Annotated in this window: 217 protein-coding genes, 1 pseudogene and 1 riboswitch (2 of these 219 only partly in view); of the genes and pseudogenes, 97 read left to right on the top strand and 121 right to left on the bottom strand. The window is 61.3% G+C overall.

What is annotated here, in order from left to right; genetic code table 11:
* Positions 1-802 carry the 5' portion of a helix-turn-helix domain-containing protein gene (locus ACSV9I_RS06985; RefSeq protein WP_438328064.1) on the bottom strand. 62 nt of this gene lie to the left of the window's left edge, so only the first 802 of its 864 coding nucleotides appear in the window; it begins with the start codon at positions 800-802; the stop codon falls past the left edge of the window.
* 124 nt (positions 803-926) lie between these two features.
* On the opposite strand from ACSV9I_RS06985, the gene ACSV9I_RS06980 reads away from it, so the two are divergent.
* On the top strand, positions 927-1,868 hold the full coding sequence (locus tag ACSV9I_RS06980) for a phytanoyl-CoA dioxygenase family protein (RefSeq protein ID WP_438328063.1): 942 nt from the start codon (positions 927-929) through the stop codon (positions 1,866-1,868).
* 14 nt (positions 1,869-1,882) lie between these two features.
* On the opposite strand, the gene ACSV9I_RS06975 is transcribed toward ACSV9I_RS06980, so the two are convergent.
* Positions 1,883-2,866, bottom strand: coding sequence for an AraC family transcriptional regulator (locus ACSV9I_RS06975; RefSeq protein ID WP_438328062.1), 984 nt, complete (start codon positions 2,864-2,866; stop codon positions 1,883-1,885).
* 98 nt (positions 2,867-2,964) lie between these two features.
* Between ACSV9I_RS06975 and ACSV9I_RS06970 the strand changes: the two genes are divergently transcribed.
* Positions 2,965-3,714 carry an SDR family oxidoreductase gene (locus tag ACSV9I_RS06970; RefSeq protein ID WP_438328061.1) on the top strand — a complete coding sequence of 250 codons (750 nt, stop codon included), beginning with the start codon at positions 2,965-2,967 and terminating at the stop codon, positions 3,712-3,714.
* A gap of 74 nt (positions 3,715-3,788) precedes the next feature.
* Here ACSV9I_RS06970 and ACSV9I_RS06965 read toward each other — a convergent pair whose 3' ends face one another.
* Together ACSV9I_RS06965 and ACSV9I_RS06960 are read right to left on the bottom strand one after the other, a co-directional pair.
* Positions 3,789-4,649 (bottom strand): sigma-70 family RNA polymerase sigma factor, encoded by an 861-nt coding sequence (locus tag ACSV9I_RS06965; protein ID WP_438328059.1) that lies wholly within the window; start codon positions 4,647-4,649, stop codon positions 3,789-3,791.
* Positions 4,649-5,116, bottom strand: a complete 468-nt coding sequence (locus ACSV9I_RS06960) for a carboxymuconolactone decarboxylase family protein (RefSeq protein WP_438328058.1) — start codon at positions 5,114-5,116, stop codon at positions 4,649-4,651. The genes ACSV9I_RS06965 and ACSV9I_RS06960 overlap by 1 nt, the downstream gene beginning before the upstream one ends.
* Positions 5,117-5,393: 277 nt before the next feature.
* Here ACSV9I_RS06960 and ACSV9I_RS06955 point away from each other — a divergent pair, with 277 nt between their 5' ends.
* On the top strand, positions 5,394-5,885 hold the full coding sequence (locus tag ACSV9I_RS06955; RefSeq protein ID WP_438328057.1) for a histidine kinase: 492 nt from the start codon (positions 5,394-5,396) through the stop codon (positions 5,883-5,885).
* 159 nt (positions 5,886-6,044) lie between these two features.
* Here the strand turns inward: ACSV9I_RS06955 and ACSV9I_RS06950 are convergent, their stop codons facing one another.
* Both ACSV9I_RS06950 and ACSV9I_RS06945 read right to left on the bottom strand, forming a co-directional pair.
* Complete coding sequence (locus ACSV9I_RS06950; RefSeq protein WP_438328055.1) at positions 6,045-6,383, bottom strand: hypothetical protein; 339 nt, start codon at positions 6,381-6,383, stop codon at positions 6,045-6,047.
* Positions 6,384-6,602: 219 nt separating this feature from the next.
* Positions 6,603-6,836: pseudogene (locus tag ACSV9I_RS06945) on the bottom strand (putative PEP-binding protein); the annotation flags it as partial.
* 192 nt (positions 6,837-7,028) lie between these two features.
* Here ACSV9I_RS06945 and ACSV9I_RS06940 point away from each other — a divergent pair.
* Complete coding sequence (locus tag ACSV9I_RS06940; protein WP_438328054.1) at positions 7,029-7,559, top strand: hypothetical protein; 531 nt, start codon at positions 7,029-7,031, stop codon at positions 7,557-7,559.
* A 49-nt stretch (positions 7,560-7,608) separates the two neighbouring features.
* On the opposite strand, the gene ACSV9I_RS06935 is transcribed toward ACSV9I_RS06940, so the two are convergent.
* On the bottom strand, positions 7,609-7,896 hold the full coding sequence (locus ACSV9I_RS06935; protein ID WP_438328053.1) for an addiction module antidote protein: 288 nt from the start codon (positions 7,894-7,896) through the stop codon (positions 7,609-7,611).
* A 201-nt stretch (positions 7,897-8,097) separates the two neighbouring features.
* On the opposite strand from ACSV9I_RS06935, the gene ACSV9I_RS06930 reads away from it, so the two are divergent.
* The gene (locus ACSV9I_RS06930; protein ID WP_438328051.1) at positions 8,098-8,301 is read left to right on the top strand and encodes a hypothetical protein; all 204 of its coding nucleotides are present in this window, start codon (positions 8,098-8,100) and stop codon (positions 8,299-8,301) included.
* Between the two features lie 56 nt (positions 8,302-8,357).
* Here ACSV9I_RS06930 and ppdK read toward each other — a convergent pair whose 3' ends face one another.
* A complete protein-coding gene (ppdK, locus tag ACSV9I_RS06925; protein WP_438328050.1) occupies positions 8,358-11,024 on the bottom strand; it encodes a pyruvate, phosphate dikinase in 2,667 nt (888 codons plus the stop codon).
* 235 nt (positions 11,025-11,259) lie between these two features.
* On the opposite strand from ppdK, the gene ACSV9I_RS06920 reads away from it, so the two are divergent.
* The 3 genes from ACSV9I_RS06920 to ACSV9I_RS06910 all read left to right on the top strand — a co-directional run bounded on the left by ACSV9I_RS06920 (position 11,260) and on the right by ACSV9I_RS06910 (position 15,166).
* On the top strand, positions 11,260-12,264 hold the full coding sequence (locus tag ACSV9I_RS06920; protein ID WP_438328538.1) for a VOC family protein: 1,005 nt from the start codon (positions 11,260-11,262) through the stop codon (positions 12,262-12,264).
* Between the two features lie 156 nt (positions 12,265-12,420).
* Positions 12,421-13,734 carry an enoyl ACP reductase FabMG family protein gene (locus ACSV9I_RS06915; RefSeq protein WP_438328049.1) on the top strand — a complete coding sequence of 438 codons (1,314 nt, stop codon included), beginning with the start codon at positions 12,421-12,423 and terminating at the stop codon, positions 13,732-13,734.
* Between the two features lie 265 nt (positions 13,735-13,999).
* Entirely contained in the window at positions 14,000-15,166 is a 1,167-nt protein-coding gene (locus ACSV9I_RS06910; RefSeq protein WP_438328048.1) for an MFS transporter, read from the top strand.
* A 6-nt stretch (positions 15,167-15,172) separates the two neighbouring features.
* Here ACSV9I_RS06910 and ACSV9I_RS06905 read toward each other — a convergent pair whose 3' ends face one another.
* From ACSV9I_RS06905 to ACSV9I_RS06895, 3 genes are all read right to left on the bottom strand, one after another.
* Positions 15,173-15,556, bottom strand: coding sequence for an Ivy family c-type lysozyme inhibitor (locus ACSV9I_RS06905; protein WP_438328047.1), 384 nt, complete (start codon positions 15,554-15,556; stop codon positions 15,173-15,175).
* A gap of 32 nt (positions 15,557-15,588) precedes the next feature.
* The gene (locus tag ACSV9I_RS06900; RefSeq protein WP_438328046.1) at positions 15,589-19,053 is read right to left on the bottom strand and encodes a chromosome segregation SMC family protein; all 3,465 of its coding nucleotides are present in this window, start codon (positions 19,051-19,053) and stop codon (positions 15,589-15,591) included.
* Between the two features lie 78 nt (positions 19,054-19,131).
* Positions 19,132-19,821, bottom strand: coding sequence for a DsbA family protein (locus ACSV9I_RS06895; RefSeq protein WP_438328045.1), 690 nt, complete (start codon positions 19,819-19,821; stop codon positions 19,132-19,134).
* 441 nt (positions 19,822-20,262) lie between these two features.
* On the opposite strand from ACSV9I_RS06895, the gene ACSV9I_RS06890 reads away from it, so the two are divergent.
* The 3 genes from ACSV9I_RS06890 (at position 20,263) to ACSV9I_RS06880 (ending at position 26,457) form a co-directional block, all read left to right on the top strand.
* Positions 20,263-21,657 carry a tetratricopeptide repeat protein gene (locus tag ACSV9I_RS06890; protein WP_438328044.1) on the top strand — a complete coding sequence of 465 codons (1,395 nt, stop codon included), beginning with the start codon at positions 20,263-20,265 and terminating at the stop codon, positions 21,655-21,657.
* Positions 21,658-21,781: 124 nt separating this feature from the next.
* Positions 21,782-24,232: a FecR domain-containing protein gene (locus tag ACSV9I_RS06885; protein ID WP_438328536.1), complete on the top strand. Its 2,451-nt coding sequence runs from the start codon at positions 21,782-21,784 to the stop codon at positions 24,230-24,232.
* A 50-nt stretch (positions 24,233-24,282) separates the two neighbouring features.
* Positions 24,283-26,457: a CHASE2 domain-containing protein gene (locus tag ACSV9I_RS06880; protein ID WP_438328043.1), complete on the top strand. Its 2,175-nt coding sequence runs from the start codon at positions 24,283-24,285 to the stop codon at positions 26,455-26,457.
* Between the two features lie 105 nt (positions 26,458-26,562).
* On the opposite strand, the gene ACSV9I_RS06875 is transcribed toward ACSV9I_RS06880, so the two are convergent.
* Together ACSV9I_RS06875 and ACSV9I_RS06870 are read right to left on the bottom strand one after the other, a co-directional pair.
* Positions 26,563-27,063 carry a DUF721 domain-containing protein gene (locus ACSV9I_RS06875; RefSeq protein ID WP_054156644.1) on the bottom strand — a complete coding sequence of 167 codons (501 nt, stop codon included), beginning with the start codon at positions 27,061-27,063 and terminating at the stop codon, positions 26,563-26,565.
* On the bottom strand, positions 27,047-28,246 hold the full coding sequence (locus ACSV9I_RS06870) for an O-antigen ligase family protein (RefSeq protein WP_438328041.1): 1,200 nt from the start codon (positions 28,244-28,246) through the stop codon (positions 27,047-27,049). Before ACSV9I_RS06870 ends, ACSV9I_RS06875 begins: the two co-directional genes overlap by 17 nt.
* A 62-nt stretch (positions 28,247-28,308) precedes the next feature.
* Between ACSV9I_RS06870 and mutY the strand changes: the two genes are divergently transcribed.
* Together mutY and ACSV9I_RS06860 are read left to right on the top strand one after the other, a co-directional pair.
* Positions 28,309-29,397: an A/G-specific adenine glycosylase gene (gene mutY / locus ACSV9I_RS06865; RefSeq protein WP_438328040.1), complete on the top strand. Its 1,089-nt coding sequence runs from the start codon at positions 28,309-28,311 to the stop codon at positions 29,395-29,397.
* A 3-nt stretch (positions 29,398-29,400) separates the two neighbouring features.
* Complete coding sequence (locus ACSV9I_RS06860) at positions 29,401-30,012, top strand: HAD family hydrolase (RefSeq protein WP_438328039.1); 612 nt, start codon at positions 29,401-29,403, stop codon at positions 30,010-30,012.
* Between the two features lie 228 nt (positions 30,013-30,240).
* On the opposite strand, the gene ACSV9I_RS06855 is transcribed toward ACSV9I_RS06860, so the two are convergent.
* The 4 genes from ACSV9I_RS06855 to ACSV9I_RS06840 form a co-directional block, all read right to left on the bottom strand.
* Positions 30,241-31,371 carry a site-specific DNA-methyltransferase gene (locus ACSV9I_RS06855; protein WP_438328038.1) on the bottom strand — a complete coding sequence of 377 codons (1,131 nt, stop codon included), beginning with the start codon at positions 31,369-31,371 and terminating at the stop codon, positions 30,241-30,243.
* Positions 31,372-31,681: 310 nt separating this feature from the next.
* Positions 31,682-32,023 (bottom strand): MmcQ/YjbR family DNA-binding protein, encoded by a 342-nt coding sequence (locus tag ACSV9I_RS06850; RefSeq protein WP_438328037.1) that lies wholly within the window; start codon positions 32,021-32,023, stop codon positions 31,682-31,684.
* 112 nt (positions 32,024-32,135) lie between these two features.
* Positions 32,136-32,558 carry a DUF1284 domain-containing protein gene (locus ACSV9I_RS06845; protein ID WP_438328036.1) on the bottom strand — a complete coding sequence of 141 codons (423 nt, stop codon included), beginning with the start codon at positions 32,556-32,558 and terminating at the stop codon, positions 32,136-32,138.
* 193 nt (positions 32,559-32,751) lie between these two features.
* Positions 32,752-33,495: a carbonic anhydrase gene (locus tag ACSV9I_RS06840; RefSeq protein ID WP_438328035.1), complete on the bottom strand. Its 744-nt coding sequence runs from the start codon at positions 33,493-33,495 to the stop codon at positions 32,752-32,754.
* A gap of 226 nt (positions 33,496-33,721) precedes the next feature.
* On the opposite strand from ACSV9I_RS06840, the gene ACSV9I_RS06835 reads away from it, so the two are divergent.
* From ACSV9I_RS06835 to ACSV9I_RS06825, 3 genes are all read left to right on the top strand, one after another.
* Positions 33,722-34,066, top strand: coding sequence for a DMT family transporter (locus ACSV9I_RS06835; protein WP_438328034.1), 345 nt, complete (start codon positions 33,722-33,724; stop codon positions 34,064-34,066).
* Complete coding sequence (locus ACSV9I_RS06830; protein ID WP_438328032.1) at positions 34,063-34,635, top strand: TetR/AcrR family transcriptional regulator; 573 nt, start codon at positions 34,063-34,065, stop codon at positions 34,633-34,635. Before ACSV9I_RS06835 ends, ACSV9I_RS06830 begins: the two co-directional genes overlap by 4 nt.
* A gap of 120 nt (positions 34,636-34,755) precedes the next feature.
* Positions 34,756-35,445, top strand: coding sequence for an HAD family hydrolase (locus tag ACSV9I_RS06825; RefSeq protein ID WP_438328031.1), 690 nt, complete (start codon positions 34,756-34,758; stop codon positions 35,443-35,445).
* Between the two features lie 33 nt (positions 35,446-35,478).
* Here the strand turns inward: ACSV9I_RS06825 and ACSV9I_RS06820 are convergent, their stop codons facing one another.
* The 3 genes from ACSV9I_RS06820 to ACSV9I_RS06810 all read right to left on the bottom strand — a co-directional run bounded on the left by ACSV9I_RS06820 (position 35,479) and on the right by ACSV9I_RS06810 (position 39,091).
* Complete coding sequence (locus ACSV9I_RS06820) at positions 35,479-36,396, bottom strand: diacylglycerol/lipid kinase family protein (protein WP_438328029.1); 918 nt, start codon at positions 36,394-36,396, stop codon at positions 35,479-35,481.
* A gap of 126 nt (positions 36,397-36,522) precedes the next feature.
* Positions 36,523-37,734: an MFS transporter gene (locus tag ACSV9I_RS06815; RefSeq protein ID WP_438328027.1), complete on the bottom strand. Its 1,212-nt coding sequence runs from the start codon at positions 37,732-37,734 to the stop codon at positions 36,523-36,525.
* Positions 37,727-39,091, bottom strand: a complete 1,365-nt coding sequence (locus tag ACSV9I_RS06810) for an LLM class flavin-dependent oxidoreductase (RefSeq protein ID WP_438328026.1) — start codon at positions 39,089-39,091, stop codon at positions 37,727-37,729. Before ACSV9I_RS06810 ends, ACSV9I_RS06815 begins: the two co-directional genes overlap by 8 nt.
* Positions 39,092-39,207: 116 nt before the next feature.
* Here ACSV9I_RS06810 and ACSV9I_RS06805 point away from each other — a divergent pair, with 116 nt between their 5' ends.
* Complete coding sequence (locus ACSV9I_RS06805) at positions 39,208-39,801, top strand: helix-turn-helix domain-containing protein (protein WP_438328025.1); 594 nt, start codon at positions 39,208-39,210, stop codon at positions 39,799-39,801.
* A gap of 29 nt (positions 39,802-39,830) precedes the next feature.
* Here ACSV9I_RS06805 and ACSV9I_RS06800 read toward each other — a convergent pair whose 3' ends face one another.
* Positions 39,831-40,409 carry a hypothetical protein gene (locus ACSV9I_RS06800; RefSeq protein WP_438328024.1) on the bottom strand — a complete coding sequence of 193 codons (579 nt, stop codon included), beginning with the start codon at positions 40,407-40,409 and terminating at the stop codon, positions 39,831-39,833.
* A 305-nt stretch (positions 40,410-40,714) separates the two neighbouring features.
* On the opposite strand from ACSV9I_RS06800, the gene thrC reads away from it, so the two are divergent.
* From thrC to ACSV9I_RS06780, 4 genes are read left to right on the top strand one after another with little or no spacing between them, the layout of a single operon-like run.
* On the top strand, positions 40,715-42,121 hold the full coding sequence (gene thrC / locus ACSV9I_RS06795; RefSeq protein WP_438328534.1) for a threonine synthase: 1,407 nt from the start codon (positions 40,715-40,717) through the stop codon (positions 42,119-42,121).
* A 20-nt stretch (positions 42,122-42,141) separates the two neighbouring features.
* Positions 42,142-43,440, top strand: coding sequence for a M16 family metallopeptidase (locus ACSV9I_RS06790; protein ID WP_438328023.1), 1,299 nt, complete (start codon positions 42,142-42,144; stop codon positions 43,438-43,440).
* Between the two features lie 59 nt (positions 43,441-43,499).
* Positions 43,500-44,114 (top strand): GNAT family N-acetyltransferase, encoded by a 615-nt coding sequence (locus ACSV9I_RS06785; RefSeq protein WP_438328021.1) that lies wholly within the window; start codon positions 43,500-43,502, stop codon positions 44,112-44,114.
* A gap of 26 nt (positions 44,115-44,140) precedes the next feature.
* Positions 44,141-47,023 (top strand): EAL domain-containing protein, encoded by a 2,883-nt coding sequence (locus tag ACSV9I_RS06780; RefSeq protein ID WP_438328020.1) that lies wholly within the window; start codon positions 44,141-44,143, stop codon positions 47,021-47,023.
* Positions 47,024-47,092: 69 nt separating this feature from the next.
* Here ACSV9I_RS06780 and ACSV9I_RS06775 read toward each other — a convergent pair whose 3' ends face one another.
* Positions 47,093-47,698, bottom strand: coding sequence for a YqgE/AlgH family protein (locus ACSV9I_RS06775; protein ID WP_054156807.1), 606 nt, complete (start codon positions 47,696-47,698; stop codon positions 47,093-47,095).
* 185 nt (positions 47,699-47,883) lie between these two features.
* Between ACSV9I_RS06775 and ACSV9I_RS06770 the strand changes: the two genes are divergently transcribed.
* Both ACSV9I_RS06770 and ACSV9I_RS06765 read left to right on the top strand, forming a co-directional pair.
* Complete coding sequence (locus tag ACSV9I_RS06770; protein WP_438328019.1) at positions 47,884-48,705, top strand: protein-disulfide reductase DsbD domain-containing protein; 822 nt, start codon at positions 47,884-47,886, stop codon at positions 48,703-48,705.
* 117 nt (positions 48,706-48,822) lie between these two features.
* Complete coding sequence (locus ACSV9I_RS06765; RefSeq protein ID WP_054156626.1) at positions 48,823-49,308, top strand: peroxiredoxin; 486 nt, start codon at positions 48,823-48,825, stop codon at positions 49,306-49,308.
* 82 nt (positions 49,309-49,390) lie between these two features.
* Here ACSV9I_RS06765 and ACSV9I_RS06760 read toward each other — a convergent pair whose 3' ends face one another.
* From ACSV9I_RS06760 to ACSV9I_RS06750, 3 genes are all read right to left on the bottom strand, one after another.
* Entirely contained in the window at positions 49,391-49,699 is a 309-nt protein-coding gene (locus ACSV9I_RS06760; protein WP_054156625.1) for a Dabb family protein, read from the bottom strand.
* A gap of 206 nt (positions 49,700-49,905) precedes the next feature.
* Positions 49,906-50,373, bottom strand: coding sequence for a ribonuclease HI (gene rnhA / locus ACSV9I_RS06755; RefSeq protein WP_438328017.1), 468 nt, complete (start codon positions 50,371-50,373; stop codon positions 49,906-49,908).
* On the bottom strand, positions 50,370-51,335 hold the full coding sequence (locus tag ACSV9I_RS06750; protein WP_054156623.1) for a homoserine kinase: 966 nt from the start codon (positions 51,333-51,335) through the stop codon (positions 50,370-50,372). Before ACSV9I_RS06750 ends, rnhA begins: the two co-directional genes overlap by 4 nt.
* Before the next feature lie 298 nt (positions 51,336-51,633).
* Between ACSV9I_RS06750 and ACSV9I_RS06745 the strand changes: the two genes are divergently transcribed.
* Entirely contained in the window at positions 51,634-53,337 is a 1,704-nt protein-coding gene (locus ACSV9I_RS06745) for a putative bifunctional diguanylate cyclase/phosphodiesterase (RefSeq protein ID WP_438328016.1), read from the top strand.
* Positions 53,338-53,369: 32 nt separating this feature from the next.
* Here the strand turns inward: ACSV9I_RS06745 and ispH are convergent, their stop codons facing one another.
* The 10 genes from ispH to coxB form a co-directional block, all read right to left on the bottom strand.
* Positions 53,370-54,362, bottom strand: coding sequence for a 4-hydroxy-3-methylbut-2-enyl diphosphate reductase (ispH, locus tag ACSV9I_RS06740; protein ID WP_054156622.1), 993 nt, complete (start codon positions 54,360-54,362; stop codon positions 53,370-53,372).
* Between the two features lie 16 nt (positions 54,363-54,378).
* Complete coding sequence (locus ACSV9I_RS06735) at positions 54,379-54,744, bottom strand: DUF1304 domain-containing protein (protein ID WP_054156621.1); 366 nt, start codon at positions 54,742-54,744, stop codon at positions 54,379-54,381.
* 69 nt (positions 54,745-54,813) lie between these two features.
* Entirely contained in the window at positions 54,814-55,554 is a 741-nt protein-coding gene (locus ACSV9I_RS06730) for an SURF1 family protein (RefSeq protein WP_438328015.1), read from the bottom strand.
* Positions 55,555-55,558: 4 nt separating this feature from the next.
* Complete coding sequence (locus ACSV9I_RS06725; RefSeq protein WP_054156620.1) at positions 55,559-55,945, bottom strand: DUF983 domain-containing protein; 387 nt, start codon at positions 55,943-55,945, stop codon at positions 55,559-55,561.
* A gap of 138 nt (positions 55,946-56,083) precedes the next feature.
* Positions 56,084-56,962 (bottom strand): cytochrome c oxidase subunit 3, encoded by an 879-nt coding sequence (locus ACSV9I_RS06720; protein ID WP_438328014.1) that lies wholly within the window; start codon positions 56,960-56,962, stop codon positions 56,084-56,086.
* Positions 56,963-57,017: 55 nt separating this feature from the next.
* On the bottom strand, positions 57,018-57,626 hold the full coding sequence (locus ACSV9I_RS06715) for a cytochrome c oxidase assembly protein (protein ID WP_438328013.1): 609 nt from the start codon (positions 57,624-57,626) through the stop codon (positions 57,018-57,020).
* 15 nt (positions 57,627-57,641) lie between these two features.
* Positions 57,642-57,779 carry a hypothetical protein gene (locus tag ACSV9I_RS06710; RefSeq protein ID WP_197278302.1) on the bottom strand — a complete coding sequence of 46 codons (138 nt, stop codon included), beginning with the start codon at positions 57,777-57,779 and terminating at the stop codon, positions 57,642-57,644.
* On the bottom strand, positions 57,776-58,732 hold the full coding sequence (locus ACSV9I_RS06705) for a heme o synthase (protein ID WP_438328011.1): 957 nt from the start codon (positions 58,730-58,732) through the stop codon (positions 57,776-57,778). The genes ACSV9I_RS06710 and ACSV9I_RS06705 overlap by 4 nt, the downstream gene beginning before the upstream one ends.
* A gap of 89 nt (positions 58,733-58,821) precedes the next feature.
* Positions 58,822-60,489, bottom strand: a complete 1,668-nt coding sequence (gene ctaD / locus ACSV9I_RS06700) for a cytochrome c oxidase subunit I (protein WP_054156617.1) — start codon at positions 60,487-60,489, stop codon at positions 58,822-58,824.
* 14 nt (positions 60,490-60,503) lie between these two features.
* Entirely contained in the window at positions 60,504-61,388 is an 885-nt protein-coding gene (gene coxB, locus ACSV9I_RS06695) for a cytochrome c oxidase subunit II (protein ID WP_438328533.1), read from the bottom strand.
* 326 nt (positions 61,389-61,714) lie between these two features.
* Between coxB and ACSV9I_RS06690 the strand changes: the two genes are divergently transcribed.
* The 3 genes from ACSV9I_RS06690 to ACSV9I_RS06680 all read left to right on the top strand — a co-directional run bounded on the left by ACSV9I_RS06690 (position 61,715) and on the right by ACSV9I_RS06680 (position 64,198).
* Positions 61,715-62,245 (top strand): invasion associated locus B family protein, encoded by a 531-nt coding sequence (locus ACSV9I_RS06690; RefSeq protein WP_054156615.1) that lies wholly within the window; start codon positions 61,715-61,717, stop codon positions 62,243-62,245.
* Between the two features lie 124 nt (positions 62,246-62,369).
* The gene (gene tldD / locus ACSV9I_RS06685; RefSeq protein ID WP_438328009.1) at positions 62,370-63,785 is read left to right on the top strand and encodes a metalloprotease TldD; all 1,416 of its coding nucleotides are present in this window, start codon (positions 62,370-62,372) and stop codon (positions 63,783-63,785) included.
* Positions 63,782-64,198, top strand: coding sequence for a bleomycin resistance protein (locus ACSV9I_RS06680; protein ID WP_438328008.1), 417 nt, complete (start codon positions 63,782-63,784; stop codon positions 64,196-64,198). Before tldD ends, ACSV9I_RS06680 begins: the two co-directional genes overlap by 4 nt.
* Before the next feature lie 54 nt (positions 64,199-64,252).
* Here the strand turns inward: ACSV9I_RS06680 and ACSV9I_RS06675 are convergent, their stop codons facing one another.
* On the bottom strand, positions 64,253-65,539 hold the full coding sequence (locus ACSV9I_RS06675; protein WP_438328006.1) for a serine hydrolase: 1,287 nt from the start codon (positions 65,537-65,539) through the stop codon (positions 64,253-64,255).
* Positions 65,540-66,177: 638 nt separating this feature from the next.
* Here ACSV9I_RS06675 and ACSV9I_RS06670 point away from each other — a divergent pair.
* A complete protein-coding gene (locus tag ACSV9I_RS06670; protein WP_438328004.1) occupies positions 66,178-67,227 on the top strand; it encodes a polysaccharide deacetylase family protein in 1,050 nt (349 codons plus the stop codon).
* 46 nt (positions 67,228-67,273) lie between these two features.
* Here ACSV9I_RS06670 and pdxH read toward each other — a convergent pair whose 3' ends face one another.
* Positions 67,274-67,888, bottom strand: coding sequence for a pyridoxamine 5'-phosphate oxidase (gene pdxH / locus ACSV9I_RS06665; protein ID WP_438328003.1), 615 nt, complete (start codon positions 67,886-67,888; stop codon positions 67,274-67,276).
* Positions 67,889-67,953: 65 nt separating this feature from the next.
* On the opposite strand from pdxH, the gene ACSV9I_RS06660 reads away from it, so the two are divergent.
* The 4 genes from ACSV9I_RS06660 (at position 67,954) to ACSV9I_RS06645 (ending at position 71,698) form a co-directional block, all read left to right on the top strand.
* Complete coding sequence (locus ACSV9I_RS06660; protein WP_054156800.1) at positions 67,954-68,409, top strand: RT0821/Lpp0805 family surface protein; 456 nt, start codon at positions 67,954-67,956, stop codon at positions 68,407-68,409.
* Positions 68,410-68,654: 245 nt separating this feature from the next.
* On the top strand, positions 68,655-69,956 hold the full coding sequence (locus ACSV9I_RS06655; RefSeq protein WP_054156611.1) for a DnaJ domain-containing protein: 1,302 nt from the start codon (positions 68,655-68,657) through the stop codon (positions 69,954-69,956).
* Positions 69,957-70,269: 313 nt separating this feature from the next.
* Complete coding sequence (gene fabI, locus ACSV9I_RS06650; RefSeq protein ID WP_054156610.1) at positions 70,270-71,088, top strand: enoyl-ACP reductase FabI; 819 nt, start codon at positions 70,270-70,272, stop codon at positions 71,086-71,088.
* Between the two features lie 19 nt (positions 71,089-71,107).
* A complete protein-coding gene (locus ACSV9I_RS06645; protein ID WP_438328000.1) occupies positions 71,108-71,698 on the top strand; it encodes a histidine phosphatase family protein in 591 nt (196 codons plus the stop codon).
* Between the two features lie 52 nt (positions 71,699-71,750).
* On the opposite strand, the gene ACSV9I_RS06640 is transcribed toward ACSV9I_RS06645, so the two are convergent.
* Positions 71,751-72,011, bottom strand: coding sequence for a DUF1344 domain-containing protein (locus tag ACSV9I_RS06640; RefSeq protein ID WP_054156799.1), 261 nt, complete (start codon positions 72,009-72,011; stop codon positions 71,751-71,753).
* 306 nt (positions 72,012-72,317) lie between these two features.
* Here ACSV9I_RS06640 and ACSV9I_RS06635 point away from each other — a divergent pair, with 306 nt between their 5' ends.
* From ACSV9I_RS06635 to ACSV9I_RS06620, 4 genes are all read left to right on the top strand, one after another.
* Complete coding sequence (locus ACSV9I_RS06635; RefSeq protein WP_438327998.1) at positions 72,318-75,350, top strand: EAL domain-containing protein; 3,033 nt, start codon at positions 72,318-72,320, stop codon at positions 75,348-75,350.
* Between the two features lie 164 nt (positions 75,351-75,514).
* Complete coding sequence (gene aroC, locus ACSV9I_RS06630; protein ID WP_438327996.1) at positions 75,515-76,609, top strand: chorismate synthase; 1,095 nt, start codon at positions 75,515-75,517, stop codon at positions 76,607-76,609.
* 10 nt (positions 76,610-76,619) lie between these two features.
* Complete coding sequence (gene ribB / locus ACSV9I_RS06625) at positions 76,620-77,720, top strand: 3,4-dihydroxy-2-butanone-4-phosphate synthase (RefSeq protein WP_054156606.1); 1,101 nt, start codon at positions 76,620-76,622, stop codon at positions 77,718-77,720.
* Between the two features lie 99 nt (positions 77,721-77,819).
* Positions 77,820-78,770, top strand: coding sequence for a flagellin (locus tag ACSV9I_RS06620; RefSeq protein WP_438327995.1), 951 nt, complete (start codon positions 77,820-77,822; stop codon positions 78,768-78,770).
* A 29-nt stretch (positions 78,771-78,799) separates the two neighbouring features.
* On the opposite strand, the gene ACSV9I_RS06615 is transcribed toward ACSV9I_RS06620, so the two are convergent.
* The 4 genes from ACSV9I_RS06615 to ACSV9I_RS06600 all read right to left on the bottom strand — a co-directional run bounded on the left by ACSV9I_RS06615 (position 78,800) and on the right by ACSV9I_RS06600 (position 81,657).
* The gene (locus tag ACSV9I_RS06615) at positions 78,800-79,507 is read right to left on the bottom strand and encodes an RES family NAD+ phosphorylase (protein WP_438327993.1); all 708 of its coding nucleotides are present in this window, start codon (positions 79,505-79,507) and stop codon (positions 78,800-78,802) included.
* Complete coding sequence (locus ACSV9I_RS06610; protein WP_438327992.1) at positions 79,508-79,939, bottom strand: antitoxin Xre-like helix-turn-helix domain-containing protein; 432 nt, start codon at positions 79,937-79,939, stop codon at positions 79,508-79,510.
* Between the two features lie 79 nt (positions 79,940-80,018).
* A complete protein-coding gene (locus tag ACSV9I_RS06605) occupies positions 80,019-80,435 on the bottom strand; it encodes a GNAT family N-acetyltransferase (protein ID WP_438327991.1) in 417 nt (138 codons plus the stop codon).
* 34 nt (positions 80,436-80,469) lie between these two features.
* Positions 80,470-81,657, bottom strand: coding sequence for a winged helix-turn-helix domain-containing protein (locus ACSV9I_RS06600; protein ID WP_438327990.1), 1,188 nt, complete (start codon positions 81,655-81,657; stop codon positions 80,470-80,472).
* Positions 81,658-81,824: 167 nt separating this feature from the next.
* Here ACSV9I_RS06600 and ACSV9I_RS06595 point away from each other — a divergent pair, with 167 nt between their 5' ends.
* The 5 genes from ACSV9I_RS06595 (at position 81,825) to ACSV9I_RS06575 (ending at position 86,634) form a co-directional block, all read left to right on the top strand.
* A complete protein-coding gene (locus ACSV9I_RS06595; RefSeq protein WP_054156600.1) occupies positions 81,825-82,751 on the top strand; it encodes a manganese catalase family protein in 927 nt (308 codons plus the stop codon).
* Positions 82,752-82,898: 147 nt separating this feature from the next.
* Positions 82,899-83,579, top strand: a complete 681-nt coding sequence (locus ACSV9I_RS06590) for an energy-coupling factor ABC transporter ATP-binding protein (RefSeq protein WP_438327989.1) — start codon at positions 82,899-82,901, stop codon at positions 83,577-83,579.
* On the top strand, positions 83,573-84,178 hold the full coding sequence (locus ACSV9I_RS06585; protein ID WP_438327987.1) for an energy-coupling factor transporter transmembrane component T family protein: 606 nt from the start codon (positions 83,573-83,575) through the stop codon (positions 84,176-84,178). Before ACSV9I_RS06590 ends, ACSV9I_RS06585 begins: the two co-directional genes overlap by 7 nt.
* 28 nt (positions 84,179-84,206) lie before the next feature.
* Positions 84,207-84,773 (top strand): biotin transporter BioY, encoded by a 567-nt coding sequence (locus ACSV9I_RS06580; RefSeq protein WP_438327986.1) that lies wholly within the window; start codon positions 84,207-84,209, stop codon positions 84,771-84,773.
* A gap of 136 nt (positions 84,774-84,909) precedes the next feature.
* Complete coding sequence (locus tag ACSV9I_RS06575; RefSeq protein WP_438327985.1) at positions 84,910-86,634, top strand: methyl-accepting chemotaxis protein; 1,725 nt, start codon at positions 84,910-84,912, stop codon at positions 86,632-86,634.
* Between the two features lie 37 nt (positions 86,635-86,671).
* Here ACSV9I_RS06575 and ACSV9I_RS06570 read toward each other — a convergent pair whose 3' ends face one another.
* Positions 86,672-87,073 carry an acyl-CoA thioesterase gene (locus ACSV9I_RS06570; RefSeq protein WP_438327984.1) on the bottom strand — a complete coding sequence of 134 codons (402 nt, stop codon included), beginning with the start codon at positions 87,071-87,073 and terminating at the stop codon, positions 86,672-86,674.
* A gap of 209 nt (positions 87,074-87,282) precedes the next feature.
* Between ACSV9I_RS06570 and ACSV9I_RS06565 the strand changes: the two genes are divergently transcribed.
* The 12 genes from ACSV9I_RS06565 to ACSV9I_RS06510 all read left to right on the top strand — a co-directional run bounded on the left by ACSV9I_RS06565 (position 87,283) and on the right by ACSV9I_RS06510 (position 100,901).
* Positions 87,283-88,218: a histone deacetylase family protein gene (locus tag ACSV9I_RS06565; protein WP_054156596.1), complete on the top strand. Its 936-nt coding sequence runs from the start codon at positions 87,283-87,285 to the stop codon at positions 88,216-88,218.
* A gap of 2 nt (positions 88,219-88,220) precedes the next feature.
* Positions 88,221-88,475, top strand: coding sequence for an exodeoxyribonuclease VII small subunit (locus ACSV9I_RS06560; RefSeq protein ID WP_438327982.1), 255 nt, complete (start codon positions 88,221-88,223; stop codon positions 88,473-88,475).
* 93 nt (positions 88,476-88,568) lie between these two features.
* Entirely contained in the window at positions 88,569-89,531 is a 963-nt protein-coding gene (locus tag ACSV9I_RS06555) for a TAXI family TRAP transporter solute-binding subunit (RefSeq protein ID WP_054156594.1), read from the top strand.
* Between the two features lie 182 nt (positions 89,532-89,713).
* The gene (locus tag ACSV9I_RS06550; protein ID WP_438327981.1) at positions 89,714-91,825 is read left to right on the top strand and encodes a TRAP transporter permease; all 2,112 of its coding nucleotides are present in this window, start codon (positions 89,714-89,716) and stop codon (positions 91,823-91,825) included.
* 32 nt (positions 91,826-91,857) lie between these two features.
* Positions 91,858-92,220, top strand: coding sequence for a DUF1850 domain-containing protein (locus tag ACSV9I_RS06545; RefSeq protein ID WP_438328532.1), 363 nt, complete (start codon positions 91,858-91,860; stop codon positions 92,218-92,220).
* Between the two features lie 272 nt (positions 92,221-92,492).
* Positions 92,493-95,240 (top strand): autotransporter outer membrane beta-barrel domain-containing protein, encoded by a 2,748-nt coding sequence (locus tag ACSV9I_RS06540; protein ID WP_438327980.1) that lies wholly within the window; start codon positions 92,493-92,495, stop codon positions 95,238-95,240.
* Between the two features lie 181 nt (positions 95,241-95,421).
* On the top strand, positions 95,422-96,348 hold the full coding sequence (locus ACSV9I_RS06535; RefSeq protein WP_438327979.1) for a pirin family protein: 927 nt from the start codon (positions 95,422-95,424) through the stop codon (positions 96,346-96,348).
* Positions 96,349-96,437: 89 nt separating this feature from the next.
* Positions 96,438-98,357: a 1-deoxy-D-xylulose-5-phosphate synthase gene (gene dxs, locus ACSV9I_RS06530; RefSeq protein WP_438327978.1), complete on the top strand. Its 1,920-nt coding sequence runs from the start codon at positions 96,438-96,440 to the stop codon at positions 98,355-98,357.
* Between the two features lie 74 nt (positions 98,358-98,431).
* Positions 98,432-98,740: a DUF1778 domain-containing protein gene (locus tag ACSV9I_RS06525; protein WP_438327977.1), complete on the top strand. Its 309-nt coding sequence runs from the start codon at positions 98,432-98,434 to the stop codon at positions 98,738-98,740.
* Entirely contained in the window at positions 98,737-99,282 is a 546-nt protein-coding gene (locus ACSV9I_RS06520; protein WP_438327976.1) for a GNAT family N-acetyltransferase, read from the top strand. The genes ACSV9I_RS06525 and ACSV9I_RS06520 overlap by 4 nt, the downstream gene beginning before the upstream one ends.
* Before the next feature lie 87 nt (positions 99,283-99,369).
* The gene (locus ACSV9I_RS06515; RefSeq protein WP_438327975.1) at positions 99,370-100,554 is read left to right on the top strand and encodes an MFS transporter; all 1,185 of its coding nucleotides are present in this window, start codon (positions 99,370-99,372) and stop codon (positions 100,552-100,554) included.
* A gap of 5 nt (positions 100,555-100,559) precedes the next feature.
* Positions 100,560-100,901: a YkgJ family cysteine cluster protein gene (locus tag ACSV9I_RS06510; RefSeq protein WP_438327973.1), complete on the top strand. Its 342-nt coding sequence runs from the start codon at positions 100,560-100,562 to the stop codon at positions 100,899-100,901.
* Positions 100,902-100,912: 11 nt separating this feature from the next.
* Here ACSV9I_RS06510 and ACSV9I_RS06505 read toward each other — a convergent pair whose 3' ends face one another.
* Complete coding sequence (locus tag ACSV9I_RS06505; RefSeq protein WP_438327972.1) at positions 100,913-101,248, bottom strand: hypothetical protein; 336 nt, start codon at positions 101,246-101,248, stop codon at positions 100,913-100,915.
* A 195-nt stretch (positions 101,249-101,443) separates the two neighbouring features.
* Here ACSV9I_RS06505 and ACSV9I_RS06500 point away from each other — a divergent pair, with 195 nt between their 5' ends.
* The 3 genes from ACSV9I_RS06500 (at position 101,444) to ACSV9I_RS06490 (ending at position 102,874) form a co-directional block, all read left to right on the top strand.
* Positions 101,444-102,046, top strand: a complete 603-nt coding sequence (locus ACSV9I_RS06500; RefSeq protein WP_438327971.1) for a superoxide dismutase — start codon at positions 101,444-101,446, stop codon at positions 102,044-102,046.
* Between the two features lie 158 nt (positions 102,047-102,204).
* Complete coding sequence (locus ACSV9I_RS06495; RefSeq protein ID WP_438327970.1) at positions 102,205-102,609, top strand: hypothetical protein; 405 nt, start codon at positions 102,205-102,207, stop codon at positions 102,607-102,609.
* A 7-nt stretch (positions 102,610-102,616) separates the two neighbouring features.
* On the top strand, positions 102,617-102,874 hold the full coding sequence (locus ACSV9I_RS06490) for a DUF2188 domain-containing protein (protein WP_438327969.1): 258 nt from the start codon (positions 102,617-102,619) through the stop codon (positions 102,872-102,874).
* 101 nt (positions 102,875-102,975) lie between these two features.
* Here ACSV9I_RS06490 and ACSV9I_RS06485 read toward each other — a convergent pair whose 3' ends face one another.
* The 3 genes from ACSV9I_RS06485 to ACSV9I_RS06475 form a co-directional block, all read right to left on the bottom strand.
* Positions 102,976-104,817: a methyl-accepting chemotaxis protein gene (locus ACSV9I_RS06485; protein ID WP_438327968.1), complete on the bottom strand. Its 1,842-nt coding sequence runs from the start codon at positions 104,815-104,817 to the stop codon at positions 102,976-102,978.
* A 225-nt stretch (positions 104,818-105,042) separates the two neighbouring features.
* Positions 105,043-106,866: a methyl-accepting chemotaxis protein gene (locus tag ACSV9I_RS06480; protein WP_438327967.1), complete on the bottom strand. Its 1,824-nt coding sequence runs from the start codon at positions 106,864-106,866 to the stop codon at positions 105,043-105,045.
* Between the two features lie 271 nt (positions 106,867-107,137).
* Complete coding sequence (locus tag ACSV9I_RS06475; protein ID WP_054156579.1) at positions 107,138-108,151, bottom strand: DUF4424 domain-containing protein; 1,014 nt, start codon at positions 108,149-108,151, stop codon at positions 107,138-107,140.
* Positions 108,152-108,773: 622 nt separating this feature from the next.
* On the opposite strand from ACSV9I_RS06475, the gene ACSV9I_RS06470 reads away from it, so the two are divergent.
* Together ACSV9I_RS06470 and ACSV9I_RS06465 are read left to right on the top strand one after the other, a co-directional pair.
* On the top strand, positions 108,774-109,643 hold the full coding sequence (locus tag ACSV9I_RS06470; RefSeq protein ID WP_438327966.1) for a TlyA family RNA methyltransferase: 870 nt from the start codon (positions 108,774-108,776) through the stop codon (positions 109,641-109,643).
* On the top strand, positions 109,640-110,890 hold the full coding sequence (locus ACSV9I_RS06465; RefSeq protein ID WP_438327965.1) for a class I SAM-dependent RNA methyltransferase: 1,251 nt from the start codon (positions 109,640-109,642) through the stop codon (positions 110,888-110,890). Before ACSV9I_RS06470 ends, ACSV9I_RS06465 begins: the two co-directional genes overlap by 4 nt.
* Before the next feature lie 41 nt (positions 110,891-110,931).
* On the opposite strand, the gene ACSV9I_RS06460 is transcribed toward ACSV9I_RS06465, so the two are convergent.
* The 5 genes from ACSV9I_RS06460 to ACSV9I_RS06440 all read right to left on the bottom strand — a co-directional run bounded on the left by ACSV9I_RS06460 (position 110,932) and on the right by ACSV9I_RS06440 (position 117,338).
* Positions 110,932-111,753, bottom strand: coding sequence for an alpha/beta fold hydrolase (locus ACSV9I_RS06460; protein WP_438327964.1), 822 nt, complete (start codon positions 111,751-111,753; stop codon positions 110,932-110,934).
* Between the two features lie 109 nt (positions 111,754-111,862).
* Positions 111,863-112,165 (bottom strand): hypothetical protein, encoded by a 303-nt coding sequence (locus ACSV9I_RS06455; protein WP_438327962.1) that lies wholly within the window; start codon positions 112,163-112,165, stop codon positions 111,863-111,865.
* A gap of 165 nt (positions 112,166-112,330) precedes the next feature.
* Positions 112,331-114,421 carry a methyl-accepting chemotaxis protein McpU gene (gene mcpU, locus ACSV9I_RS06450; RefSeq protein WP_438327961.1) on the bottom strand — a complete coding sequence of 697 codons (2,091 nt, stop codon included), beginning with the start codon at positions 114,419-114,421 and terminating at the stop codon, positions 112,331-112,333.
* 212 nt (positions 114,422-114,633) lie between these two features.
* A complete protein-coding gene (locus tag ACSV9I_RS06445) occupies positions 114,634-115,395 on the bottom strand; it encodes a crotonase/enoyl-CoA hydratase family protein (protein ID WP_438327960.1) in 762 nt (253 codons plus the stop codon).
* Between the two features lie 164 nt (positions 115,396-115,559).
* A complete protein-coding gene (locus tag ACSV9I_RS06440; RefSeq protein ID WP_438328531.1) occupies positions 115,560-117,338 on the bottom strand; it encodes an acyl-CoA dehydrogenase in 1,779 nt (592 codons plus the stop codon).
* A gap of 269 nt (positions 117,339-117,607) precedes the next feature.
* Here ACSV9I_RS06440 and ACSV9I_RS06435 point away from each other — a divergent pair, with 269 nt between their 5' ends.
* The 3 genes from ACSV9I_RS06435 to ACSV9I_RS06425 all read left to right on the top strand — a co-directional run bounded on the left by ACSV9I_RS06435 (position 117,608) and on the right by ACSV9I_RS06425 (position 121,802).
* Positions 117,608-118,744 (top strand): cache domain-containing protein, encoded by a 1,137-nt coding sequence (locus tag ACSV9I_RS06435; protein ID WP_438327959.1) that lies wholly within the window; start codon positions 117,608-117,610, stop codon positions 118,742-118,744.
* Between the two features lie 11 nt (positions 118,745-118,755).
* Positions 118,756-119,817 carry a neurotransmitter-gated ion-channel ligand-binding protein gene (locus tag ACSV9I_RS06430; protein ID WP_438327958.1) on the top strand — a complete coding sequence of 354 codons (1,062 nt, stop codon included), beginning with the start codon at positions 118,756-118,758 and terminating at the stop codon, positions 119,815-119,817.
* A gap of 74 nt (positions 119,818-119,891) precedes the next feature.
* Positions 119,892-121,802, top strand: coding sequence for a PhoX family protein (locus tag ACSV9I_RS06425; protein ID WP_438327956.1), 1,911 nt, complete (start codon positions 119,892-119,894; stop codon positions 121,800-121,802).
* A gap of 108 nt (positions 121,803-121,910) precedes the next feature.
* Here the strand turns inward: ACSV9I_RS06425 and minE are convergent, their stop codons facing one another.
* The 6 genes from minE to ACSV9I_RS06395 form a co-directional block, all read right to left on the bottom strand.
* Positions 121,911-122,171 carry a cell division topological specificity factor MinE gene (gene minE, locus ACSV9I_RS06420; RefSeq protein ID WP_054156569.1) on the bottom strand — a complete coding sequence of 87 codons (261 nt, stop codon included), beginning with the start codon at positions 122,169-122,171 and terminating at the stop codon, positions 121,911-121,913.
* Positions 122,168-122,983 carry a septum site-determining protein MinD gene (gene minD / locus ACSV9I_RS06415; protein ID WP_054156796.1) on the bottom strand — a complete coding sequence of 272 codons (816 nt, stop codon included), beginning with the start codon at positions 122,981-122,983 and terminating at the stop codon, positions 122,168-122,170. Before minD ends, minE begins: the two co-directional genes overlap by 4 nt.
* A gap of 29 nt (positions 122,984-123,012) precedes the next feature.
* Entirely contained in the window at positions 123,013-123,765 is a 753-nt protein-coding gene (minC, locus tag ACSV9I_RS06410) for a septum site-determining protein MinC (RefSeq protein WP_054156568.1), read from the bottom strand.
* 188 nt (positions 123,766-123,953) lie between these two features.
* On the bottom strand, positions 123,954-124,409 hold the full coding sequence (locus ACSV9I_RS06405; protein WP_054156567.1) for a BA14K family protein: 456 nt from the start codon (positions 124,407-124,409) through the stop codon (positions 123,954-123,956).
* 281 nt (positions 124,410-124,690) lie between these two features.
* A complete protein-coding gene (locus ACSV9I_RS06400) occupies positions 124,691-125,776 on the bottom strand; it encodes a hybrid-cluster NAD(P)-dependent oxidoreductase (protein WP_054156566.1) in 1,086 nt (361 codons plus the stop codon).
* 1 nt (position 125,777) lies between these two features.
* Positions 125,778-127,022 carry an aromatic ring-hydroxylating oxygenase subunit alpha gene (locus tag ACSV9I_RS06395; RefSeq protein ID WP_438327954.1) on the bottom strand — a complete coding sequence of 415 codons (1,245 nt, stop codon included), beginning with the start codon at positions 127,020-127,022 and terminating at the stop codon, positions 125,778-125,780.
* 100 nt (positions 127,023-127,122) lie between these two features.
* A riboswitch (cobalamin riboswitch) is annotated at positions 127,123-127,324 on the bottom strand.
* Between the two features lie 304 nt (positions 127,325-127,628).
* Between ACSV9I_RS06395 and ACSV9I_RS06390 the strand changes: the two genes are divergently transcribed.
* Together ACSV9I_RS06390 and ACSV9I_RS06385 are read left to right on the top strand one after the other, a co-directional pair.
* The gene (locus ACSV9I_RS06390) at positions 127,629-128,231 is read left to right on the top strand and encodes a DUF6656 family protein (RefSeq protein WP_438327953.1); all 603 of its coding nucleotides are present in this window, start codon (positions 127,629-127,631) and stop codon (positions 128,229-128,231) included.
* A 233-nt stretch (positions 128,232-128,464) separates the two neighbouring features.
* Positions 128,465-129,061 carry a DUF6656 family protein gene (locus ACSV9I_RS06385; protein ID WP_438327952.1) on the top strand — a complete coding sequence of 199 codons (597 nt, stop codon included), beginning with the start codon at positions 128,465-128,467 and terminating at the stop codon, positions 129,059-129,061.
* A gap of 30 nt (positions 129,062-129,091) precedes the next feature.
* Here the strand turns inward: ACSV9I_RS06385 and ACSV9I_RS06380 are convergent, their stop codons facing one another.
* On the bottom strand, positions 129,092-130,171 hold the full coding sequence (locus tag ACSV9I_RS06380) for a GGDEF domain-containing protein (RefSeq protein WP_438327951.1): 1,080 nt from the start codon (positions 130,169-130,171) through the stop codon (positions 129,092-129,094).
* A gap of 215 nt (positions 130,172-130,386) precedes the next feature.
* Here ACSV9I_RS06380 and ACSV9I_RS06375 point away from each other — a divergent pair, with 215 nt between their 5' ends.
* Genes ACSV9I_RS06375 through ACSV9I_RS06365 form a run of 3 tightly spaced genes read left to right on the top strand, consistent with a single transcriptional unit; the run spans position 130,387 to position 133,262 of the window.
* Positions 130,387-131,406: an L-threonylcarbamoyladenylate synthase gene (locus ACSV9I_RS06375; protein ID WP_438327949.1), complete on the top strand. Its 1,020-nt coding sequence runs from the start codon at positions 130,387-130,389 to the stop codon at positions 131,404-131,406.
* Positions 131,403-132,851, top strand: coding sequence for an FAD-binding oxidoreductase (locus ACSV9I_RS06370; RefSeq protein WP_438327947.1), 1,449 nt, complete (start codon positions 131,403-131,405; stop codon positions 132,849-132,851). Before ACSV9I_RS06375 ends, ACSV9I_RS06370 begins: the two co-directional genes overlap by 4 nt.
* Before the next feature lie 18 nt (positions 132,852-132,869).
* The gene (locus tag ACSV9I_RS06365) at positions 132,870-133,262 is read left to right on the top strand and encodes a winged helix-turn-helix domain-containing protein (protein WP_438327945.1); all 393 of its coding nucleotides are present in this window, start codon (positions 132,870-132,872) and stop codon (positions 133,260-133,262) included.
* Between the two features lie 6 nt (positions 133,263-133,268).
* On the opposite strand, the gene modC is transcribed toward ACSV9I_RS06365, so the two are convergent.
* The 4 genes from modC to ACSV9I_RS06345 all read right to left on the bottom strand — a co-directional run bounded on the left by modC (position 133,269) and on the right by ACSV9I_RS06345 (position 138,158).
* Entirely contained in the window at positions 133,269-134,369 is a 1,101-nt protein-coding gene (gene modC / locus ACSV9I_RS06360; protein ID WP_438327943.1) for a molybdenum ABC transporter ATP-binding protein, read from the bottom strand.
* Positions 134,369-135,070 carry a molybdate ABC transporter permease subunit gene (modB, locus tag ACSV9I_RS06355; RefSeq protein ID WP_438327942.1) on the bottom strand — a complete coding sequence of 234 codons (702 nt, stop codon included), beginning with the start codon at positions 135,068-135,070 and terminating at the stop codon, positions 134,369-134,371. The genes modC and modB overlap by 1 nt, the downstream gene beginning before the upstream one ends.
* Before the next feature lie 25 nt (positions 135,071-135,095).
* A complete protein-coding gene (gene modA / locus ACSV9I_RS06350) occupies positions 135,096-135,842 on the bottom strand; it encodes a molybdate ABC transporter substrate-binding protein (RefSeq protein ID WP_438328530.1) in 747 nt (248 codons plus the stop codon).
* 129 nt (positions 135,843-135,971) lie between these two features.
* The gene (locus tag ACSV9I_RS06345; protein ID WP_438327940.1) at positions 135,972-138,158 is read right to left on the bottom strand and encodes a DUF1217 domain-containing protein; all 2,187 of its coding nucleotides are present in this window, start codon (positions 138,156-138,158) and stop codon (positions 135,972-135,974) included.
* 352 nt (positions 138,159-138,510) lie between these two features.
* Between ACSV9I_RS06345 and ACSV9I_RS06340 the strand changes: the two genes are divergently transcribed.
* Positions 138,511-139,077, top strand: coding sequence for a DUF6101 family protein (locus tag ACSV9I_RS06340; RefSeq protein ID WP_438328529.1), 567 nt, complete (start codon positions 138,511-138,513; stop codon positions 139,075-139,077).
* Between the two features lie 169 nt (positions 139,078-139,246).
* On the opposite strand, the gene ubiA is transcribed toward ACSV9I_RS06340, so the two are convergent.
* Positions 139,247-140,200, bottom strand: a complete 954-nt coding sequence (ubiA, locus tag ACSV9I_RS06335) for a 4-hydroxybenzoate octaprenyltransferase (RefSeq protein WP_438327939.1) — start codon at positions 140,198-140,200, stop codon at positions 139,247-139,249.
* A gap of 80 nt (positions 140,201-140,280) precedes the next feature.
* Positions 140,281-141,078 (bottom strand): MipA/OmpV family protein, encoded by a 798-nt coding sequence (locus tag ACSV9I_RS06330; RefSeq protein ID WP_438327938.1) that lies wholly within the window; start codon positions 141,076-141,078, stop codon positions 140,281-140,283.
* Positions 141,079-141,377: 299 nt separating this feature from the next.
* Here ACSV9I_RS06330 and ACSV9I_RS06325 point away from each other — a divergent pair, with 299 nt between their 5' ends.
* Entirely contained in the window at positions 141,378-142,265 is an 888-nt protein-coding gene (locus ACSV9I_RS06325) for a branched-chain amino acid aminotransferase (RefSeq protein WP_438327937.1), read from the top strand.
* A gap of 18 nt (positions 142,266-142,283) precedes the next feature.
* Here ACSV9I_RS06325 and ACSV9I_RS06320 read toward each other — a convergent pair whose 3' ends face one another.
* Positions 142,284-143,087 (bottom strand): polysaccharide deacetylase family protein, encoded by an 804-nt coding sequence (locus ACSV9I_RS06320; RefSeq protein ID WP_438327936.1) that lies wholly within the window; start codon positions 143,085-143,087, stop codon positions 142,284-142,286.
* A gap of 131 nt (positions 143,088-143,218) precedes the next feature.
* On the opposite strand from ACSV9I_RS06320, the gene ACSV9I_RS06315 reads away from it, so the two are divergent.
* Together ACSV9I_RS06315 and ACSV9I_RS06310 are read left to right on the top strand one after the other, a co-directional pair.
* The gene (locus tag ACSV9I_RS06315) at positions 143,219-145,327 is read left to right on the top strand and encodes a S9 family peptidase (protein WP_438327935.1); all 2,109 of its coding nucleotides are present in this window, start codon (positions 143,219-143,221) and stop codon (positions 145,325-145,327) included.
* A 198-nt stretch (positions 145,328-145,525) separates the two neighbouring features.
* Positions 145,526-145,843: a hypothetical protein gene (locus ACSV9I_RS06310; protein WP_054156553.1), complete on the top strand. Its 318-nt coding sequence runs from the start codon at positions 145,526-145,528 to the stop codon at positions 145,841-145,843.
* A gap of 69 nt (positions 145,844-145,912) precedes the next feature.
* Here ACSV9I_RS06310 and ACSV9I_RS06305 read toward each other — a convergent pair whose 3' ends face one another.
* Positions 145,913-146,638: a cation transporter gene (locus ACSV9I_RS06305; RefSeq protein WP_438327934.1), complete on the bottom strand. Its 726-nt coding sequence runs from the start codon at positions 146,636-146,638 to the stop codon at positions 145,913-145,915.
* An 80-nt stretch (positions 146,639-146,718) separates the two neighbouring features.
* On the opposite strand from ACSV9I_RS06305, the gene ACSV9I_RS06300 reads away from it, so the two are divergent.
* The 3 genes from ACSV9I_RS06300 to ACSV9I_RS06290 all read left to right on the top strand — a co-directional run bounded on the left by ACSV9I_RS06300 (position 146,719) and on the right by ACSV9I_RS06290 (position 148,706).
* Complete coding sequence (locus tag ACSV9I_RS06300) at positions 146,719-147,132, top strand: MerR family transcriptional regulator (RefSeq protein WP_054156551.1); 414 nt, start codon at positions 146,719-146,721, stop codon at positions 147,130-147,132.
* A 481-nt stretch (positions 147,133-147,613) separates the two neighbouring features.
* Positions 147,614-148,102, top strand: a complete 489-nt coding sequence (locus ACSV9I_RS06295) for an N-acetyltransferase family protein (protein WP_438327933.1) — start codon at positions 147,614-147,616, stop codon at positions 148,100-148,102.
* Between the two features lie 28 nt (positions 148,103-148,130).
* The gene (locus tag ACSV9I_RS06290) at positions 148,131-148,706 is read left to right on the top strand and encodes a DJ-1/PfpI family protein (protein ID WP_438327931.1); all 576 of its coding nucleotides are present in this window, start codon (positions 148,131-148,133) and stop codon (positions 148,704-148,706) included.
* A 10-nt stretch (positions 148,707-148,716) separates the two neighbouring features.
* Here ACSV9I_RS06290 and ACSV9I_RS06285 read toward each other — a convergent pair whose 3' ends face one another.
* From ACSV9I_RS06285 to ACSV9I_RS06260, 6 genes are all read right to left on the bottom strand, one after another.
* Positions 148,717-148,941, bottom strand: a complete 225-nt coding sequence (locus tag ACSV9I_RS06285) for a hypothetical protein (protein ID WP_054156548.1) — start codon at positions 148,939-148,941, stop codon at positions 148,717-148,719.
* 82 nt (positions 148,942-149,023) lie between these two features.
* A complete protein-coding gene (locus ACSV9I_RS06280; protein ID WP_438327930.1) occupies positions 149,024-149,941 on the bottom strand; it encodes a c-type cytochrome in 918 nt (305 codons plus the stop codon).
* Positions 149,942-150,035: 94 nt separating this feature from the next.
* The gene (locus tag ACSV9I_RS06275) at positions 150,036-150,479 is read right to left on the bottom strand and encodes a c-type cytochrome (protein ID WP_438327929.1); all 444 of its coding nucleotides are present in this window, start codon (positions 150,477-150,479) and stop codon (positions 150,036-150,038) included.
* A gap of 154 nt (positions 150,480-150,633) precedes the next feature.
* A complete protein-coding gene (locus ACSV9I_RS06270) occupies positions 150,634-151,521 on the bottom strand; it encodes a metallophosphoesterase (protein WP_438327928.1) in 888 nt (295 codons plus the stop codon).
* Between the two features lie 83 nt (positions 151,522-151,604).
* Positions 151,605-152,681, bottom strand: a complete 1,077-nt coding sequence (locus ACSV9I_RS06265) for an AI-2E family transporter (protein WP_438327927.1) — start codon at positions 152,679-152,681, stop codon at positions 151,605-151,607.
* A 149-nt stretch (positions 152,682-152,830) separates the two neighbouring features.
* Positions 152,831-153,721 (bottom strand): VOC family protein, encoded by an 891-nt coding sequence (locus tag ACSV9I_RS06260; RefSeq protein ID WP_438327925.1) that lies wholly within the window; start codon positions 153,719-153,721, stop codon positions 152,831-152,833.
* 214 nt (positions 153,722-153,935) lie between these two features.
* On the opposite strand from ACSV9I_RS06260, the gene ACSV9I_RS06255 reads away from it, so the two are divergent.
* On the top strand, positions 153,936-154,346 hold the full coding sequence (locus tag ACSV9I_RS06255) for a universal stress protein (RefSeq protein WP_438327924.1): 411 nt from the start codon (positions 153,936-153,938) through the stop codon (positions 154,344-154,346).
* 25 nt (positions 154,347-154,371) lie between these two features.
* Positions 154,372-154,692 carry a TraR/DksA family transcriptional regulator gene (locus ACSV9I_RS06250; protein ID WP_438328528.1) on the top strand — a complete coding sequence of 107 codons (321 nt, stop codon included), beginning with the start codon at positions 154,372-154,374 and terminating at the stop codon, positions 154,690-154,692.
* A gap of 69 nt (positions 154,693-154,761) precedes the next feature.
* Here the strand turns inward: ACSV9I_RS06250 and ACSV9I_RS06245 are convergent, their stop codons facing one another.
* From ACSV9I_RS06245 to ACSV9I_RS06235, 3 genes are all read right to left on the bottom strand, one after another.
* Positions 154,762-157,080, bottom strand: coding sequence for a Tex family protein (locus ACSV9I_RS06245; protein WP_438327923.1), 2,319 nt, complete (start codon positions 157,078-157,080; stop codon positions 154,762-154,764).
* Positions 157,081-157,248: 168 nt separating this feature from the next.
* A complete protein-coding gene (locus tag ACSV9I_RS06240; RefSeq protein WP_054156541.1) occupies positions 157,249-157,668 on the bottom strand; it encodes a type II toxin-antitoxin system HicB family antitoxin in 420 nt (139 codons plus the stop codon).
* A 4-nt stretch (positions 157,669-157,672) separates the two neighbouring features.
* On the bottom strand, positions 157,673-157,867 hold the full coding sequence (locus ACSV9I_RS06235) for a type II toxin-antitoxin system HicA family toxin (RefSeq protein ID WP_082352372.1): 195 nt from the start codon (positions 157,865-157,867) through the stop codon (positions 157,673-157,675).
* Between the two features lie 150 nt (positions 157,868-158,017).
* Here ACSV9I_RS06235 and purD point away from each other — a divergent pair, with 150 nt between their 5' ends.
* From purD to ACSV9I_RS06220, 3 genes are all read left to right on the top strand, one after another.
* Positions 158,018-159,289, top strand: coding sequence for a phosphoribosylamine--glycine ligase (purD, locus tag ACSV9I_RS06230; protein ID WP_438327922.1), 1,272 nt, complete (start codon positions 158,018-158,020; stop codon positions 159,287-159,289).
* Between the two features lie 137 nt (positions 159,290-159,426).
* Complete coding sequence (locus tag ACSV9I_RS06225; protein ID WP_438327921.1) at positions 159,427-159,876, top strand: plant virulence effector HPE1-like domain-containing protein; 450 nt, start codon at positions 159,427-159,429, stop codon at positions 159,874-159,876.
* Between the two features lie 292 nt (positions 159,877-160,168).
* Positions 160,169-161,989 (top strand): methyl-accepting chemotaxis protein, encoded by a 1,821-nt coding sequence (locus ACSV9I_RS06220; protein ID WP_438327920.1) that lies wholly within the window; start codon positions 160,169-160,171, stop codon positions 161,987-161,989.
* Positions 161,990-162,048: 59 nt separating this feature from the next.
* Here the strand turns inward: ACSV9I_RS06220 and ACSV9I_RS06215 are convergent, their stop codons facing one another.
* The 8 genes from ACSV9I_RS06215 to ACSV9I_RS06180 all read right to left on the bottom strand — a co-directional run bounded on the left by ACSV9I_RS06215 (position 162,049) and on the right by ACSV9I_RS06180 (position 169,457).
* The gene (locus ACSV9I_RS06215) at positions 162,049-162,552 is read right to left on the bottom strand and encodes a DUF523 domain-containing protein (RefSeq protein ID WP_438327919.1); all 504 of its coding nucleotides are present in this window, start codon (positions 162,550-162,552) and stop codon (positions 162,049-162,051) included.
* Between the two features lie 5 nt (positions 162,553-162,557).
* The gene (locus ACSV9I_RS06210) at positions 162,558-162,740 is read right to left on the bottom strand and encodes a type II toxin-antitoxin system RelE/ParE family toxin (RefSeq protein ID WP_438327918.1); all 183 of its coding nucleotides are present in this window, start codon (positions 162,738-162,740) and stop codon (positions 162,558-162,560) included.
* Between the two features lie 108 nt (positions 162,741-162,848).
* Positions 162,849-163,100 carry a type II toxin-antitoxin system ParD family antitoxin gene (locus ACSV9I_RS06205; protein WP_054156535.1) on the bottom strand — a complete coding sequence of 84 codons (252 nt, stop codon included), beginning with the start codon at positions 163,098-163,100 and terminating at the stop codon, positions 162,849-162,851.
* Between the two features lie 104 nt (positions 163,101-163,204).
* A complete protein-coding gene (gene glyS / locus ACSV9I_RS06200; protein WP_438327917.1) occupies positions 163,205-165,358 on the bottom strand; it encodes a glycine--tRNA ligase subunit beta in 2,154 nt (717 codons plus the stop codon).
* Positions 165,351-165,479: a hypothetical protein gene (locus ACSV9I_RS06195; RefSeq protein ID WP_438327916.1), complete on the bottom strand. Its 129-nt coding sequence runs from the start codon at positions 165,477-165,479 to the stop codon at positions 165,351-165,353. The genes glyS and ACSV9I_RS06195 overlap by 8 nt, the downstream gene beginning before the upstream one ends.
* 186 nt (positions 165,480-165,665) lie before the next feature.
* Positions 165,666-167,606: a DUF2207 domain-containing protein gene (locus ACSV9I_RS06190; protein ID WP_438327915.1), complete on the bottom strand. Its 1,941-nt coding sequence runs from the start codon at positions 167,604-167,606 to the stop codon at positions 165,666-165,668.
* Positions 167,603-168,868 (bottom strand): 3-phosphoshikimate 1-carboxyvinyltransferase, encoded by a 1,266-nt coding sequence (locus ACSV9I_RS06185; protein ID WP_438327914.1) that lies wholly within the window; start codon positions 168,866-168,868, stop codon positions 167,603-167,605. The genes ACSV9I_RS06190 and ACSV9I_RS06185 overlap by 4 nt, the downstream gene beginning before the upstream one ends.
* A gap of 37 nt (positions 168,869-168,905) precedes the next feature.
* A complete protein-coding gene (locus ACSV9I_RS06180) occupies positions 168,906-169,457 on the bottom strand; it encodes a LemA family protein (protein ID WP_438327912.1) in 552 nt (183 codons plus the stop codon).
* Positions 169,458-169,661: 204 nt separating this feature from the next.
* On the opposite strand from ACSV9I_RS06180, the gene ACSV9I_RS06175 reads away from it, so the two are divergent.
* Together ACSV9I_RS06175 and ACSV9I_RS06170 are read left to right on the top strand one after the other, a co-directional pair.
* Positions 169,662-171,674, top strand: coding sequence for a sensor histidine kinase (locus ACSV9I_RS06175; protein ID WP_054157601.1), 2,013 nt, complete (start codon positions 169,662-169,664; stop codon positions 171,672-171,674).
* 27 nt (positions 171,675-171,701) lie between these two features.
* The gene (locus ACSV9I_RS06170; protein WP_054157600.1) at positions 171,702-172,103 is read left to right on the top strand and encodes a response regulator; all 402 of its coding nucleotides are present in this window, start codon (positions 171,702-171,704) and stop codon (positions 172,101-172,103) included.
* A gap of 1 nt (position 172,104) precedes the next feature.
* On the opposite strand, the gene ACSV9I_RS06165 is transcribed toward ACSV9I_RS06170, so the two are convergent.
* The 6 genes from ACSV9I_RS06165 to ACSV9I_RS06140 form a co-directional block, all read right to left on the bottom strand.
* Positions 172,105-173,037 (bottom strand): glycine--tRNA ligase subunit alpha, encoded by a 933-nt coding sequence (locus ACSV9I_RS06165; protein WP_438328527.1) that lies wholly within the window; start codon positions 173,035-173,037, stop codon positions 172,105-172,107.
* Positions 173,038-173,174: 137 nt separating this feature from the next.
* A complete protein-coding gene (locus ACSV9I_RS06160; protein ID WP_438327911.1) occupies positions 173,175-174,314 on the bottom strand; it encodes a sensor histidine kinase in 1,140 nt (379 codons plus the stop codon).
* A 127-nt stretch (positions 174,315-174,441) separates the two neighbouring features.
* On the bottom strand, positions 174,442-174,633 hold the full coding sequence (locus ACSV9I_RS06155) for a hypothetical protein (RefSeq protein ID WP_054157598.1): 192 nt from the start codon (positions 174,631-174,633) through the stop codon (positions 174,442-174,444).
* A gap of 34 nt (positions 174,634-174,667) precedes the next feature.
* Positions 174,668-175,531, bottom strand: a complete 864-nt coding sequence (locus tag ACSV9I_RS06150; RefSeq protein ID WP_438327910.1) for a S49 family peptidase — start codon at positions 175,529-175,531, stop codon at positions 174,668-174,670.
* Between the two features lie 92 nt (positions 175,532-175,623).
* Positions 175,624-176,418, bottom strand: a complete 795-nt coding sequence (locus tag ACSV9I_RS06145) for a tRNA1(Val) (adenine(37)-N6)-methyltransferase (RefSeq protein ID WP_438327909.1) — start codon at positions 176,416-176,418, stop codon at positions 175,624-175,626.
* 7 nt (positions 176,419-176,425) lie between these two features.
* Entirely contained in the window at positions 176,426-176,656 is a 231-nt protein-coding gene (locus ACSV9I_RS06140; RefSeq protein WP_082352448.1) for a putative signal transducing protein, read from the bottom strand.
* A 108-nt stretch (positions 176,657-176,764) separates the two neighbouring features.
* Between ACSV9I_RS06140 and ACSV9I_RS06135 the strand changes: the two genes are divergently transcribed.
* The 4 genes from ACSV9I_RS06135 (at position 176,765) to moaB (ending at position 181,192) form a co-directional block, all read left to right on the top strand.
* Positions 176,765-177,781 (top strand): polyprenyl synthetase family protein, encoded by a 1,017-nt coding sequence (locus ACSV9I_RS06135; RefSeq protein WP_054157613.1) that lies wholly within the window; start codon positions 176,765-176,767, stop codon positions 177,779-177,781.
* Between the two features lie 120 nt (positions 177,782-177,901).
* Positions 177,902-179,716, top strand: a complete 1,815-nt coding sequence (locus ACSV9I_RS06130) for a tetratricopeptide repeat protein (protein ID WP_438327908.1) — start codon at positions 177,902-177,904, stop codon at positions 179,714-179,716.
* 4 nt (positions 179,717-179,720) lie between these two features.
* Positions 179,721-180,650 carry a 4-(cytidine 5'-diphospho)-2-C-methyl-D-erythritol kinase gene (locus ACSV9I_RS06125; RefSeq protein WP_438327907.1) on the top strand — a complete coding sequence of 310 codons (930 nt, stop codon included), beginning with the start codon at positions 179,721-179,723 and terminating at the stop codon, positions 180,648-180,650.
* Positions 180,647-181,192 carry a molybdenum cofactor biosynthesis protein B gene (moaB, locus tag ACSV9I_RS06120; protein WP_438327906.1) on the top strand — a complete coding sequence of 182 codons (546 nt, stop codon included), beginning with the start codon at positions 180,647-180,649 and terminating at the stop codon, positions 181,190-181,192. The genes ACSV9I_RS06125 and moaB overlap by 4 nt, the downstream gene beginning before the upstream one ends.
* A 14-nt stretch (positions 181,193-181,206) precedes the next feature.
* On the opposite strand, the gene ACSV9I_RS06115 is transcribed toward moaB, so the two are convergent.
* On the bottom strand, positions 181,207-181,728 hold the full coding sequence (locus ACSV9I_RS06115; RefSeq protein ID WP_054157592.1) for a glycosyl transferase: 522 nt from the start codon (positions 181,726-181,728) through the stop codon (positions 181,207-181,209).
* Positions 181,729-181,858: 130 nt separating this feature from the next.
* On the opposite strand from ACSV9I_RS06115, the gene ACSV9I_RS06110 reads away from it, so the two are divergent.
* Together ACSV9I_RS06110 and ACSV9I_RS06105 are read left to right on the top strand one after the other, a co-directional pair.
* Positions 181,859-183,016 carry a PA0069 family radical SAM protein gene (locus tag ACSV9I_RS06110; RefSeq protein ID WP_438327905.1) on the top strand — a complete coding sequence of 386 codons (1,158 nt, stop codon included), beginning with the start codon at positions 181,859-181,861 and terminating at the stop codon, positions 183,014-183,016.
* A gap of 144 nt (positions 183,017-183,160) precedes the next feature.
* Entirely contained in the window at positions 183,161-183,820 is a 660-nt protein-coding gene (locus tag ACSV9I_RS06105) for a ribonuclease HII (RefSeq protein ID WP_438327904.1), read from the top strand.
* A 67-nt stretch (positions 183,821-183,887) separates the two neighbouring features.
* Here ACSV9I_RS06105 and ACSV9I_RS06100 read toward each other — a convergent pair whose 3' ends face one another.
* From ACSV9I_RS06100 to ACSV9I_RS06050, 11 genes are all read right to left on the bottom strand, one after another.
* Complete coding sequence (locus ACSV9I_RS06100) at positions 183,888-184,376, bottom strand: hypothetical protein (protein WP_438327903.1); 489 nt, start codon at positions 184,374-184,376, stop codon at positions 183,888-183,890.
* Positions 184,377-184,462: 86 nt separating this feature from the next.
* Positions 184,463-184,942, bottom strand: coding sequence for a F0F1 ATP synthase subunit B (locus tag ACSV9I_RS06095; RefSeq protein ID WP_438327902.1), 480 nt, complete (start codon positions 184,940-184,942; stop codon positions 184,463-184,465).
* Positions 184,943-184,947: 5 nt separating this feature from the next.
* Positions 184,948-185,538: a F0F1 ATP synthase subunit B gene (locus ACSV9I_RS06090; RefSeq protein ID WP_054157587.1), complete on the bottom strand. Its 591-nt coding sequence runs from the start codon at positions 185,536-185,538 to the stop codon at positions 184,948-184,950.
* Between the two features lie 81 nt (positions 185,539-185,619).
* The gene (locus ACSV9I_RS06085; protein ID WP_006726635.1) at positions 185,620-185,847 is read right to left on the bottom strand and encodes a F0F1 ATP synthase subunit C; all 228 of its coding nucleotides are present in this window, start codon (positions 185,845-185,847) and stop codon (positions 185,620-185,622) included.
* A gap of 72 nt (positions 185,848-185,919) precedes the next feature.
* On the bottom strand, positions 185,920-186,669 hold the full coding sequence (locus tag ACSV9I_RS06080; protein WP_054157612.1) for a F0F1 ATP synthase subunit A: 750 nt from the start codon (positions 186,667-186,669) through the stop codon (positions 185,920-185,922).
* 58 nt (positions 186,670-186,727) lie between these two features.
* Positions 186,728-187,090, bottom strand: a complete 363-nt coding sequence (locus ACSV9I_RS06075) for an AtpZ/AtpI family protein (protein WP_438327901.1) — start codon at positions 187,088-187,090, stop codon at positions 186,728-186,730.
* 383 nt (positions 187,091-187,473) lie between these two features.
* On the bottom strand, positions 187,474-188,655 hold the full coding sequence (locus ACSV9I_RS06070) for a cell wall hydrolase (protein ID WP_438327900.1): 1,182 nt from the start codon (positions 188,653-188,655) through the stop codon (positions 187,474-187,476).
* Positions 188,656-188,821: 166 nt separating this feature from the next.
* The gene (locus ACSV9I_RS06065; RefSeq protein ID WP_438327899.1) at positions 188,822-190,723 is read right to left on the bottom strand and encodes a potassium transporter Kup; all 1,902 of its coding nucleotides are present in this window, start codon (positions 190,721-190,723) and stop codon (positions 188,822-188,824) included.
* A 15-nt stretch (positions 190,724-190,738) separates the two neighbouring features.
* Positions 190,739-191,728, bottom strand: coding sequence for a magnesium transporter CorA family protein (locus tag ACSV9I_RS06060; RefSeq protein WP_438327897.1), 990 nt, complete (start codon positions 191,726-191,728; stop codon positions 190,739-190,741).
* A gap of 303 nt (positions 191,729-192,031) precedes the next feature.
* Positions 192,032-193,204: an Mrp/NBP35 family ATP-binding protein gene (locus ACSV9I_RS06055; protein WP_438327895.1), complete on the bottom strand. Its 1,173-nt coding sequence runs from the start codon at positions 193,202-193,204 to the stop codon at positions 192,032-192,034.
* A 329-nt stretch (positions 193,205-193,533) separates the two neighbouring features.
* Positions 193,534-194,271, bottom strand: coding sequence for a helix-turn-helix transcriptional regulator (locus tag ACSV9I_RS06050; RefSeq protein WP_054157581.1), 738 nt, complete (start codon positions 194,269-194,271; stop codon positions 193,534-193,536).
* Between the two features lie 362 nt (positions 194,272-194,633).
* On the opposite strand from ACSV9I_RS06050, the gene ACSV9I_RS06045 reads away from it, so the two are divergent.
* Both ACSV9I_RS06045 and ACSV9I_RS06040 read left to right on the top strand, forming a co-directional pair.
* Positions 194,634-195,518, top strand: a complete 885-nt coding sequence (locus ACSV9I_RS06045; protein ID WP_438327894.1) for an SMP-30/gluconolactonase/LRE family protein — start codon at positions 194,634-194,636, stop codon at positions 195,516-195,518.
* 203 nt (positions 195,519-195,721) lie between these two features.
* Positions 195,722-196,324, top strand: coding sequence for a PRC-barrel domain-containing protein (locus ACSV9I_RS06040; protein ID WP_438327893.1), 603 nt, complete (start codon positions 195,722-195,724; stop codon positions 196,322-196,324).
* A 108-nt stretch (positions 196,325-196,432) separates the two neighbouring features.
* On the opposite strand, the gene ACSV9I_RS06035 is transcribed toward ACSV9I_RS06040, so the two are convergent.
* Together ACSV9I_RS06035 and ACSV9I_RS06030 are read right to left on the bottom strand one after the other, a co-directional pair.
* On the bottom strand, positions 196,433-197,794 hold the full coding sequence (locus ACSV9I_RS06035) for a putative bifunctional diguanylate cyclase/phosphodiesterase (protein WP_054157578.1): 1,362 nt from the start codon (positions 197,792-197,794) through the stop codon (positions 196,433-196,435).
* 117 nt (positions 197,795-197,911) lie between these two features.
* A complete protein-coding gene (locus tag ACSV9I_RS06030; protein ID WP_438327892.1) occupies positions 197,912-199,633 on the bottom strand; it encodes a response regulator in 1,722 nt (573 codons plus the stop codon).
* Positions 199,634-199,906: 273 nt separating this feature from the next.
* Here ACSV9I_RS06030 and mutL point away from each other — a divergent pair, with 273 nt between their 5' ends.
* Positions 199,907-201,760, top strand: coding sequence for a DNA mismatch repair endonuclease MutL (gene mutL / locus ACSV9I_RS06025; RefSeq protein ID WP_438327891.1), 1,854 nt, complete (start codon positions 199,907-199,909; stop codon positions 201,758-201,760).
* Positions 201,761-201,851: 91 nt separating this feature from the next.
* Entirely contained in the window at positions 201,852-202,082 is a 231-nt protein-coding gene (locus ACSV9I_RS06020; RefSeq protein WP_054157575.1) for a DUF2093 domain-containing protein, read from the top strand.
* Between the two features lie 3 nt (positions 202,083-202,085).
* Here ACSV9I_RS06020 and lpxK read toward each other — a convergent pair whose 3' ends face one another.
* From lpxK to ACSV9I_RS05990, 6 genes are all read right to left on the bottom strand, one after another.
* Positions 202,086-203,120: a tetraacyldisaccharide 4'-kinase gene (gene lpxK, locus ACSV9I_RS06015; RefSeq protein WP_438328526.1), complete on the bottom strand. Its 1,035-nt coding sequence runs from the start codon at positions 203,118-203,120 to the stop codon at positions 202,086-202,088.
* Between the two features lie 105 nt (positions 203,121-203,225).
* Positions 203,226-203,933 (bottom strand): HAD family hydrolase, encoded by a 708-nt coding sequence (locus ACSV9I_RS06010; RefSeq protein WP_438327890.1) that lies wholly within the window; start codon positions 203,931-203,933, stop codon positions 203,226-203,228.
* Positions 203,934-203,949: 16 nt separating this feature from the next.
* Positions 203,950-205,269 (bottom strand): lipid IV(A) 3-deoxy-D-manno-octulosonic acid transferase, encoded by a 1,320-nt coding sequence (gene waaA, locus ACSV9I_RS06005; protein ID WP_438328525.1) that lies wholly within the window; start codon positions 205,267-205,269, stop codon positions 203,950-203,952.
* 162 nt (positions 205,270-205,431) lie between these two features.
* The gene (locus tag ACSV9I_RS06000; RefSeq protein WP_054157573.1) at positions 205,432-205,668 is read right to left on the bottom strand and encodes a DUF4170 domain-containing protein; all 237 of its coding nucleotides are present in this window, start codon (positions 205,666-205,668) and stop codon (positions 205,432-205,434) included.
* Between the two features lie 61 nt (positions 205,669-205,729).
* The gene (locus ACSV9I_RS05995) at positions 205,730-206,530 is read right to left on the bottom strand and encodes a 3'(2'),5'-bisphosphate nucleotidase CysQ (protein WP_438327889.1); all 801 of its coding nucleotides are present in this window, start codon (positions 206,528-206,530) and stop codon (positions 205,730-205,732) included.
* A gap of 28 nt (positions 206,531-206,558) precedes the next feature.
* Positions 206,559-207,905 (bottom strand): TldD/PmbA family protein, encoded by a 1,347-nt coding sequence (locus tag ACSV9I_RS05990; protein WP_438327888.1) that lies wholly within the window; start codon positions 207,903-207,905, stop codon positions 206,559-206,561.
* 120 nt (positions 207,906-208,025) lie between these two features.
* Here ACSV9I_RS05990 and ACSV9I_RS05985 point away from each other — a divergent pair, with 120 nt between their 5' ends.
* The gene (locus tag ACSV9I_RS05985) at positions 208,026-209,831 is read left to right on the top strand and encodes a monovalent cation:proton antiporter-2 (CPA2) family protein (protein WP_438327887.1); all 1,806 of its coding nucleotides are present in this window, start codon (positions 208,026-208,028) and stop codon (positions 209,829-209,831) included.
* A 3-nt stretch (positions 209,832-209,834) separates the two neighbouring features.
* Here the strand turns inward: ACSV9I_RS05985 and ACSV9I_RS05980 are convergent, their stop codons facing one another.
* The 3 genes from ACSV9I_RS05980 to ACSV9I_RS05970 are packed head-to-tail and all read right to left on the bottom strand — an operon-like array spanning position 209,835 to position 213,362.
* Entirely contained in the window at positions 209,835-210,713 is an 879-nt protein-coding gene (locus ACSV9I_RS05980) for a patatin-like phospholipase family protein (protein WP_438327886.1), read from the bottom strand.
* Between the two features lie 24 nt (positions 210,714-210,737).
* Positions 210,738-211,298, bottom strand: a complete 561-nt coding sequence (gene rsmD / locus ACSV9I_RS05975; protein WP_438327885.1) for a 16S rRNA (guanine(966)-N(2))-methyltransferase RsmD — start codon at positions 211,296-211,298, stop codon at positions 210,738-210,740.
* Between the two features lie 6 nt (positions 211,299-211,304).
* Entirely contained in the window at positions 211,305-213,362 is a 2,058-nt protein-coding gene (locus ACSV9I_RS05970) for a pseudouridine synthase (RefSeq protein WP_438327884.1), read from the bottom strand.
* Positions 213,363-213,431: 69 nt separating this feature from the next.
* Here ACSV9I_RS05970 and ACSV9I_RS05965 point away from each other — a divergent pair, with 69 nt between their 5' ends.
* Together ACSV9I_RS05965 and ACSV9I_RS05960 are read left to right on the top strand one after the other, a co-directional pair.
* The gene (locus ACSV9I_RS05965; RefSeq protein WP_438327883.1) at positions 213,432-213,884 is read left to right on the top strand and encodes a nucleoside deaminase; all 453 of its coding nucleotides are present in this window, start codon (positions 213,432-213,434) and stop codon (positions 213,882-213,884) included.
* The gene (locus ACSV9I_RS05960; protein WP_054157566.1) at positions 213,881-214,231 is read left to right on the top strand and encodes a hypothetical protein; all 351 of its coding nucleotides are present in this window, start codon (positions 213,881-213,883) and stop codon (positions 214,229-214,231) included. Before ACSV9I_RS05965 ends, ACSV9I_RS05960 begins: the two co-directional genes overlap by 4 nt.
* Before the next feature lie 104 nt (positions 214,232-214,335).
* Here the strand turns inward: ACSV9I_RS05960 and ACSV9I_RS05955 are convergent, their stop codons facing one another.
* The 8 genes from ACSV9I_RS05955 to soxR all read right to left on the bottom strand — a co-directional run bounded on the left by ACSV9I_RS05955 (position 214,336) and on the right by soxR (position 223,037).
* Positions 214,336-214,815, bottom strand: coding sequence for a GNAT family N-acetyltransferase (locus tag ACSV9I_RS05955; protein ID WP_054157565.1), 480 nt, complete (start codon positions 214,813-214,815; stop codon positions 214,336-214,338).
* A 69-nt stretch (positions 214,816-214,884) separates the two neighbouring features.
* On the bottom strand, positions 214,885-215,517 hold the full coding sequence (locus ACSV9I_RS05950) for a hypothetical protein (RefSeq protein WP_054157564.1): 633 nt from the start codon (positions 215,515-215,517) through the stop codon (positions 214,885-214,887).
* A gap of 137 nt (positions 215,518-215,654) precedes the next feature.
* A complete protein-coding gene (gene ileS / locus ACSV9I_RS05945) occupies positions 215,655-218,684 on the bottom strand; it encodes an isoleucine--tRNA ligase (protein ID WP_438327882.1) in 3,030 nt (1,009 codons plus the stop codon).
* A 272-nt stretch (positions 218,685-218,956) separates the two neighbouring features.
* The gene (locus ACSV9I_RS05940; RefSeq protein WP_438327880.1) at positions 218,957-219,184 is read right to left on the bottom strand and encodes a BrnA antitoxin family protein; all 228 of its coding nucleotides are present in this window, start codon (positions 219,182-219,184) and stop codon (positions 218,957-218,959) included.
* Between the two features lie 88 nt (positions 219,185-219,272).
* A complete protein-coding gene (locus ACSV9I_RS05935; protein WP_438328524.1) occupies positions 219,273-220,253 on the bottom strand; it encodes a bifunctional riboflavin kinase/FAD synthetase in 981 nt (326 codons plus the stop codon).
* A 13-nt stretch (positions 220,254-220,266) separates the two neighbouring features.
* A complete protein-coding gene (locus ACSV9I_RS05930; RefSeq protein WP_438327879.1) occupies positions 220,267-221,115 on the bottom strand; it encodes a TIGR01459 family HAD-type hydrolase in 849 nt (282 codons plus the stop codon).
* Positions 221,116-221,215: 100 nt separating this feature from the next.
* Positions 221,216-222,526: a chromate efflux transporter gene (gene chrA, locus ACSV9I_RS05925; RefSeq protein ID WP_438327878.1), complete on the bottom strand. Its 1,311-nt coding sequence runs from the start codon at positions 222,524-222,526 to the stop codon at positions 221,216-221,218.
* Positions 222,527-222,584: 58 nt separating this feature from the next.
* A complete protein-coding gene (gene soxR, locus ACSV9I_RS05920; protein WP_054157608.1) occupies positions 222,585-223,037 on the bottom strand; it encodes a redox-sensitive transcriptional activator SoxR in 453 nt (150 codons plus the stop codon).
* 91 nt (positions 223,038-223,128) lie between these two features.
* Between soxR and ACSV9I_RS05915 the strand changes: the two genes are divergently transcribed.
* The 4 genes from ACSV9I_RS05915 to ACSV9I_RS05900 all read left to right on the top strand — a co-directional run.
* Positions 223,129-223,488, top strand: a complete 360-nt coding sequence (locus ACSV9I_RS05915; protein WP_438327876.1) for a hypothetical protein — start codon at positions 223,129-223,131, stop codon at positions 223,486-223,488.
* 180 nt (positions 223,489-223,668) lie between these two features.
* A complete protein-coding gene (gene groES / locus ACSV9I_RS05910; RefSeq protein WP_054157557.1) occupies positions 223,669-223,965 on the top strand; it encodes a co-chaperone GroES in 297 nt (98 codons plus the stop codon).
* 69 nt (positions 223,966-224,034) lie between these two features.
* Positions 224,035-225,675 carry a chaperonin GroEL gene (gene groL / locus ACSV9I_RS05905; protein WP_438327875.1) on the top strand — a complete coding sequence of 547 codons (1,641 nt, stop codon included), beginning with the start codon at positions 224,035-224,037 and terminating at the stop codon, positions 225,673-225,675.
* Positions 225,676-226,232: 557 nt separating this feature from the next.
* On the top strand, positions 226,233-226,628 hold the 5' portion of the coding sequence (locus ACSV9I_RS05900) for a hypothetical protein (protein ID WP_438328523.1). The gene runs 18 nt beyond the window's last position; the window shows 396 of its 414 coding nt (coding positions 1-396); the start codon lies at positions 226,233-226,235; its stop codon lies off the right edge, out of view.

The following is a 226,628-nucleotide window of genomic DNA, read 5'->3' as shown; positions in this document are numbered from 1 at the left end:
ACTGCCGGTTAAAATTGGCCAGGTTGTCGTAGCCGACATCCTCTGCGATACCTGCCACCGGCTGATCTGTGGCCGACAGACGGGCACAGGCATCGCCGATGCGCAGTCGCGCCACATAGGCCGAGACTGTCGTCCCGGTGTGTTTGACGAACATCCGATGCAGGCCGGAGACGCTCAAGGCGGCAAGCCCCGCAAGTTCGCTGAGGCGTACCGGCCGATCATAAGACTGATGGAGATGCTGCAGGACCCGGTCGATGCGGGTGCGGCCTTCGCCAGCCCCCGGCGGAATAACCGAGGCAAGCGTCTCCGGGTCACGAATGGCAGACAATTGCATCAGGATGTCGAGCAAGATCATCAGCCGTCTGGGCGGCTCAGCCTTGATCGCCTCCACGAAGCTAGGCTTGAGACTGGCTCCGATAACATTGCCGAAGGAGATGCCCGCCGAGGCGCGATCGAACATGCGGTGGACTGCCGCGAACTCGATGGCAGCACCTAAGAAGCTGTCGACCCATGTCTGCCGGAACCAGAAGACAAGCGCCACATGAGGCTTGTCTGCATCGATCCGGCCGATCGACGACCATGTATGCGGCAGGTTCGGCCCGACGAGAACGAGGTCGGCATGACCATATGGCCCGACATGATCGCCAATGAAGCGCTGACCTTCGGAATTGAGCGTCAGGGTCAGTTCATATTCGGGATGATGGTGCCAGAGAAAGGGAATACCGTCTTCCAACCGCCGGTCGAGAATGGCGATGGAGGCATCCGGCGATACGGGGAGTTTTTCGAGATAGGGCCTGACCATGCGGATAGGAACTCCAGATACGCCAGAATAGTATCAGTATTGGCTGTGGCATGACAACACGGCCCCGGACGAGCGGCTAGACTGGGGATCTTAACCAGCCGATGCACAGAGATGGAGGAGCGTCATGCAGCCCGCAACCGCCGAGATCGTCAGGGACAGCCACCCGACGACAACTGCCACGACACAGCTGAAGGACATCGAGAAGCGCCTGCCCTTGCGCGTGCTGTCCAAGGCCGACTGGCATCACTGGATCACCCGGGGATATGTGATCGTGCGCCAGGCAGTGCCCGCCGCCAATGTCGAGCGGCTGGTCAAGCTACTCTGGGAGTTCGACGAGAAGGACCCATCAGATCCCTCGACCTGGTATGCGCCGCAGCGGCGCGAGCACAAGATGAAGGAGCTGAACAACACCGGCATGCTGGAGATCTATAATCACCAGCTGCTCTGGGACAACCGGATGGAGCGCCGCGTCTACGACGCCTTTGTCGACATCTGGGACCGGGAGGATCTCTGGGTGACCATAGACCGGGCCAATCTCAATCCGCCGAAGAAGGTGAAGGGCAATCCGCATGGCTTCATCCACTGGGATGTCGACACCTCGATCCAGCCACCGCCTATCGGCGTGCAGGGCGTGCTCAGCCTGCAGAAACAGGATGGCGATGTGGGCGGCTTCCAGTGCGTGCCGTGGCTGTTTGAGAATTTCGAGACTTGGGTGAAGGACCAGCCGGCGGATCGCGATCCGATGCATCCCGACATGACGGGCTTGTCCGTCGTCAATATCGACATGGAGCCGGGCGACCTGATGATCTTCAATTCGCTTCTGGCCCACGGCGTCCGACCCAACCATTCCGACGACCGAGTGCGCATGGCGCAGTATGTCTCCATGCATCCGGCGGAATTCGATAACGAGGCCGAGCGCAGTGAGCGGATCCGTCTGTGGCGCGAACGCGACTATCCGCGCCGCGACGCCTTTCCGGGAGACCCGCGCAAATGGGAAAAGACCCATGCTGAGACGGCAAATCTCACCGAGCTCGGCGAGAAACTGCTCGGCCTGACCCGCTGGTAGGGCTGTGGATTGCCTTACTCCGCCGCCTGTGTACGCCCCTGCGCGCTGCCGTAGCGCGACGGCGGCACGCCGACGAAGCGGGTGAAGGCCGTGGAGAAGGCGCTGGCCGAGCCATAGCCGATGCGGCCGGCGATTTCCTCCATGCCCAGATCCTGATCAAGATAGGTCTTGGCCAGCGCCATGCGCCAGGCCGTGAGATATTCCATCGGCGGCATGCCAAGGGCTGCCCGGAAGCGCTTGTAAAAGGCCGAGCGTGAGAGGGACGCCTCGCGGGCCAGGCTCTCGATCGTCCAGTCCTGCGCCGGGTCACCATGCAGGCACCGCAGGCTTGCCGCCAGGCGTTCATCTGCCAGGCCGCGCAGGATACCGGACGGGGGCGTTTCGCCCGGTGCCGTCTCATCCGGTGCTGCACGCAGTGCTTCCAGCAGGATCACGTCGAGCAGGCGGGCGAGGATCATCTCGCGCGCCGGACGGGCTGCCCGCGTCTCGTCCGTCAAGAGCCGGACCAGGGCCGAAAGCCTCTCTGCCCCGCGCAGATGCAGGAGGCGCGGCAGGAGCTGGACGAGCAGACGCGCATCCGGCGAGCCGAAATGGAAATGGCCGACCAGCAGCCTGGCATTGACCGACGCTTCCGGATCGCCATGGCGTATCTCGCCCGGCAGCGGCGTCGCCAGCGACGGGTCGCGAGCCGTCAGGCCCTCCCTTGCTGTCCCCTCCCTGGCTGCCTCTCTGCCTGCTCCCTCCATTTCCATGCTCTCCATGGCAAAGTGGAAGAGCGACGGCACAAGGACAAAATCGCCGGCCTGCAACTGCACGGCCGGATGCCCGTCGACGGTCATGCGAGCCCTGCCATCGAGTACGACACAATAGAAGGGTTCGCCATCCAGCTCCCGTGTCACACGCCAGCGGCCTGCCCCGCTTGCCACCTTGGCAAAGCCGGCGCGCGGCCTGAGCAGAGAGACGATTTCGCCCAATGGATCGCTTGTGGGATCGGCCAAACGACACTCCTGATAATGAAGATTGGACTTTGCATTATAGATAAGATTTAGACCGCGATCTAGTCTCCGTGCATCCCATAACGGACAGGAGACGACATATGAACACGGTACTGATCACGGGCGCTTCAGCGGGCTTCGGGCTCGAAACGGCGAAACTCTTCCTCTCAAAAGGCTGGCGGGTGGTGGCCGGCATGCGCAGCCCCCGCGAAGACCTGCTGCACGCCTCTGAACACCTTGAGATCGTCAAGCTTGATGTTACCGATCCGGACAGCATTGCCGCTGCGATCTCTGCGACCGGGCCGATCGACGTTCTGGTCAACAATGCCGGCATCGGCTGGATGAATGCGGTGGAAGGCACGCCGATGGAGACCCTGCGCGGCCTGTTTGAGACCAATACATTCGGCCCGGTCGCGATGATGCAGGCCGTGCTGCCGCAAATGCGCGAGCGACGCTCGGGCGTCATCATCAATGTCTCCTCCAGCGTGACCCTGAAACCGCTGGCTCTGCTGTCGGCCTATACTGCGAGCAAGGCCGCGCTGAACGCGCTGACCGAGGTGTCTGCGCTGGAACTTGCCCCCTTCGACGTGCGTGTGCGCATCGTGCTGCCCGGCCGTGCGCCGACCACCAGCTTCGGCGACACGGCCCGCGCAAGGGTTCAGGGTGAAGGCGGCTTTCCGGAGCCCTATCTGCCGGTGGTGAAGGCCGTGTTCGACGCATGGGCCGAGGAAAGTGCGTCCGAAGTCACGCAAGCCTCCGACGTCGCCGAAGCCGTGTGGTGGGCCGCCACCGATGCAACATCGCCCTTGCGTATTCCGGCTGGTGCCGACGCGGTGGCGCTGGTCTGGTAAATTCTGCGAAGGCGGCCCGGGTGGTCGGGTCGCCTTCGTCAATCCATGGGGGGTGGAACGTTCAGTCCGCCATTTTAATGCAGGTGCTGGAGCTTGTCCGGATTGCGCATGACATAGATGGCGGTGATGGCAGCGTCCTCGATCTGCAGCGCCGTGGTCTGCAACTCGCCGTCCGCCTCCCGCGTGACGAAGCCCGGCAGGCCGTTGATGAGGCCGACACGCAGGAGTGTTGATCCTGACGGCCAGATCTTCTCCGCGAGATAGGTATGAACTTTCATCACGGCGGCATGGCCGAGGATCGGTGTGATCGCGGCCTGCCGCTTGCCGCCGCCATCGGAATGCAGGCCGACATCGGCGGCGAGCATGGCGGAAAGCGTCGTCATGTCGCCGCTGCGCGAGGCGTTGAAAAAGGCCTGCGCCATCTCCTGCCCGCGCTTGGAGTCGATCGTGTAGCGGGTTCGTGCTTCCCGCACGTTCCGCCGTGCTCTGGTTGCCAGCTGGCGGCAAGCGGCGATATCGCGCTCCAGGGTTTCGGCAATCTCCTCGAAGGGCAGGCCGAAGACATCGTGGAGCAGAAGGGCTGCCCGCTCCAGCGGGGAGAGCCGTTCCAGCGCCAGCATCAGTGGCAGGGTGACGTCCTCTGGCTCGTCCTCGTCTTCGACCACCGGTTCCGGCAACCATGGGCCGATATAGGTCTCACGCGTCAGGCGGGCCGATTTCAGCTGGTCGAGGCACAGCCTTGTGACGACGCGGCGCAGAAACGCCTCGGGCTCGCGGATCTCGCGGCGGTCGGCCCTCATCCAGCGGATGAAGGCCTCCTGCAGCATGTCTTCGGCATCCGTGACCGAGCCCAGCATGCGATAGGCGAGCCGCATGAGCTTCTGCCTCAAGGGATCGAAGCTCGCTGCCGCATCCGTGTGCTCGAAAGACAACATCAGGCGGCCACTCCCTGGGCTCGGGTCGCCGGTGTCTCGATCCAGAGGCCGAAGCCCACCGCGAGCCTGTTCCAGCCGTTGATGACATTGATCATCAATGTCAGATTCACCTGCTCCTCCTCGGTAAAGGCCGCCTGCAGATCCCGGCGCGCCGCCTCCTGCGGATGGCCGGCGGAAAGTGTGGTGAGAGCTTCGGTCCAGGCGAAGGCCGCCCGCTCACGCTGCGTATAACACGGCGCCTCGCGCCAGGCCGAGAGGAGATAGATGCGGTTCTCCGTCTCGCCCGTGGCCCGGGCTTCGGCCGCGTGCATGTTGAGGCAGTTGGCGCAGGCATTGATCTGGGACGCACGGATCTTGACGAGTTCGACGAGGCTTGGCTCAAGGCTTGCGGCGATGTCGGTCGAGACGGCCATCCATTTTTTCATCAAGGCGGGAGAGGCGGCGAAAGGATCCAGTGTTGCGGTCATGAGGTCGTTTCCTTCTGTGGGGTACGAGATCATGACGAGCGGGGCAGCGTCAACGTGACATGGGCGGGGGATTTTTTTCGGCACCGTCATCTTCGCGTAAGGGCAGGCTGCAACTATCCAACAATCATGTCTTTGGTAGCGGGAAGCGTCGAAGGGCGGCAAAGTCTTGCGCGCATGTTAGTTCCGGCTCATTTTAGGGGGCGTTTTGAGATGGATATTTAGACGCTACTGGAAATCGCCTAACATTCGGACCGGAACCATCCTCGAAGGGACAACCATGAAAAAACTTCTCATAGCCTCTGTTTTCGCGATCTGCATTCCGTTTGCCGCATCTGCTGCTGAACTCGTGTTCCCCAGTGACGCTCCTGTGGCGTCTATTACCATTCCCGACAGCTGGGGACCGAAGGAAACCGAAACCGGCGTTGACGCCACATCTGAAGACGGGGCCATCTATTTCTCTATCGATGTGGCCGACGCCAGCTCTGCCGACAAGACGACAGATATCGCTATCGACTTTCTGACCAAGAATGGCGTGCAAATCGATGCTCAGTCGATGAAAGAAACTGGCGAGACCGATGTCAACGGACTGAAGATCTCGGCTCTCAGTTACGAGGGTACCGACGAGGAGGGTCCGGTCGAAATATCTCTCGGCTTTGCCGCAGCCGGCGACAAGGTTTTGATCTTCACCTATTGGGGTTCGAAGGGCACGTATGAAACCCACCAGAAGGAACTGGGAGACATTCTGGCCTCTCTGAAGCCGGCGAGCTGACGGCGAAAGAGAAAGCTGTTTAGCCCCACACTGTTTAGAAACCCGCCGGCTGTTCGGCGGGTTTTTCTTCTTTGCGCGGCCGGGCGATCCAGAGGAACGAGGTCTTTGGCATCGAAGAGGTCCGAATGCGGCAATCCTCCTTCGACTGCGCGCTACACGTCACTCGTCAGCGTCAAAGCTTTCGTCTTCGGCGCTCAAGCACATGTCGGCACCCTCTGCGAGATCGGTCTCGCTCAACCCATCAAAGAAGGCGACGCTGCTGCCGATCATCTGGTTTGCTGCGTCCTCGCCACCATTCAGTTCCACTGACTTCTCACGCATGGTCGCGGCAGCATCCCTGTACGCCTGCTGGTCAGCGGCATCGATGACGCCTTTGTCGAGCGCAAGGCCAATGAGCACCACGCAGACCGAAGGAGACGCATGGTCGGGCAGCGCGTCTTCCTCGGCATGCACTGGAGCGGAAAGCGTCGCGGCAAGCAGGAGGACGTATAGCGGCAATCTTGGCACTTCTGGACATCCCCATGACATTGAGAGAGATTTTGTCTGGAGGGTCTGCCACATCTGCTGTTTAAAAACCGTGAAGTGATGAGGCGACCCACTGTCTCAAGGATTGCCCGTATGTAGGGGTGAGGGGCTGGCGGGTTCCGCAAAGTGATGCAAACTCAGCGCCATCATCAGGCCGATCATATTCCACGCCAGGTGAGCAACGAGCTGCCATCACCCCCTCGCCTTGATCGCCGCCTGGGCCGCCGACAGTCTCGCAATCGGCACACGAAACGGCGAGCACGAGACGTAATCCAGCCCGACATCCTCGCAGAAATGGATCGAGGTCGGGTCGCCGCCGTGTTCGCCGCAGATGCCGAGTTTCATGTCAGGCCTCGTCTTGCGGCCGCGTTCGGCGGCGATGCGGATGAGTTCGCCGACGCCGTCGAAATCGAGCGAGACGAAGGGGGGAATGAAGTTTCGGTGGTGGCCGCAAGATGGTACCTGCTGCTACATCCGTTTCGTCCACGAACACATCGTGAATGATCAGCTTCTCACAGAAACTGGATACGCGCTCGAATGGTCCGGCGGATGAACTTAAGCTTTTGAAATGGCCTGGCCATCCACTGAAAATCTGCAACTTAACCGACTGTCGTATTGATGCCCGAGAACAACAATCATATCCGTTTGAAACGCAGCCTTCAGGTCCTTGTGGGTCTGCCACTGAGCATCGCCCGCGATGCCGCAAGCATGAAGGTTTTCCATTTTGGCGAAGTGAAACCGCATCCATCAGGCGCTGGAACGGTCGGTGCCTACGCACTCCATATCCAATGCCCCTGGCGGTTCGTCGATGAGAAGAGGGTCGTTACAGGCACATCTGATCGTTTCGCCGATCCGGCGGACGAAACGGAGGTGGATGACGACCCTCGTACCGGAAACCTCCAGCTCATCAAAATAGAGTCCCTGCTGAAAGGCTATGATGCGGAGACAAGATCCTTCGTCAATGCCACCGAGCAACTCGTCGTCATCTCGGTTAGCACCGACAGATTTGGCGGAGCGGATTTGTTGCTGACAGGTGGTTATCGCCTGCAGATTTTCCCGGACGGCTCATTTTATGAGGCTTGGCGCTTTATCGAGACACAAGGGCGTCATATCGTTATCGAAGGCGCCCAAGTGACGTTTAGAGAGTAGCTATCGGCGCAGGAACTCCGTTTCACCACAACCAGTTTGAAGACCGCCCTCACCCCACCACATCCGCTGTCAGTGAAAGCCCGAGCGCCTTCATCACCGCAAGCGTGGTCTTGAGCGTCGGATTACCCTCGCTGGAGAGCGTGCGATAGAGCTGCTCCCGCGAAAGCCCCGCTTCCCGCGCAATGCCGGCCATGCCTTTTGCGCGGGCGACCACGCCGAGCGCATGGGCGATATAGGCGGCGTCGTCGGTCTTCAGGGCCTCGTTGACGAAGACGGTGATGGCCTCGGGGGTATCAAGGTCTTCCGCCGGATCATAGTCGGTCAGGATTTCAGTCATCTGCCTCTCTCCAGAACCGGGCCAGACGTTTTGCGGTCTCTATGCCTCTGACCTGGCTTCCTTTGTCTCCGCCGCAGAGGAGGGCTCGCAAGAATTTTGGCATGCCAGCTCATATATGCCGGACGACCCTAGCTGTTTTCGTATGCGCGGTTAAGCTGGTCCAATTGTAACTCGGATTGCAAGCATCCAGAGGGCAAAGAAATGCGCACCACGGCCTTGTTCGTACTAGCAGGAATTTCGGCCTTCTCGCTTTGGCGTCTTGGGGATGTCGAACGCGAACGGTACGCGCTCATCCTTGGTATGTGCCGCGACCAGAGTATTCTTGGTCTCGATGCGAATTGCCTGGAAACCGTCGAACCGCGCAAGAGCCGCCTCTGGGACATCTATTACGGCTTACTCGAATAGATTACATCGGATGCCTCAGAGGGCAACGAGTTTGTAGAATTGGTAGAACACCTTCCTCACCCCCGCGCCTTGATCGCCGCCTGGGCCGCAGACAGCCGCGCAATCGGCACGCGGAACGGCGAGCACGAGACGTAATCCAGCCCGACATCCTCGCAGAAATGGATCGAGGTCGGGTCGCCGCCGTGTTCGCCGCAGATGCCGAGTTTCATGTCAGGCCTCGTCTTGCGGCCGCGTTCGGCGGCGATGCGGATGAGTTCGCCGACGCCGTCGAAATCGAGCGAGACGAAGGGGTCGTGGATGATGATGCCCTTCTTCTGATAGGTCGGGATGAAGCGGGCAGCATCGTCGCGGGACATGCCGAAGGTCGTCTGGGTCAGGTCATTGGTGCCGAAGGAGAAGAATTCGGCGGCTTCCGCGATGATATGGGCGCGGATGGCGGCGCGCGGCAGCTCGATCATCGTGCCGACGAGATAGGAAATCGATAGCTCCGCTTCGGCCATGACCTCTGTCGCGACACGGTCGATGACGGCTTTCACGTAGTCGAGCTCGGAGCGAAGGCCGACCAGTGGCACCATGATTTCCGGCACGACAGGCGCGCCGGTTTCGCGGGCGGCGCTTACTGCGGCCTCGAAGATGGCGCGGGCCTGCATTTCGGCGATCTCAGGATAGGAGATGGCAAGCCGGCAGCCGCGATGTCCGAGCATCGGGTTGAACTCGTGCAACGCATCGATGCGGCGGCGCATGAAGCCGGGTTCAAGCTCCATGGCATTGGCCACTTCTTCGATCTCGTCGTCGCTCTTCGGCAGGAATTCATGCAGCGGCGGGTCGAGCATGCGGATGGTGACAGGCAACCCGTGCATGATGGTGAAGAGCTCGGTGAAATCAGAGCGCTGCATGGGCAGGAGCTTGTCGAGCGCTGCGCGGCGACCGGCCTCGTCTTCGGCGAGGATCATCTCGCGCATGACATGGATGCGGTCGCCCTCGAAGAACATGTGCTCGGTGCGGCAAAGGCCTATGCCTTCGGCGCCAAAGGAGCGTGCGGCGCGGGCATCGCCCGGCGTGTCGGCATTGGTGCGCACCGTCATGCGGCGCGTGGCGTCGGCCCACTCCATCAGCTGAGCAAAGTCGCCGGAGAGTTCCGGCTGCAACATGGGCACTTCGCCCTTCAGCACCTGGCCGGAGGAGCCGTCAATCGTGACGATATCGCCCTTGGTGAGCGTGACGCCCATGCCGACCAGTCTTTCATTGCGCAGGTCGACGCGCATGCTGCCGGCACCGGCCACGCAGGGAATACCCATGCCGCGGGCCACGACCGCCGCATGGCTGGTCATGCCGCCACGGGTTGTCAGGATGCCTTCGGCGGCATGCATCCCGTGAATGTCTTCGGGGCTTGTTTCGACGCGCACCAGAATGACCTTGCGGCCCTCGCCTGCAGCATCGACCGCCTCTTCCGCCGTGAACACAATCGCGCCGGTTGCCGCGCCCGGTGAGGCGGGCAGACCGGAGCCGATGACGTGGCGGGCGACGCGCGGGTCGATGGTCGGATGCAGCAGCTGGTCGAGCGAGGACGGCTCGATGCGCATGACGGCCTCTTCCTCGGTAATCACACCTTCAGCGACCATATCGACGGCAATGCGCATCGCGGCCTTGGTGGTGCGCTTGCCGGAGCGAGCCTGCAGCATCCACAGTTTGCCGCGCTCGATGGTGAATTCCAGATCCTGCATGTCGCGGTAATGGGCTTCGAGCCGCGTGCAGATCGCGCCGAATTCGGCAAAGGCTTCCGGCATCAGCTTTTCGAGCGATGGCTTTTCCGAACCGCTGTCGATGCGGGCGGCCTCGGTGATCGATTGCGGTGTGCGGATGCCGGCAACGACATCTTCGCCTTGCGCATTGACGAGGAACTCGCCGTACAGCTCCTTGGCTCCTGTCGAGGGATTGCGGGTGAAGGCGACGCCAGTGGCAGAGGTGGAGCCGAGATTGCCGAAGACCATGGCCTGCACGGTGACGGATGTGCCCCATTCCTCCGGAATGTTGTGCAGCATGCGATAGGTCTTCGCACGCGGGTTCATCCACGAGGAAAACACCGCGCCGACCGCGCCCCAGAGCTGTACATGCGGATCCTGCGGAAAGGGCTCGCCCAGTTCCTGCTCCAGCATGTCCTTGTAGAGCGAAACGATATGTTGCCATTCGACCGCAGAAAGCTCGGTATCGAGTTCATGGCCGAGACGGGCCTTCTCGTCTTCGAGGATTTCCTCAAAGACCTCATGGTCAAGGCCCATGACGACGTCGGCATACATCTGGATGAATCGACGATAGCTGTCCCAGGCGAAGCGCGCATCGCCGGAGTGATGGCCAAGCGCTTCCACCGTGTGGTCGTTCAAGCCAAGGTTCAGCACCGTATCCATCATGCCTGGCATGGAGGTGCGGGCACCGGAGCGGACGGAGAGCAAAAGCGGATGGCTGGTATCGCCGAAACCGCGACCGGTCGTGGCCTCGATGCCGGCAATGCCGGTGAGGACCTGCGTCTTCAGGTCATCGGCAAGCGTCTTGCCGTTCTTGTAGAAAAGGGTGCAGGCATCCGAGACGATGGTCAGACCGGGCGGCACGGGCAAACCCAGGCTCGCCATCTCGGCCAGATTGGCGCCCTTCCCTCCCAGCTGATCGATTTCGGCCCTACTCCCCTCGGCCGCTCCTCCGCCGAAGGTGTAAACCCACTTCCGCATTGCCCTCTCCACCCAAACAGGCTTTATTTTCCATCGTTTACAGCAATTGTGACGGATTGGAAATGCTGCCCTGTCAAGTTTATGTTGCATTGCATCATAATTGCGGCAATCCGCAGGAGATTGTCTCACGGCGATGTGAAACGGCGTGGACAGACGTGAGCAGCGGCGCGACGGACGGCGGTGTATGCCGACCTATCGGGGACACGCGATATTGGACGGGGATACAGGAATGTCGATGACATGGACGCGGCGTCAGCTCTTGCGGCTGGCGGGAACGGCAACGCTTTCCGGCGCGATGGCCGGAGCGCTCAGGGCAGAAGGCGCGGAAGGCCCAGGCGAAATCCAGACGGCGCTTCGGGACGGCCCGGCCAAACTGCCGCTTGCCCTGACGCGGCCGATCCATGTCGACGCCGTCTGTCTGCGGGTCCGCGACCTCAGACGGATGACCGATTATTACAAGAGCGTGCTCGGCCTCGACATCCTGACCAACGGCACGGATCTCGTCACGCTCGGCGCCGGTGGCGTTCCGCTTCTTCATCTCGCGTCCCGGCCCGATGCGGAGCCTCAAAACGGCAATCAGGCCGGGCTTTATCACACGGCCTTTCTGATGCCGGATCGGGCGCATCTCGCGCGCTGGCTGGTGCATGTGGCACGCGCCCAGGTGCCGCTGACCGGCTTTGCCGATCATTCCGTCTCGGAAGCCGTCTATCTCGATGATCCCGAGGGCAACGGCATCGAGGTTTACTGCGACCGCCCCGAAGATCGCTGGCTCTGGGCCGGCAATCAGGTGTCCATGGGCACAAAAGAACTCGACATCGACGACATCTTCACCAAGACAAAAACGGCGACCGACCGGGATCTCTATAAAGGGGCGCCCGAAACCTTGAGGATCGGCCATATTCACCTGAAGGTCGGCGCCCTTTCGCGCGCACGCGACTTCTATGCGACCGGGCTTGGGCTCGATGTGGTGGCGGGCAGCGACCAGCGCGGCGCGACCTTCCTCTCCTCTGGCCGCTATCACCACCATATCGGCGCCAATATCTGGCAGAGTGAGAATGCGGGGCCGCGCCAGGACACGATGACCGGGCTCGACTGGTTTTCACTGAAGGCGGAGAACGAGGCGATCCTTGCCGCATGCAAGGCGGAACTTGAAACCCGCGGCTATGCCGTCAGCGCGATCGATGGCGGGTTCGAGGCGAAGGATCCCTGGGGCACGCGGGTGCGGCTGATCAAAGCCTGAGCGGCGCAGTTCGGCTCGCAATTGTTACAGTCGATCACGTCTTGCAATGAACGGTCACGCAAAATGACCAGGAAATGCAACAGAGGACGGTGCCATGTCGATCAGGGTTTGCTAGTGGGCATGTGCAGATATTAAAAAACTGGAATCAATTGGCACATGAAGTCCCCCGTTTCCCTGACGCAGATCTCCGAGAATACCCTGTATCGCAAGGGTGATGTCTTTGTCCTGTTCGGCGAATTGTTCGGTCGCGGCTATGTGACCGGCCTGCTCGACCAGGCCAAGAAGGCCGGCATGGAGATCATCGGCATCACCGTTGGCCGCCGTGACGAGAACAACAAGCTGCGTCCGCTGACGGCAGATGAACTGGCCCAGGCGGAAGCCAATCTCGGCGGGAAAATCATCAATGTGCCCGCCATGGCCGGTTTCGACCTCGATGCGCCGGAAGGCGAACCGACGCCGACCGATCTCCTTTCCTCGCTGACGCTGGAAAACTGGGAAACCGAAAAACTCGACTGGGCGCATATCGAAAAGTGCCGCCAGGTTGGCGTTGAGCGTTTCCAGAATGCCGTTGCCAAGATCATGACCGAGCTCGAAGGCATGATTGCCGACGGCAAGAACGTGCACTTTGCCCACACCATGGCCGGTGGCATTCCGAAGGCCAAGGTCTTCCTCGTCATCGCCAACCGCATCTACAAGGGCCGTGGCGCGCGCCACATGTCTTCGCAGGTGCTGCTGGAAAGCGATCTCGGCAAACTGATCCTGCAGAACTTCGACGAAGTCTCGGCCAACACCTTCCGCCACCTGATCGAGGGCAGCGCTGCGATCCGCGAGCGCATTGAAAAGAGCGGTGGCCAGGTGCGTTACTCGGCCTATGGCTATCACGGCACCGGCATTCTGATCGGCGACGAATATCGCTGGCAGACCTATACGAACTATACGCAGGGCTATGCGAAGATCCGGCTCGAGGCGATTGCCGAAGAGGCCTTTGCATCGGGCATCAAGGCGACCGTGTTCAACTGCCCGGAAATCCGCACCAATTCGTCGGATGTCTTTGCCGGTATCGAGCTTCCGCTCCTGCCGCTCCTGAAGGCACTCAAAAAGGAACATGGCGGCGCACGGGCCGAGAAGATCTGGGCTGACTGCGAAGCGCTTCTGGTCGAGGGCGCGACGATCGACGACGTGCTTCAGAAGATCGCCGACTTCCAGGCCAGCGACGTGATGATCCCGTTCTACGACTTCAACAACTGGCCGATGCCGAACAGCCAGGGCCAGTCCGACATCACCATCGGCACCTCGGCCGAAATCGCCCAGATGCACAAGGACAGCAAGGCGCTGATCTCGGACTATCTGAGCGTGCTGGTGGTCGAGGCAACCGGCGCACTGATCTTCGGTGAGGTCGCAAATCCGTCTGCACCTGTTCTCTGGCTCAACCACGACATGGTTGCACGGCAGATCAATTCGGCCGACTGAGCGAATAGCGAATAGGCCGTCGCAATAGAAGGATGCCGGGAGCTTGCTTCCGGCGTTTTTCGTTTGAATGGATCGGCATCCTCGGGCCTGTCCCGAGGATGATGGCGCATAGGGGCACGGCCCCTGCCCGCCAGAAGTCTCGGCGCGCAGCACCAATCAAAAGGCCTTTTCCGGGGGCGAACCGATTGACGGCGTCGATGGCTGGACTTGCCGGACTGATGCTGGCAGGTCGGTATCTGGTTGTCTGACAAATCGAGTCGTCCCGATGCATATCCCCCCGCAGTTTCGCGTCTACATCGCCTTCTTCCTGTTCGCCATGTCGACGGGATCCTTGTTTTCGCGGCTGCCCGACTTGCAGGCGCATCTCTCCGTCAACAAGGCGGAGCTGGGGCTGACGCTGATCGGCATGGCGATCGGGTCGCTGATTTCGCTGACCTTCTCCTCGCCGCTGATCGTGAAGCTCGGCACGCGGGCGACGCTTGCCATCTCGCTGCTCGGCGTCATGGCGCTTCTGGCGACCATTCCGCTCCTGCCGAGTGCGCCCATGGTGTTTTGCGTGCTCTTCTCCATCGGCCTTCTCGCCGGGGCGCTGGAAATCTGTCTCAATGTCGAGATTGGGCGCATCGAGGCGGAGGTCGGCTTTGGCATCATGAACCGGGCGCATGGCTGCTGGAGCCTCGGCTTCTTCGTCACTGCCATTACCGCTTCGCTGGTTCGACAGGCCGGCATCGGCATGCAGATGCATATGCATCTGCTGCTCGGCATGATGTTCGTCATTGGCGCGATCACCATTGCCGGCATGAAGAATGCGCCGCATGTGGTGAGTGCGACCACGCATGAGAAGCAGCCGCATTTCGCCCTGCCGACACTGGCGCTGCTGCCGCTCTGCATCATCGGCACCTCGGCCTTCCTGATCGAGGGAGCCGGTATCGACTGGTCGACGATCTACATGGAAGAGGTGTTCGACGTTTCGCCCTTCATCTCGGGGTCCGGCCTGACGCTGTTTGCCTTCTTCATGGCGCTGGCGCGCCTCACCATCGATCCGGTGGTCGACCGGCATGGCGCAAGACTGGTCGGTCGCGTGCTGCTCTCGGTCGCCGCCTTCGGCATCGCGTTGGCCTGGCTTGCCCCGCATCCCTATGCCGCGCTGCTGAGCTTCGCACTCATGGGCGCCGGCTGCAGCGCGGTCTATCCGATGGCGGTTTCGGCTGCAGCCCTGCGCACGGATCGCCCGGCGGTCATCAATGTCGCGGCAATCGCCCAGATGGCCTTTGTCGTCTTCTTCCTCGGGCCACCACTGCTCGGCTTCGTTGCGGAAGCCTTCGGCATCCGCAATGCCTATCTCGTCTGCCTGCCACTGATCCTCGGCTCGATTTTCGCCAGTGCCGCACTGCCTGCAGGCCCCGCGCGGCGGGAGGCGGCGGCTGAGTGACGGCGGCTATGGCCGGGCGATAAAGGCCAGTTCCTGTGGCGTCGGGTCGCCGAAGATCTTGATGCCAAGCTTGTCGTCAGAAATGTAGAGAAGCACCCGCTTGCCATCCGCAGAGAACAGTGCACGAAGCCAGCTTGCTTCGCATCGGCGCGCCTCGCAGGCGCGAAACAGCTGCATCGGCGCATCCTTCACCCGCACCTCCTGCGAAGCCAGCGCCACATAGCGCGGCTGGCGCACCAGGGATCGGACCCAAAAAGGCAGACCGGGCTGCCCCTTGATCAACACCGTCAGGCTATCGCGATGGGTTTGAGAAGCGGCCAGAACCTGCGGCAGGTAGTTGCCGGAAAGCGAGGTAGAGGTCGGCTGGGCTGCAAGGGGGCCAGCGAACAATACGCCAGCGATCAGGATTGCCCGGCACGGCCTCACACCAGATCCCTCTCGCGCAGGGCCTCCGCTGTCTGCAGATCCACCGAGACGAGCTGTGAGACCCCTTGTTCGGCCATGGTGACGCCGAAGAGGCGGTTCATGCGGGCCATGGTGATGGGGTTATGGGTGATGATGACGAAGCGGGTCTCGGTCGAGGCGGCCATTTCGTCCATCAGGTTGCAGTAGCGCTCGACATTGTGGTCGTCGAGCGGTGCGTCCACTTCGTCCAGCACGCAGATCGGGGCCGGGTTCGTCAGGAAGACGGCGAAGATCAGCGCCATGGCGGTCAGCGCCTGTTCGCCGCCTGACAGGAGCGTCATGGTCTGCGGCTTCTTGCCCGGTGGGCGGGCGAGGATTTCGAGGCCGGCTTCGAGCGGGTCGTCGCTTTCGATCAGCTGCAGTTCGGCCGTGCCACCATTGAACAGGTGGGTGAAGAGGCGCTGGAACTGAGCGTTGACCACATCGAAGGCGGCGAGAAGGCGTTCACGGCCTTCGCGGTTGAGGCTCTGGATCGCACCGCGCAGCTTGCGGATCGCATCAATGATGTCGTCGCGCTCCTTGACCAGGGCTGCGAGCTTGTCCGCCAATTCCTTCTGCTCTTCTTCGGCCCGCAGGTTGACGGCGCCGAGGCGTTCCCGCTCGATCTTCAAGCGGTCAAGATCGCGCTCAACCTCGCGCAGATCGCGGATTTCAGAAGGGTCCTTGAGGCCTGTCAGGCGGAAAGCCTCGTGCGGCGGCACGTTCAGCGTTTCCGCGATACGGGTCTCGGCCTCAACACGCCATTCGCGGGCAGAGACAAGGCGCTCTTCGGCGCGGCCCCGCTTTTCGCGGGCTTCGGCAAGGGTGGCGAGCGCGGCTGCCGCCTTCTGGTCGGCCTCGCGCTGGCGGCTTTCCGCCTCGACCAGCCTGTCTCCCGCCTCGCGGCGGTCCTTGTCGGCCTTGTCCAGCGCGCTCAAGAGTGCGCGGCGCTTGTCCTCGAATTCATCCGGCGCCATTTCGAGATCGGTGATCTCCTCGCGGGCCTCGGCCTCGCGCTCGCGCAGCGTCGCGATATGGTCTTCCGCAGACTTGGCGCGGTTCTGCCAGTTCTGCTTTTCCTGGCGGATCGACAGGATGCGGCGGCGACGCATCTCGTCTTCGCGGGCAAGGCCCTCAAAGCGGGCACGGGCTTCGGCAAGAAGGCCGCGATCACGGGCGACAATCGCCTCGGCGTCACGCAGCTTGACGTCGAGGGCCGATAGATCCGGCGTCTCTTCCATCTCGATGCGCGCGGTCTCTTCCTGCTCGACGATCTCTTCGATCTGGCCCTTCAGGCCGTTCACCGCCTCCTCGATCACCTCGCGGCGGCGGATCAGATCGCCAGAGGCCCGTTCGGCCTGGGTCAGCGCTTCGCGGGCTTCGGCGAGTGCGCGGACCGTCAGGCGGCTGCGGTCGCGGGCATCCGTCAGGCGGGCCTCTTCAGCGCGAATGGCCTCTGCAGCTTCAGCGAGGCGATCTTCGGCCTCGACCATCTGGTCGCGGGCTTCTTCGGTTTCCAGCTCGATTTCGGCAAGACGGTTCTTCTGGGCAAGCCGTAAAGCCGCCGCACTCGGGGCATCGGCACCGGTGACATGACCATCCCAGCGATAGACGGCACCGTCACGGGTGACGAGGCGCTGGCCGGGGGCGAGTTTTGCCATCAGGGCGAGTGCGTCCGCCTCTTCGACCACGCCGATCTGGCGCAGCGACCTTGAAAGCACGGCCGGCGCGCGGACATGGGCAATCAGTGGCTTTGCGCCGTCGGGAAGGGCCGGATCCCCTGCCCCATCGCCATTCCCATGCCAATGGGCGGGAGCATCGAGGTCAAGCGCGCTATCGAGGTCGTCGCCAAGGGCGGCCCCCAGCGCCGTCTCATAGCCACGGTCGACGGAGAGTTCGTCGGCAACCGGTGGGAAATCACCTGTTGTGGTCGATGCCAGAATGCGGGCAATGGTGCGGGCTTCGGTCTCCAGACCATTGACACGGGCACGGGCCGCTTCCAGCGGCTGGCGCAGATGGCCCTCGGTGCGACGCGCTTCTGTGAGTGCGGCTTCCGCCTCCATCGCCACCGTTTCGGCGTCTTGCACAGCCTGCTCGGCAATCTCGACCATTTCGCGCTTTTCCTCCGGGTCGGGGAGGCTCGCAATGCGGTCGGAAATCTCGGAGAGCTCGCGGGAGGCGTCCGACACCTGGCGCTCCAGCCGGGCGCGGCGCTCGGTCATATCGCGGATGGCGCGTTCCAGCTGGTTGCGGCCGGCGGCGGCCTCGGCGCGCTCGGCGGTGAGCCGGGTGAAGTCGCGTTCGCTGTCGGCAAGCGTTGCCGCAGCGGCGTCAAAGCTATCCTTCGCCTCTTCGGCAAAGCGTCCGGCATCGGCAAGGATTTCCTCAAGTTCCGACTCTTCCTCCGAAAGCCGCCCGATGACCTCGGCATTCTCGGAGACGAGGCGCTCCTCGCGGCGGATATCCTCATCGAGCTGGGCAAGCCGGCGGGTGAGTTCGTCACGGCGGCGCATGAGCCGCGAGGCCTCTTCGTCCAGCTGGGTGCGGGCGATCTGCAGGCGCTGCAGAGCGGCGGCGGCCTTTGCCTCCTCCTCACGCAGTTCCGGCAGCTTGAGGCTGGCAATCGCCTGGAGCTTGGCCGCTTCCATCTGGAAGTTGGCCTTTTCAGCCACGATCGACATGGCCTGATTGAGCGCGCTTTCCGCCTCGCCCTCGGCCTGTTTTGCCTGAGCCCAGCGAATGTGGAGAAGCATCGCATCATGCGCGCGGATATCGGCGGACAATTGCTTGAAACGGTTGGCCTGTCGGGCCTGGCGCTTGAGGCTCTCGATCTGCGTTTCAAGCTGGGCGGTGATGTCTTCGAGGCGCTCAAGATTGGTCTCAGCGGCGCGCAGCCGCAGTTCGGCTTCGTGACGGCGCGAATGCAGGCCGGAAATGCCGGCGGCTTCTTCCAGCAATTGCCGGCGTGCCTGCGGCTTGGCCGCGATCAGCTCGCCGATGCGGCCCTGGCCGACCATGGAGGGCGAGCGGGCGCCGGTGGAGGCATCGGCAAAGAGAAGCTGCACATCCTTGGCGCGGGCTTCCTTGCCATTGATGCGGTAAACCGAGCCATTGCCGCGCTCGATTCGGCGGGTCACCTGGATCTCGTCGGCATCATTGAAAGCGGCGGGGGCCGTGCGGTCGGAATTGTCGAGATAGAGACCAACTTCGGCGGTGTTGCGGGCCGGGCGATTGCCGGAGCCGGAGAAAATCACGTCGTCCATGCCGGACGCGCGCATGTTCTTGTAGGAATTCTCGCCCATGACCCAGCGCAGGGCCTCGACGAGGTTCGACTTGCCGCAGCCATTTGGCCCGACAATGCCGGTCAGGCCGCGCTCGATGACAAATTCGGACGATTCGACGAAGGACTTGAAGCCGACGAGGCGTAGACGGTTGAACTTCATCGACCCCTCTCCTTCGCGGAGAGGGTGGAAACGGGCGCGCAGAGATCACCGGCGCCCGTCATCATGACGGAACGTCGATCAGAGCAGGCTGTCGATGAGGGCCGACATGGAGTCAACCGACATGTCTCCCGAATAGGCCTTGCCATTGATCAGGAAGGACGGCGTGGACTGGATGCCGAACTCCTGTGCGCCGCGATCGCGGATCGCCGACACATCAGCCGCAAGCTTCGCGTTCGTCAAGCACGCATCGAAGCTCTCCTGTGTAAAACCACCGAGCTTGGACAGCTGGAGCATTGCACCGCGCACATCACCATCGGCCGGGGCTGCCCAGCTGCGCTGCTGCTTGAGGAACATCGACACGAAGGGGAAGAACTTGTCTTCGGTCGTGCAGCGCGCCAGCATGAAGGCGGCAAGCGAGGCCGTGTCCTGTGGGAAGGGGAATTCGCGCAGCACGAAATAGACCTTGCCGGTGTCGACATATTTGGTCTTGATCGTGTCGAAGGTCTTTTCGTGGAAGTTGGCGCAGTGCGGGCAGGTCATCGACATGTATTCGATGATCTTGACCGGCGCATTGGGATCACCGAGCGCCATTTCCTTCAGCGCGCCGGGCTTCAGCGCCTCTTCCATGTCAACATCGCGGTCGGATGTCGGAAGGTCCACGGCAAATGCCGTTGACCCAGTGGATGCGGCGAGAGTGACGCCGACGGCTGTGGCGGCGATGCCGCCCAGAAGGCGGCGCTTGGTGATCGAGAGTTCGGAAAGGGACATCTGTGTCTTACCTGCTGGGAGATGAAAGGCGTATTTCTCGTTATAACGCGAAGTCGCGGCAAACAAGGCAGCCCCACCTTAGAAAAATCAAAGTTGCGTGACATAGCTCGGTCCTGAATTTGTCCGACCTGGAGTCGCACCCTGCCCTCGGCCACCGACAAATGGACGGCCAGCGGTCCTTTTCGGCACTGATCTACACTTACTTTCGAAATTGATTGAACAGAGACTGTTCAATTAACCAGACACACGGGAAAACCTTACGTAACGGAAGTTGACAGGATTGCGTTACCGCCTGCTCACGATTAAGTTACGCTTCGCTGAGGTAGAGTGGGGCACGAACAAGATCCCAGACTTGGTCGTTAACCCGTGAAAACTCGGTGTTTAACAGAGCTTTAACTTGCACTAGAAACAATTTACGACTTCGTAACCGAGTATACCTTCATGGCGTCGCCCCTCCCCGCCGTCTCCCGTTTTTCCGTTACGGCAGCCGTTAATATTCTGGCAGTCCTCACCACCGTCGTTGGTTCGCCGGCGCTTGCGCAGTCGTCGGAAAACGTGGCTCCGCGGACTGGCGAGCTGTCGGCAGACGCCATCCAGGCGGAGCGAGATCGACTGTTCCAGCTGATGATGGAACGGCCCGACGATCTCGACGTCGCCTTCCAGTATGCAGCCCTCTCATCGCGCGCCGGGGATCTCGAAGGCGCCATCTCGACGCTGGAACGGATGCTGATTTACGCGCCTGGCCTGCCCCGTCTGCAGCTTGAACTCGGCGTTCTCTATTTCCGACTCGGCGCTTACGAGACTGCCCGACAATACTTCGATGCCACGCTTGCCGGACCGGATGTGCCAGCGGAAGTGCAGACGCGCGTGGCGCAATATATTGCCGCGATCGATCGCCAGGGATCGTCGGCCTCAGACTTTGCCGGATCAGTTCGCACGGGGTTGCGCTACCAGAGCAATGCCAATGCCGGCCCGACAAACTCGACCGTTACCCTGAACGGACTTCCCTATCTGGTCGACGACCTGACCGTCGCCGGCGAAGACGTCAACGCCTATGCCAATGGATCGGTGCGCTATCGTCACGATCTCGACGAGCAGGGCATTGCGATCGAAGCGGGAGTTTCGGGTTATGCGGCCGGCTACGACAAACGCGACACGCTGAATACGGCAGCGGCTGAAGTCTATCTGGGGCCGACCTTCGATCTCGCCCGATTCGGGCTCGATGATCGCTCTCTGTCGGTCTTTCTCGTGTCGAGCGGCGTGCTGCTCGAGGGTGATCGCTATCTGGGTTCGCTGGGCGCATCAACCACCTTCGACTGGCAGATTTCGCCGATCGATGCCTTCAGCTTCCAGTTCACCTATCGCTACGAAGACTATACCAACACGAAGACACGCCTGACCGCCGAACAGCAGAGCGGCAACCGGTTCGACACGCAGGTTTCCTATTCGCGCTACCTCACCGAGAACCTCAGCGTTACCGGCAGGCTCCTGGCCTCGCGCAAGGAAGCACGTGACGGCTATCTCGCGTCAAGCGATGTCGGGGCGGTGGTCAGCACGGCCCTGCGCTACACGGCGCCGGTCGGCGAAGGGCCAGCCTGGATCCTGGCGCTTGATGCCGGTGTTTCCCGGCGCAATTACGACGACCCCGACATCATGATCAATGCGCAGGAAAGTCAGCAGGATACGGAACTCACGCTCAATCTTCGCCAGATCATGCCGTTCACTGAACGGGTCGCGCTCGTGACTGAGGCGGGGTATCGCAAGGTCTGGTCCAACTACGACATCAAGGCCTTCGACAACATCACGTTGTCGGTGGGCGTGCAATCTGCCTTCTAGGACGCGTGCAGTGAGCGCAGGATCACTGGACAAATTCTGACTGTTTGTATTTTCGCCTTTCTGGACAACCAGACCGCTGAGGCGGCTTTGCCGGAAATGTTGCAGGAGCCGAGACGTGAGCAAGATGATGACGATCAGAACAGCACTCGCCGCGTCGACGGCTCTCTTCTTCGCCTTGTCGGGTCCAAGCTTCGCCGAGGGCGAACGCGCCGGTGTTGCAGCAGCTGTTAACCCCCAGGCGGCTGCTTATGACGGTCAAGGCAAGGGAAAGCTCATTTCGCTCGGTGACCCCGTGATCCGTAATCACCGGATCGAAACGAGTGCCGAGGGACTGGTCCAGATCCTGCTCGCCGACGGTACCGCATTTACGATCGGGCCGAACTCTTCCGTCGTCATCGACAACTTCGTTTACGACCCGAAATCCAAGACGGCATCGCTGACGGCGACCATGACCAAGGGCGCACTGCGCTTCATCGGTGGCAAGGCCTCGAAGAAGGGTGGCAATGTCACGATCAACACGCCGATCGGCACCGCTGGTATTCGCGGCGCGGTCGTCGACATCAATCTCGACGGCAAGGATGCGCAAGGCCGCAGCATGCCGCCGCACATGTCGCTGGTCTATGGCAAAGAGGTTGAGCTGACCGGCCGCGGCCGGCCTCAGCGGCTGTTCAAGTCGGGTTTCTCGATCATTTCGGACGGGACCAATTCAAGGGTCAGCCGGACACCGCTCGATTGGGTGAGCGGCTTGCAGCAGCATCTTGCCGGTCGCCCGGGCTTCGATGGCGGCTCGATCAACCGGCCGAACGACCAGACGGTGGAAAAGAGCCGGCTCGAGCGGAGCAATTCCGGCGTCGCGCCAAGTCAGAACAAGATCCCCGTTCCGCAGCCGAAGCCGGTCAACAAGCCCTCTGACCAGCTGGCGGGTGATTCGACCCGCGACACGCTGCGTCCTGTGCCCGTCACGATCGTGACCCCGGATGCTTCCGGCAACGTCAATCAAGCGGTCGGCCTGATTACAGCGGGCACGAATGGCGGGTCGAAGGGTACCTATGGCACCAGTGGCCGGTTTACCCTGCCGACGCTTGCACCGACCGCAACGCTGAGCGAACACCAGGTTTCTGGTTATGCGCGGGGCGTCGGTCGGGTCTCCGGCACGGCCTATACAGGCACAGGCGATTTCGTCGCATACATGCTGAAAAACGCCAATAACAAGCCATTCTACGTGATTGGCGGCACGCCGGCGAATGCTGTCACAACGCTCGCCAGCGGCGAAATCATGCGCTACAGGCTTGAACCAGACGCACTGGCTTCCCTGACAAATGGCGAGGGAACGACGATCCCCTTCGTCGGTGATGCAAGCGGCTTTACCGACAACACGGTTTCGAGCGATCTCTATGTCATGGGCGTCCAGCCCACGGCGGGGAGCACTGTGATTGGTCGCTCGCTGCAGGCATCGCTCGACATCAGCGGCACCGGCGCCACCCAGACCAGTGCGATCAACGTTTTTGCCGGCACTGTCGGCCTGCTTCAGGGCGGCGGCTATGGCCTGACCGGCGGCATGGCTGGATCTAGCCGCACCGATGCAGCGGACACGGCAAGCCATAATCAGGGCGCGGCCGAGACGATCGGCTCGCAGGTGGGCAAGGACCAGTTCCTCGGCGCCAACGGCGAATATCTGGTGATCGGTTCGGGCGACTTGCCGGATGTCGTTGCCGGTGGGGTCGAGCAACCTCTCAGCGGTTATGACAATGTCCATGTTGGCTCGCGTACGGATGTGGCAACCGACGATACGCGCAGCTTTGGCAGCAATGACACGACGGGTTTTGCGTCGGGCGTCGGCACCATGGGCAACAGCTCCTCCGTCCTGGTCGGGCGCACCGATCTCAACTTCAACGCTGCCAACGGCAGCCTTTCCGGGACCATCGCTGTCGGCGCTTCGGGAGAATTCCTGGTCGACTTCGATGCCGGCGACGATTCGGCCTATCTCTCCGACCAGTTGATGGCCGCCACGACCCGCGACGGCAGCTACATGGTGTCATCCGACGTGGTGGCAGCGAAGATCTTTGACAACGGCACCGGCGGAAAGACAGCCGAAATCTGCCAGGCGTGCGATTTCATGACCTGGGGCTGGTGGGGCCGCAATAGCTCCGCAACCGCAGACAAGACTGTGCATCTGGGCAACTGGATCGTCGGCAAGCAACCGGCCGGCTCCGAAGTGACCGCAGCGCTGGGCACCGCCACCTATAACGGCAATGCGGTGGGCACCGTCGTCAATGGCGGATCGCAGTATATTGCGACCGGCTCGATGGAAGCGACGATGAATTTCTTAGACCGCGAGGGCCGCGTCACCATTTCGGATTTCGATGGTAAAACCCTCGCCACTGGCGTCGACTTTGGCTCCAACACGGCGACATTCAGCGGAACGGAAACAGTTGCCGGTGTGACCACAACAGTTGACGGCGCCTTCGCGTCCAACGGCGTTGATCCGGTCAAGGGTGTGATGGGCAATTTCACCGCTGTCGATGGCACATGGTCGGCAGGCGGCATCTTTGCCGGAAGCCGCAACAGCCAATGACGATCGGGCTTCGGCGCCGTCGGCGGCTCTCCGGTGCGCAGAGACGTCGAATGGGCACTGTGCTGATCGGCGCGGCTGCACTGGTTGCCGTCATCCTTGTTCATGCCCTTCTGGAGCGGCAGGCGTTTCGCCTCGCCGCTCTTGTCTTTGACACATACCAGGATCTGAAGCCGCGCGAGGCGACCGATCCGCCGGTCGCTGTCGTCGATATTGACGAAGCCTCGATCGCAAGACTTGGGCAGTGGCCTTGGTCGCGCCGCATCGTCTCGGACATGGTGACCTCGGCAAGCGCGCTAGGGGCTGCCGCCATCGGCTTCGATATCGTGTTTTCCGAACCCGACCGGACCGCGCCCATACGCATGGCCGAGGAAATGCGCCGACAAGGTGTGGCCCTCGATCTGCCGGCCAGCCTGTTGCCGGATCCCGACCGGCTGCTGGCCGAGACCATCAATGACGATCCGGTGGTGATCGGCATCGCCCTCACCAATGAGCACTCGTCGCCGGTGCCACCACCGAAGGCGGGTTTTTCCTTTCTCGGCGCCGATCCGTCTTCTCGCGTGAACGAGTATAGCGGCGCCCTGGCCAATCTCTCAGTGCTGACGGACGCCGCCGATGCGATGGGCTATTTCTCGTTTCCGCCGAGCTCCGACAACATCGTGCGCAGCTTCCCGCTCGTTTCGCGGGCGAATGGGCATCTCTACCCAGCGCTGTCGGTTGAGACGCTCAGAATTGCGCAGCAGGCCGGCAGCTACATCATCCGCACCGCCGGAACCGACGCCAATCCGGCCATTACCGATCTCAGGGTCGGCGCCCTCGACGTGCCGGTCAGCGCCGGGGGTGAGTTATGGATCTATTACTCAGGCATGCCGAAAATGCCGGTCATATCTGCGGCAGATCTCATTGACCCGGCAAAACGGGCGGCCATCGCGCCGCTGATCGAGGGCCGCATCCTGCTCGTCGGCACGAGTGCGGTCGGCTTGCGCGATCTGGTCGCCACACCGCTCGATCCGGCCATGCCTGGCGTCCGGGTCCATGCGGAGATCATCGACCAGATCACCAGCGGCATCTTCCTGCAGCGGCCGGACTGGATCACCGGGGCCGAACGGAGCGCGACGCTCGCCGCCGGCCTGATCATGCTGGCTGTGCTCTGGCTCGCGTCACCGGCGATTGGCGCGGCTGCGGCCGTTGTGCTGGCGACGCTCGTCGCCTCCGGATCGTGGATTGCCTTTTCGCACCATCTGCTGCTCTTCGACCCTTTGCAGCCCCTCTTCGGCATCGCCGCCATTCTTCTGACCACGCTGCCGCTGCTGCTGATGGTCAGCCACCGGGAAAAGCGCTTCGTGCGCGAGAGCTTCGGGCGCTATCTGGCGCCGGCCCTCGTGGAACGGCTGTCTGAACATCCCGAGGCGCTGAAACTGGGCGGTGAGGACCGGGAACTGACCATCCTCTTCTCCGATATCCGCGGCTTTACCGCACTTTCGGAGACGCTCGAGCCGACCGAGCTAACCAGCCTGCTCAACGGCTTCCTGACGCCAATGACCGATGTGCTTTTGAAGCGCGAGGCAACGATCGACAAGTATATCGGCGATGCGATCATGGCCTTCTGGAATGCGCCGCTCGACATTGCCAACCATCCGGCCAAGGGCTGCCAGGCGGCCCTCGACATGGTCGCCGCCGTCGATGCGCTGAACCGTGACCGGGGCACGCATCTCAAGATCGGCATCGGTCTCAACACTGGCATGGCCTGTGTCGGCAATCTCGGCTCAGACCAGCGCTTCAGTTATTCTTGCCTCGGTGACAGCGTCAACCTTGCCTCACGCGTCGAAGGCATGACGAAACTCTATGACCTGCCGGTGCTGGTAACGGAGGAGGTTCGCCTGCGCGCAGAGGGGTTTGTCTTTGCCGAAATCGATCTGGTGCGGGTGGTCGGACGCAAGGCGCCGGTGATGTTGCATGCGCTGATCGGGCAGGTAGGCGATCCGGCACTTGCGGTCAGCGCTGCCTTGCTCAACCGGCATGCCGGCCTGATTGCGGCCTGGCGCTCCGGCGATTTCGCGGCAGCGCGAGCAGCACTCGCCGATCTGGCGGAGCTGGCACGGCAAGAGCTGACGCCACTTTCCGGGCTGTTTTGTGGAACACATCGGATCTACCGCGAACGGCTGGAATCCTTGCCGGCTGACGCACCGGCCGACTGGGACGGCATTTACGCGGCCACACGGAAATGATGCAGGCGATGTGGCCCCTCGCCGATTGAACCTCTGCACGCCCGGACGTCTGCCAGGTCACGTGAAGGTCGTGAAGGGATCGTCGAGCGACGATCGAGCTTGGCGCTATTTGCGCTTCGCCTGCAGCACGGCCGTGCCGAGGCGTTCGATGGCGCGGCGGAGATTGTCGTTTTCGATACCCTCCATCATCTCGTCAAGACGACGGGCCTTCTCACCTTCCAGCTTGCGCGGCCGCCGCCGCTTGGGAGGAGCGGCAACCGGTTTCTGCACGATGCGGATCTGGCCGATTGCGGGATAGCCGAAGAAGCCGTTGATGCGCGACACGAGTTCATTCTGGGTGTGGGAGAGGAAGAGCGCGCGGGCGCCCTCGCAGGCAATGGTCAGCACGCCCGGGCGATGGCCGCCATCATCGGGCAGATCCGAGCGCCGGGGCCACGCGATCTTTTCCGGCCGGGTGCAATCGGCAAAGTTCTCGCCGACAATTTCATCCCAGGAGCCGAGCAATGCGGTATTGATGCCCGCACGGCGTGCCAGCACCGGATCAACGATGCCATTGGCTATCTCTGAAATCTGGTTGGCGCCGTAGCGCCTAGGCGGAGAGCTCATCTGTGATCGGATCCGGGGTGGCACTGACGGCTATGACGATGCCCGTCCAGAGAAAAAGCGCGTCATAGATGTCGTGGCCGAAGATGAAGTTGGTCAGACCACCGATAGCATAGGTCGCGACCAGAGAGAATGCGAGAAACAGCCGCCTTCCATAGAGCGTATTGCGTGGCGCGCGCCAGGCAATGTAGAGCGGCGATAGCAGCAATCCGAGCAAGGTGACCAGGCCCAGAACGCCATTATCGACCATGGCGGTCAGATAACCATTATGCATGTGCGAATAGGCATAGCCGAAGCTTTGGATGACCGCCCGACGGTTCTGAACGCCGTGACCTTCCAGAGGCGCATCGGCAATCGCACTCACGGCCTTCACCCAGATGTCCCATCTGACGGAATAGGATGCATCCAGTTCCACATGCTCGTCACCCATGGCTCTTTGTGCGACATCGTGGAAGCGTTTGTGGCTGCCTGAACCGTAGAGGCCGGCGATCACGAGTGTGGCCAATAAAACAAGCAGGCCGACGGCCTGTCCAATCCTTATCCTCTGGCGGAAAAAGGCGATTGCGAAGACGAGAGCACAGACCAGCGGAACCGGCATCAGACCCTTGGTTTGGGCAAGGAAGACACAGATGTAACCACTTACGAAGCCTGCACCCGCTAGAATTCGAAACCGTCTGTTGTCATCGAGAAGCCCGGCAAGCGATGTGACGCTCAAGAGTGCACTGGTCAATGCGAAGGGAATGGCGTTTCCGCTTCCGCCCTCGGCACGCTCTCCGAGCCCATATAGCTGGAAAAGCGCCAACGGCAGAACAGCGATGGCACCGATTGCAGCCCCCCTCCACAGTGCAGGCAGAAGGCCTTCCCCAGGCGAAATCGCAAGGCGCCACATTATGGGGATTGCTGCGAGGAACAGGATTTGCGGTGCAATCTTACGAAGCTCCACAAGAGGCTCCGTGAAGACTTCACCAAAATTTACAATGAAAAACAGAATGTTGACTGCAACGTACGCCAGAAGAACAATCGAGAAAATTGCAATGCCTGCGGAAAATTTCGGGCGGATGCGCCCGATGAGCACATAGACCAATGCCCAAAACGCCGACACAATCAGCAGTCCCGTGATCACAGACCCACCCAGCGCAGCCAGCACGAAAACTGCATAAATCGCCGCCAGGTTGTTTGCAGTCATCGATCTCTGGAATACATGCATGGATTACCACCTTCATTCATGCGCGACAGGTAGCGGCAAACGTGGCAGGCGACAAGACGGCAATCAGGGCGAGTGCCCTTCTCTCCTGGTACGACCGTCATCACCGCGATTTGCCGTGGCGGATCTCGCCGGCCATGGCCAAGCGTGGTGTCACGCCCGATCCATACCATATCTGGATGTCGGAGGTGATGCTGCAACAGACGACGGTTGCAGCGGTGAAGGCCTATTTTGCCAAGTTTACGCAGCGCTGGCCGACGGTGCGCGATCTTGCCGATGCGCCGAACGAGGATGTCATGGCCGCCTGGGCGGGACTTGGCTATTATGCCCGGGCGCGCAACCTGAAGAAATGTGCGGAGGCCGTCGCCTTCGAACATGGCGGGGTCTTCCCCGATACCGAGGACGGGCTGAGGGCGCTTCCCGGGATCGGCGACTATACATCGGCTGCGGTCGCGGCAATCGCCTTCAACCGGCCGGCAGCGGTGATGGATGGCAATGTCGAGCGGGTCATCTCACGTCTCTACGCGATCGACGCGCCCCTGCCCGGGTCGAAGCCGCAGATGAAGGCGCGCGTGGCCGAACTGACGCCGCAAGACCGGCCCGGCGACTTTGCCCAGGCAATGATGGATCTTGGGGCGACAATCTGCACGCCGAGACGGCCGGCCTGCGCGCTCTGTCCGTTCAACGACGTCTGTATTGCGTTGGCGACCGATGAACCGGAACGTTTTCCCGTGAAGGCCGCAAAGAAGGCGAAGCCGGTGCGGCTGGGGGCGGCCTTCATTGCGGTGGATCGCGACGGGCGGCTTCTTTTACGCAAGCGGGTGGAGACCGGTCTTCTCGGCGGCATGACCGAGGTGCCAACGACAGCCTGGACATCACGCATCGATGGCGAAACGGGAACGGAGGCCGCACCGTTTGTTGCCGACTGGCAGGCTGCGGGCAGCATCTCCCATGTCTTCACCCATTTCGAACTTCGATTGTCGATCTTCCGCGCCGGGCCGCTCGACGCTCCCGAGGGCGATCACGGTTTCTGGGTGCCGGTCACCGAACTTGATGGGGAAGCGCTGCCGACTGTCATGAAGAAGGCAATTGCGGCGGCTATTCCGACAGCCTTTCCAACACTTAAGGGATAACACATGACTGAGATCCGCCACATCGTCTTCGACATCGGCAAGGTGCTGATCCATTACGATCCTAATCTGCCGTTTTCGCGGATCATTCCCGACGATGCGGAGCGCGCCGATTTCTTTGCCAGGATCTGCACCCATGACTGGAACCTCGAGCAGGATCGCGGCCGCAGCTGGGATGAGGCCGAAGCGCTGCTGATCGCCGATTTCCCCGAGCGCGAAGCGCATATTCGTGCCTTCCGCAAGCATTGGGCCGAAATGGTGCCGCATGCCTATGACGACAGCGTTGCGATCATGACCGGCCTGATCGAAGCCGGCCGGGACGTGACCATGCTGACCAATTTCGCCGCAGATACTTTCAAGGAAGCGCGGCAGATGTATCCGTTCCTCAACGCGCCGCGCGGCGTCACCGTGTCCGGCGAAATCGGGCTGATCAAGCCGGATGTGGCGATCTACGAGCGTCATGCGCAGGATTTCGGGCTGGAGCCGGCCCGTAGCCTCTTTATCGACGACAGTCTGGCGAATGTCGAAGGCGCACGCGCTGCCGGCTGGCATGCGGTGCATTTTACAGGCGCTGAAAAGCTGAAAGCGGATCTCGAGGCGCACGGCGTCACGGTCTGAGCGGTGCCTAAGGCGCTGGCGCGGGCGGTGTTGGCGGACCCCAGCCCGCGCCAGATCGATCGCAAGCGACCGATGTCTGTGTGCCTTAGTGACCCCATCTTGCACGAAACTGGTCAGTCGTATGTGACCGTGCGCACTCAGCGCTCAAAATGGGACACCCGGCGCAAGAGACACCGGGTGAACACGACCGAGATGTGACCGGTATCACGCCAAATGGCGCCTTGGTCCTTATTCGAGGCCGGCCATACGGGCGCGGATGACGCTGCGCAGATCGTCGATCGGGCGAATCACGCCTTTCTCTTCGAAATGCCAGAAGGTCCAGCCATTGCAGGCATCCAGCCCCTGCACTTTGGCACCCAGGCGGTGGATCGAGCCGGCCTCGCCGCCGGAGACCAGCGTGCCATCGGCGCGGATGATCGCCGAATGGCGGCGTTTGGCATCGGTCAGAACCTGACCGGGCTTGACCAGACCGCTTTCGACCAGCGTGTTGAAGGCAACGCGTGCTTCACCCTTCTTGCCGGTCAGAACGGTCAGTTCGACCTTGCCGAGCGGTTCGACGGCGGCGATGCGGGCCGAGGCTGCATCGATGTAATCCTGCTCGCGTTCGATGCCGACGAAATGGCGGCCAAGACGCTTGGCAACGGCGCCCGTGGTACCGGAGCCAAAGAAAGGATCGAGCACGATGTCGCCCGGCTTCGTCGAGGCCATCAGGATGCGGGCAAGAAGCGCTTCCGGCTTCTGGGTCGGATGGACCTTCTTGCCGTCATCACCCTTCAGTCGCTCGCCGCCCGAGCAGATCGGGAAGAGCCAGTCGGAGCGCATCTGCACGTCGTCATTCGAGGCCTTCAGGGCATCGTAGTTGAAGGTGTAGCCCTTGGCCTTCGGATCGGGCGAAGCCCAGATCATCGTTTCATGCGCGTTCTGGAACCTGCGACCCTTGAAGTTGGGCATGGGGTTGGTCTTGCGCCAGACGATGTCGTTGAGGATCCAGAAATTGAGGTCCTGCAAGGTCGCACCGACGCGGAAAATATTGTGATAGGAGCCGATGACCCAGATGGTGCCTGTCGGCTTCAGCACGCGTCTGCAGGCAAGCAGCCAGGCGCGGGTGAAGGCATCATAGGCCTGAAAGGAGGCGAACTGGTCCCACTCGTCGTCGCAGGCATCGACCAGGCTCTGGTCAGGGCGGTGAAGCGCACCACCAAGCTGCAGGTTATACGGCGGGTCGGCGAAGATGACATCAACGGACTTGTCCGGCAGCGCTTCAAGGGCTGCAACGCAATCCCCCTTGATGATGCTGTCGACCCAGGAAAACGGGTCCGAAGAACGGCGGAGTTCGGCAATCGGGAATACAGAAGCCATCGGTTACTCACTCTTACGCTGACGCAGCACGGGGTTCGATGCTTATGGTTACCGAACTTGGTTACTGAAGGGTGAACGGGGCGTGAGATTTTGTGCGGCGGTGGGATGCGTCACCGCCGGAAGGCCGAGCCACAGGACGAACTCGCCAAGGGCAAGACACGGCAAAATGCCCTGATCGAAGGCGAGCAGTCCGGCGCGCCATTTCCGTTTGTTTTGAAGCGTTCGAAGCGCGCAGGTGGGGGCGTTCCTTTGGTATCCCCCTCATCTAGCGCTAAGCGCCATCTTCTCCCCGCTGGGGAGAAGAGGAGAATCACCGCCCAGCATCCCAGGCCTTGACCACCGTCTTCTTCGCCTGATCGCGCCACACCCGCATGAGATTGGCTCGCACCCATTCCACATCGACACGGTCCGGGCGGGCCAGCACCATGGGATAGGGCCTGTGGTGGTCTGTCGTGAAGAAGGTGTCGGGATCCAATTCAATCAAATGATCGCGCTCCTCGAAAGGCAGCTTGAAGACCGGGCAGCCATATTCGAGGTTCCAGAAGAGCATGGCCTTGCCATTGACCTTGAATGAGGGATTGCCCCAGGACGAGGTCTCCTCGGTGCCGGGCAGCGCAAGAATGATCTCGCGGATCGTGTCGAGGGTGATCATGGCGTGGCCTCCGGCGTATCGTCTAAAGTCTGCCAGAGGTTGCAGGTCGTGTCATCCACCTCAGCTTTGCCGGCCGTCACCCGTCACGTGCTGCGAAAAGATAGCGCATGCCTCAAGGCGCGACCCGCACGCCCAGATAGCCTTCCTCCGCCACCGTGTCGCACAATCCGCTCCATTCGCAGCCCGAACAGGCGCTGCGGATCTCGCCGGTTGCGAAGGTTTTTCTGAGATGCGCCAACAGCGTGGCCGACGGCGTGATGCGGGCGCCTGGGCCAAGCGGGCCACCCAGAAGCCGAGCCACCGATGCTTGCGCTTGCGCATCGCGGGCCGTCACGCTTGCGCCATGGCAATGGGCCTCGGGATCGGCGGTGAGTGGGGCGCAGATGTCATCGGGGCCTTCGATGAGTTCGATCTCTTCACCGGCCGAAAGCCGGGCGGCGATCCGCTCGTAATTCTCCACGAAGGTTGGAGAATAACCCTTGCCGACATAGGTCAGCATGCAGAGGAGATGATGGGGGCGAAGGCGGATGGTCATGCAGGCCTCAAGAGCGGCCGAGCGAGCTTAGAGCCGGCGCGGCACAAGGAGAGCCATGTGCATGGCTTTCCCTCCCTTAAAGCAGAGTTTCTCCGCTTGTCGAGTTTACCGGTGACCTCGCACCTCCCTCACCCATACAGAGGCCCGGGCAATGCCGTCGCGACCCGTCAGGACGAACCGCGACGGGCTGAGATCAATTCAGGCTGTCGATGAATTCGACCTTGCCGGTGGCAATGTCATAAACGGCCGCAACCACCTGGACTTCGCCTTTTTCGACCAGTTCGCGCATGATCGCACTTTCATTGGCGATCCGGACGGCGCCGCTGATCGCGTTGCGACGAACCGTGTCGGCGATCAAATCAGACGCGCCGGCGCTGCGGGCGGCGATGGCGGCGGGAAGGATCGGCTGGATCATCTTGCCGATCGAACCGCCGGGCTCGCTGCCCTTTTCCACTTCCTCGCAAGCCGCGCTCACGGCACCGCACTTGCTGTGGCCCATGACGACGACGAGCGGCGACTTGAGGTGCTCTGCGCCGTATTCGATGGTGCCGAGCGCACCGGTGTCGAGCACGTTGCCGGCATTGCGGACGACGAAGAGTTCACCGAGCGTTGCCCCACCGAAAACCAATTCCGGGCTGACACGGCTGTCTGAACAGGTGAGAATGGTTGCCCAGGGATGCTGGCCACCAGTGAGTTCGCCGCGCAGCGAGGCGAGGCCTGCAGCACAGGCATCGGCATCTTCGACGAAGCGGCGATTGCCTTCCTTGAGTTTGGCGAGCGCTTCAGCCGGCGAACTGACTGGTTTTGTTGGCGTCCGGGCAGCCGCCGTTGTCGCGCCGCCGGTCAGGGCGGCTGCGGTGAGGCCTACGCCGGCGAGGCCTGCAAGCTTGAAGAGATTGCGGCGGTTAAGGCCATTGGTTTCGCATTCCTGGCACATATTCGATGTCCTGTTGACGAGTATAGGCGCCCTCGGCGCCGGAGGGGAACTCGCTCCGCGATGGCGGCAAAATTGTGATGCTTACTTACAATTATACTTACCTTGTTCTTTCGATAAGCAAGTAGTGTGGCTGCGCGCGTCGACACGTCACAAACGCCAGGTCAGCTCTTGTGAACAAACCGACCATTCGGTATGTTTGAGGGATCACTCAATCGAGATCGCTGCCATGAACCCTCTCCTGCCCGCCTATGGCGCGCTTGCCGCCGCCATCCTGCTCGAAGTCATCGGCACGACGTTGCTGCAGAAGTCTGACCAGTTCAGCAAATTCCTGCCGACAGCCGGCATGATCGCCTTCTATGCCGCGTCCTTCTACCTGCTCAGCCTTGCACTGCGCAGCATGCCGCTGGGCGTCGCCTATGCCATGTGGAGCGGGCTTGGGATCGTGTTGACTGCTGCGATCGGCTTTTTCGTCTTCAAGCAGACGCTGGATGTGCCTGCCATGATTGGTATCGGGCTGATTATTGCCGGTGTTGTCGTGATGAACACGCTGTCCGGGTCGGTATCCCATTGAGCGCGCCGGCTGACAGCGCCTATCGGCGTCGCAAGCAGCCGGAACAGGTGCGCCGGGCGCTGATTGACTGCGCTGCCCGGATTGCGGCGGAAGACGGGCTCGGCCGCCTGACACTTGAGGCGGTGGCACGGGCAGCGGGCGTGACCAAGGGCGGTCTGCTGCATCATTTCGACAGCAAGCAGGCCCTGATTGCGGCCCTCTTCGCCGATCTGCTCGGGAAGCTCGGCGACGAGATCGCGCAGAGCATGGAGACCGACTCGAAAGCCGAGGGACGGTTTACACGGGCCTATGTGAGAGCCTGTTTTACCGATCGCCTGATCGGTGCGCAGAGCCTGTGGGCGGCCCTCTCGGTGGCGATCCTTTCGGAACCGGCACTCCGGGCCCTTTGGTCTGACTGGCTCGATGAACAGCTGACGGCGCATCGGCAGACGGATGCAGACCCGGCACTTGCCGTCGTGCGGCTTGCGGCCGACGGGGTCTGGCTTGCCGACATGCTGGAGCGGGACCGGGCGCTTGAACGCTATCCGCAAGATTTAGAGACACGGCTGCTGGCGCTTGCCGGCGGCTGACACTGGCGCGGTGTGCGCGTCTGCTGGCCGAAGAGCTGCCATGCAGCCGCCTGCATTGTCCTTCAGGGCGTGATCGTGTAGGGAGGCGCCATCCTCGAACATCACCACGGATTGTCCAGCATGAGCGGTTTCGACCTTATCCTTTTCGATTGCGACGGCGTGCTCGTCGATTCCGAAATCATCGCCGCCAAGGTCGAATCGAAGCTGCTCAACGATGCCGGCTACCCGATCTCGGTGGAGGAAATGGGCGAACGTTTTGCCGGCATGACCTGGAAGAACATTCTTCTGTCGATCGAGAAGGAAGTCGACATTCCGCTGTCTGCCAGTCTCATCGACAAGTCGGAGCAATTGCTTGACCAGCGGCTTGCCCGCGAGGTGAAGGCAATCGAGGGCGTGGCCTTTGCGCTCGCACGGCTGAAGACCCCACGCTGCATCTGCTCCAATTCGTCTTCGCAGCGGCTCGACATGATGCTGACCAAGGTCGGCCTCAAGGAAGCCTTTGCGCCGCACATCTATTCCGCCAAGGATCTCGGCGCCGACCGCGTCAAGCCGAAGCCGGATATCTTCCTGCATGGCGCCAGCCAGTTCGGCGTCAGCCCTTCGAAATGCATCGTCATCGAAGATTCCGTGCATGGCGTGCATGCGGCCCGCGCCGCAGGCATGCGGGTTGTCGGCTTTACCGGTGCCTCGCACACCTATCCTTCGCATGCCGACAAGCTGACGGATGCGGGCGCTGAAACCGTGATCGCGCGGATGACCGACCTGCCGGGTGTCGTTGCCGCCATGGCCGAATGGGAAGGCGCCTTCTGAGGCGCTGAACCTCCTCAGAAACGGAGATTTGTCTCAAGTTCGGATTGTCAGCGCGCCGGGCAGGATTTCTGCAACGAAACCGCCCCGGATCGGCATCTCGCCGTCAACCTCGACGGGGAAACGTGCCGTGTCAGTCGGTCGGAACTCGACGCGGCGGCCGCGATGAAAGCTCAATTGCGGATGGCCGACATGGCCAGCCTTATAGAGGCTTTTCAAAAGACGGATCAGCCCGCTTACCCTCTCCTCCCGCATCACCGCCACATCGAAAAAACCATCTGCAACGTCTGCCTCCGGCGTGACATGCATGCCGCCGCCGAACCAGCCGCCATTGGCAACGGCCGTCAGCGCCAGGCGGCCGTCATGCACCTTCATGCCGTCGATGAGAACATCGAACGTGTAAGGGCGGTAGCGCAGAATGGTGAGCAGCGAAAAGACGAAGAAACGCACCGGGCCGGAGAGCCAGCGTCTGGCACCGGGCGCATTCACCCTTTCAACGATCTCGCCGGAAATTCCGACACTGGCGATGTTTGCGAAGTGGCGGTGGAATTCTTTCCCCTCGGCATCGCGGGCCGTGATCCGGCCGGCATCGATCTGACGCGGGGCGGATGCTGCAATCCGGGCGGCCAGTTGCTGCGGATCGGCCGGCAGGTCGAAGTTTCGGACGAAATCGGAGCCGGTGCCGAGCGGCAGAAATGCGAGGGGTGTTTCCGGCCGGCTCGATGACAGGATACCGTCGACGACATCGCTGATCGTGCCGTCACCGCCAGCAGCGATCACGAGGTCCACGCCAGAGGCGGCGAGATCCATGGCGAGCCGGCGAGCGTCTCCGGCTGAACGGCTTTCATGCACGGTGAGATCGGGAAACTGCTGTCGGAAGGCGTCAAGCGCCCGGGCCCAGCGGACCGGCTGGCCATTGCCTCCGGCCACCGGATTTCTGACAATCGCGACCATCAATTCCGCATTCCCCAAAACTCGATCTCGTCGCGCCACATGGAACCATGCAAGGCGCGTTGCGACAGATCTAGTACAGATAAGGGTCGGAAAACAACCTCCTGTATTCGCGAGGTTTTCCAGCAGTCAGCGGCGCCCGCCCGCCAGTCGCCGGGAGACGGGATCCCGTCGCAACAGGAGCATGGCAAGGGTGCCGATCGCGGGACCAGGCACAAGGAAAAGGAAGACCCATTGCCAGCTGCCAAGGGCGGTGGCGAGCACCGGCATCAGCCAGATCGCCAGAACTGTCAGCAGGAAGCCGACAGCCATCTGCAAGGAAAGGGCGGTGCCGACCAGATGCTGATCGGAAAGTTCGGTCACGGCTGCGGAGAATTGCGCGGAATCGCCGATGATCGCCGCGCCCCAGACCAGGATGACGAGAGCAAGCAACCAGGCGGGACCCGTGAAGACAAGGCCGACCAGTGCGGCACAGGTGCCAGAGGCAATCATCATGCCGGCGGTGGTCGCGGTGCGGCCATAGCGGTCGGAGAGCACACCGCCCGCGAAACAACCGAGCACGCCGGTCGCAATGGCGGCGAAGGTGAGCATGGAGGCTGCCGATTGGGAGAGGTGCGACAGGGCGGGCGCCGACCTCAGATAGGTCAGCAGCCAGCCCCACATGGCATAGAGTTCCCACATGTGACCGAAATAGCCGAGATTGGCCAGGAGCAGCTTGCGATCCGTCATCACTTCGCGGATCTGGCCGAGGCGAAAGACAGCGCGGGAAAAGGGGTAAGGCCCCTCACGGACCAAGGTTGCGAAGAGCACGGCGGCCGCGACCAGCGCAAGGCTGGATAAGGTAACGACGACCTGCCAGTCGATTGCCCCGGCAAAGGCCCGCGTCAGATGCGGCAGGGCCGATCCTGCCGTCAGCGCTGCTATCACGGCAGCGAGCGCCAGCCCCCGGCCTCGAACGAACCAGGTGGCGGTCAGCTTCATCGCCGGCGGATAGATGCCGGCCAGCGCCATGCCTGTCAGGATGCGACTGGCGAGCGCGAGTTCAGGCGACGGCGACAGAAGAAGAGTGGCATTGGCGATGGCAGCAACAAGTGCGGCCATCGCCATCAGCCGGTTGAGACGGACGATATCCGGTAGATTGACGAAGCTCGACAGAAGCGCGCCGGTGACGAAGCCGATCTGCACGCCATTGGTCAGCCAGCCGGACATGGCCGGTGAGAGCGACCAGAGGCGCACGAGGTCCGGACCGATGGCCGTTGCGGAAAACCAGGCGGTCATCGAGAGGACGACGGCGAGGCACAGGATCGACAGGTGACGAAGCGCGCCCTTTCCTTCAGCCACGATGCACCCGATGGCTGGCGGCGATATGGCTTTGCGGCAGGCGCGGTGCACCGAAGAGTTTCTGGCGCAGCGGGCCTTCGGCATAGGCGGTCTTATAGACACCCTTTTCCTGCAGACGGGGGATGACGAGTTCGATGATGTCATCGAAGCATTCCGGGACCACCGTACGCGACAGGTTGAAGCCATCGACGCCGGTATCCTCCACCCAGTCAACCAGCCAGTCGACCACCTGATCGGCAGAGGCGACCAGCGGCGGCTGGCGGCTGCCGAGCACCATCTGCTCAAGCAGCTTGCGCTTGGTCCACTGCGGCCCGGCGGCGCGGTCCATGGCCTTGATGTTGGAGGTGATCGCCTGGCTCTTGGCCGTTTCGACAGGCTCATCCAGATCGAACTTGTCGAAATCAATGCCCATGGAGGCGGCCGCGTGGGTGAGTGCCGCCTCGGAACTCACATAGCGGCGATAGTCTTCAAACTTGTCGCGGGCTTCCTTGTCGGTTCGGCCGGTGACGATGGTCGCGCCGAGAAAGACCTTGATGTCATCCCCGCTTCGGCCGAGTGCTTCAGCGCGGGCGCGGATATCGCCGACGATCTCGCGAACGCCGTCCTTCTTCTGGCCGTTGACGAAGACGCATTCGGCATGGGTCGCGGCGAAATGCCGGCCACGCGGCGAAGACCCGGCCTGATAGAGCACAGGGCTTCGCTGCGGCGAGGGTTCGCTCAGATGCACCGCATCGACACGGTATTGCCGTCCATGATGGTGGACGGCGTGGACCTTGGCGGGATCAGCATAGAGATGGGCGGCGCGGTCTGCGACCACGGCATCATCTTCCCAGCTGCCCTCCCAGAGCTTGTAGACGACCTCCATATATTCATCGGCCAGATCATAGCGATCGTCATGGGCCATCATGCCGTCCAGCCCGATGGCGCGGGCCGCACTGTCGAGATAGCCGGTGACAATGTTCCAGCCGATCCGTCCTCCCGTCAGGTGATCGAGCGTGGCCATGCGGCGGGCAAAGAGGAAGGGCTGTTCATAGGTCAGGTTGGCGGTGACGCCGAAACCGAGATGGCTGGTGACCGAGGCCATAGCCGGCACCAGCATCATCGGGTCATTGACCGGCACCTGCACCGCGCCGCGCAGGGCGGGTGCCGGACTTCCGCTCAGCACATCGTAGATGCCGACGACATCGGCAAAGAAGATGCCGTCGAACAGGCCCTTTTCCAGCCGCTTTGCATAATCGGTCCAGTAGCCAAGCCGATTGTACTCCATCGAGCGGTCGCGCGGATGGGCCCACAAGCCCTGCTGGATATGGCCGATGCAGTTCATGTCGAAGGCATTGAAATGGATCTGGCGTGGCACGGACAGCGCTCCCGTTAGAGATGGTGGGATCGATGACTTGCCTGAAGCCATCCCCTATCGTATTCTTTCGTCCACTATAGAAGACGAAGTCTTTGCAGTTTGGCAAGAGGGATTGGATGACGGACAAGGAAGAGGCAGGCATGGATGCGGATGACGGGGGCCAGGGCCGCGCCATTGCTGCGCGCATCCGGCTGGAGCGCGAACAGCGCGGCTGGTCTCTCTCCGAGCTTGCGACGCGGTCCGGTGTTTCCAAGGCCATGATCAGCAAGGTGGAGCGGGTGGAAGCGAGCCCGACGGCAACGGTGCTCGGGCGGCTTTCCGGCGCCTTCGGCCTGCCGCTGTCTGCACTTCTGGCACTGGCGGAGCGCGATGCCGAGCGGCTGGTGCGCCATGCGAGCCAACCAGTCTGGACCGATCCCGCCACCGGCTATACGCGGCGCACCCTCTCACCTGGTAATGGCGGTCATCTGGAATTGCTGGAGGTCGTGCTTCCGGCGGATGTCGAGGTCCCCTACCCGGCTTCGGCCTTTACTTTCCAGCACCAGCAGATCTGGGTGATCGATGGAGAGCTCGATTTTATCGAGGGTGAGCGGCAGCATCAGCTCAAAGCCGGCGACTGCCTGCAACTTGGGGCGCCGGTCGATTGCGTCTTTGCCAATCGCTCAATGCTGCCGGTGCGCTATCTCGTGGCGCTGACGCGGCGGGGCTGACCCTGCCGCATCCAGCGATTCGAAATGGCTTATTTCTTCTTCTTCGCTTTGCCGTCGTCAAAGCCGATATGGACACGGGTCAGGCCAGAGACATTGCCGGGAACGGTGACGGCGCGGCTGTAGATGAACTGGGTCGGCTGGTTGACGTCGGCAATGGTGACGCTGAATGGCTCGACCTCGGAATAAACCTGCTGATCGCCATCGATGACGGTGATGCGGACCGGAAGGTTGATCGTGCCGGCCTTACCCTGCGGGCCCGAAACCAGACGGCCCTGGGCCAGCACATTGACGGTCAGCGTGGATTCGGTGCGCGAGCAGGAGCGCGTCGTATCGGCAATCGAGGCCTGGTAGACCACCTGGGTCGGATCATTGTCCTTGCCACGCGCATAGACGCGGTGAACGGTCGTGCCGTCGCGAAGCGCAACCTGCGGGCAGAAACCCTGGACGAAAGCATCGGAGCCAACTGGGGCGGCAGCGGTCGCGGCCGGAGCGGCCGGCTGAGGTGCCGGCTGGCCCATGAGGCCGGATACGGGATTACCGGTATTGCAACCGGCGAGAGCCATCAGGAGCGAAACGGCCAGAACACCGCGCGACATGACTAGGGACACCAGACTCCACCTTCCGCATGCTCGGCCTCGCAAGGCCGGAAAAACAGTCCAATTCACGGGTTTTCACGCCCGGCGCCGATGGTCTATAGCAGCGGTGCGGCGAAAAATCGATTGGGTTGCCGGCAATTTGCGTGGATTTTCGATTGCGCGCAAGAGAGTGGTACGCACCGCCCTTCGCGCCGCGAAAAACACAATGCGCCGGCTTGCGAAATTCAACGGACCGGACTGGCGCAAAACGGCAAACCTCTTTATCGGAAACGCCATAGGTTCTTCAGGACATCGGCTGCGACTGTTCAACTTCGAGGATAAGCGACGTGGAATACATCTCGACCCGCGGAGAGGCCCCGAGCCTCGGCTTTTGTGACGCTCTTCTGGCAGGGCTTGCCCGCGACGGCGGCCTTTATGTGCCGCGTGAATGGCCACAGATGTCGAAAAAGGCGATCCGCGGCCTGCGTGGCAAAAGCTATCAGGACGTCGCCTTCGAGGTTCTCCTGCCCTTTACCAATGGCGAGATCGAGCCTTCCCTCTTCCGCAGCATGATTGACGAGGCCTATGCCACGTTCAAGCATCCGGCCGTGGCACCGCTTGTGCAGACGGGGGCCAATTCCTTCGTGCTCGAGCTTTTCCACGGCACCACGCTGGCTTTCAAGGATGTCGCCATGCAGCTGCTCGCGCGGCTGATGGACCATGTACTGGAGACCCGGGGCGAGCGCGCCACCATTGTCGGCGCGACCTCCGGCGATACGGGCGGGGCGGCGATCGACGCCTTTGCTGGCCGCGCGCGCACCGACATCTTTATCTTCTTCCCGCATGGCAAGGTTTCACCCGTGCAGCAGCGCCAGATGACCACCTCGAAGGAAGCCAATGTTCACTCGATCGCCGTCGAAGGCAATTTCGACGACTGCCAGAACCTGGTGAAGGCGATGTTCAACGATGTCGCCTTCCGCGACCGGGTGAAACTGTCGGGCGTCAACTCGATCAACTGGGCCCGCATCATGGCGCAGGTTGTCTATTACTTCACTGCCGCCGTGGCGCTCGGCGCGCCGGACCGCAAGGTATCGTTCACGGTTCCGACCGGCAATTTCGGCGATGTCTTTGCCGGCTATGTGGCCAAGAAGATGGGCCTGCCGATCGACAAGCTGGTGATTGCGACGAACGACAACGACATTCTCGCCCGCACGATGAAGACCGGGCGCTACGAGATGAAGGGCGTGTCGGCCACCACGTCGCCGTCGATGGATATCCAGATATCCTCGAATTTCGAGCGACTTCTGTTTGAAGCCTATGGCCGCGACGCCGCCGCCATCCGTTCGTCGATGGAAGGATTGAAGCAGTCCGGCGCCTTCGAAATCCAGCCGGATGCGCTCAAATTCATCCGCAAGGATTTCCGCGCCGGCCGCGCGACACAAAAAGAAGTGGCAAAGACCATCCGAGCCGTGCTTGACGAGACTGGTTATCTGCTCGATCCGCATACGGCCGTCGGCGTGCATGTCGCGAAGAAGTTCGAAAAGCCGCAAAGCCCGATGGTTGTGCTTGCCACTGCCCATCCGGCAAAATTCCCGGCGGCAGTAAAATCGGCCTCCGGTATTGACCCCGCGCTTCCGACATGGCTTGCTGACCTGATGGATAGGGAGGAGCGCTTCGAGGTTCTGTCGGCGGACTTGAAAACCGTCGAGAATTTCGTCGGCAAGCGTTCTCGTGCCGCCCAGTAGGAAGCGCAGAAAGACGGACCATGAGTGTTGAGTGCACCCGGCTACCCTCGGGTTTGACTGTCGTTACAGAAAACATGCCGCATCTTGAAAGTGTGGCATTGGGAACATGGATCAAGTCCGGGTCACGCAACGAGACGGAGAGCGAGCATGGCATCGCGCATCTGCTCGAGCATATGGCCTTCAAGGGGACCAGCCGACGCTCTGCCCGTCAGATTGCCGAGGAAATAGAGAATGTCGGGGGCGAACTGAATGCTGCGACCTCGACCGAAACGACCTCCTACTACGCCCGCGTGCTCAAAGACGACGTACCGCTGGCCGTCGACATCCTCACCGACATCCTGACGGATTCCGTCTTCGATGAAGAGGAACTGGCGCGCGAAAAGCATGTCATCCTGCAGGAGATAGGTGCTGCCGACGACATGCCTGACGATGTCGTCTTTGACCGCTTTTCCGAACGGGCCTTCCAGAACCAGACGATCGGGCGCAGCATTCTCGGCACGCCGGAGACGGTGAACTCCTTCACCAGCGACCAGATCCGCGGCTATCTTTCGCGCAATTACACCACGGACCGCATGTTTGTCGTGGCGGCCGGCGCAGTGGACCATGACGCCTTCGTCAAACAGGTCGAAGAGCGGTTTGCCTCGCTGCCGACACAGCCGTCCGCGCCGCCCGTCATGGACGTTGCCCGCTATACCGGCGGTGAAGCGCGTGAAGAACGCGACCTCATGGACACCCAGGTCCTGCTCGGTTTCGAGGGCAAGGCCTATCACATGCGTGACTTCTACTGTTCGCAGATCCTGGCCAATATTCTGGGCGGCGGCATGTCGTCCCGTCTGTTCCAGGAAGTGCGCGAGATCCGCGGCCTTTGCTATTCGGTCTATGCCTTCCATTGGGGCTTTTCCGACACCGGCATCTTCGGCATCCATGCCGCGACCGGCGGCGACAATCTGCCGGAACTCGTGCCTGTGATCATCGAGGAGCTGCGCAAAGCGTCGCAATCGATCGACCAGCAGGAAATCGAGCGCTCGCGTGCCCAGATCCGGGCGCAGCTTCTGATGGGCCAGGAAAGCCCGGCCGCACGTGCCGGCCAGATCGCCCGCCAGATGATGCTCTATGGCCGGACCATTCCGAACCAGGAAATGATGGAGCGCCTTGCCGGAATTACCACCGAGCGCCTGACCGACCTTGCCGGACGGTTGTTCTTCGACACCGCACCGACGCTGTCGGCCATCGGCCCGGTTGACCAGTTGGTGTCGCTTGACGAAATCGCCGGCCAGCTATCGACGACATCGCCGGGAAGCCGCAAGGTCGCAGGCTGAACCTGCCGCACTCAAGTTTGGCCGGTGGATATTTCCGCCGGCGTCCACGGGGATAGACGATGACGCGCTCGGTCTTTCGGTTTCTGTCGCGGCAGCCGGAGCCACCGGTTCTATCTGGGCGTCAGGTGACGCTCAGACTTCCCCGTTTTCGTGACTTCGATCAGTGGCACAAACTGCGCCGGGAGAGCCGCGCCTTTCTGCAGCCCTGGGAGCCGACCTGGCGTGCCGAAGACATGACCGAGCGCGCCTTTCGCCAGCGCGTGATCCGCAACGAACAGGAATTCATCACCGGCATGGCCGTGCCGTTTTTCCTGTTCCAGACTGAGACCGATGACCTTCTCGGCGGATTGACGATCGGCCTGATCCGGCGTGGGGCGGCGCAAAGCTGCATGATCGGATATTGGATGGGCGAGTGCCATGCGGGCAAAGGCCACATGTTTGCCGCACTTGAGCTGGCAATACCCTATATGTTCAAGGTGCTCGAGTTGCACCGGATCGAAGCAGCCTGTATTCCGGACAACGTCAACAGCCTGCGCCTATTGGAAAAGACAGGTTTCGAGCAGGAAGGTCTCTTGCGGGAATATCTCAAGATCAACGGAGAATGGCGCGACCATCTGCTGTTTTCCAGGCTGAGCGAAAGCCCCTCGTCACGCAAAGGCAAGTCGGGCGGATGAAAAGCTTGCGAAACACAGGATACCGGATGCCACGTCTTTACACTCACGCGCTATCCGGCCTGATGGCACTCGTCTTCTGGCTGACCGCGACGATGGCGCAGGCCGTAGAGCCGGTGAAGATCGCCCGTGACGACAACGCGCTCGACCTGACCGGCACCACCGAAATCTACACCAACCAGGGCGAGGCCTTCCAGGTTTCGACTGCGGCCGGCGCCGATGGCATTCGTCGCCGCATCGAGGTGCGTTCCAGCACGCCCGAGCATCAAGGTGACTGGGCTGTCTTTGCGCTCGCCAATGTCTCTGAAGAACAGCTGGAACGCGTGATCGTTGCGCCGCATTTCCGCCTCTCCGGCTCGAAGATGTTCTGGCCCGATCTCGGCTCGCAGCGCATCATGGCGATCACGCCGTCGGAAGGCTTTGCGCTCGACCGCGTAGCAAGCGCGGATGCCGACGTCTTCCGCATCACGCTCAATCCGGGCACGGTGATCACCTTCGTCGCCGAACTTGCGACACCGGAACTGCCGCAGATCTATCTGTGGGAGCCGGACGCCTACAAGGATACGGTCAACGCCTTTACGCTTTATCGGGGCATCGTGCTCGGCATTGCCGGCCTGCTCGCGGTCTTTCTCACCATCCTCTTTGTCGTCAAAGGCACATCGATGCTGCCGGCGGCGGCGGCCCTTGCCTGGGCCGTGCTTGCCTATATCTGCGTCGACTTCGGCTTCCTCGAAAAGCTGATTTCGCTGACGGCGAGCGATATAAGGGTCTGGCGTGCGGGGGCTGAAGTGGCGCTTGCCTCCTCGCTGGTGATCTTCCTCTTTACCTATCTCAACCTCAATCGCTGGCATGTGCATCTCGGCTATGCGACGCTTGCCTGGGTGCTCGGCCTTGCCGTTCTGTTCGGGGTCGCCGTCTTCGATCCCTCGATCGCCGCCGGTATTGCCCGCGTCTCCTTTGCGCTGACCGGCGTGGCCGGTATCGGTCTCATCATCTATCTCGGCATCAACCGCTATGACCGCGCCGTGCTTCTTGTGCCGACCTGGGCGCTGATCCTGGTCTGGCTGTTTGCCGGATGGCTGACGGTGACGGGCCAGCTCGACAACGATATCGTCCAGCCGGCGCTGGGCGGCGGCCTTGTTCTGATCGTTCTCCTGATCGGCTTTACCGTCATGCAGCACGCCTTTGCCGGCGGCGCCTATCAGCAGGGCCTGTTTTCCGACCTCGAGCGCCAGTCGCTGGCGCTGACCGGCTCCGGCGATACCGTCTGGGACTGGGACGTGGCCCGCGACCGGATGGTGACGAGCCCTGACATTTCCATGCGCCTTGGCCTGTCGCCTGGCACCATGCACGGCGCTGCACGCAATTGGCTGCCGCGTCTGCATCCCGATGACCGCGACCGCTTCCGCGCGACGCTCGACGTGCTTCTGGAGCACAGAAAGGGTCGGCTCAGCCATGAATTCCGGATTCGCGCCGAAGACGGTCACTATCACTGGCTAAAGATCCGGGCGCGGCCCGTGCTGGGGTCGAATGGCGAGGTCATCCGCTGCGTCGGCACGATCATCGACGTCACCGAGCAGCGCAATTCGATCGACCGGCTGCTGGCCGATGCCATGCATGACAACCTGACCGGCCTGCCCAACCGCGAGGTTTTCCTCGATCGGCTGCAGGCCATCCTGTCGATTGCCGGCAGCACCGAGGCCGTGCGCCCGACCGTGCTTGCGATCGATATCGATCGCTACAAGACGATCAATGACTCGCTCGGGATCGCGGCTGGCGACAATATCCTGATCGCCATCACCCGCCGCCTGCGCCGTCTCCTGAAGCCGCAGGATACGCTGGCGCGTCTTTCCGGAGACGAATTCGGCCTGATCCTCGTCTCGGAGCGCGACCCGGCCAAGATCGCCGATTTTGCCGATGCGATATCCAAGGCGATCATGGTGCCGATCAACTTCGCCAATCGCGAGATTGAACTCACCGCCTCGATCGGTCTTGTTTCTTGGATCGACCAGCAGGAAAGCGCGTCCAGCCTGCTGGCCGATGCGGAGCTTGCCATGTACCGGGCCAAGCGTGCCGGGGGCAATCGCGTCGAGCCTTTCCGCCCGGCTTTCCGAACCGTCAGCACCGACCGGCTGCAGCTGGAAACGGATCTGCGCCGCGCCATCGAGCGCAAGGAGCTCTCGGTCGCCTATCAGCCGATCGTGCGTCTCGGCAATGGCGAGATTGCCGGCTTCGAGGCGCTGATGCGCTGGGATCACCCAAAGCGCGGCAATATCCCGCCGCTCGAATTCATCCCGATTGCTGAAATGACCGACCTGATCGGTCCGCTTGGCATGTTCGCCCTCGAACGCGCCTCGACCGACCTGATGGACTGGGAGCGCCAGACCGGCGAACTGCCGATCTTCGTTTCGGTCAATCTCTCTTCGGCCCAGCTGATTTCCAGCGAACTCTACAATGACGTTCGTGCGATGCTGACCAAGACCCAGTGCGATCCGAGCCGGATCAAGCTGGAACTGACGGAAACGGTGGTCATGGAGAACCCGGAACAGGCACGCCTGATGCTGGAGAAACTGAAGGCGACAGGCATCAGCCTGGCGCTCGACGATTTTGGCACGGGCTATTCCTCGCTCTCCTACCTCACCCGCTTCCCCTTTGACACGATCAAGCTCGACAAGGCGCTGGTCTGCGACCAGTCCGACAAGCGCTCGGTGCTCTTGCGCTCCGTCGTTTCCATGGCACGCGGGCTCGACATGCAGGTGGTGGCTGAGGGCATCCAGTCCGATCAGGACGCGGCCGACCTTGCGATGATGGGCTGTGAATTCGGCCAGAGCTACCTGTTCGGCCCACCGCTGGGCGCCGAGTCCGTGTTGCGGCTGCTGAAGGAACGCTTTCCGCTGATGAAGCGGGCGTGAGGTTTCAACCCCTCACATGCGCTGGAAAGCAATGTGCAGGCCAAGGCCGCAAGCGAGTGCGACGCGGCCTTACGCGTGCCCCACATCCATCGATAGCATGGCGGGGTTGATGCCCATCATGGCAAGCGCTCGGTCATATTTGTCGTCGAGGAAGCGATCGAAGATCAGGTCTTCGGTGGCGGCGCAATGGAGCCAGCCGTTGCGGGCAATCTCCTGTTCGAGCTGGCCTGGCCCCCAGCCCGCATAACCGAGCATCATCGTGGCGTGGCGCGGTCCGCGGCCGTCGGAAATGGCGCGCACGATGTCGAGCGTGGCTGTCAGCGAGATATCGTCGCTGACGGGAATGGAGCTGTCGGAGAGATAGTCGTCGGAATGCAGGACAAAGCCGCGGCTCTGATCGACCGGGCCGCCGCACTGGATCGGGAAATGGCGGGCGTGATCCGGCAGCATGATCGCATCATTGCGGTCGATGAGTTCCAGATGCAGCAAAAGATCGGCGAAGGTGACCGGTTGCGGGCGGTTGATGATGAAGCCCATGGCGCCGGCATCCGAATGGGCGCAGATATACACGACGGAGCGGGCGAAATCGCCACTCGTCACGCCGGGCATCGCGATCAGCAAATGGCCGTCGAGAAATCCCCGTTCCGTCAGTTCCATTTTCGACGACGGTGCCATGCCTGCCTCCTTGGTGTGCCATTCGGCAACCGGCTTGCTGCGTGGTTGAATGTGGTCTGAATATGAAACATGGGGCAGAAGCCCGTTGCGATCAACCCAAAATGATGTGACCCGCGCGAGCTTGACTGGCAAAGGCAGGGACAATCTTCTAGAGCCATTGCGGTTCAACCGGTATCGGCAGGTCCATGATCGTCTCGCGCATCACATTCCGTCTCGCCGTTTTCGTCCTCGGTCTCTGTGGCCTTGTCAGTTCGGCCAGTGCCGCCAGCAGTGACTGGGCGGTGAACGAAGGCGGCCGCATGCGGCTGATCCTGCTTGCTCCCGACGAAAGCGGCGACCGTCAGGGCGCGCTGGTGATCGAGCCTCAGCCCGGCTGGGTTACCTATTGGAAGGAGCCAGGCGATGTCGGCATTCCGCCCTCGCTGACGGTGCCTCCGGGGGCGCCCTATGCGGTTGAGCATATCGCTTTTCCAGTGCCGAAACTGCTCGATGCAGGCGATATCCGCGATGTGGGCTATGACGCACCGGTGGTCCTGCCGCTCACACTGTCCGGGAGCACGGCAGACATGCCGGTGACGCTTCATGCCTTTATCGGCGTGTGCCTCAATATCTGCATACCGTTTCAAGCCGATCTCACTGTCGCGCCTGCGGTCAATGCAGCCACCAGCGCGGAGGAGCAAGCGCTGATTGCCGATGCGCGGAGAAAATTGCCGCAAGCGCCCTCCCCCGAGTTTTCGGTCAAACAGCATGTGCTGCAGCCCGATCTGAAGCAGTTCGACGTGACGCTCACCATCCCACCATCCGCGACCCCGCCAAGCTTCTTCCTCCGCGGGCCGAGCGGCTTCGTCTTCGTCAAGGGCACATTCACCACGACGGCCACAGGGGACACGCAGTTGTCCATTCCGATCCGCAAACTGCCGAAGAATTACAAACCCTCGGGCAAGACCTGGGACCTGCTGGTCGTTGCTGGCGAGCGGGCCATGGAAACAACACTAACCCTTGAGTGACTTGCCCCGGCGGGCTTGTCCTCGACCGCCTTGCCTTTAAGGAGCCGCCTTCTATATTCGCCCACGATCCGATGACCGGCATAACCGGCATCCCAACCGGAACGAGGGACGATTTTCATGACCATTGCAATCGGCGACAAGCTGCCCCAGGCGACCTTCAAGGAAAAGACGGCCGACGGCGCAGCCGAGATTACAACCGAGCAGCTGTTTGCGGGCAAAAAGGTCGTACTTTTCGCCGTTCCCGGCGCCTTCACCCCAACCTGCACGCTGAACCATCTGCCTGGCTATCTCGAAAACCGCGATGCGCTCATGGCGCGCGGCGTCGACGACATTGCGGTCGTCTCGGTCAATGACTGGCATGTTATGGGCGCCTGGGCACAGCATTCCGGCGGTATGGGCAAGATCCACTTCCTCGCCGACTGGGATGCCTCGTTCACCAAGGCGCTCGGCCTTGACATGGACCTGTCTGCCGGCGCGCTCGGCGTGCGCTCGAAGCGCTATTCGATGCTGGTTGAGGATGGCGTGGTGAAGAGCCTGAACATCGAGGAAAACCCGGGCCAGGCCACCGTATCCTCGGCTGCGACCATGATCGAGCAGCTCTGATCGACTGTATCCGTCTTGAAACCGATGAGGCCGTCCGCTCTGCGGGCGGCCTTTTCATTGGGGCGAGGCCCGCAAGCAAACCTCAGCAGGCGAGGTCGAAGACCAGGATGCCGGCCAGACCGCCATCCGTTGCCCCGACAATGCGCTCACCGACTTCGACATGTTTCGGATGCTTGAGATAATAATCGCGGACCATCTCGTCCTCGAAGGTGACGATGAAGCCGTCATTGTAGCCGCCGCTCAAGCCTTCCGGCGAGACATTGGCTCCCGCCTTCACCTGCAGCATGCCCGGCACCACGTCCTTCAAGGCAGCGATCGCGGCATAGATCGCCTGCTTCTCGGCCTCCTGAACGGCCGACTTGAAGCGCAGGAACACGCAGTGCTGGATCATGGAAGTCTCCCGGTTTGTGTTTTGCCGGAGCATAGGGAGAATGGGGCAAAGGGCAAGGGCGGGCCGATGGGTGACGTGACCGGTGAAGGTCTTGAAACGCGCATCGGTTATGTCTGCCGGGATCGAAAAGGACCGCTCATACGGACATTCATCCAGCTACGTCCGTGGCAGGCAAAGATTGCCGATGCTGTTCGAAGGCAAGATCTTCACTTCACCAGGAGCGACTTCGGGAAACCGGATTTCTTGAATGGCTCCATGCCCTTGCGGGCAAGCTCGTCGGCGCGTTCATTTTCCGGATGGCCGGCATGGCCCTTGACCCAGTGCCACTTGACCGTGTGGCGCTGATTGGCGGCGTCAAGCGCCTGCCAGAGTTCGCCGTTCTTCACCGGCTTCTTGTCGGCAGTCTTCCAGCCGTTTTTCTTCCAGCCGAAGATCCACTTGGATATGCCGTCCATGACGTATTTGCTGTCGGTGTAGAGATCGACGTCGCATGGGTCCTTCAGGGCGTTCAGCGCGCTGATGGCGGCCAGGAGCTCCATGCGGTTGTTGGTCGTATCCGCCTCGCCGCCGTTCAGTTCCTTTTCGGCCTCCCCGTAGCGAAGCACCGCACCCCAGCCGCCGGGCCCGGGATTGCCCGAACAGGCACCGTCGGTGAAGATATCGACATGTTTCATGAAATCAGTCCGTATTCCGAGGCATTGGTGACGGCGCGATGGAAGCGCAGCTTTTTCAGGTATTCGAGCGGGTCCTTCTTCACCACCAGCGCACCCGCCGGCGTGGTCAGCCAGTCATAGAGACGGGTGAGGAAGAAGCGTAGCGCCGAACCGCGGCAGAGAATGGGCAGCGCCTCGATTTCATCGCCAGACAGTGGCCGCACCGAGAGATAACCCTCGATCATCGCCTTGCCCTTGGTAATGTTGTAGGCGCCATCCTTTTCGAAGCACCAGGAGTTCAGGCAGATCGACAGGTCGTAGACCAAGAGGTCGTTGCAGGCGAAATAGAAGTCGATGAGACCCGACAGGCGATCGCCGAGGAAGAAGACATTGTCGGGGAAGAGATCGGCGTGGATGACGCCGGACGGCAAATCCTTCGGCCAATGGGTGGCGAGGAAATCAAGCTCGGCGCCGATCTCGGCCTCAAGCCCCTCCTCCACCTCGTCGGCGCGCGCTTCAGACTTGGCCCAGAGGGTCTGCCACCCCTCGAGCGAGAGTGCGTTGGGGCGGGTGAGTGTGAAGCCCTCACCGGCGATATGCATCTTGGCGAGAGCAGCCCCCACTTCGCGGCAGTGTTGCGCCTCGGGCTTTCGCAACCACATACCTTCTAGGAAGGAGATCAACGCTGCCGGACGGCCGGAGAGTTCGCCAAGCAACTGACCATCATGACGCGGCAGGGGCAGCGGGCAAGTCAGCCCGCGCTCCGAGAGGTGATGCATCAGCCCGAGGAAAAACGGCAGATCCGATTTCTCGACCCGCTTTTCATAAAGCGTCAGGATCAGCGGCGCCTTGGACGTGTGAAGCAGGAAATTGGAATTCTCCACGCCTTCCGCGATGCCCTTGTAGGACAGGAGCTCGCCTGCATCATACTCGGCGAGAAAGGCCTTGAGGTCGACTTCGTTGATATCGGTGTAAACTGCCACAGCGTGAGGTTCCGTGCCGCTTCGGGGATGGTGAAGGCATATAACGGGTGGGCAGCCGGTGCCAGCCCTTGCTCGACATGGGACACAGGAAATGGGGACACAGCAAACGGGGACACAGCAAACGGAGAACGCGTGGCACACGCATGCAGACGCTGCGCGCGTTCGTCGCACAACCGGTTTAACTTTGCCCCGCATCTCGACAAGTGCATCCGGCCCCGTCTATCTGTAAGAGAATTTTACGCTTCCCTAATTTTAGGCGTATAGAGTGGATCAACATGACCATACTGGATGTGACGGCATGGATAGCCCACGGACCGCTCATATAGCTAAGGACTTCGCTGCAGCGATGCACCTTGCGCTGATCGTGACCGATCGCGATGGCGACATCCGGTTTGCCAATCCGGCCTTCTGCGAGATGTTCGGTTACACGATCGAGCAGCTCCTCGGGCGACCGATCACCATGATCATTCCAGAACGCATGCGTGGCGCGCACACCGCCGGCATGGAAAATGTTGCCGGCGGCGCCAAACCTGGCCTCGGCGGCAAGTCCGTAGAAGTCTTCGCACTGAAAAGCGACGGTACGGAGTTTCCGATCGAAATCACGCTGTCGACATGGCAGGATCCCTACGGCTTCTGGGCTGGGGCCACAATCCGGGATATTTCCGAGCGACGCCAGCGGGATACACGCCTCATGCGGCTTGCCTCGCATGACACGTTGACCGGCCTGCAGAACCGGCATGAATTCATGAGCTGCCTTGCCCAGAAGCTTACTGCTGGCATTCCCTGTACGCTCGTCTTGATGGATCTGGACGGTTTCAAGGATGTCAACGACATGCATGGGCACATTGTCGGCGACAGCCTGCTGCAGGCCGTCGGCGTTCGCCTTCCCTATCTGCTTGGCGAACATGCCTTGATCGGGCGTCTCGGCGGGGACGAATTCGCGATCCTTTTTGCCGGTACCGGCAATGTCGCCGAGGGGCGCATTGAAGCCACAAAGATCCTCACGGCCTTCAGCAAACCCTTCAGCCTTGGCGGGCTGGAACTGGAACTCAGCACAAGTCTTGGCGTCGCGATCGCGCCGCGACATGGGGTCGAGGCCGAGGAATTGCTGGCCTCTGCCGACTTCGCGCTATATCGCGCCAAGGCCGATGGCGGACGCACCTTCCGCATGTTCGACCAGTCGATGCGCAGGGAAAGCCAGGTCAAGCGCGAGACGCGGGACGAATTGCGGCTGGCCCTTCGCCATGGCGAGCTTGAACTCTATTATCAGCCGCTGGTCGAGTTAGCTTCGCGGCGGATCCTGGGTTTTGAAGCCCTGATCCGCTGGAACCATCCGGAGCGCGGTCTTTTGCAGCCGAGCATGTTCCTGCCTTCGCTTGAGCAGAGTTCGCTTTCGGCGGAAATCGGCTGGTGGACGATCGACGAGGCTTGCCGAATGGCTGCGAAGGTCAATGCCAAAGGCGCAAACCTCAAGATTGCGGTCAACCTCTTTCCAACGCAGTTTCGGGCACATAATCTGAGAGACAGGGTGATTGCAGCGGTTCAGCGGCATGGGATCGCACCCGAATGGCTGGAACTCGAGGTCACCGAAGAGGTGACCCTCAACAATGACGAAGCCAGCCTGCAGACGCTCAACGCCATGCGCGACGCAGGTGTGGGCGTGGCCTTTGATGACTTCGGCACGGGTTATGCCTCGCTGAGTTCTCTTCAGCGCTATCCCCTGACCACGCTCAAGATCGATCGTGCTTTCATCAGCGATATCCAGACTCGACCCTCCGATGCCGCAATCACACGAGCGCTGGTTGCCATGAGCCACGAAATGGGGCTCAGCACCGTGGCCGAAGGCATCGAAACGGAGGCCCAGGAGGCGGTTCTCCTGGAAATGGGATGTACGCAGGGTCAAGGCTATCTCTACGGCCGTCCGATGTGCGAGCGGGACGCCATGGCGCTTCTTGCAAAAGCGCAGACCCCGACCGACGACCTCCGCTCAACCGGCACCTGATAAAGGCTCGCAGGCTCGCAAGCAGAAGAACGTCAGCCGTTGACCCAGGCCATGTCGGCGCGCGTCAGTTCCACATCGCGCAGTTCGCGATTGACGAGGAAGTGCTCGTTCTCCTCTGCCGTGATCGCCAGTTCGACCTTGGCGTCGTAGCGCTCGCGGAACGCCTCAATGATCTCGTCGACAATGACTTCCGGGGCTGAGGCCCCAGCGGAGATGCCGAGCGTGGCGATCTCGCCGAGATCCGTCCAGTCGATCTCGGAGGCCCGCTGGACCAGCATGGAGCGGGTGGCCCCTGCCCTCAGCGCTACCTCGACGAGGCGCTTGGAGTTCGACGAATTCGGCGCGCCGACGACGATGAAGAGATCACAGCCGGGCGCGGCATGCTTCACCGCTTCCTGGCGGTTGGTCGTGGCGTAACAGATGCTGTCGGCCGAGGGTGCGGTGAGATTGGGAAAGCGCTCGTTGAGCTTGGCGATGACACCGGCCGTATCATCCACCGAGAGTGTCGTCTGGGTAACGAAGCCAAGATTGTCAGGATCGACGGGCTGATAGGCTTCCGCGTCCTCGACAGTCTCGACCAGCGAGACGGAGCCTTCCGGCAGCTGGCCCATGGTGCCGATCACTTCCGGATGACCGGCATGGCCGATCAGGATTACATGGCGGCCAAGGCGCTGGTGACGCATGGCCTGCTTATGGACCTTGGAGACCAGCGGGCAAGTGGCATCGAGATAAAAGAGATTGCGGTTCGTCGCATCTTCCGGCACGGATTTCGGCACGCCATGGGCGGAAAAGACCACCGGTTGCTCGCGGTGTTCGGCCGGGATCTCGTTCAGCTCTTCGACAAAGATCGCGCCCTTGGCCTCCAACCCCTCGACCACATACCTGTTGTGCACGATCTCATGGCGCACATAGACCGGCGCGCCGTAACGCTTGAGCGCCAGAACGACGATCTGGATGGCGCGATCGACACCTGCGCAAAAGCCGCGCGGGCCGCAGAGGCGGATCGTCAGAGGGGGACGGTTCATATGCAAGGTCATCGGGTCAGCCAGCGATCAGGACAGCGGATAAGGCAAGGGCTGCGGGAAGCGCCTGAATGACGAAGATCTTCCGCGAGGCCGTTGCACCTCCATATAGGCCGGCGACCAGCACGCAGCCAAGGAAAAACAACTGAATTTGACTGCCGGTGGGAAGATCCGGATGCAGCAGACCCCAGGTCAGGCCCGCGGCGAGGAAGCCGTTGTAGAGGCCCTGGTTGGCGGCCAGCACCTTGGTCGCCTCGGCCTGTTCCGGCTTCATGCCGAAGGCGCGGCGGCCGGTCGGCGTGGTCCAGAGGAACATTTCGAGCACGAGGATATAGACGTGCTCGAGGGCCACGAGTGCCACCAGTGTCGAGGCGAGATAGGACATGCAGTTTTCCCTTGGCGCGGCATATGTGAATGCTGTCCGTGGGTGTTTAGCCGATTATCCCCGTCTCCACTATTGCGATTTGCGGCGAAAAAGTCCCGCCAGCGAAACTGCGACGAGCGCAAAGGCAAGTCCATACCAGGTGATTGCATATTGCAGGTGACTGTTCGGCAAGTCGATCTGGGTGACGCCGCCGACCGGCATTCCTGCAGCATTCGGCGTTGAATCGGCGTCCAGGAAGAAAGGAAGCACACGATCCGGCGCCAGACCGACAGATGCCGCCATGCGATCCAGATCCTTCCAGTAGAAGATATTTGCCTTCTCGTCATTGTCAGGCACCAGAGACGACGGCTTGTCAGCCAGTCGCGCACGCGCAAGGCCGACAATCGTCTGGGGACCCTCAGGCTGGCTGCCGGGGCGCGTTTCCGGTGCCTTGCGGTCATAGGGGACAAAGCCCCGGTTGACGAAGAGGTAACGGCCATCGGCGAGCTGAAGCGGCGTGTAGATGTAAAAGCCAGACTGTCCCTGGAACGTCGCAAGGAAGTGCCGCTCCTTGTCGTTCAGGAATACACCTTCGGCTGTCGCGTGCCGGTAATCCACATCGGCGCCAGTGGCGAGAAGGCTCTCGATCTCCGCGAGTGCGGCGGGCGGTGCCGAACGCCGCTCTTCGATCTGCGCCAGCAGGCTTTCCTTCCAGTAGAGACGGTTGACCTGCCATGTCCCGAGCGACAGAAGAATGACCAGCGCCACCGGCACAAAGACAAGGGCTGCCCAGAAGCGCCAGCCACGGCTGCGCCGCGTCGGTTTTCTCATGCCATCACCGATCACGGTCGATCACCCCTTGAGAGGCATTGTGCTTGTATTGGAGCGCGATCAACAGCGCCTTCAGGAAGCGCATCAACCACAGGGTAAAGCCCACGCCCAGGGGTGCGAAGACGAGAATGTGGAGCCAGACGGAGGGTTGATAGTTGAGCTCCACCCAGAGGGCGAAACCGACGACGAGCAGGTCGGCAAGGAGAATGACAAAGATCGCCGGTCCGTCGCCGGCGTCGATCCAGGAGAAATCGAAGCCGCAGGATGCGCAACGCGCTTTAGGCTTGGTCAGCCCGTCAAAAAGCTTGCCATGGCCGCATCGTGGGCAAGATGCCGAAAGCGCGGTCTTCACCGGATCGGTGGGCGGAAATTGTGCGCTGTCTTCGGTCATGTCTGATGGATCCTCATACACGGAGAGTGTGGCGAAGCCTTAGAGCAAAGCGCCGCTTGGTCCTAGGGTCGGATCGTCGCAGGCTGCGACGAAAAAGGGCGGCTTTCGCCGCCCTTCAGGATCTTGTTCGTCCGCCGATCAGCCGGCGTGCAGCGGTGCACCCCAATCGCCCCAGATGTAGATGGCGAAGAAGAGGAACAGCCAGACGACGTCAACGAAGTGCCAGTACCAGGCGGCAGCTTCGAAGCCGAAATGCTGCTGCGGGGTGAAGTGGCCGGCAAGCGCCCGGAACAGGCAGACAATCAGGAAGATCGTGCCGACCAGAACGTGGAAGCCGTGGAAGCCGGTCGCCATGAAGAAGGTTGCGCCGTAGATCGAATTCTTGAAGTCGAACGGCGAGTGCATGTACTCGTAAGCCTGGACGAAGGAGAACAGGATCCCGAGCAGAACCGTCAGCACGAGCCCGGAAACCAGGCCCTTGCGGTCATTGTGCAGCATGGCGTGGTGCGCCCAGGTGACACAGGTGCCCGACAGCAGCAGGATGACGGTGTTGTAGATCGGCAGGTGCCAGGGATCGACGACCTCGATGCCAACCGGGGGCCACTGACCGCCGGTGAACTCGACGCGGCTTGCCTGGATCGCCTCATTGGCAAACAGGCTGGCGTCAAAGAAGGCCCAGAACCAGGCGACGAAGAACATCACTTCAGAAGCGATGAACATGATCATGCCGTAGCGCAGATGCAGCGATACAACGCGGGTGTGGTGACCCTGATGGGCTTCCTTGATCGTATCGGCCCACCAGGCGAACATGGTGAAGAGCACGATTGCGAGGCCGATGAAGAACAGCCACGGATGAGCCAGTTCAAGACCGAACAGCTTGAACGAGCCGCCATTCAGGTAGCGCATGTAACCCACGCCGCCGAAGGTAAGCACGAAGGCGCCGATCGAGGCCAGAAGCGGCCACGGGCTTGGATCGATGATGTGGTAGTCGTGGTTTTTCTGGTGCGCTTCGGCCATTTCAGCAATCCCCGAATGTCAATTTCATTACGAGTTCCGGAGAACCGGAACCCTCTCACAGTTTCGGCTGTACTTTGTCTTTCTCGACCGCAAGGGCTGCCACCGGGGCCTCGTCCTCGCGGGGATAGAATGTATAGGACAAGGTGATCGTCCCGATGTCCTTGGTTTCATCCGCATCGACGATCGCAGGGTCGACGAAGAAAACAACCGGCATTTCCAGCGTTTCGCCCGGCTGCAACGTGGTCTTGGTGAAGCAGAAGCACTGGACCTTGTTGAAATAGGCCCCGGCCTCGCCCGGCGTGACGTTGAAAATCGCCTCGCCCGTAACCGGCACGGAGGAATTGTTCTTCGCCTCGTAGCGGATCTGGACTGTTTCGCCAATCTTTGGCGTTACGTCCTTGTCGATCGCCTTGAAGTCCCAGTTCAGGCCGGAAGACACGTTCGCGTCAAAGGTGACGTTGATCGTCCGATCGAGAACCACATCGGACATTTGTTCGACGCGCTGCGTGGTGCCGCCATAACCGGTGACCTGGCAGAACAGACGATAGAGCGGCACGGCAGCATAGCTCATGCCGACCATGCCGCCGACAAAAAAGACGCAGGCAGCCGCAACGCCGATATTTCGGCGGCCTGCGTTGCGGTCATTGTCCTTTGATTGGATCACGATCCGGTCTCCTTCTCAGCCGACACTGCCGATCTTGATGATCGTCACGACGTAGAAAATGACGACAAGAGCAGCGAGCACAACACCGAGCGCGATGTTGCGCCCACGGCGCGACTTACGCTGCTTGTCGGTCAGTTGCACAGTATCCATCATGCAGCACCTCCGATCGTGCCGATGAACGGCGCGAGGTAAAAGTCGACCATCAAGGCCGAGAAGATCGCGAAGAGATAGAAGATCGAATAGGCAAACAGCTTCTTGGCCGGCACCATCTTCTCGTCGCCGTCGGCCATGCGCCAGACGGCGATGGAACAGTGGACGAAGACCGCGCCGAGCAGGCCCGCGACAACGCCATAACCGATCGAGGCCAGACCTGTGAACGTCGGCAGAACGCCGGTCACGGCGGTCAGGACGGCATAGACGGCAATCTGGCGTTTGGTCGACGGAATACCCGCAACATTCGGCATCATCGGCACACCGACCGAGCCGTAATCCTTCATCTTGAACAGGGCCAGCGCCCAGAAATGCGCCGGCGTCCAGAGGAAGATGATCATGAAGAGAATGACGCTGTCGAGCGACACGCCACCCGTCACGCAGGCCCAGCCAACCATGGGCGGGAAAGCGCCGGCCGCACCACCGATGACGATGTTCTGCGGGGTCGAGCGCTTCAGCCACATCGTGTAGACGACGGCGTAGAAGAAGATCGTGAATGCGAGCAGGCCTGCGGCAAACCAGTTGACTGCAAGGCCGAGAATGACAACGGAAAAGACCGACAGGATGAGACCGAAGGCAAGCGCCTCGGTGGGCGTGATACGGCCGGCGGGCACAGGGCGGGTTGCCGTGCGGGTCATGATCGCATCGATATCGGCGTCATACCACATGTTCAGCGCACCGGATGCGCCAGCGCCGACGGCGATGCAGAGAATGGCAATCGCGCCGAGAAACGGGTTGATGGTGCCTGGAGCCAGGATGAGACCGGCAAAGGCGGTGAAGACGACGAGCGACATGACACGCGGCTTCAGGAGCGCGAAGAAATCGCGCGGGCCGGCTTCGGACAGGCGCACATCGCCCTCGATGCCGAAAACGTCGCGATTATCAATGACCGTCATGCTGTTGTTTTCCGTCTTCCGTTTGGTCTTTCGGGCACCGCGATCACAAGGACCGCGGTGCCCGCATAGTTTAGTGGTCTGGCCTCAGATCACTTGATCTTCGGCAGCTGTTCCCACTGGTGGTACGGCGGCGGCGAAGACAGCTGCCATTCCAGCGTGGTTGCACCTTCACCCCAGGGGTTGTCGCCAGCGACGCGCTTCTTGGCGAAGGCTTCGAAGACGCCGAAGAGGAAGACGAGAACCGCGAAGGCCGAGATGTAGGAACCGATCGACGAGACATAGTTCCAGCCGGCATAGGCATCCGGATAGTCGATGTAACGGCGCGGCATGCCGGCGAGGCCGAGGAAGTGCTGCGGGAAGAACACCAGGTTGACGCCGATGAACATGACCCAGAAGTGCAGCTTGCCGACGAATTCCGAGTACATGTAGCCGGTGATCTTCGGGAACCAGTAGTACCAGCCAGCGAAGATCGCGAAGACGGCGCCGAGCGACAGAACGTAGTGGAAGTGGGCCACGACGTAATAGGTGTCATGCAGCGAGCGGTCGAGGCCGGCATTGGCGAGCTGTACGCCCGTCACGCCACCGACGGTGAACAGGAAGATGAAGCCGATTGCCCAGACCATCGGGGTCTTGAAGGTCAGCGAACCACCCCACATCGTCGCGATCCAGGAGAAGATCTTGATGCCGGTCGGCACCGCGATGACCATGGTAGCGAAGAGGAAGTAACGCTGGGCCGAAAGCGACAGGCCAACCGTGTACATGTGGTGAGCCCAGACGACGAAGCCGACGGCGCCGATGCCGACCATGGCATAGGCCATGCCGAGGTAGCCGAAGACCGGCTTCTTGGAGAAGGTCGACACGATGTGGCTGACGATGCCGAACCCGGGCAGGATCAGGATGTAGACTTCCGGGTGACCGAAGAACCAGAACAGGTGCTGGTAGAGAACCGGGTCACCACCGCCTTCAGGCGAGAAGAAGGTCGTGCCGAAGTTGCGGTCGGTGAGCAGCATGGTGATGCCGCCGGCGAGAACCGGGAGCGACAGCAGAAGCAGGAAGGCAGTGACCAGAACAGCCCAGGCAAAGAGCGGCATCTTGTGCAGCGTCATGCCAGGCGCGCGCATGTTCAGGATCGTGGTGATAAAGTTGATCGCACCGAGGATCGAGGACGCACCGGAAACGTGGAGCGCAAAGATCGCAAGGTCAACCGCCGGACCAGGCTGGCCTGAGGTTGCGAGCGGCGGATAGAGCGTCCAGCCACCACCAACACCGTAAGCCCCTGCCGGACCTTCGACGAACATCGAGAGGATCAGAAGCAGGAAGGCCGGGACGATCAGCCAGAAGGAGATGTTGTTGAGGCGCGGGAAAGCCATGTCCGGAGCGCCGATCATGATCGGGATCATCCAGTTGGCAAAACCGCCGATCAGCGCGGGCATGACCATGAAGAAGATCATGACGAGCGCGTGCGCCGTGGTGAACACGTTGTACATGTGCTTGCCGCCATCGATGGCAGCATCGCCTTCAAAGCCGTAAACCATCTGGGCCAGACCGTGGAAGATCTGGATGCCCGGATCCTGCAGTTCGGCGCGCATGGCGACCGACAGAGCAGCACCGATGATACCGGCGATGATCGCGAAGATCAGGTAAAGCGTGCCGATATCCTTGTGGTTGGTCGACAGGAACCAGCGCGCAAAGAAACCAGGCTTGTGATCGTGATGCGCGTCGTGCGCATGGTCGTCGTGGGCAACAGAACCAGCCATTGTCCTCACTCCTCTCAGTTCGTGATGTTTTCGGCCGTCTGGACGGTCGCAGGTGCGCCGTCGACAGCAGCCATCAGAGCGCGGTTGGCGCCAGGAAGGTCAGACGCCGCCGCCTGAACCCAGGCAGTGTACTGCGCTTCCGAGACAACGCGGATGGCGATCGGCATGAACGCATGGTCCTTGCCGCACAACTCCGAACACTGTCCGTAGTAGAGACCTTCACGATCTGCGCGGAACCAGGTTTCGTTCAGACGACCCGGGATCGCATCGATCTTGACACCGAAGGCCGGCATGGCGAAGGCGTGGATGACGTCGGTCGGAGCGGCGGTAACCAGCATGCGGACATTCTTGCCAACCGGCACGACCACTTCGTTATCGACGGCCAGCAGGCGCGGATAACGGGCGACATCTTCCTTGCCAGCGGCTGCACGGTCGGCATCCTTCAGCATGTAGCTGTCGAAGGACACGGCCTGCTCGCCTTCATATTCATAAGACCAGAGCCACTGGGTTGCCGTTGCCTTGATCGTCAGATCAGGGTTTTCCGGCAGCTTCAGCTGATAGGTCAGCAGGTTGAAGGACGGAATGGCGATGGCAAACAGCATAAGGACCGGGATAACCGTCCATGCGATCTCGATTGCCGTGTTGTGGCTGGTCTTCGACGGCACCGGATTGGCGCTGGCGCGGAACTTCACAACGACAAGAATCAACAGAATCAGGACGAAAATGGTGATCGGAACGATGAACCAGAGCGTGTACTGCTCAAACCAACGGTTCATCTCCATGACCGGAGTTGCGGCTTCCTGCAAACCCATCTGCCACGGCTTCGGCTGATCGGCGAAGCTGACAGAAGCGAAAAGCAGACAGGCCAGCGCGGCCAGGGCTGCATAGGTTCTCTTCATCACGGTTGGTCTCCCACAAGCGCTTGATCCACATCAAACCATAGCGCATAAATCATGCTAGTGTCGCCGTTTCAAATCATAGATTGGCCGCATTCGCAATACGCCCGAACGAAAGCTGGTGCGGCATTTTTGCGCTTGATCAAATGCCTGTGGGAACCGCTGTGGTTTTCAGAGCCCAGATGACAGCAGCCGTGCCGGATCGCGGCCTTGCGTGGGAAATCCAGTCCCAATTATGCCGTAGTCACTCTTAATACAGGCCCGGGGCTTCCCAATTCCCTACCCCGACGCCAAGAATGCGCGGGATGATTCGTTTTCCAGAGGTATACATGGGTCTTCCACGACTTGCCTGGACCACCCTGACCGCAGGTGCCGTCCTGATCGGTGGGCTGTCCGTGGCCGCACAGGCGCAGCAAACACCACAGCAGCCGGGCTCCGTCCGCTCCAACCATGGGGCATGGTCCGTCATCTGCGACCAGCCGGCCGGGGCATCGACCGAGCAGTGCGCGCTGATGCAGAACGTCATCGCCGACGACCGGCCGGAAGTCGGCCTCTCTGTCGTCGTGCTGAAGACCGCCGACCGGAAGGCCCGCATCCTGCGTATCCTCGCGCCGCTCGGCGTGCTTTTGAAGGATGGCATGGAGCTGTTCGTCGACGGCAACAATATCGGCCGGGCCTATTTCACCCGCTGCTTCTCCGAGGGCTGTTATGTTGAGGTCGAGATCGACGACGAGTTGATGAAGATCCTGCGCGCCGGCAAGGCGGCGGTCTTTGCGCTGCGCGAATCGGCCGACCAGGACCGCGTCGGCATTCCGATCGAGCTCGCAGGCTTTGCCGAAGGCTACGACAAACTGCCGTGAGGCGGCCAGAAGTCATCGATGCTCGCCGCATCGTGAAGCGACAGATCAACAGGGGCAGGTCCATCGGACTTGCCCCTTTTTCGTTGGAAGCCTACATGCGTTGGCAACGCCCAAGGAGATCAGCATGACCCAGGACCTTCTCTCCCTCTTCGATTGCGATGAAGCGACGCTGACGAAGCGTGTCGCGGATGCGCTGAAAGGAGCAGACGACGGCGAACTCTATATCGAGCACGCTCAGGCGGAATCGCTCACCTTCGACAATGGCCGGCTGAAGGGCGGATCCTTCAACACCGACCAGGGTTTCGGCCTCAGAGCGGTGGCCGGTGAAGCGGTCGGTTATGCCCATGCCGGCGAGCTTTCCCTCTCCGCCCTCTCCCGCGCCGCCGATGCCGTCGGTGCCGTCACGCATGGCCATTCCGGCTCCTATGCGGCCGCACCACAGCGGACCAACGCAAAACTCTACGGCGACGGCAACCCGATTGGCTCTCCGAGCTTCGAAGAGAAGGTGAAGCTGCTCGCCGAAATCGACGCCTATCTGCGCGACAAGGATGCCAAGGTACGCCAGGTGACCGCCTCGATCGCCGCCAGCTGGCAAGTCGTCGAGATCCTGCGGGCCGACGGCCACCGGGTGCGCGACATCAGGCCGATGACGCGGATCAACGTCTCCGTCGTCACCGGTGAAGGCGACCGCCAGGAGAGCGGCTCCTATGGCATTGGCGGACGCCAGGGCTTTGACGATTTCCTCTCGACGGAAAGCTGGCAGCGGGGTGCGGACGAAGCGCTGCGCCAGGCGCTGGTCAATCTCGAGGCTCAGGAAGCGCCTGCTGGCACCATGGATATCGTGCTTGGCAATGGCTGGCCGGGCGTCATGCTGCATGAGGCCGTTGGCCACGGGCTGGAAGGCGACTTCAACCGCAAGAAGACATCGGCCTTTGCAGGCCTGATGGGCGAGATGGTGGCAGCACCCGGCGTCACCGTTGTTGACGACGGCACGATCGACAATCGGCGCGGCTCGATCACCGTCGACGATGAAGGAACGCCGTCCGCCTATAACGTGCTGATCGAGAACGGTCGCCTTGTCGGCTACATGCAGGATCGACAGAATGCCCGCCTGATGGGCATGAAGGCGACCGGCAACGGCCGCCGCCAGGGCTATGCGCATCAGCCCATGCCGCGCATGACCAATACCTACATGCTCTCGGGCGACAAGACGCCGGAAGAGATCATCGCGTCCGTCAAAAAGGGCATTTATGCCGTTTCCTTTGGTGGCGGTCAGGTGGACATCACCTCCGGCAAGTTCGTTTTCGGCTGCACCGAGGCTTACCTCATCGAAAACGGCAGGATCGGCGCGCCGGTGAAGGGGGCCATGCTGATCGGCAATGGCCCTGACGCGATGAAGCGCATCTCGATGATCGGCAATGACTCCAAGCTCGATACCGGGATTGGCAATTGCGGCAAAGGCGGCCAGTGGGTGCCCGTCGGCGTCGGTCAACCGCATTTGCGGATGGACCAGATTACCGTGGGCGGCACCAAGGCTTGAGGTCAAACGCGCTCGTCCCCGAACTCGCGGTCAGCGACTGGCGGACGAGCCGCGCCTTCTATTGCGATCTTATAGGCTTCGAGGTCGCCTATGAGCGTCCCGAAGAAGGCTTCAGCTTTCTGACGCTTGGCGATGCACAGCTGATGATCGACCAGATCGGAATTGGGCGCACATTCGAGATTGCAGGCGCACCACTGGAGCGCCCCTTGGGCCGTGGCCTCAACCTGCAGATCCGGGTCCCCGATATCGGGGCCATCCTCTCACGCCTGGAAACGGCCGAGATCGATCTTTGCTTGCCGCTCGAAGAGAAGTGGTATCGGCGGGATGACCATGAAGTCGGCAATCGGCAGTTCCTCGTCGCCGATCCCGATGGCTACCTGCTGCGGTGTTTTGAGGATCTCAGCAGGCGCTAGGCTCCCGTCCTCACCTTGTGCAGCGGCCCGACCTCTACGGCCGGACGTTCTCCCTCAGCCCCGTGCGGGCATCAGGACGCAGTCGTAACGCTGGCGGATCAGGTGGGCGCAGACGGCGCGGGCCTTGTCCTTGGTTTCAAAGCCGGTAAAGCGGGCGCGGTAGACAGGCACGCCGTTGAGTTCGCGCATCTCGGTATAGGTGTCGAGGTTTTCGAGCGGTGCGCCGATCTTGGCGCGGGCTTCAGAGAGGATTTTCATGGCGCCCTGTGCGCTGTCGGAGGCGGCGATCTGGACCTGCCACTTGTTCATCGCGGCGATCTGCGGCTGCGGCTTGGGGGCGACTGGTGCCTCAGCCTCAACGGTTTCAGCAGGCGCTTCCGTCGGCGCATAGGCGGCCGCCACGTTTGGCTGAACACTGCCAGTGATGCCAGCAAGCTGCTGCAGGGCGGACAGGGCATTGCCGCTGTCTGGGGCCGGCGTATCGCCGCCGAGGCGCGCCAGATCGACCTGCACATTGGTGTTGCGGCTGGCGATCAGCTCCTCGCCAGCGGTCGCCTTGGCAAGGTTGGCGTCGATCATCTTTTCCATAAGCCTGTCGCGGCTTGCAGCCGAACGACCGCCCATGACGACGCCGATCACGCGGCGACCCTTGTCCTCGACAGCGCTGACAAGGTTGTAACCGGACGCATTGGTGTAGCCTGTCTTGATCCCGTCCATGCCCTTGTAGCGGTACATGAGATTGTTGTGGCCGTTGATGGTGCGGCCGCGAAAGGCGAAGCTCTTGGTGGAAAAGAGATCGTAGTCCTTGGGGAAGTCCCGGATCAGCGAAACGCCGAGGGTCGACATGTCACGCGCGGTGGTGAACTGGTCATCATGCGGCAGGCCCGATGCATTGTAGAACGTGGTGTTCGTCATGCCGAGCGCACGCGCCTTGCGGGTCATCATGTTGGCGAAGTTGCGCTCGTTTCCGCCGAGTTTCTCGCCGACAGCCGTTGCCACGTCATTGGCCGAGAGCACGATCATGGCCAGCACCGCTTCCTTGACCGTGATGCTGTCGCCTTCCTTGACGCGAAGCTTGGTCGGCGGACGGGACGAGGCGTATTTCGAAAAGGGAACCGGGCTGTCCCAGCTCAGTGTACCCGCCTTGATCGCATCGAGGACCATGTAGACGGTCATCATCTTGGTGAGCGAGGCGGGGTGATTGAGTTCGTCGGGATTTTCGGAGGCGAGGACTTCACCTGTGCGGGCATCGAGGAGAAGCTGGGCGCTGCCGGCGTGGGCGGAAGTCGAAAGAGACAGGATCGTCACGCAAAACGACAGTACGACCAGAAACTTGCTCATTACGACTCCAGAATTCTCTTCATGTCGGCAGGGGCGAGGACCAGCCGATTCTCGGCCTCATGTCCACGTCGAGAATGCGCTTAGGTCAAGAATGGGGCGACAATCGGCCGACCGACATGGTTCATGACATTTTGTCCACAAAGGCTGACGCAGGCATGGTTAGCAAAGGGTTAACGCCGCCACCCGAGATCTGCCCTTTGTGCACTGCAAGAGCGATTTTCGACGTCGCCCACGGTCTTTTGCCCGTGTGGCGTGAAGAAAAACGCCTTTTTGCCTCTTTACCTCAACCGAACTTGAGCTTGCAGTGTCCTTTCTCCGACCACCACCCCATTTTTCGGAGACAGACCTTGTTCGAGCCAGACCTCACCCGCGACATCATTCCCGACAGCTTCCCCGACCTCGACATGGCTGCGCGTGACGTCCTCGCACGCAGAAGGCATCCGATCCGCCAGATGATTGGAGTGACGTGGCGATCTCTGCGGCGCCTTTGCGGGATAATTTTCCCCGATAAGCACGCCGGCGATGAAGCCCGACCGCGAACCGAGCAAGGATCAAGTCTTGGCACTCGCCATTGAGTATCGCTTAAGACCTTCCCCGTTAGGTTGCCCGTCAGCAATCATGCAGGGTATACGAGGCTTATGGCAGCGGGATTGAAGACCGGACTGAGACGAGCCGCCATTGTTGGCGGGCTCGAATTCTCGTTTTTCCTGTCTCGGCTCGGAGCCCTGCCGGGCCTGCGCGGTCGCGGCGTCATCTTCACGTTGCATCATGTGCGGCCGTTCCAACCCGCAGCCTTCGCCCCGAACCGGCATCTGGAAATCACGCCCGAGTTTCTCGACGCTGCCATTCTCGCCTTGAAGGCCGAGGGTTATCGCTTCATTCCGGTTGAGGCGGTCAAGGACGAATTGTCGGCTCCGAGCGCGCCGGCCTCTCCATTTGCCGCTTTCACGCTGGATGACGGGTTTCGCGACAATGCCGTTTATGCAGCACCTGTCTTCCAGCGCCACGGCGTTCCGTTCACGATCTTCGTCTGCAAGGGCTTTTCCGAGCGCAGCCACACCATGTGGTGGGAAACGGCAGCGGCGATGCTGGAAAGCGGGGAGCCTGTAACGATCGAGACAGGCGATGGATCGAGACGCCTCCCCTGCCAGACCTGTGCGGAAAAGCGCGCCGCAATAGCAGCATTGTCGCGGCTCGTCTTCGAGGGAGACGAAGCCACCGGCATCGGCCGTTTGAACATGGCGGCCTACAATGCCGGTATCGATCCGCATGCGATCGTTGCAGAGAGCATCATGGATTCAGAGGAGCTGCGCCAGATGGCCCGCGATCCGCTGGTCACGCTCGGGGCACACACCGTCAGCCATCGCGGGCTGGCGGCGCTTGACGACAACACCCTGCTTGCCGAATTCAACCAGAGCGCCGACTATGTCGCCGCCCTGACCGGGAAGCGGCCGAACGTCTTTGCCTATCCCTATGGTGACGAGCGCAGCGCGACCGAGAGAACCGCTGCCTATGCGGAATGGGCAGGCTTTAAGCTCTCCGTCACGACGCGGGCCGGCACGCTATCCCCGGCCGACCTCGACCGGCCGCATCTCGTGCCACGGATCTCGCTCAACGGCTTCTATCAGAAGAGTCGCTATGTCCGGGCGCTCGCCTCCGGCATTCCCTCGCGACTTGCCGCAGGCTGACACGACTGTACCGTGATCTCCGTCACTGATCGTGCAGTGACAGACGTCACGGATACATTCTCACCTTCTCCCAGCCATCTCCCTCACGACGGAATTCGACGCGGTCATGCAAACGGAATTTGCGGTCGTGCCAGAACTCGATCGAGCGCGGAATGATGCGGAAACCAGACCAGTGTTCAGGGCGCGGCACCGTGCCGAGCGCATATTTTGCCGTGTATTCGGCGACGGCTTTTTCGAGTGCAAAGCGGCCTTCAAGTGGCCGCGATTGCTTTGATGCCCAGGCGCCAATGCGGCTGCCAAGTGGCCGGGAGTTGAAATATTCATCCGCTTCTTCGTTGGAAACGACCTCAACTTCGCCCCTTAACCGCACTTGGCGGCGAAGGCTTTTCCAATGAAAACACATTGCTGCCTTTTTCTGGCCTCGAAGTTCCTGTCCTTTCTGGCTTTCGAAATTCGTGTAGAAAACGAAGCCGCGGGCATCATATCCCTTGAGCAAGACCATACGCACATTCGGCAGTCCATCCGCGTCCACGGTGGCCAATGCAACGGCATTGGGATCGTTGATCTCGGATGCCTGCGCGTCGTTCAGCCAGGATGCGAAGAGTGCGAAGGGTTCGTTCTCCTCGGTAAAGTCACCACTTGTTAACCCGAGTTCTGACATATTGTCTCAATTGCTCCCGATCTGCATATTGGCCATGCGTGGCGAAGCACCAGATGGATGGCCCCTTGAAAGACATAGCAAAGTCGTTCGTGCGTACAATGGGTAGGTGCATGCGGAAATCCACGTTGATCCTCTCTCTTGCCGCGACACTTCCGCTCAGCGGCTGCTTTGGCGGCAGCATGGATCTGTTCGGGTCAGACAAGGTGGACAGCTCGATCTCGACCAATACCGTCAATCGCAAGAGCAATCCGCTCAGCCGTTCGGACGAACTGACGGTTCAAAGTGCCGTCTCATCCGCGGATCTTGGCAAGACCGGGGACCACCCCCTGCCCTGGGCCAATGCCTCGACCGGCAGCGCTGGCGTCGTGACGGCCATCCAGGAAGAAAAGGGCAACGGCTTCATCTGCCGCAACTTCTCGACCACCCGGCACTCGTATGAAGGCATTGCCTATTTCTCCGGCAAGACCTGCACCGCCGGTGGCGGCAGCTGGGAACTGATGAGCTTTGACAAGCAGTCCTGATTGACCGGTTTTTCCCCTGTTCAGGGATGATCCGGCCGAATTTGATCGCATTCGAAAGAATTGCTTAAGCAAGTCTCAAGAAACACCGCCTTGCACCCCCTCTGGGTGTAACCTTCGATTAGCGAATTCCGTGCGACGCTCCTCGCCAGTTAACCCGCGGCCGCGATGTTATGCGGTACGGTATTGAGTATTCGCGGGCGAGGCATGATCACCAGCCTCCGCCGCCCTTGTTGGTTTGGTGTTCAATGCGCGATTTTTATTCCATTCTTGGCGTAAAGCGAGATGCGGGTGCGGACGAGATCAAGGCTGCCTGGCGCAGACAGGCGAAATCGGCCCATCCCGACCAGAATCCAGACGATCCGCTGGCGCACAGCCGCTTTGCCGAAATCGGCCATGCCTATGACATTCTCAAGGATCCGGCCAAGCGGCGGCGCTACGACCAGAGCCGCGTGAAGCCCGATGCCCTGGACCGCGACAATACGATCATGAAGCAGCGGGAGGCAGCAAGGGCCGCCGCTGAACGGGCGCAGCAGGCGAAGGCGAACGCGGAGCGCGTGATGGCCGAGCTTGCCGAGGCGGAGGCAGAAAAGGCAAGAGCCGACGCCGCAGCAGCCCAAGCCGCACAAAACGCCCGCAACGCCCAGGCCGCGGCCAATGCCTCGCGCGCTGCTCAATCGGCAGCACAGGCGGCAGCCCAAGCCGCTGCCCAGACGGCAAGCGCTTCGCAGGCTGGCCCGCAGGCCGCAGCGGCCGACAGAGCGAAAACAACCCGGACCGCCGAAGACGTGAAAACGGCAGGAGGCGGTGCGCAAAAGGAATCGTCCGACAAGGCGGAAAGCCCCGAAGAAATGGTCTCGCGCATCTTCGGCGAAGGCCCTGAGGCGGCGGCGGCGGCCGACAGCATCAAACGGGAACGCGAGGCAGCGGATGCGGCGGCGGCCAACGGCTCCAACCGGCAGGCTATCCCTTCTCTTCTGTCCCCGATCGAGCTCTTCACGTCACTCGTCCGTCGCCTGCGCGGCGTGCCGGATACCGTGCCGGAAAAAGCGCCTGACGTGTTTGCCGAAGCGATTGTTGCGATTGGCGATCTGCTTGAGCAGAAATCCGTCCCGCTCACCCTCAATGATGGACGCGATGTACGCGTGCCGCTGAAAGGCGTGACCGATGGACATGTGGTGCGCCTGCGCGAACAGGGCCTGCGCCTGCCCGGCATGAATCGCGGCGATGTTGCCGTGACGGTGCGGGTTGCCCGCAGCGAACGCTTTGTCGTCGATGGCTTCGACCTTCGCACCGTCTTGCCGATCACGCTGGAAAATGCGGTCCTCGGGTGTGAAACGGAGGTCGAGGGACCGGAAGGCAAGGTTCCGCTCACCGTTCCGGCCTGGTCGAATTCGGATCAGGTCATCCGCATCGAAGACCTTGGCCTGCCGAACGGCGAAGGCGGGCGTGGCGGGCTGGTCGTCGAAGTGCGCGTGATGCTCTGGGAAAAGCCGGACGAGAAGGTCACCGATCTCATGCGGCTGATGCGCGAAGGCCTTTACATCTGACAGGTGCCTGGCGACGTCGGTTGAACGCGATGCGCCAATACAGGCCCGGCTGAGCGTGACGGAGCGGCGGGTGGCGGAACCGTCACCCCTCCCCGTCCTCCATTGCCCTGCCTCTCGGCGAGACACCTGCGCAACTGCAAGCCCGAAGGTTTGCAAGCCATTGGTAAATTAGGAGGAACGAGGAGATTGTGACCCCGTTTCGACCGGCAAACGCAATGTTACGCGGCCTTACAGGAGATGATCCTCTTCAATCTTGAACGCTTGAACGGCCTATGCCATAGGCACTTCATCGAAAGTATCAGGGGATCACATCATGGCTCAAGTTTCCGGCCTTATGGCAGGCAAGCGCGGCGTCATCATGGGCGTTGCAAACAATCGCTCCATCGCATGGGGCATTGCCAAGGCCTGCCACGACCAGGGTGCCGAGATCGCCTTCACCTGGCAGGGCGATGCGCTGAAAAAGCGTGTCGAGCCGCTCGCGCAGGAGCTGGGCGCCTTCATGGCCGGTGACTGCGATGTGACCAGCCTCGAAAGCATCGACGCGGTCTTCTCCAATCTCGAAGCCCATTGGGGCAAGATCGACTTCGTCGTGCATGCCATCGCTTTCTCCGACAAGGACGAGCTCACCGGCCGCTACATCGAGACGAGCCACCAGAACTTTACCCGGACGATGGACATTTCCGTCTATTCGTTCACGGCTGTTGCCGCGCGCGCCGAAAAGATCATGAATGACGGCGGGTCGCTGCTGACGCTCACCTATTATGGTGCGGAAAAGGTGATGCCGCATTACAATGTCATGGGCGTTGCAAAGGCGGCACTTGAGGCCTCTGTACGCTATCTCGCCGTCGATATGGGTGGCCGCGGCATCCGCGTTAACGCGATCTCGGCCGGCCCGATCAAGACGCTAGCCGCCTCCGGCATCGGCGACTTCCGCTATATCCTCAAGTGGAACGAATTGAATTCGCCGCTGAAGCGCAATGTGACCACAGACGAGGTCGGCAATTCGGGCATGTATCTGCTCTCCGACCTCTCCTCGGGCGTCTCCGGCGAAGTGCATCACGTTGACTGTGGTTATCACACAGTCGGGATGAAGGCCGTCGATGCACCCGATATCTCGGTTGCCAAAGACTGAGGTTCGGGGGTCTGACGCCATGCTCATCTACATGATCCGCCATGGCCAGACCGACTGGAACGCCGAAGGCCGCATGCAGGGCCAGAAGGATATCGGCCTGAACGACAAGGGTCGCAGTCAGGCCCATGGAAACGGGCTGAAGCTCGCACAGATCCTCGGCACCCAAGCCGAGGATTTCGATTTTGTCAGCTCCCCTCTCGGACGCACGCGCGACACGATGGAGCGGTTACGCAGTGCGATGGGGCTGGAGCCTCAAAACTACCGCACCGACGACCGCCTGAAGGAGGTCTCGTTCGGCGACTGGGAAGGCTCAACCTTGCCCGAACTGGCGCTTAAGACGCCAGAGCGGGTCGAGGAGCGCGCCCAGCACAAATGGGATTTCATACCGCCCGGCGAAGATGCCGAAAGCTACGAGATCCTCTCCTGGAGGATCGGCGCCTGGATGAATTCGGTGGAGCGGCCGACGGTCTGCGTCAGCCATGGGGGCGTGATCCGCTGTTGCTTCCGCCTCGTGGGGGGCATAAGCAAGGATAAAGCCTGCGACATCAATATCCCGCAGGATCGGATTTTGAAGATCGAGCGCGACGAGGGTCGCATCGACTGGCTCTGACATAAGCCCACCTGCCTCGCAATCTGCAAAAGCAGGCGCTAAAACTGACCGATTACTGGATCAGCTCGAGATCTTCCACGACGCGCTTGCCATCGACTTCCGTATAGAAGACGATGACTTTCTGACCGGATTCCAGACCATCGAAATTGAATTCGGCCGGGACGTCATAAGTTTTGCCGTCGTCCAGCTGCAGGGTCATGCCCTCGACATTGACAGAGCGGATCGTGCCTTCGACGTCGCCACTGCCGGCAAAGGCGCTGAGCGGAGACAGCAGACTTGCCGTGGCAAGCAGGACCGAAATCATGAGGCGCATGCGAACCACCTTCGAGAAAATCATAGAATTCAATTGCGTCACAATACGCTCCCCAAATGTGGCAAAATTTGCCCGACACCATGTCCAGATCTGTGGAATTCTGGTCCGAAACCAAGGCGCGGATCAAGCCATGCCCGGCGATTTTCAGTGAACAGTTTTTGTTCACCTCCGAGCCTTCATCCGCGCCCGGACTTCAGGACCTCGTAACCATGCAAGACCATGACTGTACCCACGAAATGCTAAATTAACCCGTCGCGTTTTAACTGACCTCATCAGGAATGGGGTGGCAGCACGTTGCGTGACGGAATGAAGGATCGGGTTCGATCCGAATACAAATTGGGCGGCAGCACGTTCTGGCTGATCGCTGGCGCCTCGCTGGGCGCACTGATCCTGACTGCCGGCTTCCTGATCGACCGCAACACGGCGCTGCAGGAGAGACTGCGGGTGGAGCAGGCCGTACGCCACGCTCTGCAGCTGGCTGAAAGAGCGCTCGATACCCAACTGGTGCAGGACATAGACATCGTCAGTGCGATTGCCGACGACATTGCAGACGACGCGATGCTGGCGCCGCGGGAGCTCAACCGCACGCTGGAAAGCGTTCTGAAGCGCAATCCGCATCTGCGTTCCATTACATTCGGTCCGCTGGACGACGACAGCCGCATGGCCTTCACGCCGAGGGTGAGCAGCGATCCGACATCGATCTCCATCGACATTCCAATCCCCCCAATGCCCTGGCAGACGGCAACACGCTGGCAATCCCTGAGAGCGGAGATCGACAAGGTCGGCTTCCTGCAGGCGGCCGGGGTTTCGCATGTCGGCCAGCAGGAAGAAGGCTCGCTGTTCCGATACCTCGATCTGGTGATCGCTGAAGACGGCAAGATCCTCTATGGCGATTCAAAGGTTCTGTCCGAGGAGCCGGTCAGCATTCGCGTTACGCTTGCGGGTGCTGCACTCGACCTTTACGGCGTTCCGAGCGACACTTGGGAGGCGGCTGAACTCCGAAGCCTGCCAGCCCGGCTGCTGCTGCTCGCAGGTATTGTGACGATGATGATCGCCGCCTTTGGCGCGATCTATCTGCTGCGCGAGCGCAACCAGAACCTCGTCCGGCTTGCCATTCGCGAGGCTCGCCTGGCGGATCTCTCCAAGCGCCTGCAGATTGCTCTGGAGACGTCGAATACCGGCATCTGGGAGATCGACGAGGCGACCCGCCAGATGGTCTGGGACGCGCGCACGGCCGAGCTGCACGAAAGACATGCCGATGGCAGCGGCTGCCACGATCGCCTTGAGGACTGGTACAACGCCATTCACGTCGACGACCTGCCGCTGGCCGAAAAGCTGTTCTTCGATTGCGTCGTGGCCCGCTCCCAGGACACATGGGATCTGAGCTACCGGGTGATGCAACAAGATGGCGTCGTCCGCCACCTGCGCTCGGTCGGCGCACGTTCGCAGGACGGACAGCTGACCGGCATTGTCTGCGACATCACCAATGATGCCCTGCTCAACCAGTCGCTGAGCAAGGCCAAGGAAACCAGCGATATCAAGAATGCAGAGCTGGAACTGGCGCTTGAGGAACTCTCGGCACGCGAACACCAGCTGGTCGAGCTTTCACAACGCCTCGACATCGCGCTCGGCTCCTATAATTGCGGCACCTGGGAAGGCGATCCGGTCACCAAGACCGCCGTGTGGGACGAGCGCATGCATCAGCTTTACGGCATGCCCTATTCCGACAAGCCGGTGACCGAGCATCAATGGCTGGCCAGCCTGCATGCAGACGACCGCAGTCTTGTTGTGCTCTCGGCCAAGCGCGCCGCCAATCTCGGCCAACCGTTGAACACGACACAGCGCGTCGTGCTGCCGAACAATGAGACGCGTTTCATCCGCTCCGTCGGCCAGGCCCATATCGACCGCGACGGCAAGAAGAAGCTGATCGGCATCGCCTTCGACGTGACCGCCGACGTGCTGCTTGCCGAACAGCTGCGCGCCGCCAAGGCCGAAACGGACACGCGCAATATCGAGCTCGAGCTTGCCAAGAACCGGATCGAATACAATTCGCTGCATGATCCGCTCACCTCGCTTGCCAATCGCCGCAAGCTGGACATGGAGCTCGACGCAATCGGCCGCGCCGCCCCAGGGGAGCGGCAGAAATTCGCCATCCTCCACCTCGATCTCGACCGGTTCAAGGAAATCAACGATACGCTTGGCCATGCCGCGGGTGATACGATGCTGGTGCATGCCTCGCGCATTCTGACCAAGATCGTGCCGCGCGGAGACCTTGTGGCGCGCATCGGCGGCGATGAGTTCGTCATTCTCTCGCGACAGGCGACGACGACGGAAGAACTGTCCAAACTGTCCTCCCGCATTCTCGAGGAGATGCGTCAGCCGATCGACTTTGAGGGTTTTGACTGCCGTTGCGGTGTCTCGATCGGTATTGCGCAGTCGATCGGCTTCGTGCCCGATCCGCGCAAGCTTCTGATCAATGCCGACATTGCGCTCTATCAGGCCAAGGAAAAGGGCCGTAACGGCTTCGAATTCTTCACGCCCGACCTGCAAGCCAATATCGTCGCCCGCAAGCGGATGGCGGACGACATTCTGGCGGGCATCGAACGCGACGAGTTCATCGTCCACTACCAGCCGCAGTTCCACGCCAATTCGATGCAGCTCTGCGGTGCCGAGGCGCTGGTGCGCTGGCGCCATCCGGACCGGGGGATCGTTGCCACCAACCACTTCCTCAGGATCGCCGAAGACCTGAACGTCATGGCGCGGATCGACGAGATCGTGCTGCAGACGGCGTTGAAGGACCAGATGCGCTGGACAGCGCTCGGCGTGCCGATCCCACGGATCTCGGTCAATGTCTCGTCGCGCCGCCTGCATGACGTGACCCTGGTCGATCAGTTGCAGAAGCTGAACCTGACGCCTGGCACGATCTGTTTCGAACTGGTGGAATCGATCTTTCTCGACGACGGCGACAGCGTGTCGGCCGAGAACATCGAGCGCATCAAGGCGCTGGGCATCGATATCGAGATCGACGACTTCGGCACCGGCCACACCTCGATCGTCAGCCTGCTAAAGCTCAAGCCCAAGCGCCTGAAGATCGATCGCCAGCTTGTCATGCCAATCACCAGCCAGCCGCAGGAGCGCAGCCTCGTGCGCTCGATCGTTGAAATCGCGCGCTCGCTGGGCGTCGAGACGGTGGCAGAAGGCGTCGAGACGCAGGAACATGCAACCATGCTGCGGCAGATCGGCTGCGACTATCTGCAGGGCTTTGCCTTCGCCAAGCCCCTGTCGTTTGAAGATTTCACCCGCTTTGTCGGCAAGCTGCCGCAGAAAAAGGCGTCCTGAGATCTTGCTCCTGCCGGTTGCGGGCCGCCTGGCCCGCCCGGCAATCGCCCGGGATTGCGCAAAACCGCTTCACAGGTTTCGCCGATTTGCTTTAAGAGTGTCGGCATCCAAGGCCCGCGCTGGCCATCAGAGTGTCGCCAGCCAGAATGTAGTGGTTCGTCTTCATGTCGCATAACAGTTTCGGTCATCTCTTCCGCGTCACCACCTGGGGCGAAAGCCATGGTCCGGCGCTTGGCGCGGTCGTCGATGGCTGCCCTCCCGGCATCCGCTTCGTCCAGGAGGACCTGCAGGCCTTCATGGACAAGCGCAAACCTGGCCAGTCGCGTTTCGTTACCCAGCGGCGCGAGGACGATATCGTCAAGGTGCTGTCTGGCGTGATGCCGCAGGATGACGGCTCGATGATCACGACGGGCACGCCCGTTTCGCTCTTCATCGAGAACACGGATCAGCGGTCGAAGGACTATGGCGAGATCGCCAAGCGTTTCCGTCCGGGCCATGCCGACTTCACCTATGACCTGAAATACGGCATTCGCGACTATCGCGGCGGCGGACGCTCGTCTGCCCGCGAGACGGCGGCACGCGTGGCCGCCGGTGCGCTGGCGCGGCTGGCCATGCCTGATGTCACCATTCGCGGCGCGCTGGTGCAGATCGGCAAACACAAGATCAACCGCGACAACTGGGACTGGGCGCAGGTCGACCAGAACCCGTTCTTCGCGCCGGACGCCGAAATCGTTCCGGTCTGGGAACGCTATCTCGACGAGATCCGCAAGGCAGGCTCCTCGGTCGGCGCCGTGATTGAAGTTGTGGCCGAGGGCGTGCCGGCCGGGATCGGGGCTCCGGTCTATGGCAAGCTCGACCAGGAGATTGCTGCAGGCCTGATGTCGATCAACGCCGTCAAGGGCGTGGAGATCGGCAATGGCTTTGGGGCGGCCGAAATCACCGGTGAGGAAAATGCCGACGAAATGCGGATGGGCCCGGATGGCAAACCGGTTTTCCTGTCCAACCATGCCGGCGGCGTGCTGGGCGGAATTGCAACCGGCGAGCCGCTGGTCGCGCGTTTTGCCATCAAGCCGACCTCGTCGATCCTGACCGAACGCCGCTCGATCGATTCCGATGGGCAGGAGGTGGACGTGCGCACCAAGGGTCGTCACGACCCCTGCGTCGGAATTCGTGCCGTGCCTGTCGGTGAGGCAATGCTTGCCTGCACCATTCTCGACCATATTCTGAGGGATCGCGGCCAGACCGGCCGCCTGAAGTGAGGCCTGACGCATGAGCTATGACCAGAAGCGCGTCGTGGACGCCATCCGAGCCTTCGAAGCGGGCGAGATCGTCGTCGTCATGGACGATGACGGCCGCGAGAACGAAGGTGACCTGATCGTCGCAGCCGTGCATTGCACGCCGGAAAAGATGGCCTTCATCGTGCGCCACACATCGGGCATCGTCTGCGCGCCGATGCCGAAGGAAGAGGCCAAGCGGCTGAACCTCTCGGCCATGGTTGCCGACAATGACAGTGCCCATACAACCGCCTTCACCGTTTCGGTCGATTTCAAGCATGGCACAACGACCGGCATCTCGGCCGACGACCGGACGCTGACGGTACGCAACCTCGCCAATCCGAATGTCGGCGCGGCCGATTTCGTTCGTCCCGGACACATCTTCCCGCTGGTGGCCCGCGAAGGCGGCGTGCTGATGCGCTCCGGCCATACGGAAGCGGCCGTCGATCTCTGCCGACTGGCATCGCTGCCGCTAATCGGGGTGATCTCCGAACTGGTCAATGACGACGGCACCGTGATGCGTGGGCCGCAAGTGGCCTCCTTTGCCGAGCAGCATGGGTTGAAGCAGGTGTCGGTCGCCGATCTCATCGCCTATCGCCAGCGCAAGGAAACGCTGATCCAGCTGCATTCGAGCTTCGACATCCAGACGCCTTACGGGACCGCCAAGGGCCACAGCTATTCCCTGCCCTGGGATCCGATGCAGCATCTGGCCGTGGTATTCGGCGATATCCGTGATGGCGAGGACATTCCGGTGCGCCTGCATCTAGAACATGTCGGCGCTGACGTCTTCGGCAACAACCGGCAGATCGAAGGCATCATGAAGAAGATCGCCGAAAAAGGCCGCGGCATTATCGTCTATCTGCGCGAAGGCTCGGTGGGCGTCGGCGCCTCGACCACGGCGCGCACTGGCAAACACGACCGGGAAGGCCATCAGGAAGCCCAGGCGCGCGAAAGCGAATGGCTGGAAATCGGACTGGGTGCGCAGATCCTCAAGGATCTCGGCGTCACCTCGATCAAGCTCATGTCCTCGCGTGAGCGCCACTATGTCGGTCTCGAAGGCTTTGGCATCAAGATCTCGCAGACAGAGATCGTTTGAGGGAAAAACTCCCTTAAATTCAGTAGGGTAAAACACCCTTCTTTAACCATCTTATACGAAGGTATCGAATGTAACCATAGAAGTGCGTTCGATACCTGTATGACGAGTATACTGACAAACCGCAGTGCATTTGCGGCCTTATCTAATTTGCGACTTGTTTCGACCGAAATATTGAAATCCGAGGCGGAGACATCTTCCGGCTTGCGAGTTCGGGATGCGTCCGACAATGCTGCCTACTGGTCGATCAGCACGACGCTGAGATCCGACCAGCAGGCACTCGGTGCCGTAGAAGACGCGCTTGGCCTTGGCGCCGCCGCCGTCGACACCGCTTATGCCGGCATGAGCTCGGTCATCGACATCGTCGACCAGATCAAGGCAAAACTGGTTGCGTCCAGGGAAACCAGCGTCGACAAGCTGAAAGTGAACACCGAGCTGGACCAGCTGAAAGAGCAGATCTATGCGGTGGTGGAATCCTCCAGCTTCTCCGGCCAGAATTGGCTGCATCGGATGGATGCGTCCGACGACGCCGACAAACTTGTCGTGTCGTCCTTCAACCGTGTCGACAGCGGCGTATCTCTCAAGACCATCTCCTACGGCATGACCAATCAGTGGGGCACCAATCATCTGATCGATGAAAGCTTCCACAATGGCATTCTCACCAATGTCGAGTTCGCCCGCGATCTGGGCACGGCGACCGAATGGGTGCTTCTGAACGGCAAAAACCACGCCATTCACCCGGAGATTGCCCTGACCGACGCGACCACCGGCGAGGAGATTGACGAGATGGTCAGCGTGATCGACATGATGCTGGGCGCCATGGCCGACGCGGCTGCGAGCCTCGGGGCGCTTTCGGTGCGCATCGATATGCAAACGGAATTCGTTGCCACGATGAAGAGCGCCGTCGACGATGGTGTGGGCCGGCTTGTCGATGCCGACATGGAAGAGACGGCCGCGCGGCTGAAGGCGCTACAGACCCAGCAGCAACTGGCAACGCAATCGCTTTCGATTGCGAATTCCCAACCGGAAATCCTGCTCCGGCTGTTCCAGTAAGACGTAACAGTCAGCCTTGGCGGCTTTTCTTAAACGACAGGCGCGTTGACGGGCCCTTCGATCACAGGTGTCGGCTTGCCTGACCAGACGAGGCGGTAGACGTCTCCCTGACGGACCGACTGGACAGCGGCAGGGCGGAGTACGGCGAAACAGGTGCCGCCCGAATGCCGAACGGAGGGGTAGATGATGCCGTTCGCCCCTGCCCTTCGTGTGTCGTCAGCCAGCGCATTGCCGAGCGGATAGCCACGCGCCTTGTCGGGATCGAGCGCCGGATGGTCTGGCACGGCGCGCAGATCGACGAAATCACCGGAGACGCTTGAGAACATTTCCGCATATTCGACCACCGCCTCGAATACCCCGGTATGGCTTAGAAAACTGGTCATGTGGAAGCTGATTTCCGCAAGGCAGGTTTCGACCACCAGTGCCGAATACCAGGCACCGCGATTGGCGCCATTGAACCGGTTCGGCTCACGCGGCTTCGCATAGGCGAAGCAGGCATTGATGAAATGCGCATGCGGCACGTCGTAGACGAGTTCGTTGGCGGCGAGCCCGGAAATGCCGGTGGCCTGCGCCTGCAGACGGCTCGACGTTGCCGCTTCGATCTCGGCCAGTTCCGCCAGTTCATCGGATGTGTCGACAAGGCTTGCCAGAACCGCCTCACGCAGCCGCGCCGTCGAGACGAGCCGGACGGTTTTCGGAAAGGCGAGCGTGGCAACCGGAATGCCGGCGACCTGCACTCAGAGACCTCCCCGCACCGCGTCGAGATAGCGACGCACTTCCAGCATATGCGGAATGCCGCCCTCGATCATGGCGGCCACCGGCGTCAGCCGATCAAAGAGCGGACCGGTGTTTTCCAGCTGCAGCCAGCGATCAGCCATCTGATCGGCAAAGAGCAGATGCAGCGCCTTGTAGATGCCGGTGAGTGCCGAGATGCGGGTCATCTGGTCCTGGGTCAGTGTCTTTTCCACCGTCTCAGGCTTCAGCCTTTCCCAGGTGCTCATCGAGACGCCGAGCAAGGCTGCTGCCTGCTGGCCTGTCAGGTCCCACTGCTCGGCCAGTCGCCGATAGGCCTTGAGCGCCGTTCTCGACAGACGCGTGCGGTCGGTTTCTGCACTGAAGCCCTGAAGACGGGCGGGGCGATCGTCTTGCACCACAGATGGGTTCAACATTCGAGCCTCCTTCAAATGACGACTAGAATATACATCATATGATGGAAATTTCAAGGCGGGCCGATGAAACCGATAGACCTCAGCGGACCTTCCGCGCCATGCCGACGGAACGGGGCGCGGTTTCCGCGAAACCAAACTGCGCATAGAGCCGGTTGGCCGGCACGTCGGCGATCAGGCTGACATAGGCGGTCTTGGGCAGGGTAGCGATGAAGTCCGACAGAGCCGTCATGATCCACTTGGCGAGCCCCCTGCCCTGATGGGCCGGCAGGATGGCGATGTCGGTCACCTGAAAAAAGCAACCGCCATCGCCAATGATCCGGCCCATGCCGATGGTCTCGTCACCCAGCATCAGCGAGACACCGAAGATCGAATTGGGCAGACCCTTTTCCGCCGCCTCCCGCGAAAAGGGTGTGAGGCCAGACTCGAGGCGCAGGCGCATGTAGTCGTCGATGGAAGGCATGCGGGTTTCGATGCGGTAGGCGCTGTTGTCGGTCATGCCTTTAAGTCTTTCTGATTGATTTTTCCGTTGCTCAGCCGAGCCAGCCATCAAGGTGCTGCACGCTGTCCATGCCGACGAAGCGGGCCATGCGCTGCAATTCGGCATCGAGCCGATCAAGACGGCCGGCTGTTGGTTTGACGCCCGGTTCGAGCCAGAGGCGGCGCACGGCCAGCACGCCGGCCTTGCGTTCCGCCTTCATGTCGATGCGACCGATCAGGCGCTCTCCCTCCAGAAGCGGGAAGACGTAATAGCCGTATTGCCGCTTTGGCTCCGGCACGTAGATCTCGATGCGATAGAAGAAGCCGAACAGGCGTTCGCTACGGTTTCGGTCACGGATCAGCGGATCGAAGGGCGAGAGCACACGGATGCGGGCTGGTGGTTCGGGCGCCTCGATGAGGCTGCCGAGCTGATCGGCAAAGGCGAAGGAGATGCGGGACTTGCCGTCTACCGTGCCGATCGTCACCTCCTCCAGCTCGTCGCGATGGGCGGCGACCCAGAGCTTTGCCTCGTCCGGCGTGATGAGATCGAAGAAGGCGGCAATCTCGCCTGATGTGGCGAAGCCAAGGCGTGTCAGCGCGGACCGGCAGGCCCAGTCGACGAAACTGTCATGGTCGACCTCGCCTGCATGATGTTCGGCCGGGATGATCCGCTCCGACAGGTCATAGACCTTCTGGAACCCATCGCGCCGGGCAATCGACAGCTTGCCGGTGTGCCAGAAATATTCGAGCGCCGTCTTGGACGGATGCCAGTTCCACCAGCCGCCGGACTTGTGGTCCTCATCCTTGACGTCGCGGGCCATGACCGGTCCATGATCGCGGATGCGGGCATAGGTTTCCTCGAACGCCCGATCAAAGCCCTCCCCCTGCCACTTCGCCCAGTTCTCCATGATCTTCGCCTCTCGGCGAACGAAGCGGTGTTTCCAATAGGGAAAGAAGGCCGACGGGATGACCGAGGCATCATGCGTCCAGTGTTCGAAGAGCGAGCGGTCCTTTTCCAGGAGATGGGCGAGGTCCTTGGGACGGTAGGTCTGGTTGCGCGAGAACAGGATCTGGTGATGCGCCCGCTCGACCCACTGGATGCTGTCGATCTGGACAAAGCCGAGATCATGGATCAGCGCGTACAAGCCATCACGGCCCAGTGCCTTTGTCGGCGAGCGCGACAGGCCCTGCCGTTCAAGGAAGATTTTGCGCGCCAGTGCATTGGGAAGATGAATCGCCATGAGGAAAGAGGCTAGCGAATGTTCTGCATTCGTTCAATCGCTCTGACGGTCTTGCAACCGTGATTGCACCAAGAATTTCGCCTTTGGCGCGAACACTCGTGAGTTTTCACAGGAACAAGCCCTGTATCCGAAGGTTGTGTCCATGCCTCCAACCAAAGGACATCACCATGTTCATGAGAGTCGACAAGCTGCAGGCAAACCTGCCAGCACCCAAGCGTGCAGATCCAAACGCCGCCGCTGCCCTGCAGGAACTGCTCGGTGGGAAATACGGCGAAATGTCCACACTCGGGAACTACATGTTCCAGAGCTTCAACTTTCGCAGCAAGGAAAAACTCAGACCCTTCTATTCCTTGGTCGCCAGCATTACCGCCGAGGAGCTCGGTCATGTCGAGCTCGTCAGCAACGGCGTCGTGATGCTGAACAACGGCCCGGATGTTCCCGATGGCGACGAAGGGGATGGCGGGGACATTTCCGATGCGCCCTATGAGGGCATGAAGGATATCCGGCTGGCTGCCGCCTTCCTCTCTGGCGGCGGCGGCGCGATGCCGGTCAACAGCAATGGCGTCTCGTGGAACAACGACTTCATCACCACGACGGGCAATGTCGTGGTCGACCTCTTGCACAACTTCCACCTGGAATGCGGTGCCCGCCTGCATAAGCTCAGGGTCTACGAAACCCTGTCTGATCCCACCGGACGGGAAGTCTGCGGCTATCTGCTCGTGCGCGGCTCGGTCCATGCCCATGCCTATGCGCTGGCTCTCGAGAAGATCACCGGCGTCGACGTGAAGAAGTTCCTGCCCACGCCGAACATCCCGCTCGACAAGATCCCCGAGTGCCAGAAATATCTCGACGAAGGCTCGCATCGCCGGCTCTATACGTTCAGCCCGAACGATTACAAAGAGATGTCCGGGATCTGGGGCAATGGCGAAGTCGCCTTGCCGAATGATCCGCCAGGCGAACTCGAAGTGGTGGACGGCATGCCGGAAGGTGGCAAGATCCACCAGTTTGTCGGCGTCCCCTCAGCCTTCACGCCGGACTACTCGCCGGAAGAAATGTTCGAGATCGCAGAAAAGCTCTACAAAAAGTCCAGATAACAAAGAGAGCACATCCACTGCCGGGGCTGGAAAAGCCCCGGCTTGTGCCAGCCCCAAGTCAGGCGGATTCGGCAAATCGTCAACCCTGCGCTTCCCCCTTGCCGCCTCCCCGGTCTATAGAAGCCTCGACACCGGACGGGGCCGCCCTTGCAGATCACCTTCGACCAGACCGAACTCCGCTATGGCGCGCATGTCGCGCTTCAGCCGCTGACGCTGTCGCTCAATGAGCCACGGATCGGGGTGATCGGGCTCAATGGCTCGGGCAAGACCAGCTTTGCACGCCTTCTGGCCGGGCTCGTCAAACCCAGCGCGGGCCGGGTGACGCTTGACGGGTTCGATACCGTCGCGGACGAAAAGGCGGTTCGGGGAAAGACGGGCTTCATTTTCCAGAACCCCGGTAACCAGATCATCCTGCCGATCATTCGCGACGATGTGGGGCTTGGCCCGAAAACGCAGGGGCTGACGGGGGCCGCGCTGGAGACGGCCGTCACTGCAGCCCTTAACCGCTTCGGCATCGGCCATCTCGCCGGTCGCCGGCCGCATGAGCTTTCAGGTGGAGAGTTGCAGCTTGCAGCCCTTGCCGCCGTCGTCATCAACCAGCCGGACCTGATCCTGTTCGACGAGCCGACCAACCAGCTTGACCTGAGAAACCGGGCGCTGGTCAAGGCGGCCATCGAGGGGCTTCCCGAACAGGCTGTCATCATCAGCCACGATCTCGATCTGGTTGCCGATTTCCCCCGCGTGCTGGTGTTTGATCAGGGCGCGCTTGCCTGCGATGCGCCGGGGATCGAGGCCATCGCGCGCTACCGGGATATTGCCGGATGCTGACGAGCCTTCACATCGAAGGGACGAGCCTTCTGCACCGCATCCCGGTCAAGCCCAAGCTCGCGGTTCTGATGGGTTTCGGCCTTGCGCTCTATCTCGTCTCAAACCCATTCGCGCTTGTCCTTGCCACGGCCTTGACCGGCGGCCTTTACCTCTCGACCGGCATCCGGCCTGCCCAAGCCTTTCAGCGCATCCGCCCGGTATTGTTCACCATCGCCTTTCTCAGCCTCGTCAACCTGGTCCTGCTGACGCCCGTCGAGACGCTGGTTCTGACGCTGCGGCTTCTCGCCATCCTGTTCCTCGCGGCAGCGGTGACGGCATCGACGGCAATCGGCGACTTCATCGCGGCGATCACCGACCTTGCCCGCCCGCTTGAAAGGCTCGGCCTCATCAAGGCTGCCGATATCGGGCTTGCCTTCGGACTCGTTCTGCGTTTCGTACCGGAGATTGCCGCACGGCATGACGCCTTGAAGGAGGCGCATGCGGCGCGCGGCCTCCCCGTCAAGATGCATCGCATGCTTGGCGCCCTGTTGATCGCCACCCTGAAGGACGCGGACAGAATCGCCGAAGCGATTGACGCGAGAGGCATTCGGCGGCACTAACCGTTCCCAGTCTATCCGGAGGAAAATCATGACGACCAAAAATCTCGTCCTCGCCGCTCTGTTTACGGCGATCATCATCGTGCTCGGCTTCATTCCGGCCGTGCCGATCCCGCTGATCCCCGTGCCGATCACGGCGCAGTCGATGGGCGTGATGCTCGCTGGCTGCATCATTGGCGCCAAGCGCGGCGCGCTGGCCTATGCCCTGCTCGTGGTTCTGGTGGCCGTCGGCCTGCCGGTGCTGTCGGGCGGCCGTGGTGGCCTCAACGTGCTGATGGGGCCAACCGGCGGCTATATCTTCGGCTGGATCATCGGCACCTTTGTCACCGGCCTGGTTGCCGAAAAGCTCGTCAGCGAGAGCCAGAGTGCTGCGCGCCAAATGGCCGGCTTCTTCGCGGCCAGCGTGATCGGCGGCATCGGCGTTGTCTATGCCTGCGGCATGCCCTGGCTCTCCGTCGTCGCCGGCACGCCGTTTGACAAAGTGCTTCTCGGCTCGCTCGCCTTCATCCCGGGCGATCTGGTCAAGGCCGCCATTGCGACGCTTGCCGCACGTGCCGTGATCGTCGGCTATCCGCTGCTGCCGGTCCGCGCGCACTGATCAGATAATGGCTGCGATACCCTAGTGTTGCAGCCATTCCACCACCCGCTCAGGTTGGAATTTTCTTACCTTAGTAACGCATTATATAGGATGTGCTCTTACACTTTTGGGGATACGTCACCTCAGAGGTTCAACCATGTCCATCCTTTCCCTGTTTGGCAGTGATTCGCGTGCAGTCCTCTCGGCGCTGGAGAGATCGCAGGCGGTGATCGAATTCGACCCGACCGGCAAAATCCTCACGGCGAACGAAAATTTCTGCAAAACCCTTGGGTATTCGCTGGAAGAAATCGTGGGAAAGCACCACAGCCTGTTTGTGGCACCTGATTACGCGAAGTCCACTGACTACAGGGAATTCTGGGCAAGGCTTGCGCGGGGTGAGTTCTTCAGCGCCCAGTACAAGCGGTTCGGCAAGGGCGGCAAGGTCATCTGGATCGAGGCATCCTACAATCCGGTCCTGAGAAACGGCAAGGTCCACAAGATCGTCAAATTCGCGACCGATATCACCGATCGCAAACTCACCGAGCTCGATTCACGCGGCAAGCTCACTGCCGTGTCGCGTGTGCAGGCCTCCATCGAGTTCACGCCCGATGGCACGATCCTCACCGCGAATGACAATTTCCTGAACGCCATGGGCTACACGCTTGAGGAGATCGTCGGCAAACATCATCAGATGTTCTGCGACAAGGCGTATATCAACTCAGCGGAGTATCGACAGTTCTGGCAGGATTTACGATCGGGCACCTTCCAAACGAGTGAATTTACCCGCTTTACGAAGTCTGGAGACAGGATCGTCGTCCAGGCATCCTACAGCCCTGTTTTCGACGAGGAAGGGCGTGTCATCAAGGTGGTCAAGTTCGCCACCGACGTCACGGGCCGCGTCAAAGCCGTCGAGGCGATTGCCGCCGGTCTGCAGCGACTGTCGGAATGCAATATCCGCATCACGCTCGACGAACCCTTTATTCCGGAATTGGAGCGACTGCGAACGGACTTCAACAAGGCCATCACCGAGTTTCAGCGGACACTCGAAAGCGTGCTGGGTGAAACTGGCGGCCTGGCCGAGACCAGTGCCGACCTGAAGGGCGATGCGGAGGTGCTGGGTCGCCGGACGGAACAGCAGGCGGCAGCCCTTGAACAGGCATCGGCTGCCCTTGAGCAGATCACCGCCACGGTCAAGGAAGCCTCGGTCAGAACCCGCGAGACGCGCGAAATCGTCAAGCAGGCCCGCTCGGCTACCAATGACTCGGTCGAGGTGGTGCGCTCCACGGTGGACGCGATCTCGCGGATCGAAACAGCGTCGAACGAAATTGGCAGCATCATTGATGTGATCGACCAGATTGCCTTCCAGACCAATCTTCTGGCGCTCAATGCGGGCGTTGAAGCGGCGCGCGCCGGCGAGGCTGGCAAAGGGTTTGCCGTGGTGGCGCAGGAGGTCCGCGAGCTCGCGCAGCGATCCGCCGCGGCCGCCCGCCAGATCTCAGCGCTTATCCTTAATTCGACAACGCAGGTTGCCGAAGGGGTGCGCCTGGTGAATGAAACGGGCGTGACGCTGTCGCGGATCGAGAAATTCGTCAACGAAATCGACGGCAATGTCGATGCCATCTCAATCGGGGCGAACGAGCAGGCGTCCAGCCTTGGCGAAATCAACACCGCCATCAACCAGCTCGATCAGGCGACCCAACAGAACGCCAGCCTTGTATCCAGTATTGGCGTTGCAGGGGACGTGATGGCAGCCGGGGCCGGGAAGATGAAAACGCTGGTCGACATGTTCAAGCTCAATCGACGCAAGGCACCCCGCGAGCCCGGTTCCGCCGCGGCCAATACCGGCACGGCGCAGCGAAGCCCGCAGTCACGCGTGGCCTGATGACTTGCCCTGCCGAGACCAGCCGCAAAGGCTTTCTTCAGGGCAGATACCGATAGAGCCAGTCGCGAATGTCTTCGGGCAGCGCGACCGGCTCTCCCGTTTCACGGCTGCGGGTGGTCCAGGTGACTTCGAGCGAGGCAGCGGTCTCGCCGTCCCTGTCCATCTCGACCTCAAAGCCGATCGACTTGCCACCGATCTTGTCGACACGCACCCTGAGCTGCACGACGTCTCCCTCGCGTAGCGGCGTGATCAGCCGCAATTCCAGCTTCGACACGGCATAGACCGGCTCGTCTTCCAGCGGCGGGCGGTAGCGGAAGAAGTGCTGAAGGGCAGCTTCCGCGTGGGTGACATAGGCCGCCGTCTGCATCTCGCCAGTCGTGGCAATGTCACGATATGGCACGATCAGCTCACTCGTCTCGACGCGGTCGATCTCATCCATGGTATCGGTGGTCCCGGTTTTGCAAAGTTCTGTCTTCATCTAGCGGATTTGGGGTTGCGATCACAAGCAGTCGCCTGAAAAGGCGCAGACTGTGTCGAATGACCTGCCCGTGCGCGAATTTCGCGGATACGGTAGCGGCCATTCCCCCATACGGTGGAAGACCGGGACGTGCCGCATTATGTTCTGCCGGACACAAGGAATTTCAATCGATGACCACACGCCTTTACGAGAACCCGATTTTCCTCGAACACAACACGCCGCCCGGCCATCCCGAGCGTGCCGACCGGCTGCGCTCGCTTAACATTGCACTGGAACATCCCAATTTTGCAGCACTTGAGCGGATCGAAGCAAAGCAGGCCAATGAGGATGCGGTGACGCTTGCGCATCCAGAGGAGCATCTCTTCGCCGTGATGCGGCAGATCCCGGAAGAGGATGACCGGATCGTCCAGATCGAGGCCGACACCTATGCCTCGCAGAAGAGCCTGCAGATCGCCTTGACGGCGATTGGCGGCGCGCTTGCGGCAGTCGACGACGTCATGACGGGCAAGGCCGACAATGCCTTCGTCGCGGGGCGGCCGCCTGGCCACCATGCGGAAAAGTCAAAGGCGATGGGCTTTTGCCTTTTCAACACGATCGCGATTGCCGCCCGGCATGCACAGAAGGTCCATGGCGTGGAGCGGGTCGCGATCGTCGACTGGGATGTGCATCACGGCAATGGCACGCAGGACATCTTCTGGGACGATCCCTCCGTTCTCTTCTGCTCCACCCACCAGATGCCGCTCTATCCCGGCAGCGGCGCCAAGGATGAGACCGGCGCGCATCGCAATGTGGTCAATGCGCCACTCTCCCCCAATGTTGGCTCGGACCATTTCCGCGAGGCCTTCAAGAGCCGTGTCTTGCCGGCCCTTGTCGATTTCTCGCCGGATCTCATCCTGATCTCGGCCGGCTTCGACGCGCATCACCGCGATCCGCTGGCGCAGATCAACCTTGTTGGCGAAGATTTCGACTGGGCGACGGGGCGGCTGATGGAGCTCGCCGATCGTTTTGCCCATAACCGGGTCGTCAGCCTGCTCGAAGGCGGTTATGATCTTGAAGGGCTCGCCGAATCGGCCGGGCTGCATATTGCGAGACTGATGAAGGGTTGAGTATGTCCGACGCCGCCGTTACCACCGACCTCAGCGGTTATTCGTTCGAGAAGGCCGTGGCCGAGCTCGAAAGCATCGTTGCGCGGCTCGAACGTGGCGACGTGGCACTGGACGAATCCATCGCCATATATGAGCGTGGCGAGCTTCTGAAGAAGCATTGCGAAACCCTGCTCAACGCCGCCGAAAACCGCATCGAGAAGATCCGCCTCGACCGTACAGGAACACCTGTCGGAACGGAACCGCTCGACCGGTCATAAGTCACAGCGCGATCACGCCAGCGTGTTCGCAAGGTTGACGCTCATAACCCTCCCTCGCATTATCCGCGTGCCAACCACGCAAGGGAGGACAAAATGACTTTGTCTCGTACTAAAAACATTCTTTTCATCGGTGCACTGCTTGCATCCAGCGCCTTTACTTCGACCGCAGCCCGCTCGGAAGAATTCATTAACATTCTGACCGGCGGCACTTCGGGGGTTTACTATCCTCTCGGCGTCGCGCTCTCGAAAATCTACAGCGACAAGATCCCGGGCGTGCGCACGCAGGTTCAGGCGACCAAGGCTTCTGTCGAAAACCTCAACCTTCTGCAGCAGGGCAAGGGTGAACTCGGCTTCTCGCTCGGCGACAGCGTCAAGATGGCGGCTGAAGGCAATGCCGAAGCCGGCTTCCGCGGTCCGCTCGACAAGCTGCGCGGCATTGCCGCCATCTATCCGAACTACATCCAGATCATCGCCACCCAGGAATCGGGCGTTAAGACCGTTGCCGACCTGAAGGGCAAGAGCCTGTCGGTTGGTGCGGCAAAGTCCGGCACAGAACTGAATGCACGCGCCATCCTCGGCGCGACCGACATGGCTTACGAAGATCTCGGCAAGCTGGAATATCTGCCCTTCGCGGAATCGGTCGAACTGATCAAGAACCGCCAGCTGGACGCAACGCTGCAGTCTTCCGGTCTCGGCAATGCCTCGCTGAAGGACCTCTCGACGTCGCAGCCGATCACGGTCGTCGCCGTTCCGGCCGAAGTCGCGACAAAGCTCGGGTCGCCCTATGCTGCCGCGACGATCCCGGCCGGCACCTATGATGGCCAGACAGCAGACGTTCCGACGGTGACCGTCGGCAACTTCCTCATCACCCATGAAGGCGTGTCAGAGGAAACCGCCTACCAGATGACGAAGCTGCTGTTCGAGAATGTGCCGGCGCTCACCGCTGCCCATTCGGCTGCCAAGGACATCGACGTCAAAAAGGCCATCGAAGGCATGCCCGTACCCCTGCATCCGGGCGCCGAGCGCTACTACAAGGAAATCGGCATTCTGAAATAAGGCCGATCCGCGATCATCCATACCAGATGGTCGCAATCTTCTCCCCGCATGCGGGGAGAAGATCCTTTTTAAGACACCCGCATTCTTTAGATTATTTGTCGTGAATCTGGCAGGCGTAACCTCGATCTCTCGTGATGTTCGAGGTGAGCGAGACAGCGGCACATCCTGCCCCAGGAGATCCCATGAGCGAGACCCTCACTTCATCGAGCCAGAGCGCTCCCCAATCGGCCGAAGAAGCGATCGAAGGGTTGCCCTCCGGCTTCGGTACCGGTCTGGCGGGGCAAATTGCATTCGGCATCGCGCTGGCCTTTGCGCTATTCCAACTCTGGTCTGCCGCCTATGGCACGCTGCCGAGCCAGGTTGTTCGCGCTATGCATGTCGGGTTTCTGCTGCTTCTCGGCTTTTCCCTGTTTGCCAATCTCATTGCCAAGAGCATGGCCGGCAAGGTCTGGTTCTGGTCGCTCGGCATTCTCGGCTTCCTCACCGGCATCTACAACTGGGTGTTCTACGAAGACCTGCTCTTCCGCTCGGGCTTTCTTACCCATGTCGATCTCGCCGTTGGCTGCGTCATGGTCGTTCTGGTGTTTGAAGCTGCGCGGCGGCTTATGGGCATTCCGCTCACCATCATCTCCGCGATCTTCCTCGCCTATTGCTTCTTCGGACAGTATCTGCCCTCGCCGCTTTCGCATCGCGGTTATGATTTCGAGCTGATCGTCGAGCACTTCGCCTTCGGCACCGAAGGCATCTATGGCACGCCGATCTATGTCTCGGCCGCCTATATCTTCATCTTCGTCGTCTTCGCCGCTTTCCTTGAGCGGGCCGGCATGTTGAACCTGTTCAACGACTTCGCGCTTGGCCTCGTCGGCACCTGGAAGGGTGGCCCGGCCCAGGTCTGCATTCTCTCCTCTGCTCTCATGGGCACCATCTCCGGCTCGGGCGTTGCCAATGTGGTGGCGAGCGGCCAGTTCACCATTCCGCTGATGAAACGCTTCGGCTTCCGCTCCGCCTTTGCCGGCGGTGTCGAGGCGACCTCTTCCATGGGCGGGCAGATCATGCCGCCGGTCATGGGTGCCGTCGCCTTCATCATGGCCGAAACGCTGAACGTGCCCTACGCTGAAGTGGTGAAGGCCGCGCTTATTCCTGCCTTCCTCTACTTCGCCGTCTGCTTCTGGATGGTCTATCTCGAAGCCGGCAAGGCCGGCTTGAAGGGTCTTTCCAAGGCCGAACTGCCGAACCCCTGGGCCGCCGTCAAGGAACACTGGCCGCTCGTCCTTCCGCTGGGCGCGCTCGTCTACCTCCTGTTTGCAGGCTTCACACCGATCTTCGCTGGCACGATGGGCCTCGCACTCGTTGTCGTCCTCATCCTCGGCACACCGCTTGCAGCCCTTATCGGCCCGCTTGCCTTCCGCATCGTGTTCTGGCTGGTGCTCGGCCTTGCCTCGGCTGCCTTCCTCAAATTCGGCGTCAACGTGCTGGCCATCGTCATCATCGCGCTTGTCATCGCCTGCGCGCTGTTCAAGGGCGGGCGCGAGACGATTGCCATCTGCCGGGATTCGCTGGCGGAAGGGGCCAAGAACGCGCTGCCGGTCGGTATTGCCTGCGCCATCGTCGGCATCGTCATCGGCACGCTGACGCTCACCGGCATTGCCTCCACCTTCATCGGTGCTGTGATCGATATCGGTCGTGACAACCTCTTCCTGTCGCTGATCCTGACCATGATCACCTGCCTGGTGCTCGGCATGGGCATTCCGACAATCCCGAACTACATCATCACCTCGTCGCTGGCCGGTCCGGCCCTTCTGGAACTCGGCGTGCCGCTGCTGGTCAGCCACATGTTCGTCTTCTACTTCGGCATCATGGCGGACCTGACGCCGCCGGTCGCGCTGGCCGCCTTTGCGGCAGCACCGATGGCCAAGACCTCTGGCCTCAAGATCTCGCTGCAGGCGACCAAGCTTGCGACCGCCGGCTTCGTCGTGCCCTTCATGGCCGTCTATACGCCGGCGCTGATGCTGCAGGATGCCGGTCCGATGGCGGCTGCCTGGGGGTATCCGGTCGAGGTCATCTACGTCGTGTTCAAGGCCTGCTTCGGCATCGCGCTCTGGGGCATGGCCGTGGTCGGCTTCCTGTTCGGACGTCTCTCCATCATCGAACGGTTGATTGCCTTCGTCGCTGGTGTTGCCGTCGTGGTCGCCCTGCCATGGACGGATGAAGTCGGCTTTGCCCTCGGCATTGTGCTGATTGGCTTCCATTGGTGGAAAACCCGGACGGCAATCCCTGCCGCTCCCGGTCAATGAGCCTCTGCATTACACTTGCAGCAAAGGTCGTGATGGTTCCCGTCACGGCCTTTTCCTTGTCCTGGGTGCATTCGGTGGAGAAGATCGAATGGCGCGAGGATTGGGCGGTCACGCCAGCTGGTTTCGAACTCAAGATCGCCCGGGTCAAGGGCTCCGGCTCCGGCATGGAGCCTGGCGAAGGCGCCGTCTTCGAAGACGGCTGGTGGCGCTGGACACCAAGGGTGCCGCCCCTGCCCGCGATCAGGCTTGCGGCATCGGGCATGACACCGAGCGGCTGGACGCTTTGCTATGACGGCGGCTGCATGACGCTTGGCGAAACCGCTGGAAGCGATGCAACCCTTTACTCCTGCGTGACACCAGATACAGGTCGGACAACGGGCCACAATACGCCCTGACGGGACCCGCGCGGCATTGCCGGGCCGCGGCCATGCTTGCATGTGAGCGAGCTGAGCAGCCTTCGCGCCGCTTTTTCTAGCGGGGTTTCCGAGCTTAATTCGCCGACCCGCCATTTCTGCGAAAACGCAGCGACACGCCCAAAGATGGCAGATTCTACTTTTCCACGACGGTACTAGGTTGCTCAACAAACCGGATCGTTTGATTCATCCCATTGAGATCGCGCGCACAGACCGAAGTTTCTTCGGCTTGCCGGAAAATTTGACAGGGCGACATGGCTCACTGCAACTCCTTGAAGCATTTGCGAAATCTTCTTCTGGCAACGACTGTCGCCACCTCCGCGACAGGCCATTACGCGCTGGCACTGGACCCATCCGATATCGACACCGCCGTCACGGTCGACGCGACAAATCCTCAGCCCTGGGCCACATCAGACGACCTCGAAGTCGGCGTCAGCGGCACAGGCACGCTGACAATCGAGAATGGCGGCACGGCCAGCAATGCGAATGCCTATATCGGCTCCTCCAGCACCAGCATCGGCACCGTGACCGTGACCGGCACCGGTTCGTCATGGACCACATACCCCTTCCTTGTTGTCGGCGAAGAGGGGACCGGGACCTTGAACATCGAGAATGGCGGCTTTGCCAGCAGCGGCTTTGCGCATGTCGGCTCCGCCAGCGGCAGTATCGGCACCGCAACCGTCACAGGCAGTGGCTCGTCATGGGCCAGCGGCGATGCCCTGGTCATCGGCTATTCCGGCAATGGCATGCTGACGATTGCCGATGGCGGGACCGTGACCTCGGTCGAGACCTATCTCGGACACGAGATTGGCAGTGCCGGTAGCGCCCTGATCACGGGTGAAGGTTCGTCATTGAGCAATAGCGAGGATCTCCACGTTGGATATCACGGCAATGGCAGCATGACGATCGCCGATGGCGGCGATGTCAGCAGCCGGATGGGCTATATCGGGTTCTATGACGGCAGCGTCGGCACCATGCTGGTGACAGGAGAGAATTCCTCATGGACGAACCGTGGGCCGGCCTATGTTGGCGTGATGGGTAACGGTACCCTGACGATCGCCGATGGAGCAACCACCACGGTCATGACCGACCCGGTTTATACCGGCATGGAAGCCGTCCTCCTGGCGTATGGCAATAACGCGACCGGCACGCTGAACATCGGTGCTGCAGAGGGAGAAACGGCGGTGGCCGCGGGCATGCTTGTTGCGCCTTCGGTCGTCTTCGGCCCTGGCACAGGGACGCTGGTGTTCAACCACACTGACACAGATTACGACTTCACAGCGGCCCTCAAGACCACCGATGGCACCAGTTCGATCAAGCAGCTGGCCGGGTTCACGGAGCTTTCCGGGGACAGTTCCGCCTTCCACGGGACCACGTATGTCACCGGCGGCACGTTGGATGTCACCGGCAGCCTTGGTGGCACCATTGCCGTTTCCGGCACTGGCACGCTGAGCGGCACGGGAAGCATTGGCACGACGACAATCGCGAGCGGCGGTACGCTTTCACCCGGCGGGGCGAACACGATCGGCTCCCTCAGCGTGAATGGCGACCTGACATTCGAAACCGGCTCGACCTATGCGGTCGATCTTGCGGCTGCAGCGGGCGACCTGACAAATGCAACCGGCGACATCACCATCAATGGCGGCAGCATCAGCGTCAAAGCCCTGGATTCTCGCACCAGCTATACCGACGGACAGACCTACAGCATTCTCAACACGTCCGGCTCCCTGAACGGCACATTTGACGATGTCACCACTCAGTCGGCGTTTCTGGCGACGACGGCGAGCTATGATGCGAATCATGCCTATCTGACGGTCGACATCGCCAGCGACTTCACGTCCGTGGCAACAACAGCCAATCAGCTTTCGGTCGCACGCGCGCTCAACAGCCTTACGCAATCCGGTCCGTCGCTCTCGCTCTACAATGCCATGCTGGCTCTCAGCGCCGATGAAGCACGCACCGCCTACCAGCAACTCTCCGGTGACACCTATGCGACGGCACAGGCTTCGGTCCAGCAGACCGGGCGTGGCATCAACAACACGTTGAACAGCCATCTGCGTGGCATGACCTCTGGTGTCTCGACACCCACTCCCGTCCAGCCACTGGGCTATGCCGAGGACATGAATGGCAAGACTGTAAAAGACGCGCGTTTCGCCTCCTTCGAAGAAAAAGCGGAAAGCTTCGATGCACAACGCTTCTCCGGCTGGACGACCGGTTTTGGCTCCTGGGGCCGCGTTGACGGAACGGATGGCGGCCTTGAGACCTCGCTCGGCAATGGCGGCGTCCTGTTCGGCATCGACGGCCTCGTGACCGACGCCTGGCGCATTGGCGTGATGGGTGGCTACAGCCATTCGAGGTTCGATACCGAAACCAGCGATGGCGGCAGCAACAACTATCATGTCGGCCTCTATGGCACCGGGCAATGGGGCGCTTTGGCCCTGCGCTCCGGCGTCAGCTACACCTGGAGCAATGTCGATACCGCCCGTCAGGTCACCGCGCTTGGCCAGACATTGAACGGCAGCTACGATGCAAACAGCATCAATGCCTTCAGTGAGCTCGGCTACACGGTCAAAACCGGTCTTGCCACGTTCGAGCCCTTTGCCGGTCTGGCCTACAGCCATGCGACATCCGATGCTTTCAGCGAAACCGGCGGTTCAGCAGCGCTCAATGTCGAGGGCACGACAAACGACACAAGCTACACGACGCTGGGACTCAGGTCTTCGAAGGAATTGACCTTGCTCGGGACCGAGGCGGTGATCCGCGGCACCGCAGGCTGGATGCACGCTTTCGGCGATGTCGACCCCACATCCACAGCGCGCTTCGCGACCGGTGACAGTTTCACTGTATCGGGCACGCCCATCGATCAGAATACTGCCCTGCTGGAAGCGGGGCTCGACCTGAACTTTACCCCCTCTTCCACCCTCAGCCTCACCTATACCGGCCAGATCGGGAAGAATGCCCATGAAAACAGCGTGAGCGCAAAGTTGAAGATGCAATTCTGATGATATCCGGCAGGATCCGCCCGTGGTCCTGGCCGGCTTCGGCCTGCCAGATCTGAAGCAGAGGTGACGATGGCTCTGCGTAAAGACTGAACGCAGTGTCCATCCTCTCGACCGAGGTTGCGACTGGCCTCCCGAACCCTTGCAGCCTACAGTCTCCGCACCGAACATGCGGAGATTTTTCATGTCCTTCTTTCCCGGAAACGATCCGATCCCCGGCGACGCCTCTGCCTGCGACGCCGTTGAACAGCTGATCATCCCGCGCTCCAGCGATATCGGCGGCTTTGCCGTGCGCCGGGCGCTGCCGACCGTGCGCAGACGCCTGGTCGGTCCGTTCATCTTCTTCGATCGCATGGGGCCTGCCGTTCTGAAGGCCGGCGAAGCGCTGGATGTGAAGCCGCATCCGCATATCGGGCTATCCACCGTCACCTATCTCTTCGATGGCGAGATAAAGCATCGCGACAGCCTCGGCACGGAACTGGTGATCGCGCCCGGCGACATCAATCTGATGACGGCGGGGCGCGGCATCGTGCATTCGGAACGCACGCCGGAGAACCTACGCGGCCATCCACTGTCGATGTCGGGCCTGCAAACCTGGATCGCGCTGCCGGACCAGATGGAGGAGATCGACCCTGCCTTTGGCCACACAGCCAAATCCGAGCTGCCAATCTTCAACGATGGCGGTGCTTCGGGCCGTCTGGTCATCGGGGCGATGGGCGGGCTGCGCTCGCCGGTCAAAACCTATTCCGATACGCTTTATGTCGATCTGACACTTCAACCCGGTGCCAGCTTTCCCTTCGATGCCTCGGCAGAAGAGCGCGCGCTCTATGTGCTCTCCGGCGAAATCGAGATTGCCGGCGACCGGTTTGCCGCCGACCAGCTCCTGGTTTTCCGGCCCGGCGATGCAATCACGCTGATCGGCGGTGCGACTGGGTGTCACGTCATGCTGTTCGGCGGCGCGGCCATGGAAACCAAGAAACACATCTGGTGGAACTTCGTTTCTTCGTCGAAGGAGCGCATCGAACAGGCCAAAGAGGAGTGGAGAACCGGGCGTTTCGACATCGTGCCGGGGGATGAAGAGGAATTCGTGCCTTTGCCGGAAGGGCGATGAAGACTATATAGTTCTCCGGTGCCGAATATTTGCCCAGTTCGCGTGGGGATGCTATCGCGCACCCGAACGAATGGAAAAGGCAACCGCCCGTGACATCCCTGCCCGATACGCCGCTTTTGGACAAGGTCGCTGTTCCAGCAGACCTGAAGAGCATCGAGGACCGCGATCTGCCGCAGCTCGCCCGCGAGTTGCGCGACGAGATGATCGATGCGGTGTCGAAAACAGGCGGGCATCTGGGCGCAGGTCTCGGCGTGGTGGAGCTGACAATTGCCATCCACAAGGTGTTCAACACGCCCGATGACCGGCTGATCTTCGACGTCGGACACCAGTGCTATCCGCACAAGATTCTCACCGGCCGCCGCGACCGCATCCGCACACTGCGTCAGGAAGAGGGTCTGTCCGGCTTCACCAAGCGGGCCGAGAGCGAATACGACCCGTTCGGTGCCGCACACTCCTCCACCTCGATTTCTGCCGGCCTCGGCATGGCAGTTGCCGCCGAACTGTCGAAGACTGATCGCAAGGTGATCGCCGTGATCGGCGATGGCGCGATGTCGGCTGGCATGGCCTATGAGGCGCTCAACAATGCGGGCGCGCTCGACGCCCGTCTGATCGTCATCCTCAACGACAACGACATGTCGATCGCACCGCCAACGGGCGCGATGAGCGCCTATCTGGCGCGCCTTGCCTCCGGCCGCACCTACATGGGCATTCGCGATATCGGCAAAAAGCTGACCGCCTATCTCGGCAAGAGCGTCGACCGCGCGATCACGCGCGCCGTTGAACATGCGCGCGGTTACGTAACCGGCGGCACCATGTTCGAGGAGCTCGGTTTCTACCATATCGGCCCGATTGACGGGCATTCCTTCGAGCATCTTCTGCCCGTGCTGCGCAATGTCCGCGACAACCAGAAAGGCCCGGTGCTGATCCATGTCGTGACGCAGAAGGGCAAGGGCTACGCCCCGGCGGAAGCGGCTGCCGACAAGTATCACGGCGTCAACAAGTTCGACGTCATCACCGGCACGCAGGCGAAGGCCAAGCCGAATGCGCCCTCTTACACCGCCGTCTTCGGCGATGCGCTGGTCGAAGAGGCACGCCATGACGAGAAGATCGTCGGCATTACCGCCGCCATGCCCTCCGGCACCGGGCTCGACAAGCTGCAAAGCATCTTCCCCGAGCGCACCTTCGATGTCGGCATTGCCGAACAACATGCCGTGACCTTTGCCGCAGGCCTTGCCGCCGAAGGCTTCAAGCCTTTCTGCGCACTCTATTCGACCTTCCTGCAGCGCGGCTATGACCAGGTCGTCCACGATGTGGGCATTCAGGGCCTACCGGTCCGTTTTCCCATCGACCGCGCCGGCTTCGTCGGCGCCGACGGCCCGACCCATGCCGGCTCCTTCGACACCGGCTTCCTGGCCGCCCTGCCCGGCTTCGTGGTGATGGCAGCGGCTGACGAAGCGGAACTGAAGCATATGGTCCGCACCGCTGCGGCCTATGACGAAGGTCCGATCTCCTTCCGTTACCCGCGCGGCGAAGGCGTGGGCGTTCCCATGCCCGAACGCGGCGAAATCCTTGAAATCGGACGCGGTCGCGTGGTCAAGCAGGGCTCCAAGGTGGCGCTTCTTTCCTTCGGCACACGCCTTGCGGACTGTCTGCTCGCCGCCGAAGACCTCGACGCCGCGGGCCTCTCCACGACAGTTGCCGACGCCCGTTTCGCCAAGCCGCTCGACCATGACCTGATCCGCCAGCTGGCGCGCCACCACGCCGTGGTCGTGACCGTCGAAGAAGGCGCCGTCGGCGGCTTCGGATCGCAGGTCGTGCATTTCCTCGTCAACGAGGGCCTGCTCGACAACGGGCTGAAGGTTCGCTCGCTGGTCCTGCCCGATGTCTGGATGGACCAGGCCAAGCCGGAAACCATGTATGCCAAGGCAGGGCTTGATGCGGCAGGTATCCTGAAGACGGTGTTTGCAGCGCTCGGGCAGGACGTGCCCGGCGTGATTGCGGCGGGCTGAGCCACCTTCAGCTGCGAGATTGAAGTGTACGCCAAAACGGCGTACACTTGTGGCGAGACGTGAGGGCCGCCATCATGAGCACAGCCAAGGATATCAGCCAGACGAGGGAAGACCGTGCGACGGAGCGGATGCACTTTCGCACCAAGCCGCATGTCAAACAGGCGATCCAGCGCGCTGCTGCAATCAGCGGGGTCGATGAAACGGCTTTTGCGATGAATGCGGCCTATGCCTCGGCGCTCGCGACCATCGAAGCGCATGAACGGACACTTCTGCAACCGGTCGATCACGAAGCCTTCTTCGAAGCACTCGACAACCCGCGTTCCCCGACCGACGCCTTGCGAAATGCCTTCGCAAGCCACAAGTCGCGCGTCATCAGCAGATGAATGATGAGGGGCACTCGGTCATCATCGAGTTGCTCGATGCCGAGCGCCATGATCGGGACAACTTCTCCTGTGGTGTCGCGACCGTCGACAACTATTTCCGCAAGACGGCGAACAAGCTCGCCAAGGCCGGCAATGCGCGCGTCTACGTGATGACCTCTGAGAACGGCGATGTGGTGGGCTTCTATGCCCTCAATGCCCATTCTGTCGGCTTCACGGAACTCCCGTCTCGCTACGCCCGGGCCCGCCCATTCCACGGTGAGATCCCAGCTGCCTTCATTTCCATGATCGGCGTGGACCAGCGATATGCCGGACAAGGCTATGGCGCCGATCTGCTCGCTGACGCTTTGCTGCGGATCGTGCAGGCGGCGGATCGGATCGGCATTGCTGTTGTCATTCTGGACGTGCTGGATGACGGCAATACGGATCTCGTGCAGCGCCGAAAGGCCCTTTACCTGCGCTACGGTTTCGAGCCACTGCCGTCGAACCAACTCCGGCTATTCTTGCCGGTGGCATCAATACGCGAGACGTTGGCAGACCTCTGAACCTCAGGCCCCTCTCTGGACTTCCTTCAAACGCCTCGCTAGACCTCGCTCAGATCAGCGGGCGCTTGCACACGCCTCGGAGGCTCCATGCACACCGCACACACCACAGATATCGCACCAGACTTCGCGCCTGATTGGGCCGCGATTGCGGTGGTCATCCTTGGCGTCACGGCCTTTGCCGTCGGCCAGGGGCTAACGTATCCGCTGATAGCCCTGATCCTCGAAAGCCGGGGCGTGTCCTCGACCGTTGCAGGGCTCAATGCCGCTGTTTTTGCCCTTGGCCTTGCCTCCTCGACGCTGATGATCGGACCGCTGACGCAGGCCCTGCGCGGCGACCGGCTGATCGTTGCCTCCCTCCTCGGGGTTTCCGCAGCGCTTGCCACGTTTTCGGCTTTTGACAGTCTCGCCATATGGTTCGTCGCCCGCTTCCTGCTCGGCTTCTGCACAAGCATCATCTACACAGTCAGCGAAGCTTGGCTGAACACGGCCTGTCCGGACCGGCTGCGCGGCCGGGTATCGGGCGCCTATAGTGCGGGCATGTGCGGTGGCTTTGCCGCCGGGCCGCTTGCCATCCCCTTGATCGGCATCGATGACGGCTTCGCCTTTGCGCTGACCGCTGCCTATGTGGCGCTTGTGGCCTTTGCCTCGGTCATGCTCGGGCGCTATGCGAAGACCAAGCCGGAGGCTTCGGAAGCAGGCGGGCTGCTCACCTTCGTCAAGCTTGCCCCGATCCTGACGCTGATGGTCGTCGCCTTCGGCTTTTCGGATATCGCGGCGATCTCGATGATCCCGCTCTATTTCGTCGAGCGCGGCTACAGCCAGAATTTCGCGGCCTTTGTCGTCACCATGGTGGCGCTTCCGACGGCGCTGGCACAGCCCTTTGTCGGCTGGCTGCTCGACCGGGTATCGCGGCCTGTCATTGCCGTCTCTGGCTCGCTGATCGCGGCCATCGCCTTCCTGATGCTGCCGCTGATGACCTCGCAGGCGGGCTTGCTCATCACCATCTCGATCCTCGGGGCAGCCAGCTTCTCGCTTTACACGGCAGCGCTAACGCTGCTCGGCGAGCGTTTCCGTGGCAGCCTTCTCGTCTCCGGCAGCGCCGTCTTTGCGCTTGCCTATGCCATCGGCAGTGCGGCGGGCTCCGGCGCCACGGGCGTGACCATGGATCTCGTATCGGTTGATGCAGGACCGATATCCGTCGGGCTCGTCATGCTCCTCGTCACCGGCCTGTTCGGCGTCAATCTCCTGCGCATCCGCGCCGCGAAGGGCTGAGGACCATGCTGGAAACATCGCCGCCCGACATCTTCGACTGCCAGACCTGCGGTGCGTGCTGCGCCTATTCCGCCGACTGGCCGCGCTTTTCGCTGGAGACGGATGACGAGATCGCCGCCATTCCGGAAGCGATGATCGCCAAGGATGAGAGCGGGATGAAATTCGAGGCCGGGCGTTGTGCGGCCCTCACCGGCGAGGTTGGCAAACATGTTGGCTGTGCCGTCTATCTGGTGCGCCCGCATGTCTGTCGCACCTGCATGCCCGGCGACGAGGAGTGCAAGATCGCGCGCGCCGAATTCGGTTTTCCCATCGAAGGCCTGCCAGAGCCTGAGATTTACGAGGCCTGAGAACCTGGGGTTCAAGGCTTGGGAACGGTTATCGTGACCATGTCGGAGGTCAGCTCCCCGCCGATCTCGGCCGTCTTCGCCTTCTTGTCGTAGACGCAGATAGAACTCACGATAGCATCGGCCCCGAAGGCCTTGCCGGTCAGGATGGCGACGCCATAGTTTTCCGTGCCGAAGGGATCGACCACGACCTGGGGCGTCTCGATCCGCCCCTCTGCAAGGGTGGTGCATTTGGCGGCCACATCCTTGGCGAATTCGTCCCAGGCGTCCGATGAGGCTGCCAATGCCGGCATCGAAGCCCCGGACAAGAGGCAGATCGCGGTGATGAAGATGCGGATCGCGCTGGTCATCGGGCACCCTTGGCTAAGAGTTCGGTCCGCTCGAAGATTGTGCGGAAACCCGCCCTCTTCAAGTGCGAAAACGCAGGACAATTCTTTCGCATGCGGGTCTGATTTTGGAACTGTAGCGGTTGCCTCCTCCCGCTTCCGCACCTATGTTCCCGTCACCTGCCAAAACGCAATCTATTGCCAAGAGGAGATCTTACCATGGCCTTCGAATTGCCCGAACTGCCTTACGCCTATGACTCGCTTTCGCCGTTCATGTCGGCTGAAACCCTTGAGTTTCACCATGACAAGCATCACCAGGCCTATGTCACGAACGGCAACAATCTCCTGAAGGATTCCGGCCTCGAAGGCCTGTCGCTGGAAGAGATCGTCAAGCAGTCCTATGGCAAGAATGCCGGCCTGTTCAACAATGCCGGCCAGCACTACAACCACATCCACTTCTGGAACTGGATGAAGAAGGACGGCGGCGGAAACAAGCTGCCGGGCAAGCTTGCGGCTGCCATCGACAGCGATCTGGGCGGTTACGACAAGTTCAAGGCTGATTTCATCGCCGCCGGCACCACGCAGTTCGGCTCCGGCTGGGCCTGGCTCTCCGTCAAGGACGGCAAGCTTGAGATCTCCAAGACCCCGAACGGCGAAAGCCCGCTGATCCACGGTGCATCGCCGATCCTCGGCGTCGACGTGTGGGAACACTCCTACTACATCGATTACCGCAATGCCCGTCCGAAGTACCTCGAAGCCTTCGTCGACAGCCTGATCAACTGGGACTATGTCGCAGACATGTACGAGGCGGCAACGAAGTAAGACTTCGATGCCAATCTAATATTAGAAACGCCCGGCGCTTCCTCGCCGGGCGTTTTTGTTTTTGGGTTTCATCCGCGATGATGCGAGGCGATGGAACCATAGCCAGTCCGCCACGTTTGTTCCGCAACACTCAAGGACACAACGAAAGGATACGGATCATGGCGACTTCGAACCTGCAGGCCGAACTGCGCGAGCTTCGCGAACAGATGAACGATTTGAAGGACACGCTTGCCCGTGAAGCTGGCCGTGGTGGCCGTAACCTTCGCAACCGCGCATCGGAAGCGCTGGATGATGCCGCCCGCACCGCACGGTCCGCAACCGGCTATACCAGCGAAGACGTGCGCCATGGGGCGGCCGTAGCACTGGATGGTGCCGCCCGTACCGCCAACGCCGTTGCCGAATATGCCCGTGAGGGCGCGGGAACTGTCGCGGGCGTGGTGCGCCGCAATCCAGGCGCAACCTCTGCCGGCCTGATTACCCTTGGCATTCTTGGCGGTGTGATCGGCTATCTTCTGGCGAACTCAACCCCGCCGGCACGCAGCAATCGCTGGCATTGGAATTGAGATCGTCATGGTGACGATCACCTATCATGTCGTCGCCCATGATGAAGGCTATGCCTATCGACTGGGCGACGTCTATTCAGAGCCTTATCCGACGCATGAAGAGGCACTGGATGCGGCGCGCAGGGCAGCCGCTGCGCAGCAGTTGACCGATGGCGACACAGAGATCAGCTGGCAGAACGAAGACGGCGACTGGATCCACGAACATGCGGACGGTGCGGACCGGCCCATGGCGGGCGTGGTCGATGATGTCGACGACGTCCGATAGCCTGTACCTCCAGGCAGGGAAAAGCCCGTGGCTCGCGCCACGGGCTTTTTTCGTTGCATCATCGGGGACCGGGGCAATTCACGCCCGCCTGAGTTCATGCATCACGCCGCGCGGCGCAGGCTCGTCGTGCCCGGCAACCGGAACCGCTCGATCATCACGCGAAGTTGTGCAGCCTCCTCTGCCAGTCTGTTCGCTTCCAGGCTGGATTGGTCCGACACCTGGGCGTTCTGCTGGGTCACGATGTCGAGATTGTCGACAGCACCGCCGATGTCGCGCAGATTGCTGGCCTGGTCACGGGTGAAATCGGCAATCGCATCCATATGTTCGTTGATCTTCTGGATCAGGTCACCGATCTCCAGCAGCGTCTCGCCAGTGCCGTGAACGAGCTTCACCCCGTTTTCGACCTGCGCTGTCGACGTCTTGATCAGACCGTCAATCTGCTTGGCGGCATTGGCCGAGCGCTGGGCAAGCTCGCGCACTTCCTGGGCAACGACCGCAAATCCCTTGCCCGCTTCGCCCGCGCGGGCGGCTTCGACACCGGCATTGAGAGCCAGAAGATTGGTCTGGAAGGCAATCTCGTCGATGACCCCAACGATCGAGGAGATCTGCTGCGAGCTTTCCTCGATGCGATGCATCGCCTGTTCGGCCTCGGTCACCACCTTGCCCGAGGTCACCGCGCTCTGGTTCGCCTTCTTGGCCACATCGCGGGCTTCGGCGACACGCAGGTTGGCGGCAACGACTGTGGTGTTGATCTCTTTCAGCGAGGCGGCCGTCTGCTCAAGCGATGCCGCCTGGCTTTCGGTGCGGCGAGCAAGCTCGCGTGAGCCATCCGCGATGTTCGCGCTGCCACCATCGATAGCCGCCGCCGTCTGGCGGATCGTTCCCATCGTCCCGGCGAGTTCGCGGATCGACCCGTTGAAATCGTGACGCAGGGTTTCGAAGTTCTCGGCGAAAGGCGCATCGATCTGGAAATCGAGGTCGCCCTGAGCGAGGCGGCGCAGGCCCTGAGCCAGACCCGATGTGGCAAAACGCAGCTTTTCGGCGGCCTCTTCCTCGGCGCGGCGCTCGATTTCAAGACGGTGCGCCTCCGCCTTTTGCCGCGTCTGCTCCGCCTCAATTTCCAGCTGACGCGTCCGCCGCAAGCCATCCCGGAATACATCCAGTGCGCGAGCCATGATGCCCAGTTCGTCGCGACGATCCGTATTGCCAACGTCGACATCGAGGTTTCCGTCGGCGAGGCTCTTGGTGGCCCTGGTCAGCGAGCGCAGGGGCGTGATCGCGGTGACGCGCAGCATCAAGACGACCAGCACGATCATCAGGGCAATGGCGCCGGACCCCATGGCGATGCGCTTCCAGACATTGGCCCGCCAGGCGGCCAGTTCCGGTGCCAGATCGACTTCCGCGCTGTAGAGACCAACGATCTCCCCCGGCTGGATGTTCATCTGGGCGGTGTGACAGGTGGCGCATTTCTCATCGGAAGCACTGCCCTGCCCGAGAATGACGGGGCGGGTCATGCGGAAGGTCTCGCCTTCGAGCCGGTTCAGCTTCTGCAGGGCCGTGATCGCCTGCTGGTCGATGGCATCGCGTGGTGCCTCAAATTCGGTTTCGCCCTGGGCGCGCTGGAAGTCGATGACCTTCGGTCCCATGACCAGCCAGATCTTCACGGAGCCGCCGGCGTTGGAGAACTGCTCCATGGTGCCATCCAACGTTTCGATCGCCGGATCGTCTTCGCCGACTTCCTTGCGATTGAGCATGGCCTGGGTGTGGACGGACTCGAGCATGTCGAGGGCCGCATCGCCGCGCATGGCAGCCTTGTCTGTCAGGCTCAGTCTTTCCGAGGAAATTTCATAGGCGGCGGTTGCTGCCTGGATGGCGGCGACGGCAAGTCCAATGCCGAGCACCATTTGCATCGACAGCGGTATTTTCTTTAAACTATTCAACATGATGCTTCCGTCCCCAAGGTCGCAGGCGCGACCTGTCTCAACGGTAGAATGATTAGAATATCGTGGTTAATAATTTGAGATAGCGATAACATTTGGAAAGCGAATTTTGGCTCCTTCCCTTTCCGATTGAGCAAATAGCGTCTGCAACGGGATCGCTCAGCGGTCAAAACAAGCCATGACATCCGGTGCGGCTTCTGTCGCACCGGATGTCAAATCCCTCTGTGATCACGCCGCGCGGTAAGCCAGAGTTGCACCAGACTGCCGGCCGTCGAGCCGGAACTGGGCGAGCAGTCGGTTCAGCGAATCAGCCTCGCCGGCCAGGGTATGGGAGGCCGCCGTCTGCTGCTCGACCATGGCTGCATTCTGCTGCGTGCCCTGGTCCATGGCCGTTACGGCGAGATTGATGTCCTGAAGCCCGGTCGACTGTTCGCGTGCGGCGGTGACGATGGCCTGCACGTGATGGCTGATCTCCTGCACGGCGCTGACGATCTTTTCCAGCTCACTTCCGGTCTCGCCGACAAGGGCCACGCCGGAGCCGACTTCGGCGGTGGAGCGTGAGATCAGGGCCTTGATTTCCTGGGCCGCATTGGCGGAGCGCTGGGCGAGCTGACGGACTTCCTGGGCAACGACCGCAAAGCCCTTACCAGCTTCACCCGCACGAGCGGCCTCGACACCAGCGTTCAGCGCCAGAAGATTGGTCTGGAAGGCGATGTCTTCGATGACACCGATGATGGAGGATATCGACTGCGACGACTGCTCGATCTCGTTCATGGCAGCCACCGCATTGCGGACGACATCCCCCGAGCGTTCCGCGCCAGCCCGTGTGCGCTCGACGAGCTGGCCAACATCTTCGGCGCGTTTCGTCGTGTCGCGAACAGTGACCGTGACTTCCTCGATTGCAGCTGCCGTCTCCTCGACAGAGGCTGCCTGCTGCTCGGTGCGTTTGGCAAGATCGTCAGCGGCGGCACGGATCTCGGCGGCACCGGCATTGATCGCCTGGGCATTGGCGCCAACCGAGCGCAGCGCTGCCTGAAGCTTGTCGAGCGACTCGTTGAAATTACCGCGCAGGCTATCGAGATGCGAGGCGAAGGGACGCGCGAGACGGAAGACGACATCGCCGTTCGAGAGTGCGGCGAGGCCTTCAGCGAGTTCGCTCATGGCGAAACGAACTTCTTCGGCCTCCCTCGCCTTTTCAGCCTCAGCCTCACGCCGTTCAGCCTCGACCTGCTCGCGCATCGCGCGGCGCTCGTCGGACATCCGGGCACTCTCGATGGCCGCGTCCTTGAAAACGAGGACGGCCTTGGCCATGCGGCCAACTTCATCGCCGCGGTTGATTGCTGGGACTTCGACCTGGTGATTGCCGCCGGCAAGGCGGGCCATGGCATCGGTCATGCCGATGATCGGGGTGACGATGGATCGCGCGAGTAGCCAGATCAGACCGACAGCGAAGACGCCGGCAACGGCCGCACCAAGGATAAGGGCCATTTCCAGCGACCAATGCGCTGTCTGCAATTTTTCCTGTGCCGAGGTGACCTGTGCCGATAACACCGATTTTACTTCGGAGGCTGCACGGCGGAAAGCGTCGAGCGCGCGGCCGCCATCGGCACCCCCCATCGCAACGATCGCATCGAGCGGCATCTGACCGGCCTTGGCAGCGCCGATCTGTGGGGCGACGACGGTCTCTTGATAGGTGCTTGCTGCCGAGCGCATGGCGGCAAGCGAAGCGGCAAGGCCCGGCTCGCCATCGGCCAGCCGGACCGCTTCGTCGAGTGCTGCCTTCACGTTATCCTGGTCCGAAGTCAGTGACGCCAGCGTGCTCTCGCTCGCGGCCAGAAGATAGCCGCGATGGCTCGCTACACCATCTGCCATCGCAGTCGCCGCCCTGTCGACGAGATTGACGATATCCTGGGCGCGGTCCTGCTCGACCAGCAATCCCCGGGCATTCTGGGCCTGGAGAAAGACGACGACGGAGGCCATGAAGCATCCCGCCATGATGGTGCAGAAGGTGAGGATGAGCTTGTGGCTGAGGGAAAGGTTGTTGAGGGACATGGCCAATACTTTCGGGAGGCACGGGCACGCAACGGCCGAGGCCTTCAGCCACGCCGCACATGGCAAAGCAGGTGCATGATCCATTCCGGCATTTGCGAAGCCATCATGGCCCGTTCAGGGGGAAGCCGGAATCCGCCGATCGACCGCAACGTGTCTCAAACGCATTGACAACCCGTTACCACGGCTGGGCCACTTGGCGGGTGTTCAACTTATGCCGTTTGGCACGTAACCGTGTCATCGCATCGGGTGCATGACGCTCGCCAGGGCGATGTCACTGCTGGCTGGGGACCACCAGGAGGATGTCGAGATCCTTTTGCGGATAGAAGTCCGTCGCGGTCATCTCGAACGTGGTGGGACCGGTCTTCTTCACGCCTTCGCCACAGAAGCTGACAATGTTCTTTTCACTGCCCTTGTCGACGGTCAGACGGAACTTCTCGATCGAGCCGAACCAGTTGCCGCCGGTGGTGAGAATGTAGGACAGCCAGTTCTCGAAATAGTAGATGCCCTTGTCGGCGTCCTGGCTCTTCTCGAGCTTCGCGGCAACCGCCATGAAGTCATCGTCCAGGCAGTAGCGCTGCTTGTAGTCCTCGAAATTGTCGGTCGGCTCGCCATCCTGGATGAACACCATGGCCGTCGTGCCGCCGAGACTGGGCTTGTAGTTGTGCTCGACCTTCACGTCGCGTCCGGCCGGAAATACGGTTTCCCACCAATAAACCGTATCCAGTTCCCAGGTCGGGTAGAATTCCGGCTCAGTGCTGCCATCGGGCGTGTAGTTCATGTCGACGATCAGGCCCTTGACCTGCCAATCCTTCAGAACGGCCGGATCGAGTTTTCCGATAGCCACCCTTGTCGCATCCGCAAGCGGCATCAGTGGCACGCCCTGCTTCTTCACCTCATCGGTGAAATCGATACCGTGAACCAGCGCACGCTGCTGCAGTTTGGGTTCAATCGCCGCGCCATCCTGCGTGACGGTGAAGTCCATGAAATTGTCCTGTTCCATATCCGGGACGCTGCCCATGAAGTCCACACCGCCGCCGATGCGGGGCATCGGAAAGGCAACAATGGTGGATACGGAATTGGCACTGGCATTGCGGAAGGTATAGTCGACCTTCACCTGTGTCGGCGAGATGTAGAGGTCCTCTTCGACCATGCTGATGTCATCGCTGCGGGTGAAGACAAGCCCGCCGGCACCCAGCACTGCCATGGTGTCGTTGGCCACAGCCTGTCCGCCCATGCAGATGCTGGCTGCCAGTGTGAGCGTATAGATCCGTGTCCCGATAGTCATTTGCCTGTCCCCTCACGCATGCCCGCGCCCCACGCGCTGTCTTGGAACAATTAGCGATGCTGCTTGCGGCTGGTCAATGGTGGCGGACAGGCCATTTCATGGTGCATTTCGATGGCAAATGGCATGCATGGATGGAAAAGGCACTCCTGCCCAAAACGGAAGCGCCTGGCTCTTTGGATCACCGGAACCCCATTGACCTCAGGCGGCGCAATGCTTGGCATATACACATGTTTGTCCGGTCGAGGCGACCAGTTTGACCTGGGCGAGAGCAGCAGCCTTCTCCTCAAGCGCTCGCTGCTGCTGCAGGACCAAGCGCTGTTCATCCGCCGTTTTAGGCGCCCGAACGATGGCCTGACATGCAAAAGCCCTCCGGGCCCGAATCCGGAGGGCTTCTGCATGTCTGCTGCCAGGAAGGGTTCGGCTGCAGATATCTCGGTGCATTGCGTGTTGAGAGGAGGAGACGATCAAGCACCGACATCGTGAAATTAGCGATAATTGATTAATTATTCTCTAATTCAATCATTGAGAATAGAGGCGAAAAACGCAACCTGGCAGGCATTTCCGGACACGCAATCCAAACAAAATGCTTGCACCACCTCGTGCGAGCCCTCATTGACGGGGTATGAAAAAGCTTCCCGAACCCCAGCGCCTCGACCAGCTTCTGGTCGCCCTTGGTCTCTTTGCCAGCCGGTCGCGGTCGCGTGACGCGATCCAGCGCGGTACGGTCAGGATCGACGGCAAGGTCGTCAGTAAAGCCAGCCTCGTCTTCAGCGCCGAGCACGACTTCCAGATCGACGATCCGGCCCAGGATTACGTCTCGCGCGCGGCCCTCAAACTGGTGGCAGCCCTTGACCATTTCGGGCTTTCGCCGGAAGGGCGCCGTTGCATGGATGTCGGCGCTTCGACCGGTGGATTCACCGAAGTGCTTTTGAAGCGCGGTGCCGAACACGTGGTATCCATCGATGTCGGCCACGACCAGCTGCATCCGCGGCTCGCCAACGATCCTCGGGTGACGAATATCGAGGGGCTGAACGCCCGCTATATGGAGCCCGAGGATATCGATGATGAGCCCTTCGATTTCCTCGTCTCCGACGTTTCCTTCATCTCGCTGAAGCTTGCGCTGGTGCCCGCACTCGACATGGCTGAGCCCGGCGCGCATTGCCTGCTTCTGGTCAAGCCGCAATTCGAAGCCGGCCGTGATGCGATTAGCAAGGCAGGCCTGCTCAAGGAACCGGAAACGGCACCCGCCGTTGCGGCCGAACTGGAGCGCTGGCTGACCGAAGACATGGGCTGGACGAGCCTTGGGATGATCCCCTCCCCGATTGCAGGCGGTGATGGCAACGAGGAATTCCTGCTGGCCGGGTTCAAGCCGGAAAGCGAGGCTGACGAAGCTGAAGACGAGGACATGGACGAGGAGGACATGGGCGAGGACGGGGACGACGTGCTCGAGGACGAATCCGAAGACGACGAAGCGGACGAGGATCGCGCATGAGCGCTGAAGCAGTCACCATTTCCAGCCTCGGCGCCAAGGGCGACGGCGTGGCGCATGGCGCAGACGGTCCGATCTTCGTGCCGTTCGCGCTGCCCGGCGAGACGGTCTCGATCGCGCGTGTGAAGAACGCGGGCACGATCATGTCCTTCGCCTCCACCTCGCCGGATCGCGTAACCCCGCCTTGCAAGCATTTTGGCCCGGATGGGGTCGGCGGCACCTGTGGCGGCTGTTCGATGCAGCATCTGGCCCCCGCCCCCTACAATGCCTTCAAGCGCCAGATCCTGATCGACGCGCTGAAATCGAAAGGCATTGATGCGCCCGTCGCCGAGATTTTCGAGGCGCATCCGCATCAGAGACGCCGGCTGGTGTTTTCCGCGCGGCGACGCGACAACGACATGGTCATCGGCTTCATGCAGGCGGAAACCCATCATGTCGTGGTCGTCGAAGAATGTCCCATCGCGTCACCGGGGCTGGTGTCCCGGCTCGACGCGCTGCAGATCATTGCCAGAGCCGCCGGCGCCGATCATTTCCGCATCACGGTGACGGAAACCCTGACGGGGCTCGATATCTCGCTCGACGGGCTGCCCGGCGGGCTATCCGATCGCGCCCGGCGCGACGTGACCAATGCCGTGCTGAAGCTCAAGGACATTGCCCGCGTTTCGGCCAATGGCGAAATCATCATCGAGCCGCACAAGCCGCTTTTGGATTTTGACGGCGCACGCGTCGTTCTGCCGCCGGGCGGCTTTACCCAGGCGACGCTGGAGGCCGAAGCGCATATGGCAGCACTTGCTGCGGCGCATATTGGCAAGGCGAAAAAGATCGCCGACCTGTTTGCAGGCATTGGCACATTTGCGCTGCGACTGGCGCGCAAGATGGCCGTTCACGCGGTCGAATCCGACGAGAAGGCGATCAAGGCACTGGATTTCGCCGCCCGCAATACGCAAGGGCTGAAACCCGTGACGGCCGAGCGGCGCGACCTCTTCCGCCGTCCTCTGATGACCTCCGAGTTCAAGGCGTTTGATGCCGTCGTCTTCGATCCGCCGCGCGCCGGTGCGGAAGTACAGTGCACGGAGCTTGCGAAATCGCAGGTGAAGAAGGTGGTGGCGATCAGCTGCAATCCGCTGACGCTGGCGCGGGATCTCTCGATCCTGGTGGCCGGCGGCTACCGCGTGGACCAGGTGACGCCGATCGACCAGTTCCTCTGGTCTCCGCATGTCGAGGCGGTGGCTTTCCTCAGCAAGAAGTAAGGGTAAGCCCCTCTCCGTGAAACAGGAGAGGGGCAAGCCGGTCAGTGACGCAGGAACGCGACGATATCTTCGATGAAGCGCTGCTTGTGCGTGGCAAAGAGACCATGCGGTGCGCCGTCATATTCGAGCAGCGTTGCCTGTCGGATGCCGGCAGCGGCGGCGCGACCGGCCGCATCGATCGGCACCGTCTGGTCACTGGTGCCATGAATGATCAGGGTCGGCACCTTGAAGGCGGCAAGGTCCGGCCGGAAGTCGGTGCTGGAAAATGCCTTGGCGCAGGCAAGCGTCGGCTTGAGGCCAGCCATCATCGCCTGGCGTTCCGACCATTCCAGCACTTCATCGCTGACCGCCTTGTCGAACATGCCGACGCCATAGAAGTCCTTGAAGAAGCCAGCAAAGAAATGGGCACGGTCGTCCTGCATGCCCTGTGCCATCTCGTCAAAGGTGGATTGGGGCGTGCCTTCCGGATTGTCATCGGTCTGCAGCATGTAGGGCACCACCGAAGCAACCAATGCGGCCGAGCGCAAATTGGCGCCGCTATGGCGGGACATGTAGCGCGCCACTTCACCGCCGCCCATCGAGAAGCCGATGATCGTCGCATCATTGGCGCCAGCCCAGGCGAGCACATCCGCCAGATCGTCTGACAGGGTGTCGTAATCATAGCCATCAAAGGGCTGCTCGGAGCGGCCGAAACCGCGACGGTCATAGGAGATTGCCCGCATGCCGGCATCGGCGATGGCCAGCGACAGATCGTCAAAGGTGTCGGCGGTCAAAGGCCAGCCATGCAGGAGAACGACAGGGCGTCCCTGCCCCCAGTCCTTGACGTAGAGTTCGACACCATCACGGGTCTTGATACGGGGCATGGGCAAGAACCTTTCTCTGTTTTAGGAAAGGTCAAAACGAGCCGAGACGTATCAAGTTCCCGAGAAAGCCCTGCGGCAGCATTGCCGCCACCCGTCGCATCCAGGCTCATCAATAGGTATAGAGCGTGCCCGATCCGGTGACATTGGCGCAGCGGCAGCGCCCGCCGACACGGGCAGGCTTGGCCGGGCAAGACACCTGACCACCGCCGCCAATATTGCCCGACTGGTCGACAACACAGATATAGCGCTGTGGACGGACATGCGGCTTGTTCGGCTTGCCAGCCTGCTCGGTGATGGCATCGTTGCTATCATTGATCAGCACATAGGGCGCGGCATCGGACTGACCGGCGCCCGCCTGGACGGAAACGCTGCTGACGAGAAGGGTGAGTGCGACACAGAACAAACGCAACATGGAAGCCTCGATCAAACGAAAAGATCCCGGTCGAACGGCCGAGACGCGCAATGGTTTCCGACACTAAACGCAAAAGACTGAACGGAGGCTGAACCAGGTATACGTCGGGAGGCGAAACGGCGCCGCAGGGGCGCCGTTTTACAATCTTGCGTGGCTCATACCGGATCAGGCGGCGCGGCGGGCCTGATAGTCCGTGGCGGCAGACCGTTCGTCGATGCGGAACTGGTTGAGCAAGGCCGTTAGTGCTGCGGCTTCCTGGGCAAGGCCATGGCTTGCCGCCGTCTGTTCCTCGACCATGGCGGCATTCTGTTGGGTGCCCTGGTCCATCGTATTGACGGCGGTGTTGATCTCCTGAAGACCGGTGGACTGCTCACGCGAGGCCGTGACGATCGCGTTGACGTGGCCGTTGATCTCCTGGACCTCGCGAACGATCACGTCGAGCGCCTTGCCGGTTTCGTTGACGAGTTCGACGCCGTGCTTCACCTGCGCGCCGGAGGCGCTGATCAGGGTCTTGATCTCCTTTGCAGCGTTTGCAGACCGCTGGGCCAGTTCACGGACCTCCTGGGCAACAACCGCAAATCCCTTGCCGGCTTCACCAGCACGGGCTGCCTCGACACCGGCATTGAGCGCCAGAAGGTTGGTCTGGAAGGCGATCTCATCGATGACGCCGATGATGTTGGAGATTTCACCGGACGAACGCTCGATGCCCTGCATGGCACCGACCGCCTTCTCGACGATCTCGCCCGACTTTTCCGCACCGGCGCGGGCCTTGGTCACAAGCTGACCAACTTCCTCGGCGCGGCGAGCGCTGTCCTTGACCGTCGTGGTGATTTCCTCAAGGGCGGCCGCTGTTTCCTCGACGGAGGCCGCCTGCTGTTCGGTGCGGCGGGCGAGATTGTCGGCCGAATGGCGGATTTCTGCAGCACCGCCATCTATGGCGCGGGCATTGCGGCCAACGGTTGCCATTGCGTCATGCAGTTTGTCGAGCGAGGCGTTGAAGTCGACACGCAAGCGATCGAGATCGCCGGCAAACGGTGTTTCGATGCGGGTGACGAGATCGCCGTTGGACAGACGGCCGAGGCCATCCGCAAGCGACTGGACGGCAAAGGCGACCTGTTCGGCTTCGCGCGCCTTTGCGGCCTCGCGTTCGCGCCGCTCCTGCTCAGTCATCGTCCGGGTCTCGTCCGCCTCGCGGGAGAGACGTCCACGCTCGATGATATTGTCACGGAAGACGGCGACGGCGGCGGCCATCTGTCCAATCTCGTCAGTGCGCTCAGTGCCAGGGATCGTTGCCGAGACGTCACCGCCGGCAAGCTTGCCCATAACGCCGGTCATATCAGTGACCGGACGGACGACGAGGCGGGAAAGCAGAGCGGCCAGAATCCCGATCATCGCAACGACGCCGACCAGCGTGGCAATGGCGGCCGCGGTGCGGAATTCGCCGATTGCGGCAAATGCGAGATCACGATCAATCTGCACGCCGAGATACCAGTCGTCACGAGGCAGCCCCTTGATCGGCAGGAAGCTGACAAGCACGTTGGCATCGGCAAAAGCCGTTTCGGTAATCCCCGAGCCCACGGCAGGTGTGCCAGTCGGGAAGGCATCCTTCAGCGTCTTTGTGACGAGACTGCCATCGCGATGGACAAGGATCGTGCCGTCCTGCTTGACCAGGAAGGCCTGGCCCTTGCCGCCCATGTCGACAGAGTTGACCATCTCGACAAGTGACTTCAGCGAGAAGTCAGAGGCCGCGACGCCATATAGCTTGCCATCCTTTTTTACTGGAATGGCGGCGCTTATGATCAGATTGCCGGTCGAGGCGTCGTTGTAGGGATCCGTCAGCACCATCTTGTCGGCCTTGACCGCCTCTTGATACCATGGGCGCTTGCGGGGGTCGTACCCTTCCGGAAGCGGTTGCACGGGAACGCTGGTGAAGACACCCTTTTCGTCGCCGACATAAGTCGACATGAATTCGCGGATCAGCACCGGATTGTCGAAGGCAGCGGTAATGGCCGTGGCATCGGAGGCCTTGGCGGCCGCGTTGCCGGCAAGCTCGGTGAGCATGACGCGAGCACCCAGCCAGTTGGCGATGCTCTGCGAGGCCTGAAGGCCGGATGACTGGATCTCACTCTGTACCGCAGCATTCGTTGCGCTGCGTTGAAGGCTGTCGATGTAGGCGGAGAAGCCGGAAAGAGCGGCCACCACCACGAGGGAGGCGACCACAAGAATCTTGGTCATCAGGTTAAAACGGGCTGTCATCGGGACTGTTCCTGCGACGGACTGGTCCACCGGCAATTGCATGACGGGGGATCAATTCCGATATGGGGGAATGGGTGAAGCGCGCCGTCATGGCACCGGATGGCGGAAAAATGCGCCTGTCGCCGGGAGGATACCCATTAGATTTTAATGGGACCTTAAGTCCTTCACCAAGACCTAAATTTCCGATGAGGCATGGAGGTTGCCGCGATACCTCAACCGCGCCCCTTCATGAAGCCTTCGAAGGCGGCGCGGGCTTCTGCGCTTTTCAACTGGGCGACGAAGTGCACGAGCTCTTCCTGCATGCGAGCGCGCACCTCATCAGGGCTGCCCTTGACCAGCGCACGGGCGATCTTCATCGCCGCCGGTGGCTTTGAGGCGAGCGAGGAGGCGATCTTCAAGGTTTCGGCTTCCACCTGATCGGACGCGACCACCTTCCAGATCAGGCCGGCCTCGCGCGCTTGCTCTGCGGAGAAGCCTTCGCTGGCGGCGAGCATGGCAAAGGCGCGCTGGTGGCCCATGACACGCGGCGCGATCAGGCTGGAGGCGGCTTCCGGGACGAGTGCCAGATCGACGAAGGGGGTCTTGAACAGGCTGCGGTCGGAGGCAACCGTCAGGTCGCAATGCATGTTGAGCGTTGTGCCGATGCCGATGGCGAGACCATCGACGCCTGACACGAGCGGCTTGGTAACATCCGTCAGCGCCCTGAGCAGGCCGAAGGCGGCGGGTTCGCCGACGGCGCCGGCCATGGCGAAGCCCAAGAAATCCGCCATGTCATTGCCGGCGGAGAAGCAGCCTTCGGTGCCGAGGAAGACGATGGCGCGGATGGTGTCATCCTGCTCGCCTTCGAGAAGGCCGGCCGTGAGCTTCTCGTACATGGCTTGCGTAATGGCGTTTTTCTTGTCCGGGCGGTTGAAGCGCAGGACAAGAACGCCGGGATGGGCTTCTGGGCGGGTGATCTGGATATGGTCAGTCATGCTTGTCCCTCTTTAATTGTGTCTGTCGCGGTGACGGCCCCTCACCCCGCCTCCGCTTCGCTCGGCGCGCCCTCTCCCCGTAAACGGGGCGAGGGTAACCGGAGACGCTGCGGCCTTCGCCCCTCTCCCCGCGTGCGGGGAGAAGAGGACCCGCGGCCGGCGTCTTATGCAAACAGCGCCCGTGCCGCTTCCAGGCTTGCCGCGCCATACACGACGCGGTCCTTGAGGGCGGCCGTTTCGGCGATCATGTTTTCAGCGGCAAAACGGCAGAGTGCCAGGCGGTTGTCGCGGCCATGCGCTTCGTCCGCCAGCGCGCCCTTGGCGAGGTAGACGCCGGTGAGCACAAGACCGAAGAGGCGCTGGTAGGGCGTGGCACCGGCCAAGGCTGCGGCGGCATTGCCGTCTGCGAGCTGAGTGAGCAGCCATTCCGTGGTTTCCTCGAGATCGTCGAGGCTTGCCTCCAGCCGGTCGGCGGTTTCGCCGAAGCCCTCGAGGTTGGAGGCGCGGACGTGGGTCACGATCTCCTTCAGCTCGGCGATGAAGCCGCGCACATGCGCGCCGTTCGACAGCGGCAGCTTGCGGGTGACGAGGTCGGCTGCCTGGATGCCGTTGGTGCCCTCGTAGATCGGGGCAATGCGGCTGTCGCGCCAGAAGCGGGCAGCACCGGTTTCCTCGATGAAGCCCATGCCGCCATGGGTCTGGATGCCGAGCGAGGCGACATCGACGCCAGCGTCGGTGGCAAAACTCTTGGCAATCGGGGTGAGCAGAGCTGCGCGCTCAGCCCAATGGCGGGCTTCGTCGCCGTCAGCGTGATGGCTCATGTCGGTGGCGTGGGCGCAGACATAGCAGATCGCGCGGGAGCCTTGCGTCAGCGCCTTCATCGTCACCAGCATGCGGGCGACATCGGGATGCTCGATGATCGGCGACATGCCTTGCCCCGTCCAGCCCGGGGCTTTGCCCTGCGTGCGGTCCTTGGCGTATTGCACGGCCTTCTGTGTGGCAGCCTCGCAGATGGCGACACCCTGCATGCCGACAGCGAGGCGGGCATTGTTCATCATGGTGAACATGCAGGCGAGGCCCTTGTTTTCCTCGCCGATCAGATAGCCGATTGCGCCGGCTTCCTCGCCATACTTGCCGTCGCCATAGATCATGGTGCAGGTCGGCGAGCCATGGATGCCGAGCTTGTGCTCCAGCGAATGGCAGTGGAGATCATTGCGGGGGCCGAGCGAGCCGTCGTCGTTGACGAGGTACTTCGGCACGAGGAAGAGCGAGATGCCGCGCGTCCCGGCGGGTGCATCGGGCAGCCGGGCGAGAACCAGATGGATGATGTTCTCGGTGATCTCGTGTTCGCCCCAGGTGATGAAGATCTTCTGGCCGAAAATACGGTAGGTGCCGTCGTCGCGGCGTTCGGCGCGGGACTTCATCACGCCGAGATCCGAGCCGGCATGGGGCTCGGTCAGGTTCATTGTGCCGGTCCATTCGCCGGAGACCATCTTCGGCAGATACTTTGCCTTCAGGTCGTCCGAGCCGTGGGCGGTGACGGCGTCGACAGCCCCCATGGTCAGCGTTGGCCCAAGGGCAAAGGCCATGGAGCCGGAATTCCACATTTCGAGGGCTGCGACATTCAGCATATGTGGAAGCCCCTGCCCGCCGAAGTCTTCCGATGCTGTCAGCGAATTCCAGCCGCCCTCGGCCCAGGCGCGGTAGAGCGCATCCCAGCCTTCGGGCACGATGACCTTGCCGTCGACCATGCGGGCACCCTGTTTGTCACCGATCTCGGCAAGCGGGGCCACTTCATCGCTGGCAAACCGTCCGGCTTCTGTCAGGATGGCATCGACGAGGTCGTCGCTCAGGTCGCCAAGCTTGCCCTCTTCGATGGCTTTCGACAGGCCGGCGACGTGCTTGAGGGTGAACGCGATCTCTTCAACAGGCGCCTTGTACATGGCAAGCTCCTCCATCTGGCCTATGCTATTTGCCACGCCAAACTCCACCCCGGAGGCGCGGCCCATTCGCATTTCTGGCTAATTGATTTTTACGTAAACGTCAAATTATTTTGCCCGCAGATGGGCCGTCAACACCGCCGCGAGCCACGCCGTCTGTGCCACTGCCATCCTGGTGCACCAGGGAGACTATGCGCCCAACTTTGGGCGATACAAGCAGGACTGCACTGGCTTACCACCTTGGAAAAGCCACCATCTGGAAACCTGCCGCCATGACGCTCGATCGCACCCTCGCCCTGGTCACGGCCACCTGCCTGACACTGGTTCTCGCTGCCGCCGCCACTGTGGTCATATCCGGCAGCCGACAACAGCTGGCCGAAGGCAAACGGCAGGAAATGCAGGCAACCGCCCTCCTCCTGACGTCATCCATGGGCCAGGCCGCCAGTCTCTCGGCCACTCAGGCCCTCCAGATCGGGCGCGACGCGCAGGTGATTGCGCTTCTCAAGGCTCAGGACCGGGCCGCGCTCGCCGCCTATCTGAAGCCAAGCTACGAAGCGCTGGCGAGTGAAGCGGGCGTCAACATGCTCCACTTCCACACGACGGATATCAAAAGCTATCTGCGCGTCCAGGACCCCAAAAATTTCGGTCAGGACTTGTCCAGCATCCGGCCGATGATCCTGGCCGCTAACCGCAGCCGCAAACTGCAAAAGGGTCTCGAAGTGGGGCTGGCGGGTCTCAGCCTGCGTGCTGTGGCACCCGTCATGGACGGAGATACGCTGATCGCCACTTTCGAGGTGGGCGTGGAATTGAAGACCCTGATGGATCTGGCCAAGTCCGCCTCGGGCGCCGACTTCGCGCTGTTCCTCAGCCCCGCCATGTCCGGCTACGTGCCGAAGGACAAGGCTGTATCGAAGGACAGCACCGAATTGCTGATCGAGTCTTCGACCGATACCCAGCTTTTCGAAAAGCTGCAGGCAGCAGGCGAGATCGGCCTGCAACGCGAGCCCGTTGAGGGCGATGTGACGCTGGATAGCCAGCGGTTTGGCACGCTGTCGCAGCCGCTTCTCGATTATTCCGGCCGCATGATCGGTACCATCGTTATTGCCCGCGACATCACCAATCTGGGAAGTCAGTTCAATCGCTCGCTGATCACGGCGCTGACGGTCTGCATCCTCGGTTTCGTGTTCTGCTATGGCGTGGTCATGGTGACCATTCGCGCTCTGGTTCTCCGACCCATCGCAGACCTCGCCCGCTACGGGCAGGCAACCACCGCCAATCCGGCAACAGCACCGGAGACTGATGGCAATGGCGATGGCGATGGCGATGGCGATGGCGAGGAAACCGCCCTCCAACAGGTGATCGGCCGTCTGTCGGCGCTGTCCTCCAGCTCGTCCGGACGGCTATCGTGAGGGGCGCCGCCATGCTGAAGCCTCTGGTGATCCTGCTGGTCATCGGCCTTGGCCTTTGCCTGCCGCGTGCAACGAGCGCCGCAACGCCTCCGCCCCCTTTGCCCGAGGGCGTCTTCCTGCCTATCCAGGTGCATGTCGGCGTCAGGATCCTCAACGTGTCGCGCATCGCGGAAACGGAGGGCGAGGCGTCGATGATGATCGAGCTGACGGAACGCTGGAGAAATCCGGCGCTTGCCTTCGATCCGAAGGTCAGCGGCTTCGGACGCGTCGATACGGTTGGCGACGAGGCGCTGGAGACGCTGTCCAAGATGTGGACGCCCGGAACAGAAATCGAAAATCAGATCGACAAGGCACGCACCGAGGCGATTTCGGTATCGGTTCGCGCCGATGGCACGGTCACCCGCATCAAGCGGATCGATGCCGACTTCCGCGTCGATATCGACATGACCTCATTTCCCTTCGACCATCAGAACCTGACGCTGTCCATGGTCTCGCCGCGCCATCCGGCCGATGAGGTCATCTATGTGATGAACGATATCGACCGGGAAATGTCATCGATCGAAACCGATGTCTCGGCGTCGAATTGGACGGGCACGCGTCTGTCGGTGGTGATGGAGCGTTTTCATGGTTGGAACGCGCGCCCCTTCGTGCGGGTCAAGGCGACGGCCGCAGTCGAGCGGGCCTGGCAATATTACGTGCTGCCGCTGTTCGTGCCGTTTCTGGCGGTGACTTCGGTTGCGGTCTTCATCCTCTGGGCGCGGGTCAGCCTGATCGGCGACAAGGCGCCGATCACCTATTCCGCGCTACTGGCGCTGGCGGCTCTCAGCTTCACCTATGAATCAAGCTTTCCCGGCTCGATCTCGATGAACTCGCCGATCGCGGTCATGGTGTCGCTCGGTTATTTCTATCTGATTGCGGTTCTCCTTGTTGATATCGTGCTGATCTATGCCGATTATCCCGGAAAGCAGCGCTTTCCGCATCTCGAACCCGAGATCCGGGCTTATATCCGGATCGGCATTCCGGTCGTCTTTCTCGCCGTCTGCCTCTCGGTGGCGCTGAACGCCCTGACCTGAGCCTCAGCGTCACAAGACTGTAATGTGGGCCGACTACCTCACACCCTGGAATTGTCCAAACCAAGGAGTGATCGATGACCGACACGAACAAGAACCATCTGTCGTGGGACGAGTGGGATGAATTGCAGAACCCGCCGCCTGCCGTCACCGACTTCGACCTCGTCGTCGAGCGCGCGGTCTCCCGCCGTGGCTTCCTCGGCATCCTCGCCATGGGCTCGGCAGCAGCGGCCATGGGCACCGTCGGCAATCTTTTGAACTCCACCTCGGCCCAGGCACAGGAAGCTGCGTCGCGCTTTCCGTTCAAGCCGATCGCGATTGCGACCGATAACACCGTGCATGTCCCGGAAGGCTACAGCTGGCAGCCGCTGGCCAAGTGGGGCCAGCCGCTGTTTTCAGGCGTCGCCGATATCGATCCGGTCAACGGCGTGTCGCTCGAAGCCTCCGACAAGGTTTTTGGCGAAAACACCGATGGCATGGAACTGTTCATGGTCGGCAATAGCCAGCTCATCGCCGTCAACCATGAGTATGTGAACAACGAGACCAACCTGCCCCACAACGAAAAGGGCATGCCGAAGAGCCTCGACGACGTAAAGATCCTGCAGCACATGCAGGGCGTCACCGTCATGGAAGTGACCGAAGGCGAGAATGGCTGGCAGATCGTCGTCGACAGCAAGTTCAACCGCCGCATTCACCACAACACGCCGATGAAGCTGTCCGGCCCCGCCGCCGGCTCGGATCTGGTGAAGACCGCTGCTGATCCTGCCGGTATCGACTGTCTCGGGACCTTCAACAACTGCGGCGCCGGCAAGACGCCGTGGGGCACCTACCTCACCTGCGAAGAAAACTTCAACGGCTATTTCGGCACCACCACCGCCGACTTCAAGCTGCCTGACGACTACAAGCGCTACGGCATCGTCGCGGAAACGCGCTACGGCTATGAACTGTTCGACGAACGTTTCGACGTGGCAAAGAACCCGAACGAGCCGCGCCGCGCCGGTTACGTCGTCGAGATCGATCCGTCGGACGCCTCTTCGACCCCGATCAAGCGCACGGCGCTGGGCCGCATCAAACACGAGAACGCTGCGGTTGTCGTGGCCCGTGACGGCCGCGTGGTCGTCTATATGGGCGACGATGAGCGTGGCGAGTTCCTCTACAAATATGTCTCCAACGGCATCTATGTCCCGGGGGGCGACACCTCGAAACTCCTCGACGAAGGCACGCTCTACGTTGCCAAGTTCTCCGACGAAGGCACCGGCGAATGGCTGGCCCTGACGCCGGAGACCACCGGCATGAAGCTGGACGAAATCCATGTCTTCACCCGCCAGGCGGCCTCCAAGGTCGGCGCAACGACCATGGACCGTCCGGAATGGGTTGCCACCAATCCGGTTGCCATCGAAGCCTATTGCTGCCTGACCAACAACAGCAATCGCGCTGTTTTGAAGGACGGCAAGATGAAGACCAATGCCGGCGGCGACGTGCTGGAGCTCAACGCCGTCAACCCGCGTGAGGCCAATGAATATGGTCAGATCGTGCGCTGGTATCCTGAGAATGACGACCATGCCGACGGCAAGTTCAAGTGGGATCTGTTCCTGATGGCGGGCAATCCCGCCGTGCACAAGGAAGGCCCCTATGCCGGATCGTCGAACATCAACGAGGGTAACATGTTCAACTCGCCCGACGGCATGATGTTCGATTCGACCGGTCTCTTGTGGATCCAGACCGACGGCGAAGACACCAATGAAGGCGACTTTGCCGGTCAGGGCAACAACCAGATGCTGGCGGGCGATCCCGTCACCGGTCGCATCGAGCGCTTCCTGACCGCGCCGAAGGGTGCTGAGGTCACCGGCCAGACGTGGTCTGCCGACAAGCGCACGCATTTCGTCGGCATCCAGCATCCTGACGCGCCGTTCCCGGATGGCGAAGGCAAGCTGCCGCGCTCGACGATCATTGCCATCAAGAAGGACGACAACGCCCGGATCGGCTGAGATTGACAGGCGGGGGGCAAGCCTCCCCCGCCATCATCCAGAAACAGAAAGGCCGCCGACGGAATATCGTCGGCGGCCTTTCGATTTCGATCGGTCTGCGAGCCTTGGTCAGGCAGCCATTCGTGTCGCGTCGAGTGGAATTTCGACATCGATTTCGAGGATCGACATGTGCTCGTCGCGGTCCATCTTCACCTTCACGCGGTCGCTGTCGACCTGAACGTGTTTGGCAATGACAGCCAGGATTTCTTCGCGCAGCACAGCCACAAGATCTGTCCCCATACTGGATCGTTCATGGGCAAGCAGGACCTGCAGCCGCTCTCGGGCCATGGGCGCCGATTGCTGCTTGCGGAACAGGGAGAAAATGCTCATGCAGCCCTCCGGGCGAAGATCTTGTCGAACAGACCACGCTTTTCACCGGGCATGGTGATCGGTACCTGCTCGCCAGCAAGGCGTCGAGCGGCTTCGAAGTATGCCAGTGCCGGTGCGCTGCGGGCGTCCGCAAGGGTGACCGGCGCGCCGATGTTCGATGCGCGCAGCACATCCATGCTTTCCGGGATGATGCCGAGAAGCGGGATCGACAGGATATCGAGGACGTCCTCGACCTTGAGCATGTCGCCGCGCTGGGCGCGGTTGACGTCGTAGCGGGTGAGGAGCAGGTGCTTCTCCATGCGCTCGCCGCGCTCAGCCTTCAGGGTCTTGGAATCGAGAAGACCGATGATGCGGTCCGAATCGCGGACGGACGAGACTTCCGGATTGGTGACGATCACGGCGACATCAGCGTGGCGCATGGCCAGCGTTGCACCGCGTTCGATGCCAGCAGGGCTGTCGCAGATGATCCAGTCGAAATACTTCTTCAGCTCGTTGATCACCTGCTCGACGCCTTCGGCGGTCAGGTTGTCCTTGTCGCGGGTCTGCGATGCCGGCAGCAGGAACAGCGTTTCGAGCCGCTTGTCGCGGATCAGCGCTTGCGGCAGCTTCGCATCGCCCTGGATGACGTTGACGAGATCGTAGACGACGCGGCGCTCTGCACCCATCACCAGATCGAGGTTGCGCAAGCCCACATCGAAGTCGACGACCACGACCTTTTCGTTGCGCTTGGCCAGCGCAGCACCGAGGGCTGCGGTCGAGGTCGTCTTGCCGACGCCGCCCTTGCCTGATGTAACAACGATCACCTTACCCATGTTCGTCTCCTGTTGATCCCCGGCATGTGTCACGTCATTTTCTCCGCCTTGATGGCATCGCCTTCCAGCCAGAGCTGGACGGGATGACCCCGCAGTTCAGAACTCATGTCGTCGGCCATGGCATAGACGCCGTCGATCGCCACGAGTTCAGATTCGAATTTTCGGCAAAAGATCCGCGCATCGGCATTGCCGACACAGCCGGCCAAAGCCCGACCGCGCAGCGCGCCATAAATGTGCACAGATCCGCCAGCGATGATTTCCGCGCCGGAGGCGACCGAACCGATCACGGTCACGTCGCCCTGCGTATAGATGACCGACTGGCCAGACCGCACCGTCTCGCGCACGATCAGCGACGGTGTCGCCTCACGCGCTTCGACAACAACGGGCGTCGGCGCGGCCACCGGCTTTTCCGAACGCCCGGCGGATTTGGCCGGGACCGGATCGCTCTCGGGCACTTCGTAGTCAGCAGCTGCGCGACCACCCTTCAGGGCGGGCGGCATGCCAGGCTCAATCAGCGACGGGCGACCACCCTCGATACCCATGACGCTGACATTGCGTGCTGCAAGCTCTGCAATCAGCGACTTCAGCTGCGGGCGGTCGGTGTCGATCTCCGAAATGTCGAGAACGACAGGCCTGCCAAGGAAGAAGCCGGCCGAGCGTGCCGCCAGATCGTCGAGGCGGGCCAACCAGTCGTCGAACGGAAGGTCCGGCGTCAGGACGACGGCCAGGAAGGATCTGCCTTTGATGCGGATAGAGCGAGGTTCGGTTAGCACTTTGGTCATCTACGTAAACAAATCGTTGACCATGACTAACTGCGTCGTGGTTAACAAATGGTTAATGCCGGGCGAATGCCGTTAGGGAATGGCCTTGTTCCGGCGACGAAAAAGCCACCTGCGGCAGTTGCTGCAGGTGGCCTCGTAGAAGACATCATCAAGCCTGTGCCGGGCTTACGCCCGCCACATCAGACCACTCAATAATAAGGGGACAGGCACTGCTGACGCGGGCCGTTATACGGCTGGAAGGTGTTGGAGTAGCGGTCGTAGGACCGGTACCGGACCGCACACCAGTCGTAGTGGCGCGGATTGAGACCAGCAGACGGCGCCACCGGACGCGGCTGGCTGGCAATGGCGCCACCGATGATCGCACCAGCCGCAAAGGCTGCCAGCGGATACCAGTAGCCATTGTGATAACGATAACCGGCGCGGCGATCACGATAGCCGCGGTGACCGCGATAATAGCCGTGACGTTCGTAACGATCATAACGCTCGTAACGGTCGCGACGATACTGAACCTGCGTTGCTTCCGAGCTGACGCTGACCGGTGCGTTTGGGCGAACAACGGTCGCTGCCTGAGCCGGCACGAGGCTGCCCAGCGCCATCACGGCTGCGAGCGCGAGGGTTGCGGTATGCTTCAATGCAGTCTTCATGATATTTCTCCCTGCATGTTTTCGAGATCTCTACGCTTGCGAGAGCTTCGCGCTGATCTTGACCCGAGGTTATCGGCCACCGCCTGAACTGAGGATTAACATCCTATTCACCAGTTTTCACGGTGGATCACGAAACCTGGCGTGCGCCAGCCCTGTTTAACGGCGAGAACAGCCGGATGTTCCATGCATATCGGGAGAAACATGGAGGGCAGCAGCCCTCCAGTCAGGCGTATCGAAGGCGGCGATGCCGGACCGCCGCCTTCACATGAAGGAATCTTGTCTCAGGCCTCGATCTCGATGTCGCCTTTCGGGCGCGAACAGCAGGCAAGGATGTAGCCCTCGTCGATCTCGTCGTCGAGAATGCCGCCATTGTGGTCCATCTCGACCTCGCCGGACAGCTTCATCACCTTGCAGGTGCCGCAAAGGCCAGACTCGCAGGCTGCGCCGATGCGAACGCCGGCGGCACGCGCCGCCTGCAGCACGGTATGGCCCGGCGCACAAAGACCGTCCTTGCCCGACATGGCAAAGGTGACCTTGGTTGCCGCTTCGCCGTCCGAATGGTCGGCGACCACGATCGGCAGTTCCGGCTTGACTGGCTGGAAGGCTTCCTCGTGATACTGCTTCATGTCGAAGCCGGCGCCTTCAAGCGCTTCACGAACGGTTGCCATGAAGGGCGCCGGTCCGCAGCAGAACACGGTGCGCTCAAGGAAGTCAGGCGCCAGGAGTGCGATCTTCGCCTTGTCGATACGACCCTTCAGGCCCGACCAGAGCTGGCCGCGCGACACTTGCTCGACAATGAAGCCGAGCGTGAGATGCGGCATCTCGCGCGCCTTGGCCTCCAGCTCCCAGCGAAAGATGATGTCATCAGGGGAGCGGGCACAATTGAGGAAGGTGATATCGCTATCGGGTGCCCGATCTGCCATGTCGCGGGTCATCGACACCATGGGCGTGATGCCGGAGCCGGCGGAGATGAAGAGGTATTTCCTGCCCGGGTGCTTTGCATAGGAGAAGTCACCCAGCGGCCCGATCGCCTTCAGCGCCATGCCCGGCTTCAGGTGATCGAACATCCAACGCGTGCCGATGCTGTCGGCCTGCGCCTTGACCGTGACCGCCACCGTATAGGGACGAGACGGGCTCGACGACAGGGTATAGGTGCGCATCACCGGCTCGGGGCCGACAGGGATTTCGAGCGTCACGAACTGGCCGGGCAGATAACGGAACCAGAGGCCGGGCTTGTTCGGCTTGAAGGTGAAGGTCATCACGTCGGGGGCTTCCGGCGTGACGGCAACACACTCAAGGAGATGCTCCCGGTCGGACCAGGGGCGCATCTCATCGACATGGCGATACTGGGTGACGGCGATATTCATCTCACGCCACCGCTGTCAGGCGGGCCTTGTCGCCCTGCAAGCGGTTGATCATGAAGGTCGTGTACCATTCGACGAACTGCATCACGCCGCCTTCGTGGTCCACCGAGTAAGGACCGGGCTCATAGGCCGGCGAGCGGATGCCGAAAGCATTTTCTTCGACGATCGACCGGTCCTGATCATTGGTCATGTTCCAGACATGGGTCAGTTCCTCGAGGTCGTAGTCAACGCCTTCGACTGCATCCTTGTTGACCAGCCAGGTGGTGGTGACGGCGGTTTCCTCAGCCGAGAGCGGCAGCACGCGGAAGGAAATCGCATGGTCGCCAAGAATGTGGTTCCAGGTCGTCGGATAGTGGAAGAGCAGCATGGTGCCGATATGGCTGATCGGGACCTCGGCCGAGAGCGGCTTCTTCACCGCACGCTTGCCGGACATGGTGTAGCTTTCGGCATCCTGGATCAGAGGCATGCGGGCGGTGCGGAACTGGCCGGACGGGTCCATCTTGAACTCGGACGGCAGGCCTGCAGCTTCGCAGCGCGCCCAGTGTTCGGAGATGAACGGGTCGTCGCCTGCACCCTGCACGCCGGTTGCGGTCGGGGCTTCCGGATAAGTGCGGCAGAGCTCCGGGTGATTGCCGGCGCAGTGATAGCACTCGCGGTTGTTTTCCCAGACGAGCTTCCAGTTGCCCTTCTCGATGATGGTGTTCTGGTGGGCAACCTTCGCCTCCCACAGCCGGTGCGGCTTCATGTAGGGCTCGATCGAGGCGCGGACGGGGGCGAAATCGGGGGCATCATTGGCCAGGCAGATGAAGATGTAGCCGGCGACGCTTTCGCAATGCACGGTCTTCAGGCCGAATTCGCTCTTGTCAAAGGTTTCGCCCATCTGGCGGGCAAAGACGAGCGAGCCATCGAGATCGTAGGTCCACTGGTGATAGGGACAGACGAGCTTGGCAGATGCGCCGCGATCCTGGGTGCAGACGCGGTGGCCGCGATGGCGGCAGGTGTTGTGGAAGGCCCGGATGACCTGATCCTTGCCGCGCACCATGACGACGGGATAATCGCCGATCTGTGCGGTGAAATAATTGCCGGCGCGCGGGATTTCGCAATCATGGCCGACAAACAGCCAGTCGCGATACCAGATCTGCTCCATATCGAGCTTGAAGTAATCCTGGTCGATATAGAAGGGCTGCTCAAGGGAGAAACCCTCGCGGCGGTTTTTGAGCTGTCGCAGTATCGTCGCCTGCAGGTCCATGTCGTCCTCGTTTAAGCGCTGGCGGAGAAGAGCGGAGAAGGATCGCCCCGCTTCCTTGGGAAGCGGACCTGACGCATCTCCGGCCGCCCTCCGCGACCTTGAATGTTCGTTTCCCGAGGCTGGTTTCCGGGCTAAGGAGTGGTCCATTCACGGACCGCGCCGGCGCCTTCCCAGGGTTGCCCCCAGTGGCCTTTTGCCGAAGCGCATTCTCCACCACCGTTGCGGGGGCAGCGCCGGATTTTGACCGGCTTCCCGATTTCCACCCTCCCTAGCTGGGCGGCACCTCGAGCTTGGGTTCATCTAATCACACGGTCGAAATTCTCGCCGCACTGCGAAACGACACGGTCGGAAGTGTTTGCGACATGTCGCAACTTCGCTTGTCCAGCGCCCGTGGAGAAATTTTCGTTACTTTACTTGCGTCTAAGCAATGCCGCATTCCGGACGACAGGTCACGATGGCGCAAAATGGCCAACGGCGGAGATGTTTTGAGCTTTTGCGACTGGCAAGCTTCGGGAAACGTGTTTCAGCGATACTATCTGCAAATCGCCATCAATCAGGCTGCGTCGAGCTTTTCTCGCGCGCGTCTGTCAGGGCCGGGATATCGACATGCAGAAACTCAGATATTACGCATCGCCAAAGAAAAGCGACGCGAAGGCGCTGGCCAAGGCACAGCATACCGAGTTCTTGCGCACAGGTCGCATTTCGCGCAGCCGCGAGGACTGGCTGGCAGATGAACGACGCTATCTGACCTATGAAGAAGTTGCCGAGCGAACGGGCAAGCGGCTTGAGGCAGCAGCCGAGACGACCCATGCGCGCATCAACGCGGTGCACCGCGACATCCGCTTTCCAAAACTCATCTTCCACCGCACGCTGAACAACAGCCCGCATCTGGGCTATTGCCATGTGACTGCAGCACGGACGAACTTCGCGCAATATGCCGATGTGCGCTGGGCCTTCTATATCGCCAACTTCGTGGCAGAGCTCGGCGGCAGCGAATCCTTCTTCGACCAGATCCGGCAGAGCTATGCCCGTATGTATTTCGCCGTCGCGATGAAGCCGGAGGCGGAAACCAAGGCAATGGCGATCGACCGGACGGTGCGCGAGAATGGCCTCTTGTTCACCACGCAGGACCCACAGGAAGCTCTGCGTAACGTGTTGATGCTGGGCGCCCGCAACGCGGAATTGCGCAAAATCATTCAAAAGCTCTGAGCGACGGACAGGCCACATTCGCAGCAGCGGTCTCCCTGTTCACCACCAAACATCCGAATTCCGTGGATGTCCGGAGGTCGGGACAGCGCCTGTGCGCAAATTTTCACCACGACGAAAATCGCTCACTTTTTCAGCCACTTTATCCGAAAATTCCCATAACCGAAAATTGCAGTTAACTGTGAAAAGTTACAGTTGCCACCGTTACAGAGGCATCCAAGGGGACATTCTTTCCCATGCAAAAGCATATATATTTCGAGACGGCCCGGACATCGCAACCCGCACGCAACAACAAGGCTTCCGACTACCTCAGACACGGTCCCTTTGCGCAACATCTGGAAGACTGGGTTCCAGACGAACGCCGCTATCTGACTTATGAAGAAGTCGCTGAGCGCACGGGCCGCAGGCTGGAGGCAGCGGGGGTAAAGACACACAAGCAGATCAACAGTTTCCACCGTTCGATCCAGTTTCCGAAGATGATCTTTCACCGGACGCTCGATGAAATTCCCCATCTCGGCTACTGCCACGTCACGGCAGCTCACACGTCATCCCGCAAGTTTTCCAAGGTCCGATGGGCGTTTTACATCGCCAATTTCCAGGCGGAAATCGGCGATGACCGGCAATTCTTTCGTCACATCAAACCGAATTATGACCGGATGTATTTCGCTGTCGCTATCCGCCCCGACAAGGAAGCGAGTGCCATGACCCTTGACAAGAGCGTGCGCGACAACGGCCTGCTGTTCAACACACGCGACCCCAAACAAGCGCTGAAGAACGTCCTGATGCTCGGAGCCCGCGACGAGGCTCTGCGCGCCATCATCGCAAAGATGTGAGCGGGGCCTCGGTGCGCTGATCGGGCTCGATCATGCGCCGAAGCCGCCGACCGGCTTCTTCTTGTAGAGCAGCCAGTCCTTGGACACATAGTCATTGGCGCCGTAGATGGTGACCGTATCGCCGCCATTGGTGCGCGATGTGGCCAGCGCCTTGTCGGCGAAATTGGTGAAATCGAAGGCGTTCGGGGCCTGCTCGGAGAAGCAGATGCCGAAGGACATGGTGAGCTGGCCGAGGCTTCGGCCGCCATTCGAGCCCACCAGCGAACTGGCCTTCAGCTTGGCGCGAACGAGATCGACCACACGGGAGATCTCGTCACGGTCGGATGTATAGAGCAGAAGACCGAAACGGCCACCGTCGAAGCGGCAGGCAAGGTCTCCACCGCCCGACACGGCCTCCAGCACCTTGCCGACCTGGAGAAGGAAGCGCTCGGCCACAGCCGGGCCCATCTGCTCCTGAATGCGGACATAGTCATCGATTTCACCGATTGCGACGCCACACAGCACGGGCATATCGGCATTGGAATAGATCTTGGCGACCGCCTTGTTGAAGGCGCGGCGGCTGGCAAGCCGGGTGACCGGATCGACGAATTTTGCGGCCTCTGCCTCTTCGGCCTCGCGCTGCATGTCGGCCAGCGACGCGGTCTTGTCGACCACGGCCCGCACAACATTGCTGTTCTGATGCGCGCGTTTCTCGGTTGCGGCCTTCAGCATCTTGATCGACTGGCCGAGCGGCGTGCCTTCCAGATCGACCTCGGTCATGATCGACTTCGAGGCATGGCCGATAACGCGACCATAGTCCGTCAGGGAGATCTTTTCCTCGTTAAGCAGCGTGATGAAGTTGCTCATCTCGGCGCGCACCTGGCCGTTCTGGCGGGCCAGCAGGCCATCTTCGTGGTGGTGGGGCAGATAACGGCGGCCCAGTTCGTCGAGCGCTTCCTGCGTCTTGACCTTGCCCAGCGCGATGAAATCGCGAACCAGTTCCGGATTGTTGCCCGAATAGGCTTCATAAACGAGTTCGTAATTGCGCGGCAGGCCATCGATGCCCATCTGGTGCATGGCGGTGGCGACCCGAAGCGCAATGCTGGTGGCAGGATTCTTGACTTGCTGCATCTGATGGTTCCCACTTGAGGCATTCTTGTCCCTTGCATGCCACCTAAACAGAAGACTTCTTTCTTTCAGTTACATCGACAGCTAAAATTGTAAGGAATTCTGCTCCCTTAAATTTCAACGGGCTAAAATTCGTCGGATCACCGCGACAAAAACCCATTTGATCCTCAGGAGCCGAACGCGCTAAGGACGGTGGAAACAAAGCCCGGACGGTGCGAATGGCCAAGATGATTGCAATCGGCGATGTGGGAAGTGAAGCACGGGCAGCGGCAATCGGTGCTGCGGTCACGGTGCTTTCGCACGCGCGACCAATCGCCATACCGACCGAGACGGTCTATGGACTTGCAGCCGATGCCTGCAATCCGGCGGCCATCACCGCAATCTATGAAACCAAGGGACGGCCGCGCTTCAACCCGCTGATCTGCCACATGGCCGATCTTGCCATGGCGGAGACGCATGCGGTCTTTGATCCCTTGTCGCGGCGGCTGGCCGAGCGATTCTGGCCGGGACCGCTAACGCTCGTCCTGCCGCTTCGGTCGACCTCCCCCATTCATCCGCTGGCGACCGCCGGTCTCGACAGTGTCGGGATTCGCGTGCCGGAGGGCTTTGCCGGCGAGCTGATCGCCCGCTTCGGTCGACCGCTCGCCGCCCCCAGCGCCAATTCCTCCGGCCGGATCAGCCCGACAACTGCGGCGCATGTCGAGGCCGATCTCGGCGACAGGATCGAACTCGTCATCGATGGCGGCCCCTGCCCCGTCGGTGTGGAATCGACGATCCTCAAGGTCGAGGACGGACGCATCCGCCTGTTACGGCCGGGCGGCATTTCGGTCGAAGCGATCGAAAGCGTGACGGGCATGTCGGTTGAGCGGCCGAAGGCGGCGGGTACGGCGGCCATTGAGGCCCCAGGCATGCTGGCCTCCCACTATGCCCCGAATGCCCCTGTTCGTCTGAAGGCCGACAGGATCGAGGCCCGCGAGGCGCTGATCACGTTCGGTGGGCGGCGGATCGACGGCGACGACACGGCGGCCCTGGTGCTCGACCTTAGCCCTGCCGGCGACCTTGCCGAGGCAGCGAGCCATCTCTTTGCCTATCTGAAACAGGCCGATGCATCGGGCTCCTCTGGCATTGCTGTCGTATCCATTCCCGACACCGGCCTCGGTGAGGCGATCAACGACCGGCTGATGCGGGCGGCGGCCCCACGCGACATGCCTCTGGAACAGGACGAGAGCCTCGGATGACGCTTGCGAAAACGGATATCAAGACGGACACCATGACTGCAGAGCTGTTGCAGGCCTTCATCGACATTGTCGGCGCTGGAAATGCGCTGACCTCGGCCGAGGACATCCGCCCATATCTCACGGAAAATCGCGGGCTCTATCATGGGGTTTCGGCGCTGGTACTGAAGCCCGGCACGACTGCGGAAGTCTCGTCGATCATGGCACTGGCGAGCCAGAGCGGAACGCCGATCGTGCCGGTCAGCGGCCGGACCGGCCTTGTCGGTGGGCAGGTGCCGCGCGAAGGCGGTCAGGACATTCTTCTGTCGCTTGAACGGATGAACCGGATCCGCGAAGTCGATCCCGTTGCCGATGTGATGGTGGTCGATGGCGGGGCGATCCTTGCAGAGGTCCAGAAGGCCGCCGAAGCACATGACCGTCTCTTTCCGCTGTCGCTCGGTTCGGAAGGTTCCTGCCGGATCGGCGGCAATCTCGCGACCAATGCCGGCGGCACGGCAGTGCTTGCCTATGGCAATATGCGCCAGCTCTGCCTCGGGCTGGAGGTCGTTTTGCCAACCGGCGAGATCTGGGATGGCTTGCGGCGGCTGAAGAAGGACAATAGCGGTTATGATCTGCGCGACCTCTTCATCGGCGCGGAAGGCACGCTGGGCGTGATCACCGGGGCGGTGCTGAAGATGGTGCCGCGTCCACGCGGGCGGCAGGTCGCCTATGCCGGGCTTGCGTCGCCGGAGGCCGCCCTTCACCTGTTCGAGACGGCATCGCAACGCTGTGGCTCGGCGCTGACCGGTTTCGAGCTGATGCCACGCATCGGCATCGAGTTCACCACGAAACATATTCCCGGCGTGCGCGATCCGCTCAACTCGATCCATCCCTGGTATGCGTTGATCGACATCTCGACCTCGGATTCGGCCGAGACCGCAGAAACCATGATGCAGGATCTGCTTGCCGACGCCTTTGAGGCGGGGCTTGTGGCGGATGCGGCCATTGCCAGTTCGATCGCCCAGCAGGACGCCTTCTGGCATTTGCGCGAAAGCATGTCCGAAGCCCAGCGACCCGAGGGCGGTTCGATCAAGCACGATGTCTCGGTGCCGATCTCGCGCATTCCGGCCTTCCTGGCAGATGCGGATCTGGCGGTGCATGCGCTGATGCCCGATGCGCGGATCTGCGCCTTCGGCCATCTCGGCGACGGCAATATCCATTACAACATCAGCCAGCCCGTTGGCGCCGACAAGGCCGCATTCATCGCGCGGTGGCGGGACATGAATGCCGTTGTGCATGCAGTCGTGCACCAGCATGGCGGCTCGATTTCCGCCGAGCATGGAGTTGGACAGCTGAAGCGCGATGAGCTTTCGGCCAGCCGGCCGGCGATCGAGACCGAGTTGATGCGCCGGATCAAACAGGCATTTGACCCTGCCGGCATCATGAATCCCGGCAAGGTGATCTCCTGAGATGAGCACTGTCCTGACATGACCGGCAAGACGCGCCTGACGCTCCGGATCGATCTCGACAACGGCGCGCGGCTCGGGCCGGGAAAGGCGCAATTGCTGGCGCTGATTGCCGAGCATGGGTCGATCCGGGCGGCGGGTTCGGCCATCGGCATGTCCTATCGGCGCGCCTGGCTGCTCGCCGACGAGATCAACCGGATGTTCAAGGAACCCTCCATCTTTACCCGGCATGGGGGAAAGAGCGGCGGCGGCGCGGGGCTGACGGCTTTCGGCGAAGCGCTTCTTGCGCGTTGCCGGCAAATGGAATTGCTGAGCCGTGCGGCACTCGCCGACGACATCGCCTGGCTCGAAGACAAGCTCGACCCCGGCTTCACCGCGGCACGCGCGCCGCATCCAGCGGACGACGAGGGCTGACCCCGCTCAGGCTTTTACCCGTTGCGGCTGTCGGAACAGGCTCTCCGGGGCAAGCGACACCGTCTTGAAGAGAAGCTGGACCGCCATCCCTGGCACAAGTCCCAACTGGTCGGCGGAGCGCCGCGTGACGTCCGCCAGCACGGCCTGTCCGGCACAATCGACGGTCAGCCTGATACTCGCTTCGCCACGATCCTCCGCCCGTATCAGCGTGCCGGCCAGCCGATTGAGTGTCGAGAGGCCCTCGGCCGATCCCGTTGCGACGACGATGTCGGACACCGGCACGAAAACGCGCAGGCGCGTGCCGGGGGCGAGATCGGCCTGTCGGAGGAAGATCGGGCCAGCGGGCGATTGCGCCTCGGTCAGCCGATCAGCCGGATGATGCCGGGTGATCACCGCCTCGATGAAGTTACCGGCCGGCAGTTCGCCTGATCCTTTCGACACCATGGCCAGAACGGCGTCGGGTTCACCAATGGCGGCCGTCCGGCCGCTGTCGAAGGTCACGAGCGCCGTGGCGAGACGTGCCACCTCTTCACGCGCGTGGCTGACATAGAGGATGGGGACTGAGAATTCGTCGCGCACGCGCTCGATGTAAGGCAGGATCTGCGCCTTCAGGCCGGCGTCCAAGGCCGACAATGGTTCATCCATCAACAGCAGCTTCGGGCTTGCCATCAGCGCTCGGCCAAGAGCGACGCGCTGCTTTTCCCCGCCAGAGAGGGCTGCCGGTGCGCGGTCGAGCATCGTCTCGATGCCGAGCATGGCGGCAATGCGGTCGAGATTTTCACGGCGCTCTGCCTTTGGCAGAAGCCGCTCGCCATAACGCAGGTTCTGGTGAACGGAGAGATGCGGGAAAAGACGGCCCTCCTGGAAGACATAGCCGATACGGCGGCGATACGGCGGCATATGGATGCCCTTTGCCGTATCGCTCCAGATCTCACCGTTGAAGCTGATGCGACCCTCGCCTGGCCGGATGAGGCCGGCAATGATGTTGACCAGCGTCGTCTTGCCGGAGCCGGAGGGGCCGAAGAAGGCGGTGAGCCCTGCTCCGACGGCAAGATCGGCTGCAAGCGTGAAATCCCCCTGGCGATGGTGAATGGAGATTTCGAGCATCACAGGGCTCCCAGGCGGGCAGCGAGCCGTCGCGACAGGATTTCGGAGGCGATGAGGGCAGCGAGCGAAAGCGCAATCGAAATCAGCGTCAGACGCATGGCGGCCAGATCGCCGCCAGGCACTTGCGTATAGGTGTAGATCGCCGAGGCGAGCGTCTGGGTTTCGCCGGGAATGTTGGAGACGAAGGTGATCGTCGCGCCGAATTCGCCCATGGACTTGGCAAAGGCGAGGATTACACCGGCAGCGATACCGGGCAGAACCAGCGGCAGGGTTACCGTCAGGAACACGATCGGCGGCGGCGCGCCAAGCGTGCTGGCTGCCGCTTCGAGCCTTTGATCGACGGCATCCAGCGACAGGCGGATCGAGCGGACCAGCAGCGGAAAACCCATGACGGCCGCGGCAAGGGCCGCACCGGTCCAACGGAAGGAGAAGGTGAGGCCCAGCGTTTGCTCAAGGAAGGCGCCCACCGGTCCACGCCTGCCAAAGGAAATCAGCAGAAGATAGCCGGTGACGACAGGCGGCAGGATAAGCGGCAGATGCACAAGCCCGTTGAGGAGCGTCTTGCCCCAGAAATCGCGGCGCGACAAAAGCCAAGCCACGACGATCCCGAGCGGCAGGGAGAAGGCAACGGCGACAGCCGCGACCTTCAGGCTCAGGAGCATGGCGGTCCATTCTTCGGCCGTCAGCGTCAACAGGGGCATCCCGGTTCAGGGTTCATCGGACGGATCAATTCGTGTCGGCGAGCACCGAGAAACCGGCAGCGGTGAAGATGGCACGGGCATCCGCACCCCGCAAGTGCGCGAGGAAATCCGCCGCCACCGGGCTCTTGCTCTCCGTCGTCAGTGCCGCCGGGTAGACGATGGCCGGATGGCTGGTCTCAGGGAAACGATCGATGATCACGACGCCCGGATCGACCTTCGCGTCCGTTTCGTAGACGATGCCGAGCGGCGCTTCATGGCGCGAGACAAGCAGCAGCGCGGAGCGCACGTTTTCGGCCTGCGCCACCTTGTCTTTGACGCTGTCCCAGACGCCCAGGCTCTCAAGCGCTGCCTTGCCATAGGTGCCGGCCGGAACCGCATCGACATTGGCCATGGCAAGACGGCCGTCACCCAGCAGTGTGGCGAGCGGGAAGCCATCGGCTATCGTCGCCGTGACGCCAGCGTCCTTGGGGGCGACCAGCACAATACGGTTGCCAAGAAGGTTGACGCGCGTGTCGCTCCTCACCTCTCCTGCCCTGTCGAGATAGTCCATCCATTTGAGGTCTGCCGAGATGAAGATATCTGCCGGCGCGCCCTCCTCGATCTGTTTTGCGAGCGCCGAACTGCCGGCGAAGGACAGAACGACCGCGTTGCCGGTTTTTGCTTTCCAGTCTGCGGCAATCTTTTCCACGCTCTCCTTGAGGCTGGCGGCGGCGAAGACCGTGACCTTGTCCGCTGCGGCGGCCGGCAGGGCGAGGGTCGCCAGTGCGAGCATGGCAAGCACCGGAGACAGGACAAACTTCAGACGACGAAACACGGAGAGCTCCTATCGATATATTCCAACGGATACATCGATAGCCAAAACAAAACCCGCCGACAAGGGTGCGGCGGGTTTGAAACCGGATCAGACCTTCAATTGGGCCAGGCTCATCAAAAGATCAGCGGAAATACCCGTGCTCCCGCCGCCTGTCAGCACGGTGAGTGCCGAGGAGCTCACATCGGCATTCTCGACATCATACATGGCCGTGAAACGCTGGATGAAGCGCTCCATCTTCTCCGGATCCTGCAGTTCCTGGAGATCGAGATTGTCCTCGATGACCTTTGCCTGCATGTCCACGTCCATGTTGGAAAACTCATCCGAGTATCCGAAGGTGATGCGGAAGACTTCCATCAGGGCGTCATCGGCAATCAGGCTGTAGGCGTCGGTCACGTCAGGTGCGGCGCGCTGGAAGTAGAGGGCAAGACGCACGGCTTCGTTGCTTTCGCCTTCGGTTTCTTCAAGCGTCTGGCGGAGATAGGCGTTTACCGTTTCCATCGTCTCGCCGCGCTGCTGCACGGTGCCCGCAGTATCACGGGTCAGATTGCCCTCGGCGTCGAAGTTGAAGGAGGCAACCATCTCGGCCCAGCGGCTCTCCGTCTGGGTGAAGACGAAGCTCTTCGGATCGGAAAGATCCGAATTGAAGATCTGCTTCAGGAAGTCGTCGGTCACCTCCTCCGGATCGAAGCCGAAGGCACCGAGGACGACATCAACGACGTCCCGGTCGGCCAGAAGCTCGTCGACGGTGGTAATCGTCTGGATCTTCTCCTGATAGGCCTCGGCCTTTTCCGTCGCAGCAGTCTGCGCAGCCGTCTTTTCATCGCCCTCTAGGAAACGGATCTGGCTGATAATGTATTCCTTGGCGATCAGGGTCGCGCTCAGGGTATTCTGTGCCTGGATCGGGATCGAGGCCTTGCCTTCGCTGTCGAAGTTGAAGAGCTTCGACATCTCGATCAGGCGGCTGTCCTTCGACTTGTTGGCATAGCTGTTCGGATCGGTGAAGTCGCTGGTCAGCGCCTTCTTCAGCTCGCTATTGGTGAATTCACCGGCTTCAAAACCGAAGGTGCGCTGAAGGACGAGGAGCAGCGTCGTGTCCTTCAGAATGTCCTCGACCTTTTCGACCTCGGCCATATTGGTGGTGAAGAGGTCGGTCAGCGCCGTCTTCTTGGTTTCGTCCTCATCGTCGTAATACGTGGAGAAGCCCGAATTCGTCGTGGCGAGCTGGGTGCTGCTCTGAGCGTTGCCAGCAGTCACCGTACCGTCGGTCGCGAAATTGAAGGCATCCGCGACGGCGACCCATGCCGAACCGCCATTGGTAATCGCATAATTATCGGATGCGCTGGTATCGCTGGTGACGATCTGCTCGAAGGTCGACGCCGAAACCGACGTGCCGAGCTGGAAAGCGGTTTTTACGTAGGAGAACAGCCGTGCATCGGAGGTCAGCTCGCTAACACTGGTGATGGTCGCGATTTTCGATTCGTAGTAGGCGCGTTCGCGCTGTCGGTAGTAATCCGTGACATAGATCTGCTCCTCCTCGACATAGAGGGAGACCGTGGATTCTTTCTGAGCCGCCGTCTGGGCGGTCGCACCCGACAGGGTACCATCCGCATTGAAGCTGAAGGCCTTGGCAAGCGCGAGGAAATTGGCGGCGTCTGCAGCACCGTTGGTGACGAGCTGGTTGACGTAGCTGTCCGGATCCGAGGTGTCGCTGGTCAGGATCTGCTTCAAATGATCCTTCGTGTAATAGGTGCCGTCGATCCCGTAGGCGTTCAGCGCCACATCCATGAGGCGGCTGTTGTTGACGAGACCGGAGACATTGGTGATCGTGTCGATGACGTTCTCATAATAGTAGCTTTCGGTCGCCAGCGTATCGCTCTGGGCCGTCAGCGAGGCCTCATATTTCTCGAGCATCAGCTTCTGCTGAGCGTCTGTCTGCGAATCCGCTGTCTGGGAATTAAACTGGAAGGCGGCGGCGAAATCGCGGTAGCGCTCGTCGCTCAGCTGATTGGCGAAGCTCTCATCATCCGACAGGTCGCTTTCCAGCACCTTCTTCATGAAGGCCTTGGCATAGGTCATCTCTTCGAGACCATGCGCCTTCATCGCGTAGGAATAGAGCTGGTAGTCGTCGAGGAATTCGTCGACCGAGTTCACGTTGCCGATATTCGCCTTGAAGTACTCTGTCTGGCGCGCCACGACGCTGTCCGAAGCCACGCGGTTGATGGCCGCTTTCAGGTCGCGATTGACCAGATTATAGCTCAGATAGGTGGAGACCATGACGTTCCTCGACAGGTGGACAGGCTTCTGCGAGTGGCAGTATGCGCCCAAATCCTTGCGCCAAGCTTTATGACTTCGTGAAAACTGCCGGGAATGCTGGGTTCGGAGATCCGGCCGCGGCGGGCTCCGGGCGTGGATGCGTTCCGCAGTGGAACAAGGCGGACAGGTTTTCACATTTTCGAAACCTTGCCCGGTACGACAATGCTAACCATCTGGCCGTGCAAGATTTTCTTTACTGCATCTTTTAAGCGGTCTCCAACGGCCGCTCGCTATCTTGAGGCCACAGAGGACGAAAAGTCCCGATGAGGCGGGCTCATGAAGAGCCTCTCGGTAAAACAAGGGTAGCATGAAGATGACGAACACGGTTTTGAAGCCAGCCTGGGCAGGCGCGACATTGCGACTTGACCCTTCGCGGTTCCCGCAGCAGGTAACCTATGCATTGCGTGGAGCCGCCGGCGACGTCACGATCACCATCGACGATCGCGGCGCCGTTTTGCGCAAGATCCTTGCCGGAAGCGGTCTGCCGCTTTCCTTCGCACTCCCCGCCCGCGCCTTCAAAGGCGTGGCAGCCCGCGCCATAGACCATGGCGATGGCGAAGTGACCGTGACGCTGGAACTGCATCACGACGATCCGGAACTCTGCATCCCGCTGCTTGTGGCGCATGACCTTTGCGACATTGCCGCTGACTGGCGCAACTGGGCGGAAGCCTTCCGCATTCCGATGCTGATGGTCGAGGCCGATGGCGTCGCCCGCCCGCTCGAAGAACATATCGGCGATGTGCGCAGCCGCGAAACGCAGCCGCGCCGCCGCCACTCCTATTTTGCGGAACGCAGGCCACGTTTCCTCGTGCGTCGTTCGACCGGCAAGCTCGGCGTAACCATGAAGATTTCCGGCAAGGAAATCATCGCCCGCAACTGATTGCCGTCCCAGGACTGAACAGCGAAAGGCCCGGATGGCGACATCCGGGCCTTTGTTCGTTTGCAGAACCGACAATGGAACTGTCTCGCTGCGGGACAATGCCCGGCTTTTCCACAGGTCAATCCTCATTCTTTCGCCGTGAGCCGTGAGCCGTGAGAGCGAAACAGGCTCAGGCGAAGGGAAGCGAGACCACCAGTCCGACGAAGAGAATGAGGCCAATGCGGCCGTTCGACTTAAACAGCGACAGGCACTGCGCGCCATCATCGATATCGAGCACCCGGATCTGCCAGGCAAAGAGGCCGGCTGCCACAAGAAGTGCGAGGATCGCCGGGAAAGCGACACCGGCTGAGATGAAGGATGCCAGCAGCAGGATCAGCGTCAGCCCGTAGAGGCCGGCGAGCCAGATCTTGGTGTCGTCGCCGAACAGCCGTGCGGTGGAGCGAACGCCAACCAGGGCGTCATCCTCCTTGTCCTGATGGGCATAGATTGTGTCGTAACCGATCGTCCAGGCGACAGCGCCGCAATAGAGCAGGACGGCCGAGAGCGAGAGCGTGCCGTGAAGACCGGCCCAGCCCATCAACCCACCCCAGGAAAAGGCGAGGCCGAGAAAGAATTGCGGCCAGTCGGTAAAACGCTTGGCGAAGGGATAGATGGCGACGATCGCAAGCGACAGGATTCCGAGCACGATCGAGAAGCCGTTAAAGCAGAGCAGAACCGCAAGCCCCACCAGTGCCTGCAGGAGCATGAAGATCTTGGCATCGCGCCGGGTGACGCGACCAGAGGGGAGTGGCCTCGAGCGTGTGCGCGCCACCTGATCATCGATCTCATGGTCGACCAGATCATTATAGGTGCAGCCGGCGCCGCGCATGGCGACCGACCCGACAAAAAACAGGACAAGGTGGAAGGCGAAAAGTGGCACACTGAGACGACCTTCGGCGGCAAGCACATTGGCCGCCAGGGCAGACGACCAGAAACAGGGCCACATCAACAGCTCCCAGCCGATCGGGCGATCCCATCGAGCGAGCTGCGCATAGGGCCAGATCCATCGCGGCAGGGCGCGATAGACGAAATTGTCGGACGGGGCGTCACTGACGCGGTCAAGGTTCGGATCAACTGTGCTCATGGCCCACTGATAGGCCATGGCCCGACGGAAGAAAACCGTTCGCCCCCTTCAGCAAGATGAATTTCGGCTGCGACAGATGGTCAGTCGAAGCTGACGCCGAACTTGTAGCTGGCCGACAGGCCGAACATCAGCTGGTTCTTGCTGCCACGTTCCTGAACCAGGCTGGAATCGGCGACAGGGCCGGCAAGCCGCTTGTATTCGGTAAAGGCGCTGACCTGCAGCTTATCTGTGGCATTCCAGGTGATCGCACCGCCCGCACCATAGGAGGTGATCCCGCCCTCCGGATCATATTGCGAAAGGCCGGAGGCTGCGGACTCCGTGGCGTTCACGCCGTAGTAGGCCTCGGTATAGCCGCTGGTGGCATAGCTCATCCGCGGGCCGGCGGAGACGCGAAGATCCGGCGCAATATCGGTAAAGGCATCAAGCGCGACATCGGCAACAAGGCCGTCATGCGCACGGAAGCCCTGGCGGATTTCGGCCCGGGCGCGCAGGTAGTCTGTCATGTAGAGATCGGCAAAGGCACCGACCTCACCACCCCACTTGACCTCGGAGAGGCCACGAAGCGCATCATCGGTATCGGCATCACGACCGGGCACGAACTTGCCGACGACACCGGCGCGCAGGACATCGGTATCGTAGATGGCAAAGGAGGGATTGTCATTGCGCGAGGAAAAGCGCGGCGCACCGCCACGGCCGACCGAGATGATCGGTGAGAAGAAAAACTTGCGATCCTTCGAGCCCTCGAAGGTCGGCGCGGATATGCCGGAGCCGCCAAGTGTCAGATACCAATTGCCGGAGAATAGGCCTTCGGCGACAGCGGGCGTTGCTGCAAGCGCCAATGCAATTGTCAGCACATGGCTTGATGGGCACTTGCGCATGATAACCCCCCCCGATAACGCGATACTTGGGCACCGGCAGGAGACGGCGCGATGCCTCAATATTGCCTGAATTCGTTACGGGAACTTTAACCACGTCGTGGCCCGCCCGGCGCATGCTGGATGCATCATCAACAGCGGTGATTGATCCATCAGCCAAGTTGCTGATTTACCCGGTAAATCGGCTGATTCTTGCGCGACCGGACGCAAGCGCAGGTTTCCCGCAGGCTTTCCGCCGCTTTTGCCTTGACCTTGCTCGCCGAGCGGCATTTGCTGCAAGGCAACAAGAACAGGAGATCCTCATGGCCGTCGACACGTCCCCCCGCAGCACCACATTCACCTATGTCGAGGGAGACTGGTTTACCGGCAATCCGCCGCTGATCGGTCCGACCTCGCACGCCATGTGGCTGGGCTCGACCGTGTTTGACGGCGCACGCTGGTTCGATGGCATTGCACCGGATCTCGATCTGCATTGCCAGCGTGTCAACCGTTCCGCCGTCAATATGGGCCTGAAGGCGACGATGGCGGCCGAAGAGATCGAACGGCTGGCCTGGGAAGGCATTGCGAAGTTCGACGGCAAGTCCGCAATCTATATCAAGCCGATGTACTGGGCTGAACATGGCCAGATGGGCTCGGTCGTTGCTGCCGATGCGGAATCGACCCGGTTTGCGCTCTGCCTGTTCGAGGCACCGATGCATACCGCCAAGCCTTCGTCGCTGACACTCTCGCCCTTCCGTCGCCCGACGCCGGAATGCGCGATGACCGATGCCAAGACCGGCAGCCTCTACCCCAATTCCGGCCGGATGATCATCGAGGCGCGGTCGCGCGGTTTCGACAATGCGCTGGTGCGCGACATGAATGGCAATGTGGTCGAGACGGCATCCTCCAACGTCTTCATGGTCAAGGATGGCGTGGTCTATACACCCGCCGCCAACCGCACCTTCCTTGCCGGGATCACCCGCGCCCGCATCATGGGTCTGCTCAAAGGGGCAGGCTTCGACGTGCGCGAGGCGACGCTTTCGGTTGAAGACTTCATGAATGCCGACGAAGTCTTCCAGACCGGCAATTATTCCAAGGTCGTGCCCGTGACGCGTCTCGATGACGCGCAGTTCCAGGAAGGACCGGTGACCCGCAAGGCGCTGGAACTCTACATGGACTGGGCGAAATCGACGGCGGGGACGGACGGCTGACCCTTCGGCAGCGTCGGCTCAGAAACTTCTGGCAGTCGGGTCTTCCGCCCGGTCCTTCAAGCGGACGAAGCGGAAGCCCCGGCTCTCAAGATCCAAAATACCTTTGACGACACCCTCGCCTGCCTGGTGGCTGGGCTGATTGATATGGGAAATGATGACGTCACCGTCCTTTGCCCTGGCATATTGCCGTTCTACCGCCCTGGCACCGAGCAGAGAGCCCCCATCGCCATTGATGGAATATCCGGCGATCCGGTAACCAAGGCCTTCGATCTCGGTGACGGCACTCTTAGTGTATTTGGCAGTCGCTCCGCGGAACCAAAGGGGATGTTCCGCACCCGCAGCCAGGATGGCCGCCGCGCCACCCTCGACCTCTGCCGCAACGGCCTCCGAGGAGCCGGCGGCGGCAATACCGAAAACCGTCATCGGCCGATCGATGGCCGGCACATGGTTTTCCCCATGATCCTCGATCTCGAAGAGCTCGGCATTGGCCAACATCAGCGCCAAGGCATCGGGATTGCGCTTGATCCAGCGGGCGGTGACGAAGACGGTCGAGGGGATGTGGTGATCGATCAGGAGGCTGAGGATGCGTTCATCCACCTTGCCCATACAGGCGTCGAATGTGAGGGCGACTGTCGGAAAATGATCTAACGACGCTTCAAGTGTCAGCTTGGGTTCCAGCAGGCGCGGTTCATGCCGTACGCCGGAGGCCGCCGCGCCTGCCGCGGGCGCCGAAACTCCCAGAACGACAGCAAGCAAGGTGGATGCGGTCACAATTGCGGACAGACCCATTCCACCACGGTTGGTTTTCGTCTGAACCAACATGTCGTCGTATCCTCTATCCAGTCCACGATTCACCGTCTTGGCCCCGCAAGCTTGAACTCGCCGGGGCGCGGCTTTATTTCTCAAAGCCGGGAAGCAGGCAACCTGTCTTCCGCTGAAGAAGAGGTAAAACCTTGTCCGTTTTCAAAAACCTGCCCACACCGCCCGCTGTTGCCAAGAAGCCCGTATCCGACACCCGCCACGGGATCACCAGAACGGACGACTATGCTTGGCTGCGGGCCGACAACTGGCAGCAGATGTTCAAGGACACCTCCATCCTCGACCCGGAGATCCGCACCTACCTGGAGGCTGAAAACGCCTATATGGACGCGGCGATGGCCGACACGAAAGAGCTGCAGGCCCAGCTCTTTGCCGAGATGAAGGGACGCATCAAGGAGGACGATTCCTCCATCCCGATGAAGGATGGTCCGTTTGCATACGGCTCGGCCTTCGTCACCGGCGGCGAACAGCCGCGCTATTTCCGCATCCCGCGCGACGGCAATCCGCAGGACGAGTCGATCCGAGACCTGCTGCTCGACGGCGACAAGGAAGCTGCGGGCAAGGACTATTTCCGCCTTGCCGGTATCGACCACACGACCGACCATGGCTTCGGCATCTGGGGTTACGACGACAAGGGTTCGGAATACTACACGCTGCGCATTCGCGATCTCGCCACCAAACAGGATCTCGACGATGTGCTCGAAAACACCGCCGGTGGCGGGGTCTGGGCGCCTGACGGGAATAGCTTCTTCTATACGCTTCAGGACGAGAACCACCGTCCATCCAAGGTCTTCCACCATATCGTCGGTCAGCCGCAATCCTCCGACCGGCTGGTCTATGAGGAAAAGGATCCCGGCTTCTTCATGGGCGTCGGCGGCTCGCTGCTCGACGACGTGATCTATATCGACATCCACGACCACGAGACCTCGGAATACCGTATCCTCTCGACCAAGGATCTTCTGGCTGAGCCGCAGCTGGTGGCCGAGCGTGAGGAAGGTGTCGAATATTCGATGACGGAAGGCGGCGATGTCTTCTACATCCTGACCAATGCCGACGGCGCGAAAGACTTCAAGATCGTCGAGGCGCCTGTCACCGCACCAGGCAAGGCGAACTGGAAAGAAGTGGTGCCGCATGAACCGGGCCGGCTGATCCTGAACCACATGGCCTTTGCCCGCCATCTCGTCTGGCTGGAGCGCCGCGAGGGCCTGCCCGTCATCATGATCCGCGACCGCAAGTCCGGCGAAGAGCATTCGATCGCCTTTGCCGAGGAAGCCTATTCGCTCGGGCTGCAGGGGGCTGCGGAATACGAGACCGACGTCATTCGCTTCTCCTATTCGTCGATGACGACGCCGTCCCAGCTCTTCGACTACAACATGGCGACGCGCGAGCGCACGCTTCTGAAGACCCAGGAAGTGCCATCAGGCCACAACCCAGAGGATTACGTCACCCGCCGCGTGTTTGCCGAGGCGCATGACGGCGAGAAGGTGCCGGTGACCCTGCTCTACCGCAAGGATACGAAGCTCGACGGCTCCGCGCCCTGCCTGCTCTACGGCTACGGTGCCTATGGCATCACCATTCCAGCCGGCTTCAACACCAATTGCCTGTCGCTGGCCGATCGCGGCTTTGTCTATGCGATCGCCCATATCCGCGGCGGCAAGGACAAGGGCTTTTCCTGGTATGAAGACGGCAAGATGGAAAAGAAGGTCAATACCTTCAAGGACTTCATCTCGGCTGCCGACCACCTGGTGAAGGAGAGGTTCACATCCTACGACCGGATCATCGCCGAAGGCGGATCTGCCGGCGGTATGTTGATGGGCGCGGTTGCCAACATGGCGCCGGAAAAATTCGCCGGCATCATCGCCGCCGTGCCGTTCGTCGATGTCTTGAACACCATGCTCGACGACACGCTGCCGCTCACCCCGCCGGAATGGCCGGAATGGGGCAATCCGATCGAGTCCGAAGAAGAGTATCGCTGGATCGCCGCCTTTAGCCCCTATGACAACATCGAGAAGAAGCCCTACCCGCCGATTATCGCGCTCTCAGGTCTCACCGACCCGCGCGTGACCTATTGGGAACCAACAAAGTGGATCGCCAAGCTGCGCGCCACGGCACCGGACGCCGGCCCCTTCCTCTTGAAAACCAACATGGCCGCCGGGCATGGCGGCAAGTCGGGACGCTTCCAGCGGCTGGAGGAGATCGCGTTTGAATATGCCTATGCGATCAAGGTCGCGGGCGGCAACTGATCGACCTATCAGGTTTCACTGGTACAAATTGACGGTTGCAAAGACTGATCGCCTTTCTGCGGCGCCCGTGATTCGGGCGCCGTATTCATTTGCGGATCTTTCCACAAGCCTCAAAATCGATGCTGCAATGCAAGGCGCAAGCTTCGCGCAAGGTTGAATGGTTAACAAATGGTTAACTTTTCAACCGAGGTTCACGCCATGAGGATCGAGTCCGGCCTCAGCAGCAATTCCTACCAGAGCCGTCACGTGCCCAGCACCGTGTCGCTGGAAGAGGCTGCGCCAGAGGCAACAGCGAACAACTCCGGTCGTTTGATGAACCCCAGCACCTTCTCCAGCACGCTCTTGTCGACGCAGTTGTCGGCGGCGCTGTGGACGGTCGAGGGTTCGCGCACCAAAGGCACCTCGCCGACGGCCGTTTCCGCCGCGTCGAAAGACTTTTCCGAAATGTCCCGCATCCAGATGGTCGAAGCAGCCTATCGGGAACATGATGTTCCCTCTCCCTACGGGGAGTTCTGACCTCGTTCGATGCGGTGCAAGGCCGGCCGGCATGATGCCGCGCCGGCCTTCTTTTTTTTCCCGCAAGCCTCAATGATGGGCGTGATCTGCATGCCCGTGATCATGGCCATGCGCGGCGACCTTTCCAGTCGCTGCCGGATTGCCGTGGCCGCCGCAGCAACTTGCCGACAGCGTTGCCGGCGCGCCTGCACGCCATTCGGCGAGGCTCTGGGACAGGATCTGTACAGAGGAACTGAGGAAGAGGCCTGCCATGATCGCGGCGACGATGAGATCCGGCCACGCGGTCGCTGTGCCCCAGACGCCGACTGCGGCGATCATCACGATAACATTGCCGACTGCGTCATTGCGCGAGCAGAGCCAGACGGAGCGAACATTGGCATCACCGTCCTTGTAGTTCATCAGAAGCAAGACGCTGGCGAGGTTGGCAGCCAGCGCCAGGAAACCGATTACACCCATGACAGGCGCTTCCGGCACCCCGCCATAAAACACCCGCCAGATCGTCGAGCCGAAAACCCAGAGCCCCATGACAAACAGGCTGATACCCTTGGCGCCCGCAGCGAGACTGCGGGTCTTGAGCGAAGCCCCGATCACGGCCAGCGAAATGCCATAGGTGACGGCATCGGCGAAGAAATCGAGCGCATCAGCCTGCAACGCCTGGGAACGGGCAAGCTGGCCGGCCGTCATCTCGACAGCAAACATGCCGGCATTGATGGCGATCACCAGCCAGAGGCGACGCTTGTAGGTTTCGGACATCCCGTCAAACGGGGCGTGGCTATGGCCGCAGGAGGCACTCATCTCGTTTTTCCTTCACGTCTTGATGTGGTCACGAGTCGACCCTAAGATCTCTAGTGACTAGAGGTTCAAGAGGTTTTTTGATGTTTTCGATCGGTGACTTGTCCCGACGGGCGGGCGTGAAGGTGCCCACCATCCGTTACTATGAACAGATGGGCCTGATTGCCGCCCCGGATCGTACCGAGGGCAACCAGCGGCGCTATGAGAAGACCGATCTCGACCGGTTGACTTTCATTCGCCATGCCCGCGACCTGGGCTTCCCGATTGAGGCGATCCGAGAGCTGCTGACACTCAGCCGCCATCCGGAAGAGCCTTGCGCACGGGCGGACACGATTGCAAAGGTCCAGCTCGACGAGGTCAGGGAGAAGATCGCCAAGCTGCGCAAGCTGGAAGACGAACTGGCCCGAATTGTTACGCAGTGCAACCACCATACGGTGGGTCAATGTTATGTCATCCAGTCGCTGGCCGATCACGGGTTATGCGAGGGGGAGCATTAAGGAGGGTCAAGAGCCGCCGCCAGGTCTCGATGCGGCGCCTGATCACCAGCTGCTCAAGATCGACATTACATCCCGCATAGTAGACCCATAGACCAAAACCCTGTCAGCATTGACGATAAAGGCAATGCCGAGGATCCGGCGATAGCCGATAATCCTCAGGGCATTGCTGCTCGATTAGCTTTTCGTCCTTCTCAGTGAGCGCCAGACTGCGTTCATCCCTGTCTCCCGGCGACGGCTGCTCTATAGTAGGCGCAGGACGAATTGCATGCGTGTGTCGGGAGGCCGTTGACAATAGCTCGAATTCGGGGCATCAAACGCGCCATGATCGACGCACGCGCAACCATTTCCTGCACGTATTTTTGGGCCTACCGGTAACCGGCGGCCTGACAAGATCTCATTGTCAACAGGCCGCCGTCAGGCGGCCTTGTTGTTTTCCGGACGACTTTCCCCTGACGGCGCAGATGAAACCAAGGGAAAGCACATGACCGAAGATACCGACCTCACCCTGCCCCGCCCGCCTGTCGTGGCCATTCGCCACGCCAAGCCGCGCGACCTGCCCGAGCTCAACCAGATGATCGCAGCCCTTGCGCTGCATCACGGCGATGCCTCTGCGATGACGGCAGAAACCCTCGAGCGCGACCTGTTCGGCCCGGCACCATGGATTCAGGCGCTTGTCGCCGATGCCGGCGAAGGCCTGATCGGCTACGCCATCCTCGTGCCGCTCTACAGGGCGCAGGAAGGCAAGCGCGGCATGGACCTGCACCATCTCTTCGTGCGTGACGGCCAGCGCGGCAATGGCATCGGCCAGCACCTGGTCGATCGCGCCCGCCAGATTGCCCGCGCTTCGGGCTGCGACTTCCTCTCCGTTTCAGCGGCCACCGGCAATGTCGCCGCCCATCGGTTCTACGAGAACATGGATTTCGTGCCGCGGCCAGTGACCGGCATGCGTTACCTTCAAGCCATCGCCTGAGCCCACCTCAACTCCGAGGAGACGAGATATGCCGCGTATCGCGATTGCCCTGCAGGAAGACTATGCCGATTGGGAGCCCGCGCTCCTGATGGCGGTCGCCCGTTATTACCTTAACTGCGAGGTGCTGACGGCGACGCCGGATGGGCTGCCCGTAACCTCGATGGGTGGGCTCAAGGTAACGCCCGATATCGGCTTTGCAGCCATCGATGCCGATCGTTTCGATGCGCTGGTGATCCCCGGTGGTTATGCCTGGGAAAAGGGTACGGCGCATGACTTCACAGCCCTTGCAACGGCATTCCGAGACAAGGGCAAGGTTGTGGCTGGCATCTGCGCGGCCGCAAGCGCGCTGGCCAAGACCGGAATCCTGGATACTGTCGGTCATACCGGCAATTCGCTGGCATCCCACCAGGCATATCCGCAGTATCGCGGAGCAGCACACTATCGCGATCAGGCGGCGGCGGTGCGTGACGGCCTGATCGTCACGGCAGCGGGTGCCGCACCGGATACGTTTGCCATTGAAGTGCTGAAGGCGCTTGGCCTCTATGGGCCGGAGGCCGAAGCCGAACTGTCGGCATTCTCCGCCGAGCATCGCAGCCCGGCCTGAAGCTTTCGCCTCAATGCCGAACCGGCGGGTTTTCCGACCATTTCTGCAGGGTCGTCTTGATCAGGATGAGCGCTGCCTGCTGGGCATGGTCGCGCTCTCGGGGATCAACAATGGCGGACAGGCGTTTTTCGAATGCCCTTACGGTTTCCACCACCCAGCGATGCAGGGCCGGGTCCGGGTAATTGTCGAGCAGCGACTGGAGTGCATTCTCCATCCGCCGACGTTCGATGCTCATGGCTCCTCCACCATCGTTGAGAGGCTGCACCATGCCGGTGCAGGCTTGCGCGATGCTGGATGGCTGAAAGTATCTGCCCCGTTCACTCGACAGATGGGATCGCCTTCAGATAGGCGGCAATCGCCTCCCGGTCTGACGCCTTCAGCTCCGCCATATTCTTCTGCACCTCGACCATCGAGCCGCCGACACTGTCATAATCCGGCGTGAAGCCCGTTTCGAGATAGGTGACGATATCGCCCTCGCTCCAGGAGCCCATGCTCTTCGAGGCCGGCGTGATGTTCGGAATCATGCCTTCGCCTTCCGGATTGGGACCGCCGGCCAGCCATTTGCCGCTCTGGAATCCACCGAGCGCATTGCGCGGTGTATGGCATTCGCCGCAATGGCCGGGGCCTTCGACGAGATACTGACCACGCTTGACCATGTCGGAGGCATCGCCGAGTTCGACACGGGGTGCCGCATTGAAAAAGAGGAACTTCCAGCCGCCGAGAGCGAGGCGCTGATTGAAGGGGAAACCCAGTTCATGCGCGGGTGCTTCCACATCGCTTCCGGGCAAGGTCTTCATGAACCCGTAGAGGTCGTTGATGTCGGCCGGCGTCATGCGCGCATAGGAGCCATAGGGGAAAGACGGATAGAGATGTTCGCCGTTACGCCCAACGCCCCGGGTCATCGCATCGCCGAATTCGGCAAGCGTCCAGGCGCCAATGCCTTTCTCCGGATCGCTTGAGATATTTGGGGCATGGAAGGTACCGAAATCACTTTTCAACGGCGCACCACCTGACAGCACAAGGCGCGTATCGCCGGTGGCGCCCGCAGGCGCATGACAACTGGTGCAGCCACCGGCAAAGAAAACCTCACGTCCATGGGCGAGATCCGGTTCGCCGAGACCGGTCCAGACTGCAGGGTCCTGTCGATGGGGGGCCGTCACCACCATGTATCCGGCAAAGCCGATACCACCCAGGACGGCCAGGCCGGCGATCCCCTTGAAAAAAGTCGATGCCATCCGGCCCTCCGTCATGCAGGCAGGGGTTCGCGAGCGAACCCGAATAGAGCGGGCCTTGCCAAAACAGATCTGGTTGTGGAGGCCCGCCCGAGGCTCACTTCTTCAGGCGGTAGGTCTGGTGACAGTCGCCACACGTGGCGCCAACAGCCTTCATGGTTGCCCCAACGGCTGCCTGATCGGCGGGCATGGCGGCGAGCTGTGCTTCGGCAACCTCGGCGAGCTTGGCAGCCTTCGCCTTGAAGTCCTCCATGTTCTGCCAGATCGCAGGGGCCGCTTCCGAATCCATTCCGGTCTCGGTCCCGGCGGGGAAGTGATCCGGGAAGGTCTTGCCAACTTCCGCCATGGTGGTCAGTGCCGCCTTGATGGCTTCGGCGTCATACGGCTTTTCGCCCTTGGCAATCGCGCCGATCGCACCCATGGCGCCACCGACCTTCTTCATTTCTTCCTGACGCACGACCTGAGGTTCGCCTGCAGCGATTGCTGCAGACACGCCAAGACAGATCGCCGCCGCAGCGGACAGAACGGTTTTCAACTTCATCTGGTCTTCTCCCGAGGCTCGGCCGGACATGCCGGCGCATATTGACGCAGTCATGTTTGCAGTGTCCCCGCAGATGAATGAAGTCACAAAGGAGTGAAAACCGGGGGCGTCGCCAACTTTCGGATATCTAACGGAAATTTCGGACGAAAACCTGTCAGGAAACTGTCAGTAAACCGGCAGTGCGTCGTCGTTTTTCGGGCGAAAGCGACAGACTTCGGCTTGGCTCGCGGCCGTGGCCGACGATCTCGATGCGATCGGAATAGACCGTGAGTACGGCAAAAGCGTTGTCGCTCTCAGTGTCGACCATGCCGCAGGCGTTGATGAAATGGACACCCCCACGCTCGGCGCAGTTGCCCCGGTGATCGTGACCGCAGAGATAGGCAAGCGCTGCCGGCGAGGACGCAAGCAGTGCTGCGATCTCTTCGGCGTCCCACAGGCAGTGGTCGGTAAAGGGATGGAGCGGATAGTGGCCGAGAATGATGACCGGCTCTCCAGCCTTGTCCGCCTCGTCGAGCTGGCGGCGCAGCCAGTCTATCTGCTCGATGCTCATGCCGGCATTCCAGGCCTGCGCATTGGCGGCACCGGATGCCTGCATCTCGCTCAGACGCCGTTCGGCTTGGCCACGCCTGGCATCACCGACCGGGGGCGCAAAAACCGAGATCTCGTTGCCGTCGATCACGATCAGCCGCAATCCCTTGATACGGCGGTGGTGGTAGGGTGCGGGCATATCGAGGGCGTCGTAGACCCCCATCAAAAGATCCGGCCGAACCATGAAATCATGATTGCCCGGCAGGAGGATGCGCGGTGCTTTCAGCGCGTCCAGCCTTGCCAGGACCGGCGCCAGGTTCTCGAAGCCGCGATCGATGAGGTCGCCCAGAACGACGACCGCATCGAGAGACTGCGTGTTGAAATGCGCGACCGCCTCTTCGAGCTTGGCCAGCGACTGGCGAAAGTAGCGCCCCTGCGCCGGATCGGGATCGCGATCATCATACTGCGGGTCGGCGATGATGCCGAGCCGCAAATGGGCAATGTCCTCGTGCATTCTGTCTGGCCTCTTTACTCTGCAGCGCGAGCGATAAAGGCCGGATACGACGTCGGGATGACGCCGAGATGACGGAAGGCGCATCATCCCGGCAGATTGGGCGTCACCTTGGATGAGGGAATGATACCGGCATAGAGGGTCATGCAGATCAGCGTCAGCGGCACGGCGAGCATGGCGCCGACGGCACCCCAGAGCCAGGTCCAGAAGACGATGGCGACGAAGAGCATGAAGGAGTTCAACTCCAGCCGCTTGCCCATCAGAGCTGGAATCATCAGGTTTTCGAAAACACCGTCGAAGACGAAAAAGACGATGGCTGGGAGCAGGCCAAGCAGGATGCCGTCGTGAACCAGAAGCCCTGCAATCGCCATGGCGCCAGTCACAAGTGCAATGCCGAGAAAGGGAATGAAGCTCATCAGGAAGGCGGCAACGCCCCAGAGGAGCGGACTGCCAAGGCCACCGATCCAGGCAACGAGGGCGGCGATGACGCCGAACAATCCGTAGACCACGACCGCAGTTGCAAAATAATAGCCGAGCGCTTCCTCGACCTCGTTCAACATGCGGATCGCCTTCAGCCGCTTCTCCCGGTCGGAAAAGGCCCGGATGAGCGCGCGGCGCAGCTTCAGCCGGCTGGACAGGAAGAGCAGCAGGGCCGAGATGAAGATGAAAACCTGAACCAGGGCAGGTGTGACACCGGCGGCAAGCGTCGACAGGATCGTCCCTGAGTTCTCCAGCATGGCCTGCATATTGTCCTGTCCGCGCGACAAAGCCGCCATCGGACGCTCCAGCCACGGGATCTCCGCGAGATAGGCGATTGCCCGCTCGATCATGCCGGGACCGTTTTCGACGAGCATATTGACCGGTGTCCAGATGACGCCAATCAGGAAAAGCAGGATGACCAGGAACAGGCCGGACAGGATCACTGCCGTCAGCGTTGGCGGGATTCCGAGCCCGCCCATCCGATCTGCCGCGATGCCGAGGATCAGGCCGACGACGATGGCCATCGTCAGTGGGATCAGCACGAACGACGCGAGATGCAGTGCGATCAGCGCGAAGATGGCGAAGAGGCCGATGACGGACCAGGACACAGAGTAGTCGAGGCCCGTTTTCTGGAAACGCACCTTTCGGGTCGGCGTCTCCTGATGATGCACCTGGAGGTTCACCGGCATCCCTCCGACTGAGAGGCGGGCGGCAAAGCGACGTGCGACATGGATTGTTCCCCGGTTTCGACGCCTCTCAACGTTCGGGAACAATTTCCGTTCCAAGGGATTTTGGCGACCTTGTCGATCCGCCGATCGCGTCGGAAAGCCGCTCAGGCATCCGGCGCGACGAGGGTGATGCCGATACCCCATGGATCGAGAAGACGATAGCCCTCTGCCGTCTTGTCAGCCTTGATTTCCAGGCCGTCGAGCACGGTCAGGACCTTGGCCAAAGCATCACGGTCGGTGAAGGCAAGCGCATAGTCCTGAAGGCCTGTCATCGCGCCGGTGCGCTGGCCGGCATTGCGGCTGTTCCAGATATTGGCGGCGACGTGGTGATGATAGGCCCCGCTGGCAAAGAAACTGGCGCCCGGGTAACTCGCCATCTTCTTCAGGCCGAGTACGCCCTCATAGAAACGGTCTGCCTCAGCGACATTGCCCACCTGCAGATGGATATGGCCCAGCGCCGTTGCGTCCGGGGCACCGGCCCAGCCGGTCTTGGCAGCTTCGTCATAAAGCGCCTGCAGGTCGAGATGATCGGTTGCCATTTCGACCGTGCCATCGCCGCGATAGGTCCATTCCGAAGGCTGGCGATCGCGGTAGACCTCGATGCCATTGCCTTCCGGATCAGACAGATAGATCGCCTCGCTGACAAGGTGGTCGCTGGCGCCATCGAAGCGGACGCCGAGATGGGCGGCATGGGCGAACCAGTCGGCGAGTTCCTGGCGGTTTGGCAAGAGGAAGGCGGTGTGGAACAGACCGGCAGCGGTGCGGGGTGCGGCCGCCACGTCACCGCGGGTCGACAGCGTCAGGAGCGGGTGGCCGCCGGCGCCGAGCGCGATACCGCTTTCGCTGCGCTCAAGGACGGCAAGGCCCAACACGCGCTGGTAATAGGCGCTCACCGTGTCGAGATCCTTGACGACAAGATGGGCACGTCCGACGTGAACCGGACGGGTCAGGGCGAAGGATTGTTCCGCCAATGCGGCTTGCTGTGCGTTGATCATCGTCCAATCTCCAATCGGGTTCTCGATCATGTTGACCCCAATCTAAGGACTTACAGTCGTTCACAAAAGATGCAATTTCTTCGATATATCGTTCGACGAATGTTGACAAAGACCTGGGCCCGCAACTTGATCCTGATCAATGCAGCGGGACCACCAAGCTCGCATTCTGTCCCCATAAGAGGAACATCCGTCATTCCATAACAAGGAGACCAGCATGTACAAGAAGATCATCGTTCCGGTCGATACAGGTGCCCTCGACAAGGGAGAAAAGATCCTGAAGAAGGCGGCGACGCTGCTGGACCTTGGCGGCGAAGTGGTGCTGGTGACCGTGGTCGAGGACATTCCGGGCTATCTGGCCATCGACGTGCCGGTCGACCTAATCGAGAACTCGATCAAGGATGCCAAGACCAAGCTCGTCGAACTGAAGGAAAAGACCGGCATTGCCGGGCGCGTTGAAGTGCGCAGCGGTTCTCCGGCTCGCGAGATCCTCGCCTGTGCTCAGGAGCATGGAGCGGACCTGATCATCATCGCCTCGCATATTCCGGACATTTCCAACTACTTCATCGGCGCAACGGCCGACCGCGTCGTGCGCCATTCGAAGATCTCCGTGCTGGTAGACAGGTGATCCCATGCAAAACCCAACACAGGCTATGGACACAGCTCATTTCGAACATGTGCTGATTGCGCGCAAGGCGGAGATTGAAAAGCGGCTGAGCAAGATCGACGACGATCTCGGGCGGCTGAAAAGCGCCGATAGTGCCGAGCGTGCGACGGAATCGGAAAATGACGAGGTGCTGGAGGAATTCGGCCAGGTTGGCGAAGAGGAATTGCGGGCGATCGATGCCGCCCTCGACCGGATTGCAGCCGGTACATTCGGCACCTGTGTCAAATGCGAGGAGCCGATCTCTGTCGAGCGGTTGACCGCCGTTCCGCATACGCCCTTCTGCAAGGATTGCGCCGCAGGGCTTTGAGGTTGAGCAATCCGTCACATTGAAAAGGCCGGGGCGATGAACCCCGGCCTTTTGCAGTGAGACGAAGGCTTACTTCTTGCGCATGGCTTCGGCCAAGGCAGCGCCCAGACCGCCCATCGACGACTGCTCGGTTTTGGGCGGGCGCGCATTGGCGTTCTTCATGGCGCTGGCATTGCCCTTGGCATCGCCCCGCATGGATGGCTGTTGCGCCTCGCCGCCGTCTTTGCGCATGGTCAGCGCGATGCGCTTGCGCTTGACGTCAACCTCGACGACGCGGACCTTCACTACATCGCCTGCTTTCACCACTTCATGCGGATCCTTGACGAAACGATCGGCAAGCTGGGAGACGTGGACCAGACCATCCTGATGCACGCCGATATCGACGAAGGCACCGAAGGCGGCGACGTTGGTGACCGTACCTTCGAGCGTCATGCCGATCTTCAGGTCAGTGATCTCGTCAACACCCTCGGCAAAGGTCGCGGTCTTGAAGCTCGGGCGTGGGTCGCGGCCGGGCTTTTCCAGTTCGGCGATGATGTCCTTGACCGTCGGCAGACCGAATTGCTCATCGATGAAGCGCTTGGGGTCGAGGCTCTTCAGCGTTGCGCTATCGCCCATCAGGGAGCGCAGGTCCCGGCCGCAGGCAGCGACGATTTTCTTCGCCACGCCGTAAGCTTCCGGATGCACCGAGGAGGCATCGAGCGGCTCCTTGCCGTTCGGTATGCGCAAAAAGCCGGCGCATTGCTCGAAGGTGCGGGCGCCGAGGCGCGGGACCTTGAGGAGATCCCTGCGGCTTGAGAAGGGACCGGTCTCGTCGCGGTGCGCAACGATGGCTTCCGCCGTTGTCTTGCCGAGGCCGGAGACGCGGGCGAGCAGCGGCGCTGAGGCTGTGTTGACGTCGACGCCGACGGCGTTCACCGCGTCTTCGACCACGGCATCGAGCGAGCGGCCGAGGCGGCCCTGGTCGACGTCATGCTGGTATTGGCCGACGCCGATCGATTTTGGCTCGATCTTCACGAGTTCGGCGAGCGGATCCTGCAGGCGGCGGGCGATGGATACGGCGCCACGCAAGGAGACATCAAGATTGGGGAATTCCTTGGCCGCCGTTTCAGACGCCGAATAGACCGACGCGCCTGCTTCCGAGACGATGACCTTGGTCGGTTTCGGCGCGGTCGAGGGGAACTGGGCGAGCATGTCGGCCACCAGCTTTTCCGTTTCGCGGCTGCCCGTGCCATTGCCAATCGAAATCAGCTCGACATTGTGCTTGCGGATCAGCGAGGCGAGCTCGGCCTGGGTGCCCCGGATGTCGTTCTTCGGCGGGAAGGGATAGACAGTCGTCGTTTCAAGCACCTTGCCGGTGCCATCGACCACGGCAACCTTGACGCCGGTGCGGATGCCCGGGTCGAGGCCCATGGTCGGACGCGAACCTGCGGGGGCGGCCAGCAGTAGGTCCTTGAGGTTACGGGCGAAGACGTGGATCGCCTCTTCCTCGGCCCGCTCGCGCAGTTCGCGCATCAGGTCAAGCGAGAGCGACACGGAGAGCTTCACACGCCAGGTCCAGCCGGCAACCTCCAGCAACCACTGGTCGGCCGGGCCTTTGCCAGCCACCTGATAGGCGGCGGCAATCATGCGCTGGCTGGTCTTGACCGGGGCGGTGTCGTCGCGGTCCACTTCAATGGAGAGCGACAGGAACTCCTCGTTCCAGCCGCGCAGCATGGCAAGCGCCCGGTGACCGGGCACGGTTGCCCAGCGTTCGAAGTGATCGAAATAGTCGGAGAACTTGGCGCCAGCCTCGGCCTTGCCGTCGACGAGCTTCGAATAGAGGATCGCGCGATCCTTCATGTCGTTGCGCAGGCGACCGATGAGATCGGCATTTTCCGAGATCTGCTCGGCGACGATGTCGCGCGCGCCTTCAAGGGCTACTTTGACGTCGGCCACTTCGGCAGTGATGTAAGCTTCGGCCAGCTTCTGCGGATCGCTCGTGCGGTCGGCGAGGATCGCATCAGCCAGCGGCTGCAGACCCTTTTCGCGGGCGATCTCGGCGCGGGTGCGGCGCTTGGGCTTGTAGGGCAGATAGAGGTCTTCGAGCTCCGCCTTGGTCGTGACCGAGGCAATCTTGCGAGCCAGCTCGTCGGTCATTTTGCCCTGGCCGTCGATGCTTTCGAAGATCGATTTGCGGCGGGCGGCGAGTTCTCTGAGATAGATCAGCCGTTCGGCGAGATTGCGCAGCTGCGTATCATCGAGACCGCCCGTCACTTCCTTGCGGTAGCGGGCGATGAAGGGGACCGTCGCGCCTTCATCGAGCAGGCCGACGGCCGATATGACCTGGTCGGGCCTTGCGTTGATCTCGGTGGCAATGAGGGCGGCAATGCTCTTGATGTCGTCGGCCATGGGATACCCGTCTTGTGCCGAGCAGACTTTCGTTGGCAAACCAACGTTTCATCCGCTTGGCGTCTTTGTTTTGCCGCAGATTCTCATCGCAAAAACCGTGGAACACTTTTGCGGAACCTGCTTGGTGGAGGCGGACCATAGCGAGGGAATACGGCAAGGCAAGTCTCGTTAACCCGCCAGTTTCCGCCTTACAGCCTCCGCAATGAAGCCGGAGCGGGTGTAGCCCTGACGCTCGGCCGCCTTGTTCAACCTCATTAGCAGGTGTTCTTCCATGGTGATGGTCACCTTCACGGCACGACCAGGGATATCCACAGGCATAAGGGTCACGAGGTCGGCTCCGGCAAAGTCCTCGGCGAATTCCGGATCGGCGCGGAGGGTATCGAGACTGCGAAACTCCGGCAGCGGCTCACCGTCCTGAACCATCATCTCGACATGCAGATCCAGCGCCTCCTTGCCGTCCAGCAGCAATGCGTCAAGCGAGCTGGACGCAGAAATACAGCCCGGCAAATCCGGAAAGGAGATGCCGTAGCTTTCATTGTCTTTGTGAATCAGCGCGACAATCTGCATGGTCTGATGTCTCATCTTCATGGGGTCACTTGGGAGGCCAGGCCCAGCCGGCCTGCCTCCATATCGAGCGCAGCGTTCCAATCGGAATGTCGCGCTTTGGATGGGGCACCGTCACCCGGCCAGGCTTCATCGGGTGCCGGTAATGTTTGTGGCTACCCTTCTGGCCGACTTCGGACCATCCCTCCGCCTGCAGGCGGCGCACCACCTCTTGGCTGTTCAACGACACCTCCCACTGTATGTATTTATAGGTATAGCATCAGACCGACGCAAGCGGACCTCTGAAATTCCCGGGGTAGACTCCGAAAAGCTTGACCTTTGCCCCCTTCCCCCTTAACCGCCGGGCATTCCCCTGTGGCACTGGAGGCTGGTGATGAAGGTTTTGTTGATCGGGTCGGGTGGACGCGAGCATGCGCTGGCCTGGAAGATTGCCCAGTCCCCGCTTCTGACAAAGCTTTATGCAGCCCCCGGCAATCCGGGCATTGCGGAAGAGGCCGAGCTTGTCGCTCTCGATACCGATGACCATGCGGCCGTCGTTGCCTTCTGCAAGGACAAAGCGATCGACTTCGTCGTCGTCGGGCCAGAAGCGCCGCTGGTCGCCGGCATTGCCGACCGGCTGCGCGAGGCCGGCTTTGCCGTCTTCGGACCGTCTGCGGCAGCGGCACAGCTTGAGGGCTCCAAGGGCTTTACCAAGGATGTCTGCGCCCGCTTCAACATTCCGACCGGGGCCTATCAGCGGTTCAACAATGCGCCGAAGGCCAAGGCCTATGTGCGTGAACAGGGCGCTCCGATCGTCATCAAGGCCGATGGCCTTGCCGCCGGCAAGGGTGTCACGGTTGCGATGACGCTCGACGAGGCGCTTGCCGCGATCGACGACTGCTTCGAGGGCGCGTTTGGGGCGGCCGGCGCGGAAGTTGTGGTCGAAGCCTTCCTTGATGGTGAGGAAGCGAGCTTCTTCTGCCTTTCCGACGGCAAGTCGCTGCTGCCGCTTGCGACCGCGCAGGACCACAAGCGTGTAGGCGATGGCGATACAGGCCCCAACACGGGCGGCATGGGGGCATACTCCCCGGCACCTGTCATGACGCCTGAGATGGTTGAGCGGACGATGAAGGAGATCATTGAGCCCACCATGCGCGGCATGGCCGAGATGGGCCACCCCTTCCAGGGCGTGTTCTTTGCCGGGCTGATGATCACCGAAAAAGGCCCGGAACTGATCGAATACAATGTCCGCTTCGGTGATCCAGAAACCCAGGTCCTGATGATGCGGCTGAAGAGCGATCTGCTGCCGATCCTCCATGCGTCTGCCACCGGAACGCTGGACCAGGTTTCGGCTGACTGGAGCGGCGACCCGGCGCTGACCGTGGTGCTCGCCTCCAAGGGCTATCCGGGGACTTACGAGAAGGCGACTCCGATCGCCACCCTGCCGGAGGCGGGAGACAGCGCCAAGGTGTTCCATGCCGGCACCGCATTGAAGGATGGCCAATTGGTCGCGACCGGCGGGCGCGTGCTGAACGCAACTGGACGGGGTGCGACAGTGGCCGAGGCCCAGGCCACCGCTTACAGGCTGGTGGACAGCGTGGAGTGGGAGAACGGGTTCTGCCGGCGCGACATTGGCTGGCGGGCGATTGCACGCGAAGACGGCTGATCCCAGCTGATCTAAGAGGGTCAATTGCCCTGCGCGCGACCACAATCGTCACGTTACGTCAAATTTTACCAATCTCCCTGACCGGATCGAAAGAAGTGCTGCGGTAAGGTCGTTCCATAGAATGAGGAACGACCCCCATGCGCAGCTTTATTTCGACCCTTGCCGTGTTCGCACTGACCGCTTCGGCCCTGCCAGCCGCAGCCGCGTCAATCGATAAGGTTCACGGTGTCGATGCCAGCCAGCCGAGCATCCTGTCCGTCGCCTGCAGCCAGTGCCCGCCTCCGGTGAAGCGCGAGCGCAAGGGTGAATACCAGGTGCCGACCCTGCCTGAGGGTGGCGAGTTTGCCGAAGTGATCCAGGAGGGTGAAACCCGCACGCTGAGGCGCATCGAAAACATGATGGGCGGTTCGCCTGTGGTCGTCATGAGTTCCGCCAACGGCTGGGAAACCCGAGGCAGCACGATCATCGCGAGCCGCGCCGCCACGCCGAATGAGATCGATAGCAGCACGACCACGGCGGCCGTCATCGACGGCACGGCCGGTACAGACGATCTCAAGCAGGCCACAATCGACCTTAAACTGAAGTAATTCCGTTCCCTGCCCTGCCCGGCTACACGATCCGAGCCGATAGGGCCCTCCGCGTAAATGCGGACGAAGCGCTCCGGCTTGCCGGAGCGTTTCGTTTTTGATCGGCGCAATCGACAAACGGCATGCGTGCCTCGGCCCCGAGCGTTTGCAACGCCAAATTGCCTGCATTTTCATTAATATTTAGAGGCTATCATTCGCCTCAAGCGCGATGCAGCGTGAGGGCCCCGGCTCTTTCGTCATGACCTTTTCCGCAAAATGACGACTTTGCGTTCCTGCCCAATCGCGAGGCCCCATGAACCGCTTGAAAATTTCCCTCCAGTTGATGCTGCTGGTGGGTGGCCTGATGGCTGCCTTCGCCGTTGCAACCTACTTCCAGATCCGCGCGTCTTCCCAGGCGATTTATACGCAGCGCTACGAGTTGCTGCGGACCCAGGTTGAAACTGCGCTTTCGATCGTCAAGGACTTCAATGATCGCGCGGTTGCTGGTGAATTTACCGTCGATGAGGCGAAGGCGAAGGCCTTCGAGCTGCTGAACAAGACCCGCTTCGAACCGGATGGCTACTTCTTCGGTTACGACTACGACGTCGTCATGACCTTCCATCCGACCTCGAAGGACGTGGGCAAGAGCAACAAGGGCAAGGCCGATCCGAATGGCTTTGCCTATCGCGACGAACTTGTACGCCTCGGTCAGCTCGGCGGCGGTTTCGTTGAGTTCATCGGCCCGAAGCCGGGCAAGGATCCCGAAGACCGGACTTATCCGAAAGCATCCTACGCCAAGGCCTTCGAACCCTGGAAAATGGTCATCGTTACTGGCCTCTATACCGATGACCTGAAGGCGGAAATCCGCGCCAGCGTGATGAAGACCGTCGGGGTCTCGGTCGGCATTCTGGTTCTTGCCTTGCTCGCCGCCTTTGTCGTCGTGCGTGGCATCACCGGCCCGCTCAAGGCCATCCATGACGCACTGGGCGCCGTCGCCAACGAAGATGTCTCGGCCAAGGTGCCGCATACCGACATGGCCAATGAAGTGGGCATGATGGCGCGGGCGACCGAAAGCCTGCAGCAGAAGATCCGCGACCGTCATGCCATGGCGGCACGCCAGCAGGAACAGCAGCGCGAACTGGATGCCGAACGCAGCCAGAACGCAGAGATGCAGGTTTCCGAGGCCCGCCAGCAGGCGCATGTCGTGTCGACCATCGGTCAATCGCTGGAAAAACTTGCCAATGGCGATCTGACCGTGCGCTGCGCCGATCTTGGCGTGAAGTATGCAGGCCTGCGCGACAACTTCAACGAGGCGCTTTCGCGTCTCGAGGAGGCTATGGCCCGCGTCAATCTCAAGGGCAATGACATTGCCATCTCCAAGGAAGAGATCCGCCGTGCATCCGGCGAGCTTGCCACCCGCACGGAACGCCAGGCGGCCAATCTGGAAGAAACCTCTGCGGCCTTGGACGAACTGACCGTTGCCGTTCGCCAGACGGCAGACGGTGCGCGTGAAGCGGCCAGCCGCGTCGGCGCCGTCAGCGGCGAGGCCAAGCAGAGCGACGAGATCGTTACCCGCGCGATCAACGCGATGAGCGGTATCGAACAGTCGTCTGCCGAAATCACCAAGATCATCGGCGTGATCGACGAGATCGCCTTCCAGACCAATCTTCTGGCGCTGAATGCCGGCGTCGAGGCCGCCCGCGCTGGCGAAAGCGGCAAGGGCTTTGCGGTCGTCGCCCAGGAAGTGCGCGAACTGGCGCAGCGTTCTGCGGCAGCGGCCAAGGAAATCAAGGATCAGATCGCCCGCTCCTCGCAGCAGGTCGAACAGGGCGTCCAGCTCGTTGGTCAGGCCGGGGAAGCGCTGAAGCGCATCTCCGACCAGATCGCCGGTGCCAACGCCATCGTCTCGAAGATCTCGCACAGCGCCCAGGAACAGGACTCGACCCTGCGTTCGATCTCGTCTTCGATGAACCAGCTCGACCAGGCGACCCAGCAGAACGCCGCAATGGCGGAAGAGACCACGGCATCGGCCGAGGTTCTTGCCAACGACACCGGCGATCTTCTCGACCTTATCCGCAGCTTCAAGACCAGCCAGGCCGGCGCCGGCCAGCAGCAGTATCGCATGGCGAGCTGAGCCACGACCGCAATCGAAACGACAGAGGCCGTCGGAGCGATCCGACGGCCTTTGTCGTTTCAGCTGGTTCTATCGATGTGGGCCGCGAGACGATCGAGTTCGCGATCGGAAAAGACCTCGATCCCGGCCCGGCGCATGAGGGCTGCGGTAACGCCGAAGCCGGGGTGGCGGGTGCTGGAAAACGAGCCATCATAGATAAAGCCGGATCCGCAGGACGGGCTGCCATCAATGAGGAGCGCTACGGCGCATCCCTGCTCGCGGGCGAAGGCCACGGCCTTTTTCCCACCCTGGATGAACTCCTCGGTCACATCGCCGCCCGTGACTTCCAGCACCCGGGCGCGACCGGCCAGCACATCCTCTCCATTCATGCGACCTTCGATCTCGGCGGGTGGACGGGGTGTCGGCAGGCCACCGGCCTGTTCGGGACAGTAACCGACGAGCCGTCCCTCGGCCTTCCAACGTTCAATCAGCGGATCGTGGAGGGGTTTGCCCTTGCCGTCGTAACGGACGGGGCGGCCGAGGAGGCAGGCACTGATGAGGATTTTGGGGGGCATCGACGGCATTGCTATCATTCGTCCCGCAGGCGTGAGACGTCTGCTCGCTCGTGGATAATACGGACGACTTCCACCGTGCCGTCCTCCAGAATGACATAGAAGATCAGATGCGAGCCGGACCGGCGGCGACGGTACCCGGGCCGCAACGACTTCACCTCACTGCCTGACAACGGATAGGTTCCGATTTCCGTAATCATCGCCAGGATCTGTCTCAGGTACCGTTCGGCTTGAGCCTCAGACCACCGATCCGCGTGTAGTCACCGATCTCCAGAAAATCCTGGCGTGCGGCGGGACTGAGCCGGATCTCAGCCACGGCTTTCCCATCTTTCGCGAACGGACGTCATCAGGTCTTCAGGATCGAATGGCACGGACGGCCCGCTATCTTCGCCCTCGATCAGCGCATTGCGCAGCCACTCGATCCGAGCCTGCTCTTCTTTCAGTAGCTGAAGGCCGGCTTCGACCACTTCTTGCGCCGACTTGAAGTGGCCGCTTTCGAGCTGAGCGTCGATGAAGCTGTCAAAGGGCTCAGCGATGGTCACCTGGACGGGCTTGTTCATGCGGATGGCTCCCGGTCTCTTCATGTCCACGATAACACAAGAGACGAAGGTCGGAAAACGGTCTCGGGAAACGAAAAACCCCGCCGAAGCGGGGTCTCAAAACATCAGCCTGTGATCTTGGAGAAATCCGCGACCGTGGCTGTGGCCTCGCGGATCGCCTTCAACAGCGCCAGGCGGTTGGCGCGGATTGCGGCATCCTCGTCATTGACAAGCACATCGCCGAAGAAGGTGTCGACCGGGGCGCGCAGCGTCGAGAGCGCCTGCATGGCCGAGCGGAAGTCTTCCGCTGCCACAGCGTCAGCGGCCGATTTCGAGGCGGATTGGATGGCGGCGAAGAGCGCCTTTTCAGCATCGAGCTTGAGCAGCGCTTCCGAGACGCCATCGGCGACGACAGTGCCCTTCTTCTCTTCAGCGGCTAGAAGCTGCGTGGCGCGCTTGGTGCCGGCCAGCAGGTTCAGGCCGTCTTCCGAGGTGATGAAGGCGGTGAGCGCTTCCGCGCGGCGGGCGACCATCAGCAGGTCGTCGGCCTCGGGCGTCAGCACGGCATCGATGATGTCGTGGCGGGCGCCCTGGTCGCGGAGGTAGACCTTGAGGCGGTCGTGGAAGAAGGAGAGGAGGTCGGCATCCTTGGCGACGGACACCAGCGGCAGACGGATGCCCTTCTCCAAAATCATCCGCACGACACCCAAAGCCGCACGACGCAGCGCATAGGGGTCCTTCGAACCGGTTGGCTTTTCGTCGATAGCCCAGAAGCCGACGAGCGTGTCGAGCTTGTCGGCGAGCGCGACTGTCAGGCCGACCTTGTCTTCCGGCAGGCGGTCGGAGGGGCCGTTCGGCTTCCAGTGGTCTTCGATGGCGGCAGCCACGGAGGCATTTTCGCCCTGCAGGAGCGCATATTTGCGGCCCATGGCGCCCTGGAGTTCCGGGAATTCGCCGACGGCTTCGGTGCGAAGGTCGGCTTTCGCCAGCACCACGGCGCGGTCAACAAGGGCCAGATCGGCGCCGACGATGGGTGCCAGCACCTTGGCCAGTTCGCGGATGCGCGCGACGCGCTCCCCTTGCGTGCCAAGCTTGGCGTGGAAGGTCACGTTCAGCGCATCGAGCTTCGCCATGCGCTGGTCGAGCGGCTTCTTGAGATCCAGGTCAAACTTGGCAGCAGAGGCCTTCAGCGTGTCGAGGTCCGGCAGGTCGCCCTGGTCGCGCTTCCAGAAATGCAGCGCATCCGAGAGGCGGGCGCGCACAACCTTGCCATTGCCATGCATGATTTCCTTGCCGCCGTCGGTGGCCTGGATGTTGGAAATCAGGATGAAATGGTTGGAGAGCTTGTCGGTCTCGCCTTGCGGGCGCACGACAAAGCACTTCTGGTTGGTCTTGATCGTCAGGCGGATGATCTCGGCCGGGATCGAGAGGTAATCCTCTTCAAACGTGCCGAGCAGAACCTGCGGCCATTCGACGAGGCCGGAGACTTCTTCCAGCAGGCCCTCGTCCTCGACCAGTTCCAGGCCGTTGGCAAAGGCAATGTCGCGGGCGTCGTGCAGGATCATGTCCTTGCGGCGCTCGGCATCGAGGATGACCTTGGCACGCTCCAGATTGGTGACGTAGTCATCGAAGCGGCGGACGGTGATGGCGTCCGGTGCGTGGAAGCGGTGGCCATAGGTGACGTTGGATGCGGTGATCCCGTCGATCTCGAAGGGGATGACCTGGACTTCGTCGTGCTCGGGGCCGAAGGTGCAGACGATCGACTGCAGCGGCCGCACCCAGCGCAGGCTTTCCGAACCCTTGCCCTCGATGCCACCAAAGCTCGCGCCCTTGGGCATGGAGGCATAGCCGGAGCGCATCGACTTCGGCCAGGGGAATGCGCGGATGATTCCCGGCATCACATCGGCGATGATCTCTTCGGCAGCGCGACCTGGCTTTTCCATATAGGCGACATAGAAGTCGCCCTTCTTCGGATCGGTTTTGACGATGGCCTGGTCGATGGAGGAGAGACCGGCACCGCGCAGAAAGCCATCAATGGCACCTTGCGGTGCGGAGACGCTTGGGCCCTTCTTCTCTTCCTTGATATCGGCGGAACGGGCGGTCAGACCTCTGATATCGAGCGTCAGGCGTCGCGGCGTCCAGTATTCGCGCGCGCCCTCATAGGTCAGCCCCGCATCAACAAGCGCATCGGTCACCATTTTCTTCAGATCGCCAGCAGCCTTGCGCTGCATGCGGGCGGGGATTTCCTCGGAGCGGAGTTCGAGCAGAAGATCAGGCATTGGTGTTCTCCGAAGCCCGCATGCTGCTTTCCTGATCGCGCGTCCTCGCGTCTTCGGCGCTGCGGGTGCGCGGCAGAGCGGGGATTTCCTCCGAGCGGAGTTCGAGCAGGAGATCGGGCATGGGGCTGACTTTGCGGCTGGTTTTGAAGCTGCGGGGGACTTAGCAAGCCCTGCGGCAAAAGTCATCCATGGAAGCGTGCAAAATGCGGGCGGATCAAGCGGCGGACGGTGTAATCACCGCCATTCGGACACGGATCACCCCCACCCGCCGCTTCGCGGCGACCTCCCCCCAAGGGAAGGTCGAGGCCTACCACCCTCCCCCGCCACCACCGCCACCGCCGCCGCCCGAGGAGCCGCCGGAGAAGCCTGACGAGGAAGAGGAAGATGAACTGGAAGGCGGTGGGGTTGGGATGGTGGAGGCGATGGTTGAGGCCATGGACGACGAGAAACCGCCGATGCGATCACCGAAGCCGCCGGGATTGCTGCCGTGATACCATGTCGGGCTGTAGGCGGCGGCCGCAGCACCTGCCGCGGCCGTGGCGAGCCAGGTTTCAAAGGTCTGCGACCAGGGCTTTTCAAGCCCGAGCGCGACCGCATAGGGCAAGAGCTTTTCGAAGTGGCTGGGCGACATGGTGGGCGCGCCTGCCATGTTCATGCGGTCCTGTTCGGCAAGTGTCAGGTAGATCTTCAAACCCTCGATGCCGTCCATCAGCTTTCGGCCGAGAGGGGTCGGCGCGCCCATCAGGAAGAGGAAGAGAATGTTGACGAGCAGGATACCGCCGAATGCGAGGAGAAGCGGGATCTGATGCGTCTGCTCCAGGTCCATCCACATCGAGAGCAGCATCAGGCCCATGGTTGACAGCGCCACGAAGCCGATGAAGGCAAGCGCCACAATGGAGATGATCTTGCTGAACAGAGAGCGACTGCTCTTGAACATCTTGACCAGGCCGACGGTGAAGGTGCCGAAGAAGATCGAAAAGAAGGTCGGCACCAGCATCAGGGCATAGACATCTTCATCCAGCGTGCCGAAGACGAACAGGGCGAGGATGATGGCGACGGACATGGCGATGCCGAAGCTGATATAGCCGGCGTTTGCCTTGTAGTATTTGTTGCGGTGTTCCTTCTCGATCGCTGCGCGAAAGGCCGAGCCAACCGTCTGAACGCGTTTGCCGTTTTCCTTGTCGATGACCAGTTCATCACCCGCCGACGGGATTTCCTTGATCAGCCGCGCCTGTCCGGCTTCGAGCATGCCGTCGATCGCCTTTTTCGTCCGGCGGATGGTGATGCCGGTATCGAGGTCATCGAGTTCGACGTAACCTTTGACGGCGAGATCGAGCGCCGAGGCCGAGAGCGCCGTCCAGCCGCCACCGGAAAAGCCCTTGTTGTCGATGTAATTGACCAACGCTGGCGAGAGGCCATCCGGCGCATCCCAGCGCGGCACCACGACACCTTTTGCCGGGTCGCGGCCGACGGCGAACCAGGAGCGCAGATAGTAGAGCGAGACGAGGAGAAGGCCAACGCCCGCGATGATCAGGTTCAGATTGTCGCGCAGGAACCACCAGACGCCATCTTCCGCCGATGGAGCAGCAACGAGGCCCTTGGCGAAGCCGAGGACGATGGTAAAGCCTTCCTGGGGGCCGAGCGGGCGTGTGGTTTCAAATTCCAGACCGTTCGAGCCCGGCACCTCTCGGGCGTTCTGCGCATCGGAGCCCATCGCGCCAGTGAAATAGGTAGTTTTCGTCGGCACGGCATTGCCCGGCAGGGTCACTGTCGCGCGGGCACGCTTGATCGGGAACATCCAGCCATTGCCGGTGGTGTTCCAGTAGAGTTCGTCGTGGTCCTCGAAATAGCGGATCTGGCGGCCGGTGCGGTAGGTGATCTTGTAGGTGTATTCACCGGGACGCAAAAACACGTCGGCCGAGCCGGTGTAGATGCGGATGCCGCCAGTTATGGACTCGGGGCGGTGGTTTTCCCGTTGCCCATCACGTTCGACCGAGATCAGCTCAAAATCGACCTCGCGGCGAAAGCCCTTCTGGTCCAGGGCATAGAGCGGGAAGTCGCGGAAGATGCCGCGCTTGATGTTGTTTCCCTCCGCCTCGACCGTAATCGTCTCGGTCACCTCGATCGAGGCGTCAGCGGCAACGGCGATATTGGCGTGGTAGTCGCGAATGACCTCCTCAGCCTGCGCGCCGCATGCCATCCAGAGAAGGAGAAGGAACGCGGAGCACAGGCGAAGGAGCAATGTCATTTCTTGTCGTTCCTGACGAGGTCGATGCCAAGCGAGGCGAGCGCATCCCAATAGCCGGGGTAGGTCTTGGCCACGCAACCAGGGTCGAGAATGGTGATGTCGCGGATCTTGAGACCCGCGAGTGCAAAGCTCATGGCGATGCGGTGATCGGCGAAGGTGTCGATCTCGGCCGGCAGCGACTGGCCGACAAGCGACGGATCGGAGGCCACGAGCAGGTCGTCGCCTTCCTCCTTGGCCAGGCCCTCGCGGATGTTGTTGAGGCCGGTCGAGACGGCGCGGATGCGGTCGCATTCCTTGACGCGCAGGTTCTCGATGCCGACAAAACGCACGGGCGTCTCGTTGAAGGCGGCGAGAACGGCAATCGTCGGGATCGCATCCTGCATCTGGCTGCCATCGATGACGGCGGGCATGTGCGGGAACTGCGCGATCACGTCATAGGCCTTGGCATCCGGCTGGGTGAAAGCGTCAGACGGCGTGCCGATGTCGATCTGGCCCTTGGTCAGCACTTCGGCTCCCCAGAGATAGGTGGCCGCGGAGGCATCCGGCTCGATGTGGAAATCGGTTGCGGTATAGCCGGTCGGCTGGATGACCCAAGAGGCCGGCGTCGGCTGCTCAACCTTGGCGCCGAATGCACGCATGGCAGACATTGTCAGGTCGATGTAACCGCGGGCGCCGATATCGGCACCGGCAAGCTCGATGGTGAACGGCTCGGACCCGCAGGCCGCAGCCATCTGGAGAGCCGAGACATACTGGCTGGAAAGGCCGGCATCGATGATGACGTGGTTATTCTCGAAACGGCCGGTCGCCTCAATGGTGACAGGCGGGCAGCCGGTTGGCGACTCGATGGCGACGCCGAGTGATTTCAGGGCATCGACCAGCGGCTTGATCGGGCGCTTGCGCATATGCTCGTCGCCGTCGACGACGTAGCGGCCCTGGCCGAGCGCCAGCGCTGCCGTCAGGAAACGCGTGGCCGTACCGGCATTGCCGAGGAAGAGCGGGGCTGCCGGTGCCTTCAGTTCGCCGGAACTGGTGACGACGAAAGTGGTCGCATCCGGCTCCTCAACGGTCACGCCCATCTGGCGAAGGGCTTCGGCCATATAGCGGGTGTCATCGCTTTTCAGCGCGCCGGTCAGCCGGCTCGTGCCCTTGGCGAGACCAGCAAGCAGCAGGGCGCGATTGGTGATGGATTTCGAACCCGGAGGGCTCACCTTGCCGGTCAGGGCATGGGTGGGCGGAAGGATGGTCACACTGTCAGTCGTCATTGATCTCAGTCTCTAAAGGTATATCTGCCGAAGGACGTCAGAACTTGACCGTCGGTACCGCACGGTCGGCCTCGTTGGCAATCTCGAAATAGGGCTTCTTCGAGAAGCCGAACTGGCCAGCGACGAGGTTATTCGGGAAGCTCTCGACCTTGACGTTCAGATCGCGGGCCGCACCATTGTAATAACGGCGGGACATCTGGATCTCGCCCTCGATGGTTTCCAGCGAGCGCTGCAATTCGGCAAAGTTCTGGTTGGCCTTCAGATCCGGATAGGCTTCCGCGAGTGCGATGATCTTGCCGAGCGCGGCCCCCAACAGGCCTTCGGCGGCGGCACGACCGGCGACATCACCTGATGGCACCGCCTGGGCACGGTTGCGCAGCTCGATGACACTCTCCAGCGTTGCCTTTTCATGGCCGGCATAGCCCTTCACCGTCTCGATCAGATTGGGGATCAAGTCGGCGCGGCGTTTCAGCTGCACGTCGATGCCCGACCATGCCTCCTCCGCCATCTGCCGGGATTTGACGAGGCCGTTGTAAACGAAGACGAGGTAAGCGCCGACGGCAACGAGAATGGCGAGTGTCGTGAACATGGAACGGCGTCCTCCTTCAGAATTGCGCCGACGTTACAGCATATTTCAGCGATGAAAACCCCGGCCAAATCATGCTGTCGTGGTTTGTCAGCGGGGGCGGTGTCTCATGAAAACGCGAATATCCGCAATTCTAAACAACCGGTAATCATCTCATTAATTTGCAGATCCTAATGTATTAATTCAAGAACCTTCGCGGGGCCGCCTATGCAGCCATTGACCTGGAACAGATTCCCCATCTGGGCACTCGTCGCCGATCGTGAGATTCTGCGTGCAGCAATCCCTGAACGTCGGCTGGGAGAGACGCTGAACGACATGTTGAACGTGATGACCAGCGTCGGCGAATTCAGCCTTTCGCCGGTCGCTGCCATCTATCTCCGCAATCAAGACAATGGTCGGATGCGTCTCTTTCACGTCTGCCAGGCGGATGATGTACCGCTCCCGCTCGAATTGGGTGAGGATGAAGATCTTGCCTGGATGACGGCGGGACGCAGCCGCGGCTTTCTGTACCAGATACCGCTGAGCCGGCGAGACGGCGGAGAAATGTTCGGAACAGTGCTCTATTTTGGCCGCACTGCCCGGCGGATGAGTGCCGAGAAACTGTCGATCCTGGCCGATCTTACGCATGAAATCGCGCATGTGGTGATTCATCGCCACGGGACAAGCTGCGCCCTGATCGACATGGTCGAATTGTCGACGGATGAAATCTACGTCTTCGATCCGCTGACACTGTCCATCATCCGCGCAAATGGGACCGCCAGTGTGCGTACGGGTCATAACATGGCGGCCCTGGCGCGGCTTACCCCCGCAGAGATCAAGATGGACATGAGCGAGGCTGACTACCGCGCGCATATCCGTCCCCTGGTGGACGGAGAGGCCAACAAGGTTTGTTTCGAAGCTCACCACAGGCGGCGCAATGGCACCGTCTATCCGGTCAAGGTCCATGTGTGGCGGATCAAGGCAGAAGATCGCGATATCTTTGCCGAGGTGGCGATTGCTCTTGCCGATCAGCGCAAGGCATTCGGCTTGCTCGAGCAGGTCTTCGATGCCATTCCGGGCGGAATCGGCGTCTTCGATGGCCGCTCGCGGCTGCTGATGGCCAATCACCGGCTTTATGACCTGATGAACATCCCGCCGGAACTCTTCCCGCCGGGCTCAAAGTTCGAGGATATTCTTCGCTACAACGCCATGCGCGGCGAATATGGCGACGGCGATCTCGAGGCCATGGTGCGCGAACGGGTCGAACAGGCAGAGCTTGGGCTTCCCTATGGCTTCGAGCGCGAAAGGGCGAGCGGAAAGGTGCTTGCTGTGCATTCAGAACCCCTCACCAGCGGCGGTTATGTCTTGAGCTATACCGACATTACCCTGCGCAAGCAGGCGGAGAACGACCTGATCCGCAATCGTGACGAGCTGGAAGCGACGGTTCGGCAAAGGACGGCCGAAATCGAGGCCCAGGCGGCAGCACTGGAGGAGGCGCTCGAGAAGGAGAGAAATATCAACGCGATGCAGCGGCAGTTCGTCTCGATGACGAGCCACGAATTCCGCACGCCGCTTGCGATCATCGATGGCGCAGCACAGCGACTGCAGCGGAAAAAGGGCGAGGTCGAAGGCGCCTTTCTGGGCGAAAAAACGCAGCTGATCCGATCCTCGGTATCCCGCATGGTCGAGCTGATGGAAAGCTTCCTGTCTGCGGGCCGGATGGATACCGGCAAGGTGGAACTGATGCTCGTCGAGTGCTCGCTGCACAAGCTGATCGAACAGGCGATCAAGCGGCAGAAGCTCTCGGCCCAGCACCACCGCTTCGAGACAGATCTGACGGGGCTGCCCGTGGCCATCCGCTGCGATGCACTGGCGATCTCCCAGGTCATCACCAACCTGTTGTCGAACGCCGTCAAGTACGCCCCCCGTGCCCACGACATTCACATAACAGGCTGGCAGGAAGAGGAGCATGTTTTCCTCTCTGTCCGCGACGAAGGCATCGGAATCGACCCTGAGGATATTCCGAAATTGTTCCAACCCTACTTCAGGGCCCGGACGTCAACCGGCATTGCCGGCACCGGTATTGGCCTTTCGCTGGTCAAGCAGATCGTCAACCTGCATGACGGCGACATCTTCATCGAAAGCCGGCGTGGCAAGGGCACCACATTCACCATGGTGCTGCCTGTCGCTGGACCACAGTCAAACGTTCAAACGGAGGCGGCGACCGTCAACGCCGCATAGCGCCCAAGGGCGGAAAGCGAGTGAGCCATGATCACTGTTTTGTGCATAGAAGACGAAAGGGACGTGCGTGAACTGATCGCCGAGGAGTTGGAGGATGCTGGACTGAAGGTCCTGCAAGCGGAGAACGGCCGTGAAGGGCTTGATATCATTCTGCGCCAACAGCCCGACATCGTCATCTCCGACATCACCATGCCGGAAATGGATGGCATTTCGATGCTCGGCGAATTGCAGATCAATCATCCGCAATTCTCGAACACCCCGTTCCTCTTCCTCACCGCCCTCTCAGACAGGGACAAGCTGATCGAAGGCTTGAGCGCCGGTGCTGAGAGCTACCTGACGAAGCCCGTGGACTTCGACATTCTCATGGCGAAGATCCAGGGCCTGGTGGTGCGGATCGAGAACCGCGTCTCGGCAGGTCTGGCTTTCTAGGTCAGGCGACCTTGCCGAAGTTGATGCCACCCGCGTCGGTCATCAGGAAGGCCTCGCCGCAAGCCTTGGCGAGCGCGCGCACCCGGCCAATATAGGCCTGGCGTTCGGTAACCGAGATGACACCACGGGCGTCGAGCAGGTTGAAGACGTGGCTTGCCTTGATGCACTGGTCATAGGCCGGGAAGACGCATTTGTGCAGGCGCTGATTGTCGTTGTCGGTCGGTGCGCCGGCGGCAAGAAGCGCCTCGCATTCCTTCTCGGCATCGATGAAGTGGCGATGCAGCATATCCGTGTCGGCAAATTCGAAGTTGTGGCGGGAATATTCCTGCTCGGCCTGCAGGAAGACGTCGCCATAGGAGATCTTCTCCTCGCCTTCGCGACCGTTGAAGTTCAGGTCATAGACATTATCAACGCCCTGGACATACATGGCGAGGCGCTCGAGACCATAGGTCAGCTCACCGGCAACGGGGGAGCATTCGATGCCACAGACCTGCTGGAAATAGGTGAACTGCGAGACTTCCATGCCATCGCACCAGCATTCCCAGCCGAGGCCCCAGGCGCCCAGCGTCGGGCTTTCCCAGTCGTCCTCAACGAAACGCACATCATGCAGCAACGGATCGAGGCCGATAGCCTTCAGGGAACCGAGATAGAGTTCCTGCAGGTTGGACGGGTTCGGCTTCAGGATCACCTGATACTGGTAGTAGTGCTGCAGGCGGTTCGGGTTTTCGCCGTAACGGCCATCCGACGGGCGGCGCGAGGGCTGAACATAGGCTGCCTTCCACGGTTTCGGGCCGAGGGCTCGCAGGGTGGTGGCCGGATGGAAGGTGCCGGCGCCGACTTCCATGTCGTAGGGCTGCAGCACCGCGCAACCCTTGTCCGCCCAATAGGCGTGCAACGTCAGGATCAGCGCCTGGAACGAGCGCTTGGGGTCCATGTGCGGGGCAAGGGGCGTGGTCATCGGGTTATCCATCCGCTTTGGCTGTCGGTTTCGGCCCGTCTGGTGCCATGAGCGGGCGCGAGGGTCAAGCGTCTGACGCAGGCGTCCTGCACCCGTATCGACGGACGCTGTCCTTAACCGTCGAGATCGGCCGCCTGCTGGAGTTTGCCGACCAGAGAGAAGGAGACCCCTTCCGGCTGGAAGCGGATCCCGGCCTGGCCCTGAAACAGATCCGAGACGACACGCTCGGTCAAACGCGAGCCGAAGCCGCGCCGGGTGGGTTCGACGACATACGGGCCGCCGCTTTCGCGCCAGTCGAAGGTGAAACCGCTGTCAGGCAACTGCCCCCAGGTCATGTGGACACGCCCCTGCGGTGCCGACAGCGCGCCGTATTTCGTCGCATTGGTGGCGAGTTCATGGATCGCGAGTGAGAGGCCGAGCGCCTGCTGCGCGGAAAGATAGACCTTGGGACCTTCAATCTTGATCCGTTCCTCGCCGTCGACGTGGGGCGCAACCGCCGTCTTGGCAATCGCCGTGATTTCGGCTGCGGTGACACTCATTCCGGTCAGGACGTCCTGGGCCTTGGCGAGCGTCTGGATGCGCGCGCCGATGGTGGCGGCCGCTTCGGGTATGGAGGCTGCACCGCGCAGGCTCTGACTGATGATCGACTGGACCATGGCCAGCGTGTTCTTCATCCGGTGCGCCAGTTCGCGGTTGAGCAGTTTCAGCTCTTCCTCGTGCCGCTCCTGCTCGACCAGATGGTTCTGCGCTTCGAGATAGGCCTGTTCGAGGGCCTGCCGATCGGCAATGGCAGCGGTCTTTTCCGTCACGACATTGAGGAGACCGGCGATTTCGCCGTTGTCGTCGTAGATAGGGCTGTAGGAAAAGGTCCAATAGGTTGGAACGGGTACACCGTTGCGGATCATCTGTAGAGGCAGATCCTCCATCCAGGTCCCCTCGCCGGCCAAAGCTTTTCTCACAAAGGGTTCCACGCCGTCCCAGACATCAGCCCAATACTTTCGGAAGGGCTGGCCGAGGGCACTTGTCGCACGCCCTTCAAGCATGGGAAGATAAGCGTCATTGTGAAACTGCAGGAGCTCATCGCCCCACCAGAAGCACATGGGCTGGCGCGACGACAGCACGAGCCTTACCGTCGTCTTCAGCGCGGCCGGCCAGTGCTCTATCGGGCCGAGGGAGGTCGCAGACCAATCCGCCTCATCGATTTCGCGCGCCACAAAACCCGATAATCCCGGAAAATTTCGCGTATCGTTCATCAACGTCCCAAGCCAGCCTTGTCCGCGACGGGCCTAGTTCAGCCCCTCAATCGCCAGGATATTTTGCATACCTAGCGGCACCACAGGTTTCACTCAAGTGCAAGCTGCGCACTGTGCCTCACGAAACTCAGTCGTCTTCGCGCCGAAGGCGATATTCGCCGGTTGTCTCATCCTTGATCAGCGTGCCGACGGCGTCGTTCTCTTGTTCCTTCTCTTCGGCGCGTCTGCGGGCTGCAAGCTTTTCCGCATCGGAGACGAAGCGGCGGTACAGCAGCCAGGCGCCGCCCACCAGGATTCCCATGAATATCAGCTGTGCCATGTCCCCTCGTCGTCAGCCTCTTTTCTTGCCCGGCTCAGAGCCCGTAGCGGCCCCACAATGCCTTTTCTTCGACGGTCTCCGCAAGACCCGCGACCGCCTGTGCCGCGATCTGGTCGACGCCGGCAAATGCGCCGATGCCCGGGCTGCGGCGGCCGAACAGGCCCTTCGCCGCACCGACAAGCTCTAGCCGTGCGTCCTTGCCGTAGCGGGTACGCACCTCGTCCCGGACATTGCCGAGACGATCGACAAGGCCGAGTTCCAGACCGCGCTTGCCCGTCCAGAAGAGGCCGGAGAAGAGGTCGGGATTGTCAGCAAGCACGGTTCCGCGGCGGGCCTTGACCATGTCGATGAAGATCTGGTGGATCTCGACCTGCAGGGTCTTCAGGTATTCGATGTCGCTTTCCTTCTCCGGCTGGAAAGGATCGAGGATCACCTTGTTTTCTCCCGAGGTGTAGACGCGGCGCTCGACACCGAGCTTCTTCAGCAGCTCGGGAAAGCCGAAGCCGCCGGACACGACGCCGATCGAGCCGACGATCGAAGTGGCATCGGCAATGATCTCGTCACCGGCAATCGCGATCATGTAACCGCCCGAGGCTGCCACATCCTCGACGAAAACGAGCACGCGCTTGTTCTTTTCCTCGGAGAGCGCGCGGATACGATCAAAGATCATGCGCGACTGAACCGGCGATCCGCCGGGTGAATTGATCGACAGGGCGACCGCCGGGCTGTCCTTCATCGAGAAGGCCTTTTCCAGCTGACCAGCGACAGAGGCGAGATTGAGGGCTGGCCGGAACCTGGATCCACCGCTCATGATCGGCCCATGCAGCCGCACAACGGGAATGACCGCGCCCTTCTTCTGGAAGCGCTTCGGAACCAGCCGTTTCAAAAAATCTGCCATTGCCGTGTCGAACTCCTCGGTCTCACCCAACGTGATCGAGATGTAAGGAGCCGCGGACCAAACACAAGGTCGACGGCAAAAATCAGACGGCCTCAACGCAACCGGGAATAGCCCGTTCGGCCATTGTTCAGGCTGTCAACCAGAGGCGCAAAAGCGTGACTATCCGGTCGGTCGTGCATGAGGAGCGGTGCACGCAGTTGCAACCTGGCACGCGAGCCCTTGATTGCCGTCACCAGGATACGGGTGGCGTTTTCGCCCTCACGTGGATGGATGGCGGTGATCTCCAGCCCGCCGAAACGCCGGCCACAGGCCGTGACGATTTCAGCAATCGATTGCGGCCGGGCGATCAGCGAGAGCTGGCCGCCGGGCCGTGTGATTGCGCCGGCCGTCCGGATCCAGCTGTCGAACAGGTTTTCCGTCATCGCATGGGCCTCCGCCTTCAGCTGGTCCGGCGTCTTGCGGTCACCCGGGTCATTGAAGGGCGGGTTCATGATAACATGCTGGAAAGTATCGTCGGGAAGGCCTTGTGCCACGCGGGCCCTGCCGGTCAACGTCACGTCGCCTTCAATCACTTCAGCACGACCGGCCAGATGGGCGTTTTCCTTAAGCGCCAAACTCTTTCGCGCGAACTCGGCCATGTCGGCGGAGCGTTCAACCAGCACGACCGAAGCCTTGGGCAGGCGCGTGGCGACGGCAAGACCGGCCGCACCGGCACCCGCCCCCAGATCGGCGATCCGCACCGGCCGGTCATCGACCACGAGCGAGGCAAGCATCATCGCATCCATGCCGGCGCGATGGCCGCGACCGACTGGCTGGACCAGATGAAACGCGCCCCGGTGAAAGGCGTCTACAGTTTCCTGCGCGATGGTGGAGGCGGACGACGACACGGAAACCTCAGGCGTCACGATCGCGCAGCTCGGCGCCGAGTCCGGCATCACTGAGGATACGGCGCGCCTCATCGACACGATCGGAATCGACCAGAAAACGGCGCTGCAGCATGCCGAGCGATCCCTCGAGAATACTCATCGACTGGTCTGCGACCATGGCGCTGATTCCGGCGTCACGCATCAGGCTTTCGGCGAAGGACAGAAGAACGACGTCGTTGCTGCGAATGATTTCGTGCATATCGGTCCGAAAATCCCCTGGCTGCGCCCCGGCGGGACAATTCGCCCCTTGCCGTTGCGGTCTCGGCTTTTTATGGTCGGACACCAATTCGAACAGGAGTCCGGTGCGTTGGGCGTAGTCATACCGCTTGAAGACAACAAAAACAAACAGGCATCCGTCAAGCCATTGGTGGACCTGACAAAGAGCGGCATGGAGCGCGTCAACCAGCTGATCCTGTCAAAGGCCGGGTCGGATGTGCAGATGATCCCGGAAGTCGCCAATCACCTGATTTCCTCCGGCGGCAAGCGGCTGCGTCCGATGCTGACGCTCGCGACGGCTGCGATGTTCGGCTATGAGGGTGACCATCATATCAAGCTGGCGACCTCGGTCGAGTTCATGCACACCGCAACGCTTCTGCATGACGACGTGGTGGACGAAAGCGACCTTCGCCGCGGCAAATCGACGGCGCGCACCATCTGGGGCAACCAGGCAAGTGTTCTCGTCGGCGACTTCCTGCTCGGTCAGGCTTTCCGGATGATGGTTGAGGTCGGCTCGCTCGACGCGCTCGATGTTCTCTCGACCGCCGCCTGCGTCATCGCGGAAGGCGAAGTGTTGCAGCTGTCCGTCGCCAAAAACATGGAGACGACCGAGGACGACTATCTGGCCGTCATCCGCGCCAAGACCGCCGCCCTTTTTGCCGCCGCAGCCGAAGTCGGTCCGATCGTAGCCGGCACAGACAAGGGCACGCGCAGCGCGCTCAAATCCTACGGCATGAATCTCGGCCTTGCCTTCCAGTTGGTCGATGACGTGCTCGATTATGGCGGCAAGGCTGCTGAAACTGGCAAGAATGTCGGCGACGATTTCCGCGAGGGCAAGATCACGCTGCCGATCATCCTGTCCTATCGTCGCGGGACGGCGGAGGAACGGGAGTTCTGGAAGCAGTCGATCGAGGGCGGCCAGAGCGATGACGAACGGCTGGAGCGGGCGCTTGTCCTGATCGGGAAATACGGCGCACTGAACGACACCATCCAGCGGGCCCAGCATTACGGAACGATCGCGCGCGATGCCCTGGCGCCGCTGCCGAATTCACCTTGGAAAAGTGCGCTGAACGATGTGATCGACTTCTGCATTTCGCGCGTCAGCTGACGAGGAATATCGATCGTCTTGCGAGGCTGCTTCAAAAAAGCCATTCTCTGGTGAATCATCATTGCGCTTCCGCGCGCGCGACGCTCGTGCTCGCCATCAGTCCCTGAAAGGCCCAATTACATGCGGCAAAGCCTCGTCTCTCGCATCCTCGCCGGAACCGCCCTGGTCTTGCTCCTTGGCGTGGCGCAGACCTCCGTGGCGCTGGCCGCTGCTGCTGCCGGAAAAACGGAAGAAGCAGAGAGTTTCGATCTGACCGCCGTCGATTCCTTCGCCGGCGCCTATCTGGCCGCACGCACGGCCGAGGCCGATCGAGACTATGGCAATGCGGTTCGCTTTTACCGCAAGGCATTGGAGCTTGCCCCGAACGAGCTTGAACTGCAGCAGCGGCTGATGATCACCCTTCTGATGAACGGCGAGTTCGACGAAGGCGCCAAGATTGCTCGGACGCTGGAAAAGGATCCGGCGGTCGAACGAGTAACCTCGGTGACACTGGCCTTTCAGGCTATCCGCGACGGCGACTATGACGATGCGCTGACCTCGCTGAAGTATCAGGGGCCGAACGATCTCGACCGGCTGATGAACCAGCTTCTCGTTGCCTGGGCCAATTTTGGTGATGGCAAGTCGAAGGAAGCGCTGGCGCTGGTCAAGGATCTCGACGGACCGGGCTGGTACGATATTTTCCGCAATTACAATCTCGGCATCATGGCCGCAGCCGCCGGCGACATCGACACTGCCCGCAGCGCATTGACCGACACGATCACCGATCGCAATGGTGGCGCCACCGCGCCTGACACCTTTGCCCGGGCCGTGATGGCACTGGCAACGCTTGAAGCGGGTGCCGGCAACAAGCAGAAGGCGCTCGATGCGCTTTCCGCCGGCGACGAAATGATCACCAACTACGCACCGTTCAATGCGCTGCGCCAGGCAATCGAGGCCGGCAAGACGGTTGAGCCTGCCGTGAAGACTGCCGCACAAGGGGCAGCCGGGGTGCTGTTTTCGATTGGTGGCGCGCTCAATCGCGAAGGTGCTGAAGACACGGTGATGCTTTATCTCCAGCTGTCGCGCGCACTCGACAAGGATGCGGCCGATACGCTGATCTTGCTCGGCGGCATTGCCGAAAAGGCCGAGCAGCCGGAAAAGGCCATCGCCTTTTATCGCGACGTGCCGGCTGCCTCGCCGATGCGCCGAATTTCCGAGCTGCAGCTTGGGCTGACGCTTGCCCTGACCGGCAAGGTGGATGAGGCACGCAAGCATCTCCAGGCCCTGATCGCCTCGGACCCGCAGGATATTCGCAGCTATCTCGCCTATGGCAGCGTGCTTTCCGATGCCAAGGACTATGCCGCCATGGCGGAGAATTACGATCGCGCGGTGGAAATCATCGGCGCGCGGCCGGTGCGCAATCACTGGTCCGTCTTCTTCCAGCGCGGCATCGCCTATGAGCGCCTGAAGAAGTGGGACAAGGCCGAGCCGGACTTCAACAAGGCGCTGGAGCTCAATCCCGAACAGCCGCAGGTGCTGAACTATCTCGGCTATTCCTGGGTCGACATGAACCGCAATCTCCAGCAAGGCTTGGAGATGATCAAAAAGGCTGTCGAGCTTCGTCCGGACGACGGTTACATCGTCGATTCTCTCGGCTGGGCCTATTACCGCCTCGGCCGTTTCGACGAAGCGGTCGTCGAACTCGAACGCGCCATCGAGCTGAAGGCCGGCGACGCGACGATCAACGACCATCTCGGCGATGCCTATTGGCGCGTTGGACGCAAGCTTGAGGCCACTTACCAGTGGAAGCGGGCGCTGGCCTCCGAGCCGGAAGAAACGGAAGTGCCGAAGATCCAGGCGAAGATCGACAAGGGGCTGCCGCCGCTTGAGGCGGATGCCGCCAAGATCGAGCCAAAGCCGGCAGACGCGCCGAAGAAAGACGACAAGAAGACCTGATCCGATGAAAGGTCTCCACGATCCGGCGAAAGCCCCGGTCGGGGAGACCGCGCGGGCCAAAGTTAACCTCGCGCTGCATGTGACCGGGCGCCGGGCGGATGGCTATCATCTGCTCGATAGTCTGGTGAGCTTTGCCGAAGACGGCGATGAATTGACCTTCCGAACCGCCGAGGCCGACAGCCTGCGCCTTTCGGGGCCCTTTGCCCGCTCACTCTCGCTTGGCCAGGAAAACCTTGAGGATAATCTGGTGATCCGCGCGCGTGATGGATTGCGCGCTGTTCTTGATCAGCATGGATTGCCCTCTTCACCCGTTGCCATCACGCTTGAGAAGAACCTGCCGGTGGCCGCCGGGATCGGAGGCGGCTCTGCCGATGCGGCGGCGACCCTGCGCGGGCTCCTGCGGCTCTGGCAGGCGGAGCTGCCCGCTGAGGCGCTGGCCGCACTTGCCCTGTCGCTTGGCGCCGATGTGCCGATGTGCCTTCATGCGCTGCCCCTCAGAGCTCAAGGCATTGGCGAGGCGATCACGCCAGTCGCCCTCCCCTCTTTTCCGATGGTTCTGCTCAATCCGCTGATGCCGGTTTCGACGCCGGAGATCTTTCGAAGGCTGGAGCGGCGCGACAATGCGCCAATGGTGGAGCTGCCGGACGCGCCCGATGCTGAGGCATGGCGCGCAGTCTTCCCGCAGCTTCGCAACGACCTGCAGCCGCCGGCCGAAGCGCTGGTGCCCGAAATCGCCGAAGCCTGCGGCCTGCTGCGTGAAAGCCTGGCGGTCTTTGCCGGCATGTCCGGATCCGGTGCCACCTGTTTCGGCCTCTATGACAGCGAACAGGCGGCGTTGAAGGCAGCCCTGGCGCTATCGGCCTACCGGCCACAATGGTATGTGCTTCTCACGCGCACGGTTGCCCATGAGCACGAGCAAGGAGACGGAGCATGAGCCGGATCGACGAAAGCCGCCCCTTCATCGCAGTGGGCATTGCCGTGCTGACCGTCTCTGACACGCGCCGCCTGGAGGACGATCGCTCCGGCGACACGCTTGCAGCCCGGATCGCAGAAGCCGGTCACAGGCTTGTCGCGCGCGCCATCGTGCAGGACGACAAGGCTGCCATCCGTGACCAGGTGGAGCAGTGGACGAAGGACGAGGCCATCGATGTTGTGATCACCACCGGTGGCACGGGCTTCACCGGACGCGATGTGACGCCCGAGGCCCTGGAGCCCTTGTTCGAGAAGCGAATGGACGGCTTTTCGGAGGTCTTTCACCGGATCTCCTATGACAAGATCGGCACATCGACCATCCAGTCCCGCGCAACCGCTGGCCTTGCGAATTCTACCTTTATCTTCGTGCTGCCAGGCTCTCCCGGCGCCTGCAAGGATGCCTGGGACGGGATCCTGAAGTTGCAACTCGACTACAGGCACATGCCATGCAATTTCGTGGAAATCATGCCTCGCCTCGACGAACATTTGCGGCGCGGGGCATAACGGCCCGGTAGGCCTCAGCGGCGAGCTTCGCGGGCGACCCAGGATGGGATGATCTCGCTCGCCAAACGGCGCGGCTTTTCACCACGCGCCAGCTGCAGCAGTTCACGCCCGGGTCCGGCGAGACCCATCGCCTGGCGCTTGGGGATCAGCAGGCCGTTTTCCAGTGGCGGCGGACTGCGCGTCAGCCGGCGGTAAAAAGGCAGGCGATAAAGCCGTGATTCCGAAAAACGCGCCGGCTGCTTGTTGAGCGCAACATATTCTGCCACTTCGTCGACCCAACCAGGGCTCAGCCGCGCACCCGGTTCGATCAGCAACAGCCACTCGCCACGCGCGGACGCCAGCACATCCTTCATGTCCCATTGCTGATAAAAGCGGCAACCGGCAGCATCTGCCACCAGGGACGATCCATCCTGCGAGCCATGGTCCAAAACCACGACATCGCTCACCAAACCCTCGACTGCACCGGCTACAAGCACGGACAAGGTCTGTGCGAGCTCGGGCTCCTGATCGTGACATTCCATGATGACGGTCAACATTGCCTACATCTATCGCATTGCACAAAGTTTTGCCACTGGCAGATTCTCAAAGTTTGTTCTTGCATTGTTCTCATTGCTGCGGTAGGAAAATAGTCATTGAGCGGGCCGCGATCCCGCGAGGAGCCAACACATGACCGAGCTGTCTCTTGTGAGCCAGGCTGCATTCCAGCCCGGCAATACGGCAGATATTGCCGATGCGCTGATGAATGCTTCCGGGATGCGGATCGACATTGACCGGCGGCGTGGCCGCGCGGCTGGCATCAATCCTGCCGGGCGGTTCGAGAAGCTGGAACGGGTGGCCGTCGATGATGGCTGGCAAATGCTGGAGGACATGCCGCCCTTCAAGACGGAGGTGCAGGTCGAGAAGCCGCGTACGGTGATTACCCGCAACGAGTCGCCGGACATTCCCTTCGACCGCTCGATCAACCCGTATCGCGGCTGCGAGCACGGCTGCATCTACTGCTTCGCCCGCCCGACACACAGCTATATGGGGCTTTCGGCCGGGCTCGACTTTGAGGCAAAGCTGTTTGTGAAACCGGATGCTGCGCGGCTTCTGGAGCGCGAATTGTCGAAGCCCGGCTACAAGGTGAAGCCAATCGCAATCGGCACCAATACCGATCCGTATCAGCCGATCGAGCGGGAATGGCGAATCATGCGGCAGATCCTGGAAGTGCTGGATAAAGCCAATCATCCAGTCGTCATCGTAACGAAGTCGGCGCTCATCCTGCGCGACCTCGACATCCTGACATCGATGGCCGAACGCGGTCTGGTGAAGGTCGGTATTTCCGTGACAACGCTTGACCGCAAGCTTGCCCGGACGATGGAGCCGCGCGCCTCGACACCAACGAAACGACTGGAGGCGATCAAGGCTCTGTCTGACGCCGGTATTCCCGTCGCCATCATGATGGCGCCCGTCATTCCGGCCTTGAACGACCACGAAATCGAGCGCGTGCTGGATTCCGGCAAAGCGGCCGGGGCGTCTGAGGCAAGCTATGTCCTGCTGCGCCTGCCGCTCGAAGTCAGCCCTCTGTTTCGCGACTGGTTGCTGCAGCATTATCCGGACCGCTATCGGCATGTGATGTCGCTGGTGCGCTCCATGCGTGACGGCAAGGATTACGATGCCGAATTCGGAAAGCGGATGAAGGGGGCCGGCCCCTATGCCTGGCAGATCAGCCGGCGCTTCGAGATGGCGACCAAACGGCTTGGCCTGATGCGCCGGAGCCTGCATCTGCGCGAGGATCTGTTCATTTCGCCGAACAGCGGTGGGGTTCAGTTGTCACTGCTCTAAAGCGGACACGCTAGAAAGCAATTCCGGCGCGGTCATCCGCCGCCTCGCGCCGGATGTAGTCCCTGGTAGCCGCCCCTTTCGACTTCACCGACGAAAGGGACCGGGGACTTGCAGGAGGTCGGGTGCGCGTGCGATTTCTGCCGCATGAAAACGCGCACGCCACCCGATTCTCCTGACCTCTTCGCAGACCTTCCGCTTCTCCCGGATTTTTCGATCGAGACCCGCGCCAGGCACCGGGGCATCTGGCCTGTCGCTGGCACGGATGAGGCCGGGCGTGGGCCACTCGCGGGGCCGGTCGTGGCCGCAGCCGTCATTCTCGATCCGGATAACGTACCGGCAGGGCTGAACGATTCGAAGAAACTGTCGCTGAAGCAGCGGGAAATTCTCTTCGAGGCGATCATGGCGGCCGCAACCGTCTCGATTGCTTCGTCCTCTCCGCGCCATATCGATCTGGTCGACATCCGCAAGGCGAGCCTCGATGCCATGCGGCGAGCCGTTGCCGGACTGCCAGTCAGGGCGCATCATGTCCTCGCCGACGGACGCGACGTACCGCCAGGGCTTTCCTGCAGCGGCGAGGCGGTGGTCAAGGGGGACGCACGATCCGTCTCGATTGCGGCAGCCTCAATCATCGCCAAGGTGATGCGCGACCGGATGATGGCGCGGGCCGGGCTTCTCTATCGCGACTACGGGTTTGAAGTGCATGCCGGCTATGGAACTGAACGTCACCGCGGCGCGATTGCCAGCCACGGCCCCTGCCCGCTGCACCGGATGAGTTTCCGCCCGCTCAGGGTCGAGGCAGACTGACCTCAGGCGGCGACTACTCGCAGTGAGTGTGGAGCACCAGCGCTCGTTCGGCGTCAGCGCGAAAACATCAGGTGCCGCAAGTGTCGATCAGCTTTTGCGCGGCCTCTTTGGCGCCTGCCAAGGGAAGCTCTGTCACATCGCCCTCGACGCTGATCGAAAGCGTGTCGGCCGCCGAGAGCAGTTCGCCTAAGTCCCGCTCGCCGCCTGCCGCCAGTGCGCCCTCAAGGATAAAGAGATCGTCCATCTCGAGCCGGAAACCGGTGGTCTCGATGATGCGTACGGCCTTGCCGGCGGTCAGGGTGAGGTCATAGGCCTGATCCGGCTTCGCGGACTTCGGTTCGTGGGAATAGACCACGTTGATCGGACCATTCTTTCCCTCACAGGAGAAAGAGAGAACCACGTGGTCGCTCTCGGCGACACCATAGACAAGCGATGCAACCCCCTCCCCGCTCCAGCCATGCCAGGCGAGTTCTTCGGTCGCAGATAGCGATGAGGCATTGCTGAGCAGAGCCCCGGCGAAAAGCAGCGTCGAAATTACAGGCCTGCGCTGAGACATATAATATCCTCCAATGAAAAACGCCCCGACCGGGCGGACCGATCGGGGCGTTTCACAAATTCTGCGGTGTGAAGCCTGGTCGGAACTCAGTTCAGACGGGACTTTACCTCACTGACGGAGGCGTTGAACAGGGCCTGCTGAACGCCGTCATCGGCCTTCTTGACCAGAACCTTCTCGGCAGCGGCAATCGCAAGATCAACAGCTGCGGAGCGCACGGCATTGACCGCTTCGCTTTCTGCCTGCTTGATCTTCTGCTCGGAGAGTGCGTTGCGACGTGCAATGAACTCCTCGGTCTTCTGCTTGGCTTCAGCGGTCAGGGCTGCCGCTTCGCGCTCGGCAGCCGAGACGATGGCGGCGGCTTCGGCTTCAGCTTCCTTGCGCTTGCGCTGGTATTCGGCCAGCAGATGCTGGGCCTCTTCACGCAGACGCTTGGCTTCTGCCAATTCGTCACGGATCTTGTCGGCGCGGGCGTCGAGGCTCTTCGCCATCATGCCCGGCACCTTCAGATAGGCGAGCAGGGCAAGAAAGAGAACGAGGCCAACGAGGGCAAAAAATGTTGCGTCCATGGACCTCAGGCTCCCTGCTTGGCAACGCCGGAAACGGCGGCCTTGATGTCGGCTGCGGTTGCCTTCGTGCCAATCAGCTTTTCGACAATCGTGCTGACGGTATCGATGGCAATCGTGTCGACTTCCGCAAAGGCCTTTGTCTTGATCTCGGCAATGCGGGTTTCAGCAGCGGCAATCTTGGCTGCAAGCTCTGCTTCGACCGCAGCGCGCTCAGCGTCGGCCTTGGCCTTGGCGGCGTCACGGGCAGCACCTGCGATCTGGCCGGCTTTCGCCTTGGCCGTCGTCAGTTCGCGCTCGTAGGTTTCGATGGCGGCATCAGCCTCGGTCTTGAGGCGCGAAGCCTCATCGAGATCCTGTGCAATCCGATCATGGCGGTTTTCGAGAATGCCGCCGACACGGGGAACGATAACCTTCTGCATGAGCATGTAGAAGACGCCGAACGTGATCACCAGCCAGAGAAGCTGCGACGGGTAGGTCGACGTATCGAAAGGCGGGAACACACCGCCACCATGCGCCGCGTCATTGGCTACGCCGGTTTCCGTGTGAAGCTGGCCTTCTGCCGGAGTTTCCTCGGCATAGGCGGGGGTCACAAACATGCTCACCTCCAGGTGTATGCTCAAATGCGCGAGATCACGGCTGCCTCATCGGCGCGCCGTGATCCCAAACTCCAGCCGGTATTAGACGGCGAACAGGAGAAGGAGAGCGATGAGCAGCGAGAAGATGCCCAGAGCTTCCGTAACGGCGAAGCCGAATACCAGACGGCCGAACTGGCTGTCAGCAGCCGACGGGTTGCGCAGTGCGCCGGTCAGGTAGTCACCGAAGATACGGCCGAGAGCGAGGGACGTACCAGCCATGCCGAGGCATGCGAGACCCGCGCCGATGTACTTTGCTGCTTCCGCTTCCATATGGATACTCCTTCGAATGGGTTGTTGCGGCTGTTTATGACACCCGGCAAGCCGGGGCCAGCGACTTTATTCTCAGTGGCCACCATGCACGGCGTCGTTCAGGTACATGCAGGTCAGTACCGCGAAGACGTAGGCTTGCAGGAAGGCAACGAGAAATTCGAGACCGGTCATGGCGACCGTCATGATGAGGGGCAGGATTGCGCCGCCGATGCCGATCGCACCCATGGCGCTCATCGAGGCAACGAAGCCGGCAAAGACCTTCAGCGTGATGTGACCGGCCAGCATGTTGGCGAAAAGACGAACCGAAAGGCTGATCGGACGCGAGAGGAAGGACACAACCTCGATCGCGGATACGAGCGGCAGAAGCGCGCCCGGCACGCCAGACGGCGCAAAAATCGAGAGGAAGTGCAGTCCGTGCTTATAGAAGCCGTAGACCAGGACCGTCAGGATGACGAAGAGCGCCAGCGCAAAGGTCACGATGATCTGGCTGGTGATCGTGAAGAAGTAGGGGAACATGCCGAGCAGGTTCGCCGTCAGGACGAACATGAACAGCGAGAAGACCATGGGGAAGAACTTCATGCCCTTGGAGCCAGCACCTTCGCGCAGCATCGAGGCGATGAATTCATAGGCCATCTCGGCGACCGACTGCATGCGCGTCGGAATCAGGCCACGGTTCGAGGTCGAGAAGTAAAGGAAACCCGATGCGGCCGCGACAGTCGCAACCATGAACAGCGAGGCATTGGTGAACGAAAAATCGATCCCGCCGATCTCGATCGGAACAATCTTCTGGATCAGGAACTGATGCGTAGGATCGTTTGACACGTTCTGCTCTTTCAATTTCGCCGCCGAAGCGGTCACTTTACGTCTCGGGTCCGCCGCCTCAGCGACCGTTGCCCTTGTCTTCCAGGTCCATCTTGCGGTCTGCCGGATGCGGCGATGCCACGATCCCGACGACACGCATGACGTTCAACACTCCGGCACAGAAGCCAATCAAGAGCATGACGATCATGCCCCAAGGCGATGTGCCGACAAAGTGGTCGAAAAGATAGCCCAAAAGCGTGCCGACGATGATGGCAGAGATGAACTCGCTCGAGATCTTCATCGCCAAGCCGTAGCCCTTGCGGGTTTCGTCGGCGTTGATGTCGGCCCGTTCCTCGTCCCTGACCTTGTCCTCCCTGACAGAGAGTTGTTCGGCCAGTCGTTTGCGTCGCTCTTCCAGACCTTCTTCCCGGTTATCCGTCATGGTTATCCCCGCTCCGCCTTCCCTGAGCCGCTATCGCGCCCGAAACGAATGCAAAAACGGCGGCAATAAAACCCGTCCGGCCCGCTTTGAAGTCGGCCGCACCATAATTTTGAGCCCCTGCATAGTCAAGGCATTGAGGCTGCAAGTTTCACCACAAATTAACCCAACAAAATCATGGATTTAAGTCATTGCGGGCGTTTTCACACAAATGACGGAGGGCAAAACGGGTCACTTGGCCGCGGGCGGCGACCAGAATCTGCCACATTGACGTGGATAGCGGCGCTTCGGAAGCCGATGCCCGTGACGTTACACACAGCATGGACAAACATGGCGGGCAACGCTGCCAATTCCGGCAGTCGAGCCAGGCTGGTGGCTGGTCTCTATCAGGTCCAACCGCCACCGAAGGTGCGATAGAAGATGTGCTTACCGATCTTTTCGACGCGCTTCATCGTTGGCGCCCAGTTCGGATGGACATAGGTCGCGTGGTAGTGCGTGGCGGAGCCGACATCCTTGAACCAGATCTTGCCTGCCGTGACAGCCATGGCAATTTCCTTGGCCATGCGCCAGTGGCGTGGCGAGGTGACGATGTCCGGAATGCGGTCACAGGCGAATGAGAACTGGCAGCGGTTGCGCAGGTCCTCATTCTGGTAAACCACACCGCAAATCGTGTTCGGATAATGCGGGTTGCGCACGCGGTTAAGGATGACCTGCGCGACGGCGGCCTGGCCCTTCACCGATTCCCCGCGCGCCTCGAAGTAAATGCCTTGCGCGAGGCACTTCTGCTCCTTTTCGGAGAAGACATCAGGCGGCAGCGGCGTGGCGGCCCAAGAGTGATCCTTGGCATCGATGTCCGGGATGAATCGTCCGCTGGTTTCGGTTTCCGGTGCCAGGATCGAGTTGAAAGGCGAAACGGTGGCATAGTCCGGTGCTGGTGGCGCGTAAGCGGTGGCCAGAACGTCTGGCGTCGAATTGGTGACGAGTTCGGCAACCATTGGCGACAGAGACGGATCGGCCTTCGGGGTCTCGCGCTTGAAATAGAAGCTGGCGAGTTCGACCGGCTTGGTTTTGGTCTTGTCCTTGATGAATGCCGATGGCTCCAGCGTTTTCGGCTCCATCAAGAAACTGGTGCGCTCCAGGATGGAACCGGCTGAGAAGGCGCGCGGCGGCAGCATCTGCTGCACGGCAACCACCCGGCCCTTCTTCATGTCACGGGTGACGCGCATCTCGTCCGGCAAAGGATCGGCCGCAGCCTTGCCCCCATCAAATGCAATGCGGCGGCCATCTGGCAGGATGACGCCCGCGCCGCCAGCCAGAGCTTCAGACGCTTCGGCATCCGAGAAGGCGAGCTTCGCCTCGTGGATCGAGCCGGCAGGCGTGGAGGTAAGAACCATGCGCCAATTGCTCGCGCCGCGGTCGGCGCCAGCCAGAAGCCCTGCCAGATCAGCCTGCGCTGCGACGGATGGGAAAATGAGCCAAGAGGCGAGACCGAACACCAGGGGAGAGGTCCAGTTCTCCAAGCGGGACAGGACCTTCTTCGAACGGCGGGACTGGGAACGCAAAGCCATACTCCGACACAATCGACGCGAAACAGACAGGAACACTATCGACAAACTATCTCCCGTTAACCTTGATGCTTGGTTAACGCCGCCGGAGATCGGTGTCGGAACTGTTTGGCCATAGGAACATGGCCGACCAAAGGCGACCGGCCAGGCGCATCGATGGTGGTGTGAACTAGATCACAACATGCGAGCCGAGTTCGATCACTCGGTTCGCTGGCAGACGGAAGTAATCGGAGGGATCGGCGGCCGTTTCGGCCATGGCAATGTAGAGCCGGTCCTGCCAGTGGGGCATGCCCATGCCTGCAGCGGCCACGAGTTTGCGGCGGCCGAGATAGAAGGAGGTCGACATGATGTCGAACTTCAGGCCACCGCGGCGCAAGGTCGCGAGTGTCTTGGAGACGTTCTGGGTCTCCATGAAACCGAAGCGAATCTCGACACGCGAGAAGCGGGAGGACAATTCCTCGACGGCGAAGCGCTCGCCCTCCGTGACACGCGGGCGCCCGAGGGTGCGGATCGTCAGGATGATGTTGCGCTCGTGCAGCACGTGGTTGTGCTTGAGATTGTGCATCAGCGCCGCCGGCGCCCGGGTCGGATCGCTGGTGAGGAAGATCGCGGTGCCGGCGACAGCGGCCGGGCCGTGCTCGCCCTTCTTCTCGATCATCTCGATGAAGGCATCGAGCGGAATGTCGTCCCGTCTTGTTTTGGCAAACAGGATCGCCGTTCCACGGCGCCACGTCCACATGACGATGGTGATCGCAAAAGCGAACAGGACGGGAATGTAGCCGCCATCCTGGATCTTGAGGAGGTTCGCCCCCAGGAAAACAAGTTCAAGTGCGAGAAGCGGCATCAGCACGACCAAGGCGGTCAACAGGCTCCAGCCCCAATTCTTGCGGACGAATTCGAAGGCCATGATGGTGGTCACCACCATCGCCCCCGTGACCGAGATGCCATAGGCGGTTGCCAGCGCCTCTGAACTTTCGAACACGAGGACCAGCACCAGGACGCCAACGAGCAGCAGCGTGTTGACCGAGGGCAAATAGATCTGTCCGGTCTGCGTCTCGGAGGTGAACAGAATGCGCATGCGCGGCAGGAAGCCGAGATGGATCGCCTGGCGGACCAGCGAGAAGGCCCCGGTAATCACGGCCTGACTGGCGATGATCGTGGCAAAGGTCGCAAGGATGACGATCGGCAGCAATGCCCAGGAGGGGAACATCAGGAAGAAGGGATCGGACATCGCCTCCGGATTGTGAAGGACGAGCGCGCCCTGACCCAGATAGTTCAGCACCAGCGCGGGGAAGACCAGGGCAAACCAGGCCAATTGGATCGGCTTTCGGCCAAAATGGCCGAGATCGGCATAGAGCGCTTCTGCACCTGTAACCGTCAGGAAGACGGCACCGAGAACGACGATGCCGAGAAACCCCTCGCGCAGCATGAAGCTTGCCGCGTACCAGGGATTGAAGGCAGCGAAGATGCCGACGTCGTCGAAGATATGATAGATGCCGCCTGCAGCCATGACGATAAACCAGAGGGCGGTGATCGGGCCGAAGAAGCGGGCGACAGCGCCGGTTCCATGCGACTGCACGGCAAAAAGGCCAATCAGGATAGCCAGTGAGATCGGGACGATGAAATCGGCCAGATCCGGCGCCACGAGCTTGAGCCCTTCGACCGCCGACAGGACCGAAAGCGCTGGCGTGATCATGGAATCGCCGAGGAAAAGAGCTGCACCGATGAGGCCCAGCACCATCAGGATCGGTCCGTGCCCGTTTGCCGTCTTCGATAGAAGCGCCAGCAGCGAGAGCGTGCCGCCCTCCCCGTCATTGTCGGCTCTCAGCAGGAAGAGCACATATTTGAGGGTAACGATGATGGTCAGTGACCAGATCATCAGCGAGATGAGGCCGATGACCTCAACACGCGTGATGCCGTCAACGCCGATCGGCTTCAACGCCTCGCGAAAGGCATAAAGCGGGCTCGTTCCGATATCGCCATAGACGACGCCGACGGAACCGAGGGCGAGAGCCAGGAAGGCACGGGTGTCCTTGGGGCCGGCATCGGCCTGATGTTCGACAGTCTGCATGGGACTTCAGGCTCGTCAGAGCCAGCCTTTCCAACGGAAAAACAGGAAGGGAACAATGGCGGACACCAGCATGCCGACCAGCGCCAGTGGATAACCGAACTGCCACTGAAGTTCCGGCATCAGCTGGAAGTTCATTCCATAGATCGATGCAACAAGCGTCGGCGGCAAGAAGACCACGGAAGCAATCGAGAAGATCTTGATGATAGCGTTCTGCTCGACATTGATCAGGCCAAGCGAGGCATCCAGCATGAAAGTGATGTTGTTGGCGACAAAGGCCGCGTGCTCGCCGAGCGAATTGAGGTCTCGGGACAGAAGGGAGCAGAGCTCGACGGCTTCCTCGTCGCGGCGGATGGCCGGCTGCGCTTGCAGGAAGGCGACGAGGCGCGAGAGGGAGACGAGACTGTCCCGGACCTTGCTCACCAACTGGTGATGCCTTGCGATGGTCAGGAGCTTGTCTTCGAGAAAGTGCGGTGGGCGCCGCTTGGCGGCCTTTCGGTCGACAAACACCGTGATCGACAAGTCATCGAGGCGTGTCGCCAGCATTTCGAGCACCTCGGCCGTCCGATCGACAACCGTTTCCAACAGACGGCAGACCAGGGTCGCACCGGAACGGCAATGACCATTGCCATTGCCATTGCCGCGCAACAGGCCCGCACTGAAAAGGGCAAAGGACTTTGGCTCCGCATAACGAATGGTGATCAACCGATCCTCATGCAGGATGAAGGCGATATCGGTGAGCAACGGCAAGTCGGTCTCGGCCCGATAGATCAGCGATCCAGCCATATAGACCGTACCGTTTTCGACATAGAGGCGGCTCGACGGCTCGATGTCCTTGAGCTCCTCCCGCGTCGGCAAGGGAATTCCCAGCCTCGCTTCGACGAACAGCTCCTCCTCGCGGCTCGGGCTGATCAGATCGATCCAGACGATATCGTCGGTAAATTTAGCATAAGCCGGATCCACGCCGATCACTTCGGCTTTGCCGTCTTTTCTGTAGGCCCTGATCAAGAATGATCACCTTCGTCCGCACCGTATCCGGCAATGGCGCGGACCAAATCACACTCCGGCATCGCTTGCCAAGTCTTATCTTGCACGACTGAATTGCAGGCTCCGCAAGGCTGAACCCGCCAAACGGCCGGCCGAAACCACAGCTTGATCTCGGTCAACGCGTCCGGCATCGACTGGTGCGATGGTCGTTGGCGATCGTTTCGCGCTGGTGAGCGTCCAAGCCCCCGACCCAAGAAGCCGGGCCTGCGCGACCCGCCGCCGCCTTGCGCCTCTGCGCTCGGGGGCGGCGGCCCTCGCTCCCATTTATTCAAAAACGATCGAGGGTGCCGCACGACCAGAACGGGTCTTTACCTGATCCCAGACCTTCTCGGCGATGTCGCGGTAGATGCGCGCCTGCGGCCCATCGGGTTCGGCCGCCACCACAGGCGTTCCGGCATCAGACATTTCGCGGATCGAGATTGTCAGCGGCACCTCGCCGAGGAAGGGCACGCCAATCGTCTCGGCTTCGGTCTTTGCCCCACCATGGCCGAAAATATCATAGCGGTTGCCGGTATCGGGGGCGATGAAATAGCTCATGTTCTCAATAATGCCGAGGACCGGAACCTCAACCTTGTTGAACATGTTCAGCCCCTTGCGCGCATCAATCAGCGCCAGATCCTGCGGTGTCGAGACGATGACGGCACCGGTCAGCGGCACCTGCTGCGCCATGGTCAACTGTGCATCGCCGGTGCCCGGTGGCATGTCGACGACAAGCACATCGAGATCGCCCCAGGCAACTTCGCGCAACATCTGCATCAACGCCGACTGTACCATCGGACCGCGCCAGATCATCGCTGTGCCTTCATCGACCAGGAAGCCCATCGACATCACTTTGATGCCGTAGTTTTCCATGGGCACGATGATGCGGTTCTCGATCTGCTGCGGACGGCCGGTGATGCCGAGCAGGCGGGGCATGGAGGGGCCATAGACATCGGCATCGAGTATGCCGACGCTCAGGCCATTCGCCTTGAAGGCAAGCGCGAGATTGACGGCCGTGGTCGACTTGCCGACGCCGCCTTTGCCGGAGGCCACCGCGATGATGGCGCCCACACCTGGCACACCTGCCTTGCCGCGCGGGGCGGCCGGCTGACCCGTCGGTGCCGGACCATGGCTGTGGCCGTGACCATGCCCGTGGCTGTGGGCGGCAGGGGCGGCCTGCGGACGCGGCGGCGGGGCGCTTCCCTGCTTGCGCTCAGCCGTCAGGCTGACCACGGCACCCTTCACGCCGGCAAGCGCCTTGACGGTGCGCTCGGCCGCCTGACGCAGCGGCTCCAGCGCATCAGCGCGGTCTGCGGGCACATTGATCGAGAAGTAGACCTTGCCTTCGGAAATGAAGATGTCGGACACCATGCCGAGGTCGACGATGTTTCCGTCGAGATCGGGTCCCCGGACACCGGTCAGGGCCTGGCGTACGATCTCGCGTGTCAACTCTGTCATGTCATGTCCTTCTGCGTCTTGTCGCGTCCGGCCTTAGATAATGGAGCGACACGACTTCGCCAACAGGCATCGCAGGCCTGCGTCGACATATACCGCGCTGGATGCGAGAAAAGAAAAGCCGCCACGTGGTGCCGGACGGCCCCTATGGCGGCTTCTCCTTGCAGGACCCTTGACAGGTGCCTTGCTACGTCCCCTCTGGACTGATCCTCAAGATGCAGGATCCGTGCCAGATTGTGCAGCGCAGTATCAGCCGCTTAATGCTGCGAAATCCGTGGCTTCGTGCGAAGAAAGCAGGCGGAATAGCGCTCAAAAAAGCGCCAGTTGAGCATCTACTTGATCAGGCCGAGGCGCAGGGCCTTTGCAACGGCCTGCGTGCGGTTGACCGCATCGAGCTTCTTGGTCGCCCGATTGAGGTAGTGGTTGATGGTGTGCTCGGAGAGGGTCAGGATTTCGGCGATCTCGACGCTGGTCTTGCCAGCGGCCGTCCAGTTGAGGCAGTCGAGCTCGCGCTCCGTCAGCATGTCGCTATTGCGGCTGTCCAGTTCCCGGATTTCCGCCAGCTGGTTGAAGACGAAGATCGACAGATAGGTCAGATCCTTCATCTCGTCATTGGTGAAGGGCTGGCGATCGCCACTGAGCGAGATCGCGCCGCGCGCGCCTGATGCGTCATGCACAGGGAAATAAGCCCCCCTGTTCATTCTGAACCGCGTGAAGAGGGCTCGTGAAACGGCAGCCGTCTGCGCGTCACGTTTCAGATCGCTGCGCTCCACGTCGTAGCGGAACGGAATGGAGGCCCTGCGCAAATGCGCCAGAACCGGGCTTCCGGCCAGAAGACCAACCTGGTCGAACTCGGAAATCAGATCGGATGGCCAATTGGTGATGATCGAGCTGCTGGCGAGGCTGAGTGCTGTCGGACCCGGCAGATTGACCACCATGAAGGCACGGGAGCCATATTGCTCGGTCACGCGCTTCATGAACCGGAAGACGTCGAACTGCGTTTTGAACCCCGACACTTCTTCAACCAAAGTGTCGATCCGGCTTTCCTTCACATTCTCCAACGGACTCATGGCTTCGTCATTTCCGCGCCAGCGACAACCCGGTCGATCAGACGTACCCGCCGATACCGATCATCCCCGTCGTTTCCCATCATATCGTCCAGGTGCCAGCAGAGCATCCAAAAAATCCATCATCAATGCCATCGCGAACCACCTCTGGTAACATGTATCGAGGCGCCGCATTACAAAATAGATCATGCCGGAATAACGTGAAGGCGAAAGATTCGAAAACCGAATCCGCCTCCAATAATTGGGGGAGGATAAGCCCCTGCGGCTTTGGGGGTCCAGATAGGCCTTCAATTTTACCGTAAACCCCTGTTAGACAAAGGTCTGACGCCTAAAAACACGACCGAGATTTCGGCAGGAGACAACGCATGGTCGCAACTGAGACATTCAAGGGCACGGTTCTTTCGAAAGAGTGCCTAGAACTGGGCGAAGGCCCGTCCTACGATCCGATCACGGGACGCCTCTGGTGGTTCGATATCCTCGGATCCACGCTCTGCGAGCTCGATGTCGAGAGTGGCCAGACCTACACGCATGCCCTGCCATTCAAGGGCAGCGTCATCGCCTCGGTGGACGACCAGCGCCAGATGCTGGCGTCTGACAAGGGGCTCTACCTGCGCGACCGCCAATCCGGCGTCCTTACGCCATACGTCCAGATCGAGGACAAGCCGAGCAATCGGTCGAATGACGGGCGCGTGCATCCAAGCGGCGCCTTGTGGATCGGCACGATGAGCCGGACAGCGGAAACCGGCGCCGGCGCTATCTTCCACATTGCCGGAACGCAGGTGACCAAGCTGTTCGAGGCTGTCAGCATTCCGAACGGCATCTGCTTCTCGCCGGATGGCACGATCGGCTATTTTAACGACTCGAAGGTCAACCACATGATGAGCGTCGAGCTTGACCCGCTCACCGGTCTGCCGCGTTCGGCGCCGAAAGTGCTGATCGACCAATCCGCACGCAAGGGCGTGATCGACGGTTCCGTGACGGATCTCGAAGGCACAATCTGGAATTCCAACTGGGATGGGGGTGCTGTGGATCGCTATGCGCCGGACGGTCGTCACCTGTCGCGCCATGCCGTTCCGGTAAGTCGCCCGACCTGCCCCGCCTTCTTCGGCAAGGCCCTCGATCGTCTTGCCGTCACCTCCTGCTGGGAAGGCCTGACGGACGAAGAACGTGGCCACGAACCGCTGGCTGGTGCGCTTTTCGATCTTGGTGTCAGCGTTCGCGGCAAGCCGGAACCGCTGTTCAAGCTTTGATCTCCGTCCTGTCATAGATGGCTTAAAAAGGAGGCCCGCAAACCACGTTTTGCGGGTTTTGTTCCGTCAAAACAACAAAATAAACCTGCGACAGATAACGGAACGAACGCGGCCAAAGGGCATTTTCCCCTCGAACCGACAAGGCAGCAACAACTCGCAGCCAAGTCATTCGATAGAGAATTCGAGAGGAAAGGTAGTCCATCATGAAGAAGTCCTTCAAGACCCTCGCCGCAGCTCTGCTGCTCGGCTCCACCGCCATGGCCCCGGTCGCTTTTGCCCAGGATGCCACGACCACTCCCCCTGCCACGACTGGCACGGAAGCCCCGGCAGTTCAGCCTGCTGCGCCTGCTGCCCCTGACGCTACCAACGGCGCCATGAGCACGACCACTGCCGCTTCTGCCTCTTCGGCCACCTATCTGACCGAGCAGGCTGAAAACCACATCAGCGTCAACGATTTCATGGGTGAGGCAATCTACACCGCCGACAATGAAACGATCGGCAACATCAACGACCTGCTCGTTGAGAAGGATGGCGGTGTTGTCGCAGCTGTTGTCGGCGTCGGCGGTTTCCTCGGCATCGGTTCGAAGGATGTCGCGATCCCGTTCGACAAGATCACCATCACCCGCGAAGCGGCTGAGAACGGTGCGGAGGGCGAAGCCCGCCTGACGACCACCGAAACGGCCGAAAGCCTGACCAACGCGCCGGAATTCCGCACGCTGGACGACCAGGCTGCTGATGCTGGCAATGCGACCGGCACCGGCGTCGCCCCGACCGACGGCACGACGACCTCGTCGACGGGCAACTAAGCCCTGGAATGAGGGGCCTGTTGCGGTCGACGACCACACAAGCCTCATGGGCGGCGCTTCGGCGCCGCCTTTTGGTGTTTTCGCCATCCTGAACGATGGTCGAAAGCGTCAGGCCGTGACCCGGTCGATGACCGCGAATTCATGATGATGTTCGAGCAGGTAGCGCAGGGTGGCGCCGGAATCGGCAGGCTTGCCGAAATGATAGCCCTGCCCCATGCCGCAACCGAGTTGCCTCAAGGCTTCCGCTTCCGCTTCCGTCTCGATGCCTTCGGCGACGACTTCAAGTTCCAACCCCTTGCACATTGTGACGATCGCCCGGACGATGTGTTCGGAGATGCGGTCGGTGGTGATGGCGGAGACGAAGGCGCGGTCGATCTTGACCTTGTCGAAGGTGAATTCGCGCAGCCGCCCAAGGCTGGATTGGCCCGTGCCGAAATCATCCAGTGATATGCGGATGCCGGCGTCCTTCAGCTCGCGGATGATCCGCCGGGCTGTATCGGCCGAGGACATGACGGCCGTTTCGGTGATTTCCATTTCAAGACGGCGCGGATCGAAGCCAACGCTGTTGAGGATGGACAAGGTGTTGAATGAGGTGCGCGGGTCCATCAGCTGGACCGAAGACAGGTTGAAGGAGAGGAAGAGGTCGCGGGGCCAGGCAAGCGTTGCTTCCGCTGCCTTGCGCAACAGTGTTTCGGACAGCGTATCGATGAAGCCTCGTTCTTCTGCGAGCGGCACGAAAACGGCTGGTGAGACGAAACCGAGATCGGGATCGATCCAGCGGGCGAGCGCTTCGAAGCCTAGCACGCGCCCATCGACAAGGCGGACGATCGGCTGGAAGTGGACGTCCACCGTGTCATTGATGATGGCATTGCGGAGCGCCTGTTCCAGCTGCGTGGCGCGCTTCATTTCCTGGGCGATTTCGCGAGAATAGACGGTGATCTGACCCCGGCCACGACGTTTCGAGCGATAGAGCGCGGTCTCGGCGCTCTTCATCAGATCTTCGAAATCACCGCCGGCAAAAGGATAGACAGCAAAGCCGAGCGAGGCCGAGAGGCGCACATTGCGATCGCCGAGGTCGTAAGGCGCAGAGAGCACATCCTTGATCAGCTGGCCCGCGCGATCGGCACCATTGCGCTCGAAAACCAGCGGCAGAATGACGGCAAATTCATCCCCATCATGCCGCGTGACGGTCGCACCATCCGGCACACAGGCCTTCAGGCGATGCGCGACCTGGCACAGGATTTCATCGCCGGCTGATTGTCCGAAGAGATCGTTGATCGGCTTGAAACCGTCCAGGTTGACGATGCCGACAGTGAAGGGTGCGGGGTCTGCCGAACGGTCAGCCGCGAGCTGGCGCACCTTGTCGCGCAGGCGCACACGATTTCCCAGACCGGTCAGGCGATCGGTGTAGGTCAGATTCGATTGCTCGTCCTGGTCACCGTGCTCGGCTTTGGTTCCAGCGGGACCCATTCACTCTTCCTGGTACGCCTCAACATGTTCCAGAATGCAGCGCAAGCCTTAATAAAAGCATATCGAGGGCGGCTCCACACAGCGGTCCGTCACCCCATAATCAGGGGTGATTGAACATTATGCGGCCGAACGCGCGAGTTCGGGCGCATGCCGCTGGATGACCTGCTCTATGACATCAGGGCTCAGAGGCTTGAGGATCACCTCGTCCATGCCGGCAGCGTAGCAGGCTTCGCGATCGCGATCGAAGGCATGGGGCAGGACGCCGATGATCGGCATGCGCGCGGGTGTGTCGTCTTCTGCTGCGCGGATGCGGCTGGCGGCTTCGAAGCCGTTCACGACCGGCAAGGTGACATCCATCAGGATAAGAGCCGGGTTGAGGTCCCGCCAGGCGGCGATGACCTCCTCGCCATCGGCACAGATCCGATAGGCATGGCCCAGTCCATCGAGGATCTGGGAAAAGACGATCTGGTTGATCTCGTTGTCTTCGGCCACAAGGATGAGCGGCTGGCGGCTCGGCGGCTGAGGCTTTTCGATGACCGGGACAGAGTCGACGACAACCGGTGGATCGTCCTCGGTGCAGATTTCCCAATCGTCGACCGGCGCCGGGTCCGACTGCAGCGCCGTCAATCTGTCGAGAATCGCGAAGGCGAGATCCGAAGGCTCCTCACCATCCTCGACGGTCAGGTAGTCGATCTCCTGCGCCTGGATCAGGCCAAGGCACTGCATATCGACCCTGATATCGACAATGGCGAGATCAATCGACACGCTGACGGAGCGGGCGACATCCAGAAAAGCCTCGAGTTCGTCGTCGTTGCGAACGCAGCAGGAATCAAGGCCGAGCAAACTCAGAAGGTCGAGCATTTCGCGCTCGAAGGCGGGCTCGCCACTGACCACCAGTGCCTTGCGGCCAGCAAGGCGGCCACCGGCCTTTTCCTTATCCGCATCCATCACCGACGGGAGAGCCTCCGCCTGGGAATGTCCAGAAATGCCATCACCGCTGTCGGCAAGCGCACCGCCGTCATCCAGGCTGGAGACAAGAAAGTATCGACCTGGCTTGCCGACGCGCTGCATGTGGATGCGCATCATCCGCAATGCAGATCGGTGAACCCGCATCTCCAGCGCCAGCGACGCGGTGACGCCGGTTTCGAGAACCTCGCGCGACAGTTCCAGCAGCCGCTCGGCGACGGCGTGCTCGAAGACATCGTGGAGCGGGCTGCCCAATGCCTGTTCACTTCCCACCGACAAGGTGGAGCAGAAGATCTTGTTGACGGCAACGACATGCAGGCTGCGGTCCTGGACAAAGACCGGATGGGCGAGATTGTCGAGAATTTCCTCTGTCAGCTGGACGCGCTCGACATCGGCTCGCCACTGGTCCTCGCGGCGCTTCTGGTCGGTCACGTCCGTCATGATGCAGAAGCCAAAACCCGAGGCAAGGCGGCGCTTACTGTAGCGGGTCCAGCGCTTGCCATCTTCCCAGACCTGCATTTCGAACCGTTCGCGCCAGTGCGCCGCAATCTGGCGTGTCAGCCATTCGTCACGTGTCGGCGTTTCGTCGTTGCCCTGCCCCGGGACCAGATGCCGCCAGCCGGCCGCATAAGCTGTTTCGAGAATGTCGCGCAGGCGCGTTCCCAGGCGAAAGGTGTCAGTCGGCAGATTGAGGTAGTTGGTGACGTTGCGGCTGGCGAAGATGAGATGGTCGTTGCGGTCATAAACGAGAACGGCTGCCTGCAGCGCTTCGGACATGGCCTCGAGCAGCGCCGGCTGTAGCGGGGCGTCTGGCAGGATATCGCGCAAAGCGCCCAATCCTCCCTCGCCGGAAACCGGAGTCAACTCTTTCAAACTACAGCCTCTAACGACGACGCCGAGACAATCGGCGGTCATTCCTCAAAGTGACGCCTGTGCGCAACATGCCGGGCCTTCCTGACGGAGCTTGCGGTAAAATCGGAACGCCCCGGCAGGCGCCCCCCGCCGGCCGAAACCGAGCCCTGGGACATGTCAAGTCATGGATCAAATTAGAGCATCTGCGTTAAGAGCCACTTAATGCCTGCGGCAAGACGGGGGAGAGCGCGATTTTTCCCTTTCCGTCTCTGCCCGAATCCCCGAAAATGGGGAATGTTCATCAAGCAACTCTCCGAAACCCTGATCAACCAGATCGCCGCGGGCGAAGTCATCGAGCGCCCGGCAAGCGCTGCGAAGGAATTGATCGAAAATGCCATTGACGCCGGCGCGACCCGCATCGAGGTGGCGACGGCTGCCGGCGGCAAGACACTGCTTCGGGTGATCGACAATGGCTGCGGCATGGCGCCGGAGGATCTGGAGCTCTCGATCCGCCGTCACTGCACCTCCAAGCTCAGCGAAACGCTGTTCGACATCCGCTCGCTCGGCTTTCGCGGCGAGGCGCTGCCCTCGATCGGCTCCGTTGCCAAGCTGACAATCACCAGCCGCCCAACGGGTGCGACCTCGGGTTCGGAAATCGCGGTGGTTGGCGGCAAGGTCGGCTCGGTCCGACCTGCCCCCTCCAATCCAGGCACGACCGTCGAAGTGCGCGATCTCTTCTTCGCCACCCCTGCCCGCCTGAAATTCCTGAAGACCGACAAGGCGGAAACTGCCGCAATCACCGAGATCGTCAAGCGCATGGCAATCGCCTTTCCGGCAATCCGCTTTGTGCTCTCAGGCACGGATCGCAGCACGCTGGAGTTTCCCTCGACCGGCGACGATCATCTGGCCCGCATCGCGCAGGTTCTGGGCGCCGACTTCCGCGACAATGCCATTGAGCTTGATGCCGAGCGCGAAGGCGTGGCGCTCTCCGGTTTTGCCGGACTGCCGACATTCAATCGCGGGAATTCGGCCCATCAGTATGCCTTCGTCAACGGACGCCCGGTGCAGGACAAGCAGATCCTGTCGGCGATCCGCGGCGCCTATGCCGAAACCGTACCGCATGGGCGCTATCCGGTTGCCGTTCTGTCGTTGAAACTTGATCCGGCCCTGGTTGACGTCAACGTGCATCCGGCGAAATCCGACGTGCGTTTCCGCGACACGCAGCTCGTGCGCGGGTTGATCGTCGGCGCGATCCGCCAGGCCCTGCAGCGGGACGGCGACCGGGCGGCAACGACGGGTGCGGGCGGCATGCTGCGCGCCTTCCGCCCCGGCTTCAGCCCCCAGCCTTCAGCAAGCTGGGCCGCCGCTTCCTCGCCCTCGCGGCCGCTTGCCTTCCCGACGCCTACAGTGCACGGCCTTGCCGGGACAGCGCCCGCTTATGCAGCGCCCAGCCCTTCGCCGCTTGGGTTTTCCGAAGCAACGCAGGCCGCATTTTCCAGCCTTGCCGAGCCGGCGGCCCGCACCGAACCGACCGCACGCGCCACGGCGGAGGTCGAGGCCTTGTCGAGCTATCCGCTGGGAGCCGCTCGCGCGCAGGTGCATGCCAATTACATCGTCGCGCAAACGCAGGACGGGCTTGTTATCGTCGACCAGCATGCCGCCCATGAGCGGCTGGTCTATGAGCAGATGCGCAAGGCGCTGACCGGCCGCCGCCTCCCCTCACAGGGCCTGCTGATCCCCGAGATCATCGACCTGCCGGAAGAGGATTGCGACCGGCTGATGAGCCATGCGGAGGGCCTGGAGCAGCTCGGGCTCGCAATCGAGCGTTTTGGCCCCGGCGCGATTGCGGTTCGCGAGACCCCGGCCATGCTGGGCGAGATGGATGCGGTGAAGCTGGTGCGCGATCTCGCCGATGAGATTGCCGAGTGGGATACCGCCGACCGGCTGTCCGTGAAGCTTGAACATGTCGCTGCGACCATGGCCTGTCATGGCTCGGTGCGCTCGGGACGGCAGCTCAGGGTCGAGGAAATGAACGCGCTTCTGCGGCAGATGGAGCAGACACCGGGATCGGGCCAGTGCAATCACGGTCGCCCGACCTATGTCGAATTGAAGCTCTCCGATATCGAACGTCTGTTCGGGCGCAGTTGACGAAGGTCGCGATGTTTCGCCCGAAGGGGCTTCAAATCCCGGAAGGGGCGCTGTATTGCAGTTTCAGGACAGACGGCGCAGGAGAAGAGTGATGAACCGTTTCGAAGGCAGCGGCAACCGCGAGGCCAAGATCCGCTATCTCGACGCCGATTTCCAGATCCTCTCGCCGGGCCATCATGTGGTGTGCGCGATTACGGGCAAATCCATCCTGGTGGACGAACTCAAATACTGGAGCGTCGCGCGCCAGGAGGCCTATGCGGATGCAGGCGCCTCGCTGGAAGCCGAAAAACGCGCGGGCGCCCTGCCCAACCAGAAGCGCTGAAGCTCAGTCCGTCTTCTTCAACTGACGCTGCCGGCAGGCGGCAATCGCCAGATCGATGATCCGCGAAGGCGCTTCGGGATCGTCGAAGACCATGTCGACCTCGACCACCATCGATTTTTCCAGCAATTCCTCCGCCTTGCCATGCTGGCCACTCAGCCGGACATGATCCTTTGCAGTGGTCACAAGCTGAAGGTCTTCTGCCTCTGATCGCTGCAACAGATCGGCGATCTCGTCGTCTTCCAACTGATGATGATCGGGAAATCCCTGCCGATCGACGATTTCGGCACCGAGATCTGCCAGCGTGCGATAGAACTTGTTGGGATCGGCTATCCCGGCGAATGCGAGAACCCGGCGACCGCGAAGGAGGTCGGGATCGCGCGGCAAGACATCCGACCGCAGCACAGGCTTGCCGCCGCGGGATGCCTGGCGGACGAACTGGTCTGCCGCATCGCCCTTGCCGACCTTCAGGATTGCATCGAGATGGCGCATCTGCACCGCAATCGGCGCACGCACCGGTCCGGCCGGCACGATCGCGCCATTGCCGATACCGCGGAAGCTGTCGACGACGATCAGTGCATAGTCGACGACAAGTCGCGCGCTCTGGAAGCCGTCATCCATGATGATCAGGTCGACGCCCTCTTCGACGAGTTTTTCGGCGCCGGCAATGCGGCGTCTCGAAATGACGGTCAGGGCTTCGCGGGCCAGAAGAAGCGGTTCGTCACCGACGGCCGTCGAGCGATGATGGCCGGGGTCGACGATGGTGGTGACATCGAGTGTGCCGCCATAACCGCGGCTGAGGATGCCAGGCTTCAAGCCCTTTTCGACGGCTGCTCGCGCAATCGCGACGGCGGTCGGGGTCTTGCCGGCACCGCCGACGGTAAAGTTGCCGACACAGATGACCGGGACCGGCACGGCATGACGGCGCCGCCGGTTCATGAGCGTGCCGGCTACTCGGCCATAGACCGTTGCGATGGGCCAGAGGCTCCATGCACGCCAGTCCTTCCGGGTCCACCAGAATGGCGGTGCTTCTGAAACCATCATCGCCTCGATCAAACGCCTGCCTTTCAGGCAGCTGTGGGGTCGACAAGAAGCATTCACCGGGCGGGCCGGTCAAGCGCAAAGGTCACACCCGGCAACCGTGTGTCAGGCGAGCATGGCCTCAAGTTCGGTGATATCGGCGAGCACCATGTCGGAATGCTGCTCAAGCGTCTGGCGCGTACCCGTGCCGGAAAGGACGCCGACTTTCAGGCCAGCACCGGCTGCATGGCCCATAAGGAGATCGTGATTGTTGTCGCCAACCACCGCGACCTGATGCGGTGACAGCCCCGTCTTGGCGCAGAAACCGAGAACCATGCCGGCTTCGGGTTTGGCGCCATGACCACTGTCATAACCGGCGACATAGTCAAGGAAACCGAGAATGCCGAAACGTTCGGCGGCGACGCGGATCGACCGCTCATTGTCACTGGAGGCAATGCCGAGGCGCAGGCCCCTTGCATGCAACCTTTCAAACAGCGGCAGAAGATCGGTGACGGCCACGGACAGCTCCGCTGCCTCGGCGAAGAAATCATCGATGCGCGGAACCAGAACGTCGAGCGTAAGGGTAGAGCCGGCTGCGGCCATGCCCTCGGCGATTTCACGGGTATTGCCGGAGGCAAACAGACTATCGGGCGTGATTGCTCCGGTGACCGGATCCATGCCGCAGGCTGCAAGCAACCGATCCGCCAGTTCCCCATCACCGTCTGCCGCGAAGGTTGCCACCTTACGGTTGACCGGGCCCCAGCTGGCGTCGAAATCAAGCAGCGTGCCGTCCTTGTCGAACAGGATGCCCGAAATGGCTGGCTGACGCGTCATGATGATCCTGTCTGGTTCAGTTGGTCACGGCAGACCGAGGTTCGAGCTTGGCCTTCACCGACAGCGGACTGACATAGGCTTCAAGGCCCTTGATTGTCGCTGCCAGTGCGCCTCGCATTTCCTGCGTGGTTTCGAGCCCGGCGTCAATCATCTTGGTACGGGCGAGATCATTGCTCAGGAGAAAATGGACAGCCTTTGCCAGCATTTCTGCATCACGCACGACGCGCGCCGATCCCTTGCGCACCAGCTGCTGATAGGATTCTCGGAAATTGCTGACATTGGGGCCAGACAGCACCGCACAACCGAGCATGGCCGGTTCCATCGGGTTCTGGCCGCCCTCGGCCGTCAGCGAGCGGCCAACGAAAGCGAGCTCTGTCAGGCGCAGATAAAGCCCCATCTCACCGATCGTATCCCCAAGGAAAACATCCGTCTCGTCGGCAATCGGATCATTGCGCGTGCGCCGGGCAACAACCAGACCCTTTTCCTTGAGCATGGCCTCCACTTCATCTCCGCGTTCCGGATGACGCGGGACGAGAATGGTGAGGAGGCCGGTATGCGCCTTCAGCGCACGATGAACCATGGCGGCAATGGATTCCTCGCCGTCAAAGGTGGAGATCGCGGCCCAGCTCTTGCGCTTGTCGATCTGGCTTCGATACTGCGCCAGCACCGCCTCGTCGCAGGGTGGGGCTTCGCTATCGGCCTTGATATTGCCGGAGACCTGGACTGGCCAGCAGCCGAGGTCGCGGAAATTCTGCCCGTCGACATCAGACTGGGCAATAACGAGCGCGAGCTTGCCGAACAGCGCCTCCGCGACCGTCTTGTGACGATGCCAGCGGTTGAAGGAGCGGTCCGACATGCGGGCATTCACGAGGATCTGCGGGATCTGGCGCTGATGCAATTCGGCAAGCGTCGTCGGCCAGATCTCCGACTCGACGCCGATTGCGGCATCAGGCTGCCAGTAGTCGAGAAAACGGCGAACGGCCGGGCTGAAGTCGAGCGGAACGTATTGATGGATGACACTGTCGCCAAGCCGGTTCTGGGCAATCTCGGCGGAGGTCAGCGTGCCGGTGGTCAGCAGAACATGGATGTCGCGGCGGCGCAGTTCGCGCATCAGCGGAATGACTGCCATGGTCTCGCCGACGCTTGCCGCGTGGATCCACAGAAGCGGACCAGCTGGACGCTCGCGGCTTGCATAGCCGAACCGTTCGTTGCTGCGCGTCCTGTCTTCTTTGCCCTTGGCTGCCCGATAGGCAAGCCAAGGCTTACTCAGCGGATAGGCCATCAGACCCAGCCAACCGTAGGACCGTACGGCGAGCGATGCCATTCTGTCGCTCACCGTCATCGGACAAACCTGCTCATCTTCATCGATAATGCCATTCTGCCCCAAAACATCCGGGCTTGCGCAAAGACTGAGGAATGCAAGAAGACTTAGGTTAAAAAGTGACCCGTTTGAGGCACGATGTTCAGACTGTGACGCATGCTGCACTGCACTCGCAGCTTATTTCTCCGATGGGTTGAGAAGCTTGTGCATGTGAACGATGAAATAGCGCATATGCGCATTGTCAACCGTCGCCTGTGCCTTTGCTTTCCAAGCCTGGAGCGCGCTTGCATAGTCCGGGAAGATGCCGACTACATCGAGTTCGTTCAGATCACGGAACTGTATATCTTCGAGGCTGGAAAGTTCGCCGCCGAAGACGAGGTGGAGAAGCTGTTTCTTTTCGCTGGATTCAGTCATTTTCTAGTCTTTTCGGTGGATTTACGATTGGAAAAACATCTGCGCGATTTCGCCTTAAAGGTCAACTCCGGGGAATTCGGGTGATGTTCTTGAGCAAAACCGGAAGAAGTGCGGCAGATGCTGCACAGAGAACCGGATGGGTGACTTCCGCCCTGTTGTAGACAAGCCGTGCGCCGTCAAGATCGGTGATGCTGCCACCGGCACGCGCCAGGATCACGTCTGCCGCGGCAAGATCCCAGTCATGCGAATTCTTCTTGACCAGCGTGCCATCGATCCGGCCATCGGAGACCAGCGCCAGGCGATAGGCAAGCGAGGGGATATGCTCCACACGCTCGATCCTCGGTCGCAGTGGCGGGGCAAAGCCCGCAACCATATCCTGGGCCGATGCGAGCTTGAGCATGCCCTCCAGGTCGGCGTCGGAAACGGCGATCTCCAGGCCGTTGCGCAAGGCCGGGCCGTCAATGGTCGCGGTGAATTCCTCATTGAGGGCGGGCGCCACGAGGACGCCGGCGACTGGCATACCCTTATGGACGACCGCAACGCTGACACACCAGGTCGGCTTGCCGGCGAGAAAGGCCCGTGTGCCGTCGATCGGATCGATTACGAAGACCGTATCGCAGGAAAGCCGCGCCTGATCGTCGTCGGTTTCCTCCGACAGCCAGCCATAACCCGGCCGCGCACTGCGCAACATTTCTTCGAGCACGCGATTGGCAGCATAGTCCGCCGCACTCACGGGAGATGTGCCCTCGTTCTTCCACCAGACCTCGGGCGACTGGCCGAAATGCGAGACCGCAACCTTCGCCGCCTCGCGCGCCGCATCGAGGATCAGGGCGAGATCGGCCTGCCAATCGGGCGCGACCACGCCTTCTGCCGCGTCGTTGCCTATCGTCTCAGAGCCCGGCAAGGGTCATGCCCTCGATGGCGAGCGTCGGGGCGGCCACGCCGTATTTCCGGTCGATATCATTGGCTACCGTGATCCGCATGAACATGTCCTTCAGGTTGGACGCAATGGTGATCTCGGAGACCGGATAGGTCAACTCGCCGTTCTCGATCCAGAAACCGCTCGCACCACGACTGTATTCACCAGTGATCATATCGACGCCCTGGCCGATCATATCGGTGACATAGAGGCCGGTGCCGATGCTGCGGATCAAATCCTCGGGTGAGATATCGCCAGGCTCAAGCGCCAGATTGGTGGACGATGGCGAGACGGAAGTGCCACCTCGTACGCCGCGACCGTTGGTCTTGAGACCCAGTTCTCGGGCGGCAGACGAGGACAGGAACCAGTGCTTGAGCACGCCGTCCTCGATCATCGTGAGGGGCTTGCCGATCACGCCCTCGCCATCGAAGGGGCGCGAGGAGGAGCCACGCACCTTCATCGGATCATCGGTGATGTTAAGGCCTGATTTCAGCACCTGCTGCCCCATACGATCGCGCAGGAACGAGGTCTTGCGGGCCACCGAGGCGCCATTGATCGCACCAGCGATGGTGCCGACGAAACCACGGGCAACGCGAGGATCAAAGACGACGGTCAGATTGGAGGCGGTCGGCACCTGGCGGGGATCGCGGCGGCGGACGGCACGCTCAGCCGCACGGCGACCGATCTCTTCCGGACTGTCGAGATCGGCATAGTAGAGCCGGCTGTCGAAATCGTGATCCCGCTCCATCTTCGTGCCTTCGCCTGCGATCACGGCGACGGAGCGGGAGAAGCGCGAGCCGGCATAGCTGCCGGAGAAACCATGCGAGGTGACCAGCACCAGACCGCCCATACCGGCCGAGGCACCAGCACCGAGCGAGTTGCTGACACCGTCGACGCTGCGGGCAGCATCTTCCATGGCAAGCGCGCTTTCGCGCAGGCTGTCGCTCGATACTTCGGTGTCATCATAGAGTTCAAGATCGGCGATTTGGCTTGCCAGATCGCTTTCGTCAGCCAGACCGGCAAAGGGGTCCTCGGGCGAAACCTTCGCCATGGCGACGGCGCGTTCGGCGAGCGCCGTCAGGTCGAAACCGGGATTGGCGGACACACTTGCCACCTGTCGCCCGATGAAGACGCGCAGGGAGAAATCGTCGCTTTCGGAGGCCTCGGTCGACTCGACCTTGCCGAGCCGGACGCTGACGCCCTTGGAACGCGACCGCACTACGACGGCATCAGCGCGGTCCGCGCCTGCCTTGCGGGCGAGGTCGACCAGTTGTTCGGCACGTTGAAGGAGATTGGCAGAATCGATCTGATTGGGCATGGAATGGCCTTTCGTTCCTGCACCATTTATTGTGCCTTAGAGAGGGCATCAAGGGTAAGGGTGCCTTTTACCGTTCACGAGCCCGACATGACCGGGCCGCAAGACTGCAAGGAGAGACTGATGGCAGGCGCAAGCGAGGCTCTGTTCGCGCAACCATTGTTGTTGCTCGGAGGCGCCGTCATCGCAGCTCCGATCTTCCGCAAGCTTGGCCTGGGTACCGTGCTCGGCTATCTCGCAGCCGGGGTCGTGATCGGCCCGGTCCTGCATCTGATCGGCGGTTCGGGCGATATCCTTGCAGTCGCAGAACTTGGCGTGGTGCTGCTCCTCTTCATCATCGGCCTGGAGCTGAAACCCAGCCGCCTCTGGCACATGCGACGCGACATTTTCGGCCTCGGCTTGGCGCAGGTGGTGCTGACGGGCCTCGCGCTCACCGGCATGGTACTCGCCTCCGGTCTGCTCGACTGGCGGGCAGCCCTGGTCGCCGGCTTCGGCCTTGCTCTGTCATCGACCGCCTTTGCCCTGCAATTGCTCGGCGACTATGGCGACCTCAACAGCCGCTATGGCCAGCGCTCCTTTTCAATCCTGCTGTTCCAGGATCTGGCCATCGTGCCGCTGCTTGCCATGGTGTCGGTGCTTGGGACGCCAAGCGGCGATGCCGATCAATCGGCGCTCGTCCAGATCGGCATTGCCATCGGGGCCGTGGTTGGGATGATCCTCGCCGGTCGTTATCTGCTGACACCCCTCTTCCAGGTCATCGGGCGCACGGGCGCGCGCGAGGTGATGATTGCTGCTGCCCTCTTCGTGGTGCTCGGCTCGGCATACCTTATGCAATTGGCCGGGCTCTCCATGGCCATGGGGGCTTTTCTTGCTGGTGTAATGCTGGCGGAATCCTCTTATCGGCATGAGCTGGAAGCCGATATCGAGCCCTTCCGTGGCCTGCTGCTGGCGCTCTTCTTCATGGCAGTCGGCCTGTCGATGGAATTGCAGGTCATCGTCGACAATCTCCTGCTCATCGCGCTCGCAGTGCCCATCCTGATGGCGGCCAAGGCGCTGGTGCTTTACATCCTCTGCCGGGCTGCCGGCTCGCCACATGACGACGCCGCAAAAGTGGGCCTGCTTCTGCCGCAGGGTGGCGAATTCGGCTTTGTGCTGTTCACCACGGCGGCTGCCGCCGGCGTTCTCAGCAATGCGCAATCCTCGCTCCTGATCTCCATCGTCACCCTATCGATGGCGCTGACGCCCGTGTCGGCCATTCTCGGGCAGCGACTGCTGAAACGAGAGGGTAGCGAGCGCGAGCAGATGGATGAGGATTTCGAAGGCGCCGGTTCCGATGTGTTGATGATCGGCTTCTCCCGCTTCGGCCAGATCGCTGCCCAGATCCTGCTTGCCAGCGGTCGCGACGTGACAATCATCGACGACAATCCGGATCGCGTGCGCCAGGCGTCCACCTTCGCCTTCCGCATCTATTTCGGTGACGGGACGCGTCTCGACGTGCTGAGGGCCGCAGGGATCGAGCGGGCAAAGATCGTTGCGATCTGCACGCACAAAAAGGAGGTCACCGATAAGATTGTCGACCTCATTCGCGCCGAATATCCCGATGTGCGGCTTTATGTGCGCGCCTATGACCGTATCCACAGCCTGGCGCTCAGGGCCCGCGACGTGGACTACGAAGTGCGCGAGACGCTTGAGTCCGGTCTGCTCTTCGGTCGGCGCACGCTGGAAGGCCTGGGCGTTTCGGAAGACGAAGCCTACGATATCGGCGAGGACATCCGCCGTCGTGACGAGGAGCGCCTGCGGCTACAGGCCCAGGAAGGCATCATGGCCGGTCGCGACCTCGTGCACAGACGGCCGGTCAAACCGGAACCGCTGGTCAAGCCGAAGCGCGCCGTGAAGTCGCAGCCGGAGGAAGATGCCGCCGAGGCATGATGATCAGCGGCGGACGAAATCCTCGATGCGGGCAGCGAGATCGCGCTTCAGCGGCTCCTTCAAGCTCTCGCAGATCTCGAATATCTGCCGGGCCTTGAAGAAATCGAGTACTCGATAAGAATTCACTTCGGGCTTCAGATAGATGTCGGGCTGGCAGATCTTCATCTTCAAGGCGACGTGCGACTGCATCATCAGCTGCGAAGCGCCGAAGAGGCTATCGATGCGGTTGGGCACCAGCGAGCCGTCGCCTTCCGGCGCGCCGATCACATCCACAGCAACAAGAATGTCCGCTTCGCCGACCAGATGGTCGTAGGGAACAGGATTGAAAATGCCGCCGTCGATCATCAGCCGCCCATCGATAACGACAGGGGCGAAGAGTGCTGGGATCGCGGCCGAAGCCGCCAGCGCTTCTTGAAGGTCGCCCTCGACGCAAACGAGTTCCCGCTGGCCGTAATAATCCGTGGCGACAACTTTCAGCCGCAGGCCAAGGCTTGCGAAATCCTGCGGGATCTGCGGCGGTAGGAAGGCTTTGAGGAGGCGCGGCAGATTGAACTGGCCGAGGCGAAAGCCGCCAAGGGCGTCGCGAATGGTCGATGGGCGCAGGCCCCAGAACCGGTTCAGAACCAGCGAACGGTTATCGGCAAGTTCGAGTACATAGGCGCGGATATCACGGCCGCTCATCCCTGAGGCATAGCCGGCCCCAAGGATCGCACCCATTGATGAGCCGGCAATTACGTTCGGGCGGATGCCGAGCTCATCAAAGGCTTCAAGCACCACGATATGGGCAAAACCCCGGGCACCCCCGGCTCCCAGGGCAAGACCTATGGTCGGATCACCGCTGCGGTTTGCCGGCGGGGTAGCACTGTCTGCAATGGAATCCATGGATGGCCTGCTCCAGAAAGGGTTTCAGGCTGCCTTATAGGAAAAGAAGTACATTTTCGTGTCGCCGAACACCCGATCCTCGATGAAGGAAAAGACCGGATCGACGGAGACCTGCACATCGCCACGCTCTTCGAGAATGACGAGCGCCCCCGGGGCCAGCCAGCCGCCGGCATGGGCGGAGAACAGCGCCTTCTCACCCAGACCCTTGCCATAAGGCGGATCGGCGAAAACAAGTTCGAAGGGTTCGATATTGTTGGCAGGCCCAAGATCCGTGGCATCCCGGCGCAACATGCGGGCCCGGCCATGCAGGCCGAGCGCGTCGATGTTTTCCCAGAGAAGTCCACGGCCCTCGACGCTGTTCTCGACAAATAGCGCCGATTTGCAGCCGCGCGACAGAGCCTCCATCCCGACCGCACCCGTGCCGGCAAAAAGATCGAGGATCTTCGTACCGTCGAGCGCGCCGGGATGGGCATGAGACAGAATGTTGAACAGGCTCTCGCGCGTCCGGTCCGTGGTCGGCCGGATGTCGCTGGATTTTGGCGTGGCCAGATTGCGGCCACGAAATTCTCCACCAACGATGCGCATCAGGGCTTACCTCTTGCCCTTTGGTGCGCCACGACCGCCACCGGCAGGCCTGCCTGCACCCGAGCCGCCACCCGGCTTGCCGCCGAAGCCACGCGGACCGTCGGAGCGGGCGCCGGCCGGACGTGCGCCCGGCTTGCCGCCAAAGCTCTTGCCGCCACCCGGCTTGCCGCCAAACGATTTGCCCGCCGGCTTTCCACCGAAGGGCTTGCCAGCCGGACGATCGCCAAAGGGCCGGTCGCCGGCAGGTCTTGCACCACGTGGCTTGTCGCCGAAGGGCCTGTCACCGGCCGGACGCTCGCCTCTTGGACGATCGTCACGGGGGCGATCGTCGCGAGGTCTATCATCGCGGGCGCGGTCGGGCGTGAAACGCTCGGTGCGCGGACGCTCCGACTTGTCACCGAAGGCCTTTCGCGGACCGCGGTCGCCGAAATCCTTACGCGGGCCCCGGTCGCCAAAGTCCTTGCGGGGTCCGCGATCACCGCCCTCGCGGCGCGGGCCACCTACTGCACCCTCACGGCGCGGGCCACCTACAGCACCCTCGCGGCGCGGGCCGCGGTCGGCACCTTCTGGGCGTGGACGATCGCCGGCTTCACGGCGGGGGGCCCGGTCACCAAAATCCTTGCGCGGGCCGCGATCTCCACCTTCGCGGCGCGGGCCGCGGTCACCGAAGCCCGACTTCTTGTCCGGGCCATCGGCGCGGATCCAATCACCCTCTTCGTCCCGGGCGCGGGTAATCTGAACCGTTGAGGTCGGACGGCTGTCGACGCGATCGTCAGCCTTGCCGGCGCGCGGATCAGGCCGGCGCCGTGCAGCTGCAGCGGCTGCCTTTTCACCGAGCGGACGGGCACCCGGCGCCATCCAGACATTGGCGGTGCGGCTCTTGGTGCCGAGCGGCGGACGCTTGGGCTTGTCGCCATCGTCGCGGCGAGTGTCCAATCGGTCGAGAGCCCGTTCGCGCCGGTCACCCTTGTCACCACGATCGGTCCAGCCGGATTTCTCGGGCTTGCCGCCCTTATCGCCGCTGCGCTTGCGATCAGAAGAACCGCCCGCACGCTCGTCGCGGCCCCATTCGGCCTTGGCGGCCTTCTGCGGCTTCTTCTGGCCTGGCTCTTCGTCGTCCTCGACGGGGGCACCATGACTGTAGATCGGCGCGTCGAAATTGGCTTTAGAATCCTCGATCAGGCGCGGCCCGAGCTGGTCGCGCAGCATACGGCCACGGACTTCCTGCACCTGGGCTTCCGGCAGATCACCGAGCTGGAACGGACCGTAGGAGATGCGGATCAGACGGTTGACCTCGAGACCGAGCGCGCCGAGCACGTTCTTGATCTCGCGGTTCTTGCCTTCGCGAAGACCCATGGTGATCCAGACATTGTGGCCCTGCTTGCGGTCGAGCGTCGCGTCGATTGCGCCGTAGAGCACGCCATCAACGGCAATGCCTTCCTTCAGCGCATCGAGTGCCGGCTGGTCGACTTCGCCATAGGCGCGCACGCGGTAGCGGCGCAGCCAGCCGGTGGTCGGCAGTTCGAGCACGCGGGCTAGACCACCGTCATTGGTGAGCAGCAACAAGCCCTCGGTATTGATATCGAGGCGGCCGATCGACATGACGCGTGGAAGATCTTCCGGCAGGTTGTCGAACACGGTCGGGCGGCCTTCCGGATCGGAATTGGTCGTCACCAGGCCGGCCGGCTTATGGTAGAGCCACAGACGGGTGCGCTCGATGCCACGGATCGGCTGACCATCAACCTCGATCGTATCGGCAAGCGTCGCGTTCAGGACGGGGCTTTCAAGCACCACGCCGTTCACGGAGACGCGGCCTTCCATGATCATGCGCTCGATATCACGGCGCGAGGCTACGCCTGCACGCGCGAGCAGCTTCGAGATACGCTCGGGCTTCATGGCCTCATCGCCGGACGACACGTCGGCCCTTGGTGCACGCGGTGCGCGCGCGGGCTTGTCGTCGGACTTCGAAGCGGCCGACTTCGCGGCGGAATTGCGGGTTAGCGGCTTGCCGCCGCGGTCAGCAGGTTTGCCTGCCGGACGCCTGGACTTGTCTTTGAATGTCATTTGTTGTTTGCCTGTCGTTTGGGCTGTCGTATCAGGTCGCGCGGTCCGGGTTAAGCGGAAAGTTGATGCATGTCTAAGACAAACGGCTTCATGGAAGCCGCCTTTGCAGAGGCGCGCGCGGCGAAAGCCCGTGGCGAGGTGCCGATTGGCGCCGTCGTGGTGCTGGACGGCGAAATCATCGCCCGCGCCGGCAACGAGACGCGCGCCCTGAAGGACGTAACAGCGCATGCCGAAGTTCTGGCCATCCGGCGCGCCAGCGAAGCCCTCGGCGATGAGCGGCTGATAGAGGCCGACCTCTATGTAACGCTGGAGCCCTGCACCATGTGTGCGGCCGCAATTTCCTTTGCCCGCATCCGAAGGTTGTATTATGCTGCACGTGACGCTAAAGGTGGCGCGGTGGAAAGTGGCGTGCGTTTCTATGCCCAGTCCACCTGCCATCACGCACCGGACGTTTACTCCGGCATTCGCGAAACAGAGGCGGCAGACATGCTCAAAACCTTTTTTCAGGAGAGGCGGGATTGATCGACATCTACCTGTTCGTATCCGCCCTGATCATGGCCATGCTTGCGTTGGCGACCTGGTCCAACATTTATATTGCCCCTGACCGCTCGACTTTGCCCATGCAATGGTCGCTCAGGGGTCGCATAAACTGGCAAGCGCCGCGAATGGTGGCCCTGTTTTCGCCGCCGCTCGTTCTCGCCGTTATCATGACGCTGGTCGCTCTCTTTGCCTCAGAACAGAACGACTTTGACAAGGCCTTGGTTTTCAGGGCCTTGATGTTCATGGCCGTGTTGGGCCTTGCGCTTCAGCTCTTGCATATCTGGCTCATCGCGCGCGGTGTCGGCGATGATGGCGACCAAAACTTCTAAAGCCTTTCACGCCAAGGCGAAGTTACGGATCGGCGCTATCTCTTTGCTTTATCCAATTCCGGACGCGCAAACCGCTTCGCACTTTGGCGGGAAGTGCTGAAGATTCAACCGGCCGCGAAAGCCTTCAGCTTTTCGCCGGTCAGGCGGTAGCGAATCCATTCCGACTGCGGTTCGGCGCCGACCGCATCATAGACGCGGATAGCGGGTTCGTTCCAGTCCAGCACGCTCCACTCGAACCGACCACAGCCCTTGTCGACCGCGACCTGCGCCAGATGCCGCAGGAGCAGTTTCCCGGCGCCACTGCCGCGATGATCGGGCGCGACATAGAGATCCTCCAGATAGAGACCGTTTTTCGCCTGCCATGTGGAATAGCTGTAGAACCAGACGGCGAAACCTGCCGGCTTGCCATCAGCCTCCAGGATCACGGCTTCCGTCACCGAGCCTTCGCCGAAGATCGTGTGTCGGATCATCTCCTCGGTCGCCTCTACCTCATGCCCGGCCTTCTCATAGACGGCGAGTTCAATGATGAAGCCGAGGATGGTTGCGGCATCATCCGGCTGCGCAGGGCGAATGGAAAACGACATCAGGAAAACCTCAAAGAAAAAGGCAGGTCGTTTCCGCCCTGCCCTGTCGTGATGTAACGGCGTTTCGCCTTATTGGAAAGGCTGCCACCAGGAGCTGTTCTGCTGGGCAGACTTGGCCATCTTCTTGCGGCGCTTTTCCTTGACCGATTCAGGCTCGCCCAGATCGGTGAGAGCAGTGTCCTGGGTCTGGCGATACTCCGACGGCGGATCAGACAGCAGGCGGCGCTGATCGAGATAGGCGCCCTTCTGCAACTGGCGCGCATCGCGGAAGGCCTGCCACTTCTGTGTTTCCGTCATGGTGCCAGCCTTGCCGTAACCGGCGAGAAGCGGCGAACGGTATCGCGGATTGTCAGCATTGGCGTCTGCCTCTGCGACGAGACGCTCGCGCGCCTCTTCGGGGGATTCGACCCATTCCGGATTGTTTTCGCGGTTGGCAACCGACGGCTGGGGCGCCACGAGCGCTGCCGTCTGCGTACCGCCCGGCGGCAGGACGAGGTCCGGACGCGGATTGTACTTGGTGCCCTTGTTGGCGGGCTCCTTGGGGGCGAGCGACACGGCCGAACCGACGTCATCCACCAACTGTTCCATCGCCGTCTTGTCGGTGCCGTAAGTCGGGCTGCCGACGCAGCCGGAAAGACCGGTGGTGACAGCAAAAAGCCCGGCCAAGCCGACGCCAACCCTGAACAGATATGCCGAATTCATGAATGCCTACCAGCCTCGCCGCATAACCTTGGTCGTGCCGAATGTGATTTCTTCCACCCCTGCGGGCAGAATTCGGCCAATTTCAGGCAGTTTTACCGGATGAGCCGCGAAAGCGCAAATCATCCGGTAAGTTTTCCTTAAACGAGTGATGCAAGCTCCCGCAGCGCCTGGGCATCACGGGCCGAAACCTCGGGATAATCGGGGTCCGAGCCGACATCCTTGGTGATCTTCCAGGAGCGCGCGCACTTGGTGCCCTCGGCAAGCTTCGGCTCGACCGCAACCTTGGTGCCATCGTCGAGACGGAAGGCGTCTGCTGCCCCCTCGCCTGCGACCACAGAGATATCCGAGGTGATGCAGATTTCGGCGAAGTCCAGACCTTCGAGCGCTGCCATCAGCTCCGGATCAGCGATATGGACGACCGGGGCCGCTTCCAGCGAGGAGCCGATGCGCTTTTCCTTGCGCTCGATTTCCAAGGCACCAGTGACGGCACGGCGCACGGTGCGGACATGCTTCCATTTGTCGGCCACGGCCTCGTTCGACCAGTCGGCCGGGATGACCGGGAACTGTTCGAGATGGACGGATTCGGCGTTTGGATCGCGCGACAGCCATGCCTCTTCCGTGGTGAACGGCATCATCGGCGCAAACCACAGGACCAGGCAGTCGAACAGCTTGCGGATGACGAAGAGGGCCGAGCGGCGCTTAAGGCTCGACGGGGCGTCGCAATAGAGCGTGTCCTTGCGGATGTCGAAGTAGAAGGCGGAAAGCTCGACATTCGCGAAATCGCTGAGCGCACGGACGATGCGCTTGAAGTCGAATTCGTCGTAGCCCTTGCGCACGATCTGGTCGAGTTCGGCCAGGCGATGCAGCATCAGTTTTTCGAGTTCCGGCAGATCGGCATAGGCGATCTCGGCGCCATGATCATGGGCGAGCGTGCCGAGCATCCAGCGGAGCGTGTTGCGGATCTTGCGGTAGCTATCGATATTGGTCTGGATGATCGTCTTGCCGAGACGCTGGTCTTCCCAATAATCGGTATTCATCACCCAGAGACGCAGGATATCGGCGCCGGACTGGCTCATGACTTCCTGCGGCGTCACGGTGTTGCCGAGCGACTTCGACATCTTGCGGCCGTCTTCCGCCATCGTGAACCCGTGGGTGACGACGGCATTGTACGGCGCGCGGCCACGGGTGGCGCAGCTTTCGAGCAGCGACGAATGGAACCAGCCACGATGCTGGTCGGAGCCTTCGAGATAGACGTCCGCCGGCCACTTCAGATCCGGGCGATCTTCCAGCGTGAAGGTGTGGGTCGAGCCACTGTCGAACCAGACGTCCAAGATGTCAGAGACCATCTGCCACTTGTCGCCGTCGTGCTCGGACCCAAGGAAACGTTCCTTGGCACCTTCGGCGAACCAGGCATCGGCGCCTTCAACTTCGAAGGCGGCGAGGATGCGGGCGTTGACTGCCTCGTCCTTCAGGACATTGCCTTCCGCATCGGCAAAGACGCAGATCGGCACGCCCCAGGCGCGCTGGCGGGAAAGCACCCAATCCGGGCGCTGCTCGATCATGGCGCGCAGGCGGTTCTGGCCGCCAGCCGGTACAAAGCGGGTCTGGTCGATGGCGGAGAGTGCGCGGCTACGCAGCGTCGTGCCGTCGCCGAGTTCCTTGTCCATATAGACAAACCACTGCGGCGTGTTGCGGAAGATGACCGGCTTCTTGGAGCGCCAGGAATGCGGATAGTCATGCTTGATGCGACCACGGGCAAAGAGGTTATTGGCCGCGATCAGGGCCTCCATGACGCGCTTGTTGGCGTCGCCCTTCTTGCCGTTGTCGTCGAGCACGCGGGCAGCGCCCCCTTCAGCCGAGGGGCCGAAACCGGGGGCGTCTTCGGTGTAGAAGCCAGCATCGTCGACCGGGAACGGGATCTTGGTGTCGATGCCACGGGCTTCGAGCGCCTTGGCATGACCCATCCAGGCGTCAAAGTCTTCGCGACCGTGCGACGGTGCGGTGTGTACGAAGCCAGTACCGGCATCATCGGTGACGTGATCGCCATCTATGAGGGGTACAGCGAAGCTGTAGCCCATGTCGGCCAGCGGGTGCGCGCAGGTGATGGCAGCGAGTTCAGCCGCTGGCACGCCGCGCAGGCGGTTGAATTCGAGCTTGGCCTTGGCAAAGGATTCCGGCGCCAGCTTGTCGGCAAAGATCAGCTTCTCGCCCGGCTGCGGACCGAAGTCGTTGGCAGCAGCGGTGACTTCGTAAAGTCCGTATTCAACGCGTGACGAGTAGGAGATCGCGCGATTGCCGGGGATGGTCCAGGGCGTAGTGGTCCAGATGACGACGTATGCCCCCATCAACTCAGACAGCTTGTCAACCTCTGCATACAGTTCAGGTAGGTGGCTATCATCGACGGCCGCGTCGATTGGCTGCCCATCGTTCCCTTTGATGAGAACTCGGCCGGGACGGCGATACCAGTCCTTGTCAAACGACACCACCGGGAACTTCACCCAGATCGTGTCGCTCTCGACCTCGGCATATTCCACTTCGGCTTCGGCAAGCGCGGTGCGCTCGACGACCGACCACATGATCGGCTTGGATCCGCGATAGAGCTGGCCGGACATGGCGATCTTCAGGAGTTCGCCGGCGATGCGGGCTTCCGAGTGGAAGGCCATGGTCGTGTAGGGGCGGTCGAAATCGCCCTCGATGCCGAGACGGCGGAATTCGTCCGACTGGGTGTTGATCCAGCCCTGCGCGAAGTCGCGGCATTCCTGGCGGAATTCGTTGACCGGGACTTCGTTCTTGTCCTTGCCCTTTTCGCGGTACTTTTCCTCGATCTTCCATTCGATCGGCAGGCCGTGGCAATCCCAGCCGGGCACGTAGTTTGCGTCATAGCCGCGCATCTGGAAGGAGCGGGTGATGACGTCCTTCAGCACCTTGTTCAGCGCATGGCCGATATGGATGTTGCCGTTGGCATAAGGAGGGCCGTCATGCAGGACGAATTTTTCGCGGCCGGCGGCGGAGGCGCGGAGCTTCTTGTAGAGCCCCATTTCCTTCCACTTGGCCGCCATTTCCGGCTCCTTCTGCGGCAGACCTGCGCGCATCGGAAATTCGGTTTCGGGCAGATAGAGGGTCTTGGAGTAATCAAGCTTTTCGGTGGTGTCGGTGCTATCGGTCATGGAGCCTTGCAATCGTCTCTGGCGCGTTTGCCGCGCATGCGAACGGGATATCGGAATGAGATGTGGCGCTTGGGAAGCACCGAAAACCCGGACCCTCCGGCAGCAATCAATGCGCGCAGAAGGCCGGGCCAATAATTCGCAAGTCTATCATCAAGCGACGATATCGGGTCATGGTGGCCGTTGTTTAAGAGGTTTTCGCGTCCATGGGAAGAGGTTTGACGCGCGCTTCGGACGGTTCCGACGCCAACTCGTGAAAGCGGCGCAAGCCCGGCTCAGCCCTTATCCGCCTCAACCACCGCCCGCAGCGCATCATTGATGCGGTCCTGCCAGCCGGGGCCCTCTGCCTGGAAGTGCTCAAGTACGGCACTGTCGATGCGGAGCGAGACGAGTTCCTTGGCCTCCGGCGCTGCGCGGCGTTCGACGGCGGGTGCGACCGGCTTTGGGGCCGGACGGAACAGGGCTTCGGCGGCGTCCTTGGGATTGATGGGGCGGCGGGCCATGGGTGCGGGCTTTCTGATGTCTGGCCGGGTGGGTTGGCCGAGGTTTCGGTTGGAGACAATCAACCCGCGGCACAGATGTGCACGGGCGTCAGAAGGCAATCTTGGCGTCCAGTTCGCCCATCGGCTTGACGCCTGCGAGAAGCGCCCTCGCCTCTTCCTCGTCCTTGCGGATCTGGGCAACCAGCGGGTCGAGACCGTCGAATTTCCACTCGTCGCGCAGATGGCCGAAGAAGGAGACCGAACAGATCTCGCCATAGAGATCGCCAGAGAAATCGAAGACGAAGGTTTCGAGCCAGGGATCGCCGTGATCGGTCACGGTCGGACGGTAGCCGAAGCTTGCGACACCATCGCGAATGATGCCATCGGGACGACGGAAACGCACGGCGTAAATGCCGGGCCGGAGCATCGCTTCCGGCGGCAGATGCATGTTGGCGGTCGGGAAGCCCAGGGTGCGGCCAAGCTGCTGGCCCTTCATCACTTCCGCCTCAAGGGTGAAGCGGTATCCCAGAAGACCGGCGGCCTGGGTCACATCACCCTCGCCCAGAAGTTGGCGGATGCGGCTCGACGAGATCACCTCGGCGCCCTCATCGCGGAAGGCATCGATCAGGCTGACCCCGAAGCCATGGCGACTACCGGCCTCCATCAGGAAGGCAGGGCCACCCTCACGGCCCTTGCCGAAGTGGAAATCAAAGCCGGTGACAACTTCCTTGGCGCCGATCCAGTCAACCAGGATGGCCCGGACGAAATCATCGGCAGAGCTCTGCGAAAATTCGCGGTCGAAGGGGTATTCGATGACGGAATGGAAGCCCATGGCTTCCAGGATGCGGGCGCGGATGGGGGCCGGCGTCAGCCGGAAGACGGGCTTATCCGGATTGAAGACGGAGCGCGGATGCGGCTCGAAGGTGAGCACCAGGGCCGGCACGCCAAGCGCCTCGGCGCGCTCCAGCGCCCGGTTCAGCACGGCCTGATGGCCGCGATGAACGCCGTCGAAATTGCCGATCGCCACCACGCCGCCGCGCAAGGCTGCCGGCAGCGGTTCTTTTTTTTCGTTGCGGTGGAAAACCGTCATGATTGCCGTCGCCTCACGCCAGCCGGTGCATCCAGTATTGCGGCGCGACCTTTTCGCGGTCGAGATAGACATGCAGCCGGTCCTCGTCGGTGACGCCGCCGGTCGCATATTCGGCCGCATGGATGCCGCCGGAGATATAGAGAAGATCAAGGCCTGCATCGACCGCACCCTTGACGTCGGTCGGCATGCCGTCGCCGATGGCGAGCACGCGGGTCATGTCGACATCGCCACGGGCCGCGCGTGCAGCGGCAAGCGTTGCCTCATAGATCGGCGCATGCGGCTTGCCGGCAATGCGGGTTTCGCCACCGAGCGTATCGTAAAGGGCGGCCACGGCGCCGGCGCAAGGGATGATGCGATGGCCGCGCTCGACCACGAGATCGGGGTTGGCGCAGATCAGCGGCACCTTGCGCGCAACAAAGGCGGTCAGCATGTCGCGGTAATCTTCCGGCGTCTCGACCTCATCGTCGAAGAAGCCGGTGCAGACGACGCAATCGGCTTCGTCGGCCGAGACCACCGTCACGTCGAGACCCTCGAAGAGCGGCATGTCGCGTTCGGGGCCGAGCAGGAAGACCTTTTTCGGACCGGCGGCAATCAGTGTGCGGGTCACGTCACCCGAGGTGACAATGCGGTCATAGGCGGTATCCGGCACGCCGATGGCGCGCAGCTGCGGAATGACGCCGATCGCGGGCCGCGGCGAATTGGTGATCAGGACCACCGTCAGGCCCTTTTCTCTGGCCGCTGTCAGCGCTTCGCCGGCGAGCGGAAAGGCATCGATGCCATTGTGCAAAACACCCCAGACGTCACACAGAATGACGTCGTAAGCGTCCGTCACGTCGCCAAGGGTGGTAATGCTGCGGGCCATCTTTGTTCCTGACTGCTCTGATTGTGCCCGCTGACATGGCAAAGGAATGCTGCCAAGGCAAGGGGCGCGGCGTCACCCAAACGCAAATTCGCCGCCTCACTCAAATCAGCGCATGCATGGCGAGGCCGAGAAGGGCTGCCACCAGAAGCGTGCGACCGACCCCCTGATGGAAGCGGAAGAGCAGGATGGCGGCCATAATCGCAATCAGCAGAGCCTCAACATCCAGCGTCGACCAGTCCGGGACCGGCAGGGCGGCGGCAAGCGGCCCGAGCCTTGCGAATTCGACCTCTGCGACCGCCTTGAAGATCACATGCAGGGCGAACCAGAGGGCGAGATTGAGGATGACGCCGACGACGGCGGCGGTGATGGCGGAGAGGGCTGCACTGACCTGACGGTTGCCGCGCAGGCGCTCCACATAGGGCGCCCCGGCAAAGATGAAGAGGAAGCTCGGAATGAAGGTGGCCCAGGCGGTGAGCAAACCTCCGAGCAGTCCGATCAGGAGCGGATCGAAAGGGCCGCTTTCGCGAAAACCGGCGAGGAAGCCGACAAAGGAGAGGACGAGGACCAGCGGTCCGGGTGTGGTTTCGGCCAGCGCCAGCCCGTCCAGCATCTCGCCCGGTCGCAGCCACTGATACTGTTCGACGGCGACCTGCGCGACATAGGCAAGTACGGCATAGGCACCACCGAAGGTGACCAGGGCCATGCGGGAGAAAAAGGCCTGCAACTCCGGCAAGGCTGTCTCCGGCAGGAAGAGCCAGAGAAGCGGAAGTGGTACCAGCCAGATGCCGATCCAGACAAGGCCGATGCCGAGCTGGCGACTGAAAGCCGGCCCACGGCCTACGGGCGTTGCGGTTTCCATGCCCGTGCCGGGCCGTATGCGCGCATGGGCAAGGCCAATGATGGCAGCGGAGAGCACGACCAGCGGAAAGGGCAGCGAAAAGACGAAAAGTGCGACGAAGGCGATGGTGGCCATCCAGCGGTGAAAACCGCTCTTCAAAGCCCGCTTGCCGATGCGGATCAGCGCTTCGACGACGATGGCGAGCACGGCGGCCTTCAGCCCGAAGAACAGGCCGGTGACCATCCCTGCGTCCTGGTAGAGGGCATAGAGGGATGACAGGCCGAGGATGACGGCAAGACCCGGGAGCACGAAGAGCAGCCCGGCGACGATGCCGCCTTTTGCGCCATGGAGGAGCCAGCCGATATAGGTTGCGAGCTGTTGGGCCTCAGGCCCTGGCAAGAGCATGCAATAGTTCAGCGCATGCAGATAGCGATCCTCATCGATCCAGCGCTTCTCCTCCACGCAGATCTTATGCATCAGCGCGATCTGGGCGGCGGGCCCGCCGAAGGAGAGGAGGCCGATGCGGGCAAAGGCGGCGGTGAGTTCGGAAAACGTCGGTCGTGTCTCTGTCATGCCGGCTTTCCGTCTTTCCTCAATTCTGCCGCCACAAGAGCGGCGAGCACCGCCGCAGTCAAGCCAGAAGCCTGGCGCCGGGGCCGGACTTTCCAAGCTGATCGTCGCCATTGCGCAAGGGACAATCCTCCAGGGACAGGCAACCGCAGCCGATGCAGCCATCGAGCCTTTCTCGCAACCCTTGAAGTTGCGAGATGCGGCGGTCGAGATCGGCTCGCCAGGTTTCCGACAAGCGGCGCCAGTCGGAGACAGAGGGCGGACGGTCGTCTGGCAGGGTTGCGAAGGCGGCGGAGATATCGGCAAGCGACAGGCCTAGCGATTGGGCGACCTTGATGACGGCGACGCGGCGGAGCACGCCGCGCGGAAAACGGCGCTGATTTCCGCCGCTGCGCAGCGAATGGATGAGCCCTTCCCGCTCATAGTAGTGCAGAGCCGAAACGGCGACACCGGCACGGCGCGCCACCTCGCCTACGCTCAGGAGAACAGGCTTCTTTGGCTTTTGCTCTGCCATAAATTTGATCCTTGACCTCAATGAAGGTTGAGGTCCTATCCATGTCAGCGTCCCGGTTCAAATTCAAGATCGAACAATTATGGAGCGCAGCATGAAAAACGCATCCGCCTTGCCGATGAATGACCAACTCGCCGCCCCCGCGACCGTTCTCCGGATCGACCGCTTCACCTGCCCGCTCGTTCATTGGCCTACTTTTGCCGAACGCCTCGCCTTCATCGACGGACATCTCCGGAGCCACCCGCATTGCAGGATGAGCCGCGTGGCCTCATCCGAGCGCGACGGCCAAGTCTATGTGATCACCATTGCAGAATGGGACAGCCGGGATGCGCTGCTTGCGGCAAAGCAGGAAATGGCGGCGGTTTATGCCGAAAACGGCTTCGATCCTGCCGCATTCCTCAGCCAACATGGCATAGAGAGCGAGTTTGTCACCTTCGAAACCATGGGTCTCTGAGGGTTAACAGGCCATCCGGTGCCATTTACGATAGGCATCGGATTTTTACGCGGTTGCCTTGACTCAATCCAAGCCTGTTCTTATCTGACAGTCGCTGGCACTCCTCTAGGGGGAGTGCTAATAGTATCCGATGTGATCCCGTCCGGGATCGCGAGTGTCATTTGATCGAGGGATTAGACAATGGCAAGCACCAATTTCCGCCCGTTGCACGACCGCGTTGTAGTCAAGCGCGTCGAGTCTGAAGAAAAGACCAAGGGCGGCATCATCATTCCCGACACCGCCAAGGAAAAGCCGGCTGAAGGCGAAGTCATCGCCGTTGGCCCGGGCGCCCGCGACGAAAGCGGCAAGCAGATTGCGCTGGACGTCAAGGTTGGCGACCGCGTTCTGTTCGGCAAGTGGTCCGGCACCGAAGTGAAGCTCGACGGCGTCGACCTCCTCATCATGAAGGAAGCCGACATCATGGGCGTTATCGGCTGATTTAGAGCCGGTTATTTCCACTTCTCATCCTGAAATTCGCAATGGGCTAGACGCCCGGGAGTTTTGAATATGGCTGCTAAAGAAATCAAGTTTGGCCGCACCGCGCGCGAAAAGATGCTGCATGGCGTCGACATCCTCGCAGACGCCGTGAAGGTAACGCTCGGCCCGAAGGGTCGTAACGTCATCATCGACAAGTCCTTCGGCGCTCCACGCATCACCAAGGACGGTGTATCGGTCGCCAAGGAAATCGAACTGGAAGACAAGTTCGAGAACATGGGCGCCCAGATGGTCCGCGAAGTTGCTTCGAAGACCAACGACATCGCCGGCGACGGCACCACGACCGCAACCGTTCTTGCCCAGGCCATCGTTCGCGAAGGCAACAAGGCCGTTGCTGCCGGCATGAACCCGATGGACCTGAAGCGCGGCATCGATCTGGCCGTTGCTGAAGTTGTCAAGGACCTCCAGGCCAAGGCCAAGAAGATCTCGACTTCGGAAGAAGTTGCCCAGGTCGGCACGATCTCGGCCAATGGCGACACGCAGGTCGGCAAGGACATTGCCGAAGCCATGCAGAAGGTTGGCAACGAAGGCGTCATCACCGTCGAAGAAGCCAAGACCGCTGAAACTGAACTCGAAGTCGTCGAAGGCATGCAGTTCGACCGCGGCTACCTGTCGCCTTACTTCGTGACCAACCCGGAAAAGATGGTCGCCGATCTCGACGACGCCTACATCCTGCTGCACGAAAAGAAGCTCTCGAACCTCCAGGCCATGCTGCCGGTTCTCGAAGCCGTCGTTCAGACCGGCAAGCCGCTCGTCATCATCGCTGAAGACGTGGAAGGCGAAGCTCTTGCAACTCTCGTCGTCAACAAGCTGCGTGGCGGCCTGAAGATCGCTGCCGTCAAGGCTCCTGGCTTCGGCGATCGCCGCAAGGCCATGCTGGAAGACATCGCCATCCTCTCGGGCGGCACTGTCATCTCGGAAGACCTCGGCATCAAGCTCGAGTCTGTCACCCTCGACATGCTCGGCCGCGCCAAGAAGGTCTCGATCACCAAGGAAAACACCACCATCGTTGACGGTGCTGGCCAGAAGTCTGACATCGAAGGCCGCGTTGCCCAGATCAAGGCGCAGATCGAAGAAACCTCTTCGGACTACGACCGCGAAAAGCTGCAGGAACGTCTTGCCAAGCTCGCTGGTGGCGTTGCCGTCATCCGCGTTGGCGGCTCGACCGAAATCGAAGTCAAGGAACGCAAGGACCGCATCGACGACGCGCTGAACGCAACGCGCGCTGCTGTTCAGGAAGGTATCGTTCCTGGCGGTGGTACGGCTCTGCTCCGTTCGTCGACCAAGATCACCGTCAAGGGTGCAAACGACGACCAGGAAGCCGGCATCAACATCGTTCGCCGCGCTCTCCAGTCGCTGGTTCGCCAGATCGCCACCAACGCTGGTGACGAAGCTTCGATCATCGTCGGCCGTATCCTCGACAAGAACGAAGAGAACTACGGCTACAACGCCCAGACCGGCGAATTCGGCGACATGATCGCCATGGGTATCGTCGATCCGGTCAAGGTTGTTCGCACGGCTCTGCAGAACGCAGCTTCGGTTGCTTCGCTGCTGATCACCACCGAAGCCATGATCGCCGAACTTCCGAAGAAGGAAGCTGCTGGCGGCATGCCGGGCGGCATGGGCGGCATGGGCGGCATGGACATGATGTAAGACCCATCGGGTCTTTCATCTGAACCATCGGTTCAGTCTTACGAAGGGCGGTCGCAAGGCCGCCCTTTTTTCGGTCTTGTGGACACCCGTAACGCATGCCAGACGCAGGGCTGCGACAGATTCTGATCAAACGTCCAAAAATAAGCACGCTTCCCAGCCGCGCAGCGCTTGTGCGCAGCACGATAGTCAATTTAAATATTTCTTAATGCTAACTGGCTTTTCCACTTTGACGCGGCCGCCTCTTTTCTTGCGCTCATACGTGGCAGGGCATTTTCAACCCGACGGCGTCGTGATATCCGTCAGTTGTACGTTCATTCTCGTTGGGGAACGAGATGGTTGTGCCGATGCTTCACAAACGCGTTTGGTGAAGCGAAAAATATAGTGGTTGCGCCGCCGGGCTGGGCCGGTGTTGGTATGTTCAAGTCTCTACGGCGGATCGCTGGGGGAGGCGGATTTTCGGGAATGCGGCCGGACGCGCAGCGTCGACACACAAGAGCCGCTACCTGCTGCTGGGTTTGGGGAAGACAGTGTTTAAGATCGCAAATGCCGAACTCGATATGGGCAACCCATACGATTGCCCGCCAGATCGCGGCGGCTTTCTGGCGGATGACGCCTGTCGTTTTGGTGTGTCTGAAGACTGGACCGGCAATCTGACAAACGGATTGCTGCAGTTGGGCGAGCGCGCCCGGAACATCCATGGCCTGGACACGCCGGAGATTGGCCTCCTGACCATGATGCGCTGCTACGACCAGGCGGACCGCGCGCATATCCTGCGGCTGTTCGAGCAGGCGGCAACCGAACCGTCGCGCTTCTGCTATTCGACAACCATCATCGTGGGAAACAACCACCGCCAGCCGGTGTTCTGCATCGGCGAGTCGTCCGGGCTTGTCGACAATGGCGGCAACATTGTCGGCCTGTTCATCTTCCCTCGCTTCCAGCTGCCCACGCCAGTC

Source organism: Rhizobium sp. G187, from assembly GCF_051549525.1.
Lineage (GTDB): Bacteria > Pseudomonadota > Alphaproteobacteria > Rhizobiales > Rhizobiaceae > Allorhizobium.
Note: the sequence above shows the minus strand (reverse complement) of the source record. Positions and strands in the feature narration are given on the sequence as shown.

Coding starts and splice junctions, on each gene's coding strand:
- ACSV9I_RS06980 (WP_438328063.1), top strand. CDS start 927: ATGCAGCCCGCAACCGCCGAGATCGTCAGGGACAGCCACCCGACGACA.
- ACSV9I_RS06970 (WP_438328061.1), top strand. CDS start 2,965: ATGAACACGGTACTGATCACGGGCGCTTCAGCGGGCTTCGGGCTCGAA.
- ACSV9I_RS06965 (WP_438328059.1), bottom strand. CDS start 4,649: ATGTTGTCTTTCGAGCACACGGATGCGGCAGCGAGCTTCGATCCCTTG.
- ACSV9I_RS06960 (WP_438328058.1), bottom strand. CDS start 5,116: ATGACCGCAACACTGGATCCTTTCGCCGCCTCTCCCGCCTTGATGAAA.
- ACSV9I_RS06955 (WP_438328057.1), top strand. CDS start 5,394: ATGAAAAAACTTCTCATAGCCTCTGTTTTCGCGATCTGCATTCCGTTT.
- ACSV9I_RS06940 (WP_438328054.1), top strand. CDS start 7,029: ATGCCCGAGAACAACAATCATATCCGTTTGAAACGCAGCCTTCAGGTC.
- ACSV9I_RS06935 (WP_438328053.1), bottom strand. CDS start 7,896: ATGACTGAAATCCTGACCGACTATGATCCGGCGGAAGACCTTGATACC.
- ACSV9I_RS06930 (WP_438328051.1), top strand. CDS start 8,098: ATGCGCACCACGGCCTTGTTCGTACTAGCAGGAATTTCGGCCTTCTCG.
- ppdK (WP_438328050.1), bottom strand. CDS start 11,024: ATGCGGAAGTGGGTTTACACCTTCGGCGGAGGAGCGGCCGAGGGGAGT.
- ACSV9I_RS06920 (WP_438328538.1), top strand. CDS start 11,260: ATGACATGGACGCGGCGTCAGCTCTTGCGGCTGGCGGGAACGGCAACG.
- ACSV9I_RS06915 (WP_438328049.1), top strand. CDS start 12,421: ATGAAGTCCCCCGTTTCCCTGACGCAGATCTCCGAGAATACCCTGTAT.
- ACSV9I_RS06910 (WP_438328048.1), top strand. CDS start 14,000: ATGCATATCCCCCCGCAGTTTCGCGTCTACATCGCCTTCTTCCTGTTC.
- ACSV9I_RS06900 (WP_438328046.1), bottom strand. CDS start 19,053: ATGAAGTTCAACCGTCTACGCCTCGTCGGCTTCAAGTCCTTCGTCGAA.
- ACSV9I_RS06895 (WP_438328045.1), bottom strand. CDS start 19,821: ATGTCCCTTTCCGAACTCTCGATCACCAAGCGCCGCCTTCTGGGCGGC.
- ACSV9I_RS06890 (WP_438328044.1), top strand. CDS start 20,263: ATGGCGTCGCCCCTCCCCGCCGTCTCCCGTTTTTCCGTTACGGCAGCC.
- ACSV9I_RS06885 (WP_438328536.1), top strand. CDS start 21,782: ATGATGACGATCAGAACAGCACTCGCCGCGTCGACGGCTCTCTTCTTC.
- ACSV9I_RS06880 (WP_438328043.1), top strand. CDS start 24,283: ATGGGCACTGTGCTGATCGGCGCGGCTGCACTGGTTGCCGTCATCCTT.
- ACSV9I_RS06875 (WP_054156644.1), bottom strand. CDS start 27,063: ATGAGCTCTCCGCCTAGGCGCTACGGCGCCAACCAGATTTCAGAGATA.
- ACSV9I_RS06870 (WP_438328041.1), bottom strand. CDS start 28,246: ATGACTGCAAACAACCTGGCGGCGATTTATGCAGTTTTCGTGCTGGCT.
- ACSV9I_RS06860 (WP_438328039.1), top strand. CDS start 29,401: ATGACTGAGATCCGCCACATCGTCTTCGACATCGGCAAGGTGCTGATC.
- ACSV9I_RS06855 (WP_438328038.1), bottom strand. CDS start 31,371: ATGGCTTCTGTATTCCCGATTGCCGAACTCCGCCGTTCTTCGGACCCG.
- ACSV9I_RS06850 (WP_438328037.1), bottom strand. CDS start 32,023: ATGATCACCCTCGACACGATCCGCGAGATCATTCTTGCGCTGCCCGGC.
- ACSV9I_RS06845 (WP_438328036.1), bottom strand. CDS start 32,558: ATGACCATCCGCCTTCGCCCCCATCATCTCCTCTGCATGCTGACCTAT.
- ACSV9I_RS06840 (WP_438328035.1), bottom strand. CDS start 33,495: ATGTGCCAGGAATGCGAAACCAATGGCCTTAACCGCCGCAATCTCTTC.
- ACSV9I_RS06835 (WP_438328034.1), top strand. CDS start 33,722: ATGAACCCTCTCCTGCCCGCCTATGGCGCGCTTGCCGCCGCCATCCTG.
- ACSV9I_RS06825 (WP_438328031.1), top strand. CDS start 34,756: ATGAGCGGTTTCGACCTTATCCTTTTCGATTGCGACGGCGTGCTCGTC.
- ACSV9I_RS06820 (WP_438328029.1), bottom strand. CDS start 36,396: ATGGTCGCGATTGTCAGAAATCCGGTGGCCGGAGGCAATGGCCAGCCG.
- ACSV9I_RS06805 (WP_438328025.1), top strand. CDS start 39,208: ATGACGGACAAGGAAGAGGCAGGCATGGATGCGGATGACGGGGGCCAG.
- ACSV9I_RS06790 (WP_438328023.1), top strand. CDS start 42,142: ATGAGTGTTGAGTGCACCCGGCTACCCTCGGGTTTGACTGTCGTTACA.
- ACSV9I_RS06785 (WP_438328021.1), top strand. CDS start 43,500: ATGACGCGCTCGGTCTTTCGGTTTCTGTCGCGGCAGCCGGAGCCACCG.
- ACSV9I_RS06780 (WP_438328020.1), top strand. CDS start 44,141: ATGCCACGTCTTTACACTCACGCGCTATCCGGCCTGATGGCACTCGTC.
- ACSV9I_RS06775 (WP_054156807.1), bottom strand. CDS start 47,698: ATGGCACCGTCGTCGAAAATGGAACTGACGGAACGGGGATTTCTCGAC.
- ACSV9I_RS06770 (WP_438328019.1), top strand. CDS start 47,884: ATGATCGTCTCGCGCATCACATTCCGTCTCGCCGTTTTCGTCCTCGGT.
- ACSV9I_RS06765 (WP_054156626.1), top strand. CDS start 48,823: ATGACCATTGCAATCGGCGACAAGCTGCCCCAGGCGACCTTCAAGGAA.
- ACSV9I_RS06760 (WP_054156625.1), bottom strand. CDS start 49,699: ATGATCCAGCACTGCGTGTTCCTGCGCTTCAAGTCGGCCGTTCAGGAG.
- rnhA (WP_438328017.1), bottom strand. CDS start 50,373: ATGAAACATGTCGATATCTTCACCGACGGTGCCTGTTCGGGCAATCCC.
- ACSV9I_RS06745 (WP_438328016.1), top strand. CDS start 51,634: ATGGATAGCCCACGGACCGCTCATATAGCTAAGGACTTCGCTGCAGCG.
- ispH (WP_054156622.1), bottom strand. CDS start 54,362: ATGAACCGTCCCCCTCTGACGATCCGCCTCTGCGGCCCGCGCGGCTTT.
- ACSV9I_RS06735 (WP_054156621.1), bottom strand. CDS start 54,744: ATGTCCTATCTCGCCTCGACACTGGTGGCACTCGTGGCCCTCGAGCAC.
- ACSV9I_RS06730 (WP_438328015.1), bottom strand. CDS start 55,554: ATGAGAAAACCGACGCGGCGCAGCCGTGGCTGGCGCTTCTGGGCAGCC.
- ACSV9I_RS06725 (WP_054156620.1), bottom strand. CDS start 55,945: ATGACCGAAGACAGCGCACAATTTCCGCCCACCGATCCGGTGAAGACC.
- ACSV9I_RS06720 (WP_438328014.1), bottom strand. CDS start 56,962: ATGGCCGAAGCGCACCAGAAAAACCACGACTACCACATCATCGATCCA.
- ACSV9I_RS06710 (WP_197278302.1), bottom strand. CDS start 57,779: ATGATGGATACTGTGCAACTGACCGACAAGCAGCGTAAGTCGCGCCGT.
- ACSV9I_RS06705 (WP_438328011.1), bottom strand. CDS start 58,732: ATGACGGTCATTGATAATCGCGACGTTTTCGGCATCGAGGGCGATGTG.
- ctaD (WP_054156617.1), bottom strand. CDS start 60,489: ATGGCTGGTTCTGTTGCCCACGACGACCATGCGCACGACGCGCATCAC.
- coxB (WP_438328533.1), bottom strand. CDS start 61,388: ATGAAGAGAACCTATGCAGCCCTGGCCGCGCTGGCCTGTCTGCTTTTC.
- ACSV9I_RS06690 (WP_054156615.1), top strand. CDS start 61,715: ATGGGTCTTCCACGACTTGCCTGGACCACCCTGACCGCAGGTGCCGTC.
- tldD (WP_438328009.1), top strand. CDS start 62,370: ATGACCCAGGACCTTCTCTCCCTCTTCGATTGCGATGAAGCGACGCTG.
- ACSV9I_RS06675 (WP_438328006.1), bottom strand. CDS start 65,539: ATGAGCAAGTTTCTGGTCGTACTGTCGTTTTGCGTGACGATCCTGTCT.
- ACSV9I_RS06670 (WP_438328004.1), top strand. CDS start 66,178: ATGGCAGCGGGATTGAAGACCGGACTGAGACGAGCCGCCATTGTTGGC.
- pdxH (WP_438328003.1), bottom strand. CDS start 67,888: ATGTCAGAACTCGGGTTAACAAGTGGTGACTTTACCGAGGAGAACGAA.
- ACSV9I_RS06655 (WP_054156611.1), top strand. CDS start 68,655: ATGCGCGATTTTTATTCCATTCTTGGCGTAAAGCGAGATGCGGGTGCG.
- fabI (WP_054156610.1), top strand. CDS start 70,270: ATGGCTCAAGTTTCCGGCCTTATGGCAGGCAAGCGCGGCGTCATCATG.
- ACSV9I_RS06645 (WP_438328000.1), top strand. CDS start 71,108: ATGCTCATCTACATGATCCGCCATGGCCAGACCGACTGGAACGCCGAA.
- ACSV9I_RS06640 (WP_054156799.1), bottom strand. CDS start 72,011: ATGCGCCTCATGATTTCGGTCCTGCTTGCCACGGCAAGTCTGCTGTCT.
- ACSV9I_RS06635 (WP_438327998.1), top strand. CDS start 72,318: ATGAAGGATCGGGTTCGATCCGAATACAAATTGGGCGGCAGCACGTTC.
- aroC (WP_438327996.1), top strand. CDS start 75,515: ATGTCGCATAACAGTTTCGGTCATCTCTTCCGCGTCACCACCTGGGGC.
- ribB (WP_054156606.1), top strand. CDS start 76,620: ATGAGCTATGACCAGAAGCGCGTCGTGGACGCCATCCGAGCCTTCGAA.
- ACSV9I_RS06620 (WP_438327995.1), top strand. CDS start 77,820: ATGACGAGTATACTGACAAACCGCAGTGCATTTGCGGCCTTATCTAAT.
- ACSV9I_RS06610 (WP_438327992.1), bottom strand. CDS start 79,939: ATGTTGAACCCATCTGTGGTGCAAGACGATCGCCCCGCCCGTCTTCAG.
- ACSV9I_RS06605 (WP_438327991.1), bottom strand. CDS start 80,435: ATGACCGACAACAGCGCCTACCGCATCGAAACCCGCATGCCTTCCATC.
- ACSV9I_RS06600 (WP_438327990.1), bottom strand. CDS start 81,657: ATGGCGATTCATCTTCCCAATGCACTGGCGCGCAAAATCTTCCTTGAA.
- ACSV9I_RS06595 (WP_054156600.1), top strand. CDS start 81,825: ATGTTCATGAGAGTCGACAAGCTGCAGGCAAACCTGCCAGCACCCAAG.
- ACSV9I_RS06585 (WP_438327987.1), top strand. CDS start 83,573: ATGCTGACGAGCCTTCACATCGAAGGGACGAGCCTTCTGCACCGCATC.
- ACSV9I_RS06580 (WP_438327986.1), top strand. CDS start 84,207: ATGACGACCAAAAATCTCGTCCTCGCCGCTCTGTTTACGGCGATCATC.
- ACSV9I_RS06575 (WP_438327985.1), top strand. CDS start 84,910: ATGTCCATCCTTTCCCTGTTTGGCAGTGATTCGCGTGCAGTCCTCTCG.
- ACSV9I_RS06570 (WP_438327984.1), bottom strand. CDS start 87,073: ATGGATGAGATCGACCGCGTCGAGACGAGTGAGCTGATCGTGCCATAT.
- ACSV9I_RS06565 (WP_054156596.1), top strand. CDS start 87,283: ATGACCACACGCCTTTACGAGAACCCGATTTTCCTCGAACACAACACG.
- ACSV9I_RS06560 (WP_438327982.1), top strand. CDS start 88,221: ATGTCCGACGCCGCCGTTACCACCGACCTCAGCGGTTATTCGTTCGAG.
- ACSV9I_RS06555 (WP_054156594.1), top strand. CDS start 88,569: ATGACTTTGTCTCGTACTAAAAACATTCTTTTCATCGGTGCACTGCTT.
- ACSV9I_RS06550 (WP_438327981.1), top strand. CDS start 89,714: ATGAGCGAGACCCTCACTTCATCGAGCCAGAGCGCTCCCCAATCGGCC.
- ACSV9I_RS06545 (WP_438328532.1), top strand. CDS start 91,858: ATGGTTCCCGTCACGGCCTTTTCCTTGTCCTGGGTGCATTCGGTGGAG.
- ACSV9I_RS06540 (WP_438327980.1), top strand. CDS start 92,493: ATGGCTCACTGCAACTCCTTGAAGCATTTGCGAAATCTTCTTCTGGCA.
- ACSV9I_RS06535 (WP_438327979.1), top strand. CDS start 95,422: ATGTCCTTCTTTCCCGGAAACGATCCGATCCCCGGCGACGCCTCTGCC.
- ACSV9I_RS06525 (WP_438327977.1), top strand. CDS start 98,432: ATGAGCACAGCCAAGGATATCAGCCAGACGAGGGAAGACCGTGCGACG.
- ACSV9I_RS06520 (WP_438327976.1), top strand. CDS start 98,737: ATGAATGATGAGGGGCACTCGGTCATCATCGAGTTGCTCGATGCCGAG.
- ACSV9I_RS06515 (WP_438327975.1), top strand. CDS start 99,370: ATGCACACCGCACACACCACAGATATCGCACCAGACTTCGCGCCTGAT.
- ACSV9I_RS06510 (WP_438327973.1), top strand. CDS start 100,560: ATGCTGGAAACATCGCCGCCCGACATCTTCGACTGCCAGACCTGCGGT.
- ACSV9I_RS06505 (WP_438327972.1), bottom strand. CDS start 101,248: ATGACCAGCGCGATCCGCATCTTCATCACCGCGATCTGCCTCTTGTCC.
- ACSV9I_RS06500 (WP_438327971.1), top strand. CDS start 101,444: ATGGCCTTCGAATTGCCCGAACTGCCTTACGCCTATGACTCGCTTTCG.
- ACSV9I_RS06495 (WP_438327970.1), top strand. CDS start 102,205: ATGGCGACTTCGAACCTGCAGGCCGAACTGCGCGAGCTTCGCGAACAG.
- ACSV9I_RS06490 (WP_438327969.1), top strand. CDS start 102,617: ATGGTGACGATCACCTATCATGTCGTCGCCCATGATGAAGGCTATGCC.
- ACSV9I_RS06485 (WP_438327968.1), bottom strand. CDS start 104,817: ATGTTGAATAGTTTAAAGAAAATACCGCTGTCGATGCAAATGGTGCTC.
- ACSV9I_RS06480 (WP_438327967.1), bottom strand. CDS start 106,866: ATGTCCCTCAACAACCTTTCCCTCAGCCACAAGCTCATCCTCACCTTC.
- ACSV9I_RS06475 (WP_054156579.1), bottom strand. CDS start 108,151: ATGACTATCGGGACACGGATCTATACGCTCACACTGGCAGCCAGCATC.
- ACSV9I_RS06470 (WP_438327966.1), top strand. CDS start 108,774: ATGAAAAAGCTTCCCGAACCCCAGCGCCTCGACCAGCTTCTGGTCGCC.
- ACSV9I_RS06465 (WP_438327965.1), top strand. CDS start 109,640: ATGAGCGCTGAAGCAGTCACCATTTCCAGCCTCGGCGCCAAGGGCGAC.
- ACSV9I_RS06460 (WP_438327964.1), bottom strand. CDS start 111,753: ATGCCCCGTATCAAGACCCGTGATGGTGTCGAACTCTACGTCAAGGAC.
- ACSV9I_RS06455 (WP_438327962.1), bottom strand. CDS start 112,165: ATGTTGCGTTTGTTCTGTGTCGCACTCACCCTTCTCGTCAGCAGCGTT.
- mcpU (WP_438327961.1), bottom strand. CDS start 114,421: ATGACAGCCCGTTTTAACCTGATGACCAAGATTCTTGTGGTCGCCTCC.
- ACSV9I_RS06445 (WP_438327960.1), bottom strand. CDS start 115,395: ATGACTGACCATATCCAGATCACCCGCCCAGAAGCCCATCCCGGCGTT.
- ACSV9I_RS06440 (WP_438328531.1), bottom strand. CDS start 117,338: ATGTACAAGGCGCCTGTTGAAGAGATCGCGTTCACCCTCAAGCACGTC.
- ACSV9I_RS06435 (WP_438327959.1), top strand. CDS start 117,608: ATGACGCTCGATCGCACCCTCGCCCTGGTCACGGCCACCTGCCTGACA.
- ACSV9I_RS06430 (WP_438327958.1), top strand. CDS start 118,756: ATGCTGAAGCCTCTGGTGATCCTGCTGGTCATCGGCCTTGGCCTTTGC.
- ACSV9I_RS06425 (WP_438327956.1), top strand. CDS start 119,892: ATGACCGACACGAACAAGAACCATCTGTCGTGGGACGAGTGGGATGAA.
- minE (WP_054156569.1), bottom strand. CDS start 122,171: ATGAGCATTTTCTCCCTGTTCCGCAAGCAGCAATCGGCGCCCATGGCC.
- minD (WP_054156796.1), bottom strand. CDS start 122,983: ATGGGTAAGGTGATCGTTGTTACATCAGGCAAGGGCGGCGTCGGCAAG.
- minC (WP_054156568.1), bottom strand. CDS start 123,765: ATGACCAAAGTGCTAACCGAACCTCGCTCTATCCGCATCAAAGGCAGA.
- ACSV9I_RS06405 (WP_054156567.1), bottom strand. CDS start 124,409: ATGAAGACTGCATTGAAGCATACCGCAACCCTCGCGCTCGCAGCCGTG.
- ACSV9I_RS06400 (WP_054156566.1), bottom strand. CDS start 125,776: ATGAATATCGCCGTCACCCAGTATCGCCATGTCGATGAGATGCGCCCC.
- ACSV9I_RS06395 (WP_438327954.1), bottom strand. CDS start 127,022: ATGGACCTGCAGGCGACGATACTGCGACAGCTCAAAAACCGCCGCGAG.
- ACSV9I_RS06390 (WP_438327953.1), top strand. CDS start 127,629: ATGCAGAAACTCAGATATTACGCATCGCCAAAGAAAAGCGACGCGAAG.
- ACSV9I_RS06385 (WP_438327952.1), top strand. CDS start 128,465: ATGCAAAAGCATATATATTTCGAGACGGCCCGGACATCGCAACCCGCA.
- ACSV9I_RS06380 (WP_438327951.1), bottom strand. CDS start 130,171: ATGCAGCAAGTCAAGAATCCTGCCACCAGCATTGCGCTTCGGGTCGCC.
- ACSV9I_RS06375 (WP_438327949.1), top strand. CDS start 130,387: ATGGCCAAGATGATTGCAATCGGCGATGTGGGAAGTGAAGCACGGGCA.
- ACSV9I_RS06370 (WP_438327947.1), top strand. CDS start 131,403: ATGACGCTTGCGAAAACGGATATCAAGACGGACACCATGACTGCAGAG.
- ACSV9I_RS06365 (WP_438327945.1), top strand. CDS start 132,870: ATGACCGGCAAGACGCGCCTGACGCTCCGGATCGATCTCGACAACGGC.
- modC (WP_438327943.1), bottom strand. CDS start 134,369: ATGCTCGAAATCTCCATTCACCATCGCCAGGGGGATTTCACGCTTGCA.
- modB (WP_438327942.1), bottom strand. CDS start 135,070: ATGCCCCTGTTGACGCTGACGGCCGAAGAATGGACCGCCATGCTCCTG.
- modA (WP_438328530.1), bottom strand. CDS start 135,842: ATGCTCGCACTGGCGACCCTCGCCCTGCCGGCCGCCGCAGCGGACAAG.
- ACSV9I_RS06345 (WP_438327940.1), bottom strand. CDS start 138,158: ATGGTCTCCACCTATCTGAGCTATAATCTGGTCAATCGCGACCTGAAA.
- ACSV9I_RS06340 (WP_438328529.1), top strand. CDS start 138,511: ATGACGAACACGGTTTTGAAGCCAGCCTGGGCAGGCGCGACATTGCGA.
- ubiA (WP_438327939.1), bottom strand. CDS start 140,200: ATGAGCACAGTTGATCCGAACCTTGACCGCGTCAGTGACGCCCCGTCC.
- ACSV9I_RS06330 (WP_438327938.1), bottom strand. CDS start 141,078: ATGCGCAAGTGCCCATCAAGCCATGTGCTGACAATTGCATTGGCGCTT.
- ACSV9I_RS06325 (WP_438327937.1), top strand. CDS start 141,378: ATGGCCGTCGACACGTCCCCCCGCAGCACCACATTCACCTATGTCGAG.
- ACSV9I_RS06320 (WP_438327936.1), bottom strand. CDS start 143,087: ATGTTGGTTCAGACGAAAACCAACCGTGGTGGAATGGGTCTGTCCGCA.
- ACSV9I_RS06310 (WP_054156553.1), top strand. CDS start 145,526: ATGAGGATCGAGTCCGGCCTCAGCAGCAATTCCTACCAGAGCCGTCAC.
- ACSV9I_RS06305 (WP_438327934.1), bottom strand. CDS start 146,638: ATGAGTGCCTCCTGCGGCCATAGCCACGCCCCGTTTGACGGGATGTCC.
- ACSV9I_RS06300 (WP_054156551.1), top strand. CDS start 146,719: ATGTTTTCGATCGGTGACTTGTCCCGACGGGCGGGCGTGAAGGTGCCC.
- ACSV9I_RS06295 (WP_438327933.1), top strand. CDS start 147,614: ATGACCGAAGATACCGACCTCACCCTGCCCCGCCCGCCTGTCGTGGCC.
- ACSV9I_RS06290 (WP_438327931.1), top strand. CDS start 148,131: ATGCCGCGTATCGCGATTGCCCTGCAGGAAGACTATGCCGATTGGGAG.
- ACSV9I_RS06285 (WP_054156548.1), bottom strand. CDS start 148,941: ATGAGCATCGAACGTCGGCGGATGGAGAATGCACTCCAGTCGCTGCTC.
- ACSV9I_RS06280 (WP_438327930.1), bottom strand. CDS start 149,941: ATGGCATCGACTTTTTTCAAGGGGATCGCCGGCCTGGCCGTCCTGGGT.
- ACSV9I_RS06275 (WP_438327929.1), bottom strand. CDS start 150,479: ATGAAGTTGAAAACCGTTCTGTCCGCTGCGGCGGCGATCTGTCTTGGC.
- ACSV9I_RS06270 (WP_438327928.1), bottom strand. CDS start 151,521: ATGCACGAGGACATTGCCCATTTGCGGCTCGGCATCATCGCCGACCCG.
- ACSV9I_RS06260 (WP_438327925.1), bottom strand. CDS start 153,721: ATGATCAACGCACAGCAAGCCGCATTGGCGGAACAATCCTTCGCCCTG.
- ACSV9I_RS06255 (WP_438327924.1), top strand. CDS start 153,936: ATGTACAAGAAGATCATCGTTCCGGTCGATACAGGTGCCCTCGACAAG.
- ACSV9I_RS06250 (WP_438328528.1), top strand. CDS start 154,372: ATGGACACAGCTCATTTCGAACATGTGCTGATTGCGCGCAAGGCGGAG.
- ACSV9I_RS06245 (WP_438327923.1), bottom strand. CDS start 157,080: ATGGCCGACGACATCAAGAGCATTGCCGCCCTCATTGCCACCGAGATC.
- ACSV9I_RS06240 (WP_054156541.1), bottom strand. CDS start 157,668: ATGAAGATGAGACATCAGACCATGCAGATTGTCGCGCTGATTCACAAA.
- purD (WP_438327922.1), top strand. CDS start 158,018: ATGAAGGTTTTGTTGATCGGGTCGGGTGGACGCGAGCATGCGCTGGCC.
- ACSV9I_RS06225 (WP_438327921.1), top strand. CDS start 159,427: ATGCGCAGCTTTATTTCGACCCTTGCCGTGTTCGCACTGACCGCTTCG.
- ACSV9I_RS06220 (WP_438327920.1), top strand. CDS start 160,169: ATGAACCGCTTGAAAATTTCCCTCCAGTTGATGCTGCTGGTGGGTGGC.
- ACSV9I_RS06215 (WP_438327919.1), bottom strand. CDS start 162,552: ATGCCGTCGATGCCCCCCAAAATCCTCATCAGTGCCTGCCTCCTCGGC.
- ACSV9I_RS06210 (WP_438327918.1), bottom strand. CDS start 162,740: ATGATTACGGAAATCGGAACCTATCCGTTGTCAGGCAGTGAGGTGAAG.
- ACSV9I_RS06205 (WP_054156535.1), bottom strand. CDS start 163,100: ATGAACAAGCCCGTCCAGGTGACCATCGCTGAGCCCTTTGACAGCTTC.
- glyS (WP_438327917.1), bottom strand. CDS start 165,358: ATGCCTGATCTTCTGCTCGAACTCCGCTCCGAGGAAATCCCCGCCCGC.
- ACSV9I_RS06195 (WP_438327916.1), bottom strand. CDS start 165,479: ATGCCCGATCTCCTGCTCGAACTCCGCTCGGAGGAAATCCCCGCTCTG.
- ACSV9I_RS06190 (WP_438327915.1), bottom strand. CDS start 167,606: ATGACATTGCTCCTTCGCCTGTGCTCCGCGTTCCTTCTCCTTCTCTGG.
- ACSV9I_RS06185 (WP_438327914.1), bottom strand. CDS start 168,868: ATGACGACTGACAGTGTGACCATCCTTCCGCCCACCCATGCCCTGACC.
- ACSV9I_RS06180 (WP_438327912.1), bottom strand. CDS start 169,457: ATGTTCACGACACTCGCCATTCTCGTTGCCGTCGGCGCTTACCTCGTC.
- ACSV9I_RS06175 (WP_054157601.1), top strand. CDS start 169,662: ATGCAGCCATTGACCTGGAACAGATTCCCCATCTGGGCACTCGTCGCC.
- ACSV9I_RS06170 (WP_054157600.1), top strand. CDS start 171,702: ATGATCACTGTTTTGTGCATAGAAGACGAAAGGGACGTGCGTGAACTG.
- ACSV9I_RS06165 (WP_438328527.1), bottom strand. CDS start 173,037: ATGGACCCCAAGCGCTCGTTCCAGGCGCTGATCCTGACGTTGCACGCC.
- ACSV9I_RS06160 (WP_438327911.1), bottom strand. CDS start 174,314: ATGAACGATACGCGAAATTTTCCGGGATTATCGGGTTTTGTGGCGCGC.
- ACSV9I_RS06155 (WP_054157598.1), bottom strand. CDS start 174,633: ATGGCACAGCTGATATTCATGGGAATCCTGGTGGGCGGCGCCTGGCTG.
- ACSV9I_RS06150 (WP_438327910.1), bottom strand. CDS start 175,531: ATGGCAGATTTTTTGAAACGGCTGGTTCCGAAGCGCTTCCAGAAGAAG.
- ACSV9I_RS06140 (WP_082352448.1), bottom strand. CDS start 176,656: ATGCACGAAATCATTCGCAGCAACGACGTCGTTCTTCTGTCCTTCGCC.
- ACSV9I_RS06130 (WP_438327908.1), top strand. CDS start 177,902: ATGCGGCAAAGCCTCGTCTCTCGCATCCTCGCCGGAACCGCCCTGGTC.
- ACSV9I_RS06125 (WP_438327907.1), top strand. CDS start 179,721: ATGAAAGGTCTCCACGATCCGGCGAAAGCCCCGGTCGGGGAGACCGCG.
- moaB (WP_438327906.1), top strand. CDS start 180,647: ATGAGCCGGATCGACGAAAGCCGCCCCTTCATCGCAGTGGGCATTGCC.
- ACSV9I_RS06115 (WP_054157592.1), bottom strand. CDS start 181,728: ATGTTGACCGTCATCATGGAATGTCACGATCAGGAGCCCGAGCTCGCA.
- ACSV9I_RS06110 (WP_438327905.1), top strand. CDS start 181,859: ATGACCGAGCTGTCTCTTGTGAGCCAGGCTGCATTCCAGCCCGGCAAT.
- ACSV9I_RS06105 (WP_438327904.1), top strand. CDS start 183,161: ATGAAAACGCGCACGCCACCCGATTCTCCTGACCTCTTCGCAGACCTT.
- ACSV9I_RS06100 (WP_438327903.1), bottom strand. CDS start 184,376: ATGTCTCAGCGCAGGCCTGTAATTTCGACGCTGCTTTTCGCCGGGGCT.
- ACSV9I_RS06095 (WP_438327902.1), bottom strand. CDS start 184,942: ATGGACGCAACATTTTTTGCCCTCGTTGGCCTCGTTCTCTTTCTTGCC.
- ACSV9I_RS06090 (WP_054157587.1), bottom strand. CDS start 185,538: ATGTTTGTGACCCCCGCCTATGCCGAGGAAACTCCGGCAGAAGGCCAG.
- ACSV9I_RS06085 (WP_006726635.1), bottom strand. CDS start 185,847: ATGGAAGCGGAAGCAGCAAAGTACATCGGCGCGGGTCTCGCATGCCTC.
- ACSV9I_RS06075 (WP_438327901.1), bottom strand. CDS start 187,090: ATGACGGATAACCGGGAAGAAGGTCTGGAAGAGCGACGCAAACGACTG.
- ACSV9I_RS06070 (WP_438327900.1), bottom strand. CDS start 188,655: ATGGCTTTGCGTTCCCAGTCCCGCCGTTCGAAGAAGGTCCTGTCCCGC.
- ACSV9I_RS06065 (WP_438327899.1), bottom strand. CDS start 190,723: ATGCAGACTGTCGAACATCAGGCCGATGCCGGCCCCAAGGACACCCGT.
- ACSV9I_RS06055 (WP_438327895.1), bottom strand. CDS start 193,204: ATGACAGAGTTGACACGCGAGATCGTACGCCAGGCCCTGACCGGTGTC.
- ACSV9I_RS06050 (WP_054157581.1), bottom strand. CDS start 194,271: ATGAGTCCGTTGGAGAATGTGAAGGAAAGCCGGATCGACACTTTGGTT.
- ACSV9I_RS06045 (WP_438327894.1), top strand. CDS start 194,634: ATGGTCGCAACTGAGACATTCAAGGGCACGGTTCTTTCGAAAGAGTGC.
- ACSV9I_RS06040 (WP_438327893.1), top strand. CDS start 195,722: ATGAAGAAGTCCTTCAAGACCCTCGCCGCAGCTCTGCTGCTCGGCTCC.
- ACSV9I_RS06035 (WP_054157578.1), bottom strand. CDS start 197,794: ATGGGTCCCGCTGGAACCAAAGCCGAGCACGGTGACCAGGACGAGCAA.
- mutL (WP_438327891.1), top strand. CDS start 199,907: ATGTTCATCAAGCAACTCTCCGAAACCCTGATCAACCAGATCGCCGCG.
- ACSV9I_RS06020 (WP_054157575.1), top strand. CDS start 201,852: ATGAACCGTTTCGAAGGCAGCGGCAACCGCGAGGCCAAGATCCGCTAT.
- lpxK (WP_438328526.1), bottom strand. CDS start 203,120: ATGGTTTCAGAAGCACCGCCATTCTGGTGGACCCGGAAGGACTGGCGT.
- ACSV9I_RS06010 (WP_438327890.1), bottom strand. CDS start 203,933: ATGACGCGTCAGCCAGCCATTTCGGGCATCCTGTTCGACAAGGACGGC.
- ACSV9I_RS06000 (WP_054157573.1), bottom strand. CDS start 205,668: ATGACTGAATCCAGCGAAAAGAAACAGCTTCTCCACCTCGTCTTCGGC.
- ACSV9I_RS05990 (WP_438327888.1), bottom strand. CDS start 207,905: ATGCCCAATCAGATCGATTCTGCCAATCTCCTTCAACGTGCCGAACAA.
- ACSV9I_RS05985 (WP_438327887.1), top strand. CDS start 208,026: ATGGCAGGCGCAAGCGAGGCTCTGTTCGCGCAACCATTGTTGTTGCTC.
- ACSV9I_RS05980 (WP_438327886.1), bottom strand. CDS start 210,713: ATGGATTCCATTGCAGACAGTGCTACCCCGCCGGCAAACCGCAGCGGT.
- rsmD (WP_438327885.1), bottom strand. CDS start 211,298: ATGCGCATCGTTGGTGGAGAATTTCGTGGCCGCAATCTGGCCACGCCA.
- ACSV9I_RS05970 (WP_438327884.1), bottom strand. CDS start 213,362: ATGACATTCAAAGACAAGTCCAGGCGTCCGGCAGGCAAACCTGCTGAC.
- ACSV9I_RS05965 (WP_438327883.1), top strand. CDS start 213,432: ATGTCTAAGACAAACGGCTTCATGGAAGCCGCCTTTGCAGAGGCGCGC.
- ACSV9I_RS05955 (WP_054157565.1), bottom strand. CDS start 214,815: ATGTCGTTTTCCATTCGCCCTGCGCAGCCGGATGATGCCGCAACCATC.
- ACSV9I_RS05950 (WP_054157564.1), bottom strand. CDS start 215,517: ATGAATTCGGCATATCTGTTCAGGGTTGGCGTCGGCTTGGCCGGGCTT.
- ileS (WP_438327882.1), bottom strand. CDS start 218,684: ATGACCGATAGCACCGACACCACCGAAAAGCTTGATTACTCCAAGACC.
- ACSV9I_RS05940 (WP_438327880.1), bottom strand. CDS start 219,184: ATGGCCCGCCGCCCCATCAATCCCAAGGACGCCGCCGAAGCCCTGTTC.
- ACSV9I_RS05935 (WP_438328524.1), bottom strand. CDS start 220,253: ATGACGGTTTTCCACCGCAACGAAAAAAAAGAACCGCTGCCGGCAGCC.
- ACSV9I_RS05930 (WP_438327879.1), bottom strand. CDS start 221,115: ATGGCCCGCAGCATTACCACCCTTGGCGACGTGACGGACGCTTACGAC.
- chrA (WP_438327878.1), bottom strand. CDS start 222,526: ATGACAGAGACACGACCGACGTTTTCCGAACTCACCGCCGCCTTTGCC.
- soxR (WP_054157608.1), bottom strand. CDS start 223,037: ATGGCAGAGCAAAAGCCAAAGAAGCCTGTTCTCCTGAGCGTAGGCGAG.
- ACSV9I_RS05915 (WP_438327876.1), top strand. CDS start 223,129: ATGAAAAACGCATCCGCCTTGCCGATGAATGACCAACTCGCCGCCCCC.
- groES (WP_054157557.1), top strand. CDS start 223,669: ATGGCAAGCACCAATTTCCGCCCGTTGCACGACCGCGTTGTAGTCAAG.
- groL (WP_438327875.1), top strand. CDS start 224,035: ATGGCTGCTAAAGAAATCAAGTTTGGCCGCACCGCGCGCGAAAAGATG.